At 65.9% G+C, this 227,662-nt stretch carries 217 protein-coding genes, 1 tRNA gene and 1 pseudogene (1 of these 219 cut by a window edge); 113 read left to right on the forward strand and 106 right to left on the reverse strand.

What is annotated here, in order from left to right:
• Positions 1 to 39 precede the first annotated feature (39 nt).
• Both N825_RS02585 and N825_RS02590 read right to left on the reverse strand, forming a co-directional pair.
• Positions 40 to 531, reverse strand: coding sequence for a (2Fe-2S)-binding protein (locus N825_RS02585; RefSeq protein WP_037446682.1), 492 nt, complete (start codon positions 529 to 531; stop codon positions 40 to 42).
• Between the two features lie 209 nt (positions 532 to 740).
• On the reverse strand, positions 741 to 1,460 hold the full coding sequence (locus N825_RS02590) for an SRPBCC family protein (RefSeq protein ID WP_037446684.1): 720 nt from the start codon (positions 1,458 to 1,460) through the stop codon (positions 741 to 743).
• A gap of 188 nt (positions 1,461 to 1,648) precedes the next feature.
• On the opposite strand from N825_RS02590, the gene N825_RS02595 reads away from it, so the two are divergent.
• From N825_RS02595 to N825_RS02610, 4 genes are all read left to right on the forward strand, one after another.
• Positions 1,649 to 2,614, forward strand: a complete 966-nt coding sequence (locus tag N825_RS02595; protein ID WP_037446686.1) for a TAXI family TRAP transporter solute-binding subunit — start codon at positions 1,649 to 1,651, stop codon at positions 2,612 to 2,614.
• 56 nt (positions 2,615 to 2,670) lie between these two features.
• Positions 2,671 to 4,770 carry a TRAP transporter permease gene (locus tag N825_RS02600; protein WP_084164239.1) on the forward strand — a complete coding sequence of 700 codons (2,100 nt, stop codon included), beginning with the start codon at positions 2,671 to 2,673 and terminating at the stop codon, positions 4,768 to 4,770.
• Complete coding sequence (locus N825_RS02605; RefSeq protein WP_245612986.1) at positions 4,771 to 5,187, forward strand: DUF1850 domain-containing protein; 417 nt, start codon at positions 4,771 to 4,773, stop codon at positions 5,185 to 5,187.
• A 92-nt stretch (positions 5,188 to 5,279) separates the two neighbouring features.
• Entirely contained in the window at positions 5,280 to 6,788 is a 1,509-nt protein-coding gene (locus N825_RS02610; RefSeq protein WP_051511458.1) for a sodium:proton antiporter, read from the forward strand.
• An 18-nt stretch (positions 6,789 to 6,806) separates the two neighbouring features.
• On the opposite strand, the gene plsY is transcribed toward N825_RS02610, so the two are convergent.
• The 7 genes from plsY to N825_RS02645 form a co-directional block, all read right to left on the reverse strand.
• Positions 6,807 to 7,436: a glycerol-3-phosphate 1-O-acyltransferase PlsY gene (gene plsY / locus N825_RS02615; RefSeq protein ID WP_037446689.1), complete on the reverse strand. Its 630-nt coding sequence runs from the start codon at positions 7,434 to 7,436 to the stop codon at positions 6,807 to 6,809.
• Between the two features lie 28 nt (positions 7,437 to 7,464).
• Positions 7,465 to 8,700, reverse strand: coding sequence for a dihydroorotase (locus tag N825_RS02620; protein WP_037446692.1), 1,236 nt, complete (start codon positions 8,698 to 8,700; stop codon positions 7,465 to 7,467).
• The gene (locus tag N825_RS36135; RefSeq protein ID WP_157618946.1) at positions 8,697 to 9,461 is read right to left on the reverse strand and encodes an aspartate carbamoyltransferase; all 765 of its coding nucleotides are present in this window, start codon (positions 9,459 to 9,461) and stop codon (positions 8,697 to 8,699) included. The genes N825_RS02620 and N825_RS36135 overlap by 4 nt, the downstream gene beginning before the upstream one ends.
• A gap of 44 nt (positions 9,462 to 9,505) precedes the next feature.
• Entirely contained in the window at positions 9,506 to 9,988 is a 483-nt protein-coding gene (locus tag N825_RS02630) for a hypothetical protein (RefSeq protein ID WP_037447600.1), read from the reverse strand.
• Positions 9,989 to 10,002: 14 nt separating this feature from the next.
• On the reverse strand, positions 10,003 to 10,371 hold the full coding sequence (locus N825_RS02635; protein WP_245612987.1) for a DUF6152 family protein: 369 nt from the start codon (positions 10,369 to 10,371) through the stop codon (positions 10,003 to 10,005).
• 66 nt (positions 10,372 to 10,437) lie between these two features.
• Complete coding sequence (locus N825_RS02640) at positions 10,438 to 11,676, reverse strand: CaiB/BaiF CoA transferase family protein (protein ID WP_037446694.1); 1,239 nt, start codon at positions 11,674 to 11,676, stop codon at positions 10,438 to 10,440.
• 35 nt (positions 11,677 to 11,711) lie between these two features.
• Entirely contained in the window at positions 11,712 to 12,677 is a 966-nt protein-coding gene (locus tag N825_RS02645) for a transcriptional regulator GcvA (protein ID WP_425423707.1), read from the reverse strand.
• Between the two features lie 154 nt (positions 12,678 to 12,831).
• Between N825_RS02645 and N825_RS39615 the strand changes: the two genes are divergently transcribed.
• A complete protein-coding gene (locus N825_RS39615) occupies positions 12,832 to 13,098 on the forward strand; it encodes a DUF1127 domain-containing protein (protein WP_037446696.1) in 267 nt (88 codons plus the stop codon).
• A 27-nt stretch (positions 13,099 to 13,125) separates the two neighbouring features.
• On the opposite strand, the gene N825_RS40210 is transcribed toward N825_RS39615, so the two are convergent.
• The 3 genes from N825_RS40210 to ruvX all read right to left on the reverse strand — a co-directional run bounded on the left by N825_RS40210 (position 13,126) and on the right by ruvX (position 15,010).
• On the reverse strand, positions 13,126 to 13,458 hold the full coding sequence (locus tag N825_RS40210) for a LysR family transcriptional regulator (protein WP_281174346.1): 333 nt from the start codon (positions 13,456 to 13,458) through the stop codon (positions 13,126 to 13,128).
• A gap of 70 nt (positions 13,459 to 13,528) precedes the next feature.
• A complete protein-coding gene (locus N825_RS02660; protein ID WP_037446702.1) occupies positions 13,529 to 14,452 on the reverse strand; it encodes an AEC family transporter in 924 nt (307 codons plus the stop codon).
• Complete coding sequence (gene ruvX / locus N825_RS02665; protein ID WP_063833605.1) at positions 14,453 to 15,010, reverse strand: Holliday junction resolvase RuvX; 558 nt, start codon at positions 15,008 to 15,010, stop codon at positions 14,453 to 14,455.
• Between the two features lie 102 nt (positions 15,011 to 15,112).
• Here ruvX and gatC point away from each other — a divergent pair, with 102 nt between their 5' ends.
• The 10 genes from gatC to N825_RS02715 all read left to right on the forward strand — a co-directional run bounded on the left by gatC (position 15,113) and on the right by N825_RS02715 (position 25,415).
• A complete protein-coding gene (gene gatC / locus N825_RS02670) occupies positions 15,113 to 15,400 on the forward strand; it encodes an Asp-tRNA(Asn)/Glu-tRNA(Gln) amidotransferase subunit GatC (protein ID WP_037446705.1) in 288 nt (95 codons plus the stop codon).
• Positions 15,400 to 16,974 (forward strand): amidase family protein, encoded by a 1,575-nt coding sequence (locus tag N825_RS02675; RefSeq protein ID WP_037446708.1) that lies wholly within the window; start codon positions 15,400 to 15,402, stop codon positions 16,972 to 16,974. The genes gatC and N825_RS02675 overlap by 1 nt, the downstream gene beginning before the upstream one ends.
• 30 nt (positions 16,975 to 17,004) lie before the next feature.
• Positions 17,005 to 18,459, forward strand: a complete 1,455-nt coding sequence (gene gatB / locus N825_RS02680; RefSeq protein WP_037446711.1) for an Asp-tRNA(Asn)/Glu-tRNA(Gln) amidotransferase subunit GatB — start codon at positions 17,005 to 17,007, stop codon at positions 18,457 to 18,459.
• Between the two features lie 70 nt (positions 18,460 to 18,529).
• Entirely contained in the window at positions 18,530 to 19,696 is a 1,167-nt protein-coding gene (locus tag N825_RS02685) for a trans-sulfuration enzyme family protein (RefSeq protein ID WP_037446714.1), read from the forward strand.
• 94 nt (positions 19,697 to 19,790) lie between these two features.
• Positions 19,791 to 19,880, forward strand: a tRNA-Ser gene (locus N825_RS02690).
• A 175-nt stretch (positions 19,881 to 20,055) separates the two neighbouring features.
• A complete protein-coding gene (locus N825_RS02695; protein ID WP_037446717.1) occupies positions 20,056 to 21,024 on the forward strand; it encodes an AAA family ATPase in 969 nt (322 codons plus the stop codon).
• A 79-nt stretch (positions 21,025 to 21,103) separates the two neighbouring features.
• A complete protein-coding gene (locus N825_RS02700) occupies positions 21,104 to 21,415 on the forward strand; it encodes a hypothetical protein (protein WP_037446720.1) in 312 nt (103 codons plus the stop codon).
• 294 nt (positions 21,416 to 21,709) lie between these two features.
• Entirely contained in the window at positions 21,710 to 23,413 is a 1,704-nt protein-coding gene (locus tag N825_RS02705; RefSeq protein WP_245612988.1) for a sensor histidine kinase, read from the forward strand.
• A 57-nt stretch (positions 23,414 to 23,470) separates the two neighbouring features.
• The gene (locus tag N825_RS02710) at positions 23,471 to 25,141 is read left to right on the forward strand and encodes a Na/Pi cotransporter family protein (protein ID WP_245612989.1); all 1,671 of its coding nucleotides are present in this window, start codon (positions 23,471 to 23,473) and stop codon (positions 25,139 to 25,141) included.
• A gap of 40 nt (positions 25,142 to 25,181) precedes the next feature.
• On the forward strand, positions 25,182 to 25,415 hold the full coding sequence (locus N825_RS02715; protein ID WP_037446726.1) for a hypothetical protein: 234 nt from the start codon (positions 25,182 to 25,184) through the stop codon (positions 25,413 to 25,415).
• A gap of 13 nt (positions 25,416 to 25,428) precedes the next feature.
• Here N825_RS02715 and N825_RS02720 read toward each other — a convergent pair whose 3' ends face one another.
• The 6 genes from N825_RS02720 to N825_RS02745 all read right to left on the reverse strand — a co-directional run bounded on the left by N825_RS02720 (position 25,429) and on the right by N825_RS02745 (position 31,655).
• Entirely contained in the window at positions 25,429 to 26,991 is a 1,563-nt protein-coding gene (locus N825_RS02720) for a gamma-glutamyltransferase family protein (RefSeq protein WP_037446729.1), read from the reverse strand.
• A 6-nt stretch (positions 26,992 to 26,997) separates the two neighbouring features.
• Positions 26,998 to 27,807, reverse strand: a complete 810-nt coding sequence (locus N825_RS02725; RefSeq protein WP_157618947.1) for an ABC transporter ATP-binding protein — start codon at positions 27,805 to 27,807, stop codon at positions 26,998 to 27,000.
• Positions 27,808 to 27,812: 5 nt separating this feature from the next.
• Complete coding sequence (locus N825_RS02730) at positions 27,813 to 28,790, reverse strand: ABC transporter substrate-binding protein (protein ID WP_037446735.1); 978 nt, start codon at positions 28,788 to 28,790, stop codon at positions 27,813 to 27,815.
• 94 nt (positions 28,791 to 28,884) lie between these two features.
• Entirely contained in the window at positions 28,885 to 29,655 is a 771-nt protein-coding gene (locus tag N825_RS02735) for an ABC transporter permease (RefSeq protein ID WP_037446738.1), read from the reverse strand.
• Between the two features lie 7 nt (positions 29,656 to 29,662).
• Positions 29,663 to 30,442, reverse strand: a complete 780-nt coding sequence (locus tag N825_RS02740; protein ID WP_037446741.1) for an aspartate/glutamate racemase family protein — start codon at positions 30,440 to 30,442, stop codon at positions 29,663 to 29,665.
• A gap of 1 nt (position 30,443) precedes the next feature.
• Positions 30,444 to 31,655, reverse strand: coding sequence for a M24 family metallopeptidase (locus tag N825_RS02745; protein WP_051511461.1), 1,212 nt, complete (start codon positions 31,653 to 31,655; stop codon positions 30,444 to 30,446).
• Positions 31,656 to 31,756: 101 nt separating this feature from the next.
• On the opposite strand from N825_RS02745, the gene N825_RS02750 reads away from it, so the two are divergent.
• Positions 31,757 to 32,692, forward strand: coding sequence for a LysR family transcriptional regulator (locus tag N825_RS02750; protein WP_037446744.1), 936 nt, complete (start codon positions 31,757 to 31,759; stop codon positions 32,690 to 32,692).
• 240 nt (positions 32,693 to 32,932) lie between these two features.
• On the opposite strand, the gene N825_RS02755 is transcribed toward N825_RS02750, so the two are convergent.
• From N825_RS02755 to N825_RS02770, 4 genes are read right to left on the reverse strand one after another with little or no spacing between them, the layout of a single operon-like run.
• The gene (locus tag N825_RS02755) at positions 32,933 to 33,925 is read right to left on the reverse strand and encodes an ABC transporter permease (RefSeq protein WP_084164247.1); all 993 of its coding nucleotides are present in this window, start codon (positions 33,923 to 33,925) and stop codon (positions 32,933 to 32,935) included.
• Positions 33,922 to 34,893 (reverse strand): ABC transporter permease, encoded by a 972-nt coding sequence (locus N825_RS02760; protein ID WP_051511462.1) that lies wholly within the window; start codon positions 34,891 to 34,893, stop codon positions 33,922 to 33,924. The genes N825_RS02755 and N825_RS02760 overlap by 4 nt, the downstream gene beginning before the upstream one ends.
• Positions 34,890 to 36,374, reverse strand: a complete 1,485-nt coding sequence (locus tag N825_RS02765) for a sugar ABC transporter ATP-binding protein (protein ID WP_037446747.1) — start codon at positions 36,372 to 36,374, stop codon at positions 34,890 to 34,892. The genes N825_RS02760 and N825_RS02765 overlap by 4 nt, the downstream gene beginning before the upstream one ends.
• Positions 36,375 to 36,404: 30 nt before the next feature.
• Complete coding sequence (locus tag N825_RS02770) at positions 36,405 to 37,415, reverse strand: ABC transporter substrate-binding protein (RefSeq protein WP_037446750.1); 1,011 nt, start codon at positions 37,413 to 37,415, stop codon at positions 36,405 to 36,407.
• A gap of 256 nt (positions 37,416 to 37,671) precedes the next feature.
• Here N825_RS02770 and chvE point away from each other — a divergent pair, with 256 nt between their 5' ends.
• From chvE to N825_RS02790, 4 genes are all read left to right on the forward strand, one after another.
• Entirely contained in the window at positions 37,672 to 38,736 is a 1,065-nt protein-coding gene (gene chvE / locus N825_RS02775; RefSeq protein WP_084164249.1) for a multiple monosaccharide ABC transporter substrate-binding protein, read from the forward strand.
• 81 nt (positions 38,737 to 38,817) lie between these two features.
• A complete protein-coding gene (mmsA, locus tag N825_RS02780; RefSeq protein ID WP_037446755.1) occupies positions 38,818 to 40,380 on the forward strand; it encodes a multiple monosaccharide ABC transporter ATP-binding protein in 1,563 nt (520 codons plus the stop codon).
• A complete protein-coding gene (mmsB, locus tag N825_RS02785; protein ID WP_037446759.1) occupies positions 40,377 to 41,576 on the forward strand; it encodes a multiple monosaccharide ABC transporter permease in 1,200 nt (399 codons plus the stop codon). Before mmsA ends, mmsB begins: the two co-directional genes overlap by 4 nt.
• 50 nt (positions 41,577 to 41,626) lie before the next feature.
• A complete protein-coding gene (locus N825_RS02790) occupies positions 41,627 to 42,052 on the forward strand; it encodes an organic hydroperoxide resistance protein (protein WP_037447621.1) in 426 nt (141 codons plus the stop codon).
• Between the two features lie 52 nt (positions 42,053 to 42,104).
• Here N825_RS02790 and N825_RS02795 read toward each other — a convergent pair whose 3' ends face one another.
• Both N825_RS02795 and N825_RS40215 read right to left on the reverse strand, forming a co-directional pair.
• Positions 42,105 to 42,527, reverse strand: a complete 423-nt coding sequence (locus tag N825_RS02795) for a Fur family transcriptional regulator (protein ID WP_037446763.1) — start codon at positions 42,525 to 42,527, stop codon at positions 42,105 to 42,107.
• Positions 42,524 to 43,663, reverse strand: a complete 1,140-nt coding sequence (locus tag N825_RS40215; RefSeq protein WP_245612990.1) for a DUF2325 domain-containing protein — start codon at positions 43,661 to 43,663, stop codon at positions 42,524 to 42,526. The genes N825_RS02795 and N825_RS40215 overlap by 4 nt, the downstream gene beginning before the upstream one ends.
• 304 nt (positions 43,664 to 43,967) lie before the next feature.
• On the opposite strand from N825_RS40215, the gene ltnD reads away from it, so the two are divergent.
• The 9 genes from ltnD (at position 43,968) to N825_RS02845 (ending at position 53,471) form a co-directional block, all read left to right on the forward strand.
• On the forward strand, positions 43,968 to 44,879 hold the full coding sequence (gene ltnD, locus N825_RS02805; RefSeq protein ID WP_037446772.1) for an L-threonate dehydrogenase: 912 nt from the start codon (positions 43,968 to 43,970) through the stop codon (positions 44,877 to 44,879).
• A complete protein-coding gene (gene otnK, locus N825_RS02810; protein ID WP_037446775.1) occupies positions 44,879 to 46,135 on the forward strand; it encodes a 3-oxo-tetronate kinase in 1,257 nt (418 codons plus the stop codon). Before ltnD ends, otnK begins: the two co-directional genes overlap by 1 nt.
• Before the next feature lie 15 nt (positions 46,136 to 46,150).
• On the forward strand, positions 46,151 to 46,927 hold the full coding sequence (locus tag N825_RS02815; RefSeq protein ID WP_245612991.1) for a DeoR/GlpR family DNA-binding transcription regulator: 777 nt from the start codon (positions 46,151 to 46,153) through the stop codon (positions 46,925 to 46,927).
• Between the two features lie 61 nt (positions 46,928 to 46,988).
• Positions 46,989 to 47,945: a D-erythronate dehydrogenase gene (gene denD / locus N825_RS02820; protein WP_037446781.1), complete on the forward strand. Its 957-nt coding sequence runs from the start codon at positions 46,989 to 46,991 to the stop codon at positions 47,943 to 47,945.
• A gap of 51 nt (positions 47,946 to 47,996) precedes the next feature.
• Positions 47,997 to 49,400 (forward strand): GntP family permease, encoded by a 1,404-nt coding sequence (locus tag N825_RS02825; RefSeq protein ID WP_037446783.1) that lies wholly within the window; start codon positions 47,997 to 47,999, stop codon positions 49,398 to 49,400.
• A gap of 35 nt (positions 49,401 to 49,435) precedes the next feature.
• The gene (otnC, locus tag N825_RS02830; protein WP_157618982.1) at positions 49,436 to 50,068 is read left to right on the forward strand and encodes a 3-oxo-tetronate 4-phosphate decarboxylase; all 633 of its coding nucleotides are present in this window, start codon (positions 49,436 to 49,438) and stop codon (positions 50,066 to 50,068) included.
• Positions 50,069 to 50,117: 49 nt separating this feature from the next.
• A complete protein-coding gene (locus N825_RS02835; protein ID WP_037446787.1) occupies positions 50,118 to 51,545 on the forward strand; it encodes an MFS transporter in 1,428 nt (475 codons plus the stop codon).
• Positions 51,546 to 51,584: 39 nt separating this feature from the next.
• On the forward strand, positions 51,585 to 51,998 hold the full coding sequence (locus N825_RS02840; protein WP_198038157.1) for a DUF2946 family protein: 414 nt from the start codon (positions 51,585 to 51,587) through the stop codon (positions 51,996 to 51,998).
• A gap of 90 nt (positions 51,999 to 52,088) precedes the next feature.
• On the forward strand, positions 52,089 to 53,471 hold the full coding sequence (locus tag N825_RS02845; RefSeq protein WP_037447624.1) for a PepSY-associated TM helix domain-containing protein: 1,383 nt from the start codon (positions 52,089 to 52,091) through the stop codon (positions 53,469 to 53,471).
• Here N825_RS02845 and N825_RS02850 read toward each other — a convergent pair.
• Together N825_RS02850 and N825_RS02855 are read right to left on the reverse strand one after the other, a co-directional pair.
• Positions 53,450 to 54,217 (reverse strand): class I SAM-dependent methyltransferase, encoded by a 768-nt coding sequence (locus N825_RS02850; RefSeq protein WP_245612992.1) that lies wholly within the window; start codon positions 54,215 to 54,217, stop codon positions 53,450 to 53,452. The genes N825_RS02845 and N825_RS02850 overlap by 22 nt on opposite strands.
• Positions 54,218 to 54,251: 34 nt before the next feature.
• Complete coding sequence (locus N825_RS02855) at positions 54,252 to 55,070, reverse strand: MipA/OmpV family protein (RefSeq protein ID WP_198038158.1); 819 nt, start codon at positions 55,068 to 55,070, stop codon at positions 54,252 to 54,254.
• A gap of 317 nt (positions 55,071 to 55,387) precedes the next feature.
• Here N825_RS02855 and N825_RS02860 point away from each other — a divergent pair, with 317 nt between their 5' ends.
• From N825_RS02860 to N825_RS02870, 3 genes are read left to right on the forward strand one after another with little or no spacing between them, the layout of a single operon-like run.
• Positions 55,388 to 56,692 (forward strand): NAD(P)/FAD-dependent oxidoreductase, encoded by a 1,305-nt coding sequence (locus tag N825_RS02860; RefSeq protein ID WP_211098368.1) that lies wholly within the window; start codon positions 55,388 to 55,390, stop codon positions 56,690 to 56,692.
• A gap of 2 nt (positions 56,693 to 56,694) precedes the next feature.
• Positions 56,695 to 57,423, forward strand: coding sequence for a lysophospholipid acyltransferase family protein (locus N825_RS02865; RefSeq protein ID WP_037446797.1), 729 nt, complete (start codon positions 56,695 to 56,697; stop codon positions 57,421 to 57,423).
• Positions 57,420 to 58,214 (forward strand): glycosyltransferase family 2 protein, encoded by a 795-nt coding sequence (locus N825_RS02870; protein WP_245612993.1) that lies wholly within the window; start codon positions 57,420 to 57,422, stop codon positions 58,212 to 58,214. Before N825_RS02865 ends, N825_RS02870 begins: the two co-directional genes overlap by 4 nt.
• On the opposite strand, the gene fabG is transcribed toward N825_RS02870, so the two are convergent.
• From fabG to N825_RS02935, 13 genes are all read right to left on the reverse strand, one after another.
• Entirely contained in the window at positions 58,176 to 58,895 is a 720-nt protein-coding gene (gene fabG / locus N825_RS02875) for a 3-oxoacyl-ACP reductase FabG (RefSeq protein ID WP_037446799.1), read from the reverse strand. The genes N825_RS02870 and fabG overlap by 39 nt on opposite strands.
• Positions 58,892 to 59,329 (reverse strand): hotdog family protein, encoded by a 438-nt coding sequence (locus tag N825_RS02880; RefSeq protein WP_037446801.1) that lies wholly within the window; start codon positions 59,327 to 59,329, stop codon positions 58,892 to 58,894. The genes fabG and N825_RS02880 overlap by 4 nt, the downstream gene beginning before the upstream one ends.
• Positions 59,323 to 60,120: a beta-ketoacyl synthase chain length factor gene (locus N825_RS02885; RefSeq protein ID WP_037447637.1), complete on the reverse strand. Its 798-nt coding sequence runs from the start codon at positions 60,118 to 60,120 to the stop codon at positions 59,323 to 59,325. Before N825_RS02885 ends, N825_RS02880 begins: the two co-directional genes overlap by 7 nt.
• Entirely contained in the window at positions 60,120 to 61,313 is a 1,194-nt protein-coding gene (locus N825_RS02890; RefSeq protein WP_037447640.1) for a beta-ketoacyl-[acyl-carrier-protein] synthase family protein, read from the reverse strand. The genes N825_RS02885 and N825_RS02890 overlap by 1 nt, the downstream gene beginning before the upstream one ends.
• Before the next feature lie 81 nt (positions 61,314 to 61,394).
• Complete coding sequence (locus N825_RS02895; protein ID WP_037446804.1) at positions 61,395 to 62,135, reverse strand: class I SAM-dependent methyltransferase; 741 nt, start codon at positions 62,133 to 62,135, stop codon at positions 61,395 to 61,397.
• Positions 62,128 to 62,937, reverse strand: a complete 810-nt coding sequence (locus N825_RS02900) for a polysaccharide deacetylase family protein (RefSeq protein ID WP_051511466.1) — start codon at positions 62,935 to 62,937, stop codon at positions 62,128 to 62,130. Before N825_RS02900 ends, N825_RS02895 begins: the two co-directional genes overlap by 8 nt.
• On the reverse strand, positions 62,930 to 65,272 hold the full coding sequence (locus N825_RS02905) for an MMPL family transporter (protein WP_037446808.1): 2,343 nt from the start codon (positions 65,270 to 65,272) through the stop codon (positions 62,930 to 62,932). The genes N825_RS02900 and N825_RS02905 overlap by 8 nt, the downstream gene beginning before the upstream one ends.
• Positions 65,269 to 65,868, reverse strand: a complete 600-nt coding sequence (locus N825_RS02910; protein ID WP_084164251.1) for a LolA family protein — start codon at positions 65,866 to 65,868, stop codon at positions 65,269 to 65,271. The genes N825_RS02905 and N825_RS02910 overlap by 4 nt, the downstream gene beginning before the upstream one ends.
• A complete protein-coding gene (locus tag N825_RS02915; protein WP_084164253.1) occupies positions 65,852 to 66,850 on the reverse strand; it encodes a lysophospholipid acyltransferase family protein in 999 nt (332 codons plus the stop codon). The genes N825_RS02910 and N825_RS02915 overlap by 17 nt, the downstream gene beginning before the upstream one ends.
• Positions 66,847 to 67,155, reverse strand: coding sequence for an ApeI family dehydratase (locus tag N825_RS39625; protein ID WP_483852541.1), 309 nt, complete (start codon positions 67,153 to 67,155; stop codon positions 66,847 to 66,849). The genes N825_RS02915 and N825_RS39625 overlap by 4 nt, the downstream gene beginning before the upstream one ends.
• Positions 67,152 to 68,468 carry an AMP-binding protein gene (locus N825_RS02925; RefSeq protein ID WP_037446811.1) on the reverse strand — a complete coding sequence of 439 codons (1,317 nt, stop codon included), beginning with the start codon at positions 68,466 to 68,468 and terminating at the stop codon, positions 67,152 to 67,154. The genes N825_RS39625 and N825_RS02925 overlap by 4 nt, the downstream gene beginning before the upstream one ends.
• Positions 68,465 to 69,100, reverse strand: a complete 636-nt coding sequence (locus N825_RS02930; RefSeq protein WP_211098370.1) for a COG4648 family protein — start codon at positions 69,098 to 69,100, stop codon at positions 68,465 to 68,467. The genes N825_RS02925 and N825_RS02930 overlap by 4 nt, the downstream gene beginning before the upstream one ends.
• The gene (locus tag N825_RS02935; protein WP_342666005.1) at positions 69,097 to 69,387 is read right to left on the reverse strand and encodes a phosphopantetheine-binding protein; all 291 of its coding nucleotides are present in this window, start codon (positions 69,385 to 69,387) and stop codon (positions 69,097 to 69,099) included. Before N825_RS02935 ends, N825_RS02930 begins: the two co-directional genes overlap by 4 nt.
• Before the next feature lie 232 nt (positions 69,388 to 69,619).
• Between N825_RS02935 and N825_RS02940 the strand changes: the two genes are divergently transcribed.
• On the forward strand, positions 69,620 to 70,846 hold the full coding sequence (locus N825_RS02940; RefSeq protein WP_051511470.1) for an ABC transporter substrate-binding protein: 1,227 nt from the start codon (positions 69,620 to 69,622) through the stop codon (positions 70,844 to 70,846).
• A 24-nt stretch (positions 70,847 to 70,870) separates the two neighbouring features.
• Here the strand turns inward: N825_RS02940 and N825_RS02945 are convergent, their stop codons facing one another.
• From N825_RS02945 to N825_RS02955, 3 genes are all read right to left on the reverse strand, one after another.
• Entirely contained in the window at positions 70,871 to 71,740 is an 870-nt protein-coding gene (locus N825_RS02945; protein ID WP_037446817.1) for a hypothetical protein, read from the reverse strand.
• A gap of 83 nt (positions 71,741 to 71,823) precedes the next feature.
• Positions 71,824 to 72,258 carry a hypothetical protein gene (locus tag N825_RS02950; RefSeq protein WP_157618948.1) on the reverse strand — a complete coding sequence of 145 codons (435 nt, stop codon included), beginning with the start codon at positions 72,256 to 72,258 and terminating at the stop codon, positions 71,824 to 71,826.
• Between the two features lie 115 nt (positions 72,259 to 72,373).
• Positions 72,374 to 72,721 (reverse strand): hypothetical protein, encoded by a 348-nt coding sequence (locus tag N825_RS02955; RefSeq protein WP_037446823.1) that lies wholly within the window; start codon positions 72,719 to 72,721, stop codon positions 72,374 to 72,376.
• 84 nt (positions 72,722 to 72,805) lie between these two features.
• On the opposite strand from N825_RS02955, the gene N825_RS02960 reads away from it, so the two are divergent.
• Positions 72,806 to 73,018, forward strand: coding sequence for a hypothetical protein (locus N825_RS02960; RefSeq protein WP_037446826.1), 213 nt, complete (start codon positions 72,806 to 72,808; stop codon positions 73,016 to 73,018).
• Between the two features lie 3 nt (positions 73,019 to 73,021).
• On the opposite strand, the gene N825_RS02965 is transcribed toward N825_RS02960, so the two are convergent.
• From N825_RS02965 to N825_RS02980, 4 genes are read right to left on the reverse strand one after another with little or no spacing between them, the layout of a single operon-like run.
• A complete protein-coding gene (locus N825_RS02965) occupies positions 73,022 to 73,747 on the reverse strand; it encodes an ABC transporter ATP-binding protein (protein ID WP_037446828.1) in 726 nt (241 codons plus the stop codon).
• Positions 73,744 to 74,517: an ABC transporter ATP-binding protein gene (locus tag N825_RS02970; RefSeq protein WP_425423708.1), complete on the reverse strand. Its 774-nt coding sequence runs from the start codon at positions 74,515 to 74,517 to the stop codon at positions 73,744 to 73,746. The genes N825_RS02965 and N825_RS02970 overlap by 4 nt, the downstream gene beginning before the upstream one ends.
• A gap of 2 nt (positions 74,518 to 74,519) precedes the next feature.
• The gene (locus N825_RS02975; protein ID WP_037446833.1) at positions 74,520 to 76,364 is read right to left on the reverse strand and encodes an ABC transporter permease; all 1,845 of its coding nucleotides are present in this window, start codon (positions 76,362 to 76,364) and stop codon (positions 74,520 to 74,522) included.
• A 20-nt stretch (positions 76,365 to 76,384) separates the two neighbouring features.
• Positions 76,385 to 77,557 (reverse strand): ABC transporter substrate-binding protein, encoded by a 1,173-nt coding sequence (locus N825_RS02980; protein ID WP_037447652.1) that lies wholly within the window; start codon positions 77,555 to 77,557, stop codon positions 76,385 to 76,387.
• Positions 77,558 to 78,115: 558 nt separating this feature from the next.
• Between N825_RS02980 and N825_RS02985 the strand changes: the two genes are divergently transcribed.
• A complete protein-coding gene (locus tag N825_RS02985; protein WP_198038159.1) occupies positions 78,116 to 78,985 on the forward strand; it encodes a phytanoyl-CoA dioxygenase family protein in 870 nt (289 codons plus the stop codon).
• A gap of 15 nt (positions 78,986 to 79,000) precedes the next feature.
• On the opposite strand, the gene N825_RS02990 is transcribed toward N825_RS02985, so the two are convergent.
• From N825_RS02990 to N825_RS03010, 5 genes are read right to left on the reverse strand one after another with little or no spacing between them, the layout of a single operon-like run.
• On the reverse strand, positions 79,001 to 80,356 hold the full coding sequence (locus N825_RS02990; protein WP_037446836.1) for an 8-oxoguanine deaminase: 1,356 nt from the start codon (positions 80,354 to 80,356) through the stop codon (positions 79,001 to 79,003).
• A gap of 26 nt (positions 80,357 to 80,382) precedes the next feature.
• Positions 80,383 to 81,273: an efflux RND transporter periplasmic adaptor subunit gene (locus N825_RS02995; RefSeq protein WP_037446839.1), complete on the reverse strand. Its 891-nt coding sequence runs from the start codon at positions 81,271 to 81,273 to the stop codon at positions 80,383 to 80,385.
• A gap of 15 nt (positions 81,274 to 81,288) precedes the next feature.
• Positions 81,289 to 81,483: a DUF1656 domain-containing protein gene (locus N825_RS03000; RefSeq protein ID WP_037446843.1), complete on the reverse strand. Its 195-nt coding sequence runs from the start codon at positions 81,481 to 81,483 to the stop codon at positions 81,289 to 81,291.
• A 36-nt stretch (positions 81,484 to 81,519) separates the two neighbouring features.
• Positions 81,520 to 83,532, reverse strand: coding sequence for an FUSC family protein (locus N825_RS03005; RefSeq protein ID WP_051511471.1), 2,013 nt, complete (start codon positions 83,530 to 83,532; stop codon positions 81,520 to 81,522).
• Between the two features lie 10 nt (positions 83,533 to 83,542).
• Entirely contained in the window at positions 83,543 to 84,028 is a 486-nt protein-coding gene (locus N825_RS03010) for a MarR family winged helix-turn-helix transcriptional regulator (RefSeq protein ID WP_063833622.1), read from the reverse strand.
• Positions 84,029 to 84,352: 324 nt separating this feature from the next.
• Between N825_RS03010 and N825_RS03020 the strand changes: the two genes are divergently transcribed.
• The 3 genes from N825_RS03020 to N825_RS03030 are packed head-to-tail and all read left to right on the forward strand — an operon-like array spanning position 84,353 to position 86,734.
• On the forward strand, positions 84,353 to 85,081 hold the full coding sequence (locus tag N825_RS03020; RefSeq protein ID WP_037446849.1) for a dihydrofolate reductase family protein: 729 nt from the start codon (positions 84,353 to 84,355) through the stop codon (positions 85,079 to 85,081).
• A gap of 49 nt (positions 85,082 to 85,130) precedes the next feature.
• A complete protein-coding gene (locus tag N825_RS39630) occupies positions 85,131 to 85,583 on the forward strand; it encodes a hypothetical protein (RefSeq protein ID WP_037446852.1) in 453 nt (150 codons plus the stop codon).
• Positions 85,580 to 86,734 (forward strand): PQQ-dependent sugar dehydrogenase, encoded by a 1,155-nt coding sequence (locus tag N825_RS03030; protein ID WP_037446854.1) that lies wholly within the window; start codon positions 85,580 to 85,582, stop codon positions 86,732 to 86,734. The genes N825_RS39630 and N825_RS03030 overlap by 4 nt, the downstream gene beginning before the upstream one ends.
• Before the next feature lie 24 nt (positions 86,735 to 86,758).
• On the opposite strand, the gene N825_RS03035 is transcribed toward N825_RS03030, so the two are convergent.
• Positions 86,759 to 88,528: an allantoate amidohydrolase gene (locus tag N825_RS03035; protein ID WP_037446856.1), complete on the reverse strand. Its 1,770-nt coding sequence runs from the start codon at positions 88,526 to 88,528 to the stop codon at positions 86,759 to 86,761.
• 215 nt (positions 88,529 to 88,743) lie between these two features.
• Here N825_RS03035 and uraH point away from each other — a divergent pair, with 215 nt between their 5' ends.
• The 8 genes from uraH to guaB all read left to right on the forward strand — a co-directional run bounded on the left by uraH (position 88,744) and on the right by guaB (position 99,033).
• Positions 88,744 to 89,127, forward strand: coding sequence for a hydroxyisourate hydrolase (gene uraH, locus N825_RS03040; RefSeq protein WP_245612994.1), 384 nt, complete (start codon positions 88,744 to 88,746; stop codon positions 89,125 to 89,127).
• An 18-nt stretch (positions 89,128 to 89,145) separates the two neighbouring features.
• Positions 89,146 to 90,609, forward strand: coding sequence for a xanthine dehydrogenase small subunit (xdhA, locus tag N825_RS03045; protein ID WP_037446863.1), 1,464 nt, complete (start codon positions 89,146 to 89,148; stop codon positions 90,607 to 90,609).
• A complete protein-coding gene (gene xdhB, locus N825_RS03050) occupies positions 90,602 to 92,953 on the forward strand; it encodes a xanthine dehydrogenase molybdopterin binding subunit (protein ID WP_037447662.1) in 2,352 nt (783 codons plus the stop codon). The genes xdhA and xdhB overlap by 8 nt, the downstream gene beginning before the upstream one ends.
• Entirely contained in the window at positions 92,950 to 93,813 is an 864-nt protein-coding gene (gene xdhC, locus N825_RS03055; RefSeq protein ID WP_037446866.1) for a xanthine dehydrogenase accessory protein XdhC, read from the forward strand. Before xdhB ends, xdhC begins: the two co-directional genes overlap by 4 nt.
• Positions 93,814 to 93,832: 19 nt before the next feature.
• A complete protein-coding gene (locus N825_RS03060) occupies positions 93,833 to 95,419 on the forward strand; it encodes an ABC transporter ATP-binding protein (RefSeq protein WP_037446868.1) in 1,587 nt (528 codons plus the stop codon).
• Positions 95,409 to 96,512, forward strand: a complete 1,104-nt coding sequence (locus N825_RS03065; protein ID WP_037446871.1) for an ABC transporter permease — start codon at positions 95,409 to 95,411, stop codon at positions 96,510 to 96,512. Before N825_RS03060 ends, N825_RS03065 begins: the two co-directional genes overlap by 11 nt.
• Positions 96,512 to 97,441, forward strand: a complete 930-nt coding sequence (locus N825_RS03070) for an ABC transporter permease (protein ID WP_051511474.1) — start codon at positions 96,512 to 96,514, stop codon at positions 97,439 to 97,441. The genes N825_RS03065 and N825_RS03070 overlap by 1 nt, the downstream gene beginning before the upstream one ends.
• 116 nt (positions 97,442 to 97,557) lie before the next feature.
• Positions 97,558 to 99,033: an IMP dehydrogenase gene (gene guaB, locus N825_RS03075; RefSeq protein ID WP_037446877.1), complete on the forward strand. Its 1,476-nt coding sequence runs from the start codon at positions 97,558 to 97,560 to the stop codon at positions 99,031 to 99,033.
• 6 nt (positions 99,034 to 99,039) lie between these two features.
• Here the strand turns inward: guaB and N825_RS03080 are convergent, their stop codons facing one another.
• Both N825_RS03080 and N825_RS03085 read right to left on the reverse strand, forming a co-directional pair.
• Positions 99,040 to 99,573: a hypothetical protein gene (locus tag N825_RS03080; protein ID WP_037446879.1), complete on the reverse strand. Its 534-nt coding sequence runs from the start codon at positions 99,571 to 99,573 to the stop codon at positions 99,040 to 99,042.
• Positions 99,570 to 100,148: a hypothetical protein gene (locus N825_RS03085; RefSeq protein ID WP_037446882.1), complete on the reverse strand. Its 579-nt coding sequence runs from the start codon at positions 100,146 to 100,148 to the stop codon at positions 99,570 to 99,572. Before N825_RS03085 ends, N825_RS03080 begins: the two co-directional genes overlap by 4 nt.
• Positions 100,149 to 100,427: 279 nt before the next feature.
• Here N825_RS03085 and N825_RS03090 point away from each other — a divergent pair, with 279 nt between their 5' ends.
• From N825_RS03090 to N825_RS03115, 6 genes are all read left to right on the forward strand, one after another.
• Complete coding sequence (locus N825_RS03090) at positions 100,428 to 101,744, forward strand: RsmB/NOP family class I SAM-dependent RNA methyltransferase (protein WP_037446885.1); 1,317 nt, start codon at positions 100,428 to 100,430, stop codon at positions 101,742 to 101,744.
• Complete coding sequence (locus N825_RS03095) at positions 101,741 to 102,301, forward strand: GNAT family N-acetyltransferase (protein WP_037446888.1); 561 nt, start codon at positions 101,741 to 101,743, stop codon at positions 102,299 to 102,301. Before N825_RS03090 ends, N825_RS03095 begins: the two co-directional genes overlap by 4 nt.
• Complete coding sequence (locus tag N825_RS03100) at positions 102,292 to 102,840, forward strand: GNAT family N-acetyltransferase (RefSeq protein WP_051511475.1); 549 nt, start codon at positions 102,292 to 102,294, stop codon at positions 102,838 to 102,840. The genes N825_RS03095 and N825_RS03100 overlap by 10 nt, the downstream gene beginning before the upstream one ends.
• Positions 102,841 to 102,880: 40 nt before the next feature.
• Entirely contained in the window at positions 102,881 to 104,452 is a 1,572-nt protein-coding gene (gene guaA / locus N825_RS03105; protein ID WP_037446891.1) for a glutamine-hydrolyzing GMP synthase, read from the forward strand.
• Between the two features lie 309 nt (positions 104,453 to 104,761).
• Complete coding sequence (locus tag N825_RS39635) at positions 104,762 to 104,950, forward strand: hypothetical protein (RefSeq protein WP_084164261.1); 189 nt, start codon at positions 104,762 to 104,764, stop codon at positions 104,948 to 104,950.
• A 1,058-nt stretch (positions 104,951 to 106,008) separates the two neighbouring features.
• On the forward strand, positions 106,009 to 106,512 hold the full coding sequence (locus N825_RS03115; RefSeq protein WP_198038160.1) for a nuclear transport factor 2 family protein: 504 nt from the start codon (positions 106,009 to 106,011) through the stop codon (positions 106,510 to 106,512).
• Positions 106,513 to 106,625: 113 nt separating this feature from the next.
• Here N825_RS03115 and N825_RS40220 read toward each other — a convergent pair.
• Both N825_RS40220 and N825_RS03125 read right to left on the reverse strand, forming a co-directional pair.
• Positions 106,626 to 106,775 (reverse strand): annotated as a pseudogene (locus N825_RS40220) (transposase); the annotation flags it as partial.
• A gap of 178 nt (positions 106,776 to 106,953) precedes the next feature.
• Positions 106,954 to 107,328, reverse strand: coding sequence for a winged helix-turn-helix transcriptional regulator (locus tag N825_RS03125; protein ID WP_037446897.1), 375 nt, complete (start codon positions 107,326 to 107,328; stop codon positions 106,954 to 106,956).
• A gap of 84 nt (positions 107,329 to 107,412) precedes the next feature.
• Here N825_RS03125 and N825_RS03130 point away from each other — a divergent pair, with 84 nt between their 5' ends.
• Both N825_RS03130 and N825_RS03135 read left to right on the forward strand, forming a co-directional pair.
• On the forward strand, positions 107,413 to 108,147 hold the full coding sequence (locus N825_RS03130; protein WP_037446900.1) for an SDR family NAD(P)-dependent oxidoreductase: 735 nt from the start codon (positions 107,413 to 107,415) through the stop codon (positions 108,145 to 108,147).
• A 133-nt stretch (positions 108,148 to 108,280) separates the two neighbouring features.
• Positions 108,281 to 110,350, forward strand: a complete 2,070-nt coding sequence (locus tag N825_RS03135; RefSeq protein ID WP_037446903.1) for a prolyl oligopeptidase family serine peptidase — start codon at positions 108,281 to 108,283, stop codon at positions 110,348 to 110,350.
• 58 nt (positions 110,351 to 110,408) lie between these two features.
• On the opposite strand, the gene N825_RS03140 is transcribed toward N825_RS03135, so the two are convergent.
• From N825_RS03140 to N825_RS03150, 3 genes are all read right to left on the reverse strand, one after another.
• Positions 110,409 to 110,648, reverse strand: coding sequence for an Atu4866 domain-containing protein (locus N825_RS03140; protein WP_245612995.1), 240 nt, complete (start codon positions 110,646 to 110,648; stop codon positions 110,409 to 110,411).
• Between the two features lie 110 nt (positions 110,649 to 110,758).
• Entirely contained in the window at positions 110,759 to 111,295 is a 537-nt protein-coding gene (locus N825_RS03145; protein ID WP_037446908.1) for a nuclear transport factor 2 family protein, read from the reverse strand.
• A 38-nt stretch (positions 111,296 to 111,333) separates the two neighbouring features.
• The gene (locus N825_RS03150; RefSeq protein ID WP_037446910.1) at positions 111,334 to 112,056 is read right to left on the reverse strand and encodes an SDR family oxidoreductase; all 723 of its coding nucleotides are present in this window, start codon (positions 112,054 to 112,056) and stop codon (positions 111,334 to 111,336) included.
• 98 nt (positions 112,057 to 112,154) lie between these two features.
• On the opposite strand from N825_RS03150, the gene N825_RS03155 reads away from it, so the two are divergent.
• The gene (locus N825_RS03155; RefSeq protein WP_037446913.1) at positions 112,155 to 113,039 is read left to right on the forward strand and encodes a LysR family transcriptional regulator; all 885 of its coding nucleotides are present in this window, start codon (positions 112,155 to 112,157) and stop codon (positions 113,037 to 113,039) included.
• Here the strand turns inward: N825_RS03155 and N825_RS03160 are convergent.
• Entirely contained in the window at positions 113,032 to 113,910 is an 879-nt protein-coding gene (locus tag N825_RS03160; protein ID WP_245612996.1) for a LysR family transcriptional regulator, read from the reverse strand. The genes N825_RS03155 and N825_RS03160 overlap by 8 nt on opposite strands.
• A gap of 200 nt (positions 113,911 to 114,110) precedes the next feature.
• On the opposite strand from N825_RS03160, the gene N825_RS03165 reads away from it, so the two are divergent.
• From N825_RS03165 to N825_RS03180, 4 genes are all read left to right on the forward strand, one after another.
• On the forward strand, positions 114,111 to 114,722 hold the full coding sequence (locus N825_RS03165; RefSeq protein WP_037446918.1) for a glutathione S-transferase family protein: 612 nt from the start codon (positions 114,111 to 114,113) through the stop codon (positions 114,720 to 114,722).
• 51 nt (positions 114,723 to 114,773) lie between these two features.
• Positions 114,774 to 116,840, forward strand: coding sequence for a 2Fe-2S iron-sulfur cluster-binding protein (locus N825_RS03170; protein WP_037446920.1), 2,067 nt, complete (start codon positions 114,774 to 114,776; stop codon positions 116,838 to 116,840).
• Between the two features lie 89 nt (positions 116,841 to 116,929).
• Entirely contained in the window at positions 116,930 to 117,394 is a 465-nt protein-coding gene (locus N825_RS03175) for a nuclear transport factor 2 family protein (protein ID WP_037447674.1), read from the forward strand.
• A 34-nt stretch (positions 117,395 to 117,428) separates the two neighbouring features.
• Positions 117,429 to 117,887: a hypothetical protein gene (locus tag N825_RS03180; RefSeq protein WP_037446923.1), complete on the forward strand. Its 459-nt coding sequence runs from the start codon at positions 117,429 to 117,431 to the stop codon at positions 117,885 to 117,887.
• Between the two features lie 45 nt (positions 117,888 to 117,932).
• Here N825_RS03180 and N825_RS03185 read toward each other — a convergent pair whose 3' ends face one another.
• Together N825_RS03185 and N825_RS03190 are read right to left on the reverse strand one after the other, a co-directional pair.
• A complete protein-coding gene (locus tag N825_RS03185; protein ID WP_037446927.1) occupies positions 117,933 to 118,139 on the reverse strand; it encodes a hypothetical protein in 207 nt (68 codons plus the stop codon).
• Positions 118,140 to 118,158: 19 nt separating this feature from the next.
• Entirely contained in the window at positions 118,159 to 118,353 is a 195-nt protein-coding gene (locus N825_RS03190) for a hypothetical protein (protein WP_037446929.1), read from the reverse strand.
• A 365-nt stretch (positions 118,354 to 118,718) separates the two neighbouring features.
• Between N825_RS03190 and N825_RS36140 the strand changes: the two genes are divergently transcribed.
• From N825_RS36140 to N825_RS38655, 4 genes are all read left to right on the forward strand, one after another.
• On the forward strand, positions 118,719 to 122,135 hold the full coding sequence (locus N825_RS36140) for a GAF domain-containing protein (RefSeq protein WP_211098373.1): 3,417 nt from the start codon (positions 118,719 to 118,721) through the stop codon (positions 122,133 to 122,135).
• Between the two features lie 388 nt (positions 122,136 to 122,523).
• Positions 122,524 to 123,576, forward strand: coding sequence for a YeiH family protein (locus N825_RS03200; RefSeq protein WP_037447679.1), 1,053 nt, complete (start codon positions 122,524 to 122,526; stop codon positions 123,574 to 123,576).
• A 25-nt stretch (positions 123,577 to 123,601) separates the two neighbouring features.
• A complete protein-coding gene (locus N825_RS03205; protein ID WP_037446932.1) occupies positions 123,602 to 124,498 on the forward strand; it encodes a LysR family transcriptional regulator in 897 nt (298 codons plus the stop codon).
• A 55-nt stretch (positions 124,499 to 124,553) separates the two neighbouring features.
• A complete protein-coding gene (locus tag N825_RS38655; RefSeq protein ID WP_157618950.1) occupies positions 124,554 to 125,039 on the forward strand; it encodes a hypothetical protein in 486 nt (161 codons plus the stop codon).
• Positions 125,040 to 125,230: 191 nt separating this feature from the next.
• Here the strand turns inward: N825_RS38655 and N825_RS36145 are convergent, their stop codons facing one another.
• The gene (locus tag N825_RS36145) at positions 125,231 to 126,154 is read right to left on the reverse strand and encodes a hypothetical protein (RefSeq protein WP_051511477.1); all 924 of its coding nucleotides are present in this window, start codon (positions 126,152 to 126,154) and stop codon (positions 125,231 to 125,233) included.
• Positions 126,155 to 127,008: 854 nt separating this feature from the next.
• On the opposite strand from N825_RS36145, the gene N825_RS03220 reads away from it, so the two are divergent.
• Positions 127,009 to 128,577 carry a DegQ family serine endoprotease gene (locus tag N825_RS03220; protein WP_037446937.1) on the forward strand — a complete coding sequence of 523 codons (1,569 nt, stop codon included), beginning with the start codon at positions 127,009 to 127,011 and terminating at the stop codon, positions 128,575 to 128,577.
• 36 nt (positions 128,578 to 128,613) lie between these two features.
• On the opposite strand, the gene N825_RS03225 is transcribed toward N825_RS03220, so the two are convergent.
• A complete protein-coding gene (locus N825_RS03225) occupies positions 128,614 to 129,087 on the reverse strand; it encodes a CsbD family protein (protein ID WP_037446940.1) in 474 nt (157 codons plus the stop codon).
• Positions 129,088 to 129,192: 105 nt separating this feature from the next.
• Between N825_RS03225 and N825_RS03230 the strand changes: the two genes are divergently transcribed.
• On the forward strand, positions 129,193 to 130,212 hold the full coding sequence (locus N825_RS03230) for a zinc dependent phospholipase C family protein (protein WP_037446942.1): 1,020 nt from the start codon (positions 129,193 to 129,195) through the stop codon (positions 130,210 to 130,212).
• 28 nt (positions 130,213 to 130,240) lie between these two features.
• On the opposite strand, the gene N825_RS03235 is transcribed toward N825_RS03230, so the two are convergent.
• On the reverse strand, positions 130,241 to 130,588 hold the full coding sequence (locus N825_RS03235) for a RidA family protein (protein WP_037446945.1): 348 nt from the start codon (positions 130,586 to 130,588) through the stop codon (positions 130,241 to 130,243).
• Between the two features lie 99 nt (positions 130,589 to 130,687).
• The gene (locus N825_RS03240; protein ID WP_037446948.1) at positions 130,688 to 131,605 is read right to left on the reverse strand and encodes an ROK family protein; all 918 of its coding nucleotides are present in this window, start codon (positions 131,603 to 131,605) and stop codon (positions 130,688 to 130,690) included.
• Between the two features lie 195 nt (positions 131,606 to 131,800).
• On the opposite strand from N825_RS03240, the gene N825_RS03245 reads away from it, so the two are divergent.
• The 9 genes from N825_RS03245 (at position 131,801) to N825_RS03285 (ending at position 139,834) form a co-directional block, all read left to right on the forward strand.
• A complete protein-coding gene (locus N825_RS03245; RefSeq protein WP_037446951.1) occupies positions 131,801 to 132,511 on the forward strand; it encodes a hypothetical protein in 711 nt (236 codons plus the stop codon).
• Between the two features lie 78 nt (positions 132,512 to 132,589).
• A complete protein-coding gene (locus tag N825_RS03250; RefSeq protein ID WP_037446953.1) occupies positions 132,590 to 133,327 on the forward strand; it encodes an AzlC family ABC transporter permease in 738 nt (245 codons plus the stop codon).
• Positions 133,320 to 133,673, forward strand: coding sequence for an AzlD domain-containing protein (locus tag N825_RS03255; RefSeq protein ID WP_037446956.1), 354 nt, complete (start codon positions 133,320 to 133,322; stop codon positions 133,671 to 133,673). Before N825_RS03250 ends, N825_RS03255 begins: the two co-directional genes overlap by 8 nt.
• 472 nt (positions 133,674 to 134,145) lie before the next feature.
• The gene (locus tag N825_RS03260; RefSeq protein ID WP_037446959.1) at positions 134,146 to 135,063 is read left to right on the forward strand and encodes an ABC transporter permease subunit; all 918 of its coding nucleotides are present in this window, start codon (positions 134,146 to 134,148) and stop codon (positions 135,061 to 135,063) included.
• A gap of 4 nt (positions 135,064 to 135,067) precedes the next feature.
• Positions 135,068 to 136,555: a high-affinity branched-chain amino acid ABC transporter permease LivM gene (gene livM / locus N825_RS03265; protein ID WP_037446963.1), complete on the forward strand. Its 1,488-nt coding sequence runs from the start codon at positions 135,068 to 135,070 to the stop codon at positions 136,553 to 136,555.
• Positions 136,552 to 137,424 carry an ABC transporter ATP-binding protein gene (locus tag N825_RS03270; RefSeq protein ID WP_037446965.1) on the forward strand — a complete coding sequence of 291 codons (873 nt, stop codon included), beginning with the start codon at positions 136,552 to 136,554 and terminating at the stop codon, positions 137,422 to 137,424. Before livM ends, N825_RS03270 begins: the two co-directional genes overlap by 4 nt.
• A gap of 50 nt (positions 137,425 to 137,474) precedes the next feature.
• Positions 137,475 to 138,185 (forward strand): ABC transporter ATP-binding protein, encoded by a 711-nt coding sequence (locus N825_RS03275; protein ID WP_037447685.1) that lies wholly within the window; start codon positions 137,475 to 137,477, stop codon positions 138,183 to 138,185.
• 9 nt (positions 138,186 to 138,194) lie between these two features.
• Positions 138,195 to 138,548 carry a DUF6867 family protein gene (locus tag N825_RS03280; protein ID WP_037447688.1) on the forward strand — a complete coding sequence of 118 codons (354 nt, stop codon included), beginning with the start codon at positions 138,195 to 138,197 and terminating at the stop codon, positions 138,546 to 138,548.
• 164 nt (positions 138,549 to 138,712) lie between these two features.
• On the forward strand, positions 138,713 to 139,834 hold the full coding sequence (locus N825_RS03285; protein ID WP_037446968.1) for a branched-chain amino acid ABC transporter substrate-binding protein: 1,122 nt from the start codon (positions 138,713 to 138,715) through the stop codon (positions 139,832 to 139,834).
• 68 nt (positions 139,835 to 139,902) lie between these two features.
• Here N825_RS03285 and N825_RS03290 read toward each other — a convergent pair whose 3' ends face one another.
• Positions 139,903 to 140,202, reverse strand: a complete 300-nt coding sequence (locus N825_RS03290; RefSeq protein WP_157618951.1) for a hypothetical protein — start codon at positions 140,200 to 140,202, stop codon at positions 139,903 to 139,905.
• A 214-nt stretch (positions 140,203 to 140,416) separates the two neighbouring features.
• On the opposite strand from N825_RS03290, the gene N825_RS03295 reads away from it, so the two are divergent.
• Complete coding sequence (locus N825_RS03295; protein WP_037446971.1) at positions 140,417 to 140,632, forward strand: hypothetical protein; 216 nt, start codon at positions 140,417 to 140,419, stop codon at positions 140,630 to 140,632.
• Positions 140,633 to 140,664: 32 nt separating this feature from the next.
• Here N825_RS03295 and N825_RS03300 read toward each other — a convergent pair whose 3' ends face one another.
• Together N825_RS03300 and N825_RS03305 are read right to left on the reverse strand one after the other, a co-directional pair.
• Entirely contained in the window at positions 140,665 to 142,263 is a 1,599-nt protein-coding gene (locus N825_RS03300; RefSeq protein ID WP_037446974.1) for a SulP family inorganic anion transporter, read from the reverse strand.
• 58 nt (positions 142,264 to 142,321) lie between these two features.
• Entirely contained in the window at positions 142,322 to 143,038 is a 717-nt protein-coding gene (locus N825_RS03305; protein ID WP_084164267.1) for a carbonic anhydrase, read from the reverse strand.
• Between the two features lie 526 nt (positions 143,039 to 143,564).
• On the opposite strand from N825_RS03305, the gene gor reads away from it, so the two are divergent.
• The 17 genes from gor to rpsD all read left to right on the forward strand — a co-directional run bounded on the left by gor (position 143,565) and on the right by rpsD (position 164,550).
• Entirely contained in the window at positions 143,565 to 144,944 is a 1,380-nt protein-coding gene (gene gor, locus N825_RS03310; protein WP_037447697.1) for a glutathione-disulfide reductase, read from the forward strand.
• A 160-nt stretch (positions 144,945 to 145,104) separates the two neighbouring features.
• Positions 145,105 to 146,493, forward strand: a complete 1,389-nt coding sequence (locus N825_RS03315) for a class II 3-deoxy-7-phosphoheptulonate synthase (protein ID WP_037446977.1) — start codon at positions 145,105 to 145,107, stop codon at positions 146,491 to 146,493.
• Between the two features lie 122 nt (positions 146,494 to 146,615).
• Complete coding sequence (locus N825_RS03320) at positions 146,616 to 147,770, forward strand: nicotinate phosphoribosyltransferase (RefSeq protein ID WP_037446980.1); 1,155 nt, start codon at positions 146,616 to 146,618, stop codon at positions 147,768 to 147,770.
• A gap of 123 nt (positions 147,771 to 147,893) precedes the next feature.
• On the forward strand, positions 147,894 to 149,489 hold the full coding sequence (locus N825_RS03325; protein WP_198038163.1) for a methyl-accepting chemotaxis protein: 1,596 nt from the start codon (positions 147,894 to 147,896) through the stop codon (positions 149,487 to 149,489).
• A gap of 101 nt (positions 149,490 to 149,590) precedes the next feature.
• Complete coding sequence (locus N825_RS03330; protein ID WP_245612997.1) at positions 149,591 to 151,270, forward strand: NAD+ synthase; 1,680 nt, start codon at positions 149,591 to 149,593, stop codon at positions 151,268 to 151,270.
• Between the two features lie 107 nt (positions 151,271 to 151,377).
• Positions 151,378 to 152,709, forward strand: coding sequence for a cytochrome c peroxidase (locus tag N825_RS03335; RefSeq protein ID WP_198038164.1), 1,332 nt, complete (start codon positions 151,378 to 151,380; stop codon positions 152,707 to 152,709).
• 98 nt (positions 152,710 to 152,807) lie between these two features.
• Positions 152,808 to 154,151 (forward strand): glutamate--tRNA ligase, encoded by a 1,344-nt coding sequence (gltX, locus tag N825_RS03340; RefSeq protein WP_037446983.1) that lies wholly within the window; start codon positions 152,808 to 152,810, stop codon positions 154,149 to 154,151.
• Between the two features lie 10 nt (positions 154,152 to 154,161).
• On the forward strand, positions 154,162 to 155,541 hold the full coding sequence (gene cysS / locus N825_RS03345) for a cysteine--tRNA ligase (protein WP_037446985.1): 1,380 nt from the start codon (positions 154,162 to 154,164) through the stop codon (positions 155,539 to 155,541).
• A 2-nt stretch (positions 155,542 to 155,543) separates the two neighbouring features.
• Positions 155,544 to 157,148: a citramalate synthase gene (gene cimA, locus N825_RS03350; RefSeq protein WP_037446989.1), complete on the forward strand. Its 1,605-nt coding sequence runs from the start codon at positions 155,544 to 155,546 to the stop codon at positions 157,146 to 157,148.
• A 1-nt stretch (position 157,149) separates the two neighbouring features.
• On the forward strand, positions 157,150 to 157,923 hold the full coding sequence (locus N825_RS03355; protein ID WP_037446992.1) for an RNA methyltransferase: 774 nt from the start codon (positions 157,150 to 157,152) through the stop codon (positions 157,921 to 157,923).
• Between the two features lie 79 nt (positions 157,924 to 158,002).
• Positions 158,003 to 158,263: a hypothetical protein gene (locus N825_RS03360; RefSeq protein ID WP_037446993.1), complete on the forward strand. Its 261-nt coding sequence runs from the start codon at positions 158,003 to 158,005 to the stop codon at positions 158,261 to 158,263.
• Between the two features lie 192 nt (positions 158,264 to 158,455).
• The gene (locus N825_RS03365; RefSeq protein WP_037447707.1) at positions 158,456 to 159,127 is read left to right on the forward strand and encodes a winged helix-turn-helix domain-containing protein; all 672 of its coding nucleotides are present in this window, start codon (positions 158,456 to 158,458) and stop codon (positions 159,125 to 159,127) included.
• Between the two features lie 245 nt (positions 159,128 to 159,372).
• Entirely contained in the window at positions 159,373 to 159,642 is a 270-nt protein-coding gene (locus N825_RS03370; protein WP_157618952.1) for a hypothetical protein, read from the forward strand.
• Positions 159,643 to 159,651: 9 nt separating this feature from the next.
• The gene (locus tag N825_RS38660; RefSeq protein ID WP_281174348.1) at positions 159,652 to 159,897 is read left to right on the forward strand and encodes a YfiR/HmsC family protein; all 246 of its coding nucleotides are present in this window, start codon (positions 159,652 to 159,654) and stop codon (positions 159,895 to 159,897) included.
• Between the two features lie 38 nt (positions 159,898 to 159,935).
• Positions 159,936 to 161,984, forward strand: coding sequence for a TonB-dependent receptor plug domain-containing protein (locus N825_RS03380; RefSeq protein WP_051511482.1), 2,049 nt, complete (start codon positions 159,936 to 159,938; stop codon positions 161,982 to 161,984).
• 55 nt (positions 161,985 to 162,039) lie between these two features.
• The gene (locus N825_RS36150) at positions 162,040 to 163,764 is read left to right on the forward strand and encodes a methyl-accepting chemotaxis protein (RefSeq protein WP_051511483.1); all 1,725 of its coding nucleotides are present in this window, start codon (positions 162,040 to 162,042) and stop codon (positions 163,762 to 163,764) included.
• A 171-nt stretch (positions 163,765 to 163,935) separates the two neighbouring features.
• Positions 163,936 to 164,550 (forward strand): 30S ribosomal protein S4, encoded by a 615-nt coding sequence (gene rpsD, locus N825_RS03390; protein WP_037447002.1) that lies wholly within the window; start codon positions 163,936 to 163,938, stop codon positions 164,548 to 164,550.
• Between the two features lie 343 nt (positions 164,551 to 164,893).
• Here rpsD and rarD read toward each other — a convergent pair whose 3' ends face one another.
• The 11 genes from rarD to N825_RS03445 form a co-directional block, all read right to left on the reverse strand.
• A complete protein-coding gene (gene rarD, locus N825_RS03395; protein ID WP_245612998.1) occupies positions 164,894 to 165,838 on the reverse strand; it encodes an EamA family transporter RarD in 945 nt (314 codons plus the stop codon).
• A 91-nt stretch (positions 165,839 to 165,929) separates the two neighbouring features.
• A complete protein-coding gene (locus N825_RS03400; RefSeq protein WP_198038166.1) occupies positions 165,930 to 167,180 on the reverse strand; it encodes a methyl-accepting chemotaxis protein in 1,251 nt (416 codons plus the stop codon).
• Positions 167,181 to 167,470: 290 nt separating this feature from the next.
• Positions 167,471 to 167,809 carry a Grx4 family monothiol glutaredoxin gene (grxD, locus tag N825_RS03405; protein WP_037447006.1) on the reverse strand — a complete coding sequence of 113 codons (339 nt, stop codon included), beginning with the start codon at positions 167,807 to 167,809 and terminating at the stop codon, positions 167,471 to 167,473.
• Between the two features lie 73 nt (positions 167,810 to 167,882).
• Entirely contained in the window at positions 167,883 to 168,122 is a 240-nt protein-coding gene (locus tag N825_RS03410) for a BolA/IbaG family iron-sulfur metabolism protein (RefSeq protein WP_037447009.1), read from the reverse strand.
• Between the two features lie 16 nt (positions 168,123 to 168,138).
• Positions 168,139 to 170,367 (reverse strand): phosphoribosylformylglycinamidine synthase subunit PurL, encoded by a 2,229-nt coding sequence (gene purL / locus N825_RS03415; protein ID WP_037447012.1) that lies wholly within the window; start codon positions 170,365 to 170,367, stop codon positions 168,139 to 168,141.
• Positions 170,364 to 171,053, reverse strand: a complete 690-nt coding sequence (purQ, locus tag N825_RS03420; RefSeq protein WP_037447014.1) for a phosphoribosylformylglycinamidine synthase subunit PurQ — start codon at positions 171,051 to 171,053, stop codon at positions 170,364 to 170,366. The genes purL and purQ overlap by 4 nt, the downstream gene beginning before the upstream one ends.
• Before the next feature lie 107 nt (positions 171,054 to 171,160).
• Positions 171,161 to 171,796, reverse strand: coding sequence for a YceI family protein (locus N825_RS03425; RefSeq protein ID WP_037447015.1), 636 nt, complete (start codon positions 171,794 to 171,796; stop codon positions 171,161 to 171,163).
• A gap of 35 nt (positions 171,797 to 171,831) precedes the next feature.
• Entirely contained in the window at positions 171,832 to 172,515 is a 684-nt protein-coding gene (locus N825_RS03430; protein WP_051511485.1) for a DNA-3-methyladenine glycosylase family protein, read from the reverse strand.
• A gap of 13 nt (positions 172,516 to 172,528) precedes the next feature.
• Positions 172,529 to 172,771 (reverse strand): phosphoribosylformylglycinamidine synthase subunit PurS, encoded by a 243-nt coding sequence (gene purS, locus N825_RS03435; protein ID WP_037447018.1) that lies wholly within the window; start codon positions 172,769 to 172,771, stop codon positions 172,529 to 172,531.
• Positions 172,772 to 172,803: 32 nt separating this feature from the next.
• Entirely contained in the window at positions 172,804 to 173,568 is a 765-nt protein-coding gene (purC, locus tag N825_RS03440; protein ID WP_037447021.1) for a phosphoribosylaminoimidazolesuccinocarboxamide synthase, read from the reverse strand.
• A 118-nt stretch (positions 173,569 to 173,686) separates the two neighbouring features.
• The gene (locus N825_RS03445; RefSeq protein ID WP_037447024.1) at positions 173,687 to 174,442 is read right to left on the reverse strand and encodes an NRDE family protein; all 756 of its coding nucleotides are present in this window, start codon (positions 174,440 to 174,442) and stop codon (positions 173,687 to 173,689) included.
• 108 nt (positions 174,443 to 174,550) lie between these two features.
• On the opposite strand from N825_RS03445, the gene N825_RS03450 reads away from it, so the two are divergent.
• A complete protein-coding gene (locus N825_RS03450) occupies positions 174,551 to 174,871 on the forward strand; it encodes a DUF1476 domain-containing protein (protein WP_037447028.1) in 321 nt (106 codons plus the stop codon).
• Positions 174,872 to 174,929: 58 nt separating this feature from the next.
• On the opposite strand, the gene purB is transcribed toward N825_RS03450, so the two are convergent.
• Positions 174,930 to 176,225 carry an adenylosuccinate lyase gene (gene purB, locus N825_RS03455; RefSeq protein WP_037447031.1) on the reverse strand — a complete coding sequence of 432 codons (1,296 nt, stop codon included), beginning with the start codon at positions 176,223 to 176,225 and terminating at the stop codon, positions 174,930 to 174,932.
• Between the two features lie 197 nt (positions 176,226 to 176,422).
• Between purB and N825_RS37505 the strand changes: the two genes are divergently transcribed.
• On the forward strand, positions 176,423 to 176,587 hold the full coding sequence (locus tag N825_RS37505; protein ID WP_063833606.1) for a CsbD family protein: 165 nt from the start codon (positions 176,423 to 176,425) through the stop codon (positions 176,585 to 176,587).
• 86 nt (positions 176,588 to 176,673) lie between these two features.
• Here N825_RS37505 and N825_RS03460 read toward each other — a convergent pair whose 3' ends face one another.
• On the reverse strand, positions 176,674 to 177,864 hold the full coding sequence (locus tag N825_RS03460; protein ID WP_037447034.1) for a hybrid sensor histidine kinase/response regulator: 1,191 nt from the start codon (positions 177,862 to 177,864) through the stop codon (positions 176,674 to 176,676).
• A gap of 94 nt (positions 177,865 to 177,958) precedes the next feature.
• On the opposite strand from N825_RS03460, the gene N825_RS03465 reads away from it, so the two are divergent.
• Entirely contained in the window at positions 177,959 to 178,774 is an 816-nt protein-coding gene (locus N825_RS03465) for an aldolase (protein WP_281174349.1), read from the forward strand.
• 22 nt (positions 178,775 to 178,796) lie between these two features.
• Here the strand turns inward: N825_RS03465 and radC are convergent, their stop codons facing one another.
• The 3 genes from radC to sfsA form a co-directional block, all read right to left on the reverse strand.
• The gene (gene radC / locus N825_RS03470; RefSeq protein WP_037447040.1) at positions 178,797 to 179,492 is read right to left on the reverse strand and encodes a RadC family protein; all 696 of its coding nucleotides are present in this window, start codon (positions 179,490 to 179,492) and stop codon (positions 178,797 to 178,799) included.
• 109 nt (positions 179,493 to 179,601) lie between these two features.
• Positions 179,602 to 180,432 (reverse strand): type I methionyl aminopeptidase, encoded by an 831-nt coding sequence (gene map, locus N825_RS03475; protein ID WP_037447043.1) that lies wholly within the window; start codon positions 180,430 to 180,432, stop codon positions 179,602 to 179,604.
• Positions 180,433 to 180,449: 17 nt separating this feature from the next.
• Positions 180,450 to 181,172, reverse strand: a complete 723-nt coding sequence (sfsA, locus tag N825_RS03480) for a DNA/RNA nuclease SfsA (protein WP_037447714.1) — start codon at positions 181,170 to 181,172, stop codon at positions 180,450 to 180,452.
• 222 nt (positions 181,173 to 181,394) lie between these two features.
• Here sfsA and N825_RS03485 point away from each other — a divergent pair, with 222 nt between their 5' ends.
• Together N825_RS03485 and N825_RS03490 are read left to right on the forward strand one after the other, a co-directional pair.
• Positions 181,395 to 181,604: a hypothetical protein gene (locus N825_RS03485; RefSeq protein ID WP_037447046.1), complete on the forward strand. Its 210-nt coding sequence runs from the start codon at positions 181,395 to 181,397 to the stop codon at positions 181,602 to 181,604.
• Positions 181,605 to 181,667: 63 nt separating this feature from the next.
• Positions 181,668 to 182,087 carry a rhodanese-like domain-containing protein gene (locus N825_RS03490; protein ID WP_037447048.1) on the forward strand — a complete coding sequence of 140 codons (420 nt, stop codon included), beginning with the start codon at positions 181,668 to 181,670 and terminating at the stop codon, positions 182,085 to 182,087.
• 24 nt (positions 182,088 to 182,111) lie between these two features.
• Here N825_RS03490 and N825_RS03495 read toward each other — a convergent pair whose 3' ends face one another.
• The 5 genes from N825_RS03495 to N825_RS03515 form a co-directional block, all read right to left on the reverse strand.
• Complete coding sequence (locus N825_RS03495) at positions 182,112 to 182,606, reverse strand: GFA family protein (protein ID WP_037447050.1); 495 nt, start codon at positions 182,604 to 182,606, stop codon at positions 182,112 to 182,114.
• Positions 182,607 to 182,793: 187 nt separating this feature from the next.
• Entirely contained in the window at positions 182,794 to 183,849 is a 1,056-nt protein-coding gene (locus N825_RS03500; RefSeq protein WP_198038167.1) for an MBL fold metallo-hydrolase, read from the reverse strand.
• Positions 183,850 to 183,917: 68 nt separating this feature from the next.
• Complete coding sequence (gene nagA, locus N825_RS03505; RefSeq protein ID WP_037447052.1) at positions 183,918 to 185,081, reverse strand: N-acetylglucosamine-6-phosphate deacetylase; 1,164 nt, start codon at positions 185,079 to 185,081, stop codon at positions 183,918 to 183,920.
• A gap of 137 nt (positions 185,082 to 185,218) precedes the next feature.
• Positions 185,219 to 185,791, reverse strand: coding sequence for a GNAT family N-acetyltransferase (locus N825_RS03510; RefSeq protein ID WP_051511486.1), 573 nt, complete (start codon positions 185,789 to 185,791; stop codon positions 185,219 to 185,221).
• 23 nt (positions 185,792 to 185,814) lie between these two features.
• Positions 185,815 to 187,335, reverse strand: coding sequence for an MFS transporter (locus tag N825_RS03515; protein WP_037447723.1), 1,521 nt, complete (start codon positions 187,333 to 187,335; stop codon positions 185,815 to 185,817).
• Between the two features lie 84 nt (positions 187,336 to 187,419).
• Between N825_RS03515 and N825_RS03520 the strand changes: the two genes are divergently transcribed.
• Entirely contained in the window at positions 187,420 to 187,962 is a 543-nt protein-coding gene (locus N825_RS03520) for a TetR/AcrR family transcriptional regulator (RefSeq protein WP_037447054.1), read from the forward strand.
• A 751-nt stretch (positions 187,963 to 188,713) separates the two neighbouring features.
• Positions 188,714 to 190,987: a right-handed parallel beta-helix repeat-containing protein gene (locus tag N825_RS40730; RefSeq protein WP_037447056.1), complete on the forward strand. Its 2,274-nt coding sequence runs from the start codon at positions 188,714 to 188,716 to the stop codon at positions 190,985 to 190,987.
• 43 nt (positions 190,988 to 191,030) lie between these two features.
• Here N825_RS40730 and N825_RS03530 read toward each other — a convergent pair whose 3' ends face one another.
• The gene (locus N825_RS03530) at positions 191,031 to 192,485 is read right to left on the reverse strand and encodes a catalase (RefSeq protein WP_037447058.1); all 1,455 of its coding nucleotides are present in this window, start codon (positions 192,483 to 192,485) and stop codon (positions 191,031 to 191,033) included.
• 48 nt (positions 192,486 to 192,533) lie between these two features.
• Complete coding sequence (locus N825_RS38665) at positions 192,534 to 192,701, reverse strand: hypothetical protein (protein WP_157618953.1); 168 nt, start codon at positions 192,699 to 192,701, stop codon at positions 192,534 to 192,536.
• 124 nt (positions 192,702 to 192,825) lie between these two features.
• On the opposite strand from N825_RS38665, the gene N825_RS03535 reads away from it, so the two are divergent.
• The gene (locus N825_RS03535) at positions 192,826 to 193,770 is read left to right on the forward strand and encodes a LysR substrate-binding domain-containing protein (RefSeq protein ID WP_051511487.1); all 945 of its coding nucleotides are present in this window, start codon (positions 192,826 to 192,828) and stop codon (positions 193,768 to 193,770) included.
• Here the strand turns inward: N825_RS03535 and N825_RS03540 are convergent.
• Positions 193,754 to 194,215 carry a DUF488 domain-containing protein gene (locus N825_RS03540; protein WP_037447731.1) on the reverse strand — a complete coding sequence of 154 codons (462 nt, stop codon included), beginning with the start codon at positions 194,213 to 194,215 and terminating at the stop codon, positions 193,754 to 193,756. The two genes, N825_RS03535 and N825_RS03540, sit on opposite strands and share 17 nt — an antisense overlap.
• A gap of 102 nt (positions 194,216 to 194,317) precedes the next feature.
• Here N825_RS03540 and N825_RS03545 point away from each other — a divergent pair, with 102 nt between their 5' ends.
• On the forward strand, positions 194,318 to 195,184 hold the full coding sequence (locus N825_RS03545; protein ID WP_245612999.1) for a pirin family protein: 867 nt from the start codon (positions 194,318 to 194,320) through the stop codon (positions 195,182 to 195,184).
• A gap of 3 nt (positions 195,185 to 195,187) precedes the next feature.
• On the opposite strand, the gene N825_RS03550 is transcribed toward N825_RS03545, so the two are convergent.
• Positions 195,188 to 196,015, reverse strand: coding sequence for a flagellin (locus N825_RS03550; RefSeq protein WP_037447060.1), 828 nt, complete (start codon positions 196,013 to 196,015; stop codon positions 195,188 to 195,190).
• 86 nt (positions 196,016 to 196,101) lie between these two features.
• Between N825_RS03550 and N825_RS03555 the strand changes: the two genes are divergently transcribed.
• The 4 genes from N825_RS03555 to N825_RS03570 all read left to right on the forward strand — a co-directional run bounded on the left by N825_RS03555 (position 196,102) and on the right by N825_RS03570 (position 201,573).
• A complete protein-coding gene (locus N825_RS03555) occupies positions 196,102 to 197,937 on the forward strand; it encodes an ABC transporter ATP-binding protein (protein WP_037447062.1) in 1,836 nt (611 codons plus the stop codon).
• A 166-nt stretch (positions 197,938 to 198,103) separates the two neighbouring features.
• Positions 198,104 to 199,066: an ABC transporter substrate-binding protein gene (locus N825_RS03560; RefSeq protein ID WP_051511488.1), complete on the forward strand. Its 963-nt coding sequence runs from the start codon at positions 198,104 to 198,106 to the stop codon at positions 199,064 to 199,066.
• On the forward strand, positions 199,063 to 200,583 hold the full coding sequence (locus N825_RS03565; protein ID WP_037447064.1) for a sugar ABC transporter ATP-binding protein: 1,521 nt from the start codon (positions 199,063 to 199,065) through the stop codon (positions 200,581 to 200,583). Before N825_RS03560 ends, N825_RS03565 begins: the two co-directional genes overlap by 4 nt.
• An 18-nt stretch (positions 200,584 to 200,601) precedes the next feature.
• A complete protein-coding gene (locus N825_RS03570) occupies positions 200,602 to 201,573 on the forward strand; it encodes an ABC transporter permease (protein ID WP_037447739.1) in 972 nt (323 codons plus the stop codon).
• Between the two features lie 133 nt (positions 201,574 to 201,706).
• On the opposite strand, the gene N825_RS03575 is transcribed toward N825_RS03570, so the two are convergent.
• From N825_RS03575 to alr, 3 genes are all read right to left on the reverse strand, one after another.
• Positions 201,707 to 202,453, reverse strand: a complete 747-nt coding sequence (locus N825_RS03575; protein WP_037447066.1) for a class I SAM-dependent methyltransferase — start codon at positions 202,451 to 202,453, stop codon at positions 201,707 to 201,709.
• Between the two features lie 123 nt (positions 202,454 to 202,576).
• Positions 202,577 to 203,875 (reverse strand): D-amino acid dehydrogenase, encoded by a 1,299-nt coding sequence (locus N825_RS03580; RefSeq protein ID WP_051511489.1) that lies wholly within the window; start codon positions 203,873 to 203,875, stop codon positions 202,577 to 202,579.
• Positions 203,876 to 203,911: 36 nt separating this feature from the next.
• Positions 203,912 to 205,024, reverse strand: a complete 1,113-nt coding sequence (gene alr / locus N825_RS03585; protein ID WP_037447068.1) for an alanine racemase — start codon at positions 205,022 to 205,024, stop codon at positions 203,912 to 203,914.
• Between the two features lie 234 nt (positions 205,025 to 205,258).
• Here alr and N825_RS03590 point away from each other — a divergent pair, with 234 nt between their 5' ends.
• Entirely contained in the window at positions 205,259 to 206,827 is a 1,569-nt protein-coding gene (locus tag N825_RS03590; RefSeq protein WP_037447070.1) for a sigma 54-interacting transcriptional regulator, read from the forward strand.
• Positions 206,828 to 206,871: 44 nt separating this feature from the next.
• Here the strand turns inward: N825_RS03590 and N825_RS38670 are convergent, their stop codons facing one another.
• Both N825_RS38670 and N825_RS37700 read right to left on the reverse strand, forming a co-directional pair.
• Positions 206,872 to 207,186 carry a hypothetical protein gene (locus tag N825_RS38670; RefSeq protein WP_157618954.1) on the reverse strand — a complete coding sequence of 105 codons (315 nt, stop codon included), beginning with the start codon at positions 207,184 to 207,186 and terminating at the stop codon, positions 206,872 to 206,874.
• A gap of 90 nt (positions 207,187 to 207,276) precedes the next feature.
• Positions 207,277 to 209,013 carry an AIPR family protein gene (locus N825_RS37700; RefSeq protein WP_157618955.1) on the reverse strand — a complete coding sequence of 579 codons (1,737 nt, stop codon included), beginning with the start codon at positions 209,011 to 209,013 and terminating at the stop codon, positions 207,277 to 207,279.
• 990 nt (positions 209,014 to 210,003) lie between these two features.
• Between N825_RS37700 and N825_RS03600 the strand changes: the two genes are divergently transcribed.
• Complete coding sequence (locus N825_RS03600; RefSeq protein WP_037447072.1) at positions 210,004 to 210,711, forward strand: terminase small subunit; 708 nt, start codon at positions 210,004 to 210,006, stop codon at positions 210,709 to 210,711.
• Between the two features lie 60 nt (positions 210,712 to 210,771).
• Here N825_RS03600 and N825_RS03605 read toward each other — a convergent pair whose 3' ends face one another.
• The 3 genes from N825_RS03605 to N825_RS03615 form a co-directional block, all read right to left on the reverse strand.
• Positions 210,772 to 212,265, reverse strand: coding sequence for a cryptochrome/photolyase family protein (locus tag N825_RS03605; protein WP_037447075.1), 1,494 nt, complete (start codon positions 212,263 to 212,265; stop codon positions 210,772 to 210,774).
• 108 nt (positions 212,266 to 212,373) lie between these two features.
• Positions 212,374 to 213,111 carry a ligase-associated DNA damage response endonuclease PdeM gene (pdeM, locus tag N825_RS03610; RefSeq protein WP_245613000.1) on the reverse strand — a complete coding sequence of 246 codons (738 nt, stop codon included), beginning with the start codon at positions 213,109 to 213,111 and terminating at the stop codon, positions 212,374 to 212,376.
• 105 nt (positions 213,112 to 213,216) lie between these two features.
• Positions 213,217 to 215,718 carry a ligase-associated DNA damage response DEXH box helicase gene (locus N825_RS03615; protein ID WP_084164275.1) on the reverse strand — a complete coding sequence of 834 codons (2,502 nt, stop codon included), beginning with the start codon at positions 215,716 to 215,718 and terminating at the stop codon, positions 213,217 to 213,219.
• Between the two features lie 86 nt (positions 215,719 to 215,804).
• Here N825_RS03615 and N825_RS03620 point away from each other — a divergent pair, with 86 nt between their 5' ends.
• A complete protein-coding gene (locus N825_RS03620) occupies positions 215,805 to 216,572 on the forward strand; it encodes a 5'-methylthioadenosine/adenosylhomocysteine nucleosidase (protein ID WP_037447077.1) in 768 nt (255 codons plus the stop codon).
• Here the strand turns inward: N825_RS03620 and N825_RS03625 are convergent.
• The 4 genes from N825_RS03625 to N825_RS03640 all read right to left on the reverse strand — a co-directional run bounded on the left by N825_RS03625 (position 216,569) and on the right by N825_RS03640 (position 222,371).
• Positions 216,569 to 218,596 (reverse strand): CHASE2 domain-containing protein, encoded by a 2,028-nt coding sequence (locus N825_RS03625; RefSeq protein WP_037447079.1) that lies wholly within the window; start codon positions 218,594 to 218,596, stop codon positions 216,569 to 216,571. The two genes, N825_RS03620 and N825_RS03625, sit on opposite strands and share 4 nt — an antisense overlap.
• Before the next feature lie 3 nt (positions 218,597 to 218,599).
• Complete coding sequence (locus N825_RS03630; RefSeq protein WP_198038168.1) at positions 218,600 to 219,235, reverse strand: FecR family protein; 636 nt, start codon at positions 219,233 to 219,235, stop codon at positions 218,600 to 218,602.
• Between the two features lie 96 nt (positions 219,236 to 219,331).
• Positions 219,332 to 221,818, reverse strand: a complete 2,487-nt coding sequence (locus N825_RS36155) for a PAS domain S-box protein (RefSeq protein WP_051511492.1) — start codon at positions 221,816 to 221,818, stop codon at positions 219,332 to 219,334.
• Positions 221,819 to 221,954: 136 nt separating this feature from the next.
• The gene (locus N825_RS03640; RefSeq protein ID WP_157618957.1) at positions 221,955 to 222,371 is read right to left on the reverse strand and encodes a patatin-like phospholipase domain-containing protein; all 417 of its coding nucleotides are present in this window, start codon (positions 222,369 to 222,371) and stop codon (positions 221,955 to 221,957) included.
• 177 nt (positions 222,372 to 222,548) lie between these two features.
• On the opposite strand from N825_RS03640, the gene N825_RS03645 reads away from it, so the two are divergent.
• The 5 genes from N825_RS03645 to N825_RS03665 form a co-directional block, all read left to right on the forward strand.
• Positions 222,549 to 223,517, forward strand: coding sequence for a GlxA family transcriptional regulator (locus N825_RS03645; protein ID WP_051511493.1), 969 nt, complete (start codon positions 222,549 to 222,551; stop codon positions 223,515 to 223,517).
• A 32-nt stretch (positions 223,518 to 223,549) separates the two neighbouring features.
• The gene (locus N825_RS03650) at positions 223,550 to 224,746 is read left to right on the forward strand and encodes an MFS transporter (RefSeq protein WP_037447088.1); all 1,197 of its coding nucleotides are present in this window, start codon (positions 223,550 to 223,552) and stop codon (positions 224,744 to 224,746) included.
• 284 nt (positions 224,747 to 225,030) lie between these two features.
• A complete protein-coding gene (locus tag N825_RS03655) occupies positions 225,031 to 226,044 on the forward strand; it encodes a BMP family ABC transporter substrate-binding protein (protein ID WP_037447755.1) in 1,014 nt (337 codons plus the stop codon).
• A gap of 36 nt (positions 226,045 to 226,080) precedes the next feature.
• Positions 226,081 to 227,634, forward strand: coding sequence for an ABC transporter ATP-binding protein (locus N825_RS03660; protein WP_037447090.1), 1,554 nt, complete (start codon positions 226,081 to 226,083; stop codon positions 227,632 to 227,634).
• A gap of 21 nt (positions 227,635 to 227,655) precedes the next feature.
• Positions 227,656 to 227,662, forward strand: the 5' portion of a protein-coding gene (locus N825_RS03665) for an ABC transporter permease (protein ID WP_037447093.1). It continues 1,058 nt past the right edge of the window; 7 of the gene's 1,065 nt are visible here — the first part of the coding sequence; its start codon is at positions 227,656 to 227,658; the stop codon falls past the right edge of the window.

Raw genomic sequence — 227,662 nt, forward strand, 5'->3', positions numbered from 1 at the left:
TTCGAAGGCGTACATCGTTGTTTTCCTCCCCTGTCCCGTTTATTCGGCCGCTTTGGGCACGTCGGCGCGCATCGCGTCGGCACCGGCGAGCACGGCCTTGACGATGTTGTGGTAGCCTGTGCACCGGCAGATGTTGCCCTCCAGTCCCTCGCGGACCGAGTGCTCGTCCAGGTGCTCGTGGGTCTGGACCAAGTCGATGGCCGCCATCACCATGCCAGGGGTACAGTAGCCACACTGAAGGCCGTGATGCTCGCGGAAGGCCGCCTGCATCGGGTGGAGCGTGCCATCGGCCGCCGCCAAGCCCTCGATCGTGGTGACCTCGGTGCCGCCGGCCTGGACCGCCAGCAGGGTGCAGCTCTTGACGGATTGGCCGTCGATGTGGACGACGCAGGCACCGCACTGGCTGGTGTCGCAGCCGACGTGGGTTCCCGTCAGGCCAAGGTGCTCGCGCAGCAACTGCACCAGCAGCGTGCGCCCCTCGACCTCGCGCGTGACGGATTTGCCGTTAACCTGCAAGGATACGGTTGGCATTGTTGTCTCTCCCCTCTTTTATCGGCCCCTGTTCGTCGGCCTATTTCCGCCAGCCCCGCTGATTATCCGGTTCCCGGGTGGCGGCTTGATTTTCCGCCTTATGTCGAACCGGCATCATCTGCAACGAACAGGCTATGAGAGGTGCCGGAGTTGGTCAAGCGATCCCCGGCACCCGTCACGCATGCCCCATATTCGCTGGGGATGGGTGGTCAGATGAACGCCCAGAGCAGGATGCCGACCACCACGACGACCAGCGGTATCCAAACGATGGGTTGCAATCCCCCGCTGGTCTCGGACGCCGCCGGTGTCGGCGGTGGGGGAGCCCGCGTGGCTGACGGCGGCGGCACGGCGGCGGTCTCCGTGGTCATCGCCGCGACCGGCTGTGTCAGGGTATCCTCGACGGGTGGTGACGTGGAGGACGCTGGTGACTCGATGATCGGCGTCGTCTCTGCCGAGACGGCCTCCGCCGTCGTCACGGCGGCCTCGGGCGGGCGGCCGACGACCTCGGTGAACTTGGCGAAGAAGTCGTCCGCCATCTTGCGCGCGGTGCCGTCGATCAGACGCGACCCGATTTGGGCAAGTTTGCCGCCGACCTGGGCGTGGGCGGTGTAGTTGAGGATCGTGTCCGGGCCATCGTCCAGCAGGGCCACCTTGGCGCCACCCTTGCCGAAGCCCGCCGCACCGCCGCTGCCCTCGCCGCTGATGGTGTAGCCGTTGGGCGGATCGATGTCGCTCAGCGTCACCTTGCCCGCGAACTTGGCTTTGACCGGCCCGACCTTGGCGGTCACCTTGGCGGTCATTTCGGTGTCGGACTGTTTCTGGATCTCCTCGCAGCCGGGAATGCACTGTCTCAGGATCTCGGGATCGTTGAGCGCTTCCCAAACCCGCGAACGGGGTGCGGAGATTTTGTACTCTCCGGTCATGTCCATGATGTCGTTCCTCGTTTCGCGCGGAATATCGCGCCGGGGCTCGCGCCTGGGCGGGTTGACGACCGTAGTCCCCGACCGGGCGGCGGACAAGCACCCTTGCATGCGATTGTTCCATCTGGCAAATCGCCTCCGCGGCGATTACCCTCACGATCGCGCGTGAGAAAAACCAAAAAGACGGGGAGTTGACGATGAAGAGGATGATTCTGGCCGCCGCGACCGCGGCCGTCCTGGCGATCGGCGTGGCGGCACCGGGTACCGGCGGCGCCAGGGCCGAGCAGTTCGTCAATGTCCTGACCGGCGGCACCAGCGGCGTCTATTATCCGCTTGGCGTGGCGCTGACCAAGATCTACGCCGACAAGATCGCCGAGGCCCGGACCGCCGTACAGTCGACCAAGGCGTCGGTCGAGAACCTCAACCTGCTTCAGCAGGGCCGGGGCGAGGTGGGGTTCTCGCTGGGTGATAGCGTGGCGGCCGCCTGGGAAGGCGACGAGGAGGCGGGCTTCAAGAGCAAGCTGACCAAGATCCGCGGCATGGCCGCGATCTACCCCAACTACATCCAGATCGTCGCCCGCGGCGACAGCGGCATCAAGACCCTGGCGGACCTCAAGGGTAAGCGCATCTCGGTCGGCGCTCCCCGTTCCGGAACCGAACTGAACGCCCGCGCCATCTTCAAGGCGGCCGGCCTGACCTATGCCGATTTCGGCAAGGTGGAATACCTGCCCTTCGCCGAGTCGGTTGAACTGGTCAAGAATCGGCAGATCGACGCCACGCTCCAGTCCGCCGGGTTGGGCGTAGCCTCGATCCGCGATCTGGCGGCCACCAATCCGATCACGATCGTGCCGATCCCCGCCGATGTCGTGACCGGCGTCGGCAACCCGGTCTACGTGGCCGAAGTCATCCCAGCCGGGACCTATGACGGTCAGACCCAGGATGTCCCGACCGCCGCCGTGGTCAACTTCCTCGTGACCCATTCCGGCGTCAGCGACGATCTGGTCTACCAGATGACCAAGTCGATGTACGACAATCTCGGCGTGCTGGCGTCGGCGCATGCCACCGCCAAGGACATCAAGCTGGAAACCGCGACCAAGGGCATGCCGATCCCGCTGCACCCCGGCGCCGAAAAGTACTTCCGCGAGGCCGGCGTACTGCGCTGAGGCGCCGTATCCCAGGCGCCTCACCGATGTCTCGCAGCCTCCGGAGGTAAAGCCGCATGGCGGCCAACACCGAAGCCGAAATCCTCCAGCCGGGCCATGGTCCGGCGGAGTCCGGCATCATGCACGCCGGGCCGACCGACAGATCGACGGTCTCGGGCAAGCTGATCTTCGCCATTGCCGTGGCCTTCTCGCTGTTCCAGATCTACACGGCGTCCTACACGCCGCTGTCGAGTCTGGTGGTGCGGTCGCTCCATGTGGGCTTCCTGCTGCTGCTGACCTTCGCCCTGTGCGCCTCGCTGCGGTCCAACCGGGGTGGGGCGTTCTGGCTGGACTGGGCGGTCGGAGTCCTCGGCTTCGCGATTGGTCTGTACCATTGGTACTTCGAGTACGACCTGCTGATGCGGGCGGGCGACCCCAGCATGACCGACATCGTGGTCGGGCTGGTGGCGGTTGCCCTGGTGTTCGAGGCGGCGCGGCGGATCATGGGCATCGCCCTGCCGATCGTCTGCGCCGTCTTCCTGGCCTACGCGCTGTTCGGCGAATATCTGCCGTCGCCGCTGAACCACCGGGGTTATGGCTTCGATCAGGTGGTCGACCAGATGTTCCTGGGCACCGAGGGCATCTACGGCACCCCGATCTTCGTGTCGTCGACCTACATCTTCCTGTTCATCCTGTTCGGCAGTTTCCTGGAACGGGCGGGCATGATCGGGCTGTTCACCGACGTCGCCATGGGCACCGTCGGCCACCAACGCGGTGGCCCCGCCAAGGTCGCGGTGGTGTCGTCGGCGCTGATGGGCACGATCAACGGCTCCGGCGTCGCCAACGTGGTGACGACAGGGCAGTTCACCATTCCGCTGATGAAACGGTTTGGCTACCGCTCGGAATTCGCGGGCGCGGTCGAGGCCACCGCCAGCATGGGCGGCCAGATCATGCCGCCGGTGATGGGCGCCGTCGCCTTCATCATGGCCGAGACGATCAACGTCCCGTATGTCGAGATCGTCAAGGCGGCGATCATCCCGGCGATCCTGTACTTCGCGACGGTGCTGTGGATGGTTCACCTGGAGGCCGGCCGCCTCAACCTGGTGGGCCTGCCCAAGAAGGACTGCCCCAACCCCCTGACGGCGATCCGGGAGAAGTGGTTTCTGGTGCTGCCGCTGGCGGTGCTGGTCTACCTGCTGTTCTCGGGTTACACGCCGCTTTTCGCCGGCACCGTCGGGTTGGGCCTGACCGCCCTGATCATCCTGGGAACGTCGGTCGCGACGCTGCTGGGTCCCATGGCGCTGCGCGTCGTGTTCTGGATAGCGCTTGGCTTCGCCGCCTCGGCTTTCTTCGAGTACGGCATCTCGGCGGTCTACCTGCTGATCGGCGCGCTGATCCTGTTCAACCTGTTCACCCGAGGTGGCCGCGAGACGCTGAACCTGACGGTCGAGAGCTTGGCGGAAGGTGCCCGCAACGCGCTGAGCGTCGGTGTCGCCTGCGCCCTGGTCGGCGTCATCATCGGCACCATGACCTTGACCGGCCTGGGATCGAACTTCGTCCGCGTCATCGTCTCGGTCGGCGAGGGCAGCCTGTTCCTCAGTCTCGTGCTGACCATGCTGACCTGCCTTGTCCTGGGCATGGGCATCCCGACCATTCCCAACTACATCATCACCAGTTCGCTGGTCGGGCCGGCGCTGCTCGACCTCGGCGTGCCGCTGCTGGTCAGCCACATGTTCGTCTTCTACTTCGGCATCATGGCGGACCTGACGCCGCCGGTGGCCTTGGCGGCCTTCGCGGCGGCGCCGATCGCGCGGACCAGCGGGCTGAAGATAGGACTGCAATGCATGAGGATCGCCGTGGCCGGCTTCGTCGTGCCGTTCATGGCGGTCTATTCGCCGAGCCTGATGCTGCAGACCGACGACACGGTGGCGACGATCTATGTCGTCGTGAAGGCCGTGATCTCGATCGGGCTGTGGGGCGCCGCGTCGATCGGCTATCTGCGGACCCGGCTGACCGTGCTGGAGCGGATCTGGGCGACGGCCGCCGCCTTCCTGCTGGTGGTGGCGTTGCCGGTTACGGACGAGCTTGGCCTGGCCCTGGCGTTGGCGTTCGCGGTTTATCATTGGTGGCGCACGCGCGGCGTCACCGGGCAACGGCACGCCGATCGGACCGCCTGAGTGACACCGGTGACAGCGGCGCTTTGCATCGCGCTCGCCGGTTCCGCCGCGGGGGAGCCGCCGGTGGCGCGTCTTCCCCTCGGCGGATCCGGCGAGGGGTTCTCCCTGGCCTGGACCCACTCGGTCGAGAAGATCGAGTGGCGGGAGGATTGGCTCGTGGCGGATCACCGGCTGGTGCTGATGGAGGCCCATGTGCGGGGCGATGGAGCCGGCATGGAGGTTCCCGACGGCGCGGAGTTGATCGACGGATCGTGGGTCTACCGGCCCAAGGTGGCGCCGCTGGAGCGGCTGACCCTCGCCAATTCCAGCTTCACCGCGGACTATCGCCTTTGTGCCGCCGGGCAATGCCGGGCCTTGGCCGACATCACCCGCGTGGCCGACAAGCCGCTGACGCTTTCCGCCTGTCCCGAGCCTTGAGACCGGCTTTGAGCTTGGCTTGCATTTTATCCGGCGGCATACTCCGCCGCCGTGACCGACCCATCCTACCCTCCAAGAAATTGCCGAGATCAATGAAAAGCGACGCGTCAGCCACCCTCCGCCGCGCAACCTTCCCTTGGCGCAGGGGAGCGCCCGGCGCCTTCGCGGCACTGGTCCTCGCCTGCCTCGTCCTGGCCTTTCCCCCGCTGGCCGCGGCGGCGGAAGTGGCGTCCGGGGTGGCGGCGGAGCACGGCGGCGCACCCCATCTGGACGGCTCGTCGATGGGGCTGATCTGGGTCCTCCCCTTCGCTGGCATCCTGCTGTCGATAGCGCTCTTCCCGTTGCTGGCGCCCAACCTGTGGCACCATCACTTCGGCAAGATCTCGGCGTTCTGGGCGCTGGCGTTCCTGGTCCCCTTCGCGCTGATCCACGGCTTCGACCTGGCACTATACGAGATGCTGCACACGGCGTTGCTGGAATATATCCCGTTCATCGTGCTGCTGCTGGCGCTGTTCACCGTCGCCGGCGGCGTCCGGGTCACCGGCAGCCTGACCGGGACACCCATGGTCAATACCGGCCTGCTGTTCCTGGGGACCATGATCGCGAGTTGGATGGGCACGACGGGGGCGGCCATGCTGCTGATCCGGCCGCTGCTGAAGGCCAATGACGGGCGGCGGCACAAGATGCACGTCGTCGTCTTCTTCATCTTCCTGGTCGCCAATATCGGCGGGTCGCTGACCCCGCTGGGCGATCCGCCGCTGTTCCTGGGTTTCCTGAAGGGCGTCGACTTCTTCTGGACGACCAAGCACATGCTGCTGCCGATGGCGATGGCGTCGGCGATCCTGCTGGCGGTGTTCTTCGCGCTCGACAGCTACCTGTACGCCAAGGAGCCGCCGGCGCCCGTGGTCCACAAGGGCGGCGAGAAGCTGGGTATCGAGGGCGGGATCAATATCCTTCTGCTGGGCGGCGTTATCGCGGCTGTCCTGCTCAGCGGCGTCTGGAAGCCGGGGATCGGGTTCGACGTCTACCACGTCCATGTCGAGATCCAGAACATCGTTCGCGACCTGCTGCTGCTGGGCGTGGTGGCGCTGTCGCTCAAGCTGACGACGAAGGAGAACCGCCACCTCAACGCCTTCAGCTGGTTCCCAATCCTGGAGGTCGCCAAGCTGTTCGCCGCGATCTTCCTGACCATCATCCCGGCCATCGCGATCCTCCGCGCCGGAACGGATGGGGCGCTCGGGGGTGTTGTCTCGGCGGTCACCACGCCGGACGGACAGCCGATCAACTACATGTATTTCTGGGCGACCGGGCTGCTGTCGAGCTTCCTGGACAACGCGCCGACTTACTTGGTGTTCTTCAACACGGCGGGCGGCGATCCCCTGCACCTGATGCATGACGTGCCCAACACGCTGCTGGCGATCTCGGCCGGCGCCGTGTTCATGGGCGCCAACACCTATATCGGCAACGCGCCGAACTTCATGGTCAAGTCGATCGCCGAGGAACGCGGCGTCAACATGCCGAGCTTCTTCGGCTACATGATATGGTCCGGGCTGATCCTGATCCCGCTGTTCGTCCTGACCACCGTGGTGTTCTTCCTGTAGAACGGGAAGGCGGCCCGTTCAGGCCGCCTCCGCCTTCTTCTTCGATCCGATCTTCGGCTCCTCGCCCTTCAGCAGGCGGCGGATGTTGGCGTGGTGGCGGACATAGACCAGCAGCGCGATGAAGGCGCAGAGCTGCGCCACCTGCGGCCCGGCGAACCACCACGCGGTGAACGGGCTGACGCCCAGGGCCACGAGCGCCGACAGGGACGAGTAGCGGAGCGCGAAGGCCACCAGCAGCCAGGTGGCGCAGGCGATCACGCCCACCGGCCACGAGATCGCCAGCAGCACGCCCAGCGCCGTCGCGACACCCTTGCCGCCGTTGAAGCCGAGCCAGACCGGGAAGGTGTGGCCCAGCATCGACCCGGCCCCCGCCAGCACCGCCGCGTCCGGTCCGAACTGGTTGGCGAGCAGCACGGCGAAGGCGCCCTTGCCGCTGTCCAGGATCAGGGTGAGGGCGGCCAGCGGCTTGTTGCCGGTGCGCAGCACGTTGGTGGCGCCGATGTTGCCGGAGCCGATCTTGCGGATATCGCCATACCCGGCGAGCTTCGACAGGACGAGCCCGAACGGGATCGAGCCCAGCAGATATCCGGCGACGGCGGCGGCAAGCAGGTAGGGCCAGGTGAAACCCCAGCTTATCGGATCGGGCATTCGACTGTTTTCCGGTGGATCGAGGGGATCATGCGTCCAGGGTGAAGACGGTTTCGCCGGCCACGACGGTGCGGATCGCCCGCCCGGTGACGGGACGGCGATCGAAAGGCGAGTTGCGCGACCCGCTGGCGAAGCGGCCGACATCGACGCGCCATAGCCAGTCCGGATCGAAGATGGTGAGATCGGCGGTAGCGCCCTTGGCGAGACGCCCCAATTCCAGGCCCAGCAGACGCGCCGGCCCCGCGGTCAGCAGCCCGAGCGCATCGAGCATCGGCAGCTTGCCGTTTTGAACCATTTCCAGCGTCAGCGGCAGCAGTGTTTCGAGCCCGACGATGCCGGACGCGGCCTCGGGGAAGGGGACATCCTTCGCCGCCGCCGGGTGGGGCTGATGGTCGCTGGCGATGGCGTCGATCGTGCCATCAGCCAGCCCTTCGACGATGGCGCGACGTTCCATCTCGTCCCGGAGCGGCGGCGACAGCTTGGCGACGGTGCGATACCCCATCACGTCGGTCTCTGTCAGCGCGAAATAGGCTGGGGCGGTGTCGCAGGTGACCGGCAGGCCCCGCCGCTTGGCGTCGCGGATGACATCGACGGCGGCGCCGGTCGAGACATGGGCGATGTGGAGCCGTGCGCCCGTCAATTCGACCAGCCGAAGGTCGCGCTCGATCGGGATGACCTCGGCCTGGGCCGGAATGCCGGGTAGCCCCATGCGGGTCGCGACCTCTCCCGCGTTCATCTGGCCGCCGGCGGCGAGGCTGGGTTCCTCCGGATGCTGGATGACGAAGCGGCCCAGCGCGGCGGCATAGCGCATCACCCGGACCATCACGGCCGCGTCGGCGATGGCGTTGGCGCCATCGGTGAAGGCCAAGGCCCCCACTTGGGCCGCCAATCCCATCTCCGCCAAGGCGCCGGTGCCGGTTGTCGCCCCGGCATAGTGGAACACACGGACGGGCGAATGGCGCAAGCTGGTGTGGGGCGGCAGCAGCACGATGGATGTGACACCACCCGCCGCGGCGGACCTCGCCGTGTCCTCGTCGACATATCCATGCCCGTCACCGGCGGCGACCCGCATGTCGATCAGACCGGGGGCGAGGCAAAGGCCCCGCAGGTCGATCGTTTCGATGCCGTCTGGAACTCCATCGGCGAACAGGCCGGCACCGAGATCGGCGATCACGCCACCCTCGGTCAACACCGTCCCCACCGTGTCGAGCCCGCTGGCGGGATCGAGCAGGCGGGCGTGGCGATAGGCGATCCTCCGGGTCATCGCGCCGCCTCGCCGGTGACATGGATCAGGCACGCGGCGATCACCGCGGCGAGGCTCGCCGATGTCGTCTGGACAAGCGGGACCGCGTCGCCGATCTCGTATAGGGCTTCGTACTCGCGCGCCGAGGGCACCAGTGTTCCGAGGGAGCGCTCCAGGTCCAGCGGATAGCGAAGCACCGCGTCGGCTCCGCGCAAGCCATCCACCGGCGAAATGAAGACCTCGGCACCCAGGCGGTCGATCTCGGGGGGCAGCAGGGTTGGTGGCGCCACGACGCGGACGAAGGCGCCCAGTGCGTTCAGCATGTGGATGGCGGAGAAGGCCGAGCCATGATGCGCGATGTCGCCCGCCAGTATCACCACCAACCCTCGCACCGTGCCGAATCGCCGCCGCAGTTCCTGCACGTCTGCCAGCGCCTGGATCGGGTTCTCGTGGTCGCCGTCCCCGGCGCTGACGATCGGGCAGGGAGCGTTCCGCGCCAGCCACGCGACACCGCCGACTTGGGGATGCCGCGCGACCGCCGCGACCGCTTGGGACAGGTTCTCGGCCCGCGCGGCACCCGTCATGTCCAGCGCCGCCGCGAAGGCGTCATCGAGCGGTTCCGACGGCGCCGGGAACAAGCCGGCGACCATCGCTCCAGCCAGGGGACGTTCCATCGCCGGAGTGTCCGCCCGGTCGAGCAGGGCGGTCAGTTCCGCGGCCGGCATGCCTTGGAGAGCCAGCAGATGACGGGGGCGACCCGGAGTGCCACGTTGGATGGTCATGATGGGGCGGGACTATAAGGACGTGTCACCCGCCCCGCAATCGCCTAGAAATAGGCGATCAAGCGCCCCAGCGTCGCGGTGCCGGCCCACACGCCCACCGACACCGCCGCTCCGGCCATGGCCAGCGCGGGAGCCTTGACGCCGACGCTCCAGCGATCCGCCTCGCGCCAGGGAATCCGGTGGAAGATGATGATGTTGACCAGTCCCAGCCCGATCAGCCCCAGCTTGTAGACGAAGACCGGGTTGTTCCAAACGGCGGTGGCATCGGCGGTGAACAGCAGCGATCCCGTCACCACCGCCACGGCGAAGCCCCCGACCGCGATCGGCAGCAGCAGCCGGGCCAAGGCCGCCACGGGCAGCGACCGGGCGACGCCCATCACCCGCAGGTCGAAGGCGAAGATGCTCCCCACCATGGCGACGACCGCCAGCACGTGCAGGACATTGGCGATGGGGTAGAGCCACAACGCCTGCCGCAGCGTCTCGCCCAGGGCCGACTGTTCCAGGGCCAGCGCCCAGGCCGGACCCATGCCACCATGCTCCATCAGCGCAGTTCGACCGACTTGCCGTCCACCCTGATCCGCTCGGCCCGGAGTTCGACCGGATCGCTCTTGTGGATGTAGCCGTCCAGGCTGACCGTCTGGCCCTCCTTCAAGGTGCCGTCAGGCAACCCCCGGCCCGTCATGCGGGACGGCGGAGCCAGCACGATCTCCCACGTCTTGCCTTGCGCCTCCAGTTGGAGCGCGGTGTGCGGGTTGCCGAAGGACACCGATTTGACGGTACCGTCCAACGTCGTCAGGGTCGTGCTGTCATAGCTGCCCCAGCCGTGATGGGCCAAGGCCGCGGGTACGATGGCCTGCGATCCCAGCGCCACCGCCGCCATCAGGCTCGCGCGCGTCTTCCATGCGGACATCGGAGTCTCCCCGATCGAAAGGCCGTCAGAAACGGCCGGTCCGCCGTATATGGAGCTTGGATTGGTTTAAACGATGCCGTCGTCGCGCAACTTCGAGATGTCGTCTTCGCCCAATCCCAGCCACTCCCCCAGCACCTCGTCGGTGTGCTGGCCCAGCGTGGGCGGAGCGTGTCGGTAATCGACGGGCGTATCCGACAGTTTCATCGGGCTGGCGATCAGGGGGATGGGCTCGGGCGCGAGCGCGTGCGGCATCGCGATCGCCATCCCACGCGCCTTGACCTGCGGATCGTCGAACACCTGATCCACCGTGTTGATCGGGCTGCACGGCACGCCCAGCGGCGCCAGACCCGCCAGCCAATGCTCGCGCGGCTGTCGGGAAACCAGATCGCGGAGGATCGGGATCAGCTCCAGCCGGTTGCGCACCCGCTGCTCGTTGGTGGCGAATCGCGCATCGCTCGCCAGCTCCGGATGGCCGGCGAATTGGCAGAAGCGGCCGTACTGCCCGTCATTGCCGATGCCCAGGATGACATAGCCGTCCGAGGCCGGAAAAGCCTCGTACGGCACGATCGTCGGGTGGGCGTTGCCCATGCGGGGCGGCGCCTCGCCGCTGGTCAGGTAATATTGCCCGACATAGGATAGCCAGGCGACCTGCGTGTCGAGCAACGCCATGTCGATGTGCTGGCCCTTGCCCGTCTTCTCCCGGTGGTGGAGGGCGGCGAGCATGCCGACCAGTCCATACATGCCGGTCATCAGGTCGGCGACGCCGACGCCGATCTTCTGTGGATCGCCATCCGGCTCGCCGGTGACGCTCATGATGCCGCCCATCGCCTGGACCAGGAAATCATAGCCGGCGCGCGGCGCGTAGGGACCGGTCTGGCCGAACCCGGTGATCGAGCAATAGATCAGCCCGGGGAACTCGTCCTTCAGCTGCTCGTAGCCGAGATTGTACCGGCTCAGCGTCCCGACCTTGTAGTTCTCCAGCAGGATATCGCTTTGGGCGATCATGCGGCGGGCCAGCGCCTGCCCCTCCGGCTTGGTGAAGTCCAGCGTGATCGAGCGCTTGTTGCGGTTGGCGGAGAGATAATAGGCGCTCTCGGTCGTGTTGGCGCCCTCGCCGTCGCGGACATAGGGAGGGCCCCACTTGCGTGTATCGTCACCCTGGCCGGGCCGCTCGACCTTGATGACGTCGGCTCCCAGGTCGCCCAGCACCTGCGTGGCGCTCGGCCCCGCCAGCACGCGGGTCATGTCGAACACCTTCAAGCCGGCGAGCGGTCCGGAGGCGGCGGGGCGGCTGGACGAGGTCATGGGCGATGAATCCGAGTTCCGGAAGAGGTCCGCCGTTATACGGACCACCCCGGCGGATTGACAAGGGCGGCCGGCGAACCGGCGCGGGCCTCGGCGTCCCGGTAGTCGCGCGCTTCGGCGCACACCCATTCGTAAAAGGCCGCCACCTTGGGCCGCTCGAAGTAGCGGGGCGGCGCCACGAAATAATACGCCAGGTTAGTCGGCAGGCTGAAGCCGAACGGCGCCACCAGCCGCCCGGCGTCCAGATCGTCCGCCGCCAGGACCCGTCTAGCCAGGGCGACGCCATGCCCGGCGATCGCCGCCTGGAGCATCAGAGCCGAATCCGTCATGAAGCGGGGACCACGCGCCGCGTCGACGCCACTCACGCCCGCCGAGTTCAGCCACATCGTCCAGCCGATCAGGAAATCGTCGTGCAGCAGGGTGAAGCCCGCCAGATCCTCGGGGGTACGCAAGGGCTTGGTGCCCTCCAGCAGGCGGGGGGCGCAGACCGGGAAGATATCCTCGGTCAGCAGCTTCTCCGCCCGCACACCCTCCCAGCCGCCGCGGCCGAACCGGATCGCCACGTCGACGTCCTGTTGAGTGAAGTCGACCATGTTGGACGAGGTCGACAGCAGGACGTCCAAGCTGGGGTGCCGCTCCTGGAAACGCGGCAACCGGGGGACCAGCCACTTCGCGGCGAAAGACGCCAGCGTGCTGACGGTCAGCGACCCGCCGCCATCGGCGGCCTTCAACTTGGATGTGGCGTCGGCGATCTGGTCCAGCGCCTCGCGGAGTGGTGGCAGGTAGCCTTGGCCGGCCTCCGTCAGCACCAGGGCCCGGTTCAGCCGGCGGAACAGCGGAAGGCCAAGCGTGTCCTCCAACCCCTTGATCTGGTGACTGATCGCGGCTTGGGTCACGTTCAACTCCTCCGCGGCGCGGGTGAAGCTGAGATGCCGCGCCGCGGCCTCGAAGGCCCGGATGGCGTTCAGCGGAGGCAGGCGGCGACCCATCGTTTGGCCCATCGGATTAGTTTTGCTAATCGACTTTATGAGAAAGCGTCGTTTGCGCGCAAGGGCCATGCGGCGCAAATATTGGCTCATCACAGTGACAAACCCCGGTGATGACCCCGTAAGCGACGGCCCGGTCAGCCTCGCTTTCGCATAAGGAGAGCTTGCGATGACTGTTGGTACTCGGAAGTTCGCGTCCGTGACGGCGATCCGCACCCCGGCCTCCTCCTCGACCTCTTTCGCGGCGGGACACGGCATCAGCCTCAAGGGACTGAACGACGCGCTGGTGACCGTGTTCGACACCATGCTCGACTGGCAGGACCGCGCCCGTCAGCGGAACCGGCTGGGCGAGATGGATGACCATTTGCTCCGCGATATCGGCCTGTCGCGCGCCGATCTGGAGCACGAGGCGGCAAAGCCGTTCTGGCGCGCCTGATCTGCCCGTGCGAGGGCGGCGGCTGGCTCAGGCTTGACCGGACCTGCCGCCCTCCGACCTCTCGCCCTTCAAGTCGTCGGTCACCGACGCGATCTCGTCCAAGGCGCTGGTCAGTCGCGGCAGGTAGCGCCGGCCGTCGTCGGTCAGCTCCAGGCCCCGGGCGAAACGGCGGAACAGCTCCACTCCCAGCCACAGCTCCAACATCTTGACGTGGTGGCTGATGGCCGCCGGAGTGACCTTCAACTCCTGGGCCGCTCCCGTGAAGCTGCCATGGCGCCCGGCCGCCTCGAACGCGCGGATGGCGCTGAGGGGAGGGAGTTGGCGGTTCTGCCGCTCCCCGTATTGAAATCTGCGTCCCACCTCCAACCCATTCCACTCCGGACTTTTCATCTCGCTGATGAATGTCAAACATGCGGAAGGGGTCTGAGTTTCATCCGAACAGCAGTAATGCCAGCGGAATGGACGGCAGGGCCAATACCGTCTGCGCCGTGATCATCCCGGCCATCAACCTGGAATCGCCACCCATCTGGCGCGCCAGCACATAGGCCGAGGCCGCGACCGGCAGGCTGTTGAACAGGACGGCGACTGTCAGCGTCAACCCATGGACCCCGAAGGCTGCCCCGTAGAGCGCCGTCAGCCCCGGGACGATCAGCAGTTTCAGCACGGACGACTGGAGCACGGCACCGCCCGACGCCCGCGCCGCCGCCATGTCCAGGCCGGCGCCAACCGCCAGCAAACCCATCGGCAGGGCCGCGTCGCCCAGGATCTCGAACACGGGACCAATCAGCGGCGGCCGCCCGATGCCGGTCAGGTTGAGCGCCGCGCCACTGGCGACCCCGATGATGATCGGGTTCCTCAGGATGCCGAGCGCCACCGCTCGGAACGAGGTTCCGTTGCCGGTGCCGTGGCGCGACAGGACAACGACGCACAGCACGTTGACCAGGGGAACCACCGTCGCCAGACCGATCGCGAACAGCGTGACGCCCGGCTTGCCGAACAGCGCCGCGGCGGCGGCCAGCCCGACGAAGGTGTTGGGCCTGACCGATCCCTGGAAGACGGAGGTGAACGCTGGCCCGTCCAGCTTCAGGTGGCGGCGGGAGGCGTATAGGATCGCCGCCGTGGTCAGGACCGCGAGGACCAGGGACAACCCCATCGGAACGACCATCAGGTCGCCCAGCGTCGCCCTGGACAGGTTGTCCAGCAGCAGCAGCGGAAAGAAGACGTAATAGGTCAGCTTCTCCGCCGGAACCCAGAAGGCGTCGTCGACGAACCGCCTCCGACGTAGCAGATACCCCAGCAGGATCAGGAGGAAGATGGGAGTGAGGGCCGTGAAGACGATGACGAGCTGACGCATTCAGACGGGGCCGTCTTCCGGATTCCCGTCATCCCTCCGATCGGCCCAATGAACATCCTCCGGCGGGGCGTTGGCCGCCTTGAACCGCGACAAAGCGTCCAGCGCGCCCTGGAGGATGTAGGCCGCCGCCATCTTGTCCACGACCTCGGCGCGGCGCTTCCGCGTCATGTCGGCGTCGATCATCATTCGCTGGACGGCGCTGGTCGACAGCCGCTCGTCCCAGAACGCGATGTCCAACTCGCCGCCCAACAGGTCCTTGTGCTCGATCATGCTGGCGGCGAACTGGCGCGCGCGCTCGGCCGCCGGTCCCTCGCTGCCGTCCATGTTGACCGGCAGACCGATCACCACGGCGCCGACCTCGCGGTCCTTGATGTAACGCGCGAGTTCGCGGGCATCCGCCGTGAACTTGGTCCGCTTGATGGTGCCGATCGGCGACGCCACGGAGAAGCCGGGGTCGGAAATCGCCATGCCGATGGTCTTGGAGCCGGTGTCCAGGCCCAGCAGCCGCTTGCCGCGAGGCACCAGTGTGGGAAGGTCCGTGAGCTTGCGGATCGCCATAGCGGGTGTTACTTTCGGCGCACTATCATTAAATTACCATATCTGCCGTCGGCCGGGGCAGGGCTCCGGCTAGCGGCGTTCGCGGACGGAGAGACTTACCCCATGTCGCTCGATAAGGCCACCGTGGCGAAGATCGCCCACTTGGCCCGCATCAAGGTGCCCGAGGCCGACCAGGAACATCTGGCTGGCGAACTCAGCAACATCCTGAACTTCGTCGAGCAATTGAACGAGGTCGACACCGTCGGCGTGCAACCGATGACCAGCGTGGCGCCCCACAAGCTGCGCCGCCGCCCCGACGCCGTCACCGACGGCGGCGTCCGCGACGCCGTGCTGTCCAACGCCCCGGAGACCGCCGAGGGCTTCTTCGTCGTGCCCAAGGTTGTCGAGTGATGACGGATCTCACCAAGCTTTCCATGACCGAAGCCCTGGCCGGTATGGCCAAGGGTGAGTTCACCAGCGTCGAGTTGACCGAGGCGCATGTCCGCGCGGTCGAGGCATCGCGCCCGCTGAACGCCTTCATCACCGAGACGCCGGATCAGGCGCTCGCCATGGCTTCGAGGGCCGACGCCGCGCGCGCCAAGGGCGAGGCCGGGTCGATGAACGGCCTGCCGATCGCGGTCAAGGACCTGTTCTGCACGGCCGGTTTCCAGACCACCGCCGGCAGCCACATCCTCGAAGGCTTCAAGCCGCCCTACGAGTCCACCGTCACCGCCAACCTATGGCGCGACGGCGCCGTCATGCTGGGCAAGGTCAACCTGGACGAGTTCGCGATGGGCTCGTCCAACATGACCAGCCATTTTGGCCCGGTCGTGAGCCCGTGGAGCCCCGGCACCCTCGTCCAGCGCGACGCCGGAGCGGAGGAGGGCGGCTTCCTTTCCGAGCTGACGGCGGCGGTTCGCCAGCCGCACCCTGTCCAGGAATGGCAGTGGACCCGCAAGCTGGTTCCCGGCGGCTCGTCGGGCGGTTCGGCCGCCGCCGTCGCCGCGCGTTGCGCCATGGCCGCGACCGGGACGGACACGGGCGGCTCGATCCGCCAGCCGGCCTCGTTCGTCGGCATCGTCGGCATCAAGCCGACCTATGGCCGTTGCTCGCGCTGGGGCATCGTCGCCTTCGCGTCGTCCTTGGACCAAGCCGGTCCGATGACCCGCACGGTCGATGACGCGGCGCTGATGCTGGGCTCGATGTGCGGTTTCGATCCCAAGGATTCGACCAGCGTCGACATGGCGGTGCCGGACTTCCGCGCGGCGCTGACCGGTGATATCCGAGGCCTGAAGGTCGGCATTCCCAAGGAATACCGCGTCGACGGCATGCCGGCGGAGATCGAGAAGCTGTGGCGGCAAGGGATCGACTGGCTGAAGTCGGCCGGCGCCGAGCCGGTCGAGATCAGCCTGCCGCACACCAAGTACGCGCTGGCGACATATTATATCGTGGCGCCCGCCGAGTGCTCGTCCAATCTCGCGCGCTACGACGGTGTCCGGTTCGGCCTGCGGGTCGAGGGCAAGGACCTGAAGGAGATGTACGAGAACACCCGCGCCGAGGGTTTCGGCGAGGAGGTCAAGCGCCGCATCATGATCGGCACCTACGTGCTGTCGGCCGGCTATTACGACGCCTATTACCTTAAGGCCCAGCAGGTCCGCACGCGGATCGCGCAGGACTTTGAGGAGGCCTACAAGCTGTGCGACGTGATCCTGACGCCGACGGCGCCCAGCACCGCCTTCGCCATCGGCGAGAAGATGGACGATCCGATCGCCATGTACCTGAACGACGTGTTCACGGTGCCAGCCTCGCTGGCGGGCCTTCCGGGCATCTCGGTTCCGGCCGGACTGGCATCCGACGGCCTGCCGCTTGGGTTGCAGATCCTCGGCCGTCCCTTCGACGAGGCGACGGTGCTGAAGGTGGCCGGCGTGCTGGAGCAAGCCGCCGACTTCAACACGCTGCCGCCCTTCGTCGCCGCCCGCGGCTGACGCCGACCCTGATCTTGAGGAAGTTGGACCATGACTAAATTGATCCAGGGCGAGACCGGCGACTGGGAAGTGGTGATCGGGCTGGAAGTCCACGCGCAGATCATCTCGAACGCGAAACTGTTCTCGGGCGCGTCCACCCTTTTCGGTTCCGAACCAAACACGCAGGTGAGCTTCGTCGACGCCGCGTTCCCCGGAATGCTGCCGGTCATCAACGAGGTGTGCGTCGAGCAGGCGGTCCGCACGGGCCTGGGCCTAAAGGCCCAGATCAACCTGTACTCGGTGTTCGACCGCAAGAACTACTTCTACGCCGACCTGCCCTCCGGCTACCAGATCAGCCAGTTCCAGCAGCCGGTTGTCGGCAAGGGCGAGATCGTCCTCGACATGCCCGACGGGTCGAGCCGGACCGTCGGCGTCACCCGCCTGCATCTGGAGATGGACGCCGGCAAGAGCGTCCACGACCTGCATCCCAGCCGCACCTATGTCGACCTCAACCGGTCTGGCGTGGCATTGATGGAGATCGTTTCGGAGCCGGACATGCGGACCTCGGAGGAGGCCGCCGCCTATGTCCGCAAGCTGCGGGCGATCCTCCGCTATCTCGGCACCTGCGACGGCAACATGGAGGAAGGCTCCATGCGCTGCGACGTCAACGTCTCTGTGCGCCGTCCCGGCGGCCCGCTTGGAACCCGGACCGAGACGAAGAACGTCAACTCGATCCGCTACGTCCAGATGGCGATCGACTACGAGGTGCAGCGCCAGATCGAGGTGCTGGAGGGTGGCGGCTCGATCGTCCAGGAGACGCGGCTGTGGGACACGACCAAGTTCGTGACCCGCTCGATGCGCAGCAAGGAGGAGGCGCACGACTACCGCTACTTCCCCGATCCCGACCTGCTGCCGCTGGAGCTGGAGCAGTCCTGGGTCGACGCGATCAAGGCGACCTTGCCGGAACTGCCGGACGACAAGAAGGCGCGCTTCATCGCCGACTACAAGCTGTCGGCCTATGACGCCGGCGTGCTGGTGGCCGAGCGGGCCAGCGCCGACTTCTACGAGACCGTCGCCAAGGGCCGCGACCCGAAGCTGGCCGCCAACTGGACGATGGGCGAGTTGTTCGGCGCGCTCAACAAGCAGGGCAAGGGGATCGAGCAGTCGCCGGTCTCGGCCGAGAACCTGGGCGGGTTGATCGACCTGATCTCCGACAACACGATCAGCGGCCGGATCGCCAAGGACGTCTTCGCCGAGATGGTCGAGACCGGCAAGCCGGCCGCCCTGATCGTCGAGGAGAAGGGCCTGCGCCAAGTCACCGACACGGGCGCCATCGACACCGCGATCGAAGGCGTGCTGGCGGCCAATCCTGACAAGGTGGCCGAGTTCAAGGGTGGCAAGGAGAAGCTGTTCGGCTTCTTCGTCGGTCAGGTCATGAAGCAGACCCAGGGCAAGGCCAACCCGGCCCTGGTGAACGAAATCCTGACCCGGAAGTTGAAGGACTGACGCGGCAGGTGTGCCGGGCCCCCAGAGGCCCGGCATACTCCCCAATTCAACCGATCCTGGAGTCCCCGCGATGGCCGGCAAGCCCGACAGCCTGAAGCCCGAAACCCTTGCCGCCAACGCGCTGGGCTGGATCGACAAATCGACCGGCGCCATCGTGCCGGCGATCCATCCCAGCACCACATATCTGCGCGACGCCGACAACAGCTATGGCACCCATGGCCGGGTCTATAGCCGCGCGGACAACCCCACCTACGATCAGGTCGAGGCGCTGCTCAACACGCTGGAAGGCGGGCGGGGGGCGCTGGTGTTCTCGTCGGGCATGGCGGCGGCCACGGCGCTGTTCATGGCGCTGAAGCCGGGCGACCATGTGGTGGCGCCCTCCGTCATGTACTGGTCGCTTCGCAACTGGCTGATCGACTTCGCGCGGCCCTGGGGCCTGGACGTCGAGTTCGTGCCGAGCGCCGACCTGGACGCGTTGGCCAAGGCGATGCTGCCGGGCAAGACGGCGCTGGTCTGGCTCGAATCGCCGAGCAATCCGATGTGGGACGTCACCGACATCCAGGCGGCTTCGGACATCGCCCATGCCGCAGGCGCCAGGCTGGCGGTCGACAGCACCTCGGCGAGCCCGGTGATCACCCGTCCGCTGGCGTTCGGCGCCGACTATGTCATGCACGCCGGCACCAAATACCTCAACGGTCACAGCGACGTGATCGCGGGGGCGCTGGTGACCGCCGCGGCCGATGATCACTGGAACAGGATCAAGGGTGTCCGCAAGGGGTTGGGCGCCGTGCTGGGGCCGTTCGAAAGCTGGCTCCTGCTGCGCGGCATGCGGACGCTCTACCCGCGCGTCCGCACGGCGTCGGCCAACGCCCTGGACATCGCGCGGTATTTCGAAGGGCACCCCGGCGTGCTGGAGGTCCTCTACCCCGGTCTGCAAAGCCATCCCCAGCACGAGGTCTCCTTGCGCCAGATGACGGACGGCTTCGGTGGCATGCTGTCGATCCGCATGAGCGGCGGGGCCGCCGCCGCCATCGCCGTCGCCGCCAACACCAAGCTGTTCACCCGCGCCACCTCGCTGGGTGGCGTCGAGAGCCTGATCGAACACCGCGCCAGCATCGAGGGGGCGGATACCCCCGTGCCCGACGATCTGCTGCGCCTGTCGGTCGGCATCGAGGATGCCGGCGACCTGATCGCCGACCTCGTCCAGGCGATCGCCGCCAGCCGTTCCGCGACCTGACGGCCGGGTTGCGGGTGTCTGGAAAAAAGCGTGCGGGACGCGTGCGATAGGCACTTGCCGAACAAGTTCCCGCTCGCTATACAAACCCCGCGTTGGATAGGTGGCCGAGAGGCTGAAGGCACAGCTTTGCTAAAGCTGCGTGGGGGAAACCTCACCGTGGGTTCGAATCCCACCCTATCCGCCAACTTCCCTTTTGATCGTTGAATTCTGATGTTCGAAGCGTCGCTCCCGCACGCTTGCTTCTCATTGAAAACAGCTGGAACAAACCACGAACATCATGGTATGGTCACCCCTTGGAGCATCGCTTCGCTGGCGTTTCGAACCACGGGGCGGTGACGGCGGACATCAGAGACTGTGCCATGGCTTTCAAGCGAGTTGACAAGGACATCCTTCCCCCGAGGCGCTGGGCGCTGAAAGGTCGTTATGGCGACGGCAAGTCGACCTTCATCCTCGCCATGCGCCAGCCGGCGCTGATCGTCGACGCCGACGGAAGGCGCCACGAGTTGAAGGGCGGCGAACTGTACGAGCTGAGTGAGGAGCCGGCGGATAACCGGTCGGTGGAGCGCATCCAGGATCTCCTCGATCAGAACATGCCGGGCTCCAACATCAAGACGATCGCGATCGACAGCGTGACGTCGCTGATCGGCAGCTCGATCGCGCGGGCCATGCTGGACAACGCGGCCGACCGCAACCGCAACAAGAACCAAGCTTGGGTCGACAAAGCGGAGAAGATGCGGCTGTTGCAGGACTCGGTCACGGCCCATGGGACGCACGTGTTGTGGGTCTGGCACCTTGAGGACGGGCAGCTCAACGGCCAGCATCATGTCCGCGAAACCCTGCCCGAAACCGAGCGCGAGCGTCTGTTCCGGTCGCTCAACGCGTCGCTCCGCATCGTGCGGGAGAGCGACCGGCGCGGGATCCTGGTGGAGTGGTCGCGCGAGGGTCCGTCCGGCATGGTCATCTGGGACGAGCAGGGCCACTGGCAGGGCGTGCCCGAGCGGATCGAGGCCGCCCTCTACGGTCGTTCCGGAGACGCCAAGCCGACGCCGCCCAAGTCTCCGCTGGGGAAGCCGATGGTGATGGAGCCGGCGAATTCGGAGCCGGATGATGTTTCGGCGAACCCACAGGCCCGGAACGTCCTGACGTTCCACAGTCCTAACGAGGCGATCTCCTGGGCGGTCGAGCAGGGGGCCTTCGCCGACGTGTTCGCGGCGGAGATCGCCTATGACCAGCTTCGGGGCGAGATGAAGCCGCGCAACGCGAAGGAGATGTATATCGCCTGGACCGGCTTCGTTCGGAAGCAGAAGCCGGAACGCCGACGGGCTTAGGTCCCAAATCCCGTTGGGCGGCGGGAGCATCGCGGGCGGTGACTGTTGACGCCTGGGCAAGCCAAAGGAGCTGAAAACCATGAAGATTGCCGTCGCCATCGCCGCCGCCGCCCTCGCGACCGCCTGCGCCCAACAGGCTGGAGCCCAGCGGACGGGAATGTCCCAGAACCAGGAGCCGCCCAGCGCGTTCCAATCCGTTGGCGCCTGCGAGCCGACCGCCTGGGCGGGCCTGGAACAAGATTCCCGCCGGCTTCCCCCGGAACAGCGGCAACGTGTCGCCTTCCTGCTTCAGGACGCCGCGAGCCAGCACGCCGACACCGATCAAGGCCGATGCATCATGACCCTTCAGCAAGCCGAAAGGATCGTGCGACAAGGCACAGGTCCGAGTTGAAGAAACGTCTGAACCGACCTGTCCATCTTCCTATGTAGCAGGTAATATCTCGCCCACTGCAAAGTGTGTCGAAGCAAACCGGAATTCAATTGGCATAATTGTCAATGAAAAACCAATAGTAGTCACTTGGTCGTTTTCGGGTATCCTATTTCTTACGGGTAGGTAGATGCTTGAAACGGGACCACCATGGCTCTGATCGGTCTAAGGACGTTGTTGGCTGCCAGCGTTGGTGGAATTGGACTGCTATTCACTGTCGGTACCGCGATCCTGTTGGAATCGGAGGCCGAAAAGCGGATGAGCATCCTGATCCAGGAACAGTTGCAGGAGTACGACGACGAGGTCGCTGGCGACCTGGACCATGGCATGTCGGAGCGCTACAGCGACTTGCTGGTGGCGTCGTCACTTGACACGATTCGCTCCACCAGCGCCTCGGTGGCGGAGAAGCGCGCCGTTCTCAACCGGATGAAGGAGACGTTTCCAGCATATGCGTGGATCGGTTTCATCGAGCCGAGCGGCATCGTGACCGCGGCGACCAATGGCGTCCTTGAGGGCTTCGACGCGAACGCCCGGGGTTGGTGGAAACAGGCGCTTGAACGACCCTATGTGGGTGATGTCCATGACGCCATCGTCCTGGCGACGCTGCTCTATCCGTCTGACAGCACGCCGCCCCGTTTTCTCGACTTCGCGGCTCCCGTCCATGGGACCGATGGCAAGGTGCTGGGTGTGATCGCGGCGCATCTCAGCTGGGATTGGACGGAAGAGGTCCAGCGTTCGGTCCTCGATGACGCCAAGCAGAGCCGCGGCATCGAGGGGATGATCCTGTCCAAGGATGGCACCGTCATCCTCGGACCGATACAGTTGCTTGGGAGAAAGCTGTCTCCGTCCCAAATGGAAGTCACCGGCACATCGGTGTCTCCCATCGATTTCGATGGTGAGGAATACCTAACCAGCATCGTTTCGACCCAAGGCCAGGGTGACTATCTGGGGCTGGGGTGGCGGGTGGCGGTGCGCCAGCCAATGTCGAGCGCCATGCTGCCGGTCCGGGAACTTCGCGACGCCGTGATGATCGCGGGAGCGGTCCTCAGCGTCGCGGCCGTCCTGCTTGGGCTGGCCTTGGCGGTATGGATCGCCCGTCCATTGCGGGGACTATCCAAAGCGGTCGAGCAACGCCGGCGGGGGCTTACCGGAACGATGCCGGTGACGTCGGGCTACAAGGAGATCACCACGCTCAGCGACGCGGTCGGCACCTATCTGAACGAGTTGAACTCCCATGAGCGGCGATTGGTGGACAGCCTCAACGAGAAGGAGCGCCTGCTGAAGGAGAAAACCACGCTGGTCCGGGAGATCCACCACCGGGTCAAGAACAACCTTCAGATAATCCTCAGCCTGATGTTGGTCGAGAAGTCACGTTTGAAGAAGAACCCTACCGTTTCCGGCGCCGATCGGCTGGAGGCGCTGGCGGGCAGGGTCAACGTGATGGGGCGCCTGCACGACCAATTCTACAAATCCGAAAACCTGGCCTTCGTGGACCTCGCCAGCCAGATTGAGATGCTATGCGACGCCATCGCCGATAATCACCATCCGGCCCATGAGAATGCCAGCATCGCGATCCGGGTCGATGCCGATCCGGTCATCTGCCGGGTGGAGATGGCCATGCCAATCGGTCTGCTCGTCAACGAGCTCGTTTCCAACGCCCTGCGGCACGCCTTTCCCAACGGTGCCTCCGGTAACATCGAAGTCACCTTGAAGGGTGGCGACACCATCACCCTGCGGGTCGCCGACGATGGGGTCGGCTGCGGCGAGCAGATGCCCGAAGGTGGCATCGGCGGCATCATGATCGCCGCCCTCACGATTCAGCTCAATGGCAAGATTCAGTACCGGTCCGCACCGGGGTGTGTCGTGGACATCGCCATCCCGCGCGAGACTGTGGAGGAGGAGGCGACCTCAGCCGAGATGCTGGCGCTGACCGGCCAACCCGCTGGAACACACGTCGCTTAGGACGCATTGTTCGAAGAGGCCGCGAATCCTGGTCGATAACGAAGAGGTCCCCGTGTGATGCCAGCGATGCCCGCCACCCACGCCTTGATCGAGCTGCTGGGGGAGGTGGCGCTGTTGCTATGGGGCGTCCACATGGTCAGGACGGGAGTGACCCGGGCGTTCGGAGCCGACTTGAGGCGGCTGCTGGGCAAGGCGTTGCGGAACCGCGTCGCGGCGTGCGTCGCCGGAGCCGGGGTGACCCTGGCGCTTCAGAGCAGCACCGCCACGGCTCTGATGGCGACGTCATTCCTCGCGGCTGGACTGATCGACTTGGTTCCCGCCTTGGCCGTGATGCTGGGGGCCAATGTCGGGACGGCGCTGGTCGCCTGGGCGCTCGCCTTCGACATCACCATCGTCTATCCAGCGCTGATCTTCATCGGGCTCGTCATCTTTCGGACCGGAGTGCGGACGCGGACCCGCAACATCGGCCGGTTGACGATCGGGCTGGGCTTGGTCCTGCTGTCGCTCCACCTGCTGGTCGAAACCATCGTGCCGGCCAGCGTCTCGCCCGACGCGCGCGACCTGATCGCGGCGATCACCCGGGAGCCGCTGCCGGTGATGGTCATGGCGGCGCTGGTCACCTGGGCCATGCATTCCAGCATCGCGGCGGTTCTGGTGATCGCCTCGTTCGCCGCCACCGGCTTGATCTCGCCCTTCGCCGGCCTAGCGATGGTGCTGGGAGCGAATCTCGGGAGCGCGCTCAACCCACTGCTGGCAGCCAGTTCGGGCGAGCGCAACGCCTTGAGGATGCCGGTCGGCAATATCGCCAACCGCCTGATCGGCTGCGCCGTCGCCCTCCCGCTGCTGCCGCTGATATCCGAACACCTGACGACCGTCATACCCGACGCGGGCCGGCAGGTCGTGACCTTTCATCTGGTCTTCAACGCGGTGTTGGCGGTGCTCTTCATCCCGCCGTTGGCGTTGATCGCCAAGGTCCTGGAACGGATGCTGCCTGACCGTCCCCGGCCGGAGGATGCCGGCAGCGCCCGCTACCTTGATCCGGCATCCCTGGAAACGCCACGGGTGGCCTTGGCCAACGCGTCGCGCGAGGCGCTTCGGATGGCGGATGTGATCGAGGAGATGCTTACGGGCTCCCGGGAGCTGCTGCGCCGCGACGACAATCGCCTGCTGGCCGAATTGACTCGCAAGGACGATGTGCTCGATCGGCTCAACGGGGCCCTGACGCGGTTCCTCGCCGAGCTTGGGCGGCGGGATCTCGGCGAGGAGGAGAACGCCAGGCTTTCCCAGATCCAGACGGTGGCGCTCAACCTGGAACATGCCGGCGACATCATCGACAAGGGCGTCCTCAATTTGGCCGGGAAGCGGATGCGCCGCCGCCTGCGCCTGACGGAGCGGCAGGTCACCGAGGCCGAGGCGATGCACGAGCATCTGCTGGCCCAGCTCCGCTTGGCCGTGGCCGTCTTCATGGGCGAGGATCTGCCGTCGGCCTTGCGGCTGGTCGAAGAGAAGGAGCGCTTCCGCGAGCTGGAGCGGGCGGCTGCGGAAAGCCAGTTCGCGCTGACGCCCGAGGCCGGCCAGCACGAGGAAACCAGGGGATTGCACTTGGACGTGGTACGCGACCTCAAGCGGATCGACGCGCATCTCGCGTCGATCGCCCACCCCCTGCTGGAGCGCAACAACCTGCTCCGTCCATCGCGGCTGGTGCGACATCCCAGTTTCAAGCGTTGAAGGGGACGGTATCCCTCAACGAGGATCGGGAGCGACAGGAATGGCCAATCTGATCGAGATTAGGAACGGCGCCGTGGTCGGCAACGACCAGCCCGACGACATCAACCTCCCGGTCGGCACGCCGATCAGCCAACCCGACGGCCACTACATCGCCATCGGCATGGATGTCGAGGGGCCGCTGAGCCGCGAGCAGGCGCACGAACGGCTCGACCACATGAGGGAGGCCACCCGCCGCGAACTGGAGGCCGGCGACCGGACGGCGCCGGACGCCTGACCACCGCGCGGCGTCAGTCCGCCGTCACCGCGTATGAGGCGCGGCGAGGGTCGGCTCCCGCCATCAGCAAGCCATCGGCGCGGCGTTGGATCGCGTTGACGCCGCCCATCAGGCGCGACCACGGGCCGACGCTCGACACGTCGTAGCCCGCGGCCCGGATCGCGTCGGCCCAAGCCGCCGGCGCCCTGTCCTCCAGCATCACGGTCGATCCGCCGTCGTGCCGCAGGCGAGGCGCCTCGATGGCGGCCTGGATGTGGTGTCCCTCGGCGAACATGCGGAGCAGGACCTGGAAAATGCCTTGGGGCTGGCCGTGGTCTCCAGGGGTCGCGATGGCGATCTCGCAGCCATGCTCGTTCTCCAGCAGGGCTGGGCACAGCGTGTGGAACGGGCGCTTGCCGGGCAGCAACGGCCACGGGGCGTCCGGCTCGATTCCCTGGAGCGCCAGCCTGTTGTGCGCGACCAGCCCGGTTTCGGGCGAGACGACGGCGCTGCCGAACTCCTCGAATAGACTCTGTACCCAGCTGACGGCATTGCCCCAGCGGTCGATCACGACCATGGTCGAGGTGTCGCCGGCTGGGCGATGCGGCGCCGTCGCCGTGGAACGCTCGGCGATCATGCGGTCGAGCGCGTCGGCTTCCAACAAGCTATCCGGACGGGGTCCGTCGGGGTCGCGGGTGTGGCGGGCGCGGTGTATGAAGGCGGTCTCCTTGATCGGAAGGTACTCGGCCGGGTCCATGGGCGACAAGCGGCCCGACGCCGCGCGTCCGCGGTCGTACTGCCCCGCCAGCAGCGCCAGCGCCAATCCCTGGGAGTTGGGCGGCGCCGCGTGGAGCCGGCGTCCGGCGAAGTCCACCCGCAGCGGGTCCGCGAACCCCGTCTCGTGCGCGGCCAAATCCTCCGCCGTCATCACGGCGCCGGCGGCCGACAGATCGGCGAGCAGCGCTCGGGCGATGGCTCCCCGGTAGAACGTCTCGGCGCCGCCGTCGATGATGGCCCGCAGGGTGCGGGCCAGGGCTGGGTTGCGAACGCGTTCGCCGAGCGGCCGTTGACCCGGCGCGCCGTAGAGCGCCACCAGGGCCGGGAAGTCCGCCGCCAGCGCCGCGTAGACCGGACCCGCCAGGAAGGTCTGGAACGTGAGATCGACCGGCACGCCGCTGGCCGCCAAGGCGGCGGCCGGCTCCAGCAGACTTGGCAGGGAACGCGTGCCAAATCGCGCCAGGGAGCTTTCCCAGGCGTCGACCAAGCCGAACACCGAGATCGTCAGGGGACCGCGTTTCGGCATCGCCGCGTGACCGGCGCCGCGGATCGCGTCGGGCGTGGCGGCGGCGGGAGCGCGGCCACTGCCGTCGATCGCCGTGACCCGCTTGGTCGCCGCGTCGTGGTACAGCGCGATGGCGTCGCCGGCCAAGCCGTTCATGTGCGGGATGGCGACGCATAGGGTGGCTGAGGCGGCGATGGCGGCATCCATCGCGTTGCCGCCCGCCTTGAGCACGGCGGCACCGGCCTCGGACGCCTTGTGATGCCCGCTGACGACGATGCCGGCGTCGCTCATCAGGATGGGGCGGTGGACGAACATGGGGTTCTACTCCATCAATCCGCTCGCGCTCATCAGGGAGCGGATGCGGTCGCAGGCCTCGTGGAACACCGGGTTCCTGAAGGTCTCGAAGGTGCGGGGGCGGGGCAGGTCGATCGGCACGATCTCGCGGATCTTGCCGGGCCGGGGAGTCATCACGACCACCCGGTCGGCGAGGAAGGCCGCTTCCATGATGCTATGCGTGATGAAGACCACCGTCTTGCGGGTCTCCATCCAGATCCGCTGCAGCTCCGCGTTCATCTGCTCGCGGGTCAGCGCGTCCAGCGCCCCGAACGGCTCGTCCATCAGCAGCAGGTCGGGATTGTGGATCAGCGCCCTGCACAGGGCCACCCGCTGCTGCATGCCGCCGGACAGCTCATAGGGCATGCTGTTCTCGAAACCGGCCAAGCCGGTCAGGGCGATCAGCCGGTCGACTTCCTTCCCATGCTGGGAGCGTCCCAGGCGCCGCACGTCCAGCTGAAGCTCGATGTTGCGCCGGACGGTTCGCCAGGGCAGCAGCACGGGGGTCTGGAAGACGATGCCCACACCGGGGTCGGGGCCGGAGACCCGATGGCCCTTGACCTCGACCCTTCCGGTCGAGACCGGCATCAATCCGGCGATCAGGCGGAGCAGGGTGCTCTTGCCGCATCCCGAGCTGCCGACGATGGCGACGAACTCGCCATCCCCGACGGTGAGGTCGATGTCGGTCAGGGCCACGACCTCGGAGCCGGACGGCAGGAAGGTCTTGCCGACGCCGGTGAGCGCGATGGCGGCGTCGCTCGGACGCTGAAGCGGCCGCCTCAAACAAACATCGGTCATCGCCGTCATTTCGGCAGGTATTCGTTGGTGTAGAGCGTCTCGACCGGAACGGCGCGGGGCAGGCCGGTGTATTTGACCAGCAGCGCCTGCATCGACTCCCAGTCGGACGCCTCCATGTGGCCCAGGGGCTTGCCGTGGGTGGCCTTGGTTTCGAGCGCGTCGAAGGTCAGCTCCAACTGGCGGGCCAGGATGGTACGGTTGCGCTCCTGCTGCGGCAGGCGCTTGACCAAGGCGTCCAACGCCGATTTCGGGTCCTTCCTGGCCATCTCGAACGCCGTCTGGGTGGCGGCGACGAAGCCGCGGACGACTTCCGGGTTGGCCTTGGCGTAATCGGCGTTGAAGACGATGCCATTGTTCATGATGTCGACACCAAAGTCCGAATACTTGAAGTAGCTGACCTTGGCGCCCTGCGCCTCCAGTTGGGCGATCTGGACGTTGGTGTTGGCGGGGATGGCGTCGGCGCGGCGTTGCAGGAAGACCGCGTTCTTGGCGCCGGTCGCGGGGGTCAGCACGCTGACCTTGGCGGGATCGACGCCATTGGCGGCCAGCAGCGCCGGCATGATCTGGCCGGTCGACTCCGACGGCGCGTATGCCACGACCTTGCCGTCCAGCTCCTGGGGTGTGCGGATCGCCACGTCCTCGTGCGAGATCACGCACATGACGCCGGAGATCACCCGCATCACGCCGATCAGCGGCATGCCCTGCTCGACGCCGCGGACCATCGAGCCGAAATCGATGAAGCCGGCCTGATCGCCGCCCTGGGCCACCAGCTTGGTGACGGTCGCGGACCCCTGGCCCTCCGAGATCGACACATCCAGACCGGCCTTCTCGTACAAGCCGCTCTCCAGCGCCAGATAGAACGGCGCGTGGCTGCCATAGATCGTCCAGTCGAGGCGGAAGTTGAGCTTGGTCTGGGCGAGGGCGGGTGCCGCCGTGGAGACCGCCGCGGCCACGCAGAGCGAAGCGAAGAAGTTGCGAAGCATGTTTGAAGCCTCCATGTCCTGATTTTCGATGGGTCGTCCCCGGGATGGTCTCCCGTTTTTTCTTGATTGATCGTTCGATGTTCCCTTGGAGCGGCTAGAAGCTGGGCTGCCCCGTCTTCAGCCGGATCGTCGCGTGCCAGGGGATCAGCAGCCGTTCCAGCATCTCGATCGCGTGGTACAGGACCATTCCCAGCACCATCAGCAGGACCAGCACCGCGAACAGCAGGGGCGTGTCCAGGTTGGCGTTGGCCGTCAGCAGCAGGTATCCCAGCCCCTCGTTGGCGCCGACCCATTCGGCGATGACCGCGCCGACGGCGGCGAACGCGACCGAGACCTTCAGCCCGGCGAACAGGCTGGGCAGCGCCAGCGGCAGTCGGAAGTACCAGAAGGTCTGCCAGACCGAGGCCCGCATCGACAGCCGCAGCTCGTCCATGTCGCGCTCCATCGACCGCAGGCCGACGATGGTGGAGATCAGGATCGGGAAGAAGGCGACCAGGAAGGTCACGATCAGCTTCGGCACCAGCCCGAGCCCGAACCAGACGACGATCAGCGGCGCCAGCGCGATCTTCGGGAAGGTTTGCGACAGCACGATCCACGGCATCAACGCCCGGTCGATCGTCGACGACGACACGATCAGCAAGGCGAGCGGAATGCCGATCACGATGCTGAGCGCGAAACCGCCCAGCGTCTCGTAGGTCGTGACCCAACCATGGCGCAGCAGGAAGTCGCGATCCTCGATCAGCCGCGTCACCACCTCGCCCGGCAGGGGCAACAGATAGCGCGGCACCTCGAAGAACAGCACGGCCAGATACCAGGCGCCGACCAGGATGACGGCGGTGAGGGCTGGGTAGATCGCGTTCCTCATCGGATCCTCACAGAAAGCCGTTGAAGGGTTGCCGCACGACGGCGCCCTGGACCATGTTGACCAGATGCGTGAAGTCGAAGACCGGCAGGCGGACGGCGGCTTGGACCGCCGCCGCGAAGGGCGGCAGCAGGCTGCATTCCAGCAGGACCGCGCCGATCCGCGGATCGTCGTCGACCATCCGGGTCGCGACCGAAACCACCTCCGCCTCCAGGAGGTCGATGTTGAGGTCGTGGTGGTCGGCGTAGGTGGTCTCCTCGAAATGCGGGCATCCCTCCAGGCCGACCACCGCGATGCTGGCGGGATCGACGCCGGCTCCGATCAGATGGCGCGGTCCCAGGCTGCCGCCGTCGGCGGAGATGACGCCGACCAGACGGCCGGGTTTCAGCATCCGCGAGATCAGCGGCGCCAGCAGCAGGCTGGAGGCGAACACCGGGATGTTGACGGCGGCGGCCAGTTCCCGCTGGAAGATGGCCGAGAACCCGCAGGAGGTCGTGATCGCCTTGACGCCGTCCTCCTCCAGCGCCTGGGCGCCGGCGATCCACGGAGCCACCGCCGCCCGATACTCATCAGAATCAGGGGGCAGGGCCGACAGCTCGCGCACCGTGACGGCGCTGGTGGCGCCTTTGACGATCCGATGCAGCACGGGAAACGGAAAGGTGGTCGCGTTGCCGATGGCTCCGGGCAGCCGGGGAAAATACCCCTCGATCATCAGGATGCCGACACCATAGCCGTAGAGATTGGATCGGCCATGGACGATCCTGCCGGTTCCGCGCGGGGGGAGCGGCATCTCAGGCATCTTTGGCGAACAGGACGCGCGGGAAGTTGGCGAAGGTCTCGGCGCCGGTCTCCGTCACCACGAAGGACTCGCTGACCACCAGCCCGTACTTGTCCAACCACAGCGCGGGAATGCAGTGGAAGGTCATGCCCGGCTCCAGGATCGTCTTGTCGCCCTGACGCAGCGAGCAGGTCAACTCGCCCCAGGTCGGGGGATAGCCGATGCCAACTGGATAGCCGATGCGGCTGTCCTTGACGATGCCGTGCCGAGCGATGACGCCCCGCCAGGCGGCCTCCAGCTCCTCCAGCGCGATGCCGGGCTTGACCGTGGCGAGGACGGCCTCCAGCCCCTCCACGATCACGGCGGTCGTGTCGGTCATGGCCTGGGTCGGCTTGCCCAGGTAGACGCAGCGGGACAGCGGGGAGTGGTAGCGGTGCCGGACGCCGCCCTGCTCGATGTAGAACATGTCGCCGGGTTTCAGCCGCTCATCGGTCCAGCTGAGGTGCGGCGCGGAGCACAGTTCGCCGACCATGGCGTTGGGCGGCTTGCAGGGGAAGGTGCCGCCGATCTCGGGCGTGCCGCCGACCGTCACCTTGTACAGTTCGGCCATCACGTCGCATTGGCGGACGCCGACTTCGCAGGCCTCGATCGCGGCGCGCATGGCGGCGGCCCCGATCGTCCCGGCTTCCCTCAGATAGTGGATCTCGCGCTCCGACTTGGTCAGGCGGCACCAGTTGATCAGCAGGAAGGCATCGACAAAGGTGGCGTTCGGCAGGTCGCGGGTCAGGATCTCGTGCCAGCGGGCGGTGTAGTAGTAATCGTCCTTCTCGACCCCGATCCGCTTGCCGCCCCAGCCCCGATCCTTGATCAAACCCGCCAGGTACTCCATCGGGTGCCCGTCGGGCGACGCCACATAGGCGTCGGGATAGGGGATGATCTTGTCCTCGCCCATGTAGACGGTGAAGCGGGCGCCGACCGAGTCCATCTTGCGGCCGTACCAGATCGGTTCCTCCTCATCCAGGGCTAGGATCACCATCTGTGGAGTATAGAAGGACCATCCATCATAGCCCGTCAGCCAAAACTGATTGGCTGGGCTGGCGATCAACAAGATGTCGATGCCCGCTTCCACCATCCGTTTCTTGGCGCGGGCGGCCCGGTCAAGAAATTCATCGCGTTCGAACAGAACGATCTTCGAAGAAGTGCTTTCCGGCACGTCAATGCTCATCTCAAGCGGCCCCGTTATTACTCAAATGTTGGAGACAGCTTGACAGTGGTTGCGATAGGATGACAAATGAATAAAATTCCCGCTTGCATAACCTGGAGGTTATGGTGCTGCCGAGCCTGCGACAGCTCGCGATCTTCCGTACCTTGATGGAAACCCAGAGCGTCACGGAGACCGCCAACCGTCACAACATCACCCAGCCGGCGGTGAGCAAGATGCTGGCCCAGCTGGAGGAACACTTCGGCTTGCAGCTTTTCCACCGCTCGCGTGGGCGCTTGCATCCGGGACCCGACGCCGACCGGCTCTATGTCGAAACGCAAAGGCTCCTGACCCAATTGGACGCCTTCAACGACAGCGTCACCGCCATGCGGTCGGCACGCCAGGGGCGGCTATCGATCGCCGCCATCCCGACCTTGGCCGCCACGGCGCTGGCCTTGACGGTGGCGCGCTTCCTGGAGACCCGGCCCAATGTCCGCGTCGATCTGCTGGCGATGAATTCCGACACCGTCGTGGAGCAGGTGCTGAAGCATCAGGTGGAGTTGGGCTTCGTCCATCAGTCCGTCAGCGAACCCAGCCTCAACGCCCAAATCGTCGGCCATTCCGAGATCGTCTGCGTCACGAGGCGCGATCACCGGTTGGCGGCGCTGGAGGTGGTGACGCCGAAGGACCTGCGGCGCGAGCGCCAGGTCTTCCTCGACGCCCAGGCTCCCCCCAGCCATTTCGTCCGGGAAGCGTTCCAGCAATTCGGCATCGCGCCCGAGATCATCATCGAGACGAACATGTCGCACGCCGCCAAGGTGATCGCCCAGTTTGGCGGCGGCGTGGCGTTGATCGATCCGTGGGTGACCGCGCTGGAGGATGGCGGCGATCTCGCGACGGTGGCGTTCCGGCCGCGCGTGCCGCTGCGCATATCCTGCCTCAGCTCGATCTACCGGCCCCGTTCCCGGCTGGCCGACCACTTCATCGCCGACCTGAAGTCATCCATCGCCACGCTCGAAGTCACGAACGCATTCATCGGCAGTGGCGATATTTCGCAGTGAGGGAAAGGTTATGACCTTTAACTTAAGCGCATATGCTTAAGGCTATGTGTCATTTCCCGGAAAACTGTGCAAAAAGAAGGCCGTCCTCGCGGACGGCCTGAAGTCTAGGGAGGAAACGCCCAAGAAGGCGTATGCGGTATCACTACCGCACTGCACAAACGGGCCCCATCGGGTTTGGTTCAACGGAAAAAGCGCGAAACTGTCTTTTCGCGCTTTTTCCTTGCCCAAGCCTGATCTTTGTCACACTCGCTTCGATCCGCCGCCGATCGCGATCACCGTGACGATGATCAGACCGGTCGCGATCAGCCGCACGCCGGCACTGAGGCCGAACGTGTTAAGCATCGTGACGATCAGGAAAAGCAGCAGGGCCGCTCCCCAGATACCCAAGGGCTCGGCGCGTCCTCCGGCGACGCTGGTGCCGCCGATCACCGTCACCGCTATGGAAGCCAGCAGGTATTCCTCGCCCATGTTCAGGGATGAGCCGCCGGAGAAGCCCGCCAGCAATACGCCGCACAGCCCCGCCAGCGTGGCCGACGCGATCGAGGTCGTCAGGCGGGTCCGCGTCACCGGCGTCCCGGCCAAGCGGGCCGCCCGCGCGTTCTGGCCCAGCGCCAGCAGGGTTCGGCCATAGAGGGTACGCGACAGAGCCAGCAGGACCAGCGCCGTCAGGGCGGCGGCGACCAGCGCCAGGTTCGACACGCCCAGGATGCGTCCCGTGCAGAAATCGGCGAAGGCGGGCGGCGGCTTGATCTTCAGCCCACGGCCATAGGCGATGGCGATCGACTGCACGATCAGGGAACTGGACAGGGTCGCGATGATCGGCGGGATGCGCAGCAGCCGGATCAGCAGGTAGTTGGCGACTCCCAACGACATGGCCGCGGCCAGCGCCGCCAGCAGGCCCACGGCGATCATGCCGTTGGCTCCGTCCATCACCTTCATGGCAATGGCCCCGGATAGGGAGATCGCCGCCGGAATCGAGAGATCGACATTGCCGGGACCTGACGTGATCACCAGCATCTGGCCCAAGCCGACGATGACGAACAGCGCCGAGAACGTCACGGCGGCCGCCAGGATGTCGCCGGCCCCTTGGCCGCCGGAGTGGATCAGCGTCATCACCAGGATGACGGCGGCCGCTCCCAGAGGCCAAGCCCAGACGGGTACCGTCCTCCGTCGGCGTCGCGGGGTGTCGCGCATCGAGGCCGACGCGGGCGACGGCATGTCGTCGGCGGTCATGACCGCTCCTCGGCGCGGTTGAGCACGGCGCGGAGCGCCAACACGATGATCAGGATGGCGCCTTGGGCTCCGATCTGCCAGTCCGGCGGAATGTGCATGAAGGTCAGGAACGAACCGGCCAGGGTCAGGGTCATGGCACCCAGCACCGCGCCGATCGGGTTGACGCGTCCGCCGGTGAACTCGCCGCCCCCCAGGATCACGCCGGCTATCGACATCAGCGTGTAGCGCAGCGCCATATTGGCGTCGCCCGAGGTTGTCAGCCCCACCAGCGCCAGACCAGACAAAGCGCCAAGGCCTCCCGCCATCAGGTAGAGGGTCACGCGCGCCCGCAGCAGCGACCAGCCGGCGTTGCCCATGGCCTTGGGATTGCCGCCGGCGCCCCGCAGCATGGTGCCGAACGACGACCGCATCACCCAATGGAGGATCAGCGCCAGAGCCACCGCGTAGAGGATCGGCAGCGGCACGAAGTCCGGCTTCCACTTCATGATCGCGGTCAAGTATTCCGGCGCGCGCCCCCCTGGCGTCGGCAGGATCAGCACGGCGATGCCAGTCCAGATGAACGACAGTCCCAGCGTCACGACGATGGACGGCAGGTCGCGCCACTGGATCAGCGCGCCGACCAAGGCATAGGCCGCGATGGCGGCTGCGAGGGCCACGACCCCCAGTAGCGGGGTGTCCTTCAGCAGGGTCGCGGCGATGCAGGCGCACAGCCCCACGAAGCTGCCGACCGACAGGTCGAGGTCGTTGACGGTGATGACGCAGAGCTGGGCCAGCGTCGCCAGGATCACCGGGATCGACAGGTTGAGCAGCAGGGTCAGGCCGACATAGCTCATGGCGCGCGGCTGCTGCGAGAAGATCACCCCCAGCATCAGGGCCAGCGCCAAGGCGGGCAGCAAGGCCCGCAGCAGGCGGACGGGATCGATCCGGCCGGACCGCCGGGCGGCGGCGGGAAGGATGACGGCGCTCAAGCGACCTCCTCCGCTTCGGCGTAGGACGCGCGCAGGATGGCGGCCTCGGTCATTTCGGCGCGTGGCAGGTGGGCGACGATGCGGTTCTCGTGGAAGACATAGACACGGTCACAGTGGAACAGTTCCTCCATCTCGGTCGAGTACCATAGGAACGTGCGGCCCCGCTCGGATTCGGCCCGGATGAAGCGGTAGACCTCCGACTTGGTCGAGATGTCGACGCCGCGCATGGGATCGTCCATCAGGATGATGCCGGCATCGGAGGCCAGCGCGCGGGCGAACAGCGCCTTCTGCTGGTTGCCGCCCGACAGCGACAGGATGCCGTTGTCCATGTCGGGGGTCCGGATTCCGATCCGCTCGCGCCACGTGGCCGCCAGTGTCCGCTCGCGAGCCGGGTCGATCAAGCCGCCGCGCCGCAAGGTCGCCAGCGACCGGATCGAGATGTTGCGGGAGATCGACCACAGCGGAAACACGCCGTCGGACTGACGATCGCCCGGCACCAACGCCACCGGGCTTTCCACCACGGTCGAAGGGTCCTTTCGTCCCCAGGCGTCGAAAACGCGCAGCAGCATGGTGGATTGACCATGGCCGGCCAGCCCGGCCAGCCCAACGATGTCGCCCTTTTTGGCGACCAAGTCCGTGCCGCCGCCCGACCGCGCCAGGACGGCCGGCGGCTGAGTGGCGCGGTCGGCCCTACCGCTCCTCACCTTACCGGCCCCGGCGCCGTGGGCACCGGGATGCTCGTCCTCTGCCCCCATGCTCTGGACGATGGCGCGGCGCGTAAGCTCGCGCGCCGGGCGGTCGAGCACGACCAACCCCTCGCGCATCACGACGACGCGCTCGGCCGCCGCCAGCACCTCCGGCAGGATGTGGGAGATGAAGACCGTGGCGACGCCGTGCTGGTTGGCGTGGCGCAGGAAGTTCAGGAGCTGTTCCGCGGCGGTGGCGTCCAGCGACGAGGTCGGCTCGTCCAGGATCACCAGCCGGAGCGGCGTGTCGGTGACGGTGAAGGCCCGGGCTATCTCCACCATCTGGCGGCGGCCCAGGGCCAGATCCGCCACCGTCTCGCCCGGATCGATGCCGTGACCGGCAAAGATGGTGTCGAGCCGGTCCAGGATCAGCCGCGCCGCCCGCCGCCGCCAGCCCCAGCCGCGCAAGCTCGGGTGCGGTACCCTGACGTTCTCCGCGACCGTCAGGTTGGGGCAGAGCGAGAGTTCCTGGAAGACGCAGCGCACGCCAAGCCGCCCGGCGACCGCGGTGCCGTAATCGGCCACGGCACCGCCTTCGGTGGCGATCGTCCCGGTATCGGGCCTCAGGACCCCGGCCAGGACGTGCATCAGGGTGGACTTGCCTGCCCCATTGTGCCCGACCAGTCCCAGCCGCTCCCCGCGCGCGATGGCGAGGCTGACCCCCGCCAGGGCGCGGACGGCACCGAAGCTCTTGCGGACATCGTCGAGTCGCAAGGCTGTGGCATCACCACTCATGGATATTTCCAAACCTACTAGGTGCCCGGCTTATTTGGTGCCCGCGATGACCGCCTGGGCGTCGTTCAGCGAGTACTCCACATTGGTGACGCCACCCTTCTCGGTCTGCTTCAGCCTTTCCTCGAGGTTGTTCTGTTCGACCGACAGGAACGGCACGATCAGGTCCTTGGGAACCTGCTTGCCGTCCAGGATCTGCTGGGCGACCCAGAAGGCGAGGGTGCCGACGCCGGGAGCGATCGAGACCGACATCGTCTCGTAGCCGGAAGCCTCCTTCTGGTCCTTCCACCACAGCAACTCGTCCTGCCGGTTGCCCATGATGATAATCGGGACCTCGCGGCCAGCGCCCTTGAACGCCTGCGCCGCGCCATAGCCGTCACCGCCCTGGGTCACCACGGCCTTGATCGGCGGCAGGGTCGGCAGCACGCCGGCGACGGCCTTCTGCGCCACCTCCTGCGCCCAGTCGCCGTGGACGGAGGACACGATCTTGAACTTCGGGTGCTTCTTGACGCCTTCCTCGATTCCCTTGTGGATCTCATCGTCGACGAACACGCCGGCCAAGCCCCGGATCTCCAGTAGGTTGCCACCATCGGGGAAGCGTTCCGCCAGATAGTCGACCTGGATGGCGCCCATCTTCTGGAAATCCACCGCGACCCGCCAAGCGCAGGGCTCGGTCACGATGCCGTCGAACGAGACCACCGTCACGCCAGCGTCGCAGGCCTCCTTGACGGCCCCGTTGAGCGCGGTCGGCGAGGCGGCGTTGATGACGATGGCGTCGTAGCCTTGCAGGATGAGGTTCTGGATTTGCGCCGCCTGTTCGGTCGCCTGGTTCTCGGCGGTGGTGAAGGCGGAGGCGTCGGCCACGACCTTGTCGGCGACGGCCTTCGACGTGACCGTGCCCCAGCTTTTCAGCATGGCCTGACGCCAGGAATTGCCGGCGTAGTTGTTCGACAGCGCTATCTTCTTGGACGAGGTGTCGGCCAGCGCCACACCGGTCAGGCAGGTGGTGGCGATCACCGCCGCCAGGACGATCCTGATCTTCATCGACGTTCCCTCCGAAGGCGTTATTCTTGTTTTCAGCTTGTGAACAGCTTGACGGCACGCCGTCAGTCCGGCCAGCACTCTTTCTTGACTTAATTAATTCGCGTGTCAAACTAACGCTACGGCGATTTCAGGCCGACGTCAAGCTGGCGCGGGGTCCGCCCAATCGGCTTAAGCCGTGCGGTTCCCGAAGAGGAGCCTGAAGAAGCCAAGAACAAATGATTTGCTGTAATACAACTTTTCCTTGGGAGGGAACGAAGTGAAGGCAATCGCGTCCGCGTTCGCGGCATTGGCGCTTGGTCTGTTCGCGGCCATGCCGGCCGCACAGGCTCAGGACAAGGGTCCGGTCGGAATTTCCATGCCAACCAAGTCTTCGGCGCGCTGGATCGCCGATGGCGACAACATGGTTAAGTATTTCAAGGAGAAAGGTTACCAAACCGATCTTCAATACGCCGAGGACGAAATCCCGAACCAGCTGGCCCAGATCGAGAACATGATCACAAAGGGCGCCAAGGTCCTGGTGATCGCCGCGATCGATGGCACCACCCTATCCGACGCGCTCGACCAAGCGGCCAGCCAAGGGATCAAGGTCATCGCCTATGACCGGCTGATCCGGGGTTCCAGCCATGTCGACTATTACGCCACCTTCGACAACTTCCAGGTCGGCGTGCTGCAAGGCGGCTACATCGTCGACAAGCTCGGATTGAAGGACGGCAAGGGCCCCTTCAACATCGAGCTGTTCGGCGGCTCGCCCGACGACAACAACGCCTTCTTCTTCTACAACGGCGCGATGTCGGTGCTGCAGCCCTACATCGACACCGGCAAGCTGGTGGTCGGCAGCGGCCAGACGGGCATGGACAAGGTCTCGACCTTGCGTTGGGACGGTGCCGTCGCCCAGTCGCGCATGGACAACCTGCTCAGCGCCTACTACTCCGACCGCAAGGTCGATGCGGTCCTGTCGCCTTATGACGGCTTGAGCATCGGCATCATCTCGTCCCTCAAGGGTGTCGGGTACGGCGGCGCCGGCCAGCCGATGCCGATCGTCACCGGCCAGGACGCCGAGGTGCCGTCGATCAAGTCAATCCTCGCCAAGGAACAGACCTCGACCGTGTTCAAGGACACGCGCGAACTGGCCAAGGTCACCGTCGGCATGGTCGATGCCCTGCTGAGCGGCGGCAAGGCGGAGGTCAACGACACCAAGACCTATGACAACGGCGTCAAGGTGGTCCCGTCCTACCTGCTGAAGCCGGTCAGCGTCGACGCCTCCAACTGGAAGCAGGTTCTGGTCGGCAGCGGCTACTACACCGAGGCGCAGTTCAAGTAACCGGCACGGGAGTTTGGCGGGGACGGCGCGCTGGAGCGCTCCGCCCCCCGCTTGATCAGCAACACAGTTGTCAGGTGACGGATGACACCCATCCTTGAGATGCGGGGGATCACCAAGTCGTTTCCGGGCGTCAACGCGCTCGAGAACGTCAATCTCTCGGTGCGCCGGGGCGAGATCCACGCGCTGGTCGGCGAGAATGGCGCCGGCAAATCGACGCTGATGAAGGTGCTGAGCGGCGTCTATCCCCACGGCTCCTACACCGGCGGGATCCATTTCGAAGGGGAGGAGCGGCGGTTCCGCGGCATCTCGGACAGCGAGAAGCTCGGCATCATCATCATCCACCAGGAACTGGCGCTGGTGCCGCAGCTGTCGATCGCCGAGAACATCTTCCTCGGCAACGAGCAGTCCAGGTTTGGCATCATCGACTGGTCGCTGGTGGAGACCAGGACCAGGGATCTGCTCCGCAAGGTCGGGCTGTCGGACCCGCCTTCGACGCTGGTGACCGACATCGGCGTCGGCAAGCAGCAACTGGTGGAGATCGCCAAGGCGCTATCGAAGCAGGTCAAGCTGCTGATCCTGGACGAGCCGACCGCCAGCCTCAACGAGAGCGACAGCGCCGCCTTGCTCGACTTGCTGCTGGAGTTCAAGGAGCACGGCATCTCGTCGATCCTGATCTCCCACAAGCTGAACGAGATTTCCCGGGTCGCCGACTCGATCACCATTCTGCGCGATGGCTGCACGGTCGAGACGCTGGACTGCCACGGCGGCGCTGTCACCGAGGACCGGATCATCCGGGGCATGGTCGGGCGGGCCTTGGCCGACCGGTATCCCAAGCGGCAGCCGCGGATCGGCGACGTGCTGTTCGAGGTGCGGAACTGGAGCGCCTATCACCAGCTCCACGCCGACCGTCAGATGATCCGCAACGTCAACCTGAACGTCCGGCGCGGCGAAGTGGTCGGCATCGCTGGCCTGATGGGCGCCGGCCGGACCGAGTTCGCCATGAGCGTGTTCGGACGCTCCTATGGCAAGCGGATCACCGGCCAAGCCTTCATGGAGGGACGGGAGATCGACGTCGGCACCATTCGGCGCGCGATCGACAACGGCTTGGCCTATGTCACCGAGGACCGCAAGCATTACGGCCTCGTGCTGGGTGACGACATCACCCACAACATCTCGCTGGCGAACCTGGGCGGCGTCTCGCGCGCCATGGTGATCGACGACATGGCTGAACTGGCCATCGCCGGGGACTACCGCCGGCGGCTCAACATCCGCTGTTCCAGCGTGTCGCAGCAGACGGTCAATCTGTCGGGCGGCAACCAGCAGAAGGTGGTGCTGAGCAAGTGGCTGTTCTCGAAGCCCAAGGTGCTGATCCTGGACGAGCCGACCCGCGGCATCGACGTCGGCGCCAAATACGAGATCTACGGCATCATCAACCAGCTCGCCGACGAGGGTAAGGGCGTGATCATGATCTCGTCCGAGATGCCGGAACTGCTCGGCGTCTGCGACCGGATCTACGTGATGAACGAGGGCCGCTTCGTCGCCGAGATGCCGGCGGCCGAGGCGAGCCAGGAGAGGATCATGCGCGCGATCATGAGAAACGGCGCCCTGGCGACAAGTGACATGGACGGGGAGAAGTCGGCATGAGTACCCAGACGGTTTTGGCTCCGTCCGGCGGTGACGCCGGATCGTTGAAGCTGTTCATCAAGAAGCACCTTCGCGAATACGGCATGTTGCTGTCGCTGATCGCCATCATGATCTTCTTCCAGATCATGACGAACGGGACGCTGCTGAAGCCGCTCAACCTGACCAACCTCGTCCTGCAGAACAGCTACATCATCATCATGGCGCTGGGCATGCTGCTGGTGATCGTCGCCGGGCACATCGACCTCTCCGTCGGATCGGTGGTCGGGTTCATCGGCGCTTTGGCCGCCGTGATGATGGTCCAGTTCAAGATCCACTACATCCCAACCACGCTGATCTGCCTGCTGGTCGGCGGCGCCATCGGGGCGGCGCAGGGCTACTGGGTCGCGTTCTTCAAGATACCATCCTTCATCGTGACGCTGGCGGGCATGCTGGTGTTCAAGGGCTTGAGCCTGGCCTTGCTGGCCGGACAGTCGGTCGGGCCGTTCCCGGTCGAGTTCCAGAAGCTCAGCTCGGGTTTCATCCCCGACGTCTTCGGCGGCGCGTCGATCCATGTCACCTCGCTTCTGCTGTGCGTCGTGGTGCCCGCCATCCTGATCGCCCTCAACGTCCGCAACCGGCTGAACCGGCAAAAACACGGAGTGGAGCAGGAACCGCTCGTCTTCTTCGCGTTGAAGAACCTCGTCCTGGCCTCGGTCGTGGGATATCTCGGCTTCCTGATGTCGTCGTACAAAGGGCTGCCGAACGTCCTGATCATCATGTTCACGCTGATAGCGCTCTACGCCTTCGTCACCATGCGGACGACGATCGGGCGGCGGATCTACGCGATCGGCGGCAACGAGAAGGCGGCCAAGCTATCGGGCATCGCGACCGAGCGGGTGACGTTCTACACCTTCATCAACATGGGCGTGCTGGCGGCGCTGGCTGGCCTCATCTTCGCCGCCCGGCTCAACACCGCGACGCCAAAAGCGGGCGTGTCATTTGAACTCGATGTCATCGCCGCTTGTTTCATCGGGGGCGCTTCGGCGTCCGGCGGCGTCGGGCGGGTGACTGGTGCCGTGATCGGCGCCTTCATCATGGGTGTGATGAACAATGGCATGTCGATCATGGGCGTCGGCATCGACTGGCAGCAGGTGATCAAAGGCTTGGTGTTGCTCGCCGCCGTCTTCCTGGACGTTTACTACAAGAACAAGGCTTGACCTGTGGTATCTTGTATCCGTTATACGCACAAGAAACGGGAGGATTGAACATGACCGTCGATGTCAAATACACCGCCGAAGCCACCGCCACCGGGGGCCGCGATGGCCGCGCCTCGACCACGGATGGCACTTTCGAAGTCAAGCTGGCGACGCCCAAGGAGCTGGGCGGCCAGGGTGGCGAGGGCAACAACCCCGAGCAGCTGTTCGCCGCTGGCTACGCCGCGTGCTTCATCGGCGCCATGAAGGTGGTGGCGGCCCAGGAGAAGGTGAAGGTACCGGCGGAAACCTCCGTCACCGCCAACGTGGGCATCGGCCCGCGCTCGGAAGGCGGCTTCGGCCTCGATGTGGCGCTTCGGATCTCGCTGCCGGGCCTCGACCGCGCCCAGGCGGAATCGATCGTCGAGAAGGCGCATCAGGTGTGCCCCTACTCGAACGCGACCCGCGGCAACGTGGATGTCCGCCTGACGGTGGTGTGATCCACCGGGAGAGGCGCCGCGCGACCCGCGGCGCCTCTCACTTGGTCGGATCTCACTCGTCCTTGTCGGTACGACGCTTGATGCCGTAGAGCTCGAGGCGGTGGCCGATCAGGCGATAGTTGAGATCGTGCGCGATCTTGCGCTTCAATTCCTCGATCTCGTCATTGATGAACTCGATCACCTCGCCAGTCTGGATGTCGATCAGGTGATGGTGGTGGCGTTCGCACGCCTCCTCGTAGCGCGACCTCCCGTCGCCGAAATCCAGCCGCTCGATGATGCTGGCCTCCTCCAGGAGGCGCAGCGACCGATACACCGTCGCGATACTGATGTTGGGATCGATCCGCATGGCCCGGATATGGACCTGCTCCACGTCGGGGTGATCGTTGGCCTCGGACAGCACACGCGCCACCACCCGGCGCTGGTCCGTCATCTTCAACCCTTTCTCGATGCAAAGCTGCTCGATATGGGACGTCATCGTATCGCCTCTCCCTCGACGTGATTTGGCCGGAGCGCCCGGACCAGTGAGCTGGCGCCACTGCTGCGCAGGAGCATGAACGGCTTGTCGAGACGCTGGCACAGGCGCTTGACCCGCAGGCACGCCGCGTGGCTGACGCAGTCGAGTGGGCAGAACACCATGTCCGCCTGCGTCACCAAATTCTCCAGGATCTTCGGCGCCTGTTCCAACCCGCCGTCATGGTGCAGCAGGCGGCCCTGGCGCCGTTCGACGGCGGACCGGATATGGGGGACCAGCGCCTGCCGGCCGCCGACATAGAGCACGCACTGCCCGGCCACGTTGATCGCGCGCAGGGTGCCGGGAGGCGGCTCAGCGGTGGCGGTCGCGGGCGGGGCGGGGGCTGTCGCCGCCGCCGCGTCGTCATCCAGCAGTTCGAGCCGCGCCACCCGCGCCTCCGCCGCGCGGCGGCGCTCCCGCTCCGCCGTCAGCCGGTGCTCGGCTCGTGCCAAGCGCGATTTCAGCGTGATCGTCTCCCGGGGATCGAACCCGGTCGCGGGAGCGGTGGCGCCGCATCGGGCACGGCGAAGCTCCGCCTCGTGGTCGCGCGCCTGCTTCTCCTTGGCGCGTTCAAGCTCCAGCTTGGCGGCTTGCAGCGTGTCCCGCTGGCGGGTCAACTCGGTGATCTGCTTCTCCGCCGTCGCCAGCCGTTGGATGGCGTTGCGGTTGTAGCTGCCCAGCACGTGGGACAGCATATGGACCTGACCATAGACGATGGTGATCAATTCCTGCGGCACGGTCCGCAGCGTCATGATAGCCCAGTAGGCGCCGGCCACCCTGCCGCTGTCGAACGCCTTCCGCCACAGAGCCTCGATCTCGTCGCCGTCCTTGGCGGTGGAGAAGCGTCGGACATCGGCCGCGTGCTTGTCGTCCAGCATCTTGTGGAGGAAGCGGGCGAGCTTGCCGTTGGTCCCGGCTTCGCGGACGAAGTAGCTATGGATGCAATAATCGGTCGCGTCGTCGGAAATGCGCAAGCCGCCCTTGCGGGTCAGCTTGCGCAGGTCGTCCATCGATAGGCAAGTGCCGATGATCGAACAGTGCAGGTGTTGGGCGATGTCCCAAAGCTTGCGCCGGCCCTTGGCCTCGTTCGGCAACTCCACGGAATCAGCTTCGCACCGCTCGCACATGGTTCCTCGCGTCAATCGACATCAGAAGCGAGGACATGATACAGATTCGCAGTGAGGATGCAAATCATTCTCAAGTGTCAGGCATGTCGGCGGGATGCCGATCGGGCCAGTTCCTTCCAGCGCCAACCAACCGCGATACGCGACCTCATCCTTCCGGTGAGTCGATCTGTGACGTGATGTGAAAATCTGTGAAAAGTGGCTTTACAGGTTAACGATTTGTGATAATTTGGTGGGCATGCCAGCAATCAGGCACAAAACATAACATCGGAGGATCGTCGTGGCGGCAGCCAACACTTTCCATGTCTGCATCGTCGGGTTGGGCTCCATGGGGATGGGGGCGGCAAAGTCCTGCATCCGCGCCGGCCTCCAGACCTACGGCATCGACATCAACCCCGCCGCCCGCGCCGACCTGAAGGACGCGGGCGCGGTCGATGTCGGCACCGACGGCGCGGCGTTCGCCGATAAGCTGGACGCCGTCCTGCTGCTGGTCGTCAACGCGGCGCAATGCAAGTCGGTGCTTTTTGGCGACGACGGCTTGGCCACCAAGCTCCGCCCCGGCACCGCGGTGATGGTCTCCGCCACGATTTCAGCCGACGAGGCCAAGTCGATCGAGGCGGGCTTGACGGAGCATGGCTTGGCCATGCTCGACGCTCCCGTCTCGGGCGGCGCCGTCAAGGCGGCGGCCGGCGAGATGACCGTCATGGCGTCCGGCGCCGCCGAGACCTTCGCGAAGCTGCGCCCCGTGCTCGACGCGGTCGCCGGCAAGGTCTACGAGATCGGCGCCGAGGTTGGCCTGGGCGCCACCGTCAAGATCATCCACCAGTTGCTGGCCGGCGTCCACATCGCCGCCGGAGCCGAGGCGATGGCGCTGGCCGCCCGCGCTGGCATCCCGCTCGACCTGATGTACGATGTCGTCACGAACGCGGCTGGCAATTCCTGGATGTTCGAGAACCGCATGAAGCATGTGGTCGATGGCGACTACTCGCCCAAATCGGCGGTCGACATCTTCGTCAAGGATCTGGGTTTGGTGACCGAGACCGGCCGCACCCTCAAGTTCCCGCTGCCGCTGGCCTCCACCGCCTACACGATGTTCGCCAACGCCAGCAACGCCGGCTACGGCAAGGAGGACGACAGCGCGGTCATCAAGACCTTCGCCGGGATCACGCTGCCGGGTGGGAGTGCCAAGTGATGCGTCTCGGGATCATCGCCGACGACTTCACCGGAGCGACCGACATCGCGGGCTTCCTGGTCGCCAATGGGCTCAGCACGATCCAGCTCAACGGCGTGCCGGAGGCTGGCTTGCAAGTCGAGGCCGACGCGGTCGTGATCAGCCTCAAGTCGCGCTCCTGCCCGGCGGACGAGGCGGTCACCATGAGCCTCGCCGCCCTGGAGTGGCTGCGCGCGCGGGATTGCGAGCAGTTCTTCTTCAAATACTGCTCCACTTTCGACAGCACGCCGCGCGGCAATATCGGCCCGGTGACCGACGCGCTGCTCGACGCGCTGGGGGAGGATTTCACCGTCATCTGCCCGGCGCTGCCGGTCAATGGGCGGACGATCTACAACGGTTATCTGTTCGTCAACGGCGTGCCCCTGGCCGAATCCGGCATGCGCCACCATCCCGTGACGCCGATGACCGATAGCAACCTGATGCGCCTGATGGAGGCGCAGTCCACCGGCAAGTGCGGCGACGTCCACGCCGACGATGTCGCGCGCGGCGTCGAGGCCGTCAAGGCGTCGCTCGATGCCTTGCGCGGCAAGGGCATGCGCTACGCCGTGCTCGACGTGCTGAACGCCGCCGATGTCGCGACCGTCGGCAAGGCGGTCGCCGGCATGCGGCTGGTGACGGGGGGCTCCGGTCTGGCCGACGGCATGGCGAAAGCCTGGACCGACCGCCTCAGCGATCCGGCGCAGGCCGCCGCCGCCGGCCGGCCCTCGGGCGAACGCCCGGTCGTGCTGTCCGGTTCGTGCTCGCAGATGACAAATGCCCAGGTCGCGGCATACAAGGACGAGGCTCCGGCCTGCCCGATCGATGTCGTCCGCTGCCTGTCGGACGAGGGTTACGCCGACGAACTGTTCGCCTGGGTCAGGGATCAACAGGGCGGCGACCTGGCGCCCCTGGTCTACGCCACGACCGATCCGGACGAACTCGCCCGCATCCAGAAACAACACGGCGCCGAGCAGGCCAGCGGGGCCGTGGAGAGGACTTTCGGGCAGTTGGCGAAGCTGCTCGCCGAGGATGGCACCGACACCTTCATCGTCGCCGGCGGCGAGACCTCCGGCATCGTCGTCCAGTCGCTCGGCGTCACGGGCTTCCACATCGGTCCGCAGATAGCGCCCGGCGTGCCGTGGGTGCGCGCGGTCGACCGGCCGATCTCGCTGGCGTTGAAGTCGGGCAATTTCGGCGGTCCCCGCTTCTTCTTCGACGCCCAGGAAAAGCGGGGCTGAGGCCCGGCGGTCGCCATGGCGAAAGCCCCGATGATCCCGGCCGAGCGGCGGCATTTCATCGCGTCCAATCTGGCGGGGCGCGGTGTCATCAGCATCGCGGAGCTGACCGACCTGCTCGGCGTGTCGCACATGACGATCCGCCGTGACATCCAGCAGCTGGAGCGGGACGGGCAGGTGATGTCCGTCACCGGCGGCGTCCAGTTGCCGGAGCGGATTTCGGTCGAGCCGTCGCATGTCGTCAAGGCGCGGCTCCAGCACGGCCAAAAGGCCGCCATCGGCAAGGCCGCGGCGGAATTGGTGCCGGAAGGTGCCGTGATCTACCTGGACGCCGGAACGACCACGTTGGAGATCGCGCGGCGGCTGCCCGACCGTTCCGACATCACGGTGGTGACCAACGACTTCGTGGTGGCGGCGTTCCTGGCCCAGAACTCGGCCTGCCGTCTCTACCACTCCGGCGGCGAGGTCGAGCGGGAGAACCAGTCCTGCGTTGGGGAGTCGGCGGCCCAGTCCATCCGCCGCTTCAACTTCGACGTGGCGTTCCTGTCGACCTCGTCCTGGGGCATGCGCGGCGTCTCGACACCGGCGGAGAACAAGGTGCCGGTCAAACAGGCGATCGTCAAATGCGCGGTCAAACCGGTGCTGGTCACCGATTCCAGCAAATACGGCAAGGTTGGCACCTTCAACGCCGTTCCGCTCGAAGCACTCGGCGCCATCGTCACCGATGACGGGCTGGCGCCAAGCGTCCGCGACGCGCTGACCGGCATGGGCATCGCCGTCCACATCGCGGGCTGAGCCACGGCGGCAGCAGCGCCTGAACAAGCAAGCAACTCCAAGTCCAAGGGAAGTGAACACCATGAAACTCGTCGTCACCGGCGGCGCCGGCTTCCTCGGCGCCCGTCTGATCGGCACCCTCCTGTCCCAGGAGCGGCCCGCTGGATTCCCGGAATTCACGTCGATCGTCTCGGTCGATCTGGCGGCCTGTCCCGTCGATGACGCCCGCGTCCAGTCGGTCACCGGCGACATCGCCGGCAAGGCCTTCATCGAGAGCGTCATCACGCCGGATGTCGGCGCGGTCTATCACCTCGCCGCCGTCGTCAGCGGTCAGGCGGAAGCCGATTTCGACCTGGGCATGGCGGTCAACATGGCGGGAACGCTGACGCTGCTGGAGGCCTGCCGCAAGCTACCCCAGCCGCCGCGATTCGTCTTCGCCAGCTCGCTCGCCGTATTCGGCGGCAAGCTGCCGGATCTGGTGCCCGACGACATCGCCGTTATGCCGCAATCGTCCTATGGCGCCCAGAAGGCGATCGGCGAGCTGCTGGTCAACGACTTCTCCCGCAAGGGCTTCGTCGATGGCCGGGTCTGCCGCCTGCCGACCATCGTGGTCCGGCCCGGCAAGCCCAACGCCGCGGCATCGTCCTTCGCCAGCGGCATCATCCGCGAGCCGCTGGCGGGCGTCGACAGCGTCTGCCCCGTTCCGACCGGTACGCGCCTGTGGATCTCGTCGCCCGACACCGTGATCGCCAACCTGATCCAGGCCGCCGTGGTGGAGGCATCGCGGTTCGGTGACACCCGCACCGTCAACCTGCCCGGCATCAGCGTCACCGTGGCCGAGATGCTCGACGGGCTGGAGCGGGTCGGCGGCAAGGATGCCCGCGCCCGCGTCACCCTGGCGGAGGACGAGCGGATCAAGCGGATCGTGCTGAGCTGGCCCGGCGATTTCGACGTGACCCGCAGTCTGTCCCTGGGCTTCACCCGCGACGGCGACTTCGACGGCGTCGTCCGCGCCCACATGCGCGACCATGGCCAGTGACTTTGATCGGCCACCGTCCAAACAAGCAATAATCTCAAGGAAGCATACCCTATGAACGGCGCGGTCTCCGCGGTCGGGCCCACGGCCATCTATGGCTTGGGCTTCGCCATCTTCATCCTGATCGTGCTCGTACTGCGCACGAAGATCCATCCCGTGCTGGCTCTCGTCATCGCGGCGTCGATCTCGGGCATTTCGGCCGGCATGGCCCCCGAGGCCATCGTCAAATCGATCACCACCGGCTTCGGCGCCACGCTCTCCACCATCGGTCTCGTCATCGGCTTCGGCGTCATGATGGGCCGCATCCTGGAAATCTCCGGGGCGGCCGAGCGCATGGCGCTCAGCTTCGTCCGCACGCTTGGCGAGAAGCGCGAGGAATGGGCGATGACGGCGACCGGTTACATCGTCTCCATCCCGATCTTCTGCGACAGCGCCTTCGTCATCCTCAGCCCGCTGGTGCGGGCCCTGTCGCAGAATACCGGCAAGTCGCTCCTGACGCTGGGCATCTCGCTGGCCGGTGGCCTGATGCTGACCCACCACGCGGTGCCGCCGACGCCCGGCCCCCTGGGCGTCGCCGGCATCTTCGGAATCGACATCGGCCTGATGATCTTCTGGGGTGTCGTGCTGACCCTCCCCAGCACCATCGTGCTGGTTTGGTACGCCCGCTTCATGGGACCGCGCCTGGAGGCGATGATCGAGCGCGACACCGGCGAAAACCTCAGCGCCGCCTACCGGCAGTTCAAGGACGCCGAGCAGGCCCGCTCGACGGAGCTGCCGCCGCTTTGGCTGTCGGTTCTCCCGATCGTCGTGCCGATCGTGCTGATCTTCGTCAACACCCTGGTCGCCGGCATCGTCAAGGCCAGCGGCGACGCGTCCATGGCGGCCTCGCTGCCGGTCCAGGTCGCGGCCTTCATCGGCAATCCGGTCATCGCGGTCGGTCTGGGTGTCGTCGTGGCCGTCTATGGCCTGGCGTCGCGCCGTCCCCGCCAGGAAGTGATCATGGAGATGGAGAAGGGCGTCGAGAGCGCCGGCATCATCCTGCTGGTCACGGGAGCCGGCGGCGCCCTGGGAGCGGTCCTGCGCGACAGCGGCACCGGCCAGTACATGGGCGAGCTGGTGGCGACGCTGCCGCTTCCCGCCGTGCTGATCCCGTTCGTGATCTCGTCGCTGGTCCGGCTGATCCAAGGCAGCGGCACGGTCGCGATGATCACCGGCGCGTCGATCTCGGCTCCGATCCTGATGCAGATCCCCGACGTCAACATGGTGTTCGCGGCCCAGGCGGCGGCGATCGGCTCGATGGTGTTCGGCTATTTCAACGACAGCTACTTCTGGGTTATCAACCGCATGCTGGGCGTCCGGAACGCCAAGCACCAGATGCTCCTCTGGTCGGTCCCGACGACGCTGTGCTGGGCCACCGCCATGGTCACGCTGTTGATCTTCAACGCCCTGCTGGGTTGATCCATACTGGCTGGTGAAGGGAAGGGAACCGGATGATGAGGGAAAACGAAGCCCGCGAGGTGTTGTGCCGGATGGGCGACCTGTTGTACCGGCGCGGACTGGTCCATGGGTCCTCGGGCAATCTCAGCGTCCGGCTGGACGATGGCTGGCTGGTGACGCCGACCAACAGTTCGCTCGGCGCGCTGGACCCGGCGCAGCTGGCGCGGCTCGACGCGTCGGGCCGCCACATCGGCGGCGACCCGCCGTCGAAGGAGGCGTTCCTGCACACCTGCGTCTATGACGTGCGTCCGGACGCGGGAGCCATCGTCCACACCCACTCGACCCACTCGGTCGCCGTGTCGTGCCTGGACCACCAGCCGGGGGCGCCGGTCCTGCCGCCGCTGACGGCCTACTACGTCATGCGGGTCGGCGACTTGGCCCTGGTGCCCTACTACCGGCCCGGCGACGAACGGCTGGCAATGGCGGTCAAGGACGTCGCGGTCAAGCACGCGGCGGTGCTGCTGGCGAACCATGGTCCCGTAATCGCCGGCAAGACCCTCAACGACGCGCTCTACGCCCTGGAGGAGCTGGAGGAGACCGCGAAGCTCCACTTCCTCCTGCACGGCCACCCGATACGGCCACTAACGCCGGAGCAGGTCGCCGAACTGGGCGTCGTGTTCAAGAGCTAGGATCCGGACGATCCCGGTCCCCGATCAACCGACGAGAGGAGCGACCGGCATGTCCGGCGCGTCGAACGCCGGCTCACCTGGGCTGAGCGGCTTGAGATCGGTCGGAGCCCTCATGGTGCTGTGCGGGGCGATCTTCCTCGAGGGCATCGATGTCGCGATGCTCAACGTGGCGGCCCCCGCGATCCGTGCCGAGCTGGGTCTCGAAACGACCACCTTGAGCGCCGTGGTCAGCCTCTATGTCCTCGGGTACGCCGGTTTCATGCTGCTCGGCGGCCGCGCCGCCGATCTGCTGGGCAAGCGCCGCGTCTTCATGGCGGCGCTCGCCGTCTTCATCCTGTTCTCGGGCCTCGGTGGCTTCGCGACCGAGGGCTGGATGCTGCTGGTGGCGCGTTTCGTCACGGGCGTCGCTTCCGCCTTCATGACGCCGGCGGGGCTCGCCCTGATCACGGCGAACTTCGCCCAGGGTCCCGCGCGCAACCAAGCCATCCTGATCTATTCCGCCACCGGAGCCGCCGGCTTCTCGCTCGGTCTCGTCGCCGGCGGGCTGCTCGCGGCGGTCGATTGGCGGCTTGTCTTCTTCACGCCGGTCATCCTGGCCGTGATCATCTTCGCGCTGACGCCCATCCTGATCGCGGACGATGGGCGCCGGGACCGCAACCGCAACCGTTCGTTCGATCTGCCGGGCGCCGTGCTCCTGACATCGGCGATGCTGCTCGCGGCCTTCACCGTCACCCGGCTGGAGAACCCGTTCCACGCGCCGGTCCTCACGGTCGGCGCCCTCGTTACCAGCCTGCTCCTCGCCGCCGCGTTCATCGTGGTGGAAACGCGGCGGCCCGACCCGCTGGTCCGGCTCGGCATCCTGAGATCCGACCGTCTCGTCCGGGCCAATCTGGGGGCGCTGCTGTTCGCGGCCGCGTTCTTCGCGTTCCAGTTCCTGGTCTCGATCTACCTCCAGGAATTGTTGGGTTGGACCCCGCTCGAGACCAGCCTGGCGCTGCTCGCGGTAGCGGTCGACGCGGTCGTCGCGCCGACCGTGACACCCTGGCTGGTGACGCGCTTCGGCACGCCGAGGGTGGTCGTCGCGGGGCTCGCGCTGTCGGGCCTGTCCTACGCGCTGTTCCTGCGGCTCGACCTTGGCTGGACCTACGCCGCGATGTTCCCGTCCATGATCCTGATCGGGCTCTCCTTCGCCTTCGTCTATGGACCCCTGACCATCCTGGCCACCGATGGCATCGCCGAGGCGGAGCAAGGTCTGGCCAGCGCGCTCGTCAACACCTCGTTCCAGTTCGGCGCCGGCATCGGCCTCTCGGCGGCCAGCGCCATCAGCGTGCTGGCGCTTGGAGCCGACCCATCGCCCGACGCGCGCCTGGAGGCGATCCGGCTGGCCCTGTTGGTTCCGGTTGCCGCCATCAGCCTCGGCATCCTGGTGGCGGTCGGCGGCCTTCATCGGCAAACGTCCCGCGGGTGCATCCACTGACCGCTTGACCCGCTGATGGTCTTGGGTGAGTTTGCCGGCATGGCGAACAGGCGATCGGAACGGACGGGTTGGCAAAGGGCGGTTTTGACCGTCCTGTGCCTCCACGCGCTGGTCGTCCAGGGGATCTGGTCGGGCGCCATGCCCATGAGCCTGGCGCCGGCCTTCGACCCGATGGCGAGCATCTGCTTCGCCGACGGGTCCCACGGCTCCGCCTCCGGCCAGGACACCAACCAGCCGGGCGACCAGCCGGCCGATCACCAATCCAGTCCCTGCTGCGTCCTGTTCTGCCGCGCAGGCGCGTTGGGCGGGCCGCCGGCCGTCCTGCCCGAGCCAGTCGCCGCGTTCCAGCCGGCATTGGGTGCCGCGGCCCCGGTAATTCCGCGGGTGATCGCGAACCTGCCGGCACCGCTGAGGATATCGGGTGGCGCACGGGCGCCGCCCATCATGGCCTGAACGCTTCGTCGCATCCGCAATCCTTTCACACGCCGATCCCGCGCCGGACGCCATTCCGTGGCGCGCTGGATCGCGCGCGGAGTTCAGACCATGACATCCACCCTGTCCAGGGTGGCGCCCGCCAGAGAAGCGGCCGCCGCCTCCGATCTCTATCGCGCCGTATGGCGCTGGCATTTCTACGCCGGTCTGCTGGTGCTGCCGTTCCTGATCCTGTTGGCGGTCACCGGAGCGCTCTACCTGTTCCGCGACGAGATCGACGGCTTCGTCCACCGCGACGTCAAGGTGGTCGAGGCCCAGGCCACAGCCCAACGGCAACCTTCGGCCATCGTCGAGGCCGCCCTGGCGGCCCATCCCGGCACCGTCTTCAAGTACCTGCCTCCCGCCACCCCGACCGCCTCGGCGGAAGTGGGCGTCAAGACCGCCGATCTGGGGAAGATCTCCGTCTATGTCGATCCCCATGACGCGCGCGTGCTGGGCTGGATCGCGGACAAGGGCAGCTTCATCTGGGTGGTTCGCCAACTGCATAGCCTCGCCTATTTTGGTCCCATAGCGAGCGGCGTCATCGAGATCGCCGCCGGTTGGACGATCCTGCTGGTCGGAACCGGCATTTACCTTTGGTGGCCGCGACAGAGACGCGGGAGTGCCGCGCCGGGTGGGGTCGTCACCGTCCGCGGCCAACCCCGTCAGCGCGTGTTCTGGCGCGACACCCACGCGGTGACCGGCTTGTTCGTCGGCTTCTTCATCGTGTTCCTGGCGGTCACCGGCATGCCGTGGTCGGGCTTCTGGGGTGGCTACGTCAACCAGTGGGCCAACGGAAACAACTTCGGCTATCCGGCGGGAGTCCGCGTCAGCGTTCCCATGTCGGACGAACACTTGGCCCATGCCGGTCCGACCACCTGGTCGCTGGAGCAGGCCCGAATGCCCGAGTCCGCCGCCCAGCCGGGCGGCCCGATCGGCCTCGACGCGGCCGTCGCGATCTTCGACCGATTGGGCTTGGCCAAGGGTTACGCCGTCAACCCACCCGCCGGTCCCAGCGGCGTCTACACGGGCTCGGTCTATCCCGACGACCTGTCGCGCCAGCGGGTCGTCCATCTCGATCAGTACACCGGTAAGCCGTTGATCGACATGAGCTACGCCGATTACGGCCCGCTTGGCAAATCGCTGGAATGGGGGATCAACGTCCACATGGGCCAGGAATTCGGCTTGGCCAACCAGCTCGTGATGCTTGCGGTCTGCGCCGCCATCGTCCTGCTGTCGGTCTCCGCCGCCGTGATGTGGTGGAAGCGCCGGCCTCGGGGGAGCCTGGGCGTGCCGCCGATGCCGACGAATGCTGGGGCGATGTGGGGTGTCGTCGTCATCATGGCGATCGGCGGCGTGATCTTCCCGCTGGTCGGAGCGTCCCTGATCGTGATGCTGCTGCTGGATCGTCTGCTGACCCGCAAGCGGAGGGTTCAGGCCTTGCGTCCGCTGTAGTTCCGGAAGAGGTCGAACTCGACATCGCACCGGACCTGATCGAACCCGGCGGAGGTCATCGCGGCCGTGATGACCTCCGGCGCCACGCATTGGTCGATCGTCCGCCAATAATACCGCATCAGCGTCTGGCCGCCGGCACCGCCGCCGGTCAGCCGCGACACCAGCGGAACGACCCGGCCGAGATAGGCGCTGACGGCCCGCCAGACCATCGGCCGGGTCGGCCGCCCGATCTCCAGAAGCAGCACGGTGCCGCCCGGACGAAGCACGCGGTGGAACTCGCGGAAGGTGGCGTTCAGGTCGGCCACATGGCGCAACGCGTAGCCCATCGTGATGAAGTCGACGCTGGCGTCGGCCAGCGGCAGATCCTCCGCCAGCCCTTGGATCAGCGGAATGTCGAGCCCGCGCCGCGCCTCCGCCAGCATGGATTCACTCAGATCCAGTCCGATCACGTCGGCCCGGTCGCCACAGATCGCCACCGCCTGCCGCGCCACCAGCCCCGTTCCGATCGCCACGTCCAGCAGCTTCTTGCCCGGCACCAGCCCCGCCCGCGCCAGGCAGTGACGCCGGTACCAGGCACCCGATCCCATGGAGAACAGAAGATTGATCCGGTCGTAGTGATGCGCCGTGTCGTTGAACAACCCGCGCACGAAACCGGCCCGGCGATCCTTCTCCGGGTAATAGGCCGGCATGACGGGATGCGGCTCGATCGGCTTCGCCGACGGTGGGGCTTCGCGGTTTTCCAGCACCGTCAGATTCCGTCCGAGTCGATGGGTTTCACTTTCAATCCAGCAACTCCTCCACCCCGGTGGCGCGGCTGGACGAACCGTAGAGGGAGAAGGTCAGCCCGCCACCTACCGAGAGGTTGACATCCCGCCGGTAGAGCGGACTGTCGTCGTTGGTGGCTCCTGAGAACAACTCTCCCCGGACGGCGCCGAAGACGGCGATCCGCTCGGTCAAGGGCACCATCAACGTCGTCTGGACCCTGGATCCCAGATAGCCACCGTCCGCGTCAAAGGCTTGCCGTCCGGCGCGGACATATCGGGGATCCACTTGATAATAATAGTCCATCAGATGGCTGGTCGCGAAGATCGGCCCGGCGCTGATCCGGAACCGGGCGTCCCGGTCGAGCAATCCACCCCTGGCGTAGGCGATATCCGGGGCGAAGACCAAGCCGCGATACTGGATGTCCGAGAAGTCGGTCGAGAAGACTCCCCGCACCGGCACCGTCACGTCGATTCGCTCATTGGCGATGGCATCCTTGCGCAGGTTGATCTTCAGGGCCGGGCCGATCTCTCCCAGCAGGTCGATATCCGGCATGCCTTGGCGCGCGTCATTGTCGTCCGCCGACGATCCCAAGGCACCCTCCAGGCTGACCTCGAACGTCACCCGGTCGGAGCGATAAATGCGTCCCTGGACGCCGTCACGGTCGGCCCTCAGGAAATCGCCGCGATAGACCACATAGGGCAATGCCGCGCCCCGGAGGTGATTCTCGTCGGCCGCCGGGTAATCGGGCACATAGCCGACACCGCCGCCAATGCCGATCTCGAACAGCGGCTTGCCCGCTTCTTGGGCTTGAACGTCCGCCGGAGCGGTTGACATCATCGCGGCCAGGAAAAAGCCACCAACCGGAAAAGACCGCCTAGACCGCACCGCTCACCGCCATACCATTCACCCCACCATTTTCGCGCCGGCATTCTCCGTGCGCTCAATCAATCGGGCAAGCGGATTCCGGTTTGTCTTCACCGTCATCTCCACCAGCGTTACCGCGCACTCCTATGACTTTCGGTCAGGCGACCAGCCAAACGGGATTGACCGGTTTTTGCTGCTGGTTGCCGCCGCGGCCACTTTGGTAAAAGCGGGATCGGATCGGCGGTTGAACGGGGCGACCGAGCGGGGCATTGGAGCGGATGGTGACGATGGACGCGGAACTGAACTGCGATGTGCTGGTTGTGGGCGGCGGCCCGGCTGGTTCGACGGCGGCGGCCCTTCTCGCTGAGAAAGGCCATCGCGTGGTCCTGCTGGAGAAGGAGCGGCATCCCCGCTTCCACATCGGCGAATCGCTGCTGCCACTCAACCTCCCTCTGCTTGAAAAGCTCGGCGTCATGGAGGAGGTCGATCGCATCGGCATGTTGAAATACGGCGCCGAGTTCGTCTCGCCCTACCATGGCAAGGCCATCACCTTCGAGTTCGCCAACGCCTGGGACAAGGCGCTGCCCTACGCCTTCCAGGTTCGCCGGTCGGAGTTCGACCAGATCCTGTTCCGCAACGCCGCCGCCAAGGGTGCCACCACCGTCGAGGGCAGCAAGGTCACCGATGTGGAGTTCCCGGCGGAGGGCGGCGCCATCGCCACCGTCAAGACGGACGAGGGCGTGACCAGCACGGTGCGCGCCCGCTTCCTGGTCGACGCGTCCGGCCGCGACACGCTGCTGGCGAACCGCTTCGGTATCAAGCACCGCAACCGAAAGCACAACAGCGCCGCGATGTTCGGGCATTTCACCGGCGCCCACCGATCTCCCGGCAAGGCCGAGGGCAACATCACCGTGTTCTGGTTCGACCACGGCTGGTTCTGGTTCATCCCGCTGGCGGACGGCACGACCAGCGTCGGCGCTGTGTGCTGGCCCTATTACATCAAGTCGCGGAAAACCGACCAGACGACCTTCTTCAAGGACACCATAGCCCTTTGCCCGGCCTTGGCCGAGCGGCTGCGGGATGCCGAGTTGACGGGCGCCGTGACCGGCACCGGCAACTTCTCGTACCAAGCGGAGAGGATGACGGGGCGGGACCACATCATGTTGGGCGACGCCTTCGCCTTCATCGATCCCGTCTTCTCGACCGGCGTCTACCTCGCCATGAACAGCGCCTTCCGGGGCGCCGAGGCGGTCGACCTGTGCCTGCGCGACCCCGCGAGCCAAGCCAGCGCGCTGAGGAAGTTCGACCAGGAGATCCGGCAGGGGATCGGCACCTTCTCCTGGTACATCTACCGCGTCACCACGCCGGCGCTCCGCAATCTGTTCATGGGGCCGCGCAATGTCTTCCGTGTCGAGGAGGCCTTGCTGTCGCTGCTGGCCGGAGACGTGTTCCGGCCGTCGCCGATCAAGTCCAGGCTCCGTCTGTTCAAGGCGATCTACTACATCAACGCGGCGCTCGACCTGAAGACCAACTTCCTGGCCTGGAGGAAGCGCCGGCGCAACGTCCGCGTCCCGGCGGGCGAAACGGCCTGATCATGGTGGAACGGGCACGGTGCGCCTGGGAATACGTCCTGTTCTATGGCTTGCTGTCCCTGTTTGGTCTGATCTGCCTCGGGTGGAGCCTGCCGGCCGCGATACTGGACCTGATCTTGCCGCGCCGGATTGGCGGCCCGCTCAGCCGTTTCATGATCAAGACGGGTTTCCGGACCTTCATTGCCGCCATGCGGGCCTGCGGCATCCTCCGCTGCGACCTGTCGGCGTTGGATGGCTTGCGGGACGACGCCGGCCTCGTCATCTGCCCGAACCATCCGTCGCTGCTCGACGCCGTGCTGGTGCTGTCGCGCCTGCCCAGCGTCGTCTGCATCGCCAAGGCCAATGTCTACGACAATCTGTTCCTGGGCAGCGGCGCCCGGATGGCCGGTTATATCCGGAACGATTCGCCAGCGTCACTGGTCAAGGCGGCCGCCAGCGAGGTCCGGGCCGGACACCAATTGCTGATTTTCCCGGAAGGGACGCGGACCGAGCGTCCCCCGGTCAACACGCTCAAGGGCGGCTTCGCCCTGATCTCCAAGATCGCCCACGCTCCCGTCCAAACCGTCCTGATCGAGAGCAATTCCCGTTTTCTGGGCAAGGGCTGGGACTTCTTTCGGAAACCCGACTTCCCCTTGGTGTACAAGGTCAGGCTGGGCCAGCGGTTCGAGCCCGCCGCCGATGTCCGGGGTTTCGTCAGGAACCTGGAAAGCCATTACAGGTCCGAACTTTGATCCTCTCGCCCTCGACCACCCACCTCGTCCTGATCCCCAGTTACAACACCGGCCCGAAGCTGTTCGAGACGGTGCGCGCCGCCCGGCGCCATTGGACGCCGGTCTGGGTCGTGATCGACGGCAGCACCGACGGCACCGGCGAGGAATTGGCTCGGCTAGCCGAACGAGACCCCGGCCTGCGTGTCCTGACGCTGCCGGTCAACAGCGGCAAAGGCGCCGCCGTGCTGCACGGACTGAAGGAGGCCGAGAGGCACGGCTTCACCCACGCGCTGACCATGGATTCGGACGGCCAGCACCCGGCCGACATGATCGCCCGCTTCCAAGCCATCTCGGAGGCCAATCCCGACGCGCTCATCCTGGGCACGCCGGTGTTCGACGCCGAGGCGCCGCGATTGCGGGTCGGCGGTCGCAAGATCTCCAACTGGTGGGCGAACCTGGAAACCCTGTGGACGGGCATCGGCGACAGCCTGTTCGGCTTCCGCGTCTATCCCATAGCGCATCTGCGCGCCGTGATGGAGGGCAACCGCTGGATGCGCCGCTTCGACTTCGACCCCGAGGCCGCTGTCCGCCTATGCTGGCGGGGCCTGCGCCCGATCAACGTCCCGGCCCCCGTCCGCTACTTCCGTCCCGAGGAGGGCGGCGTCTCGCACTTCAACTATTACCGCGACAACGCCCTGCTGACCTGGATGCACACCCGCCTGATGCTGGGCTTCGTCGTCCGATTGCCGATGCTGGCGTGGCGGCGGGCGACGTCAGATCATCGCGCCGTTGATCGAGATCACCTGGCCTGAGATGTACGCCGCCCGGTCCGACGCCAGGAAGGCCACGAGGTCGGCTACCTCCTCCGGGCTGCCGGCGCGCTTCATGGGAACCATCCGCTTCACGGTCTCGGTGTCGAACGCGCCTTCCGCCATGGGGGAGGCGATGATCCCTGGCGCCACGGCGTTGACGGTGACGCCGCGCGACGCCAACTCCAGCGCCAGCGACTTGGTGGCGCCGTGCAGGCCGGCCTTGGCCGCCGCGTAGTTGGTCTGGCCGCGGTTGCCTGTCAGGGCGGCAACCGAGGAGACGCTGACGATCCGTCCCCAGCGGGTGCCGATCATGGGCATCAGCAGCGGTTGCGTCGCGTTGAAGAAGCCATTCAGCGAGACATCGATAACGCGGCTCCACTGCTCCCGCCGCATGCCCGGCATCACCGCGTCGTCGTGGATCCCGGCGTTGTTGACCAGGATCTGGATCGGGCCGGCTTCCAGCAAGCGCTCCAGCGCCGCCGTGGTGGCATCGGCGTCGATCAGGTCGAAGGCGACCGCCTCCGCCGAACCACCCGCGGCGGTGATGTCCTGAGCCAGCGCTTCGGCCCGCGCCATTCCGCCGTTGGCGTGGATGATGACGTGGCGACCTTCGGCGGCGAGCGCGCGGCTGACGGCGGCACCGATGGCGCCAGCGCCCCCCGTGATCAGAGCGCGCTTCATGATGATCCGCCCGCGTCGATCACGACGGCGGCGCGACCGGTCAGCAGGTCGACGGCTCCGGCGCGGATCGCGAAGCCATAGATCACGCGGTCGCCTTCCCCCATCAGTTTCTCAGCGTCGATGGTCAGATCCTCCGCGACGTCGTCCAGCCGCGCGACATGGCAGACGAGATCGCGGAGGCTGGCGAGATATCCGGCGGCGGGGCGCGAACCACCCGCCGTCAGGCCACCATGCGTCGCCATGGCCTGGGCCGCGTACTCGACCCCACAGACGGCGCCAAGCCGATCGCGGGACCGCAAGGGATTGTCCAGAGCGCGATGGCTGGACGCGACGCAGCGGATCGCCGACGCGTCCCACGACACCACGCCATCGAGCAGGCACATGGCTCCGGAATGCGGGATGAGCGCCGCGATATCCTCCCGGTTCATCAGCATGGCGGGGAGACCTTGACGGTGATTTGCTGGCTCGGTCCGAAGTCCAGGATAACGCTCGTCTCGCGTCCGCAGGCCAGCGCCGCCAGCAACGGCAAGCTCCGCGCGGCGGGATTTCCGGTTCTCAACGCTTCCAATCCGGCATCGGCCATCCGGGTGGCCTCGCCTGTCCGGGCGGACAGGGCGATGTCCAGTCGGGCCAGCGATCGGGAGGTTCGCTCCGGGTTCAGCAGCAGCGCCACGCCGAATGGCGCCACGATCCGTCGGACGGCGTCCAGCGGCGCGGGGTAGGGGAGATCGTAGGCGATCAGGGCCACCACCCAGCCATCGACGCTGGCCTCGGCCGCCGCCTCGATCAGACCGGCGGGGAAGCTGTCGTCCTCGCGCGATAGGCTGGTCGATGGCTCGCGCGACCGGGTCGCGATGCTCCAGTAGCCGGCGGGCGCGTTGTGGACGGAGTTGTGGAAGCGGGTCGGCGACAATTCCCGCTGGTCGGATGCCAGCGTCTCCAGGATCTGGTGCAGCGTGTCCGGATCGCCGCTGGACGACGTGAAGACCGTCGCGACCTCGGACGGATCGCGGTCCGCATGGGCCACCGCCTCGGCGCCGACCGCCATGGCGAGCCGCACCGTGGGCACGCAGCGGCGGCGCTCGGCGGCTGGCAGGAGCGGGCTGGGCGCCAGGGTCACGCCAACGTCGACATGGGGCCGCGCGCCCGCCAAGGCTTCCCGCGCCGCCGGCCAACCACACAGGCCAGGTCCGAGAACGCCGATGCCCTCCACATAGGTCCGCATCAACCGGCCCATCCGAAGATCAGGCTGCAATTGGTCCCGCCGAAGCCGAACGAGTTGGTCATCACCCTGTCCATGCGGGCGTCCTCGTTCGCGAGCAGGTAACGGCTCTGCAGGCGGGGATCCTGGGTGCGTGTCTGCGGGCTGCCGGGCATGAAGCCGGCCTTGAGACACAGCACGGAGATGATCGCCTCCACCACGCCCGCCGCTCCCAGCGTGTGTCCGGTGTAACCCTTGGTCGAACTCACCGCCGTGTCAGTGCCGAAGATCTCGATGATCGCCCGGTCTTCCGCCGCGTCGCCATAGGGCGTCGCGGTGCCGTGCAGGTTGATGTAATCGATCTCGCTGGCCGACAGATTGGCGCGGCTCAGCGCCCGCTCCATCGCCAGCCGGGCGCCGACACCTTCCGGATGCGGGCTGGACATGTGATAGGCGTCGTTGCTCTCGCCCACGCCCAGCAAGGTGACCGCGCCGGCGTCCGGTGCGCGATCCGCACGCTCCAGCAGGACGAAGCCGGCCGCTTCCCCCAGCGATACGCCGTCGCGGTCGATGTCGAAGGGCGCGCAGGGGCGCGACGACACCAGTTCCAGCGAATGGAAGCCGTACAGCGTCGTCAGGCACAGGCTGTCGGCTCCCCCCACCACGGCGGCGTCGCACAATCCCGCCTCGATCATCCGGACCGCGTTGGCGAAAACCTTGGCCGTCGTGGCGCAGGCGGAGGAGACGACGAAGGCGGGTCCCGACAGTCCCAGGCGGCGGCTGACGAACTCAGCCAGCGCCCCCGTGCTGTGGGTCGCCGCGAAGTCGTAGCCGGGAGGCAGCGCCCCGGTCACGGGATCGCGGTGGCGGTAGGCGACCTCGGAGGTGAGGATGCCCGACGTGCTGGTCCCCAGGAAGACGCCGATGCGCTCCGCCCCATGGCGGGCCACGGCATCGGTGACGGCGACCTCGAAGCCATCAAGCTCCAGCGCCATGTTCGCCAGACGGTTGTTGCGGCATTCGAAGGCGGCGAGGTGCTCCGGAAGCATCGCCCGATCGACGCCAGCGACTTCACCGACATGGGTTTCCAACGTCACCGTCTCGAAGGTGCAAGGCTTCAATCCGCCGCGCCCGGTGCGCAGGGCTTCCAACGTCGCGTCCACCCCCGGACCCAGGCTGCTGACGATGCACACTTGACTGACTTTGAGGGACTGCAATTCCGTCTGCTTCACGACTGTGGGAGGTAGGGCCGCCGGCACCGCCGGAATGATTGATAGCGAAATGGCACCATTATCAGTTCAGTCAACGGAAGGGTAGTTTGCATGCGCATCGTTCCGTCGGCGGGCGACGAAAAGGACGTTGCCGAAGGGTGTCCCCTCGCTCATCGGGGTTGCCTCGGCGTCCAGCCCCAAGCGTCCCAATAGGGCAACCCATTCCGATGCCGGGCGGTAACACAACGGCTGGCGCCACTGCCTGCGCGACCAGCAGGCCAGCCGTTCCGCCCAGCGGGTGACCTGGAACGCCGCGCCGCCACCGGCGTTGGCCTCGCGCAGCACCAGGACGCCATCCGGCTCCAGCGCCGCGACGCAGCGGGCGAGGACCTTGGCCTGTTCGTCGTGATCCAGATAGAGCAGCACGTCGAGGATGACGATCGCCGCGGCTTGGGGCAGGGGCGCGTCGCGGATGTCACCCCGCGTGATGGCGGCGCCGGCGCCCAGGGCCGAGCGCGCGACATCTGAGCGGCGGCGCCCCAACTCGACACCGTGAAGCTCCAGGTCGGGAGGAGCGGGCCAGTCCGGGGGCCACTCTCCCGCGGCGCTCCGCTCCACCGCGGCCTGAAGCAGCGCCATCAGCACCCCTTGACCACATCCCAGGTCGAGCAGGCGGCCGCGCGCCGGCAGCGTCGCCGAACGGAGCAGGAAGCGGAACACCGGATCGCCCCGAAGTTTTCCTTTGGCGAAATGCCACGCGTAACGCCCGCTCCGCCGATACGGCATCGCCGCCGCGTCGACCAGCTCCCGGAAGAACGCCTCAGGCATTCGGAACCCCGTCGAGCGACACGGCGGTCAACCCCCGCGTCGAAAGCTGGTCGAGCAGCACCGGCAGCACCTCCAGCGCGACCGCGCGACCCGATGCGGCACGCGCGGCGGAACCGTCGTGGAGCATGAGGAGATCGCCGGCGGCCAGTCCGCGTGTCAGGCGGCGTGTCACCCTGGCGGGATCGCGCCAGACCGTGTCGTAGCCGCGTCTGGTCCAGGTCGTCAGGCGCAGGCCCATCTCCGCCAGCACCGGCTCCAGTAGGGGATTGCGCAGTCCGGCCGGCGCCTTGAAGAAGCGGGGCGGTCGGCCCGTCAGATCGTGGAGAAGACGTTGCGCCTCCCCGACCTCGCGCCGGATCGCCGAGGGGCCGAAGGTGGCGAAGCTCTTGGGATGGCGCCGGGTGTGATTCTCCACGCCATGGCCGCGCCGGACGATGTCGCGGACGATGCCGGGATGTAGGGCGGCGCGATCCCCGATGCAGAAGAAGCTGGCCTTGGCGCCGGTGGCGTCCAGCAGATCGAGGACCGCCGGGGTCACGGCCGGGTCCGGCCCGTCGTCGAAGCAAAGCCCGACCTGACCCAGGCCCGCGTTGGCCGCAGGTAGCCGGGTCAGGTTCGGTCCCAGTAGGCCACTGCGCGGCCACAGCCCCACGGCTCCCAGCAGCGCGTGATTTCCCACCACCGCCGCCAGCGCCCAGGGCCACCCCGCCGGTGCCGCGACGGCTCCCAGCGCCGCCGCCGCGTGCAGCGCCATCGACCCCCGGATCAAGGGTGACGGTTTCCAGCGGCGCCGGTCAGGCATGCTCGGCCGCTCCTCGATGGCCGCCGAGCACCGCCGCGAAGACCAGACTCAGGAAGGCGCCGATCGCGACCGTCAGGCCGATCCCATGGAGCACCGGGATGCTGGAGAACGACAGGGCGCCGAAGCCGATCACGGTGCAGAGATTGGCTATGGTCACCGAGGCGACCGTCCGTTCGCGGAGAGCGGGGGACGGCTCCGGTCGCTCGAACAACAGGGAATAATTGGAGCCGACCCCCACCACCAGCAGCAAGCCGACGAGGTGGAAGATGGAGAGTTGCTGGCCAAGCGCCGTCAGGATCGCCGTCGTGATCACAACGGCCGCCGCCAGGGGAAGCACGGCCGCCGCGAGCGAACGAACCGATCGCAACGCCACGCCGAGCAGCACCGTGATCGCGGCGCCACCCAGCAGCGCCAGTGTCAGCGCCTCCTGCCGGTAGGTGCGGTACAGCCAGTCGGATTGTTCCTTCAGGTCGAGCAGTACCGCCGACTGTCCACCAACACCGTCGGCGATCGCCTTGGCATCCGCGACGCCCCGCAGCGGCAGCATCGCCGTCCATCCCTCGCCGTTCCGGACCAGCAGGCTATCCAGCTTCAGTTTCAGGTTGGTGCCGTCGAGACTGGATGGATCCAACGTGGGCGCGTTCCTGGCCGTGGCGACATCGTTCAGGAAAGGTTCGAACACGTCGGCGCGGAAGGGCATCCCCTCGAGCGCTTGGTTCAGGTTGGCGCGGAGCGTTTCCGGATCGGGCAGGGATTGCCGCCGCGCCCGCTGCATGGCCTCGCTCGGCAGGAGGGACGCGGGGGTGTCGAATCCTTCAAGGGCACGCTGTCGGATCAACTCCTCCAGCGGTCCCGTCAGCCGCTCGGCGGCAGCCAAGGCGCCATCGCGATCGGCGGCGCTCGCGATCAGCAGGTAACCGACATCCGGCGCTCCGAGGTCGCGGCGAAGTTGTTCGTCCAGCCCCTGGTCCGCGTCGGAAACCGGGCTTAGGCTGGAGAGCTGACCTGACCAGATGCCGCCTCCCTGGAAGCCCAGCCACCCCAGCGACACCAGCACCGCGGCGAACAGTGGCAGCCTCAGCCTTGGCGCCGCCGTCGCCAGCGCCATCAGCGGCGGTGCGATCCGGGCCGGCCTGTCGGTCGAGAACTCCGCTGGCAACAGGGCCGGCAGCACCCAGCGGGTCACGCAGAGCGCCACGACCAGCCCGGTGATCGAGAACAGGCCCAACTGCGCCAGACCGCTGAAGCTCGAGAACAGCATGGCGCCAAAACCGACCACCGACGTCATCACCCCCAGCAGCAGGGTCCGCCAGATCCTGGGCAGCGTCCGGTCGGCGGATGTTCCCGGAAGCGTCTGTGTGAACAGGTAGATGGCGTAATCGACCGTCTCGCCCAGCAGGGTGACGCCGAAGCCCAGCGTGATGCCGTGGACCACGCCGAAGCCGAGGCTGACCGCCGCGATGCCCGCCAGGGTGCCGCTCAGCGCAGGCAGCAGCGAGAGCGCCAGCACGCGTGGCGACCGGTAGACCAGGAACAGCAGTCCCGCCACGAGCGTGGTCGCGGCGATCGACGACACCTTGACATCCGCTTCGATGGTGTCGCGCGTGGCGACCGAAAAGACGCCCGGACCCGTCATCAGCAGGCGCGCCTCGTCCGCCGCCGCGACACCGCGCGCCTCGTCGAAGGCGGAGCGGATGCGGTCGAGCGTGAGTTGCTGGGCGTCCAGTTCGAAGCCGGGCGCCGTCGTCTGGACCAGCGCCAAGGCCCGCGTCCCGTCTGCCGAGAACCACACGCCGTCGCGGCTGGCAGGGCCGCCGCCGCCCAGCAACCTGTCCGACAGGTACAGGATCTCGGCGGTGGGGTCGCTGGGCAGCGCCCGCTTGAGGAACATCCCGGCGGGCGAGCGCAGCAGGCGAAGGTCGTTCTCCAAACTCTCCCGCAACCCAGCCGGCGTGAACCGCTCCGGCGTGACGGCTCCACTCAGCAGGTAGCGGTTGTTCCACAGATAGGCCCGATCGGCTTCGACCCCGAAGTCCTCGCCATTGGTGACGCTGGCGATCAGGGGATCTCCCCGCAGGCGGGCGGCCGTCTCCCGGCTGACGCGGGCCAGGGTGTCGGCTGGCGCCTCTTCCATCGCCACCAGCACCAGCCGGGAGACCACGCCGTCGCGCAGTTGATCGACCAGGATCCTTTGCTCGGCGGACGGTGACTCGGGCAGGAAGGCGGAGAGATCGGCGGTGACCGTGGCGTTGGCCACCACCACGGCGCAGACGATCATCCCGGCCAGCCAGATCGCGACGGCCCGCCACCGCCGCCAGCCCCCACTTCGGATCATGCCGGGCCCGGCAGGATCGTCATCGAGGACTGGTCGCCATCGGTCTGGTAGATGTCGACCTCTCCGATCGCGCCGTCGCGTCCCGAGATCACGATCAGCCGGACCATCTCCCGCACGCTCTGACCCAGGGGGGCGAGCTGAAGCCGCCACCCGGCGGCCTCGCCCTCCAAGGCCACATTGTAAAAGCGCTTCAGCGTCGAGAGGTCGCCGCGCAGGGTCGCGCGGATGCTCTCCACATAGGCCTCGATCTCCGGCATCGCCGACAGCCCGACCGAGCGGGTGACACCATCCGCCTGGGTCAGTGTCAGGCGGTCGCCATCGACCCGCAGGCTCTCCTCCCTCGGCTGGAGCGTCCGCTTCTCCACCATGTCGGGCCGGGTGTAGGACAGGGTTCCGGATGTCTCGACCGGCTCGGTCAACAGGCTGACGGTGTCGCGCTGGATGAAGCGCGCCTCGGAGGACTTGACCTCGGCCAGGACCGCCATCAGCCGCTCCAACCCCCAGCCGTCGGCGGCGAGCGCGGGTGCCGCCACCAGCATCACCAACACGGTGGCGAGCGCGGCGAGACGCCGCCCCAGGCTATTTCCAGAAATCATAGAAGTTGAACCAGTTGTAGGGAGACAGCCGGGCGTAGTGTTGCAGCCGGTCGGCGAAGCGCCCGGCCGCCCACCGGACCAAGGCCGATCGCTCCGGACCCTGTTTGTGGAGACCGATGTTTTCCGGTGCCGAAACGTCCGAGAAGTCGGCGAGTTGCTCGAAATGGACATCGTAGCGCCGGCCGCCTCCATACAGGCCGACCATCAACACGACGGGCCGCTTCAGCATGGCCGCCAATTGGAACGGTCCCAGCGCGAAGGCGGCCGGTTCCCCCAGGAAGGGCAGGCGGATCTCCCCCTCGCCGTCGAGCGTGCGATCCGCCAGCATGCCGACGAAGTCGCCGCGGTCCAGGCTCCCGCGCACCCGCAGCATGGAGTCCGGTTGTCCCAGGCTGATCACCTCCAGGGCCAGCGCCGGGTTGATCGCCGCCAGCACGGAATTGACCTTGCGGGCGTTCTCCTCGTACATCACCAGGGTGACGCGGAGACCGGGTTGCTTGCGCCCCAGTGTCCTGATCGCCTCGAAACTTCCCATGTGGGCACCCAGCAGCAGGCACCCCTTGCCGCGCTCCATCATCTCGACCGCGATCTCCTCGCCATGGACGTGGATATCGAATTCGTCCGTCTGGTCGTTCAGGAAGAACACCCGGTCGAGCAGGCATGCGGCGAAGACATGATAGTGCCGGAAGGCGTCGGCGAAGGTCGGCGGCTTGGGCAGCACCTTGGCCAGGAACTTCGACGACGCCCTGCGGGGCTTGCGGGAGAACACTACGAAGTAGAGGCAGATGGGATAGAGCAGCAGCCGCGCCGCCCTGCGGCCGAGCCGCAACGCGACCCAGACGATGAACTTGATGGCGCCGGTGGTGCTGCGCTCAGGCCGCGCGATCCACTCCTTGGGCTTCGAGCGTCTGATCCTCCGGACCGCCACGACCGGCTGGGCGCCGGTGCCGGCCTCCGTCTTCTCCGCGGTGTTCCTGGTCATCGGGCGAGGCTGCCGGTCAGCACGCGGGTATCGCCGACCCTGCAGGTGAATCGCGACTCACCGTTGGGCGATGGTGACCACTCGATCACCATGCCATCGCCCGGCCGCACCGGGTGCAGGAACTTGGCCGAGCGAATCGCGCAGGATCCCGCTGGCTGACCATTCGACGCCGAGATCACGCCGATTACCGTGTCCAGCAGGGTGGCGCCAGGAATCACCGGATTACCAGGGAAGTGACCGGATGCTGTCGGGTGGTCCACGGGAAAGTGGTGTTCGGCATGATGGGCCACGGTATGCGAACTCACTTGCCGGGACGGGGGTCGTTGAACAGCCGGGTCAGCGCGTCCCGCGTCAGTTTGCCCGTGGCGTTGCGGGGCAGCGCCTCGACCAAACGGAGCGGACGGGGCAGGAACGCCGGATCGATCCGTTGGCGAAGCCGGTGCATCAGCGTTTCGACCGTCAAGCCCGGCGCCACCGCGAAGGCCGCCAGACGCCGTGCGCCCTGGCCGGTGTCCTCGTCGGGCATGACGAACACGCCATCGACGACGCCCTCGATCGAGTTCAGATGGTGGTTGAGATAAGCCAGCGAGCTGCGCTTGCCCGCGATGTTGACTTGGTCGGCCGCCCTGCCATGCAGGATGAACCGTTCCGGCCCGTTCAGTTCGATCACATCGGCCAGCAGCGTCTCACCCTTCAGGAAGTCGCCGGACGCCCAGGTGCCTTGATCGTCGCTCCTCAAGCGGACGCCGTCGATGCAAGACCATTCCGCGGTCGCCCGGGTCCGCCGCACCGCCAACTGGCCCGTCTCCGAGCAGCCATAGATCTCGTGGAGCGGCGCCTCCAGCCTGATCTCCGCGTCGATCGCCAACTGGGGCGCCAGGGGCGCCGTGGCGCACAGGATGAAGTCCAGCTTCGGCAATCGGACGCCATCCGCCAGCAGGGTCCGAAGGTGGACCGGCGTCGTCACCAGGATGCGGGGGCTTCCCAGCTCCCCAAGCGCGGAGGATATATCCTCCGGATAGAACGGGCGCCGCGCGTGCAGCGCCAAACCATGCTGGAGCGCCAGCAGGATGACGGATTCCAGCCCGTACATGTGCTGGTGGGGCACCGTTCCCACCAAGCCCGCCGCCCCCAGGACCGGAATGCCCATCGCGGTTCCCGCTCCCCGGACGCTGCGGGCCAGGGTGCCCCAAGTCTTGGCCTGTGGCATCGGCTCACCGGTGGAACCCGAGGTGAAGGCGATCGCGGCAACCTGATCGGCGGGAAAGGTGGGGATCTCGAACGCCGTCACGTTGGCGGGGCGGTGCGAGACCATATCCAGGCCGTCCGAGTCGGTGAGATGAACCAAGCTTAAATAGGCGTCGCCGAGCCGCCGCAGCATCTCCGGAGTGTCGTTCGGGGGCAGCAGGCTGATGGCGCCACGCGTCAGCGCCGCGCCGAACCCTACCGCGAAGCCGAGGCGGTCGGTGCGGAGGTTCAGGACATGCCCGCCTGTCGGGAGCCGTTCGGCCAGCGCCGTGACCGCCGCCAGGAAGGCTCCAGCGGTCACGGGCCTGCCGCCACGCCATGCCACCACGGCGTCGGCGGTCGCGTGGCCGATCAGGGGAAAGCGGGTCATCGCTCCGGTTGCTCCGCGAAGACCCGCACGACATCGGCGATCGAGCCGTGGGCGTGGTTGGCGAAGCGCCACAGACGGTAGGAGTATTCCGCCATGAACATCGCGACGACCAGCGGCAGGTCCAGCACGTTGACGAAAAACGACCAGACCGGGGTGGGCGCGAACAGGAACAAGGCGGTGGACATCAGGATCTGCCCGGCGAAGAACAGGCACCATGCCCAGGTGACGCGCCGTGTATAGGCTTCCATGTCGTCGGTCAGGTCACCGCGCACCTTGCGCGCGATCGTGGTGATCAGCGGTTCTCGCCCCTCCGCCAGTGTGCCGGCGAACAGCGCGAGCAAACCACCGTGGATGGCGGCGTGACCGATGCCCGACGCGGCGATCAGCCCGTCACGCGCGGAATACCATGACAGCAACGCCAACGCGGGCGCCACGATGAAACCGATCCAGCGCTGCCGGGGCGCCAGGCGGGAGATCGTCAGGCCGGCAACCACCGCCTGGACCAGGGCCAGCGCGCCCGCCGTCGCGGTGCCGCCGCCGGACACCACCGCGCCATGGATCGCCACGGAATAGCAGACGAGCGCCAGCAGCCCGGCGCCGGTCCCGGCCCAAGCCGCACCGCGCCGCATCACGCCGCTTTGTGCCGTTGGATGTGATCGTTCAACCGGCGCAGCGACGCGAAGATGGTGACGTTGTCCGCATCGTCCGACCGCAGCTTGACACCGTAGGTTTTGGAGATCGCCAAGGCCACTTCGAGGATGTCGATGGAATCCAGGCCAAGCCCCTCGCCATAGAGCGGAGCTTCCGGGTCGATGTCTTCCGGCGCGACCTCGAGATTGAGCGTGTCGACAATGAGGGTTGCCAACTCAAGTTCAGGTCTGACCATCGAATTCACTTCACTCATCGTGCCCTGCGCCAATGACGTATCCACGCCTATCCGGTTTCGGGTAATCCAATCGCGTTAAATCATCAGGATCATTGATCCATCAAACGCGGTGGACTGCCCTACTGACCGGCGGGAAGATAGCGTTATTTTGCGTGCTTTGTCACGACCCGCGTGGGGTCTTGCAACTGTCTATTCCGAATTTGCTATGTTGCGCGCGGGGAAGCCAATTTGGCTGCCGAAGACCATATGAGGGAGTGAACAGGCAATGCCCTTTCGTAACGTCGCGCTGATCGGGGCGGTTTTCGCGGCTCTATGTCTGGCGGGTGTGGCCGTGGCGGACGATGGGACCGTCGTGCGGATCGGCGTGCTGAACGATGGTTCCGGCCCGTATTCCGACCTCTCGGGACTTCGGTCGATGGCGGCGGCGCAATTGGCCGTGGAGGATTTCAACGCGTCGTCGCCGGGCGGCGAGCCGCCGTTCCAGGTCGAGATCCGCTACGCCGATCATCAGAACAAGGCCGATATCGGCGCCGAGATCGTCCGCCGCTGGGTCGACACCGAAGGGGTGTCGGCGGTGGTCGATGTCCCCAACACGTCGGTCGCCCTCGCGGTCAACGAGATCATGCGCGACCGCGACCGCGTCTTCCTCGGCTCCAGCGTCGCGTCGTCGGATCTGACCGGCCCCAAATGCGCCGCCACCACCGTGCAGTGGACATTCGACACCTGGGCACTGGCCAATGCCACTGGATCGGCGGTGGTCGCCGATGGGGGCGACAGCTGGTTCTTCCTGACGGCGGACTACGCCTTCGGCCAAGCGCTGGAGCGGGACGCGTCGGATGTCGTGCGGCGAAGCGGCGGCAAGGTTCTGGGGAGTGTGCGCCATCCGTTGGGGGCGCCGGATTTCTCCTCCTTCCTGCTGCGCGCCCAGTCCTCGGGCGCCAAGGTGATCGGGCTGGCCAACGCCGGGGGCGACGCGGTGACGGCGATCAAGCAGGCGCGGGAGTTCGGCGTCCTGAACGAGGGACGCTCGCTGGCCGGCCTGCTGGTCTTCCTGTCCGATGTCCACAGCCTGGGATTGGAGACGGCGCAGGGCCTGCGCTTGACCGAGGCGTTCTACTGGGACCTCAACGAGAGGACCCGCGACTGGAGCCGCCGATTCGCCGAGCGGGTCGGCGGATCCATGCCGACCATGAACCACGCGGGCGTCTATTCCTCGGTCCTGGCCTATCTGAACGCGGTGGCCGCGGTCGGGCCCACGGCCGGCGGAACCCGTGTGGTCGACCGGATGAAGGAGACGGCGATCGACGATCCCCTGTTCGGCCCGGTCACGATCAGGCCGGACGGCAGGGTGATCCACGCCATGTACCTGTTCCAGGTCAAACCGCCCGAGCGGTCCTCGCAGCCCTGGGACTATTACGATCTGGTCTCAACCATCCCGGCGGAAAAGGCGTTCCGTCCGATCGAGGACGGGGGTTGTCCACTGGTCAAATGATCCGCCGGATCGGTGGCGGAACCGTCACGGAACGGTCGGTCCCGCCGCCGGGATATGGGGGCCGAGGCTGCGGCGGTGGTGCTCCACCGAGAAGACGTGGCTGTACAGGTTGGCGATCCAGTTCTTGCCCGAACTGGTCAGCTCCAGATAGCGGAGGCCAGCGCCGACGAAAGGTTCGATCCGGGTCCAGAAAAACTCCGGGTAGTGGTCGACCAGATCGGCGGGCGAGCGATAGCCCAGCCGTTCGGCGACTCCGGTCTCCAGGAACTCGTAGTAGAGGCCGGAGATCTTGCGCAGGTACATCGGATCGGCCAGTTGCCCGATCAGGTCGGCGGCGCGGACCAGACCGGGCTCCGTCTCCACCGCGTCGTGGTCGCCGTCGTTCGGCACCGGGAAACGGGTCAACTCGATGCCGCGTGTCACCCGCTCCACGTCGATCTCGGCGTCGCCGCCGAACCGGGCGCGGACGAACATCTTCGACCGCTCCACATGGTAGGGCGCCAGGAAGGCGTCGGTCGAGCCCCGCGGCAGGCGGATCGAGTTGCCTTGCGGATCGATGACGCAGGTATCGGCGGTGTCTCCCGGAACCACGCCCCGGACATAGCCGATATCATGGGTCATCAGCGCCAGCAGGAAGTGGACCCAGTCGACCGGCGTCACCCGCTGCGAGATGATCCGGCCGCGCAGGATGTCCTGACCGACCAGGGTCACCATGATGGTGTGGTGGACGTCGTGGTAGAGCGCGTCGCTGTTGGCGATCCGCTCCACCGCGAGGCGCGCGGCCGAAGCCAGGAAATCCGCCCGGTGAGGCTCGCGGCCACCGAACGTGTTGCGGTAGACGTCGCAAATCTCCTGCCCGAACGCCTCCGCCGTCAGCGTGGTCAAGTCGAACATCGGCAAGCTCCCACAGGGCGAGGCGCGTCACGTCGCGGTGACACGCCATGATATACCCCGAGGGCGCCCGGGGGAAAGGAAGCTCAGGCGGCCCAGGCGCGATGGACGCGGGCGGTCTCATCCTCCAGGAACGCGTCCTCGTCGTCATAGGACGCCAGCATGCCGAGGTCGTCGACCAGGGCGAAGAAGGCGGGCGGCGGGCGCTTGCCAGCCTTGCGGCGGACCAGGGCCGCCAGCAGGGGACACGCCTCCTCGAAGTCGTAGGTCGTCAGGGCGGCCAGGATGGTGGCGATCTGCTTGGCGTTGGCGGCCTGTGCCGTGCCGGTCAGCGGCAGCTTGACGGCGGCGGACAAGTCCGCGACGGTCACGATCCGGCGCTCCCGCGCGGCGGCGACCAAGACATCGTGCGCGTCCAACGTCCTGCGGATCGTCTTGTCCTCGCGCAACTCGGCGAGCAACGGGGCGTCCTCGGGAAGCCGGCGGGCCAAGCGCAGGGCCAATGTCAGCTTTGAAACCATCTTCAGCTCCTCTCCGCGGGGATTCTGTCGGGAATCCGCCAGATTTCACGTGTCGGCGAAGGAGGAGCAATTGGCGTGCCGCTTTAGCCGTGTTAGGGGACACCCGCCGTGGGGATCACCGGCCGTAGGGATAGCACCGGGTATCGAACGCGACGCGCAGGTGGCGCGCCAGGATCGAGTAATCCTCCATGAAGTTGGGGAAGGGCGAGCGGTTGGCGTAGGCGACGCCGACATCGATCCGCTTGGGCTGGATCATCGCGGTCGAAACCGGTTCGGCGTTGCGGTCGCGCAGCGAGAAGAAGCGGACATCGGCGAAGTCGCCGCGCGGGATCGCCCGCCGATCGGTGATGTGCTTGGCGAAGTACTTGGCCACGGCATGGTTCATGCGGAAACTTTCCCAATCCGCTGTCGCCTGGTCGATCAACTCGACCCAATAGCGACCCTCCACGGTCGAAAGGAACATTTCAAACCTTCCTGGGTGACATACTCTGGTACCAAACGTTATTGGCCGGACGATATGGTATCGCGGCGACTACAGGAATAGGAAATGCAGAAAGCCAGATTGAAGCGGGCCGCCAAGGCCCTTGGGGAGATGCCGCTGACCGCGTCGCACGAGAACGGCGAGGTCCAGCCGTTCAGTCTCCGAACCTATCTCGAGGAGATGCTGGTGGACGAGGCCAGCTCCAGCGTGGATATCGACCAAGTCCTGGAGCGGATGGTCGAACTCGCCATCACCTCCTATAACGAGGATGTCGATTAGCCGTCACAGGGTCAGGTAGGCGCGCCGCACCGCCTCGTCGGCGGCGAGTTCCCGCATGGTGCCGCCGAAGCGGATGCGGCCCTTCTCGATGACGTGGGCGCGGTCGCTGACCAAGCCGGCGAAGTGCAGGTTCTGCTCCGACAGGATGATGGTCTGCCCTTCGGCCTTGAGGCCGATGATGGCGTGGGCCATCATCTCGACGATCCGGGGTGCCAGCCCCTCCGACGGCTCGTCCAGCAGGATCGCCAGCGGATTGCCCATCAGCGTGCGGGCGATGGTCAACATCTGCTGCTCGCCGCCGCTCATGCCGCCGCCGAGCCGCCCGCGCATCTCCGCCAGGTTGGGGAACAGCGTGAACAGCCGCTCCGGCGTCCACTCCGGCGCGCCCTCGCGAGGGCGCTGGCGCCCGACCTCCAGGTTCTCCATGACCGTCAGATCGGTGAAGATCCTCCTGTCCTCCGGCACGTAGCCGAGACCCAGCCTCGCGATCTCGTGGGGGGCGCTGCGCGAGATGTCATTGCCGGCGAAGGTGATCCGCCCGCGCCGGTCGTCGACGAGGCCCATGATCGACTTGAAGGTCGTGGACTTGCCGGCGCCATTGCGCCCGATCAGCGCCACCACCTCGCCGCGCCCGGCCTGGAGCGCCACGTCGGACAGGATGTGGGCGCGGCCGTAATAGGCGTTCAGCGCCTCGACGGTCAGGATGGCGTCGCTCGTCGAACCCGTCATGGCGTCTTTCCCCCGGCGTGGCCGTACATAGATCCACTGCCGAGATAGACCTCCTGGACATGGGGATTTGCGCGGACGGCCGCCGGTGGACCTTCCGCGATCAGCTCACCCCGGTTCAGCACGATGATCCGATCGGCGTGGGTGAAGACGACATCCATGTCGTGCTCGGTGAACAGCACCGCGATGCCACGCTCCCGGACCAGATCCGCCGTCAGCGCCATCAGGTCGATCCGCTCGGCCGGGGCCATTCCGGCGGTCGGCTCGTCCATCAGCAGAAGTCGGGGTTCGCCCGCCAGCGCCATCGCCAGTTCCACCCGCTTGAGATCGCCATAGGCCAGCACGCCGCAGGGCCGGCTGGCCTGGGACGCCATGCCGACCCGGTCGAGCAGCGCCAGGGCGGCGTCGGCGTGGCGGCGGGTCGCGCGCGTCCACAGGTCGTGGATGTTCCGGTGGTGCGACAGCAGGACCATCTGGATGTTCTCCAGCACGGTCATCGAGCCGAAGGTGGCGGTGATCTGGAAGGTGCGGCCAACCCCCATCCGCCAGATCCGGCGCGGCGACTTGCCCGCGATGCTGACGCCCGCCAGCCTGACATCACCGGCATCGGGGCGGATCTGACCGTTCAGCATGTTGAAGCAGGTGGTCTTGCCGGCGCCGTTCGGGCCGACCAGCGCCAGCAACTCGCCCGCCTCCACCGAGAATCCGACTCCCTTGACCGCCTGGACGCCGCCGAACGACTTCGTCAGGCCGGAGACTTCGAGGACCGCCACGCTCAAGCCTCCTTCCGCCGGAAGAAGGGCAGCCGCGCCAGCGTCCCAACAATGCCTTGCGGGAAGATCACCACGAGCAGGACGATGGCGACGCCGAGCGTCAGCCTCCAGTGGTCGGTGTACCGGACCATCTCGGTGTTGAGCGCATGGAACACGGCGGCACCGACCAGCGGCCCGGTCAGCGTCTGGACACCCCCAAGCAGCACCATCACCAGCCCATCGACCGAGCGCGGGATCGCCATCAGGGTGGGGAAGACGCTGCCCTTGGAATAGGCGTAGAGCCCGCCGGCCAACCCGGCGAAGGCTCCGGCGACGGTGAAGGCCAGCCATTGCAGGTGCCGAACGTCGATGCCGACCGCGTCCGCCCTCAGCGGCGAATCCCGGCCGGCGCGCAGCGCGTAGCCGAATGGCGAGAAGATCACCCGCCGCAGCATCAGGACGCCGCCGGCGCACAGCACCAACGATAGATAGTAGAACGCCCAGCGTGGTGACGCCCAGCCGTCAGGCCAAACGCCCAGGATGCCGTTGTCGCCTCCCGTCACCGCGTACCATTGGAACGCGATCGACCAGACGATCTGCGCGAAGGCCAGCGTCAGCATCGCCAGGTAGACACCCGACAGCCGGACGCAGAACCAGCCGAACAGCAGCGCTCCCAGCCCCGCGAACAGGGGAGCCGAGACCAGCCCGGCGACCATACCGCCCGACAAGTGCTTGACCAGCAGCCCCGCGCCATAGGCTCCCAGACCGAAATAGGCCGCGTGGCCGAACGACACCATGCCGCCTGGTCCCATGATGAAATGCAGGCTGGCGGCGAACAGCGCCAGGATCATCATCTCGGTCAATACCGCCAGGGCGTAGTCGCCAAACAGCGCGGGCAAGGCCGCCAAAACCACCAACAGGCCAACCGCCGCCACGCGTCCCATCATTCCGGAGGCGTGGATGGGGGCCTCCGGCACGTGTCCAGCACCGCGCGCCGTCGCCTGCTGGCGCCCCATCAGGCCATGGGGCCGCACCACCAGCACGACCGCCATGAACAGGAAGACGACCACCAGGGTGATCTGGGGAAAGACCAGGATGCCGAAGGCCTGGATCAGGCCGATCAGCACCGCCGCCAGGAAGGCGCCACCGACGCTGCCCATGCCGCCGACCACGACCACGACGAACGCCTCGACGACGATGTTGATGTCCATGTGCAGGTTGACCGCCTCGCGTGGGATCTGCAAGGCGCCGCCCAGTCCGGCCAGCAGGGAACCAACGAACAGGACGGAGGTGAACAGCCAGGTCTGGTTGATGCCAAGCGCCGCCGTCATCTCCCGGTCCTGGGTCGCCGCCCGCACCAGCGTGCCCCAGCGGGTGCGGTGGAACAGCAGCCAGAGCAGGCCCAGCACGATTGGACCCAGTGCTATCAGCAGCAGCTCGTATTTCGGGAATGGCCGCCCCAGGATGCGGACGACGCCCTCCAGGCCCGGCGCCCGCGGTCCCAGCAGGTCCTCGGGTCCCCAAATCAGCAGCGCCACATCCTGCACGATCAGGACGACGCCGAAGGTGGCGAGCAGCTGGAAAAGCTCCGGTCCTCGGTACAGCCGCCGCAGCACCAGCAACTCCATCACGACGCCGACCACCCCGGTGGCGACCGCCGCCAGGGCGATGGCGCTCCAGAACCCGACCGCGCCGCCCATTCGCTCGGCCAGCGTGTAGGCGAGATAGGCGCCCAGCATGTAGAACGAGCCATGGGCGAAATTGACGATCCGGGTGACGCCGAAGATGATCGACAATCCCGCCGCGACGAGGAACAGCGACGACGCCTGGGCGAGGCCACCCAGGAACTGGACGAGATAGAAACCCATCTGTGCTGATTTGGCGTGGGTTACTGCGGACGGCGCTTGAGGACGACGTCGTCGGCCGGCAGGTAATCGGCGCCGTCGGCGTAGGTCCACTCGATCATGGTACCCTTGCCGTCCTTGACCGCGATGGTGCCGACATAGGCACCCATGGTGGCCTGATGGTCGATGGCGCGATAGGTGATCTGGGCGAAGGGGCTGTCGACCTTCAGTCCCTTCATGGCGTCGACCATCGCCTCGGTTTCGGTCGAGCCGGCCTTCTCGATGGCGGCGGCGATCGACTTGATCGTGGTGTAGCCGACGATCGAGCCGAGCCGCGGGTAGTCGCCGTACTTGGCCTGGTAGGCGTCGAGGAAGGCCTTGTGCGCGGGGGTGTCGATCTGGTCCCACGGATAGCCGGTGACGATCCAGCCGGTTGGGGCCTCGCCCTTCATCGGGTCGAGGTATTCCGGCTCGCCGGTCAGCAGGCTGACGACCGACACGCCGTCGAACGCGCCGCGCGTGGTGCCTTCGCGAACCAGCCGGGCGAGATCGGGGCCGAAGGTCACGTTGAAGATCGCTTGCGGCTCCGCCGCCGCCAGCGCCTGCACGGTCGATCCGGCGTCGATCTTGCCCTGCGCCGGCCATTGCTCGGCGACGAACTCGACGTCCGGACGTTTCTCCTTGAGCAGCTGCTTGAAGATGGTGACCGCCGACTGGCCATATTCGTAGTTCGGCGCCACGGTGGCCCAGCGCTTCGCCGGCAGCGCCGCCGCCTGCTCGACCAGCATGGCGGCCTGCATGTAGGTCGAGGGGCGCAGGCGGAAGGTGTAGCGGTTGCCCTTCTCCCAGGTCATCGCGTCGGTCAGCGGCTCGGCCGCCATGAACAGCTTCTTGGTGCGCAGCGCGTAGTCGCTGACCGCCAATCCGATATGGCTGAAGAAGGTGCCGGCGAGCACGTCGACCTTCTCGTTCGACACCAACTCGTTGGCGACGCGCACGGCGTCATCCGGCTTGCCGCCGTCGTCGCGGGAAATCACCTCGAGCATCCGACCGCCCAAAACCCCACCATTGGCGTTGATTTCCGCCACCGCCAACTCCCAGCCGTTGCGGTAGGGCAGGGTGAAAGCGGGCAGGCCGGTGTAGCTGTTGATCTCGCCGATCCTGACCGGCTCGGCGGCCGCGGCGCCGCCGGAGGCTTCCGTCACGATGCCCGTCATGATGGTTGCCAAGGCTATACCAGCGACACCTCGGAGCAGGTGGGTGAGGACCGTCCGGCGGGAGCGGGTTTTGGGTGAGTCCAGCATCATCGACTTCCTGTTCCTAATGGCCGTCGCCGGAACTTGGCAATTCCCGTGCCCGGCGGGTGGTGTGTCCCTGTGTATCGCCGCTGGCCGGTGTGATCCACTATTCTATTCCATTCGGGGGCTGACGTGGCGGCTAGGCCCCGCGATCGGATGTAATACCTCGTAAAAACCCTTCGTGGCTCTGTGTTAACCATGACATTGTGGCGCCTTGACCAGTGAAGATAAAAAAATATGGCAAGTACATGTTTTGTGGAGATGACTTAATTCAAGTTTTGAAAGTTTTCGACCGTGACGAGCTTGGATTGTTACATGGTGAAGCTCCAATCGAGGCAGGGAATGCGCGCCTAACCCTGCCATTAGCCTGCCAAGATGGATATTACTTTCTATATAAACACTGTGGAAAAGGGGCCAAGCGGTGATCTGAACGGTTTATCCGCTTTCAGTTTGAACATTAGCCAAGGATCAGGTCCGGTGCTGAACAAGGAACAGATCGCAGCTTTCCAATCCGAGGGGTATTTGGTGCTGCCACGTTTCGTTCCAAAATCCGACTGCTCGGCGCTGCTGGACTATTCGCGGGCATTGGCCGCCCAATTGGCTTGGGAAGTCAGGCGGATGGCGTTCAACCCCAGGGTCGACGACATCGAACACGAGGGCTACTTCCTGACCTCCGGCGACAAGATCAGGGTCTTCCTCGATCCCGAGCGGCATGGCGCGGCCGCGATCCCCTATGGCGCCAGGGAGCCTGGATGGCAGGGAGTGGACAAGATAGGCCACGCGCTCCACGACCTCGATCCGCTGTTCGACGGCTTCTCACGGGATAGGCGGCTCGCCCGGATCTGCGATCAGCTCGGCATGTCCGAGCCCTTGTTGCTGCAATCCATGGTGATCTTCAAGCAGGCGCATACCGGCGGCGAGGTCAAGTGCCACCAGGACGCGACGTGGCTCTACACCGAGCCATCCAGCGTGCTGGGCTTCTGGTTCGCGCTGGAGGATGCCAATGTCGATAATGGCTGCATGTGGGTGGAGCCTGGCGGCCACCGGCGCGGTCTGCTGTCGCGCTACCGCCGGGTTCCCGATGGCGGCGCCAAGCTGGAGCGGATCGGCCCCGAGGATGATTTCGCCTCCGCCGATTTCGTGCCGCTGGAGGCCCCCGCCGGCACACTGATCGTGATGCATGGCCTGACGCCCCATCGCAGCGGGCCCAACCACTCGCCGCAGCCCCGCGGCGCCTATACCCTCCATGTCATCGACGGCGCCTGCGACTATCCCGACGACAACTGGCTGCGCCGACCCGAGGACATGCCGCTGCGAGGATTCGGCACGGTCGCGGCCACGGTTTGACGTCACGGCTCGCCGTCAGAGGGATGCCGTCATCCGCCGGCTGATGGCTTGGTGGATGCGGACCAGATCGCCGATCTCCAATCCGGCGATCCGGCCATTCTCGACCGTCCAGCGGCCCGCGATCATGACGTGGTCGGCGCGGTGGGCTCCACACAGGACCAAGGCCGCCAGTGGGTCGCCGTGGCCCGCGAAGCGCGGCTCATCCAGCTTGAACAGCGCCAGATCGGCTTGGTAGCCGAGGGCGATGGTCCCGAGATCGCCGCCGCGGCCGATGCAGGCGGCGGAACCCTGGGTGGCCCAGCGGAGCGCGTCGCGGTGGCTGACCGCCGACACGCCATACCTCAGCCGTTGCAGCAGGAAGGCGGCTCGGACCTCCTGGATCAGGTTGGAACTGTCGGCCGACGACGAGCCGTCCACTCCGAGCCCTACCGTGACCCCGGCGCTCTCCATGCCGTGGACCGGGCAGGTGCCCGACGCTAAGACCTGATTGCTGCACGGGCAGTGGGTGACCGCCGTGCCGGCCGCCGCCAGACGGTCGATCTCGGCGGGGGTGAAATGGATGCCGTGGGCCAGCCAGACCCGATCGTTGAGCCAGCCGCATTCCTCCAGATAATCCAACGGGCGGTGACCCATGGTCTCCAGGCAGAAGGCGTTCTCGTCCTCCGTCTCGGCCAGATGGGTGTGCAGGCGCACGCCCTGCCGGACGGCCAGTTCCGCCGTCTTGACCATCAGCGAGCGGGTGACCGAGAATGGCGAGCACGGTGCCAGCGCGATCTGGACCATTGCCCCGTTGCCGTCGGCGTCGCCCCGCTCGTGGTGGCTCTCGATCAGGCGCTGGCTGTCGGCCAGGATGGTGTCCTCGTCCTGCACCACGCTGTCCGGTGGCAAACCGCCGTCACGCTCCGACAGGTTCATGGAACCGCGCGTCAGCACGGCGCGCATGCCGAGCCGGCGCGCGACCGCGACCTCGACATCGATCGCGTTCTCCAGCCCCGCCGGGAAGACGTAGTGGTGATCGGTGGTCGTGGTGCAGCCCGACAGCATCAATTCCGCCATCGCGACCGTGACGGCCGATTCCAGCGCCGCTTCGTCCAGCCGCGCCCAAACGGGATAGAGCGCCTTCAGCCAAGGGAACAGCTCCTTGTCCAGGGCGGCGGGCAGGGCGCGGGTGAGTGTCTGGTAGAAATGGTGATGCGTGTTGATCAGCCCTGGAACGATGACGTGCTCGCCGGCGTCGAAAACCCGATCCGCCGGCGTCACGGGTTCGCGGCCGGCGGCGACGAGTTCGACGATGCGGCCCTGGTCGATGACGACACCGCGCTCGGCGCCGTCGGCCAGGATGGCGAGGGGGTCCTTGATCCAGAGCCGCATCGGCTGAGCCTCTCTCGAAGTTGCTGTCAGGGTGCCTGTTCCGCAGTCATTGGATCGGTCAGGACGGTGACGGTCGCCGTAAGGCCTGCCCGGGGCTGCCATCCCTCCGGCAGGTTGTCCAGCGTGATCCGGACGGGTATCCGCTGGGCCAGCCTGACCCAGGTGAACGTCGGGTTGATGTTCGCCAGCAAGTCCGGGCTGGCGCTGCGCTCCCGGTCCACGATACCGCTCGCGATGCTGTCGACATGGCCTTCGAAGGTTTGCCCCAGCCCCATCAGCGCCACGGCGACGCGGGCGCCGGGAGCGATGCGCGGCAGCTTGGTCTCCTCGAAATAGCCTACGACATGGAACGAGTTGCTGTCGACCACCGCCAGCGCGGCGCCGCCGGCTTGGACGTAATCGCCGACATGGAGCTCCAGGTTGGTGACGTAGCCATCCACCACGGCGCGGACCTCCGTCCGTCGCAGGTTGAGCTTGGCGAGTTCCAGGTCGGCTTGCGCTTGGCGGTGGCTGGCCTGGGTGATCGCGTAGGCGGACTCGGCATTTTCCCGGTCGGAAACCGAGACGACGTTGGAGCCGAGCCGCTGCTGGCGTTCCATGTCGCGCTCGTGCTGCGCCATGTCGGCGCGGCGGCTTTCCACCATCGCCTCGGCCTGCGCCACAGCGATGCGGTAGCGGTCCTGGTCGATGGTGAACAGCACGTCGCCGCGCCGGACATGCTGGTTGTCGCGTACGGCGATGCTGGCGACCATGCCGGAGACATCGGGCGCCACCTGGACCACATCGGCGCGGACGCGGCCGTCGCGGGTCCAGGGCCGCTCCATGTAATAGTCCCACATGTACCAGCCGACGATGGCGGCGAGGGCGACGACCACCAGGGTGATCGCGACGCGGGCGAGGGAGATTTTGGATTTCATGTCGATGTTTTTCCGTTAGCCAATCGCCGACACCACGCCACCCAGGACGATGATGAACAGCGCCGCGTCGAACAGTCCGCGGTGCCAGATCCAGCGTGACGCACCCAGCCGATCGATCCCCCGCCGCAGCAGCGACCAGATCACCAGCGCCAGGATCGCCCAGCCGAGCATCGGCGTGATGTACACGCCGGCGATGTCGAGTTCTTTCATGTCACATGTTCTTCGCTGGGGCGGCGGGGCCCGATCTCAGGCCGGCCGCTGGAAGTGGACGAGCGCCTGCCGGATGCCGAACAGCGACAGCAGCACCTCGGTGCCGGCGTCACCGGTCTCCATCGCGGACAGCCGCGCGACGGCGGCGTCCAGGACGCCGCGAAGTTCCTCCACCGAACGCTCTCCGCCGGAACTGGCGAAGTGGCCGCCGACCGCCGCCAGCACGCGCGACAGTTCCTCGGCGGCGCCTTTCGGCAAGGCCGAGCGGTCGCGGCGGAGCGCCAGTAGATTGAGGCCGACCCGCAGCCCCGCCAGCGCATCGCGCATCAGGTCGCGCCCTTCCGGCTCGGCGGAGACCAGGGCCAGCCGCGGCACCAGTCCGCTGAGCCGGTCGTACATCCGCCCCTCGAAGCGGTGGCGGTCCAGCCTTGCGTCGCCTGCCGCCAGCCGGGCCAGATCGTGGCGGATGGCGGCCATCAGGCGGTGGACCGTCCAGTCCGCGCCCAGCGACCGAACCAGCTTGAGCGCCACCACCGCCGAACCGAGACCGACCACCTGGGCGATGCCGCCATTGACGAAGTCGGCGTAGTCGATGGTGAAGCTGTTCTGGAGCGCCAGCGTGGCCGCCGTGGTGATCAGCACCGGCAGGGCGACCGGAAAATGCAGCGGCGACGCCATGGCCGCCGCCAAGGGGATGAAGACGGGCACCAGCACCAGGACCAGGATGGGAAAGCTGGTGACGGCGGGCAGTACGAAGAGCAGGTAGCCACTGGCGATCACCATGGCGACGACCGCGAGGTTGAGGAACTTGGCGGTCGCCTGGGCGGGATTGTCGAGCGTCGCGAACAGGCTTGCTCCCACGGCGCTCATCATCGCGGCCAGATAGCCGTGCGACCAGCCGGTGGCGATCCAGAAGCCGACGCAGAGCGCCACCGATACCACCGCCGCGACACCTGACAGGGCGGCGGCCAAGTGGTCGCGGTGAAGCGATGGCACGCCTTCCCGCGAGGTGACGCGGGCGCCGGTCTGGATGGCGGCGCGGAGCTTGCCGCTTTCGTCCCAATACGTGATCAGGTCGCGGACCCGGGCCAGCAGCGACCGGACCAGCAAGGCGTCGGCGTCGCGCCGGATATCGGTGTCGCTCGGCGCCGCCGCGTCGATCCGGGCGAGCAGGCCGTCGCGGACAGCGTCACCGCCCGTCGCGTTCGAGGCCTCCCCCGGACCCTGGATCCAGGCGGAGACGTCGCCCAGCAGCGGTCGCAATCCGTCGGCCAAGTCTGGCCGGTCGCGGCGGAGCGCCACCAGCCGGTCCTGTGTCGACACCACGTTGGACAGCAGCATCTGAAGGCGTCTTTGCAATCGGCGCACGCCGGCCTCCGCCGTCCGCATCTCGGGCGTGTCATAACTGGCGTGGACCCGCAGCGCGTCCAAGGCGGCGGCGTTGACGATCAGCCGGTGCCGGTCGGCCTCGGCGGCGGCTCCCGTGCTGGCCTCGGTCAACACGTCGGCGCTCCAGCGCCCCGCGTCGTCCAGCCATGCCGTCAGGCGGCCCATCAACTGGGTTCCGACGCGCTGGGGAAACACGACTTGGCTGACCACGACCATGCACAGGATGCCCAGGATGATCTCCTGGCAACGGGCGATGGCGGTGTCGAAGATCAGGTACGGCGTGTCGACCACGGGGAAGGCGATGATGCCCGCCGTGTAGCCGGCCAGCATGAAGGCGTAGCTGCGCGGCGTGCGGTCGAGCACGGTGACATAGACGCAGAACCCGACCCACAGCGCCATGAACAGGCTGAGCAGTTCCGGCGATCCGCTGAAGGTGGTCGTCGCGATGACGGCGACGACCGAGCCGATGACCGTGCCAAGCACCCGATACGCCGCCTTCGACATGACCATGCCGGTGTAGGGCTGGGCGACGATGAAGACGGTCAGCATCGACCACGACGGGCGCGGCAGGTCCATCGCGAAGGCGATGTACAGGGCCAGCATTGAGGCGCCGAACGCCTTGGCCGCGAACAGCAGGTTGCGGGTGTCGAACAGGAACATGGGTCGGCGGTCAGCCTTCGACCCGCTTGATGGCGTGGACCGCCACGTCCAGCGCCTCCGGGTCGAAGCTCTGTTCGATCCGGTCGAAGGTGCGCAGCGCCGAGGCGATCTCGTCGTCCAGCACACCCATCATCAGCCGCCGGCGGATGGCCGCCGCGACGCCGTTGACGCCGTCCAGGACATCCAGCCCACGCTCGGTCAGCCGCACCACCTTGGCGCGCCGGTCGGTCTCGTGATCGAACCGTTCGACGAGGCCGGAGGTTTCCAGCGCGTCGAGCAGGCGGACCAGCGAGGCGCCCTCGATATCCAAGGAGGCTGCGAGATCCTTCTGCTTCGCCTCGTTTCCCATGTGGGACAGGTGGAGCAGCGGCATCCAGGTCGCCTCGGTCAACCCATAGGGCCTCAGGCCATCGTCGATTTCCCGGCGCCATCGCCGCGCGATCCGCGCCAGCCGAAATCCGAAAGCCGCCCTGAGATTGGCGGTGTTGGTGTTCATGAACTCAACCAAGCTAGCTTATTATTAGGATGCTAACATATTGGTCGATCTACGCGGCGTTCAAGCATATGGGAGTGTCTGAACGGCGCCAGTACCGGATTGCAGCCATGCTTCCGGTGAATGGGGTCAGCCGGAGGATCCGGCTGTTGTCAGCCGGCTCTTCCTCTGGGCACCACCGCCGGGCATTCATGAGCCTCGGTCACAAGATCACGCGTGATTTCACGTCTGATCATCACGGGACATTCACCTATATACCTGCCATGCCCGAGGTGGTCGCCACACAGGCTTTCCACGCCTCCCCATGAATTATCGAGACATTTCGCCATGCGCCCTCACATTATCTGCCATATGGAAACCTCCCTTGATGGCCGGCTTCATCCCAGCCGTTTCACGGCCGCCGCCGCTGGCATCCCGGCCAAAGTGTTGAAGGGACATTACGAGGAGGTGGCGGGCCGATTCGACGCCGATGGCTGGATCGTCGGCCGGAAGACGATGGCCGAGATGGCTAAGGGTCCGGAGAGGACGATCGCCGACGCGCCCAGCGTGGCGCGTGAACCTCATGTCGCCGATCGGCATGGCCGGAAGCTCGCCATAGCGATCGACCCATCTGGACGGGTGCGTTACGGCAAGGACCATGTCGGTGGCGATCACATCGTCGCCATCCTGGGTGAGGAGGTTTCGGACGCTTACCTCGCCGAACTCCGGGAAGACGGGGTCTCATACATCTTCGCCGGGCCGAAAGGCGATGACCTCGCAGGGGCCATGACCCAACTCGCCACCGTCTTCGGCGTCAAGAAGCTGCTCTTGGAAGGCGGCGGCGGCATCAATGGCTCGTTTCTCAAGAACCGGCTGATCGACGAGTTCAGCACCCTGATCTTTCCAGCGGTCGATGGCTTGGCGGGAGTACAGGCGATCGTCGATTATCACGGCGAGGATGGCGAGCGCCCCGGTGCCGGGCGAGCGCTTCGGCTGATCGGCTGCGAGGTCCTGGAGGGTGGAATGGTCTGGCTCCGTCACGCGGTGGAAGCGGCACCGGACACCGCCAATCCATGACCATGGGGAAAGGCGAGAGGATCGTCCCAACGCGGCGTCGGGGATCCTGATGAGGCGTGGTCTCCGGCTCGTCGCCGCTTTCCTCGCCGCCGTCCTGGTGACGGCGGCCGCTGGAAGCATCGTCCAGACCCAGATCAACTTGGCGGCGCTCGCCCGGTTCGACGTGCCCTTGACCGCGTCGTTGCGGGCCGCCACCACACTCCAGGACCTCGTGACCTTCGGCCCGGTCATGGCCGCCATCGCCGCCGCCGCACTCCTGCCGGCCCTTCTCGTGGCCCATGCGGTGGCCAAGGCGCTGCCGCCCCGTTGGCGCACGCCTATCCTGGGCGCCGCCGGTGTCGCGGGTTTATGGACGGCCTTTTCGGTGATGGGCTACTTCACGCCGATGCCGACGCTGGTGGCGGCTGTCCGGGGTCCGAGCGGGCTCGCCCTCGTGTGCGTGACCGGTGCGTTCGGCGGGTTCGTCCACGCGCGCCTTTCACGGTCGGGAGTTCGACCATGAGGAAAGCCGCTCGCCGTGCCATCGCGTTGCTGACGTTGGCCGCGGTTCCAATCCTGCCGCTGACGAATACCTCCCAGGCGGAGGAGGCCGTCCCTCACGCGGATGCTTCAACCCATGTCGTCGAAACCGTCGCGGCTGGGCTCGATCACCCCTGGTCGGTGGCGATCCTGCCCGACGGGCGGCGGCTCGTCACGCTGCGCCAAGGACAATTGCTATCCATCGCGGCGTCTGGAACGCGCTCGTGGATCAACCTCGACGGTCTCCCGCCGATCCATCGCGAGGGCACCAGCGGTCTCATGGAGATCGTGCTCGATCCCGATTTCCCCGGAAATGGTCTGGTATATCTGACCATGTCCCATGGAGAGACAGGCGCCAACGGAACCCGCCTCGTTCGGGCCAAGCTGGCGGAGGATCGCCTCGAGGACATCCGCATCCTGTTCGACTCGACCCCCAAGGCGAGCGACGGGAACAATGGTGGTCGCGTCGCCTTCCTGCGGGACCATACGCTGATCCTCACCCTGGGCGACGGCAACGTATGGCGTGAAGAAGCGCAGAACCTGTCAAATCATCTCGGCAAGCTGGTGCGGCTCGACCGGGAGGGAAATCCGCCAAGCGACAACCCCTTCGTGGGAAATCCCGACGCGGCACCGGAAATCCTCAGTCTCGGTCATCGCAACGTCCAGGGCGTCACCGTCGATCCCGCCGACGGCTCCCTCCTGATATCGGAGCATGGCCCACGTGGCGGCGACGAGATCAACTTGATCCGTCCGGGGGGCAACTACGGCTGGCCGATCGTCACGGGCGGGCTCGACTACTCGTTCGCGAAGGTCAGTCCGTTCCAGCGGCTGGACGGCTATGAATCACCCGTTCTGGAGTGGACCCCGTCGATCGCTCCGGCTGGTCTGGCCATCTACGATGGCGCGCTATTTCCCGAGTGGCGAGGCGACCTGCTCGTGCCGGCGCTCAAGGAGCGTGGCGTGCGTCGGATCAAGCGCGAGAATGGCCGCATCATCGGACAGGAAATCCTGCTCGCCGACCGGGACGAGCGCATGCGCGACGTCAAGGTCGCGCCGGATGGCTCCATCCACATCTTGACGGATGGCCCAAACGCCAACCTGCTGCGACTGACGCGACCAGTACCGACCCAATGACGGTCGGTGTGGGAGTTGCCCGGTCTACCGGAGGGAGGAGGCGTCGAACCGGCGGATGAAGTCGAGCAGGACGCGGACGGTCAGGTCGGCGTCCTCGACGGTGATGGATTCGGCGGGGTTGTGGCTGACGCCGCCGCGGCAGCGGGTGAACAGCATCCCAACCGGGCAAAGTGAGGCCACGGCCATCGCGTCGTGACCGGCGCCGCTGGGGAGGAGACGGGGCGTCACGCCAAAGCGTTCGACCGAGGCGGAGATTTGGGCGATCAGGGCCGGGTGGCAGGCGGTGGCCGGCGCCTCATGGCCCTTCTCGATGGCAACGGTCAGGCCGCGGCGTTCCGCGATGGTCTGGAACCCTGTAGCCATGGCGTCCAGCGCCGTCATCCGCATGGCGTCGTCCGGCGAGCGGATGTCGATGGTAAACCGGGTGCCGCCGGGGATCACGTTGATGGCGCCGGGCATCGCCTCGATCTTGCCGACAGTCGCGACCAGATCGGCGATTTCCAGGGCGTGGCGCTCGACCGCCAGGATCATCTCCGCCGTTCCGGCCAGGGCGTCGTGGCGGAGGTTCATCGGCACCGTTCCGGCGTGGCCAGCCATGCCGGTGACCGTCACCGTGAAGCGTGACGCGCCGTTGATGCCGGTGACGACGCCGACGCCCAGGTTCTCCGCCTCCAGCACGGGCCCCTGCTCGATATGGGCCTCGACATAGGCCAGCACCGTCGCGGGGTCACGCGCCGCGCCGGGGATCGCGTCGGGGTCGCCGCCGAACGCCCTCAAGGCTTCGGCGTAGCCGATGCCGGCGGCATCGGTCGCCGTCAGGGCCTTGGGATCGAAATGGCCGGCGAGCGCGCGGCTGCCGGTCAGGGTGACGGGGAAACGGACACCCTCCTCGTCGCCGAAGCCGATCACCTCGATGGCGAAGGGAAGGCGCTCGCCGCCGCGGTGTAGTTCGGCCACGGCGGCGACACCGGCAAGGACGCCGAAATTGCCGTCATAGATCCCGGCGTTGCGGACGGTGTCGATGTGGGAGCCGATCAGCAGGGCTGGGAGGCCCGAAGTGGCGCCCTCGTAGCGCCCAATCACGTTGGCGGCAGCGTCGAGCCGCGTGGTCATTCCGGCCTCGGTCATCCAGGCCATCAACTGGTCGGCGGCGGCGCGGTGCTCCGGCGTCAGGAACAGACGGGTCATGACGCCGGGTTCGGAGGTTATCGTGGCGAACCGGGCGAGCCTGTCCATCAGGGCTTCGCCAAACGTCGTGGCGGGCGCCAGTTGACGTAGGCGGAGCAGGGCGATGCGCTCGACCTGGGCCAGCGCCGTTTCGAACTCCTGGTCCGGCGTGTTGTGGATGCGCCGCTCGAAGGCGTCGAGGATGTCGGCACGGCCAAGACCCCGGACCGCGATGATGAAGGGGAAACCGAACTTTTCCTGATACGCCTCGTTGAGGGTCTGGAGACGATCGAACTCCTCGGGCGTGCAGCGGTCCAGGCCGGCGCCGGCCTGCTCGGAGGCGCTGTCGGCGGTCAGGCCGCCGGCGACCGCGAGCTTGCCCGCCAAATCCGGGTGGGCCCGGAGAAGGGCCAGTTGGCGGTCATGACCGGCGGCTCGCACCGCCGCGCACATGCGGGCGTGGATCGTCTCGATGTCGGCGTGGGGCAGGGTGGGGTCGGCGGCGAGGGCGGTCTCGGCGACCCAGGGCGAGTGTTCGAAGATACCGCCATGGCGCGCGACGAAAGTGACCGCGTCTTGATCAGTGGCTTGATCCGTGGGCGGATTTTTCGAATTATCCGAAGACATCGGTACCCTTCCCCCAATAACATCAATCGGCGAGCATCGCTTCCAAGGCATCGCGATGTGACCGTAACGCCATCGGGGGCGATCGATCTTCCGGAAAGTTTTGAAACTGTTCACGGCCAAGGAAGGTCGACGGCGGGAGCGGCTTGGTGAAACATTCATCCAAGAAACTCCGCGAACCGATAACAAGTTGAAATCAGGCGAGCAAGGAGAGACAAATGGTAGCGGACATGGAAGCCTCCCAGAGTGGCGGACGGCTGACGACCCACGTCCTGGACACCATGCACGGCAGGCCGGCGTCGGGAATGGCGGTGACGCTGTTCCGAATCGACGGGGACCAGCGAGAACAGGTCGCGGCGACCAAGACCAACACGGATGGACGGTGCGACACGCCGCTGTTGGCGGGCGACGATTTGCGGCCCGGCATCTACGAGCTGGTGTTCCAAGTCGACACCTATTTCCGAAAACTGGCGGTCGACCTGCCCGTGCCGCCCTTCCTGGACTGCGTCCCGCTGCGCTTCGGCGTCGCGGACTCCAGTTTGCATTACCATGTCCCGCTGCTGGTCAGTCCGTTCGCCTACTCGACATATCGCGGCAGTTGAAGCCATGGGAGGTGCTTGATGCGGGATAGGGTGAGGTTCCTCCTGGGGAACGAGACGCGCGAGCTCGCCGAGGTCGATCCGACCTTGACGGTGCTGGACTGGCTCCGGCTCGACGAGCGCAAGACCGGCACCAAGGAAGGCTGCGCCGAGGGCGACTGCGGCGCCTGCACGGTGGTGGTCGGGCGGCTGGACGGTGATGTGGTGCGCTACGAGGCGGTCAACGCCTGCATCCGGTTCGTGGCGACCCTGGACGGCTGCCAAGTCCTGACGGTCGAGCACCTGCGGGAGCCGGACGGCGCGCTGCACCCGGTCCAGCAGGCCATGGTGGACTGCCATGGCTCGCAATGCGGCTTCTGTACCCCCGGCTTCGTGATGTCGATGTTCGCGCTTTATCAGGGAAGCGACGAGGCTCCGTCGGGGTCCCAGGTGGACGACGCCCTGGCCGGCAACCTGTGCCGCTGCACCGGCTATACGCCGATCGTCGCGGCGGCGGGGCGGATGTACGAGCTTCAAGGGCCGGCGGCCGATCGGTTCGCCGGCGTGGCCGAGCGGTTGGCCGCCCTTCGGGATGGCGAGACGCTTCGGGTCGGCGCCGCTGGCCGGTGGTTCCTCGCCCCAGCGACGGTCGAGGCCTTCGCGGAGCTGCTGGCCGAATACCCTAACGCGCGGATCGTGTCGGGGGCGACCGATGTCGGATTATGGGTCACCAAGTTCCAGCGGGTGCTGGACGTGGTGGTGTATACCGGCCGCATCCAGGGTTTCCGCGACGTGCGCGACACCGGCGACGCCCTGAAGATTTCGGCGGGCGCCACCTACACGGATATCATCGGGCCTGTGGGCGCGCTGTATCCGGACTTCGGCGAATTGATCCGGCGGATCGGCGCCGTCCAGGTCAGGAATGTCGGTACCATCGGTGGCAACATCGCCAATGGCTCGCCAATCGGCGACACGCCGCCGGCGCTGATCGCCGCCGGCGCCACGCTGGTGCTGCGCTCCTCGGAGGGGCGGCGGTCGATGCCGATCGAGGACTTCTTCATCGATTACGGCAAGCAGGACCGGCGCGCCGGCGAGTTCGTCGAGAGCGTCATCCTGCCCAAACCCGCGCCGGGCACCCGGTTCCGTGCCTACAAGATCACCAAACGTTTCGACCAGGACATCTCGGCCGTGTGCGCCTGCTTCTCGGTGCGGATCGACGGCGGCGTGGTCGCGGAGGCCCGGATCGCGTTCGGCGGCATGGCGGCGACGCCGAAACGGGCCACCCACGCGGAGAAGGCGCTGATCGGTGAGTCTTGGGACGAGGCGACGGTGCGGCGCGCCATGGTCGCCTTGAGCCAGGACTTCACCCCGCTGACCGACTGGCGGGCGTCCGCCGCCTACCGCATCACCGTGGCGGCGAACCTGCTGATGAAGCTTTATGTCGAAACCACCGATCCCGACGCCGACACGCGTCTGGTCGGCGACCGGAGGCTGGTCCATGCCTGATGTGCCCGAGAGTGGTTCCGAGGGGATCATCGCCGAACGCATATCCGGTGCCGTGCATTCCGACCGCCGGCACGACAGCGCCCACAAGCACGTCACCGGCGAGGCGGTCTATATCGACGACATCCGAGAGCCGGCCGGGTTGCTGCATGTCTACCTGGGGCTCAGCGACCGGCCGCACGCCAAGCTGGTGTCTCTCGACCTGTCGAAGGTCGAGACGGCCCCCGGTGTGGTTCGCGTGATCACGGCGGCCGACGTGCCGGGCGTCAACGACGTCAGCTGCATGGGCCGCCACGACGAGCCGCTGTTCGCCGACGACCTGATCGAATACGCCGGCCAGCCGCTGTTCGCGGTGGCCGCCGAGACGCGGGAGCAGGCGCGCCGGGCGGCCCGGCAGGCGGTCGCGGTCTATGAGGACCGTGAACCCGTCCTGACCCTGGACAAGGCGCGCGACGCGGCCATCGTGGTGTTCCCGCCGATGACCCTGCGGCGGGGTGACGCCGAGGCGGCCATCGCGGAGGCTCCGCGCAGGTTGGAGGGCCGCATCGCGATCGGCGGCCAGGACCACTTCTACCTCGAGGGCCAGATCGCCATGGCGATCCCCGGCGAGGACGACGAGGTTCTGGTCCATTCCTCGACCCAGCATCCCAGCGAGGTCCAGCACATCGTCGCCCATGTGCTCCACGTCCCGGCCAACGCCGTTTCGGTCGAGGTCAGGCGGATGGGCGGCGCCTTCGGCGGCAAGGAGACCCAGGCCAACCTGTTCGCGGCGACGGCGGCGCTTGTCGCCAAGAAGACCGGACGCGCCGCCAAGCTGCGGCCCGACCGCGACGACGACATGGTGATCACCGGCAAGCGCCACGACTTCGAGGTCGACTACCGCGTCGGCTTCGACGATGACGGGGTGATCAAGGGCGTCGAGTTCCTGTTCGCGGCGCGCTGCGGCTTCGCAGCCGATTTATCCGGGCCAGTGACCGACCGCGCGCTGTTCCACTGCGACAACACCTATTTCTACGAGGCGGTGACGGCGTCGTCGCTGCCGCTGAAGACCAACACGGTGTCGAACACGGCCTTCCGCGGGTTCGGCGGCCCCCAGGGCATGGTCGCGGCGGAGCGGGTGATCGAGGAGGTCGCCTACGCCGTCGGCAAGGACCCGCTGGAGATCCGCAAGCTGAACTTCTACGGCGGCGAGGGGCGCGACCTGACGCCCTATCACCAGACCGTCGAGGACAACATAGCGCCGGAACTGGTCGCCGACCTGGAGGCGCGCTGCGACTATCAGGTGCGCCGGGCCGCGATCCGCGAGCATAACGCGAAAGGTGGCTGGCTGCGGAAGGGAATCGCGCTGACACCGGTCAAGTTCGGCATCTCGTTCACCGCGACCCAGTACAACCAGGCGGGAGCGCTGGTCCACGTCTACACCGACGGCACGGTCCACCTGAACCACGGCGGGACCGAGATGGGGCAGGGCCTCTACGTCAAGGTCGCCCAAGTCGTGGCCGAGGAGTTCCAGATCGACATCGAGAAAGTCCGGGTCACCGCGACCACCACCGGCAAGGTGCCCAACACCTCCGCCACCGCCGCGTCGTCCGGCGCCGATCTGAACGGCAAGGCGGCGCAGAACGCGGCGGCGACGATCAAGGAGCGGCTTATCGCCTTCGCGGTGGAGAACTGGGGCGTGCCGCGCGAGCAGATCGTCTTCCTGCCCAACCGGGTGCGGATCGGCAATCAGGAGATCCCGTTTGGCGATCTGGTCCGGACGGCCTATATGGCGCGGGTCCAGCTGTCGTCCACCGGCTTCTACAAGACGCCGGAGATCCATTGGGATCGGGCCGCCGGGCGCGGCAAGCCATTCTACTACTTCTCCTATGGTGCCGCCGCGGCGGAAGTCACGGTCGACACGCTGACGGGCGAATACCGCGTCGACCGGGTCGATATCCTGCACGATGTCGGGCACTCGCTGAACCCAGCGCTGGACCGGGGTCAGGTCGAGGGCGGCTTCATCCAAGGTATGGGCTGGCTGACCATGGAGGAGCTGTGGTGGGACCTCCGGGGGCATCTGCGGACCCACGCGCCCAGCACCTACAAGATCCCGGCTTGCGGCGACCGACCCCGGATCTTCAACGTCGACCTGCTGGAGAACGGCCGGAACCGCAAGGACACGATCTACCGCTCCAAGGCGGTGGGCGAGCCGCCGCTGATGCTCGGCATGTCGGTGTTGCACGCGATCTCCGACGCGGTCGCCAGTGTCGCCGGCCACACGGTCTGCCCGCGGATCGACCCGCCGGCGACGCCGGAGAAGGTGCTGGCCGCCATCGAGGCGCTGCGGGCGCTGAAGCCGGCATGACCAGCGATCTGGCGCCAGCCCTTCGCGCGATGCTCCGGCGCGGCGAACCGGCGGCGCTGGTGACGGTCGCCGACGCGCGGGGCTCCACCCCGCGCGAGCAGGGGGCCCGCATGCTCGTTGGGGTGGACAGGACGGTCGGGACCATCGGCGGCGGGCGGCTGGAGTGGGACGCGATCGAGCGCGCCCGCGCCCTGGCGATGATGGCGGCCGCGGCGGGCGAGACGGAGGTCATGGTCGACGTGCCGCTGGGGCCGGCGCTGGGCCAGTGCTGCGGCGGCCACGTCCGTCTGCGGCTGGAACGGGCCGACGACTCCGTGCTGGAGCGGATCGAAGCGGAGGAGCGCGCGGTGTTGGAGGCTTTGCCGCGCGTGCAGGTGTTCGGCGCGGGGCATGTCGGCAAGGCGATCGCCTCGGCGCTGGCGCCGCTGCCGTTCGATGTTTGGTGGATCGACGGGCGGGCGGAGGAGTTTCCGGCTGTCATGCCCGGACCGAACGTGCGGCGGATCGTGACCGACGCTCCGCTGGACGTCGTGGCGGAGGCTCCCGCTGGCGCTTGCCATCTGGTGCTGACCCACCTCCACGCGCTGGATTTCGAGATCACCGAGGCGATCCTGCGGCGGGGCGACTTCGCCTATGCCGGGCTGATCGGATCCGCCACCAAGCGGCGGCGTTTCGAGCGGACCTTCACCGCCCATGGCGGCGACGCCCGTGTCCTGCCGCGGCTGACCTGCCCGATCGGATCGGCCGCCTTGCGCGACAAGCGGCCGCCGGTGATCGCGGCGCTGGTGGCCGCCGAACTCTTGATAACATTGACCAAAGCGTCCAAAGAGGCACGAGAACCCGCCGACGCCGAGGTTTAAGGGAACTGGGAGACGTATCATGAGGAACGACGCCGGCGGGGCTCCGCCCCGGCTTGAGCTTCGCGGAATAACCAAGCGCTTCCCCGGCGTCGTCGCCAACGACGCTGTCGGCTTCTCGGTGGGGCCGGGCGAGATCCACGCGCTGCTGGGGGAGAACGGCGCCGGCAAGAGCACGCTGGTCAAGATCATCTACGGCGTGCTGCACGCCGACGAGGGCGAGGTGCTTTGGAACGGGCAGGCGGTCAGCCTGGCCAACCCGCACGAGGCCCGCCGGTTGGGCATCGGCATGGTGTTCCAGCACTTCTCGCTCTTCGACGGCATGACCGTGCTGGAGAACATCGCGCTGGGCCTGGAGGGCAAGCCCGACATGCGGAGCCTGAGCGGTCGGATCGTCGAGGTCTCCAAGGCCTATGGGCTGCCACTCGACCCCCGGCGCGAGATCCACACCTTGTCGGTCGGCGAGCGCCAGCGGGTCGAGATCGTCCGCTGCCTGCTCCAGGACCCCAAGCTGTTGATCATGGACGAGCCGACCTCCGTGCTGACCCCGCAGGAGGTCGAGCGTCTGTTCGGCACCTTGAGGATGCTGTCGGCCGAGGGCTGCTCGATCCTCTACATCAGCCACAAGCTCCAGGAGATCAAGGACCTGTGCGACCACGCCACGATCCTGCGCGGCGGCAAGGTGGTGGGGGAGTGCGACCCCAAGGTCGAGTCCACCCGCGGCATGGCGCAGCTGATGATCGGGGCGGAGTTGAAGACCCTGTCGCGGCGCGGCGCGCGGCCCAAGGCCGCGACCCGCTTCTCGGTCGAGGCGCTGGACCTCGCGAGCGACGAGCCGTTCGGCACCAGCCTGAAGCGCGTCGGGTTCGAGGTCGGCGCCGGTGAGATCTTCGGCATCGCGGGTGTGGCCGGCAATGGCCAGAACGAGTTGATGCGCGCCCTGTCGGGTGAGCTGACGGTGGCCACGGCCTCCAGTATCCGGCTGGATGGTAAGCCGGTCGGCAATTTGGGTGTCGAACCGCGCCGGGCGCTGGGGCTGTGCTGCGTCCCCGAGGAGCGCAACGGCCACGCGGCGGTGCCCGATATGAGCCTGGCATCCAACGCGCTGATCAGCGCCCGCAACCGGATGAAACTAGCGGCCAAGGGCTGGATCAGCCGGGACGCCACACGCGCTTTCGCCGAGCGGATCATCCAGGAGTTCGGCGTCAAGGCGCGCGGCCCTGAATCGGCGGCGCGCAGCCTGTCGGGTGGCAACCTGCAAAAATACATCGTCGGGCGCGAGATCCTGCAAACGCCCGAGGTGCTGGTGATCGCCCAGCCAACCTGGGGCGTCGACGCCGGAGCCGCCGCCGCGATCCATCAGGCGCTGTTCAACCTGGCGCAGAACGGCGCCGCGATCGTCGTCGTCTCGCAGGATTTGGACGAGTTGCTGACGCTGTGCGACCGGCTGGCGGTGCTGAACGTCGGCACGCTGTCGAAGGCGATCGCCACCGCCGACGCCTCGCTGGAGGAGATCGGCCTGCTGATGGGCGGTCTGCATGGCATGACGCCGGAGGTTCCGGCGGTCCATGGCGAATTGGGGCAGGGGAGCGGGCAGCATGTCGCTTAAGTTCGAACCACGCCGGGAGATCCCGGCTTGGCTGGTCTATGGCACACCGCTGCTGGCGGTGGCGCTGACGATCCTGTCCGGCTATTTCCTGTTCATGATCCTGGGGCTCAACCCCGGAGCCACCCTGTACATCTTCCTGGTGTCGCCCCTCGAGACCCAGTTCGGCTTGGCCGAACTGGCGGTCAAGGCGGGCCCGCTGATCCTGATCGCCACCGGATTGGCCATCGGCTTCCGAGCCAATGTCTGGAACATCGGCGCGGAGGGCCAGCTCACGATGGGCGCCATCTTCGGCGCCGGCATCGCCTTGGCCTTCTGGGGCGAGGAGGGCTTCTGGATCCTGCCGCTGATGTTCGTCGCGGGCGCCCTTGGCGGCATGATGTGGGCGGCTATCCCGGCTTTCCTGAAGACCCGGTTCGAGGTCAGCGAGATCCTGACCAGCCTGATGCTGACCTATGTCGCGACGCTGGTCCTGAGCATCCTGGTGCACGGCCCCTGGCGCGATCCGGAGGGCTTCAACTTCCCGCAAAGCCGGCTGTTCACCGAGGCGGCGATCCTGCCAGTCATATTGGAGGGTACGCGGCTGCATGCCGGGGCCTTCGTCTCGCTGTTCGCCGCCGTCGCCGCCTGGGTGCTCCTGACGCACACCGTCACCGGCTTTCAGGTCAAGGTGGTCGGCCAGGCGCCGATGGCGGCGCGGTTCGCCGGGTTCAGCCAGAAGGGCACCGTCTGGTTTAGCCTGCTGCTGGCGGGCGCTCTCGCCGGCCTCGCCGGCATGATCGAGGTGGCGGGGCCGATCGGGCAGCTGACGCCGCAATTGACGCCAGGCTACGGCTTCACCGCGATCATCGTGGCCTTCCTCGGTCGGCTCAACCCGCTGGGCATCATCCTGGCCGGGCTGGTGATGGCGATCTCCTATATCGGAGGCGAGAACGCGCAGGTCTACGCCCAGCTGCCGCAGGCCGCGACGGGCGTCTTCCAAGGGATGCTGCTGTTCTACCTGCTGGCGTCGGACTTCCTTGTCCGCTACCGCGTCCGCTTCCAATCCACCAAGGCGCGTGACGCCAAACCCCGCCCGGAGGTCGCCGCGGCATGATGGATTTCCTGGTCCTGATCACGGTGTCCGTGGTCATCGCGGCGACGCCGATGCTGTTCGCCGCCGTCGGTGAACTGGTGGTCGAGCGCTCCGGCGTGCTGAACCTGGGTGTCGAGGGCATGATGCTGATCGGCGCCGTGGTCGGCTTCGGCGTCACCATGACGACCGGCAGCGCGGTGCTCGGCATCGCGTCGGCGGCACTGGCGGGAGCCGCCCTGGCGCTGATCTTCGCGGTGCTGGTGCTGACCCTGATGGCGAACCAGGTGGCTACGGGGCTGGCCCTGACCATCTTCGGCATCGGCCTCAGCGCCCTGATCGGCGCCGGTTTCGTCGGCATGCCGATCGCGGCCCTGCCCAAGCTGTTCATCCCAGGCGTCAGCGACCTGCCGGTGATCGGGCCGCTCCTGTTCCAATATGACGCCATGGTCTACCTGTCGATCGCTCTGACCGTGGCGGTCGGCTGGTTCCTCAAGTCGACCCATGCCGGCATGGTGCTGCGGGCGGTCGGCGAGTCCGCGGAGTCGGCCCATTCCATCGGCCATCCCGTGATCAGGGTGCGCTATCTGGCGACCCTGTTCGGTGGCGCGCTGGCGGGGTTGGGCGGTGCCTTCCTGTCGCTGTCGGTGACGCCGATGTGGGCGGAGAACATGACGTCCGGCCGCGGCTGGATCGCCTTGGCGCTGGTGGTGTTCGGGTCGTGGCGGCCGGGCCGCGTGCTGCTGGGAGCCTACATCTTCGGCGGCGTCACGATCCTGCAGCTCCACGCCCAAGGCAGCGGCGGGCTCGGCATGGGGCTGCCGTCGCAGGTGTTCACCATGCTGCCCTATCTCGCGACCATCGCCGTCCTGACGATCATCTCGGCCGGTCCCTGGCGCGGCCGCTTCCAGGCCCCAGCCTGCCTCGGCCAACCTTTCCGGCCGTCGGTCTGAGGCCGCCATCTCTTGATCCGCACTGGCGAGCCCTGCGTATACCGCAGGGCAACGTAGACTTCACAGGCGGCGTTTCCTGTGTATAGTGCCGCACATTTTACGCCAGGAGACGGTTTATGGCCCAGATCGTGCAGTTTCGCGAAGCCCTCACCTTCGACGACGTCCTGCTGGTGCCGGCCGAATCTTCGGTCCTGCCGGCTCAGACCGACACCCGCACCCGCCTGACCAAGACGATCGAGCTCGGCATCCCGCTGATGTCGGCCGCGATGGACACGGTGACGGAGAGCGCGCTCGCCATCGCCATGGCGCAGGCCGGCGGCATCGGCGTGCTTCACCGCAACATGGACATCGAGCGTCAGGCCGACGAGGTCCGCCGGGTCAAGCGGTTCGAGTCGGGCATGGTGGTCAACCCCATCACGATCGAGCCAACCGCCTCGCTGGCCGACGCGCTCAGCCTGATGGCGAATTACCGCATCTCCGGCATCCCGGTGGTCGAGCAGCCATCCGGCAAGCTGGTCGGCATCCTGACCAACCGCGACGTCCGCTTCGCTTCCAACCCGCAGCAGCGCGTGTCGGAGCTGATGACCCACGAGAGGCTGGTGACGGTCCGCGAGGGCGTCGATAGCGCCGAGGCCAAGCGCCTGCTCCACCAATACCGGATCGAGAAGCTGCTGGTTGTCGACGACGCCTACCGCTGCATCGGTCTGGTGACCGTCAAGGACATCGAGAAGGCCCAGCTCCACCCCAACGCCTGCAAGGACGAGAAGGGGCGCCTACGCGCCGCCGCCGCGACCGGCACCGGCGACGATGGTCTGGCGCGGGCCGAGGCGCTGTTCGACGCCGAGGTCGACGTGCTGGTGGTGGACACCGCGCACGGCCATTCCCGCCGCGTGATGGAGCAGATCGAGAAGGTCCGCCGCCTGTCCAACTACACCCAGGTGGTCGCCGGCAACGTCGCCACGGCGGACGCCGCCAAGGCGCTGATCGATGTCGGTGTGGACGCGGTCAAGGTCGGCATCGGGCCGGGCTCGATCTGCACCACCCGCATGGTCGCCGGCGTCGGCGTGCCGCAGCTGACCGCCGTGATGGACGTGGTCGAGGAATGCCACCGCCAGGGCATCCCAGTCGTCAGCGACGGCGGCATCAAGTATTCCGGCGACCTCGCCAAGGCGATAGCGGCCGGCGCCGATTGCGCGATGCTGGGCAGCATGTTCGCCGGGACCGACGAGAGCCCGGGCGAAGTCATCCTTTACCAGGGCCGCAGCTACAAGAGCTATCGCGGCATGGGCTCGGTCGGCGCCATGGCGCGTGGCTCGGCCGACCGCTACTTCCAGCAGGAGGTGCGCGACACCATGAAGCTGGTGCCGGAAGGCGTCGAGGGCCGGGTCCCCTACAAGGGTCCGGTCAGCGGTGTCGTCCACCAGCTGGTTGGCGGCCTGAGGGCGGCCATGGGCTATACCGGCAACGCCACCATCTCCGAGATGCAGACCCGCTGCAACTTCGTCAAGATCACCAACGCGGGCCTGCGCGAGAGCCATGTCCACGACATCATGATCACCAACGAGGCGCCGAACTACCGCCGCGATCTGTAAGACGCCTTAGTCCGACTTCGACGGGTCGCCGCCGTCCGGCGCGCCCGTCACCTCGATCTTGAAGCCGCGGCTTGGTGGGAACCGGGTCGCGGCTTTCTTGACGGCGCGATCCATCGTGGTGGCCCAGACCAGGAAGCGCAGGTTGCCGGTCCAGTTCTCGTGGCCCTCGTCGCCGGTCGCCTCGGGCAGGGTGCCGCCCTTGCCGGAGATGGTCAGGACCCAGCGTTGATCCTCGGGCAGGCGGCGTTCGTCCAGCACGACCAGTCGGTTGTCGACCTTGCGGATGCCCTTGAGCTTGACCTGGAGCTGTTCGGCTTCCGCCGCCAGTCGGTTCGCCGCCGTCATCGTGTTGTTGAGCTTGCGCTTGGCGCCACGGCATTCCTTGGCGAGTTCGCGGATCGCGGCGGTCTGCCGGGCCCGGTCGCGGCCGAGATTCCTGACTTCGTGGCGGGCGGAGTTGACCTTCTGCAGCGCATGCCGTAGCCCGATCAGAACGCCGAGATAGCCACCGAAGAAGCAATAGATGATGGTGCTGTTCACGCGGCCGCCCCATCGCCATCGGATAGGGAGGCGTTGTCCTGGGGTTCGATGATCTCGACCACGACGAAGCCCAGGCTGAGCGGGAAGCGGCTGTCAAGGAACGATTTGGCCTCCGGTATTCCCGGTGCCCAAACGTCGACGTGCTGCGCCCGCGCCCAGCTGGCGTCCAGCTGCGGGTGGACCCGGGCCTCGCGATGGGCGGTCTGGACATGGCGGTTGATCATGACCGCGCGGAACAGCCGCCAGCCGGGACGACGATGGCCGATGATCCGGATCAGCTCCTCGTCGCGGCGGTTCAGTTCGGCGATCTTCGACTGGCGCTGCTCGACGTCGCGCTCCATCTTGCGGCGGTGCGCTTCCGCTTGCGCCATTGCGACCCGCAGTCGCGTGCGGCGGTGATCCAAGCCCGAGAGCATCGGCGCGCACCGCCTCAGCTTGGTTCGGAGCGAGGTCGCGGCGGTGCCGGTCACGATGATCCTGGCGACGACCTCGCCGCCGACCCGGGCCGCCAGAAAGCCGATGAAGCCCGCGAGGGCGGCGAACAGGACGTCCGCGACGATCTCGACCGCCGACATGGCCGAAGCACCATTGCTTTGAAAGAATGAATTCGGTTTCAATGAGAACCATGCCGCACCGCGTCATGGTTCACGGGGCGGACTATGGAGGGGGCGCGCCAAATCGGCAATACCGGATAGAAGCTTCCCATTGCCGCGGGGACCGCTTGACGCCTTTGAAACCATTTCGTCACGCCGAGGGGGGACTGGACCGATGAAAGCTGTTGCGTGGCGGCGTCTCATCGCCCATGTCACACCTTCGCGACCGCGTGACCCCCATATCCGACCAATAGAGACCAAATGACCCCCGGCGCCCGCCTGCAAGCCGCCATCGAACTCCTCGACGAGGTCGAGGTGACCCCGCGTCCGGCGGACGCCGTGATCAGCGCGTTCTTCCGTGCCCGCCGGTTCATCGGCGCCAAGGACCGCGCCGCCGTGGCCGAAACGGTCTACGGCGTGCTGCGCCGGCATGCCCGGCTGCGTTGGTGGTTCCAGCACGCCGGTGGCTTCCCGATCACGGCGCGGACCTTGCTGATCGCCGACCAGATCCTAGCCCAGGGACGGCCCGCCGACCATCTGGACAAGCTGTTCAGCGGCGGCAGGTTCGCGCCCGAGCAGTTCAGCCAGAACGAGATCCGCTTGGCGAACAAGCTGGAGGGCCACACGCTCGACCACCCCGACATGCCCGACGATGTCGCTGTCGAGTGTCCCGAATGGGCGTCCGGTCTGCTGCGCGAGTTCTACGGCGACCGCTTCGTGACCGAACTGGCCGCGTTGCTGGACCCGGCTCCGCTCGACCTTAGGACCAACACCGTCAAGGGCGACCGCGACGCCGCCATCGCCGCCTTGGCCGCTGGCGGGATCGAGGGTGAGGTGACGCGCTGGTCGCCGTTCGGTATCCGGGTCCATGGCCGGCCGCCGCTGGCCTCGACCGACGCGTTCAAGAACGGCCTGATCGAGATCCAGGACGAGGGCTCCCAGCTGATCGGGCTGCTGACCGACGCCCAGCCGGGCCATCAGGTGGTCGATTTCTGCTCCGGCGCCGGCGGCAAGGCGCTGGCCATCGCGGCGGGCATGAACAACAAGGGCCGGCTGGTCGCGTGCGACGTGCTGGAGAAGCGGCTGAAGCGGGCGGCGGAACGGCTGCGTCGCGCGGGTCTGCACAATGTCGAGACGCGGCCCCTGAGCAGCGAGCGCGATCCCTGGGTCAAGCGCCACAAGGGCAAGTTCGACCGGGTGCTGGTGGACGCGCCCTGCACGGGTACGGGAACGTGGCGGCGTAACCCCGACAGCCGCTGGCGGCTGCTAGGGCCGGGGCTGGAGGAGTTGCTGAAGCTTCAGCACAGCATCCTCGATTCGGCATCGCGGTTGGTCAAGCCGGGTGGACGGTTGATCTTCGCCACCTGCTCGCTGCTGCCGCAGGAGAACGAGCACCAGATCGACGCCTTCCTGGCGGCGCATCCCGACTTCACGGTCAAGCCGGTGGACGAGCTGTGGCCGACGGCGGTCGGGACCGCCAGTCCGGGCACCGGGAACTACATGCGGCTTTCGCCCGCCCGTCATGGCACCGACGGCTTCTTCGCCGCCGTGCTGGAGCGCGGGAGTGCCATGGAATGACGGGGCGCATCCGGCGCGCGCGGCTGGATGACGCGGCGGCCATCGCCTATGTCCATGTAATGGGCTGGCGCGAGACCTATCCCGGGATCGTCCCGGCGCGCACGCTGGCGACCATGGATGTCTTCAGCCGCACGCGATACTGGGCGCAGGTGCTGGACAACAAGCGCAACCGGATCGACGTGTTCGTGGCGGAGATGCCGGTGGATGGCGAGGACCGGGTCGTCGGATTCGGCGTCACCGGCCCCGAGCAGGTCGGCCTGACCGAATATTCCGGTGAGTTCCACGCGCTCTATGTGTTGAAGGTCGGGCAGGGGCGGGGGCTGGGCGCCAGGATGATGGCGGCCATGGCGTCGGCCTTGATCCAGCGCGGCATGAACGCCTCCACCGTCTGGGCCTTGCGGGACAATTGGCCCGCAAGGCGTTTCTATGAGAAGATGGGTGGATTGCTGGTCAGCGAGCGTCCGCTCATGTTCGATGGCACGCGGGTGATGGAAGTGGCCTATGGCTGGGACGATGTGGCGCCGATCGCGCGCCGGAGCGAGGAGGCATGGCGCTGATCCGCCGCGCCCGCGTCGAGGACGCCGCGGGCATCGCCGCGACCCATGTCGACAGCTGGCGCACGACGTATCCGGACATGGTGCCTGACAGCTATCTGCTGGGCATGTCGGAATCCGCCTACACGCGGCGCTGGAGCGCCATCCTGGCCGACCGCGCGCGCATCCACGGCAGCTTCGTGGCGGTCGAGCCGCCCATCGGAGTCGTGGGGTTCGCGTCCTGCGGCGCGCAGCGGACCGGTTTGGAAGGCTATGGTGGTGAGTTCTACGCGCTCTACCTGTACGATCACGCGCAGAACCGGGGAATCGGCCGGCACCTGATGGCCGCCATGGCGACCGAATTGATGAACTATGGCATGAACTCGGCCGTCGTCTGGGTCTTGGCCGTCAATCCCTCGCGCTGGTTCTATGAAAGACTGGGCGGCCGCAGGCTGGCGGAGAAGATCGCCGACTTCGCGGGAGCCGAACTGACCGAAGTCGCCTATGGCTGGCGCGACCTCGCCCCACTGGCGCGCTTGTCGGCGGACCCTCCGGTGCGCTAACACACGACCTGACATCCAGCTAAGCTTGAAGCGAGTAGAAATGACCGCGCCCCTCTCGACCGACCTGACCGCCGATCGCGTTCTCATCCTGGATTTCGGCTCCCAGGTGACTCAGCTGATCGCGCGCCGGCTGCGCGAGAGCGGCGTCTATTGCGAGATCCACCCCTTCGCCATGACGGGCGGAAAGGTCAAGGATTTCGGCGCCAAGGCCATCATCCTGTCCGGCAGCCCGGCCTTCATCTCGCAGGAGAACTCGCCGCGAGCACCCCAGGAGGTGTTCGAGCAGGGCGTGCCGGTCCTCGGCATCTGCTACGGCCAGCATGTCATGTGCGCCCAGTTGGGCGGCGAGGTGACCGGGTCCGACCACCGCGAATACGGCCGCGCCTTCGTCGACATCAAGGAGCCCTGCGCCCTGTTCGAGGGCTTGTGGGAGCTGGGCGCCCGCGAGCAGGTCTGGATGAGCCATGGCGACCGCGTGACCAAGCTGCCCGAGGGCTTCCGCGTCGTCGGCCAGAGCGAGGGTGCCCCCTTCGCCGTGATCGCCGACGACACCCGGCATTTCTACGGCGTGCAGTTCCACCCCGAGGTGGTCCACACGCCGCACGGCGCGCAGCTTCTCAAGAACTTCACCCACCATGTCGCCGGATGCCGCGGCGAGTGGACCATGGCCGCCTTCCGTGACGAGGAGATCGCCCGCATCCGCGCCAAGGTCGGCCAGGGCAAGGTGATCTGCGGCTTGTCGGGCGGCGTGGACAGTTCGGTGGCGGCGGTGCTGCTGCACGAGGCGATCGGCGACCAGCTGACCTGCATCTTCGTGGACACCGGACTGATGCGGTCCGGCGAGGCCGACCAGGTCGTCACCCTGTTCCGCGACCACTACAACATCCCGCTGATCCACCGCGACGCGTCGGACCTGTTCCTGGGCAAGCTGGCGGGTGTGACCGACCCCGAGCAAAAGCGGAAGATCATCGGCGGGCTGTTCATCGACGTGTTCGACGAGGAGGCCCACAAGATCGGCGGCGCCGAGTTCCTGGCGCAGGGCACGCTGTACCCCGACGTGATCGAGAGCGTGTCGGTGTCGGGCGCCGGCATGACCATCAAGTCGCACCACAACGTCGGCGGCCTGCCCGCCCGAATGAAGCTGAAGCTGGTCGAGCCGCTGCGTGAGCTGTTCAAGGACGAGGTCCGCCGCCTGGGCCGTGAGTTGGGCCTGCCGGAGAGCTTCATCGGCCGCCATCCGTTCCCCGGTCCCGGCCTCGCGATCCGCATCCCCGGCGACATCACCCCGGAGAAGCTGGCGATCCTCCGCAAGGCCGACACGATCTACCTGGAGGAAATCCGCAACGCCGGCCTCTACGACGCAATCTGGCAGGCCTTCGCCGTTCTGCTGCCCGTCCGCACCGTCGGCGTGATGGGCGACGAGCGCACCTACGACTACGCCTGCGCGCTCCGCGCCGTGACCTCGGTGGACGGCATGACGGCCGATTACTACCCCTTCGACCACGAGTTCCTGGGCCGTGTCGCGACCCGGATCATCAACGAGGTGCGCGGCATCAACCGGGTGACCTACGACATCACGTCAAAGCCGCCCGGCACGATCGAGTGGGAGTGATTTTTAGCCATCGCGGCGGTGTTCCTCCGCTCACGAAAAACCGCCACTGATCACGGGTAAGTGTCGTCTGATTGCCGCAACGATCGCTGGCTGATCCCTGCGGTCGGGGTGGGGATGCGGCGGTGATGTTCCAGGGCGGTCGGTCGGCGGTTCGGACGATCGTTCTTCCAGTCCAACAGTGCCGGAAGGCCAGCCAGATGAAGGCACGGTCAACAGGATGGCCAACTATGCATTCCGGCTGTAGCACCACTCCGTGTCCCATGATGTTTCCGGCCATTGGCCGTACATTCAAACACAAAGGAGACCAAGATGGCCGAACCTGTGACCCATGGCTCTCGCGGTCGGGTTCGTGGCGAGCGTCTCGAGACGCGGGTCACTGCCGAACAGAAAAACCCGATTGAGCGCGCCGCGATCGTGTCCCTGGACGTGGTGGGGCAGCCGGATCAGTTCGGCGGCACTCTTCGTCGTCTGACCGGTCGGATAATTGGCCGGTCATGAGGTGTATGAGGGTGTCATCGTCGCCCAGTGTCGCGATCGGCGAAAGCTTTGTCCAACGGGTGATTGCGCGCCCAGCATCGTCGCCAACAGCAGCGACAGCTTTGAACGGTATGTCTTGATTCCTCCAAGCGAGTGTTGCTCAAATATGGCTTGGATAGAATTCACTAGACGGAGCATACCGGTCACCAGACTTTTCCTAGCCCATCGAAGGGAGATGGCGGATCACTCACCTACTTGGCATGTCAAATGTCATCATCTGGTGCTAATATTTGCATAAAAAGATAAATATTAGTTTTCCTGTATTGTCTAAATATTCACCTAAGAAATAATTTTAAATGAATGAGAAACGTCTTAGCTGGAGTATAAAAATTCTCCTAATAATGAATGCTATCCTCGCAGGAAATGTACCGTCCGACTCCATGGCCACGAGTCCCGACAGAACCTCATCCACGAAGGCATCGACGTCGGCGAAGGCGTCCCTGGATGATGTCGAAGTCTTGGCGGTTCTGACGGCGGTACCCATATCCTGCTGGCTCGGCGACTGTGGCCGACGGCTCCTGGCATAGCCCGTCAACCTCACGCATGTCAGCTCTCTTTCAGCTCAAAGTAGCATCCCGGTCAGCATAGGGCGACACGTCCCGCCTGCGAACAGGTTCTCAACCTTGTAGCGGGCTTTCGGGATCTTGTAACGACGCGGTTCATTCGCCTTGCACGGCATCAGGGTCCTCGGGGGACAGCGGCGGGCATTCTCCATATCTATCCGCCTGCCGCTGCGTCAGCCCCCACAGCGGTTTTCGCACCAAGATCGACCTCCGGGACATCCGCGCGAAGGCGAACATAGATCGACTGTCTTCCAAACAGCCGAATTTTGGACCGGTTGCGGAGGTGCGCGTTTTTTCGCCACCAAAAGAGATCGGGTCCTCGTGTGCGTGGTGGAGGATACTCGATTACTCTGATCTGTGGTGCTTACCAAAGGGTAAGTACTGGACTCACTAATCACGGGACTATAAATGTTGGAGCGTGCTGCGCTTCAGCGCGGAGGAACCAAGGGGAATTACATGGCTGTTTTCCATCGGCGCTCGATCTTGACCGGCCTCGGCACGCTCGCGGCAATGCCTCTAGTGCAGCGGGCACACGCGCAGGCGCCTGTGCTGCCGACGAACGAAGCGGTTATCAGAGAACTATACCTGGTCGCTGAGGCGACGAGCCTCAATGCAGACAGGTTTGTTTCTCTTTTCGCGGACGATGGATACTTTCTTGACATGTCGTCAGGACAGAAATGGATCGGTCAAGAGGTTCGTGAACCAGTCACGGGGCTAATCTCAGCCTACCCCGACATGCATCGTGAGTTGCTGAGCTTCTACTCCACCTCTGACGATGTGGTCGTGGTCGAGCTCAAGCTGCAAGGCACCCATGGGGGTGATCTTCCCCTTCCCGGCGGTATCCTCCGCGCCACGGGTAGAAAGTTCGATGTGCCGTGCTGCGATGTGTGGCACCTCAGGGACGGCAAGGTAAAGTCGTTCCATTGCTATAATAACCTTGTCGGCTCGCTGAAAAGCTAAGCACTCCCAGGGTCCACACTCAATCATAGACAGTATGCCACAATGGTTGCGATGGCGAGGTTTGCCTCGTGGTTTCTGGCGAGTTTGTCGTAGCGGTTGGCGACGCGGCGAAAATCCTTCCATCGGCATCCGCTCTTCGGTACGTGAATGATGCCGCTGATGATGCGGCGGTCATCAACCCGGCGGGCACCGGGCTGGTTCTTCGGAAGGTGCGGTTCGATCACCGGCCATGCGGCATTGTCCAGCCAGAACAAGCTCCTCAATGTCACCTCCAAGGCTCCTATAACGCCTTGGAATCACAGTCACACTTTCACATGAAGTGGTTGATCGGATTTTCGCCCCAGTGTCGGGAGTATTGATCAGAGCCCCGGTGTTGAGCGGTAATCGCTTAAGTGCATCGGTCATGCGCCACTGGACAAGTGCTCACCCAAAGCTCCGCGCTCAATCCCGCGCACGCCGCCAGCCATCCCGCTGGGCGTAGACGCGCGCGACCTCGTCCATATTGTCCGTACCCCAAACGCAGAGCGGGGCGAGGGCTTCGGCGAGGCTGCGGCCAAGGGGGGTGAGCGTGTAGTCGACCCGCGGCGGCACTTCCTTGTAGTCGGTCCGCTTCACGATCTCGTCGGCCTCCAGCTCTTTCAGCTGCTGGATCAGCATCTTGTCGCTGACGCCGCGGACCGACCGCTTCAACTCGCCGTACCGGTTCGGCCCTTGCAGCAGGAAGTACACGATGAGCGGCTTCCACTTGCCTGAGATCACTCGGAGCGTGGCGTCCAAGCCGCAGGTGAAACCGGGAATGGGATCGGGCGTTTTCATAATTCTATACTTACCAAAAGGTGCATACTTGTCAACAGGTGTGTGCTCTGCCAGCTCTAGGCCATGTCATCAAGGAGACGAGACATGAACAGACTGGAAAACAAGACGGCGGTGGTCACCGGTGGAGCCAGCGGGATCGGCTTCGCCACCGCCAAGCGCTTCATCGAGGAAGGCGCGTTCGTCTTCATCTTCGGCCGGCGGCAGGATGCGCTCGACAGGGCCGTGGCCAAGCTCGGCCCGAAGGCGCGGGCGGTGCGGGGCTCGGTCACCGAGATGGGCGATCTCGATCGGCTGTTCGACGCCGTCAAGAGCGAGCGCGGCACCCTCGACATCCTGTTCGCCAATGCCGGGACCGGTGACCTGGCGGCCTTGGGCGAGATCACGGCCGAGGAGTACGATCGCACCTTCGATAGCAATGTGAAAGGGACGCTCTTCACGGTGCAGAAGGGGCTGCCGCTGATGCGCGCCGGCGGGTCCATCATCCTCACCGGGTCGACGACGGGAGTGATGGGGACGCCCAAGTTCAGCGTCTACAGCGCCTCGAAGGCCGCGATCCGCAACTTCGCCCGAAGCTGGGCGCTCGATCTCGGCGGCACGGGCATCCGCGTCAACGTGCTTTCGCCGGGCCCGACACGGACGGAACTGGCGTTGGAGGTGGTGGGCGAGGAAGGCATGAACGCCATCGGCGCCTCCACGCCGCTCGGGCGCATGGCCGATCCCGCCGAAACGGCCGCGGTCGCCGCCTTCCTGGCGTCCGATGACAGCAGCTTCATGACTGGTGGCGAGGTTTTCGTCGACGGCGGCTTGGCTCAGGTCTGACATCGACATGCGGGATCGGAGAGCCGGCTGGATGGACGGAGCTTCGTCTTCCGTCCTGACGGCGGCTCCCGAGGCCTCTCCGTTTACCATACCCACCATTTCGACCCTCGCGTAAACAACACCGCAGGCGAGCATGTCCAAGACAGCCTATCCCCAAACCCACCGTATCGACGTCGTGGAGGAGCATTTCGGCCATAGGATCGTCGACCCCTATCGCTGGCTGGAAAAAGATGCCCGCGACGACCACCAAGTGGCCGACTGGGTCGCGGCGCAGAACGAGGTGACACAGGCCTATTTGACGGGTCTGCCCGGCCGGGACATTCTCCGGAAAAGGCTAGCCGCCATGCTCGACCACGAGCGGTTCGGCATCCCGATCAAGCGCGGCGGACGGTACTTCTTCACCCGGCAATCCGGGAGGGACAACCAGCCGAAGCTCGTGATGCGGGGTGGCGACGACGGCGGCGGGGAGGATCGCGTCTTGATCGACCCCAACGGCTGGTCCGACGACAATGCCGACGCGCTGGCGGAGTGGGTACCGTCGGATGACGGCACGCTGGTTGCCTTTGCCGTTCAGACCGGCGGCACGGATTGGCGGACGATCAGGGTGCTCGATGTCGATACGGGCGGGATCCGGGACGATGAGGTGCGATGGGCGCGTTTCATGCAAATCGCCTGGGCGCGCGACGGGTCAGGCTTCTTTTATTCGCGCTATCCGGAGCCGGCGGGCGGGGAGACCAACACGTCGAGCGTCGCCAATCACGCCGTCTATTTTCACGCCCTGGGCACGTCCCAATCCGAAGACCAGCTCGTCTATTCGGATCCGGAGCACCCCCATGTCCTACACTTGGTCGCGCGCACCGACGACGGCCGCTTTCTCGCCATCCACTCGATGCCGGGTGTCGGTGTCAACGCCCTGGCCGTCATCGATTTGGCGAGTGCCGACTGGGCACCGCGCCAGCTGATCGCGAACTTCCAGGCGGAGTGGTCGCTGATTGGCAACGAAGGGGATGTGCTCGTCCTGTTGACCAGCCAGGACGCGGAACGGCGCAGGATCGTCACGCTCGACCTCACCGAACCGGAGGCGACGCCCGTCGAGATCGTGCCCGAGGACGACGCCGTGCTCACCAGCGCCGCCCTATGCGGCGATCGCTTGCTCGCCACATATCTGGTGGACGCCAAGACCGCCGTCCGCCGCTTCAAGCCCGACGGCACGCCCGACGGCGTCGTGGAACTCCCCGGCATCGGAACCGCCGGCGGCTTCACGGGCGACGGCGAGGACAGCGAGGTCTTCTTCGTTTTCACCAGTTACGACACGCCGGTCACCATCCACCGGTACGACGTGGCGTCCAACAGCCACGCGGTTTGGGCGAAGCCCCAGGTCGCCGTCGATCCCGACCAGCTCTCGGTGGAGCAACGCTTCCACCCGTCGCGGGATGGCACCCGCATCCCGATCTTCATCGTCCGGCGGCGTGACGTCGCGGGCCCGGCGCCAACCCTTCTGTACGGCTATGGCGGCTTCGGGATCAGCATGGTTCCGGTCTACAATCCCCTGAACATGGCCTGGATCGAACAGGGCGGCGTGGTCGCCGTCGCGAACATCAGGGGCGGCGGCGAGTATGGCCGGGCTTGGCACACCGCCGGCCAGTTCGAAGGCCGGCGGAACGCGTTCGACGACTTCATCGCCGCCGGCGAGTTCCTCAAGCGGGAAGGGATCGCCTCGGCGGACGGTCTGGCGATCCAGGGCGAGTCCAATGGCGGCCTGCTGGTCGGCGCGGTCACCAACCAGCGTCCCGACCTGTTCGCCGCCGCGTTGCCGGGCGTGGGGGTGATGGACATGCTTCGCTATCACCGCTTCAGCGGCGGAACCCTGTGGATATCGGATTTCGGCAGCCCGGACGAGGAGCGCCATTTCACCTCCCTGCTGGGCTACTCGCCTTACCACAACATCCGCCAGGGAGCCGATTACCCGGCGATCCTCGCCACCACGGCCGATACCGACGACCGCGTCGTCCCAAGTCATACGTTCAAGTATGTCGCCGCGCTACAGGCCGCGGATCTCGGACCCAAACCGCGACTCGTCCGTGTCGAGACGCGGGCGGGCCACGGTGCCGGCCTCTCGCGCGACAAGCTCATCAACCTGTACGCCGACCTATGGGCCTTCGCCGCCCATGCGACCGGTCTGGTGGTCGCGGATCGATCATGATAGCGGTCCCGCCCACGAAGCTCCCGCCGTGAAATGGGCGGTGGATGGATTCGGACCGTTACCGCCGATAAAGGATCATGCCGGCGTGGTGCAGGACACCGTCGATGAAGTCGCCATCGGCGGTGAAGCCCGTATCGTCCCAGTATTCGATATGATTGCCGGTCACCTCGTAGCGTCCCTCATAGGCGCGCTCGCGTGTCCCACGCGCCTCGACATAGCGGCCGTTCGACAGCAACTCGTGGCGGATCCGCCCGTCCTCCGTGACCCACAGGCCGACATAGGGGTGAGTGGTTTCCATTGGCGTTTCCTCGGCATGTCCGGATGGAATCAGAAGCGTTAGGGCGATGACGGTCGCGAAGGCGCGTCGCATGGTCGAACTCCTCCTTGTCCAGGATGTGTCACGGCCGCCTAGGGCTGGCGCGGCGGATTGTTGTCGACGACGCGCTGATATTCGACGAGATCGAGAAAGGCCTCGACCCCGACGGCCGAACCGCCGTCCATCTGGAGGATCCAGACGAACTGGTTTTGGTAGGTTCCTCCAGAGGTCGTGGTGGCGTAGGCGTCGAATCTGATGATGACCCTGTCTCCCGCGGCCCAGATGTGATGCACGTCCGGTATGATTGGCGTCGCGAGACGGCTGACCAGCGGGCCCGCGGCGCGGTTGACGACATCCTTGATGCCGCGGTAGGTGCCGGCGATCGGACCGGAGCCGTGGATCGTCCAGACCACATCGGGTGCCAGCAGGTCCTCGAAGACGTTGCCGCCCCCTACCCACCGTCCGAAGGCCTCCCGCACGGTGGCTTCGTTCCGCGCCTCGACGTCGACGACGTGCGCGGGGGTGTTGGCCCAGACGGCCCCGGTGGCAGGGAGGAAGGTGAGGGACAGGACGACCAGCAGCGCGCGGCCGCGAGCCGCGAGGCGGTTGACCGGAAGCGCGATTGTCATGGGATCTCTCCTCTCGTTCATGGGTCGGTTACTCTTGGTCAATTGCTTGAGGCGGTCGGCCGGATGGTGATCTCGCTGGTGTCCACGTTCGGCGGCGCTTCGATCAGATGCCGGACGGCGCGCGCGATGTCGGCGGGCTGGAGGGCTATGGCCCGATAGGCGTCCATCACCGCCATGGTGTCCTCATGGGTGATGGTCGAGGCGAGTTCGCTTTCCACGACACCGGGATTGACGCAGGTGACACGGATGTTCGTGCTTTCCTGGCGCAGGCCATCGGAGATCGCCCGGACCGCGAATTTGGTCGCGCAATAGACGGCGGCGGTCGGAACGACCGACAACGCGCCGATCGAGCCAATATTGATGATCTGGCCGCCGCCCTGCGCCTCCATGATCGGCAGTACGGCGCCGATGCCCCAAAGCACGCCCTTGATGTTGACGTCCACCATGCGCTCCCATTCGTCCAGCTTGCCGGCGGAGAGCGGCGAGAGCGGCATGACGCCCGCGTTGTTCACCAGGACGTCGATGCGGCCCCAGGTCTCCAGCGCGGCTTGGGCGAACGCCGCCATGGACTGGCGATCGGTCACGTCCAGCACTCGGGCCACGGCCGTTCCGCCCGCGGCGACGATCTCATCGGCGATGGCCTCGACGCGATCAAGGCGGCGCGCGCCCAGCAGCACCTTCGCGCCGGCACCGCCAAGCTCCCGCGCCATGCCTTCGCCGATTCCGCTGGAGGCGCCGGTGATCAGGATGACCTTGTCCATGTTCCGTTTCCCATCTGGTTGATGACGGGGAGATGGACGCCCATCCCGGTCGCTGGTATCCGTTCGATCCTTGACTGACTGGTTAGGGATGCTAACCAATGAGGATCGACCTCAACTTACTGCCCCTCTTCCTGGCCGTGGCGGAGGAGCAGGGTTTCCGCCCGGCGGCCGACCGGTTGGGCGTGACCCGCTCAGCCGTGAGCCAGGGAATGCGGCGGCTGGAGGATGCCTTCGGGACGGCGCTGGTGGTGCGGACGACGCGGTCGGTGCGCCTGACCGAGGCGGGCGAACGCCTGCGCGAAGCCCTGTCCCAACCCCTCTCGGATATCGGCCAAGCGCTTGACAACGTGGCCGGGGAGAGGGCGCCGCGCGGGCTCCTGCGCGTCGCGGTCACCTCGATCGCCGAGCGGTTCCTCTCGGGCCCCCTCATCGCCTCCTTCGCGGCGGCGCATCCCGGCGTGACGATCGATGTCACGGTCACCGATGAGGAGTTCGACATCGTCGCGGCCGGATACGACGCGGGTGTCAGGCTGGGTGAGGTGATCGAGCAGGACATGATCGCGGTTGCCGTGACCGGCGACCAACGCGAGGTGGCCGTCGCGACCCCGGCCTATCTCGCGGCCCATGGTGCTCCGGCCCATCCGAGGGATCTTGTCCATCATCGCTGCATCGGCTGGCGTCCGGCACCGCGCGCGGCGCCGCACCGCTGGGAATTCGTGGAGAACGGCGTTCCCTTCGACGTGGCGGTCGAGCCCCAGATCACCACCAACGACCTGCGCCTGATGCTGCGCACCGCGCTGGCCGGGGGCGGAATCACCTTCGCGCTTGAGGAGAACTTCCGGCCCCACCTGGAGAGCGGTGAACTGGTGCCACTCCTGGAAGACTTCCTGCCACCCTTCCCGGGCTTCTTCCTCTACTTTCCCCAGAACCGCAACATGGCGCCCAAACTGCGCGCGTTGATCAACCACGTCCGTCTCAGGTGATCACCCGGTTCGCGCGCAGCCGCGCCGCCGCGAAGTCAACGAACGCCTGCACCTTGGCCGACGCGTTGCGCCCCTCGGGATGAACAACGTGGATCGGCAGCGGCTCCTCCTCGAACTCGCCCAGCACGGTGCGGAGGCTGCCGTCGAGCAGATCCGGTGCTATCATGTAGGACAGGACGCGGGCGAGGCCCCATCCGGCGCGCGCCGCGCCGATCCCCGCCGCGTTCGAATTGCAGAACAAAGCCGGCTTGACGTGGGCGACGATCTTTCCCCCCGGGCCAAAGCGCCAATCGAGCGATGGCCAAGCGCTGGTCACCGCGATGAGACGGTGTCTGGCAAGCTCGGTCGGGTGTTCCGGGACCCCGTGGCGTTCCAAATAGGCGGGCGCGCCGCAGATCACCCGGCGCACCGATCCGACCCTGGTCGCCCGGTGGGTCGAATCCGGCAGGTGCCCGATCCTGATCGCGACATCGATGCCCTCATCCACCAAATTGGTGACCCGATCCAGCAACAGCACCGTGCCCGTCACCTCGGGATAGGTTTCCAGGAAATCCATCATGATTGGCATGATGTGCATCTGGCCGAACTGGACCGACGCGGTGACCGTCAGTCCGCCCGTCGGCTTGGCGAACGATCCGGCGGCGGAGGCCTCCGCCTGCTCGATCGCCGCCAAGATGCGGCGGCAGTCCTCGACATAGCGATGCCCCGCCTCGGTCAGTTTGACGGAGCGCGTGGTGCGGATCAGCAGCCGCGCGCCGATCAGGTCCTCCAGTGCCGCCACGGCGCGCGTGACGGCCGGCGGACTCATGTGCAGCTGTCGCGCCGCCTCGGCGAACCCACCCGTGTCGGCGATACGCACCAGCACTTTCATGGCGTGGTGGCGATCCATTCTCCTCCGTCCCCAAAAGTCATGAACCTCGTCAGCATAGACGTGCTGGTGGCCCACCGCAGGTCTTTATTCCATTTTGTGGAATGCTGAATTGAGGACTACGCCGCTTCTTCCGACGCGTGATCCACGGCAAGGTTTGCGTGCCGGAAAGACCCGGCGTTGGACACCCTGGGAGCCGTCACATGAAACTCTATTCCCACCACCTTTCCGGTCACGCGCACCGCGCCAGGCTCTTCCTGTCGCTGATTGGCGTCGACGCCGAGATCGTCGAGGTCGACTTGGCGAAGGGAGCGCACAAGTCGCCCGAATATCTGGCGCTCGATCGCTTCGGTCAGGTTCCGCTGCTGGATGACGACGGCGTCATCGTCGCCGATTCCAACGCGATCATGGTCTACGCCGCCAAGAAGCACGGCCGCGGCGACTGGCTTCCGGAGGACGCGCTGGGCGCCGCCAAGGTCCAGCGCTGGCTTTCGGTCGCCGCCGGCCAGATCGCCTTCGGCCCGGCCGCCGCCCGCCTGGTCACCATCTTCAACGCCGGCTTCAACCCGGAAGAGGTGATCGCCCGGGCGCATGGCGTCCTCAAGCTGATCGACGCCGAGTTGGAGGGTCGCGATTGGATCGCCGCCGAGCGGCCGACCATCGCGGACGTGGCGCTCTACAGCTATGTGGCGCGGGCGCCCGAGGGCAATGTCGACTTGAACCCCTACGCCAATGTCAACGCCTGGCTCCGGCGGATCGAGGCGCTTCCCGGCTTCGTCGAATTCGCCCGGACCCCGGTTGGCCTGAACGCCTAATCGCCGCCGGGCCGCCAAAAAGCCCGGCCAACCCTCAAGGGGGACTCCAATATGTCGATCGATCCAGCCGCGGAGCCATCACCCTTCCACCCCGGCGAGATGCGCCTACAGCGCCTGCTCGGCGTCGCCGAACGGGTCGCGCCGCAGGGCAGGGCGATCCGGGATCACATGCCAGATCAGCACCGCGCCTTCTTTCGGCAATTGCCATTCGTGGTCCTGGGTTCGGTCGATCCCTCCGGCGATGGCTGGGTTACCCTGCTGGCCGGCAGACCCGGGTTCATGAGCAGCCCGGATCCCTGGACGCTGTCCGTCAAGGCTCCGCGCGACAGGCACGATCCCGCCCTGGCAGATCTGGAGGACGGCGACGCGATCGGGCTGCTTGGCATCGAACTTCCCACCCGGCGCCGCAACCGCTTGAACGGCCGGATCTTCGGCAGCCGCCCCGACGGGTTCGATGTCCGGGTCGAGCAGTCCTTCGGCAACTGTCCGCAATACATCCAGAAGCGCGACAGCACCTTCGTCCGCGACCCCGGCGACACCGACGCTCCGCCCGACGCCATCGTCACCGAAGGGCTGGATGATCGTGCCCGCCGGCTGATCGTGGCGGCGGATAGTTTCTTCGTCTCCTCCCACATGGACGACGCCGCCGGTCGCCATGTCGACGCCTCCCACCGTGGCGGCAAGGCCGGCTTCGTCCGCGTCAATGAGGATGGGTCGCTGACGATCCCCGATTTCGCGGGAAACCTGCAGTTCAACACGCTCGGCAATTTCGTGCTCAACCCCAGGGCTGGACTGGTCTTTCCCGACTTCGAGACCGGCGACCTGCTGCATCTGACGGGCGACGCCGAGGTGATCCTCGAGTCGGATGAGATCGCGGCGTTCCAGGGTGCCGAACGGCTCTGGACCTTCAGGCCCCGCAAGGCCGTCCTCCGGCCCGGAGCTCTGGCCCTGAGGGGGAAGATGCGGTCGGACGGCTGGTCGCCCAACAGCCTGATGACCGGCGATTGGGATGAGGCGCGGTCAAGGTTGGCCGCCGCGGCGCTGGGCTCGCGCTGGCGCCCCTTCCGGATCGCGAAGCTCGTTGACGAAAGCGGCGTGATCCGCTCCTTCCATCTCGAGCCGGCGGATGGCAACGGCATCATTCCCCATTTGGCGGGCCAGCATCTCCCGATCCGCGTGCTGCCGGACGGGCACGCCGAGCCAGTCATTCGCACCTACACCCTGTCGACCGCGCCCTCCGACGGGTATTACCGGATCAGCGTCAAGCGCGAGGGGCTGGTCTCCCGGCATCTCCACGACCGCCTCTCGGTCGGCGACATCATCGAAGCGCGGGCTCCGGCGGGTGGCTTCACGATCGACGCCGCCGAACGGCGTCCCGCCGTCCTGCTGGCGGCGGGCATCGGCATCACGCCCGTGCTGGCCATGGCGCGCCATCTGGTCCACGAGGGCCTGCGCACCCGGCGAATCCGTCCGACCTGGCTGTTCGTCTCGGCACGCACCCTCGCCGAACGGGCGTTCGACCGCGAGATCGCCGAACTGGTCGAACGGTCGGACGGTGCCATTCGCCTGATCCGCGTGCTCGGCGACCCCACCGGTGCCGTGGAGCGGCGCGACTACGACGTGGCGGGGCGGATTACCCTGGACCTGCTGCGGGCGGTCCTGCCCTTGGATGGCTACGATTTCCTCATGTGCGGCCCGCCGGCGTTCATGCGGGACCTGTATGACGGTCTGCGCGCCATCGGCACACCGGACGACCGCATCCACGCGGAGGCCTTCGGGCCGGCGTCCTTGGCGAGAACAGGTGACGGGCCGGCGGTGGAACCGATGGCCCCATCGAAGAAGGCCGTGCCGGTGGTCTTCGCCCGGTCGGGCAAGGAAGCGCTTTGGGAGCCGGGAACCGGCGCGCTTCTCGATCTCGCCGAGTCGGCCGGCCTGACGCCGGACTTCAGTTGCCGTTCCGGAAGCTGCGGCACCTGCGCCACCAAGATCCTGTCAGGGAAAGTCACCTACGAACACCCGATCCAAGCCAAGGTCACGGAGGACGTAGCCCTGATCTGCAGCGGCGTCCCAGCCGACCAATCCGCCGGCGGCGGCGACAAGCTGACCCTGGATCTATGATCCCAAGAATGCTGGCGTTGAGAAAACCGCGATGATCCATTACCTCCAATCGCCGATCCATGATCGGGAAGCCAAGACAGGAGTTCGCCATGTCCCGTCCTCCCCTGCCTCCCTTCACCGAGGGCAGCGCCCGTGAAAAGGTCCGCCTCGCCGAGGATGGCTGGAACAGCCGCGATCCCGCCAAGGTCGCGCTCGCCTACACCGAGGACACCGTGTGGCGCAACCGCGTCGAGTTCCCGCGAAGCAGGGCCGAGGCCCAGGCGTTCCTGGAGCGGAAATGGGCCAAGGAGCTGGACTATAGGCTGATCAAGGAGCTTTGGGCCTTCACCGGCGACCGGATCGCGGTCCGTTTTGCCTATGAATACCATGACGACAGCGGTACCTGGTTCCGGGCCCACGGCAACGAGAACTGGGAATTCGCGCCGGACGGACTGATGCGCCACCGCCACGCCAGCATCAACGAGCATCCGATCAAGGAGGAGGACCGCAAGTTCCGCTGGCCGCTGGGCCGTCGTCCCGACGACCACCCCGGCCTGTCCGACCTCGGGCTATAAGTAGATCATCCATAAAGCCGAGGGAGTCGGGATCATGGTCCAGCGCACGGGATGGCGGGCACTTCACGCGGCGGCCGGACTGATTGGCTTCCTGACCATCGCCGCTTTCATGGTGTCGACCATCGTCGTGGAACTGTCCGGCGACGTGGCGGCGGTCGCGGAGGTCAAGGCGGCGATCGTCAAGGGTCTGTTCCTTTTGATCCCCGCCTTGGCCCTGACCGGGGCTTCCGGTTTCCATCTGGCGGGCCGGGCACCGAAGGGGCTGGCGGGGCGGAAGTTCCGGCGGATGCGGATCGTCGCCGGCAATGGCTTGCTGCTGCTGGTGCCGGCGGCGCTCTATCTGCACTGGAAGGCGGCGGCGGGCGATTTCGACGAGATGTTCCTGCTGGTGCAGGCGGTCGAGGTCATGGCTGGGACCTTGAACCTGGGACTGATCGGCCTGAACATCCGCGATGGTCTCCGCCTGACCGGCCGTCTCAAATCGATCGCATAGTTCCAACGCCTCTCGTGGGACCGTACCACGGGCAACCAACCGAGATCACCGGTCGCGCGCTGCGTCCTCCTGTTCGCGGGAGAACCGCTCGAAGTCGTAGGACGAGCGACGCGACTGCCGATCCCTCACATCCTGCGTCAGACCGGATTTTCGTGACTCGGCCAAATACTCCTCGTCGGACTGCACGCATCCTGTCAACGGTGCCAGGGTGAGCATCGCGAGACTGGCCAGGATCACTGTCATGGTTCGCATGTCGCCGATGCCTAAGACCTCATGAGACTTCGGCCGAACAAGCCAATACGCGCCACTCAGGCAGGTTCTCCGTCAGGTTTCCCAGGTTGTCATGATCGGACGGGACGGTACCCGTCATCTTGTTGTCGTTGGCTTCCCAGTGGTAGGCGATATCCATGAGCAGGTCATCCGGGATTCCTTGGTTCAGGATGTCCTCGAGATTGTACTGTGCCATCTCCCCACCCTACTTGCTCGACTATGGTTCACGATTTCCAACAAAGCGAACGGTGCTTATCGTCCATGCCGCTCCGGTTAGCTGTGAAATGGATCTCAGCCGAATGATTATCCGGTATCTCCGTCGGCTTCAGGATCGGCATTTCAATCTCCGAACTGGCCTCCAAACCAAACCTTGAAACAAGTCCCAAATGCGTAGTGGTAATCTTGGGCTGACTCACGGTATTGGTTGCCTGAAGCTCCGGATTCCAACCGACGTGAGAGTCGTCGTTCCGATCCATATGATCCAGGGCACCGTTTCTGAAACCCATGATGGTATCGGAAAGTTCCGCTGAAGCGACAAGTAATTTCCCCGAGCGAATGCCTGTGACACAGTCCACCCTGCGTGAGAACGAGTTAGCCTATCGGCTGAGGCAGCAGCGCCTGCTTGCCGAATTCGGACTTCACGCGCTGCGCTGCCGTGATTTCGACGAGTTGCTTCAGCGCGCGACCGAACTCTGCGCCGAGGGCATGGCGACCAAGCTGTGCAAGGTGCTGGAGTGGCAACCGATGGCCGATCAGTTGCTGGTCAGGGCGGGCGTTGGCTGGGCGGCCGGACTGGTCGGCCGGGCCATGGTCGGCGCGGATCTCGAGTCACCCGCCGGCTTCGCCCTGAAGACGGGTCTTCCCGTCATTTCCAACCATCTGGCGGGAGAAACGCGCTTCCGCACGCCGCGCCTGCTGGCCGACCACGGCGTTCGCCGCGCGATCAACGTCGTCATCCGGGACGGCGACGCCAATTCGCCTTTCGGCGTCCTGGAGGTCGACAGCACGGACCCTGGCAAGTTCGAGGAGGACGATATCGCCTTCATGCAGGGCTTCGCCAACCTGCTGGGGGTGGCCATCGAGCGGAGCAAGGCCGAGGAGGGGATGCGCGCCTCCCATCGGCGGAACCTGGAGATCCTGGAGAGCATCAGCGACGCCTTCTACGCCGTCGACGACGCTTGGCGCTTCACCTATGTCAACCGCAAGGCCGAGGAGTGGTGGGGTCGGGCGCGCGGGGACTTGAACGGGAAGGTCTATTGGGACGAGTTCCCCCAAGCCGTCGGCGGCGAGGCTTACGAAGCGCATCAGGCGGCGATGCGCGACGGTGTCCAGATCAGGTGCGAGACCATGTCGCCGATCCTTGGACATTGGGTCGAAGTCGATATACATCCCACCGCCAATGGCGGCCTGTCCGTGTATTTCCGGGATGTCACCGAGCGTCGACGGACCCAGGAGGCGTTGCGGGAGAGCGAGGCGCGGGTGCGGATGGAGCGTGAGTTCCTGGACACGCTGATCCAGCGCGCGCCGATCGGCATCTCCATCACCATGGCCGATACCGGCCGCGCCGCGACCTTGAACGACAAGGCCAAGGAACTGATCGGCCATGGCGAGCTTGGCGGCGACTTCGAGCGCTACGAAAGCTACGGCGCTGTCCATCCCGATGGGACGAGCTACAAAATTCCCGAATATGCCGCCGTTCGGGCGGCCTTGCGGGGTGAGTTCGTCGAGCGCGAGCCAACGATGTACCGCCGGGGCGGCAGGGACGGAAAGGAAAAGCGGCGCTTCGAGGTGAGCAGTTCGCCGGTGCGCGACGCCACCGGCCGGATCGTCGCCGCGGTCACCGTACTGGTGGATGTCGAGCAGCAGCACCGCCGCGCCGAACAGCTTCAGGCTCTCGCCAGCGCGTCCCTCGCGGTGACCGCGGCGGCGACGGTCGATGCGACCCTCGACGAGATCGCGTCGGCCGCGCGCGAGGTCATCGGCGCCCATCAGGCTGCCGTCAGCCTGACGCGCGGTCCGAACTGGCGACAGGCGATACACCGCTTTTCGTTTTCGGACCGCTATGAACGGTGGCGGGGTTTCTCGGAGCCGACCGATGGTTCGGGAATCTACGCCCTGGTGTGCGAGACCAATCGGCCGTTGCGCTTGACGCAGTCCGAACTGGAAGCCCATCCCCGGTGGCGGAACTTTGGGGACAGTGTCAAGGGACATCCGCCGCTGCGCGGCTGGCTGGCGGTTCCGCTGGTATCGAGCAAGGGCAGCAATCTCGGCGTCGTCCAGATCTCCGACAAGGCCGATGGCGGTGATTTCGACGCCGAGGACGAGGCGATGCTCGTCCAACTGGCGCAACTCGCCTCGGCCGCGATCGAGCAGGCCCAGGCCGAGGAGGATCTATGGAACCTCAACGAGACGCTGGAGGACCGCGTCGTCGAGCGCACGCGGGAGCGCGACCGCCTGTGGGAACTCAGCGAGGATCTGCTGGTGGTCGCCAACTTCAAGGGCGAACTGTTGAGGGTCAGCCCCTCGTGGGCCCGGCTGCTGGGCCATGGCGAGGCCGCGCTGCTCACGCGGCCCTATGGCGATCTCATCCACCCGGATGATCTGCCGACGGCCCTGGCTAGTCTGGACGCGCTCCGCGTCGGGGGTCGCCCGGTCCGTTTCGAGAACCGGGTGTTGGCGGCGGATGGATCGTGGCGGTGGATCGCCTGGCTGCTTTCCGCCGATCCCAACGGCTTGGAATTCCATGGCGTCGGCCGCGATGTCACCGCCGAGAAGGCCGCGACGCAGGCTTTGCGCGTCGCGGAGGAGCAACTTCGGCAGGCGCAGAAGATGGAGGCGCTCGGGCAGCTGACCGGCGGCGTGGCCCATGACTTCAACAACCTGCTCCAAGGGATCGGCGGCAGCCTGGAGGCGGTCGAACGGCGCCTGGAGGCGGGCCGGACGGATATCGCCCAGTTCAGCCGCGCCGCGCGCGTCTCGGTCGAGAGGGCGGCGACGCTCACCCAGCGCCTGCTGGCGTTCTCCCGCCGCCAGCCGCTCAATCCCGATGTTCTCGACCTGAACGTCCTGGTCGCCGGCATGGCGGATCTTGTCCGACGTTCGGTCGGAGAGTCGATCCGGATCGAGTTGATCCCAGCCGAGGGTCTTTGGCACACCTGGGCCGATGCCAATCAGGTCGAGAGCGTGCTTCTAAACTTGGCGATCAACGCCCGCGACGCGATGCCCGATGGCGGGCGGTTGACGATCGAGACCTCGAACACCGATCTGGGTGAGGCCGAGGCCGCCGGACTTGGGATGGAACGCGGTGAATACGTGACGCTGGCCGTGACCGACAGGGGATTGGGCATGCCGCCCGACGTGCTGGAACGGGCGTTCGAGCCGTTCTTCACGACTAAGCCGCTGGGGCAGGGAACCGGGTTGGGGTTGAGCCAGCTCTATGGATTCGCCAAACAGTCGGGTGGTCACGCCAGGATCGACAGCGAAGTCGGGAAGGGCACCAGCGTGACGCTTCTCCTGCCACGCCACCTCGATACGCGGGTCGCGGTGCCGGCCGATGGCGCGGGACCGGCCACGATGCGGGAGGCCGGCCCTCGGGACATGCCCGATCGCGGATCGGCCATCCTGGTGGTCGAGGACGAGATGATCGTCGCCATGGTGTTGGTGGAAACGTTGGAGGAACAGGGCTTCACCGTGGTCGAGGCGGCGGAGGCCCAAGGCGCCTTGCGCATCCTGGAGAGTTCGGCGCCGATCGACCTGCTGATCACCGATGTCGGCCTTCCCGGCATCGACGGGCGAAGGTTGGCCGACATGGCGCGGGTGCTCCGGCCGGGATTGAAGGTGCTGTTCCTGACCGGCTACTCCCATGGCGCCGGGATGGGAGAGACCGGTCCGGGAAATGGCGACACCGCTCTGATCAGCAAGCCGGTCGCCATGGACTCGCTGCTCGCCAAGGTGCGGTCGATGACGGCGCGAGAGTGATGGCGGGTCGAGCGAGATCCCTTCGGCCGCCTGTGGCCGACAAGCGCCCCGATCCACGCGAAAGTCATTGGCAGTGATCAAATCGCTGAATGTTTAAAAATTCACAGGCATCGTAGGTCGGGTAAAGCGAAGCGGCACCCGACAAGCAGACGATTCGCTGTCGGGTGCCGCTTCGCTTTACCCGACCTACACGTAGAAGATGCTTGAGGTGGGGCGCGGTCCGACAATTCATTGTAAGTTGATCAAGACAACTTCAAAGACATCGCCAAAGAATAATCGCGTTTTGAAACCGATCAATCGATTTTAACGATCGTTATCACCTGTACAATGCGTTAGATCGATTGATCCTCCAGTGTGATGATGGGCTCGAATTGGAGGGAGCTTGATCATGACCGCCCGAACCGTCGTCAGCCATTTCCCCATCCCACAACCAGTGTCGCATCCGGTGCCGCATCGGCTAGGCGTCTGGCCGGGAATGATCCTGGCGGCGGCGATCGCTGGATTCGGAATGGCGCTCCGGGAGTTGCCCGGCTTGGGCCACTTCAGCCCGATGATCCTGGCGATCCTGATCGGCATCGGTTTTCACAACCTGGTGGGCACGCCGGCGGCGGCGAGAGCCGGTGTCGTGTTCTCGATGAGGACGCTGCTTCGTTTCGCCATAGTTCTACTCGGGCTGCAATTGACGGCGGCTCAGGTGGCGGAGGTCGGCGCCACGGGAGTGGCGGTGATCGTGGCGACGCTCGGTGCCACGTTCCTGTTCACGACTTGGCTGGGGCGGCGGCTGGGAGTCGATCGCGGCCTGACGGAGTTGATCGCGGCCGGCACCTCCATCTGCGGTGCCTCGGCGGTGGTCGCCACCAACACAGTGACCCGTGCGCCCGACGAGGATGTGGCCTACGCGGTCGCCTGCGTTACCGTGTTCGGCTCCATCGCCATGTTCGGCTATCCGCTGCTGGCGGGGCCGCTGGGACTCGGTTCCCAGGGCTATGGCTTGTGGGCGGGCGCGTCGATCCATGAGATCGCGCAAGTCGTCGCCGCGGCTTTTCAGAACGGCGCGGCGTCGGGCGAGTTCGGGACGGTCGCAAAGCTCACCCGTGTGATGCTGTTGGCGCCCGTCGTGATGACACTGGGCTTCCTGGCGACCAGACGGGCGCGCCGGCGCGGAGCGGATGGTGTCCAGCCGAAGATGCCGATGCCGTGGTTCGTGCTGGGTTTCGTGGCGCTGGTCGCGGTCAACAGTGTCATCACCATTCCGGAGGGGATCCGCCAGGGAATCGTCCCGGCGACCACATTCCTGCTGTCGATGGCCCTGGCCGCCATGGGGCTGGAGACGGACATCGCCAAACTGCGGGCCAAGGGCGTCCGTCCTCTGATCCTCGGGTTCTGCGCTTTTCTCTTCATCGCCGGCTTCAGCCTGCTATTGGTCATGACGACTATGTGACCGGAACACACTTGACCGGAATGCCATGACACTCGAACAGCTGCGCATCTTCGTGGCGGTCGCGGAGCGGGAGCACGTCACGCGGGCGGCGCGCGACCTGAATTTGACCCAATCGGCCACGAGCGCCGCCATCGCGGCACTGGAGGAAAGGCACGCCACCAAGTTGTTCGACCGAATGGGGCGCGGCATCGTGCTGACCGAAGCTGGCCGCTTATTCCTGGGAGAGGCGAGGGCGGTGCTCGCGAGGGCGGCGGCGGCTGAACTGGTGCTCGACGATCTCGCCGGCCTGAAACGAGGTTCGCTTTCGCTGGCGGCCAGTCAAACCGTCGCGAATTACTGGCTGCCTCCGGTGATCCACCGTTTCCAGACGCGCCATCCCGGCATCACGGTAAGGCTGTCGATCGGCAATACCGAGACGGTGACGGCGTCGATCCATCGGGGGGACGCCGATATCGGATTCGTGGAGGGAACCGTCGATGACGCCGCCCTCGTGGTCGAACCCGTGGCGGAGGACGAACTGGCGCTGGTGGTGCCTCCTGGACACCCCTGGGCGATGCCGTCATTTGATTTGAAACCTGCCCACGACTTGAAAACCGCGCGGTGGATCTCGCGAGAGGCGGGTTCCGGGACCAGATCGATTTTCGAAGCCGCTCTCCCAAACCTGGGTGTCCAGCCGCGAGATCTAAACATCGCGTTGGAGCTTCCGTCGAATGAGGCGGTGCGTGCGGCGGTCGAGGCGGGCGCCGGCGTGACCGTTATTTCCCGATTGGTGGTGGCGGGGTCATTGAAGGCCGGGACGTTGGTCGCCGTCGGCATCGACTTGCCAAAACGTCAATTCTTCGCGCTGAGGCATGGCGAGCGCTATGTCACGCGGGCCGGGCGCGCGTTGCGAGATCTGATTTTCGAGAACGCGGGCTGCTGACCTGGGTGGGGGGAAACTGGGTGGATGGGCAAATCGGCGGGATAGGAACGCGCCGATGCGGCGCGCGGACGTGTGGGCCACGCGCCGCATCGGCAAGTCCCCAAGAATTCCCGTCAGTCTTGGCGTCCAGCGCTCAGCGCAGACCAACGAGCGAGAGAACCGCGATCACGACGACAATCACGCCGATGATGTAAAAGATGTTCCGCCCCACTTGATTCTCCAACGTTGGTTTGTCGATGTAGGTCAGAACGTCCGGGGGTCGATGAAAGTTCCCACCCGCTCGCCCGCCACTGAGCCCTGCTTTCCCGGACGCGATCGAGATGCAACCGTAAAAACGGAACATAGGCAGAACATTTTGCTTGATGTTCCACCTCTGTTCTTTCAGTATTCCGATATCGCCAAGCCGGCGATCGCTGGATCACCTGAAAGGGAGGATACGATGTCGGTTCCCAAGTTTCTCACGGAGTTCGTGGGCTTCGCTGGTCTCATCACCACATTGTATGGCTGGACCGTGGTTGGGCACGTGCTGGGTCTGCGCTGAGCTGAATCAGCCAAGTGATCGCGGCGGTCGATACGAAAAAAGCCGATGCCAAGGTGTCTACCTTGTCATCGGCTTGATCAAACCGCGCTATATTCTTCACTAACATCGATGGCATCTGGTAATTCAAGCGGGAGAGGAAGTATTGCCCCTCCTTTTCAAATTATCGAATACTCCGTGCAGCGAAACCGTCGTCAGCGAGGACGGCGCGCGGCCCGGTGCGCCGGGATCGGAATCGGGCGATTCACCTGTTCGTCACGACGGCTGGCCGACATGTCGATTTCGATGCGGGCGAGTGCCTTGCGCAATTCGTGAACCGCATCATGCAACGTCTGAATGCTGCCTTCGCCCGGTGCCTGTTTCCAACCACGATAGGCGACCAAGCAGGACCGGGCCGTATCGCGCAGCCTGCCCTCGACGGCATCGACCGGGGGGGCCGGTTCCGCCCTGCCCGACGGCGTGGCTGGACGCGGAGCTTCCGCAGCGGGAGCGGCTTGGACCGGTGTCGGTGCCGCGGCCGGGGTAGGGGCCGGACGGCTTTCGACCGGAGAGGGTTGCGGCGTGGACGGCGCGCTCCGGCCAATATCCGACGCACGCAGCTGGGTTCTTCCCTCCGAATTGGCGTGCCGTCGGACCAGCGGCCGCGACTCGATCGGATCGATGGGCGGAGTGGCGGGTTGCTCCGCGGCGATCGGACGCTGAACGGCGGGACGATCCACCACCGGGCTGGGCTCGGGCGTCGATGCCTCGGGGGCGACTTCGTCCGGTTGTTGGGACTCCGAAGCGGACGCTTCCGAAAGGCTTGGCTCCGCGGTCGCTTCCGCTGGACTGGACGTGGAGGCTGTCTCCGGCTCGGCCACGGTCTCCGTCCCGCCACCGCCCGCCTCGACCTGACCGCCGTCGGCCAAGCTTGGCTGGGAGGACGCCGGTTCCATACCCGAAGCCTCGGCCTTGCGAACTATGTAGGAGATGGCGCTGGGGGTGCAGTCGAACTCCCGTGCGATCGCGGACAATGTCGCGCCCGCCCGGTGCCGCTCCAGGATGTGCGGCCAAGCCGACTGTGGAATTCGGCCGCGCCGCTTGGGCGCCTCCGGCTCATTGCCGGCTTCAGCGCTCATGATATCGCTCGGTTGCCAGAGGGAAGATTGCGTCATTGGTTCGGTGACTTTGCTCGGAGAAATGTGCGCAAACAGCGCGGCGTCCTCCCAGAGGGCAGCTACGTTTACGCATGACAGCGGTTGAGATGTGGTCTCTTGATAACAATATTGGGTATTCGCCCTCAAATTACCAGCACCGTTTTCAAACGTACAGGAGAATTATCGGCGCTATGGCGAATTTTTGCGGCGTGATATCGCGGAAACCGAGAAGTTCGGCTGATTGAATGAAGCGATATTCGGAGTTTGTTGATTTCACGTACCGCGAATCGGACGTTTTCAAGACGACGCGAGCAGCGAAACGCGTGTTTCGCGGCTTGGGAACGTCTCCGCGCGACTCGTGACAATCCGGGAGTAGCCACCGGGAGATCCGGCGTCCCCAGTCGAGTTGCACGAAGATTCCCGCCATCACGATCCGGATAATGGCTTATTCATTTATTGAAAAGGTTCTTTCATTACAGCCTAAAGTAATACTTCGCGGCTCGTCGTTCATGAAAGTCTTGCTGATGGCGTTTTTCCGCCAACTTTCCAACCAAATTTGAGCCGCCGGGGAGGGGCTGGCGCCCTTGGGTCGCGTCGCGCGCGGGGGATCGCGCATGGTTTTGTCTCGGCGTTGGCGCCCTGATGTCGCCGTGTTTATGCTTCCTTTAAGTCGATGACGCAACGAGCATCATGCGTGCCGTGTTGATTTGGGGTGTTCCGTCGCCATGGGGCACCCAATTTTCCAATCTGACCAAACCGCCTGTTTCGCGAGCGAGGCGGAGGTCACGATTTCTACCGCCGCCTTGTTTCGCCCAGCTGCTTTCGGAGGACCGTTCATGATCCCGTCTCACCATCGCCAGCACCGTGCCGGAGTCGGTCGACGGCTGCTGGCATTGCCGCTTGCCGTGTTCATCGGCGCAGCCGGTCTCGGCTCGCCGGTGCCGGCATCGGCGCAGAGCGGGCCGCCCGGCTTCGCCGATCTCGCGGAGGAACAGATAAAGACAGTCGTGAACATCTCCACGACACAAACGCGGGGGCAGGGTGGCCCCACCTTGCCGGGCGCTCCTCCGGGCCGCGGTCCCGGCCAAGGCCCGGGTCCCGGCGGTCCGCGCGGCCCCGGTGGGCCGGGTGGTCCAGACGTTCCGGAGTTTCCGCCGGGATCGCCATTCGAGGAGTTCTTCCGCCAGTTCCGCGAGCAGCAACCGTCGCCGCGGCCGGTCACCGCGCTGGGCTCCGGCTTCATCATCGACTCCAGCGGTCTGGTCGTGACGAACAACCACGTCGTCGCCGACGCCGATCAGATCCAGGTGACGCTCCACGACGACACGGTGCTGGACGCGGAACTGGTGGGCAACGATCCGCTGACCGACTTGGCGCTGCTCAGGATCAAGACCGACAAGCCGCTGCCGGCGGCGCGTTGGGGCGACTCGAACAAGATGCGGATCGGCGACTGGGTGATGGCGATCGGCAACCCGTTCGGCTTGGGCGGCACCGTCACCACCGGCATCCTGTCGGCCCGCGCCCGTGACATCAACCAGGGTCCCTACGACGAATTCCTGCAGACCGACGCCTCGATCAACCGCGGCAATTCGGGCGGACCGCTGTTCAACATGGCGGGAGAGGTGATCGGCATCAACACCGCGATCTTCTCGCCGACCGGCGGCAGCATCGGCATCGGCTTCGCCGTGCCGTCATCCCTGGCGAGCCCCGTTCTCGACCAGATCCGGGACCATGGCAAGCCTCGCCGCGGCTGGCTCGGCGTCCAGATCCAGGGCGTCACGCCCGAGATCGCCGAGAGCCTGCAACTGCCGGAACCGCGGGGCGCCTTGGTCACGACCGTCACCGGCGGCGGGCCCGCCGAGAAGGCCGGCATCAAGCAGGGCGACGTCATCCTGAAGTTCAACGGGCAGGATGTCGACGCCATGCGCCAGTTGCCGCGTCTGGTCGCCGACACGCCGATCGGCCAGCAGGCCGATGTCGTCATCCAGCGCGCCGGCGAGAACCAGACCATCAAGGTCACGGTCGGTGACATGGACGCGGCGCAGCAGGCCGCCGCCACGACCAACGAGCCGACGACCGGCGGCGATGGCGGAAACGCTCCCGAAACGACCGAGACCCTGGGCATGACCCTGGCTCCCCTGGACGCGACAGTGCGTCAGGCCTTCAGCATCCCTGACACCGTCGAAGGGGTGGTCGTGACCGACTCCGCACAGGACAGTCCCGCAGCGGGGCAGGGGATCGCGCCGGGCGACGTCATCGTCGAGGTCGGGCAGGAGCCCGTGAAGAGCCCGGACGACGTCACCTCGCGGATCGACAAGGCCCGCGAGGCCGGCCGCAAGAACGTGCTGATGCTGTTGAGCCGCGGCGGAGAGTTGCGCTTCGTGCCGCTGCCGCTGGAAGGCTGACGAGGCGGTCGCTGGGTGGCGGCGGTGATCCGCCGCTCAGCGGCGCTTCGACAACATCCGCCCAATCAGAATACCAGTGCCGACGGCGAGCAGCATCAACAGGCCGGAATGGTTGCGATCCCGCCGCTCGACACGCCGGACGCGACCGCCCTGCGACGGGTCCGGACGGCCCGGTGGGCTCGCGGGCGCTTCCGCCTTGGCGGCTGCCGGGCTGACCGGTGCCAAGTTTCGGAGAGACGCCGCCGCCTCGGCTCGGGCGCGGGCGGCGCGCTCTCCCGCCGCTCCGAGTTTCGCCGAGGCGTCCCTGACCCAGTCGGCGACATCACGGTGCGCCTGTTCGCGGCTCATGGCGTAGGTGTCCGCCACCGCCTCGGCCAAGTCGGCGATCAGGGTTTCGGCTGTTCCTTGAAGGTCGTCAAGCCTCGCTCGTGGAATTCGGTGCCATTTCTCGACCGCGAGCTCTTTGTACTTGCTCCAGTTCAGTTCGATGCCGCTCACGTCGAAGTTCATGGCCCGTCCCCGATCCGTCCGGTGTTCAACAGGAAGAAGAACTCGACAGGTGAACAAACCGCCGACCGCTCCGGTTCCGGCTAGCCATACCGGAGGAGGCATCCGGTGCCGAAGGAACTGACCCATATCCTGTTCGCCGACTCGGTCTCGCAAAGGCTCCGGAGCGCGGGTCAGTCCGGATTGGCCGACAGTCTCGCCGGCGACAGGGCGTCATTCCATTTCGGCTCGATGGCACCCGACACCTTGTTCTATCAGGTGACTGTGCCTTTGCTCGATCGCGATCACCGACCTTGGGGCGATGTCATCCATGGCGGCGCGGGGGAGGATACCGGCGCTCCGATCCGCGACATGCTGGAACAGCTGGCCGGAACCGGCGACGATGCCAAGTTCGCCTTCGTCTGTGGTTTCCTGACCCACATGGCCCTGGATATCGTCTTCCACCCCTGGGTCTACGCCGTGTCCGGCCAGTACTACGACGATGATCCGGTCAGGCGCACCGAGTCACAGGCGCGGCATCGGCTGGTCGAATCGTGGCTGGACCTGCTCATGCTGCGCCGGCGCGGCATGGACCTCGGCGACTTCGGGGCGATGGACGCGGTGCGGGCCAATGGCCCCACCAACCGCGCCTGCCTCGATCTCCTCGCGCGGAGCCTGCGCGCGGTTTGGCGTATCGACGGGGATGTCGGCCGCTATTGCCGGCGGTTCCACGACGTTCATATGACGCTGACCCGCCTGTTCGCGTCGGAAAACGCGACGGCGGCGGTGGCTGCCCTCAATCGCCTGAGCGGGGGGCGGCTGCGCGCGTTCCTGTGCCTGTTCTATCCGACCCGGAGAGAGAGGCATCCCGAGGCGTTGTTCGCCTTCGACGGCTTTCGCCATCCCGTCACCGGGAAGTGGGTGGCGGGCGATTTGGACGCTTTGTGGAACGAGGCCGCGGCGCTGGCGTCCGACCTGCTGACCGCCGCCGCCGAGATCAGGGCGGGCGCGCCATCGGCGCGGCTGGACGTCGTCCTCCGGGGCCGCAGCCTGGACGTGGGCCTGGCCAACTGTCCCGCCAGCCGGGCCGTCCACTTCGACATCTTTCCGGCCGAGCGTATGTGGGGCTATCCCGGCCCACCCCCTTGAGGAACGGGGCCGGGACGCCACCGAAGCGTTACTTCGCGGCGATGACCGCGATCTCCACCTGATACTTCGGAGCGGCCAGCTTGGCCTCGACCGTGGCGCGGACCGGCGGGTTGGCGGGATCGACCCACGCTTCCCAAGCGGCGTTCAGCGCGCCGAAATGCGCCATGTCGCTGAGATAGACGGTCGCCGACAGCAGCTTGCCCTTGTCGGTCCCGACGAGGGCCAGCAACTCGTCGATCTCCTTCAGGATCTGCTCGGTCTGGCCCTGCGCGTCGGCGGTGGTGTCCTCGGCGACCTGACCCGCCAGATACACCGTGTCATTGTGAACGACCACCTGACACATGCGCGGGCCGATCTTGAAACGCTGGATGGACATCGATGCTGTTCCCCTGGATTTTCACGATTGGACTTGTACGAGGCGGGCTTGGCCTTCCGGCGAGGCGGTTCTCGCACCGCGCCGGACCCGGCGCAAGCCTCAAAGCGACGGTTCCCCGTCGGCGCCCCAGAGCCACGCGGCACCGCGCACACCACTCGAATCACCGTGGCGGGCCGGGACGATGGTCGTCTCGACGGTGTCGGCGACGCACCAGCGGTCGATCAACGGCGGCAGCATCCCATACAGGGCCGCGATGTTGGACATGCCACCGCCCAGCACGATCACGTCGGGGTCGAGCACGTCGATGACCATCGTCAGGCCCCGCGCCAAACGGTCGGCGTAGCGCTCCAGGCTGGCGACCGCGTTTGGATCGCCGGTGCGGGCCTTGGCCGCGATTTCCAAGGCGGACAGCCGCTCACCGGTCACCCGCTCGTGGTCGGCCGCGAAGCCGGGGCCGGAAACCCACGTCTCGATGCAGCCGGGACGGCCGCAGTAGCAGGTCGGGCCCGGATGTTCATCACCGCCAAGCCATGGCAGCGAGGTGTGGCCCCATTCGCCGGCGATGGCGTTGCGGCCGCTCAGCGGCTTGCCGTCTATCACGATGCCGGCGCCGGTTCCCGTCCCGATGATGGCGCCGAACACGGTGCCGAAGCCGGCGCCCGCGCCATCGGCCGCCTCCGACACGGCGAAGCAATTGGCGTCGTTCTGGACCCGAACCGGGCGATCCACCATCCGGGCGAGATCGTCTCCCAAATGATGCCCGATCAGCCACGTGGAATTGGCCTTCCTGACCAGTCCGGTCGTCGGGACGACGACGCCGGGGATGCCGACGCCGACGCTGCCGCGCGCGCCGCACTCATCCTCCAGCCACGCCACGAGACCGGCCAGCGCGTCCAAGGTTGCTGCATAATTGTCACGGGGAGTGCCAATTCGCAGACGGGCCAGTTCCCGGCCGTTGCGGTCGATGGCGATTCCCTCGACTTTGGTGCCCCCGAGATCGATGCCAATACGGATCATTGAGAAGAAGACCAGCGGATCAAGTGGTTGATGGACATGTCGGCGGAGCTTACCCGATCGGGCCAGCTTCCCCACCGCGAAAAAAAAGCGGCGGGTGTTCGTTGTATGTCAACGCATGATCAGGCAGAGTGCGCCGAAATCGGTAACGCTTTCGCGACAGCAACCCCATCCGGAATTTCGACAGGGCCGTTTCCCATGAGCAGTGCCACCTCTCCCGAGACTTCGTCGCGCCAAACCCTGCGCCGGGCCATCACGGCCGCCACCGCCGCTTGCGTGCTGGCGGCGTCGTCCTCGGCTTGGGCCAAATCGGTCTGCTACTCCCCGGCGGAATACGACGCCGAGCAGGCCATGCGCCTCCACACCGAGTTGATGGTGATCGGCCTGACCTGCAATTCGGTGCAGCAGGAACGGAAGCTGTTCGCGAAGTACCAGGAATTCACGACCAAGCACCGCGTCAAGCTGATGGGTTGGGAAAAGACCCTGATCGGTCACTTCCGCCAGACCGACAAGGCCAACCCGACCCGCAAGTTCGATGATTTCCGGACGGTGCTGGCCAACGAGATCGCCCAGCGCGCGGCGCTGCTGACGCCGCCGGTGTTCTGCCAGTCGCACAGCGACCGGGTCGATCAGGCGATCGGCATGAGCGACGGGGAACTCACCAAGTACCTGTCGAATGACGTGGCGGGGCAGATCGGCGAGGCTCCTCCCTGCGGTGTCGCCGTCGCCGAACTGCTCGAGGATGACGGCGCCGTCAAGGTGGCGCAGGTTTCCAAGAAGGCTCCCGTCCAAGGCAAGAAGGCCGACAAGGCGTCCTCCCAGTCGAAGCCGGCCAAGACCGCCGCCCCGGCCAAGACCGCCTCGGCCAAACCGGCCAAGACGATCGTCACCGCCGCCAAAGTTGACTGATCGCGGTGGTGGAGTAATTCTGAAACCTGACGGCGGCCGAACACCATCCCGGCAATCCGGCCGCCATTCAGGATACCGATGACAGCCACCCAATCGCCGGCGACGCGCGACGCCCGGCGCTCCATGTTCCTCACTGCGGCGCGCGAGGCGGTCGGCATGCCGGCGATCGTGCTAGGCGCCAGCTATCTCGGGTTCGGCTCACTGGTCCGCGAAAGCGGGATTGGCATCTGGCTGGGACTGTTCTCAACCCTGTCCGCCTGGGCCTTGCCGGGGCAGGTCGCCCTGGTGGAACTCTACGGGGTCGGCGCCTCGCTCGTGGTGATCAGCCTCGCGGTGGCGTTGACCAACGCGCGGCTGATGCCCATGACCATCACGCTGATGCCGCTGATCCACGACCCGGCCGTGCCGCGCTGGCGTTACTACCTCTATTCCCACTTCGTCGCCGTCACCGCCTGGGCCTTCTCCATGCGCCGCTGCCCGGAGATGCCGCGCGACGTGCGACTGCCGTATTTCATCGGGTTCGCCAGCGTGCTGTGGGCGGCCAGCCTGATCGGGACGGCCGCCGGCTTCCTGCTCGCCGACGCCGTCCCGCAGGAGATCACGCTCGGCCTCGTCTTCCTCAACCCGATCTATTTCATGCTGATCCTGGCGACCGATCTACGCCACCGCGCGCGGGTGCTGGCGCTGGGACTGGGCGTCGTGCTGGGACCGGCGCTCCACACGGTGTCCCATGACTGGGGCCTGATGATGACCGGCCTGATCGCCGGAACGGTGGCGTTCGGCGCCGACAAGCTGCTGGCGGCCCGGAATGTCTGAGGGCGCGGGTTCGCAGGCTTGGATCATCGTCGTGCTGCTGGCCGGCGCCGTGGCGACCTATGTCTGGCGGGCGCTCGGCGTCGCGCTGTCCGGCCGCATCAATCCAGGCGGTCCCGTCTTCGAATGGGTCGGCTGCGTCGCTTACGCGTTGCTGGCCGGTCTGATCGCGCGCATGATCGTCATGCCGGTCGGTCCCTTGCAGACGACGGACCTGGGCATCCGGATCCTTTCGGCGGTGCTGGCGCTGGCCGTGTTCTTCGCCTTCAGGAAGAACATCTTCCTTGGAGTGACGGCGGGCACGCTGGCGCTGATCGCCTTGACGTTGAGTGGCATCCGGTTGTTTTGACCGTCCGAGTTTTGGATCGCCTCCGCCAATCCTTGCGCCGCACAAGATAATCGCGGCGACCGACGGCGCGCGGTCCCACTAAAGGCGGCTTCGTGAAAGAGTCCATATCCTGTTTCATTTCGGGCAGGCTGCGAGTTTCTTGTGCCGCCATTGCCCATGGCTGACGCAAGGCCGCCAGCGTCTCGGTAACTCCGCTTTTACACGCTTGCCCGGCCCGGATGCGTAAGATAACGTCCGTTCAAGAAAAAGGCCGATGGAGGCGCGCGGGGGTGTCACAGCCGCGGTCGAAACCGTCGAGCCGAAGTACCGAATCGGGAGATTTCCGACTGTTTGCAATTCCGTCGGCGCCACGCGGGTCCGTCACGCCAGCCATTCGGGCTGATCGCGATAGACCGATCCATTGGCCGACCCCCTCCAAGGGTTGGATCGCGTGCCGGCTGTTTGGCGCAATCGACGTCTGGGTAGCGAGGACATGGAATACTTCGTTCAACAATTGATCAACGGGCTGACGCTCGGCGCCATCTACGGCCTGATCGCGATCGGCTACACGATGGTCTATGGCATCATCGGCATGATCAATTTCGCCCATGGCGAGATTTACATGATCGGTGCCTTCATCGCCGTCATCAGCTTCATCGTCCTGGGCGCCGCCGGCATCACCTGGGTGCCGGTCATGCTGATGCTGGTGCTGATCATCTCCATGGTGTTCACCAGCATCTACGGCTGGACGATCGAGCGCCTGGCCTACCGGCCGCTGCGCGGCTCGTTCCGGCTGGCGCCGCTGATCTCGGCCATCGGCATGTCGATCTTCCTGCAGAACTACGTCCAGCTGGTCCAGGGAGCGCGGGTCAAGCCGATGCCGCCGGTGATCCAGGGCGGCTTCGTCATCATGGAGCGGGCCGACGGTTTCGTGGTCAGCCTCAGCTACCTGCAGATCCTGATCATCGTCCTGACCACCGTCCTGATGGTGGGATTCACCGGCCTGATCACGCGAACCGAGCTTGGCCGGGCGCAGCGCGCCTGCGAGCAGGACAAGACGATGGCCGGCTTGCTGGGCGTCAACGTCGACCGCACGATCTCGCTGACCTTCGTGCTGGGTGCCGCGCTGGCGGCGGTCGCCGGCGTGATGGTGACGATGTATTACGGCGTCATCGACTTCTTCATCGGCTTCCTGGCGGGGGTCAAGGCCTTCACCGCGGCGGTGCTGGGTGGCATCGGCTCGCTGCCCGGAGCCATGTTGGGAGGTTTGCTGATCGGCCTGATCGAGGCGTTCTGGTCGGCCTATTTCTCGATCGAGTACAAGGACGTGGCGACCTTCGCCATCCTGGTCCTGGTGCTGATCTTCCGTCCCACGGGCCTGCTCGGCAAACCCGAAATCGAGAAGGTGTGATCCGATGACGGCAATCGCCTCACACGCAAACGCCCGTCCCGGGCTCAATGTCGGCGCCATGCTGAAGGAGGCCGGGCTGACCGCGCTGGTGGCGTTGGCGTTGACCTTTCCGCTGGTCGGCCTGCGCACCGTCGATGTCGGGTCCCGCCTGACCATCACGACGCGGTTCGACGAGGTGCTGATCAGCGTCCTGCTGGTCTTCGTCGGCCGGATCGGGCTGATCCTGACCCGCGAGGGCCATGCCCTGCCGGTCCTGGTCGTCAGCTTGGTCGTGGCGGTGGCCGCGTGGTTCGCGCCGCTCCCCAGCGAGATCCTGCGCGTGATCACCATCGCCGGCGCCGCCGTGCTGGCGATCCGCGCGGTGATCGCCGTGCGGCGCGACCGCAGCACGCTGTCCCAGCAGGAGCGCGACCGCGCCATGGACCGGCTGGGCGCCCGGGTCCAGGACGCGGCGATGTGGATCGGCCCGATCGCGGTGGTGTTCGCGATCGCGCTGCCGTTCATGCCCTTCGCCAGCCGGTCGGTCGTGGATATCGGCATCCTGATCCTGACCTACATCATGTTGGGCTGGGGCTTGAACATCGTGGTCGGCTTGGCCGGCCTGCTCGACCTCGGCTATGTCGCGTTCTACGCGGTCGGAGCCTATTCCTACGCGCTACTGGCCCATTACTTCGGTTTCAGCTTCTGGCTCTGCCTGCCGCTGGCGGGCCTGCTGGCGGCGTTCTCGGGGCTGGTCCTGGGCTTTCCGGTCCTGCGCCTGCGCGGCGACTACTTCGCGATCGTGACGCTGGGATTCGGCGAGATCATCCGTGTCGTGCTGCTCAACTGGGCCGTCTTCACCGGCGGGCCGAATGGCATCTCCGGCATCCCGCGTCCCAGCTTCTTCGGGATCGCCGATTTCGACCGCCGCCCGCCGGAGGGCGAGATCGCCTTCCACCAGCTGTTCGGCATCGCGTTCGATCCGATGCACCGGATCATCTTCCTGTACTACCTGATCCTGGTGCTGGCGTTGCTGGTCAACTTCTTCACCATGAGGATCCGCAAGCTGCCGCTCGGCCGCGCCTGGGAGGCGTTGCGCGAGGACGACATCGCCTGCACCTCGCTGGGCATCAACCGGACCAACATCAAGCTGGCGGCCTTCACCATCGCGGCGATGTTCGGCGGCTTCGCCGGATCGTTCTTCGCGACCCGGCAGGGCTTCATCAGTCCGGAGAGCTTCACCTTCATCGAGTCGGCGATCATCCTGGCGATCGTCGTGCTGGGCGGCATGGGCAGCCAGATCGGCGTCGTCGTGGCGGCCCTGATCGTGATCGGCCTGCCCGAGGCGTTCCGCGAACTGGCCGAGTACCGCATGCTCACCTTCGGCATGGGCATGGTCCTGATCATGGTCTGGCGGCCCCGCGGCCTGTTGGCCCACCGCGACCCCACCATCCTGCTGCACCCCAGGCGCAGCGCCAGACAGCAGCAAGCCGATTCGGAGGCGGGGGCATGACGGCGGTACCCGGAATCCCATTGCTCGAGGTCGAGCACCTGACCATGCGGTTCGGCGGCCTGGTCGCCGTCAACGACGTGTCGTTCACCGCGATGGAACGCCAGATCACCGCGATCATCGGCCCGAATGGCGCCGGCAAGACGACCATGTTCAACTGCCTGACCGGCTTCTACTCGCCGACCGTCGGGCGGCTGACGCTGCACCGGACCGGCGGGCCGTTCCTGCTGGAGCGGCTGGAGGCGTTCCGCATCTCGCAGCAGGCCGGCGTCGCCCGAACCTTCCAGAACATCCGGCTGTTCGCCCACATGAGCGTGCTGGAGAACCTGGTGGTGGCCCAGCACAACAAGCTGATGAAGGCGTCGGCCTTCACCGTCGCCGGGTTGCTGGGCCTGCCGAGCTACCGCAAGGCGGAGAAGCAGGCGGTCGAGCTGGCGCGCTATTGGCTGGACAAGGTCAAGCTGACCAAGTTCGCCGACTGGGAAGCCGGCAACTTGCCGTATGGCGCGCAGCGTCGGCTGGAGATCGCCCGGGCCATGTGCACCGAGCCGGTGCTGCTGTGCCTGGACGAGCCGGCGGCGGGTCTCAACCCGCGCGAGTCGGGTGACCTGAGCGAGTTGCTGATCCACATCCGCGAGGAGGAAAAGATCGGCGTGCTCCTGATCGAACACGACATGAGCGTGGTCATGAGCATCTCGGACCATGTCGTCGTGCTGGACTACGGCCGCAAGATCTCGGACGGCACGCCCGCCTTCGTCAAGACCGACCCAACCGTCATCCGAGCCTATCTCGGCGAGGAGGAGGACGAGGAGCTGCCGCCCGAAGTCAAACAGGACCTGCCCGAGGTCGCCGAGCGGGAGGAGGCACCATGACCGCCGTCAAGACCGGAACGACCGCGAACACCGGATCCACCGGGGAACCGATGTTGCGGATCGAGGGCGTCCACACCTTCTACGGCTCGATCGAGGCACTCAAGGGCGTCGATATGCAAGTCCAGGCCGGCGAGATCGTGACCTTGATCGGCGCCAACGGCGCCGGCAAGTCGACCCTGCTGATGACCATCTGCGGCAACCCGCGGGCGAAGTTCGGCAGGGTGGTGTTCGAGGGCGAGGACATCACCCAGGTCCCGACCTTCGAGATCGTCCGACGCGGCATCGCCCAGTCGCCGGAGGGACGGCGCATCTTCGGCCGCATGACCGTGCTGGAGAACCTCCAGATGGGCTCGATCACCGCCCAGCCCGGCAGCTTCGACCGCGAGCTGGAACGGGTCTACACCCTTTTCCCGCGCCTCAAGGAGCGGCAGGCCCAGCGCGGCGGCACCCTGTCGGGCGGCGAGCAGCAGATGCTGGCGATCGGCCGCGCGCTGATGAGCCAGCCGCGCCTGCTGCTGCTGGACGAGCCATCGCTTGGGTTGGCGCCGCTGATCGTCAAGCAGATCTTCAAGGTGATCGAGGACATCAACCGGGAGCAGGGCATGACCGTCTTCCTGGTCGAGCAGAACGCCTTCCACGCGCTCAAGCTGGCGCATCGCGGCTATGTCATGGTCAATGGCAACATCACCCTCCAGGGAACCGGCCGCGAATTGCTGGCCAACGAGGAGGTGCGGACCGCCTATCTGGAAGGCGGGCATTAGGAGGCCATGATGGAACAGCTTCTCGGGGTTTCCCTTCCCGTCTTCATCGGCCTGACGGTCGTGCTGATGGGCGGTGCCGCCTTCATGACGGGTCAGGGCATGGCGTCCAAGTGGCGGCCGATGCGGACCGCGTTCCTGTACACGGCGCTGCTTGGGCTGGGCGACCGGTTCCTGATCTACGCCCTGTTCGGCGGCCAATTGATCAGCGTCACCGGCTACGTGATCCACACCGCCGTCCTGACGCTGATCTGCCTGGCGGCTTACCGCATGACCCAGGCCCGCAAGATGGTCAAGCAATACCCCTGGCTCTACGAGCGCGCCGGTCTGTTCGGCTGGCGTGAGCGAAGCCCGGCCGCCGGATAAATGCGGACGATGCCGGTTTCTGTCGCACTCCGCGACGGGTCGGATATAATGAAAATACAACGGGGGATACCGCCCGCTGGTGCCTTGGCGCCGACGGGCGGAAACCGGTTAAGCCTTCGCGCAAGGCAGTGACGACCAGCTCATGAACAGGGAGCAGTATGGTTATGAAGTTTAGAAAAGCGCTTCTCGCGGCGACGGCCGCGTTCACCCTCGCCTCGACCGCCGCGTTCAGCGCCGCCCAGGCCGATGTCACGATCGCCGTGGCCGGGCCGATGACCGGCCAATACGCCGCGTTCGGTGAGCAGATGAACAAGGGAGCGCAGATGGCGGTCGCTGATCTGAACGCCTCCGGCGGCATCCTGGGCGAGAAGATCAAGCTGGAGGTGGGCGACGACGCCTGCGATCCGAAGCAGGCCGTGGCGGTCGCCAACCAGCTCGCCGGCGCCGGCGCCGTGTTCGTGGCAGGCCATTTCTGCTCCAGCTCCTCCATCCCGGCCAGTCAGGTCTACACGGAAGAGGGGATGCTCCAGATCTCCCCGGCTTCGACCAATCCGAAGCTGACGGACGAGGCCAAGGGCAACAACGTCTTCCGCGTCTGCGGACGCGATGACCAGCAAGGCAAGGTCGCGGGCGAGTACATCGCCAATGTCTACAAGGGCAAGAACGTCGCGATCGTCCATGACAAGAGCGCCTACGGCAAGGGTCTGGCCGACGAGACGCAGAAGTCGCTGAACGCGGCGGGCCTCAAGGAGAAGCTGTACGAGGCTTACACCGCCGGCGAGCGTGACTACTCGGCGCTGGTCAGCAAGCTGAAGCAGTCGGCGATCGACGTGCTGTATGTCGGCGGCTATCACACCGAGGCCGGCCTGATCGCCCGCCAGCTCAAGGATCAGGGCATGACCGTCCAGATCATCTCGGGCGACGCGCTGGTCACCGAGGAGTACTGGACCATCACCGGTCCCGCCGGCCAAGGCACCTTGATGACCTTCGGCCCCGATCCGCGCAACAAGCCGATGGCCAAGGCCGTGGTGGAGAAGTTCCGGGCGCAGGGCTACGAGCCGGAAGGCTACACCCTCTACACCTACGCGGCGATGCAGATCTTCAAACAGGCCGCCGAGAAAGCCGGCTCGACCGATCTGGACAAGGTCGCGGCGGTTCTCCGCAGCACCGAGTTCGACACGGTGATCGGCAAGATCGCGTTCGACCAGAAGGGCGACGTGACGACCCCGGCCTATGTGTTCTACAAGTGGAACGAAGGCAAATACGCGGAAGTCACGACCAACTAATATTGGTCAGCCGCACGACGAAAAGCCCGGCACACCGTGCCGGGCTTTTTTGTTGGGTTGGTCGAGGATCAGTGGGACGCTTGCCTTGACTGTTCCACCGCTCCCAGGCGCGGTTGCAACACCTCCCGCGACGCGATGCCGGATTGCTGCTCGCACACCCGCATGACTTCCCGCCAGAACGCCGCGGCGCGCAGATTGTTCGCGGCGATCAGTTCGACCAGCTTGACCTTGGCGAGACGCGCCGCGTCATCACCCAGTTCTTCGACCAAGCGAGTCGCCACCAGTAAAATGTCGAGATCGGTTTTCATGACCATGTAACAGACGTGATCAGGCATCTGTTCCTCTTGGAACGAAAGCTCTTCAGACATACGACATTCGGTATCAGCCGATCGTGTGAGCAAGTGCGGTATACGGCTTTGGGTAAGGCAAGGATCATGGGAGCTCGCGCTGTTGCGTTTCCGTCACAAAACTCAAACGCGCGCTGTGACGCGCGCGGAAACTCTCGCATGGGTACCGGCTGTGGTTTAATCATCACCCACCCGCCGGCTTGGTTGAACTGATCGAAGGTCCTGGAGAATGCCAATGCGGCGAAGGAAACGCGAAATCGCTGAAGGGCAGCGTTACCGCAAGCTCGGCCCCGGCAACAATGTTTGGGAAATCGTGGCGATCCGAAAGGATGTCATGGGGGCCATCCACGCGCAGATGAAACGGGCGGACGACCCCAAAACCCTCAAGACGCTGTCGGTCGCGGCATTGCTGGATCCGGAGCAGTTCGAGCGCATCGGCGAGGACCCCTGAGGGGCCAAGCCCTGACCGGAAAACCCTGGCGCCTAGGGCGTCTTGGCGCCGGCCAGAGCCGTCGCGTCATCCGACTGGATCGCCGCGAAGACCTCGCGGAGTGGGACCAACTCGTTGCCCAGCACGTGGATGCGCTCGTCCGGCACCCCGGCATGGCGCAGGGCGGCGGTCTCCTCCGCGGTCGCGACCCAGACGTCGAGGCCGTCATTCCGGGTGACGATCTCGCCGACCATCGACAGGCCGGTGGCGTCCACCGCCGAGACCCGCGACATGTCGAGCGCCTGGACCGATTTCGTATCGTTGAGCAGCGCCTCCTCGATCTGTGGGCGAAGCCGCGGGCTGGTCAGGAATGTGACATGGCTCCCCGGATCGGCGACGTTGACACCCCGGCGCTCGCGGATCGCGACGCTACCCTGGGTCAGCATGCGGCGGAGCACCAGGACGAGGGTGAGCACCAATCCCAGCGGAACCGAGACGGTCAGGTCCACGGCCACCGTCAACGCCGCGGTCAGCAAGGCCAGCCGTCCTTCGGCGGCGCCGATCCTGTGGATGCGCTTGATCTCGTGGATCTCGATCAGGCGCATCGCCGTCAGGAACAGGACCGCCGCGAGGGCGGCCATCGGCAGCCGGGCGACCAAGGGAGCGAGCACCGCCACGAACAGTCCCAGGAAGATGGCGTGCGTGAAGGCCGAGGTCTGGTTGGTGGCACCGCTCATGACGTTGGTGCTACCGCGGACGATCACACCGGAGACCGGCAGGCCGCCCAGGAAGGGCACGGCGACATTCGCGAGACCCAGGCCGAACAGCTCGCGATTAGGGTCGTGCGTCGAGTTGGTCAGCGAGTCCAGCGCCTTGGCCGCGAGCAGGGATTCGACCGCGATCAGCAGCCCAAGGGTGAGTGCGGCGAGCAGGACGGCGTTGGGGTTGGCTAGGATCGTGCCGAAGAAGTCGGTGGAGAAGCCCAATCCGTCGAGCGACATGGAATAGGATCCGCCGACCGTCGAGACCGACAGCCCCTGCGCCGCGATCAGTTCGGCGGCGCCAAGGCCGACCACCAGCGCCATCAGCGGGGCGGGTACCCATTTGGCGAAACGCGTGCGCGCCCACAGCAAAGCCGCGGCGAGGCTCAGGCCGACGATGGCGATCTCCTGGAACCTGACCAGGTGGATATCCGCCAGGGCATTGCCCAACTTGGCGAGCGCGTCGTCACCCTCGGCCGCGACGCCCAGCGCCACGGGGATCTGGCCGATCAGGATCAGCAAGCCGATGCCGGTGGTGAAGCCCACGATGATCGGGTGCGGCATGAACTCCATCAGCCGGCCCAGCTTTAGCGCGCCGATCGCGATCACGATCAGGCCGGCGCAGAATGTGGCGGCGAGGAGCACGGGAAAGCCGTGGCTCGCGATGATGCCGGCGATCACCGTGATGAAGGCGGCGGCGGGACCGGATACCTGAAAGCGCGAGCTGCCGAACAGGGCGGCGATGGCGCCGCCCACGACGCCCGCCACGAGGCCCGCCATGGGGCTTGCGCCGGACGCGATGGCGAACGCGATGCAGAGTGGCAAGGCCACGACCGCGACGATCAATCCGGCGAGGATGTTGTTGAGTCCAATCCGCGGCAGGTGGCTCATACTGGTGGGTCTCCCAGGTCTGGATTGGTGTGCGATGATTGGGGGATGGCGCGCGTGGCTACCAGCTCAGGGACGTGAACGACTGGAGCGTGCGGCCCAGCAGCTTTGGCGGGTCATCAGCTTTGACCGGCTTGAACACCAGGTTCTCGCTGTCGAATTCCTCGACCACGCCGTTCTCGATGCCATAATGCCAGCCGTGGATTTCCAGGCTTCCATCCTCGACGCGCCGAGCGACTTCCGGGTAGGTCATCAGGTTCTTGAGTTGGTGAACCACCATCGCGCGCTCGAACGCGCCTTCGAGTTGATGCTTGTGGGCATCGTCGAGCAGGGCGGTTTCCAGATCGAATTCCTCACCCTCCAGCGACGACAGGAGGAGTTCGCGCACACCCCGGCCCTGTTCGATCCAACTCACCGTCTGGGTCAATTCGTCGGGAGCCTTGCCGGTCAACAGGGCGTTGCAGGCGCCACATTTCGAGTGGCCGCAGACGATGATCCTTTTGACGCCAAGCACATGCAGCGAGTACTCGATCGCCGACCCCGTGGAATCGCAGTTGCTGCCATACGCCGGAACCATGTTTCCGACATTCCGGAGTTCGAACAAGTCACCAGGCTTGGCCGAGGTTATAGCGCTGGGGATGACGCGGCTGTCTGCGCAGGCGATGAACAGCGTTTCAGGCTTTTGCCCCTCACTCGCCAGGGTTCGGTAGGCATGCCGATGGCGGCGATAGAAGCCTTTTTGAAAACGTGAGATTCCAGTGCCGAGAGGGGATGTCATGGGCTCTCCTGTGGTGTGGGTTTCTGTTGCCCGAGATGGCAGGTGATTTAAAATCACGCTTATTTAAAAATAAATCTGGTAACGGATATTTGCCGTGATGCGTCCATTGAAGATAAATTTAGTGAAAGATCCTAATCGTCACATTTTCACCATGAGCGAGGATTAAAGCGTCATAGGGTTCGTATCCTCTCGTGGAACCGGCGAGATGGTTGGTTTGATGAACGGATGCGTTTGATTTATTGGAATTAGGTTTCGAGCTTCAGCAATCTTGATATTGCGGCGCAGCATGTCAACCCTTCGGTTGTGAAAAAATTGTGATCCGCTGTCCTGGTATATGCTAGATCCGAAATAGGTCACATCTCGCGATGAATTGTGCCAAACCACAATCGTATTCCGGTCGCCTGCGACTTTGGCGCATGGGAGACGCGTGCGGTAATCCAAATCGGTGGGGGTTCCACCACGAGCCTTTCGGCGCCATCTGCGATAAGTTGATAATCGCTTGGGTTCGCATTGAGGGATGAAGACGATGGCGTCATATGATTTCGACCTGTTCACCATCGGTGCCGGTTCGGGTGGTGTCGCCGCCAGCCGCCGCGCGGCGGCGTATGGTGCGCGCGTCGCCATCTGTGAGGGCAGCAAGGTCGGCGGCACTTGCGTCATCCGGGGCTGCGTGCCCAAGAAGCTGCTGTCCTATGGTGGCCAGTTCCGCGACGCGTTCGAGGACGCGGTCGGCTATGGGTGGGCCAGCGAAGTCCCTGATTTCGACTGGTCCAAGCTGCTGGCCGCCAAGGACCGCGAGATCGACCGGCTGAACCAGATCTATATCGGCATGCTGGACAAGGCCGGCGTGACCCTGATCGAGGGATTCGGCCGCCTGATCGATCGCAACACCGTCGAGGTCGCCGGGCGGCGGTACACGGCCAAGACCATCCTGATCGCCACCGGCGGGCATCCGATCGGTCCCAGCCTGCCGGGGTTCGAGCACGCCATCAGCTCGAACGAGGCGCTCGACCTGACCGCGTTGCCATCGCGCATGGTGATCATCGGCGGCGGCTATATCGCGGTCGAGTTCGCGAGCATCTTCAACGCGCTCGGTGTCGAGATCATGATGATGATCCGAAGCGGCGACCTGTTGAACGGCTTCGACGACGATATCCGGCAGGCGCTCGCCACCGAGATGCGGAAGCGCGGAATCACCATCCGCTCCGGGGTCAAGCTCGACCGCCTGGAGAAGCATGATGATGGCTACCGCGTCGTCACCGCCGCGGGCGAGGCGATCGACACCGAACTGGTGTTCGCCGCCACCGGCCGGGTGCCCAACACGCGTGGCCTTGGACTGGAGAACGCCGGGGTCGAATTGGACTCCAAGGGCGGCATCGCCGTCGATAGTTGGTCGCGCACCAATGTCGATAACATCTACGCGGTCGGTGACGTGACCAACAAGGTGGCGTTGACGCCGGTCGCCATCGCCGAAGGCCGCGCCTTCGTCGAGACCTTCTTCAACGACAACCCGATGGAGGTCGATTACTCCAACATCCCAACCGCCGTGTTCAGCAATCCGCCGATTGGCACGGTCGGGCTGACGGAAGGGCAGGCGCGGGAGATCTGCGGCGAGATCGACGTCTACAAGAGCGGCTTCCGGCCCATGAAGAACACGTTGAGCGGCCGTGACGAGCGGACCGTGATGAAGCTGGTGGTCGACCGCAAGAGCGACAGGGTGATGGGTGCCCACATGATCGGCCCCGACGCGCCCGAGATCGTCCAGGGCCTCGCCATCGCCATGAATTGCGGTGCCACCAAGGCGCAGTTCGACCGGACCATCGGCCTGCATCCGTCGGCGGCGGAGGAGTTCGTGACCATGCGGGAGAAGGTTCCCGATCCCGCGACGCGGCAGGCGGCCGAATGATCCAGCCGTGACCGGGGGGAATGGCTGCCCTCCGGCGGGGTGACACGGAATGTTTAAGTCTGGAAAATAAGCGGCGAAGGAAGTATAGCCAGTTTCCTTGGATTGTTGATAAGCGACCGGGCCATGGTGAGCGGACCCGGTCCATGTGGAGGATGGTGCCATGGCCGAACGCTGGACCCCGAACACCTGGCGCTCGAAGCCCGTCAAGCAGATGCCCATCTACGCCGATCAGGCGAAGTTGCGGGCGGCCGAGCAGCGTCTCGCCAGTTATCCGCCGCTGGTGTTCGCCGGCGAGGCGCGGCGCTTGAAGTCGTCCTTGGCCGATGTCGCGGCCGGCAACGGTTTTCTGCTCCAAGGCGGCGATTGCGCCGAAAGCTTCGCCGAGTTCCATCCGAACAACATCCGCGACACCTTCCGTGTCCTCCTCCAGATGGCGGTGGTGTTGACCTTCGGCGGCTCCACGCCGGTGGTCAAGGTCGGCCGCATGGCTGGCCAGTTCGCCAAGCCGCGCTCGACGGACACCGAGACGATCGACGGCGTCGAGCTGCCGAGCTACCGCGGCGACATCATCAACGGTTTCGACTTCGATCCGGCTTCGCGTGAGCCGGATCCCGACCGCATGGTCCAGTCGTACAACCAGTCTGCCGCCACGCTCAACCTGCTGCGCGCCTTCTCGCAAGGCGGTTACGCCGACCTGCATCAGGTCCACCGCTGGAACCTGGGCTTCGTCGAGCGCAGCCCGGCGGGCGAGCGGTACCGCGACCTCGCGGACCGGCTGGACGAGACGCTGAACTTCATGGCGGCTTGCGGCATCACCGCGGCGACCACGCCCCAGCTGCGCGAGACCGATTTCTTCACCAGCCACGAGGCGCTGCTGCTCCCCTACGAGGAGGCGCTGACCCGCGTCGACAGCACGACGGGCGACTGGTACGACGTGTCGGCCCACATGCTGTGGATCGGCGACCGCACCCGTCAGCCCGACCACGCCCATGTCGAGTTCCTGCGTGGCGTCAAGAACCCGATCGGCCTCAAATGCGGCCCGACCAGCGACCCGGACGAGTTGATCCGCCTGATCGACATGTTGAACCCGGCCAACGAGCCAGGCCGACTGACCCTGATCGCGCGGATGGGCTACGAGAAGGTCCAGGACAAGCTTCCAGCCTTGATCCGCAAGGTTCAGCGCGAGGGCAGGGTGGTGGTTTGGGCCTGCGACCCGATGCACGGCAACACGATCAAGTCGTCGACCGGCTACAAGACCCGGCCGTTCGACCGGATCCTGTCGGAGGTCAAGGACTTCTTCTCGGTCCATCAGGCGGAAGGCACCCATCCCGGCGGCGTCCACTTCGAGCTGACCGGCCAGGACGTCACGGAATGCACCGGTGGCGCCCAGGCGATCACCGACCATGCGCTGGCGAAGCGGTATCATACCCATTGCGATCCGCGGCTCAACGCCAGCCAAGCCCTTGAACTGGCGTTCTTGATCGCCGAAGGTTTGAAGCGCAGCCGTCAGCAGTCGGACCGGGATCGCCGGATCGCCGCGGCCGAGTGAGCTGAGAGCACCTAGCCCGGAGCGGGTTCGTCCCGCTCCGGATTGACCAAGAGCGCCAAGCCTTGGGCCAAATAAACCCTGGGGCGGGAAATCCCTCGGGCCAGAAATCGGTGGGCCATATATTGGATAGTCGAGACAACGACGCCACACCCGCGGACCTCAACCCGTCCGTCTCAGACATCGCACGGTGGACCGACACCTACTTCCTGCGGACCAAGGCCACTGTTGGCCGGTTCGGCGACAAGCGGGTGACCTACGCCATCTTCATGCGCCGGCCGGTCGTCTCGGCGCCGCGGCAGGCGGTGGATTGGCTGAACGGTGTCGCCCGCGAACGGGGCTTCGAGGTCGAGATCGACCTGCTCCACACCGAGGGGCGCTGGGTCGGCGCTGGCGAGCCGATCCTCTACATCACCGGCCCGCTCTACCATCTGGTCGATCTTGAAACCCTGCTGCTGATGAAGCTGGGGCCCGCCTGCGTCGGCGCGTACAACGCCTTCACCATGTGCGCCGATCTCCCCAAGGTCGCCTTCCTGGCGATGGACGCGCGCCATTGCGCCGGCACCGAGATGGCCGAGATCATGGCCTACGCCGCCAGCGTCGGGTCGGCGCGGGCCAAGCGCAAGGTCGGCGCGATCGGCTTCATCGGCAACGCGACCGACGCCACGGCCCACTACTTCGGCCGGACGGCGGGCTTGGGCACCATGCCGCACGCCCTGATCGGCTATGCCGGCTCGACGGTACGGGCGGCCGAGATGTTCCACGAGACGTTTCCCGACCAGGACCTCACCGTGCTGGTCGACTATTTCGGCCGGGAGGTCACCGACGCTCTGGAGGTTTGCCGCCGCCTGCCGCATCTGGCCGCCGCCGGACGCTTGAGCATGCGGATCGACACGCCCGGCGGCCGCTTCATCGAAGGGCTGGATCCGCCCGGATCCTACGCCGTGCTCGAACGCCACGTGCCTTCCGCGATTCGGGGCTATCGGGACGAAACCCAGCTCCGCTACCTGATCGGCACCGGTGTCTCGGCGGCCGCGATCTTCCACCTGCGCGACGCTTTGGACGCCGCCGGTTTCGACAAGGTCAAGATCGTCGCCAGCAGCGGGTTCAGTCCGGCCAAGTGCCGAATCATGGCGGAAGCGCAAGCTCCCATCGACGTGATTGGCACCGGTAGCTATCTGCCCGAACGGTGGACCGAGACTTACGCCACCGCCGATATCATCGAGTATGACGGCGAGAAGCGGGTCAAGGTCGGCCGCGAATTCCTGTTCCGCAAGTAGCGTCCTCCCGTATGGGGTCACGACGAAGGTTGTAAGACTTTAGTAATAATACCGGGCCTTTAATTCCCCAAATTCTGTGGGGGTGAGGTACGGATGTCGAACGATTTGGATCGCGAAGTACGTTTGGACTTTCTTGGAATCGATGACGGTACCCGGTCGGCCTTGAAGGATTTCGCGCCCGTTCTCGAAGCGACGATACCCAAGGTCCTGGATCGGTTCTACAGCCATCTCGCCGGCAATGCCGAAACCAGCAAGATGCTGGCTGGAGTGCCGATCGACCGGCTGAAGGAGGCGCAACGCCGCCACTGGACCAGCTTGTTCGACGGCACCTTCACCGAAGCGCATCTGGAGCGCACCGTCGCGATCGGCAATACCCACCAGCGCATCGGCCTCGAGCCGCGGTGGTACATCGGCGGCTACGCCATCGCCATGACCGACCTGATGGAGGCCGCGGTCACGCGGTACCGGTGGCATCCGAAGCGGTTGAGCAAGATCCTGCGGGCGATCGTCCAAGCGGTCTCCCTCGACATGGACCTGGCCATCTCGTGTTACATCTCCAGCGGTGATCAAAGCCGGCAGAACGAGCTGTGGCAACTCGCCGACACGCTGGAGAGGGAGGTACACACCGTCGTGGCGCAAGTGGCGGAGCGGGGTGGCCACGTCTCTGACATGGCGGTCCAGACCTCCGCCGCGATCGACAGGGTCGCCGGCAACGCGACGGCGGTCGCCTCCGCCGCCGAGCAGGCCACCGCCAGCTTCGAGACCGTCGCCGCGGCGGGTGAGGAGCTTTCCGCCTCCGTGTCGGAGATCAGCCGGCAGGTCAACGAATCCCGCCTCGTCACCCGCAAGGCCGTGGACGAGGCGGGCGCCGCCAACCTTTCGGTCCAGGGACTGGCCGCCGCAGCGGGTGAGATCGGCCAGATCGTCCGGGTCATCAACGAGATCGCCGGTCAGACCAACCTGCTGGCGCTGAACGCCACGATCGAGGCGGCCCGAGCTGGCGAGGCCGGCAAGGGTTTCGCGGTCGTCGCCAACGAGGTCAAGGCGCTGGCGTCCCAAACGGCGCGGGCGACGGAGCAGATCTCCGCCCAGATCGCCCGTATCCAGGCGGAGACCGAAAAGGCCGTCGCCGGTATCCAGAGCATCGTCGGCGTGATCCACGATGTCGAGTCGATCTCCGCCGGCATCGCGTCGGCGATCGAGGAGCAGACGGCATCGACCGGCGAGATCAGCCGCAGCGTGCTCGAGGCCGCCGCCGGCACCCGGCAGGTCGCCGCCAGCATCACCGTGGTGGCCCACGACACGGGCGAAGCCTCGGAACTGATGCATGAGGTCCGGTCGGAAACCAGTACGATGACGGTCGACGTCGGCAACCTCCAGGACGAGATCGACCGGCTGATGAGTTCGATGCGGACCCACGAGGTGTTCGACCGTCGCCAGCACCAGCGCCACGCAGTCAAGATGGCCGTCACCGTGTCGGTCGGCGGAGTCCAGCGCCGGGTCGACGTGATCAACGTTTCCGCCGGCGGTATCGGGATTTCGGGACCGATCCCGGATACGGCCCGCGGGCTCGTCGAGGTTTCGCTGCCCGGTGTCGACACTCCGTTGCGCGGCCAAGTCCTGCCGACCGAGGATGGCGTCACCCACGTCAAGTTCGAGCGGCAGCTGACGGCGGGTGAACTATCGGGCATGGTGCGCCTGGCGGGTGCCGCCGCGTAAAGCCGCTCCTCCACGGCTGGCCGTGACGCCTTGCCCCTTTGCCGGGCCGGGGCGTCTTGCTAACGTGCCGCATCGTTTCCCCTGGATGGCTTGCACACCCCATGACCGATCGCCCCCTGACCGATCATTTGGCCATCGCGCTGGCCCAACTGAACCCCACGGTCGGGGCCATCGAGCGGAACCTGGACCTGATCCGCGGCGCCCGGGCCGAGGCCTACGCCCGCGGCGCCGACCTCGTCGTATGCCCGGCCATGAGCGTGACCGGTCAACCGGTCGGCCAACTGGCGTCCAAGCCGTTCTTCCTCGACGCGGTCGCATCCCTGGTGAGGGACTTCGCCGAGGAGACGGCGGATGGCGGACCGGGCGTGCTGGTGGGGGCGCCGTGGCGGATCGAGGGGCGGGTTCACAATGCCGTCCTGCTGCTGGATGGCGGGCGGATCGTCACGGCGCGCGCCAAGCACGTGCTGCTGGATGGGTTTCCCTTCGACGAGCGGCACCTGTTCGCCGCCGGTCCCGTGCCGGGTCCGGTCAATTTCCGGGGCGTGCGGCTTGGTGTCCTGATCGCCGAGGACATGTCGACGCCCGATGTCGCCGAGGCGCTGGGTGAGTGCGGCGCCGAGATCCTGGTGGTGGCCGGGGGCGACGCGGTGGATGTCGACTCCGAGGATCGCCGGATCAACCTCGCGGTGGCGCGGGTGGGTGAGACCGGTTTGCCGCTCCTTTCGGTCAACCAGATCGGCGGCCATGATCAACTGGTCTATGACGGGGCGAGCTTCGTGCTGGGCGCCGACAACAGGCTCCGTCTCCAGGCGCCGGCCTTCCGCGACAGCCTGTTGGTGTCGCGCTGGCAAGCCGGGGCCGACGAGGTGTGGGTCTGCGCCGAGGGGGAACTCGCGGCACCACCGGTCGGCCTCGCGGCGATGTATCACGCCCTGATGCTGGGCCTGGGCGATCACGTCCGGAAGAGCGGGGCGGCCGGCGTGCTGGTCGGCCTGACCGATGGTGTCGACAGCGCCTTGACGGCGGCGCTCGCGGTCGACGCGCTGGGGTCCGACCGTGTTCATTGTGTCCTGCTACCGTCGCCCGGCACCAGTCGCCAAGCCCTGGAGGACGCGCGCGAGATCGCCGAGCTGCTCGGGTGCAAGATCGACGAGATCCCGATCGAGCCGGCGTTGCGGGCGACCAACGCGATGCTGGCGCCCGCCTTCGCGGGCCGTGACCCTGACCGGGCCGAGGACGACCTGAGATCCACCCTGCGCGGCGCCATCCTGCTGGCGCTATCCGCCAAGTTCGGGGCGCTGACGCTGTCCGCCGCCAACCGGACCGACATGGCGGTCGGGCGCGCGACCCTGCATGGCGACCTGTGGGGCGGCTTCGCGGTGCTGAAGGATGTCTACCGCACGACGGTGGTGGCGCTCGCCAACTGGCGCAACCGGCACCTTCCGGAAGGCGCCCATGGGCCGGCGGGCCGCGTCGTGCCAGAACGCGTCGTCACCGACATGAGCGACGTCGAGCCGCGGCCTGGAACCACGGGGGCTCGGATCCTGCCGCCGGCGGACGTGCTGGACGACATCCTGCGGTGCCTGATCGACAAGGATGTCGGCCTGGAGGAGATCGTCGCCCGGGATCACGATCCCGCCGTGGTGGAGCAGGTGTGGCGGACGGTCGCGGAGGCGGAGGGCCAGCGCCGGCAGTTGCCGCCCGGCGTCAGGATCACCAGCCGGAGCTTTGGCGCCTCGGTCCGCCTGCCCGTCGTCAACGGCTTCGCGACGCTTCCCTGACGACGAACGCGGCCCACCCGACGTCCAATTGGTCGCATCGATAATGCGAGTGACTTGCAGTAGTTTCCCGGCGACGGTATCCTGACCGTTCCGAGACCGAGAAGCTAATGCGTATCGACGCTATCCTCCCAGCCGTGGTCATCCCGGCCGTCACCTTGGCGTTCACCCTGCTGGCGCCGATGTCCGCTCCAGCCGAACGGCCGGGTCAGCGGGATTTGGACCCGGCGGTCGCCAGCGCGCTGGTCGAGTATGTCCGGCCGACCGCCGTGCCGTACCCCCGGGACAACCCGTTCAGCCAGGCCAAGGCCGAGCTGGGACGTAAGCTGTTCTTTGACACCAGCCTGTCCGGTGCCGGCGACCGATCATGCGCCACCTGCCACGCCCCGGTCTCAGGCTGGCAGGACGGTGTTCCGACCCATGCCGGGCTCGACGGCACGCCGCTCGGACGCCGAACGCCCTCGGTCCAGGACGCCGCCTGGGGCGAGCTGTTCTTCTGGGACGGCAGGGCCGGCAGCCTGGAGGAACAGGCGCTGGGACCCGTCCAGAACCCGCGCGAGATGAACCAGACGCTCGACGCCATGGTCCGGACACTCTCGGCCAACCGCGACTATGACGGCCTGTTCGCGGCCGCTTTTCCGGAGGACCCGAAGATCACGCCCGTCACGGTCGCCAAGGCGTTGGCCACCTTCGAACGGACGCTGGTCACGGGATTGACGCCGTTCGACCGCTGGGTCGCGGGTGACGCCGACGCGATCAGCGCCGAGGCCCGGCGCGGCTTCGAGGTCTTCACCGGCGCCGCCGGCTGCTCCTCTTGCCATTCCGGCTGGCAGTTCACCGACCACGCGTTCCACGATGTCGGCCTGCCCAGCGCCGATCTTGGCCGGGGTGACATCCTGAAGCTGCCCGAGCTGAACCACGCCTTCAAGACACCGGCGCTGCGGAACGTCGCCGACCGCGCGCCCTACATGCATGACGGCTCGCTGCCGACCTTGGAAGCGGTGGTCGAGCATTACCGGAGCGGCGTGGTCCAGCGCCCGACGTTGTCGCCCGACCTGCCCCGGATCGACGGGCTGTCGGACCGGGACGTCTCCGATCTGGTGGCGTTCCTCCACAGCCTCAGCCCCGACCCGGCGACGGCGGCGGACAGTCTCGCCGCCACCTCGCCCGATATCGGCGAGGCGTCCAACTCGCTGACCATCACGCAGAAGGACAAGCGGTTCAGCCAGCGGCACGTCCACATCAAGACGGGCCAAGCCCTGACGATCCAGAACGAGGATACCCGAGCCCACAACATCCGGGTGTTCGAGGAGAACATGGACTTCAACAGCGGCTACCAGGAGCCGGGCGAGCATGTCAGCCTGCCCTTCACCGAGGCGGGTACCTACCACGTCTTCTGCGGCATCCATCCCAAGATGAAGCTGCTGGTCGACGTCGAGTAGCGTCCCGCGTTAGATGCGGAACTGGGTTTCCGGCATTTCCCACAGGGTCGCGGTGTGCTATCCGTGCCGCCCCTGTGTACCGGAGATCCGTGAAGCTCATGAGCGTCGCCGTCCGTTTCGCGCCGAGCCCGACCGGCCTGCTCCATGTCGGCAACATCCGTCTGGCGCTGGTCAATTGGCTGTTCGCCCGCAGCCAGGGTGGCGATTTCCTGCTCCGGCTCGACGATACCGACCTGGAACGGTCGACCACCGACTACGCCGTGGGGATCGAACGCGACCTCCGCTGGCTTGGGTTGGAGTGGGACCGCTTCGCCCGTCAATCGGACCGGCTGGACCGCTACGCGCTGGCGGTCGAAAAACTCAAGTCCGCCGGCCGGCTCTACGCCTGCTACGAGACCGCCGAGGAGCTGTCCCTCAAGCGCAAGAGCCTGCTCGGCCGCGGGCTTCCGCCGATCTACGACCGGGCCGCCCTGCGGCTTAACGATGAGGACCGCGCGCGGCTGGAGGCGGAGGGCAGGATACCGCATTGGCGCTTCCTGCTGGAACACGAGTCGGTCGAGTGGGACGACCTGGTCCGCGGGCCGCAGCATTTTCACGGCCGCGATCTCAGCGACCCCGTGCTGATCCGCGAGGACGGCCGCACGCTCTACACCCTGTCCTCGGTGGTGGATGACATCGAGCTTGGGATCAGCCACGTCATCCGGGGCGAGGACCACGTCGCCAACACCGCCGTTCAGGTTCAGTTGTGGCGGGCGCTGGAAGGACAGGTGCCCGGCTTCGCCCACTTGCCCTTGCTGACCGACGCCACCGGCGCCGGCTTGTCGAAGCGGTTGGGCAGCATCGGCATCTCCCACCTGCGCGACGAGCAGGGGCTGGAGCCGATGGCGGTCAACAGCCTGCTGGCCAAGCTCGGCACCTCCGACGCGATCGAGGCGCGGACCTCGCTGGCCGATCTCGCCGCCGAATTCGAGATGTCCAAGATCGCGCGCGGCTCGCCCAAGTTCGACCCGGAGGAACTGGCGCGCCTCAACGCCCGGGTGCTCCACGCCACGGAGTTCGAATCCGTCCGCGAGCGTCTGGAAACCATGGGCTTCCTGGGTGTCGACGCCACCTTCTGGGAGGCGGTGCGGCCCAACCTGACGGTTCTGGCCGATGTCGCCGAATGGTGGCACGTCGCTCGCGAACCGATCGAGCCGGTGGTCGAGGACACGGAGTTCGCAGCCGCCGCCGCGGCGCTGCTACCCGCCGAGCCCTGGGACGAGACCACCTGGGGCGCCTGGACCGGGGCCGTCAAGACGGCGACCGGGCGCAAGGGCAAGACCCTGTTCATGCCGCTGCGCCTGGCGCTGACCGGCCGCGACCATGGACCGGAGCTCAAGAATTTGTTACCTCTGATCGGTCGCGATCGGGCCGAGGCCCGGCTCGCGGGCAGAGTAGCTTAAGGATAAACCGGTGCCGCTTTCCCTGTTCAACACGCTGACCCGCCAAAAGGAACGGTTCGAACCGCTGGTGCCGGGGAAGGTGGGACTCTATGTCTGCGGTCCGACAGTCTATGATTACGCCCATATCGGCAACGCCCGGCCGGTCGTCGTCTTCGACGTTCTCTACCGGCTGCTGACGCGTCTCTACCCCGATGTCCGCTACGTCCGGAACATCACCGATGTCGATGACAAGATCATCGACCGGGCGCGGGAGAACGGCGAACCGATGGAAAGCGTCACGGCGCGCACCGCCGAGGCGTTCCACCAGGACATGGCGGCGCTCAACGCGCTGCCGCCCGACATCGAGCCGCGCGCCACCGCCCACATCGCCCAGATGGTCCGGATGATCGAGCGGCTGGTCGCGGCCGGCAACGCCTATGAGGCGGACGGCCACGTGCTGTTCGCCGTCCCCTCGATGCCGGACTACGGCCGGCTGTCGCGCCGCTCCCGGGACGAGTTGATCGCCGGCGCCCGCGTCGAGGTGGCGCCCTACAAGCGCGATCCCGCCGACTTCGTGTTGTGGAAGCCCTCCCCGCCGGAGGTGCCCGGCTGGGCCAGCCCCTGGGGCCGCGGCCGGCCCGGCTGGCATATCGAGTGCTCGGCCATGGCCGAGACGCACCTGGGCGAGACCTTCGACATCCATGGCGGCGGACTGGACCTGATCTTTCCGCACCACGAGAACGAGATCGCGCAGTCCGTCTGCGCCCATGGCGGCGCGCCGCTGGCCCGCTACTGGGTCCACAACGGCTTCCTGACCGTGGAGGGCGAGAAGATGTCCAAGAGCCTGGGCAACTTCTTCACCGTGCGCGACCTGCTGGGCGAGGTCCCCGGCGAGGCGATCCGGCTGACGCTGCTCGGCGCCCACTACCGCCAGCCCCTGGACTTCACCCGCGACGCGCTGAGGCAGTCCAAGGCGACCTTGGACCGTTGGTACGGCGCGCTGCGCGCGGTCGAGGACGTTCCTGCCGCCAAGGACACCGCCCCTCCGGACGAGTTGGTCACGGCGCTGGAGGACGACCTCAACACTCCGCTTGCGATCAGCCACGTCCATGCCCTGGTCTCGTCGCTCAACAAGTCGACCGAAACGGCCGAACGCGCGGCGCTCAAGGGAACCCTGCTCGCGGCGGGAGACCTGCTCGGACTGCTGCGGCGGGACCCGACGGAGTGGTCGCGCGGCGACGCCGCGGCCGGCGGCATCGACGCGGCGGCGATCGAGGATCTGATCCAGCGCCGGAAGGACGCCCGCAAGGGCAAGGACTTCGCGGAGGCCGACCGCATCCGCAAGGAATTGGCCGACCAGGGCGTCATCCTCGAGGACGGCCCCGGCGGCACCACCTGGAAGCGGGCCTGATCATGGCTGAGCGGATCCACCTCTACGACACGACGCTCCGCGACGGCGCGCAGACCCAGGGCGTCGACTTCTCCGTCTCCGACAAGATTGCCATCGCGCGCGATCTCGACGCGCTGGGAATCGACTATGTCGAGGGCGGGTGGCCGGGAGCCAATCCGACCGACGACGCGTTCTTCGCCGACCCGCCGGACCTCGCCAACGCGAGGTTCACCGCCTTCGGCATGACCCGCAGGCCCGGCCGCAGCGCCGCCAACGATCCCGGCCTCGCCGGCTTGATCGGCGCGAAATGCGACGCGGTCTGCATGGTCGGCAAGACCTGGGACTTCCATGTCGACGTCGCGCTGAACATCCCGCGCGAGGAGAACCTGGAGCTGATCGCCGAGAGCATCGCGCTGATCCGCGAGAGGAAGGGCGAGGCGCTGTTCGACGCGGAGCATTTTTTCGACGGCTACAAGGCCAATCCGGACTACGCGCTGAGCTGCCTGACCGCGGCCTACGCGGCGGGTGCCCGCTGGATCGTGCTGTGCGACACCAATGGCGGCTCCCTGCCGGACGAGGTCGAACGCATCGTCCGCGCCGTGGCGGAGAGCATTCCCGGCGGCAACCTGGGCATCCACACCCATAACGATACCGAGAACGCGGTCGCCAACTCGCTCGCGGCGGTCCGGGCGGGCGCCCGGATGATCCAGGGCACGCTGAACGGCTTGGGCGAGCGGTGCGGTAACGCCAACCTCGTCTCGCTGATCCCCACCCTCATGCTGAAGATGGGCTTCGAGACGGGCATCACGGCGGACGGCCTGCGGCGGTTGACCCAAGTGTCGCGCGGGCTGGACGAGCGGCTGAACCGGGCGCCCAACCGCCACGCGCCCTATGTCGGGGAGAGCGCCTTCGCCCACAAGGGCGGGTTGCACGTCTCCGCGGTCGAGAAGGACCCGACCAGCTACGAACACGTCGATCCCGCCCGGCTCGGCAACCGGCGGACCATCGTCGTGTCCGACCAGGCCGGCCGCTCCAACCTGCTGGCCCGCTTCCGGGAGATCGGCATCGAGATCGACGCCCGCGACGAGCGGATCGGCGATCTGGTCGATCTGGTCAAGCGGCGGGAATACGACGGCTACGCCTACGATGGCGCCGAGGCTAGTTTCGAGCTTCTGGCCCGCCGCGCGTTGGGCGAGGTCCCGGAGTTCTTCCGGCTGCAATCCTTCCGCGTGATCGACGAGCGCCGCTGGAACGCCAAGGACGAGCTGGTCACCTTGTCCGAAGCCACCATCAAGCTGGACGTCGGAAGCCAGTCCCTGATGACGGTGGCGGAGGGCAACGGCCCGGTCAACGCGCTCGACATCGCCTTGCGGAAGGCGCTGCTGCCGGCCTATCCCCTGTTGGAGGGGCTGCGGCTGGTCGACTACAAGGTTCGCATCCTGACCCCGAACGACGGCACCAAGGCGGTGACCCGGGTGATGATCGAGAGCACCGACGGCCACGGGGAACGGTGGAGCACGGTCGGTGTTTCCGCCAACGTGATCGACGCCTCGTACAACGCGCTGCACGACAGCATCTCCTATCGCCTGTTCCGCGCCGGTGGCGCGACGGCACACGACAGACGGTGACATGTCAGGAACCAATCCAAGGCGGGAAGCCGTGCTCGGCGGCCCCGCGATCATTCTGATCGAACCCCAGCTCGGCGAGAACATCGGCACCTGCGCCCGCGCCATGCTCAACTGCGGCCTAACCGACCTCCGGCTGGTGCGCCCGCGTGACGGCTGGCCGAATGGCAGCGCCACCGCGTCGGCGTCCGGTGCCGATCTGGTGCTCGACAACGCCAAGCTGTTCGACACGACCGAGGAGGCGATCGCCGACCTCGCCCATGTCTTCGCGACCACCGCGCGCAACAGGGGGATGATCAAGCGGATCATGACACCCAAGGAAGCGGCGGTGGAGATGCGGGCCCAGTCGGTGGCGGGTCTGACCACCGGCATCCTGTTCGGCCCGGAACGGACGGGATTGTTCAACGACGACCTTGCTTTGGCCGACACCAGCCTGACGGTTCCGCTGAACCCCGCCTTCAGCTCGCTCAACCTCGCCCAAGCCGTGCTTTTGATCGGCTACGAGTGGTACCAGACCGCCGACGCGACTCCGGGCCGCTATCTCCATACCGGAGCGACCCGGCCGGCCACCAAGGACGAACTGGTCAACCTGTTCGGCCATCTGGAAGCGGAACTCGAGCAATGCGGTTTCTTCTCCTCGCCGGAAAAGAAACCGTCAATGATTAGAGCTATAAGGAATTGCTTTCAGAGAATGGATCTGACCGAGCAGGAAGTCAGGACGTTTCATGGAATAGTTTCGGGACTTGTCGGCCGCAGGAAGCCCACACCTAAGGAATAGTATAGCTGGCTTTTGTATAAGGTTTCGTTTTCTGGCACGGCCGTTGCTGAGATCGCCTCATCTTTCGCATGGGGGTATCATGGATATCGAGAAGTTCGGCAACGCTCTGCATCGCGCATTCCGGCATTTGCAATTTGCGGGTCAGGGTGGAAAGGCCAAAGCCAATCTGATGGAGGCGGGCATCCTGCTGAGCGAGGCGATCGAGGAGATCGATCTCGCCCAGATGGTTTTGGAGGACGCGGGGGCCAGCGAGCTGGACCGCGCCGATCTGCGGGAAGCCACCGCGCAGATCCTGGAGGCCTCTCAGCTGATCGGCGGAGTCCATGCCAGGATGGCTTGATGTCCATTTCCGATGCTCGCCAAGCCGTGGGGATCGCGTGCGCGAAGTGCGCCAATCACCATAAAGCTTGTAAGGCCTATCCGCCGGCATTACTACTAAAGTAATGCCGGATGCAGGCGCCGGCGCTGATCGGAAGCGGGCGACATGGATCGGGAGGCGGGAATAGCGGCGCCAAGCCGGCAAACGATCCTGATGGTGGAAGACGACGAACCAACCCGCGCCGCCACGGCCGGGTGCCTGCGTGGGGAAGGCTACCAAGTCGTCGAGGCCACCAGCCTCAGTGAGATGGATGCCGCCCTAGCGGCCCGCCGCGTCGATCTGCTCTTGGTCGACCTGCTCCTACCCGATGGCATTCCCTTCAATCGCCTGGGCCAACTCCGCCAGACCGATTCCCTGGGAATCATCGTCACATCCAGGCGCGCCGAGGAGATCGACCGCATCATCAGCCTGGAACTGGGCGCCGACGATTTCCTGGTCAAGCCGCTCAACTTGCGGGAACTGGCGCTCAAGGTCAGAAACCTGCTGCGGCGGCTGCGACCCGGTTCCTCCGGAGCGGGAGCGGTCCATCATTTCGACGGCTGGATGCTGGATATCGCGCGGCGGTCGCTGCGGGATCCGGAGGGACGGGGTGTCCGCCTGACCCGCAGCGAATTCGATCTGCTGACAATGATGTCCTGCAACCGCGGATGCATTCTCGACAGGGATCGCCTGACCACCGCCGTCAGCGGACGGCCCGGTTCCCCCGATGATCGGACAATCGATGTCCTGATTGGCCGGTTGCGCCGCAAGATTGAAGTCGATCCACAAGACCCCCGTCTTATTCTCACAATACACGGCCAAGGCTATTGTTTCGCGGCTGTTTGATTTGTGCGCACTGCCAAGATTTACCATACGTTCGCATGGGGCTGTTCAGACGCCCGCAGTCGAAATTGGGGTCCGTAACTTCCTGCGCGTCATATTTCAATTTAAAGACTACAAGCTCGACACCATAAATTTACATTTTTTCACAAAAAAATTTAATCTTTTGCTAGAGACATCCGGGCGCAAACGATAGTTTTCGAACAGCAGGACATACTGAAAACTACCCGCCAACCAGCGAGGACACGCTTATGAAGTGGAAGGCGATTGTCCTGACGGCTCTCCTTTGCCTGCCCGCGGCCGCCGCTCACGCAGAAGTGGCGGTCGACGATGTGCAGGTGATCGCCAAGTCGTTGGGCTTCATGGCCGCCAAGCCGGCCACTCCGGCGAAGATGGCCATCATCTTCGCGCCGGACATAGCGGCATCCCAGGCCGAGGCCGAGAGGCTGGCGGGACTGCTGGGAGCCGGCTTCAAGGAGGGCGCCTTGACGCTGGAACCGTTACTGGTACCGGTGACGTAGCTCGCCAAGATCGCGGGCGCCGGTGTCGTCTTCGTGACGGTCGGCATGCAAGCGCATCACGCCGCCATCTTCGAAGCGGCCAAATCCCAGCATCTGCTGACCGTGTCGACCGATCCGAGCTGCGCCCGCGCTGGTCGATGCGTCATGTCCGTGGCCACCCAGCCCGCGGTCGAGATCCTGGTCAACAAGCAAGCCGCCGATCAATCGCAGGTCGCCTTCAGGGCCGCCTTCCGCATGCTGATCGTCGAAATCTGATGCCGCTCCCGCCTAGCGTGACGCCCCGAGGATACGCCATGAAGACCTTGTTTCCACTCGCATCCATCGGCCTCGCGCTCGTCCTGGCCGCGCCGGCTCATGCCCAGACGATCAATTACGGTGATCTGGAAGCCTTGTTCAAGGAGCCGGTGACGACCAGCGCGACCGGCAAGCCGCAACGGCAGACCGAGGTTCCGGTGACCATGGACATCATCAGCGCGGAAGACATCCGGCGCTCGGGTGCCACGGGGATTCCCGACATCCTGCGGAATGTCGCCGGCGTCGATATCTGGCGCTGGACCAATGGCGCGTCGGACGTCGGCGTGCGCGGCTACAACCAGGGTTATTCGCCTCGGCTGCTGGTGCTGGTGAACGGCAGGCAGGTCTATCTCGACCATTATGGCCTGACCAACTGGAGCGCCATCCCGGTCGAACTCTCCGAGATCCGCCAGATCGAGGTCGTCAAGGGGCCGAACTCCGCGCTGTTCGGCTTCAACGCGGTCGCTGGGGTGATCAACATCATCACCTTCTCGCCGCTCTATGACGACGTCAACACCGCGACGGTGCGCGGCGGCACCCAGAAGTACCGCGAGGCGTCGCTGGTCAACACGATCAAGTTCGGCGAGAAGGGCGGCTTGCGGATTTCCGCCGGCGCCTCCAACTCCGATGAGTTCGACACCGCGGCGAACCCCATGGTGAGCCTGCTGCGGCGCGATCCCGAGCGCCGCTCGATCAGCATGGATGGGTTGTTCCAGGTCGGCCCCGACACCCAATGGGGCGTAGACCTGACGCGCAGCCATGTCGAGCAGACCGAGATGCTGTCGATCTTCTCACCCGTCGCGGCCACGACCGACACCTATTCGGCGCGGACATCGCTGACCGGCGAGGGGGAATATGGCCTGTGGGAGGCCTCGATCTACCGCAATTGGTTGGAGGCCAGTCTCGACAGCGGCAACGTGCTGCCGACACTGCCGATCAGCAACAGCGTCACGGTCGCCAAGCTTCAGGATCTCTTCAAGGTCGGGACCAGCCACAGCTTCCGTATCAGCGCCGAGTACCGCCACAACGCGATGGAGACGGTGCCCCACAAGGACGCCACCGTCTCCTACGACGTCTATTCCTCGGGTGGGATGTGGGATTGGGCGGTCACCGACACCGTGTCGCTGACCAACGCGGTCCGGGTCGACCATCTTCGGCTGGATCGCGGCGGACCGATCGGTCTGGTGAATGTGCCGGGCGCCAATGGCCCGTTCACCAACGACGACTACGACAAGAAGCTGACGGAGTTCAGCTACAACAGCAGCCTCGCTTGGCGCCCGACCCGGCTCGACACCTTCCGGCTGATGGCGTCGCGCGGCGTCCAGCTGCCCTCGATGATCGGTTTGGGCTATTCGGACGGGTTTCCGGTGCCGTTCGGCCCGATCGGCGCGTCCCGCCTCTCGGGAAATCCCGACATCGATCCGATGGCGGTGATGAACTACGAGTTCGGCTATGACCGCCGCCTGCCGTCGATCGACGCGCTGGGCCGTTTCAGCCTGTACCGCCAAACCTCCAAGAACCTGATCGGTGACATCGACGGCACCCGGATCACCGCCATCTCACCCGCCGGCTACGACTTCCTGTTCAGCAACATCGGCGGTTCCAACGCGACGGGCGCGGAGATCGGTCTCGATGGGCGGATCGGAACGTCCTGGCGCTGGGGGGTGAACTACGCCTTCGAGATCATCGACGACGATCTGGTCGCGGCCTACGACGACGGCAGGGCCGGTGGCGCCGCCTTCGAGGACAGCACGCCGCGCCACAAGGTCAACGCCAAGCTGGGCTATACCCTGGGCGCCTTCGAAGCCGACCTGTCAGCCCACTACGTCTCCGGCGCCAAGGTGCCATTCTATCAGGTCAACACGGGCGGCACCCAACTGGTCAACGTCGATGATCAGATCACCTTCAGCGGGCGGCTTGGCTATCATGTCAACGACGTGTTCACCGTCGCGCTCGAGGGCCTGTCGTTCAACCAGACCTCCCATCGGGAGACGTCGATGCCCGAAGTCGAGCGGAGGGTCTATCTCTCGCTGCGCGCCGATTATTGATCCTCTGATCGGATAGCCTCGCTCGGGACCGGTAACACTGACTGGAGAAGACATCATGGCGAAGCGTCCGACCCTGTCCAACCTGCCGTTCTTCTTCAAGTTCGCCCTGGCGCCCGGATTGTCGGTCTGCCTCATGATCGTCGTGGCCACGGTTGGATACACGGGATTGGGCAGGCTGGTCGGAGATCTCCGCATGATGGTCGAGGCGAACCTGCGGGGCGGCATCGACCTCGCGACCGTCAGCGGCCGGATCGACAGGGTCAATGGCCAACTCTACCAGACGGTCGTCGCCAAGGCGGCGCAGGGAACCGAGGCCCGCTTGGAGGAGAGGCTGACCCTCATCAGGACGGAACTGGACGCGATCATCGCCGATCTCGGCACGTGGCGCGACCGCTACGCCCAGCCCCACGAGCAAGGGAGGCTGACCGAGGCGATCGAGGGCCTCGCCACCTATCGCGAGATGATCGATGTCGTCGAGTCGATGCTGGAGTTCGATTTCCGGGGTGTCGTCAAGCTGATCGGGCCCTTGGAGGAGAACTACAAGAAACTGAACGCGCTGATCGCCACCGTCATCGCGTCGGGTGTCGACAACGCCCGCGTCCAGGCCGATCAGTCGGCGACGACCGCCGATCTGATGCGGCTGGTCTTCCTGGGATCGACGCTGTTCGCGGTGGTGGCTGTGGCTGGGTTTTCCTGGGGGATCGGACGCGCCACCACGGGTTCGATAGAGCGCATCGCCGCGGCGACCCGCAAGCTCGCCGACGGACGGCGGGACGTGGATATCGGCTCGCTGGCGCGTGATGACGAGTTGGGAGCCATCGTCGAGTCGCTGGCGGTGTTCCGCGACAATGGCGTCAAGCTGGACCAGTCGTGGGAGGCCCAGCGGTTGGGTCACGAACAGCGCGAACGGCGCGCCCAAGCCATGGAGGAATTGGTGCTGTCGCTCGACGGCGAGATTTCCCGCACGCTCAATCAGGTCACGTCGGCGACGGAGACGCTGGAGGCGGCCGCCGGCTCGCTGTCGACCGTCGCCCAGCAGACCGAGCATCAGGCCGATTCGGTGACCGGCGCCGCCTCGCTGGCCTCGTCCAATGTCGACGCCGTGGCGTCGACGGCGGAGCGGTTGTCCTTGGCGATCACCGAAATCGAGCGGCAGGTCGGCGAGTCGACGCGCGTGGCCGGGCAGGCCGTCACCTCGGCGGAGCGGGCCAACGATCTGGTGACCGGCATGGACGAAACCACGCGCAAGATCGGCGAGGTCGTCAAGCTGATCACCAGCATCGCGGCCAAGACCAACCTGCTGGCGCTGAACGCCACGATCGAGGCGGCGCGGGCCGGGGAGGCCGGCAAGGGCTTCGCCGTCGTCGCCAACGAGGTCAAGGCGCTGGCCAACCAGACGGCGCACGCCACGGGCGAGATCACCGCCCAGATCAACGCGGTCCAGGACGCGACGAGGCTCGGCACGGAGGCGATCCGCGACATCACCCGAATCATCGGACGCATGAACGAGATCGGCGGCATCATCGCCGGCGCGGTCCGGGACCAGAGCGGTGCCACCCACGACATCGTCGAAAGCGCGCGGCAGGCGGCGGATGGGACGCGGACGGTCTCGCGCAGCATCGAAGGTGTTCGCGACGGTGCCGGTGAAACGGGCAAGGCCGCCGATGACGTCAATGGCGCCGTGACAACGCTGTCGCGCCAAGCCAGTGATCTGCGGGGGATGATCGACCGGTTCCTGACCGATATCCGCTCGGTCAACACTTCGGGGAATGCCGCTTGAGGGGCATCCGAGGTGCTTTTCAGGTCACTTGCATTTGACTTTGCCCGTCTGGTGGGTATAGTCCGGCGCTTCCTCCCAAGAAGGTGGGCGTGCGTGTGGTAACGCCCCGTCCGCGGTCGATTTTCCGGCAGGACCTATTGGGACAACAAACAGCGTCGAAAGCGATAGCGTATGAGCAAGCGTCAAGAGTCCAAGTACAAGATCGATCGCCGTCTGGGCGTCAACCTCTGGGGCCGCCCGAAGAGCCCGATCAACCGCCGTGAGTACGGCCCCGGCCAGCATGGTCAGCGCCGCAAGAAGCCGTCCGACTTCGGCCTGCAGCTGATGGCCAAGCAGAAGCTGAAGGGCTACTACGGCAACATCGGCGAGAAGCAGTTCCGCCGCCTCTACGCCGAAGCCGTCCGCCGCCGCGGCGACACCGGCGAGAACCTGATCCAATTGCTGGAGCGCCGGCTGGACGCGGTGGTCTACCGCATGAAGTTCGTGCCGACCCCGTTCGCCTCGCGCCAGTTCGTCAACCACGGCCACGTCCGGGTCAACGGCAAGCGCGTCAACATTCCGTCCTACCAGGTCAAGGACGGCGATGTGATCGAGGTCAAGCAGAAGTCGAAGCAGATGGCGCTGGTGCTCGAGGCGATCTCCTCGGGTGAGCGCGACATCCCCGATTATCTGGACGTCGACACCTCGGCCCTCAAGGGCACCTTCGTGCGTGCGCCGGCCTTCGCCGACGTGCCGTACCCGGTCCAGATGGAACCGAACCTGGTGGTCGAGTATTACAGCCGCTAATCAAAGCGGTTGACGAACTTGGAAGGGCGTCCGCCTCGGCGGGCGCCCTTTTTATTTGCCGGATTGATCAAGCGACGGTCGATCTTGGGACGGCTGCAGTTGCCACCGGTGCGGCGCGCCAATCCACCGTGAATGCAACTATTACTCTGGTTGGTTCGTCGATCTAATTTCAACCGTAGGTCGGGTAGAGCGAAGCGGACCCCGACAAGCAGGCGAGTTGGTGTCGGGTGCCGCTTCGCTCTACCCGACCTACGGCTCCGGCTATTATCCAGCTGGTTTGTTTCCTCATAGCGAAGCGTCAGCCGGCATCACTCCCGACGCGTCTGCTGATTCACAAGCCAGTTCACGGTCGGGCGCGGTGCGCCAGGAAGGCGTCGGCGCTGTAGACCGCCAGGGCGAGCCAGATCAATCCAAAGGCGATACCATGCGCCAGGGTGAAGGCCTCTCCGAACAGGAGCACGCCAACCGCCAATTGCAGGGTTGGCGATATGTACTGCATCAGGCCGATGGTCGAGAGCTTCAGGCGCTGGGCACCGAAGTTGAAGAAGATCAGGGGCAGGGCGGTGACGAAGCCGGACACCGCCAGCAAGCCCGCCAAACCGGGATTATCCAAGCTGAAGTGCGCGGTTCCGAGACTGGCGATCCAGATCAGGTAGAACGCGGCGAACGGTGTCAGCATCGCGGTCTCGATCAACAACCCGATCAGCGGGTCGATCGCCATCTTCTTCCGAATCAAGGCGTAGAAGCCGAAAGTCACCGCCAGGGTCAGCGATACCCACGGCAGTTCCCCCAGGTTGATCACCAAGCTGGCGACACCGACGGCGGCCAGCGCGACCGAGAACACTTGGTAGCGGTTCAGGCGCTCGCTGAGGAACAGCACACCCAGGATCACGTTGACGAGCGGGTTGATGTAATAGCCAAGGCTGGTCTGGATGATGTGGTTGCTGTTGACCGCCCAGATGAACAGCAGCCAGTTGGTCGTCACCAGACACGTGGTCACGATGAAGATGCCGACGCGCCCTGTGCTGGATAACGCCCGGACGACATCGCGCGGGTCCCGCATCGCGAGGACCAAGGCCACCATCAGAAGCAGCGACCACAGGACCCGGTGCGACAGGATCTCCAGGGGCGTCGCGGGTTGCAGCGCCTTGAAGAAGAGCGGGGCCGCCCCCCAGAGCAGGAAGGCGGCAAGCGCGTAGAGGACGCCGGAAACGGCGGGGTCCATTGGAACCCGCGCGCCGCGGTTCTCGCGCGGACTGCCGGGGGATGTGATCGGCGGATTGGGCATGCTGGTTGCTTAACACGTGGGCAACCAAACCGGCGCATCCATCGCTCCGCATCCCCGGCATGACTGGATTGCGGAGCTCTCCGGATTTGCATTAGGCGCTTCGAAGCTTTTGCAGGAAGCCATCGACGGTGGCGCGCAAGTCGTGGGCCTTGTCGTTGACGGACCGCGCCGATCGCATCACCTCGTCGGCGGTCTTGCCCGTGCTCTCCGTCGCCGACGCGACGCGTTCGATATCGCTATAGACCCGCTTGGTTCCGTCGGATGCCGTATCGACATTGTGGGCGATGGTCTTGGCGGCACCGCTCTGCCGTTCGACGGCCGCCGCGATGGACGTGACGATGCCGCCGATCCGCTCGATCGTCTGGGCGACGCTGGTCATGGTGGCGACCGCCCGGTTGGTGACCTCCTGGATCTGCTGGATCTTCTGGGTCACTTCCTCGGTGGCGCGGCCGGCTTGTCCTGCCAGGTTCTTGACCTCGCTGGCGACCACCGCGAAGCCCTTGCCGGCCATGCCGGCACGGGCCGACTCGATCGTGGCGTTGAGCGCCAACAGGTTGGTCTGCTCGGCGATCTGTCCAATCATGCCAACCACTTGGCCGATCTCGTTCACCGTATCGCTGAGCCCGGCCACCACTTCGTTGGTTTCCGCGACCTGACGCATTCCGGTCTGGGCGACGCCGGTCGCCTCGCCGGTCTGGCGCTCGATGTCCGAAATGCTGTCGGACAGTGCGTTGGCGGCGGCGGCTAGGCTCTCGACGCTGGTGGAGGAGACTTTGGAGGTGGACGCGATGGCGGAGGAGCGCTCGCGGGCGTCGTCGCACGAACTCAGCATCAACTGGGCGTTGGACTGCAGCGCGGTCGCGGCGCCCGACAGGGTCTCGACCACGTGCCCCACGCTCTCGTCGAGCCGGCCGGCCAAATCACCCAGAACGCGGCGGCGGTCATCCTCGGAGCGGCGCTTCAACTCCGCCTGCTCGGCTTCCAGCCGCAGCTTCTCGACCGTGTTCTCCTTGAGCACCAGGACGGCCCGCGCCATGACGCCGATCTCGTCCTGGTGAGTGGCGTAGGGGATCGTCACGGTGGCATTTCCGCCGGCCAGTTGGTCGATGGCCTTGGTCAGGCGCAGCAGCGGATTGACCACGCGCGCCCGCGTGAACCACAGGAAGAACAGGCCGACCGAGATCAAGGTGGCAATGGTCGCGACGCTACCCCAAGTCACCAGAAAGGACATCAGGGACACCGTCGATGTCAGGTTCTCCGCTCCTTCGATCTTCGAATTCGCCATGACCGCCGCCCAATCGGCGGAGAACCGCTGGAGGCCCATGAGCACGAGAATCGACATCGAAGCGCCGACGACACCGATGGCAAGCAAGGCGTACGCAACTGCGGAGCCAAGAAAACGAAGTGTCAGGCGTCGAACGAATCCGCTCGCCACCATCGCACCCGAACCGCCCGTCATAACGACACCTTCCAGCTTTACTTTGGTCTGATCGACTTTCGCGTGCGAAGGATTACCGGGCGATTAACGGGGTTATATGCATATCGGCAGCCGTGAGGATGTACACCCAATGAAAAAAGGGCCCCGCGGACGGGACCCTTTTTTTGATCGGCTTGATGCTGGACGACGGGGGATCAGGCCTTGACCTGAACGTCCACGCCCTTGGTGCTCAGCATCTCGGCCAGTTCACCGGTCTCGTACATCTCGCGGACGATGTCGCAACCGCCGATGAACTCACCCTTGACGTAGAGCTGGGGAATGGTCGGCCAGTTGCTGTACGTCTTGATGCCGTCGCGCAGGCTCGGGTCGACCAGCACGTCGATGCCCTTGAACTTGACGCCCAGATGGGTCAGCACCTGCACCACGGCCGAGGAGAAGCCGCACTGCGGGAACACCGGGGTGCCCTTCATGAAGAGGACGACGTCATTGGACTCGACGTCATTCTTGATCCGTTCCGATACGGCGTTATCCATGTCTCGATATCCTTGTCAAAGCGGCGTGCGGGAAGCACTGGCCCGAAATGGGCCGCCCGCGGTGTCCTGGCTGCTAGGCATCTTTCGGTACGCTGGTCTGCAAGGCAAGGGCGTGAAGTTCCCCGCCCATGCGGCCCTGCAATGCGTCGTAGACCATCTTGTGCTGCTGGACGCGTGTCTTACCCTTGAAAGCGGCGGCCTCCACATGGGCGGCGTAATGGTCGCCATCGCCCCGCAAGTCCTCGATGCGAACCTCGGCACCAGGGATGCCTTCCCTGATCAGGCTCTCGATATTAGCCGCGTCCATCGCCATTGTTCAGCCTTCCCGCTCAGCTTGTGGGTTGATCCGCGCCACCCGCCATGACGGCTGGCAGCCACGCTTCATGTGCCGTTCTCAGGCCATCAACCGATATGGCGTCGGTCCCGCCGACTGTCAACGAGGTGCCACCGGTGGTTCCCAACCGTAGCACGGGCACGCTGGCCACGCGCGCGCGCTCGATGACGGCGTCGGCATCGGTCGCGGTGACCAGATAACGCGCTTGATCCTCGCCGAACAGGAAGCCGGCGGCGTCCAGCCCGGCAGGAAGGTCGATATCGGCACCGATCCGGCCCGCCATCGCCATTTCAGCCACGGCGACGAGCAGGCCGCCATCGGACAGGTCATGGCAAGCGGTGACCGCCCGGTCGCGGATCAGCCCGCGGACGAGGTCACCATTGCGACGTTCCGCCGCAAGATCGACCGGCGGGGGAGAACCCGCCTCGCGGCCATGGATCTCGCGCAGGTAGAGCGATTGGCCGACATGGCCCACCGTGTCGCCGATCAGCAGGATCGCCTCGCCAGCGGCCTTGAAGGCGACGGAAGCGGCCAGCGACGCGTCGGGCAGGATTCCGACTCCGCCGATCGCCGGTGTCGGCAGGATGCCCTCGCCATTGGTCTCGTTGTACAGGCTGACATTGCCCGAGACGACGGGGAACTCCAGGGTGGTGCAGGCTTCGGCCATGCCCTGGATGCAGCCGGCGAACTGACCCATGATCCGCGGCTTCTGAGGATTGCCGAAGTTCATGTTGTCGGTGATCGCCAGCGGCGTGGCACCGACCGCCGTCAGGTTGCGCCACGCCTCCGCGACCGCCTGCGCGCCGCCCCGGACCGGGTCGGCGAAGCAGTAGCGCGGCGTGCAGTCGGTGGTGATCGCCAGCGCCTTGTTGGTGCCATGGACGCGGACCACGGCGGCGTCTCCACCCGAGGCCGCCACCGTGTCGGCGCCGACCTGGCTGTCATACTGCTCCCAGATCCAGCGGCGCGATGCCAGATCCGGACCCCCGATCAGGCGGTGCAGGACCTCGGTCGCGGGGCCGGGCAGGGGAGCCTCGCTGGCCGGAATGTCCGCTTGCGGCGGCGTCGGTTCCCAGGGCCGCTCATAGACCGGCGCGCGGTCGACCAGCGGGCCGACCTCCAGGTCGCAATAGGTCTCGCCGTGCATCTTGAGGACCAAGCGGCCGGTGTCGGTCACCCGGCCGATCACGGCGAAGTCCAGTTCCCATTTGTCGAAGATCGCCTTGGCCAGATCCTCGCGTCCCGGCTTCAGGACGATCAGCATCCGCTCCTGGCTCTCGGACAGCATGATCTCATACGGCGACATGCCGGTTTCGCGCTGGGGAACCGCGTCGAGGTCCAGCTCGATGCCGAGCCCGCCCTTGTCGGCCATCTCGACCGAGGATGAGGTCAGGCCGGCGGCGCCCATGTCCTGGATCGCGACGATCGCGTCGGTCGCCATCAATTCCAGGCAGGCCTCGATCAGCAGCTTCTCGGTGAAGGGGTCGCCAACCTGGACCGTCGGACGCTTCTCCTCGCTGTCCTCGGTGAACTCGGTCGAGGCCATGGTGGCGCCGTGGATGCCGTCGCGCCCGGTCTTGGAGCCGACATAGACGACGGGATTGCCGACGCCCGCGGCGGCCGAATAGAAGATCTTGTCCGTGTCGGCCAGACCCACGGTCATCGCGTTGACCAGGATGTTGCCGTTGTAGGACGGGTGGAAATTGGTCTCGCCGCCGACTGTCGGCACGCCGACGCAGTTGCCATAGCCGCCGATGCCGGCGACGACACCCGAGATCAGGTGGCGCGTCTTCGGATGGTCGGGACTGCCGAACCGCAGCGCGTTCATGTTCGCGATCGGGCGGGCGCCCATGGTGAAGACGTCGCGCAGGATGCCGCCGACACCGGTCGCCGCACCCTGATAGGGTTCGATGAACGACGGGTGGTTGTGGCTTTCCATCTTGAAGATGGCCGCTTGGCCGTCGCCGATGTCGATCACGCCGGCGTTCTCGCCCGGCCCGCAGATCACGTGCGGCGCCTTGGTCGGGAGCTTCTTCAGCCAGACCCGCGACGACTTGTATGAACAATGCTCCGACCACATCACGGAGAAGATGCCAAGCTCGGTGAACGAGGGCGTCCGCTGGGTGATGTCGAGCATTCGCTGGTATTCCTCCAGCGACAACCCGTACTCGGCGGCCAATTCCGGTGTGACGGCCGGCTCCTTGCTCTGGTGGGTGGTGGTCAAGACAGGGCCTCCACAAGACCGTCTAGGAGCGGCTTGCCGTCGGTGTTGCCGTGCAGCGGCTCGGCCGCCCGCTCCGGATGTGGCATCAGGCCCAGGACCGTGCGGCCCTCGTTGAACAGGCCGGCGACGGCGTTGGCCGAACCGTTCGGGTTGCCCGAGGCGTCGATCGCGCCGTCCGGCGTCACATAGCGGAACGCGACCATGCCGTTGTCCTCGATCCGGGCGAGGGTGTCGGCGTCGGCGAAGTAGTTGCCGTCATGATGGGCCACCGGCAGGCGGATCAGCTGGTCCTTGGCGTAGCCGGCGGTGAAGGCGCTGTCGGCGTTCTCGACGCGCAGGTCGACCGTGCGGCACAGGAACTTGAGCCCGGCGTTCCGCATCAGCGCGCCCGGCAGCAGCTTGGCCTCCGTCAGGATCTGGAAGCCGTTGCAGATCCCGAGCACCCGCGTGCCGGACTTGGCGCGGGCCACGACCTCGCGCATCACCGGCGATTGGGCGGCCATCGCGCCGCTGCGCAGATAGTCGCCGTATGAGAATCCGCCTGGAACGACGATCAGGTCGACCTGGGGAAGGTCGCTGTCGCGGTGCCAGACCATGGCGGGCTTGTGGCCCGTGGCGTGCTCCAAGGCGACGCTGACGTCGCGGTCGCAATTGGAGCCGGGGAATACAATGACGGCTGCCTTCATGAGGCGCTTCGACGACTTCCTTGGAGATGATGCCCCAGCGGCAATTGCGGCAGACACTAAAGAGCCGGCCGGGTCAATGCAAGCGCGCGATCCGAAGCGCTGCCCGCTCAGTTTTGCCGGATCCCTTCGAACTCGACGATCAGCTGGATGTCGTCGCCGACCCAGCCGTTGTCGGTCCCGTACATCATTCCCCACTCGCTGCGGCGGATGGTGCCTCGGACCGAGGCGCCGGCCACGTAATTCGGCTTGCTGAACAAGCCGCCGCCGAACGGGTACTCGCCTGTCTTGTTCAGGGTGACGTCGAACGTCACCGGCTTGGTGACGCCGCGGATCGATAGGTCACCGGTCATCTTGCCGGTACGGTCGCCGGTCTTCTGGGCCGATGTCATGGTGAAGGTCATCTCCGGATGGCGTTCCGTCCAGAAGAATTCCTCCTTCCGCAGATGCTCGTCGCGCTTCTCATGGTTGGTGAAGACGCTGGCGGTCTTGACCGTCACGGTGACGTCCGACAGCGTCTGGGTCTCCTCGTCGAACCGGAAGCTTCCAGCCACCTCCCGAAACATGCCCATCACGTTGGCGTAGCCGATGTGGGACACGAGGAAGCCGAACGACGCGTGCTCCGGGTCGATCCGGTATTCGCGCGGCGCGGCGCTGGCGGGGACGGAGAACGCCATACAGGCGGCGAGGGCGGCGGCGCCCAGGATGGTGGTCGTGCTTCTCGCCCTTCTGATCGGCTGCGTCATAGCGTCCCCCCATTTTGGCCATATCCGGCCCCCTATCATTTAGGGGTGGCGACGCTCTCCGCCAGAGGCAATGCCGGAGCCGCCACGGCGCGCTTGGCGCGGCGGCGCGCGGGGGCGACCGCCATGTAGTAATGCCAGATCAGTCGAGCCGCCGTGCCGCGATGGGGACGCCAGGGCTCGCCCATCGCCAGCAGCTCGTCACGGGGCGGCCGCTGGTCGCGGTCGAGCAGCCATTGCAGCCCGACGGCCACCGCCAAGTCGTCGACCGGCCACAGATCGGGACGGCCAAGCACCAGCAGCAGATAGATCTCGGCGCTCCAGCGGCCGATCCCCTTGAAGCGCACCAGGGTCTCGATCGCCTCCTCGTCCGGCATCCGGTCGATGGCGGCCATGTCGAGCCTGCCCTCCGCCGCGTCCGCCGCCAAACCCCGCGCGTAGACCGTCTTCTGTCGGCTGAAGCCGCAGGCCTTCAGCGTGTCGTCGTCGAGCGACAGTACCCGCTCCGGCGTGACCGCTCCGGCGGCTTCGCACAGCTTCCGCCACATCGCCTCGGCGGCGAGGGTGGATACCTGCTGTTCCAGGATGATCCGCAGCAATCCAGGAAAGCCGGACGGTTCGCGCGGCACCGGCGCCGGCAAAGGACCGCCAGCCTCCAGGCAGCGCGCGAAGATCGGGTCGATGTCCAGCAGCGCCTGAACGGCGGTATCGAAGGAGGTCACGAATACCGAAGCGTCAGCCGACGAAGTCGATTCGGTAGTCCTCGATCACCGTGTTCGCCAGCAGCTTCTGGCACATCGCCTCGACCGCCGCGCGGGCGGCGTCCTGGTCGGTCTCGGCCAGTTCCAACTCGATGAACTTGCCCTGCCGGACATCGTCGACACCGTCGAAGCCGAGGGATTGCAGCGCGTGACCGATGGCCTTGCCCTGGGGGTCGAGAACGCCACGCTTCAGGGTGACGTGAACATTTGCCTTCATGATGTCTCTATCCGACTTGGGGAGCGCTGCCGCTACTGCATCAGCTTCGGTGTGTTGAAATCGCCGGGACCGCCCTCGGGCAGGATCCCCAGCCGGCGCGCCACTTCCTGGTACGCCTCCTCGACCCGGCCAAGATCCTCCCGGAACCGGTCCTTGTCGAGCTTCTGGTTGGTCTTGACGTCCCACAGACGGCAATTGTCGGGGCTGATCTCGTCGGCCAGCACGATCCGCATCTCGTCGTTTTCCCACAACCGGCCGAACTCGATCTTGAAATCGACCAGCTTCAGGCCGATGCCGAGGAACAGGCCGGAGAGGTAATCGTTGATCCGCAGCGACAGGGCCATCATGTCGTCCAGGTCCTGGGGTGTCGCCCAGCCGAACGCGGTGATGTGCTCCTCGGAAACCATCGGATCGTTCAACTCATCCGACTTGTAGTAATACTCCATGATCGAACGCGGCAGCTGCGTTCCCTCGGGAATGCCGAACCGCTTCGACAGCGATCCCGCGGCGACATTGCGCACGACCAGGCTGATCGGAATGATCTCCACTTCGCGGACGAGTTGCTCGCGCATGTTGAGCCGGCGGACGAAATGCGTCGGTACGCCGATCTCACCCAGCTTGGTCATCAGGTATTCGGAGATCCTGTTGTTCAGGACGCCCTTGCCCGTGATGATGCCTCGCTTCTGGTTGTTGAAGGCGGTCGCGTCGTCCTTGAAATACTGAACCAGAGTGCCCGGCTCCGGTCCCTCGAACAGAACCTTCGCCTTGCCCTCGTAGATCCGCCTGCGTCGCGTCATGATGGGCTTCCGGAAGTGACTGGACCGGGATTATACGGACCGGTCCGGGTAATATGGTTGCTGATATAGCAAGGCGCCATCTTTAGCACAATGGAACCGGAATTCGGAGCATTCACCGCTACGACGGATCGACCTCTTGCCAGGGTGTCACGTCCGGCCGTCCCGGACAGAACCGGAAGACCGGTTTCAGGTCCGGATGGTCGACGCCGGGAAGGGCCAGCAGCGCGCTGCTGGTGGTCCCGAAGCCGGTATCGGTCACCACGCACATGGCGCCGCGCGGGCCGATGTCGCCATCCCAGATCCTGCTGCCCAGCAGCTCCTCCCACGCCTTCCAGTCACCCTTGATCGGGTCGGGAACCGCGGCGTGGGCGAACAGCGGCCGAAAGAAGCCGATCCGGGGGCTCGAGTCGTCGTTGAGGTCGTGCGCGGTCACCATCGACAAGCCTTCCGGCACCCGCGCGATCTCGATCCGGCCGCCATCCTCGCGCCGGCTGAGGCAGAACGCGTCGCGGTTGTCGGCGACCACCAGGTTGAACGGGCGGTACGCCGCCGGGTCCAGGTGCGCCAGCGCCCGCGCCGCGTCGGCCGCGTCGGCGTGGTCCAGCGCGTCCAGCACCAACTCGCCCCGGCTGCGCTTGCCGGCTTCCGGCCCCAGCGTGCCCATCCGGTTCAGCACCACGGCGACCACGCCGGTGTCGTTCAGCGCCAGCCAGCTGCCGCCCGCCAGTTCGTCGATCCCGCCCAGCACATCCGATCGCTCGGGCCAGTGGCGGGCGGGAGGCTTCCAGGGGCGACCGGCCATTTCGTCGCGGTTGCCCCCGATCATCAGAGGGAATGTCGCGCCCGGTTGGCGTAGAATGACGATAGAGCACATGGTCGTCCGTCCGATTTGCCATTATGTAGGGTGGAGAACCGCCACCGAACGGTTCCAGGTGACCGTTCAAAACCTACCCGTACCAAAGCCTAGTTGGGAGAAGGTCGAATGACCACGTTTGACGAGCGCGAGAGAGCCTTCGAGAACAAGTTCAAGCACGACGAGGAACTGCTGTTCAAGATCCAGGTTAGGCGCGCCAAGCTGCTGGGCCTTTGGGCGGCGGAGCAGATGAGGTTCGAGAAGCCGGAGGCGGAAGCCTACGCCAAGACCATGGTCGACGCGGATTTCGAGGAGGCCGGGCATGCCGACCTGATCCGAAAGGTCTGCGCCGACTTCGAGGCGCGGGGTATCGACGTCAGCCGGCATCGGGTGGAGAAGGAGGCCGAACTCCTTCTCCAGGTCGCCCGGGAGCAGATCAACAACCAATGACGCGGGATCCGGCGGAGGGTGGCGGCGCCTGGCGTCACCCTCCGGCCAGCTTCCGACCTCACTCGCCGAAGACGCGCTTGAAGATCGTGTCGACGTGCTTGGTGTGGTACGCCATGTTGAACAGCGCCGCGATGGCGTCGGCGTCGATGTGCTTCGCCACCTCCGCGTCGTTCTGCAGGTTCTGGAGGAAGCTGCCGCCCTTCTCCCAGACCGACATGGCGTTCCGCTGGACCGCGACATAGGCGCCCTCGCGGCTCATCCCAGCCTGGGTCAGCGCCAGCAGCACCCGCTGCGAGAACACCAGCCCGCCCAGATCGTCCAGGTTCTTCCGCATCCGCTCGGGATAGATCACCAGCTTCTCCATCATGCTGGTGGCGCGGGCCAGCGCGAAGTCCAGCGTGACGGTGGCGTCGGGAGCCATGACCCGTTCGACCGACGAGTGCGAGATGTCCCGCTCGTGCCACAGCGCCACGTTCTCCAGCGCCGGCGTGACCGCCGCCCGCACCAGCCGGGCAAGGCCGGTCAGGTTCTCCGACAGCACGGGATTGCGCTTGTGCGGCATCGCCGACGAGCCCTTCTGGCCCGGCGAGAAGAACTCCTCGGCCTCGCGGACCTCGGTGCGCTGCAGGTGGCGGATCTCGGTCGCCAGGTTCTCGACCGACGACGCGATCACGCCCAAGGTCGCGAAGAACATGGCGTGCCGGTCGCGCGGGATGACCTGGGTCGAGACCGGCTCGACCGCCAGCCCCATCTTCTCCGCGACGTGGCGCTCCACGAACGGGTCGATGTTGGCGAAGGTGCCGACGGCACCCGAGATGGCGCAGGTCGCGATCTCGGCCCGGGCCGCGACCAGACGCTCGCGGTTTCGGGCGAAGGCGGCGTAGTGGCCGGCCAGCTTGAGGCCGAACGTGGTCGGCTCGGCGTGGATGCCGTGGCTGCGGCCGATCGTCGGCGTGTCCTTGTGCTCGATCGCGCGGCGCTTCAAGGCGGCCAGCAAACCGTCGAGATTGGCCAACAGCAGATCGGACGCCTGCGCCAACTGGACCGCCAGCGTCGTGTCCAGCACGTCGGACGAGGTCATGCCCTGGTGGACGAAGCGGGCGTCCGGGCCGATGTATTCCGCGAGGTTGGTCAGGAAGGCGATGACGTCGTGCTTGGTCTCCCGCTCGATCTCGTCGATCCGGTCGATCTCGAACTTGCCCTTTTGCCAAACCGTCTCGGCGGCGGAGCGCGGGATGACGCCAAGTTCGGCCTGGGCGTCGCAGGCGTGCGCCTCGATCTCGAACCAGATGCGGAACTTGTTCTCGGGTTCCCAGATGCGGGCCATCTCCGGGCGGCTATAGCGGGGAATCATCGGTCATCTCTCACGTGCGGCGGGTGGCGGGGGCGATCAACTCGGGTCGCGGCTGGCGCCGACCATAGCGGGCGCAAGCCCGAATCTCCATAGGGGCCAAATACGCGAAGCGGTGACACGCGTTCGGTTTCGACCCCATGCAACAAATCCGTTTGCCCCGCGTTTTATCATCAGAAGTCAACTTGAAGGGACCGACCATGAATCGCGATCAGATCGAGGGCGCCGCCAAGGACATCAAGGGCGACATCAAGAAGGGCATCGGCAATTTGACCGGCGACGAGAAGCTCAAGGCCGAGGGGAACTTGGATAAGGCCGAAGGCAAGATCCAGAAGGGCGCCGGCAACGTGCAGGAGAAGCTCTGATATTTGCCGCGCCGCGGTAAGTTGGAGTTTTCAGACAGGCGCGGGCGTTCCCCGCGCCTGTTGTCGTTGCGAGGCGACCCTCTTCCTCATTCCGTTCCCAACCGAATGCGGTACGCCGCCCCCTCGTCGGTCCCGGTGATCTCCAGTTCGGATCCCATCATCCGCGTCAGGGCGTTGGCGATGGCGAGCCCAAGTCCCGTCCGGGCATCGCGCGCCGAAGGCTGGACCCGCCGGACGTCGAACGGCATGGCGAGTTCGCGCGGCTGAGCCAGCGTCACCGGCGGCCCGCCGTCGGTCACCGACAGCCATCCCGGTCCATCGGCGCCGTCCCACGCGACCTTGACCTCTCCCGGTGACGGCGTGCAGTCGATCGCCTCGGTCAGCACCCGCTGGAGCGCCACGCCGAACCAGCTCCTGTCGATCATGACGTACTCCGGCGCCGCGTCGAGGGCGACGGTCAGCGTCACGCTCCGCGCCTGCGCGGTGCCGGCCACAGCCGTCACGGCGGTGGCGACGGCGGGTCTCAACTCCACGCGCTGGCGTGAGACGGTCAGGTCGCGCCGCTCGGCGTCGGCGATCAGTTCGATCTCCTCGGCGGTCAGCTTGATCCGCTCCGCCACACCGCTGATCGCCAGCCATTCCGGCGTCTCGACAGCGTTCGCCAGACTGGTCTCCAAAATGGAATCGGCCATGGACGCGAAGCCTCGGGCGCCGCGCGCCGCCAGATCGCGCATCAGATTCGTCGTTTCGGCGGCGGCATTGGCCTTCGCCGACAAGGCGGACTCGGCGTTCCGCAGGATGTCGATCATCTGCTCCAGCTTGACCGTGCGCGAGCGGACAGCCTCGTCCAGCCGGCGATTCTCGTCGGCGATCCGCCGCGACATCATGCCCAGGATCGACATGTTGCGCGCGCGCCCGATCACCTCCATCCCGTCGAACGGTTTTGTCAGGAAATCGCTGGCCCCCGCGTCTATCGCCTTCAGGCGGACCGCCTGCTCGGTGTGGGCGGTCAGCACGATCACCGGGATCATCACGTCCGGACTGATCGCGCGGATGCGCGCCAGCACGCCATAGCCATCCAAACCCGGCATCTCGATATCGAGCAGGACCAGATGGGGCGCTATTCGCTGGAACATCTCGATCCCGACGAACGGGTCGTTCGCCGAAAATCGTTGGCGGAACCCATGTTTCTTCAGCATGCCGGAGAGCATCGCGATATTCATTTCCTGATCGTCGATGATCAGGACGCGCGCGTCCCGGAAATCCAATTCGCTCATGCTTGACGCCTTATGGGTAACCCAATCGAAAAATCCCCTGGCCTTATAGCAGAGAAGGGCGGGGCACGGTTTCTATTTACCGCCGTCCATGTGAATAGATCGTCACGGTGACGCGCGAAGGCGAGGCGAATGGACGCGCCCCCGGCGGGCGTCCAACAATCATGAGGGAGGAAGACGGAAGATGGAGACCGATGACATCCAGCGCCAGCGGGTCGAACTTGCGGCGGCTTTCCGCTGGGCGGCGCGGCTGGGCTTTCACGAAGGCGTCTGCAACCACTTCAGCGTGGCGGTCAGCGACAGCGGCGACCGTTTCCTGGTCAATCCCCACGGCATGCATTTCTCCCGGATCCGCGCCTCCGACCTGTTGTTGGTCGAGCCGGACGGCACGGTCACCGGCGGCGGCGAGGCGCCCGAGCCGACCGCCTTCTTCATCCATTCGCGGCTGCATCGCGGCGTTCCCCAGGCCCGCTGCATCCTGCATTGCCACATGCCTTACGCGACCGCTCTGACGACTCTGGAGGGCGGAAGGCTGGAGCCCGTCAACCAGAACGGCCTGCGCTTCTTCGAGCGCATCGCCTATGACGACGATTACAACGGCTTGGCGCTGGACGACGGCGAGGGCGACCGGATCTGCGCCGCCCTGGGCAACCACCAAGTCATGTTCATGGCGAACCACGGCGTCACGGTGACCGGCCACAGCGTCGCCTTCGCCTTCGACACGATGTACTACCTGGAACGGGCTTGCCAGAATCAGGTGCTCGCCATGTCGACCGGACGTCCGCTCAAGCGCGTGCCCGACGACATGGCGCGCAAGGTCGCCCAGCAGATCGCCCAGGAGGACAATTCCGGCCGCCACTTCGCCGAGCTGATGCGGATCCTCGACCGGGAGGAACCCGACTACGCGTCCTGACGCCTTGCCCCTCGGGAATGGCTCAGAGGATGCCCATCGCCTTGAAGCTGGCGTGCTTGCCCTTGCCGATCACGAGATGATCATGGAGCGTGATGCCCATCGCGGCGGCGGCCTTGCCGATCTCCTTGGTCATCTCGATGTCGGCCCGGCTGGGCGTCGGGTCGCCGCTCGGGTGGTTGTGGACCAGGATGATCGACGAGGCGCCCACTTCCAGCGCCCGCTTGATCACCTCTCTGGGATAGACTGGCGTATGGTCGACCGTGCCGCGCTGCTGCACCTCGTCGGCGATCAGCGCGTTCTTGCGATCCAGGAACAGCAGGCGGAATTGCTCGGTCGGCAGGTTCGACATGGCGCCGTGGCAATAGTCCAGCAGCCGCTGCCACGTGCTCAGCACCGGCTTGTCGATGATCTCCTGCCGCGTCATGCGCAGGGCGGCGGCGCCGACGATGGTCAGGGCGACCACGGTCCCGTCGGATAGCTTGGGCTCCTTCTGGCGCAGCGCGTCAGGGGTCGCGGTCAAGACACCCCACAAACCGCCAAAGGCGCGCAACAGCCTCTTGGCGAGCGGCTTGACGTCGCGGCGGGGGATCGCCGCGAACAGCAGCAGCTCCAGCAGTTCATAGTCGTGCATCGCCTCCGCGCCGGCCGTGAGAAAGCGGGCGCGGACGCGGTCGCGGTGGCCGAGATGATCCGCCTCGTCCTGATCCAGTTCAGTCACGCGATCCTCGCGTCAGTTCCACATGCGTGGGCATGTGGAACTATAGCCGTGTCGCGTGACGGTTGTCAGCCGATGATTTTCAACACGCGCGGTTCCGACGGCGGCGCGGTCAGGTGGTGGCGTAGGGCGGCTTGGTGTGGCCGGCCGGGGACAGCGTGAAGATCTCGCAGCCGTCCTTGGTGACGCCGATCGAATGCTCGAACTGCGCCGACAGGCTCTTGTCCTTGGTCACCGCCGTCCAGCCATCGGACAGGATCTTCACGTCGTGGCGGCCGGCGTTGATCATCGGTTCGATCGTGAAGAACATGCCCTCGCGCAGCACGACACCCTGGCCGGGCCTGCCGAAATGCAGCACCGACGGCGCGTCGTGGAAGACGCGGCCCAGGCCGTGGCCGCAGAAGTCGCGGACAACGGAGAAGCGGTGCGATTCGGCGAACTTCTGGATGGCGAACCCGACATCGCCCAGCGTGGCGCCTGGCTTGACCGCCGCGATCCCCAGCATCAGGCTGTCATAGGTCACGTCGATCAGTTTCCGAGCCTTGACGCTGACGGCGTCGCCGGCGATGTACATCCGGCTGGTGTCGCCGAACCAGCCATCCAGGATGACGGTGATATCGATGTTCAGGACATCGCCGTCACGCAGGCGCTTGTCACTGGGTATGCCGTGGCAGACGACGTGATTGATCGATATGCAGGTCGCCTTGGGATATCCCCGATAGCCCAGCGGCGCCGGCACCGCGCCGTGGTCGCGGATGAACTGTTCGCACAGGACGTCGAGCTCCCCGGTGGTCACTCCCGGGACGACATGGGGCGTGATGAAGTCGAGCGTCGCCGCGGCCAGATGCCCCGCCTTGCGCATGCCCGCGAAATCCTCGGGTCCATGCAGGCGGATGCGGTTGCTGTCGAGATCGTCGGTCTGGTCCGCTTCGGCTCTAGTCATTCTGGTTCCGTGATTCTTCAAGCGATTTCAAGATGCACTGGCAGGGACCGATCGAGCAGGATCGCCTCTGGAGTGATGGCACAGGAGTAGCACAAGGTCTCGACCCCGGCCGCCGCGGCAGTCACCAAGCCCCGATGGTAGGACAGGTCGATATCATGCGCGACTCGGAAGTGGTCGCAATCCGTGCGTTGCACAAGATACAGCATGACCGCCCTGCAGCCCAAGGCGACCATGTCGGCCAGTTCGACCAAGTGCTTGGCGCCCCTGGTCGTGACGCAGTCGGGGAACTCGGCCGCCATCCCGCCATGGCGATCTGGCCGGCGCAGGTGGACGTTCTTGACCTCGACATAGGCGGGCGCCCGGCCAGAGTCCTCCAGCAGCAGGTCGATCCGGGAATTGCGGCCGTACTTGACCTCCCGCCGGATCGAGGAATAGCCCACCAGCTCCGGGATCGCTCCGGCGGCGATGGCGGCCGCCGCGATGGCGTTGGGGTGGCTGGTGTTGACGCCGATCGGTTGGCCGTCGGCCTCCACCATCTCCAGCGTGTGGGCGTATTTGCGGGTCGGGCTGCCTGAGTGCGATAGCCAGACGCGGGAACCCGGCGCGTTCAGCCCGAGCATCGCCCCGGAATTCGGCACATGGGCCGTCACCACCGTGCCGTCCGCCAGCGTCACGTCGGCCAGGAACCGCTTGTAACGCAGGATCAGGCGGCCCTCGATCAGCGGCGACGCGAAGCGGATGCCAGGGAGCGTGGCGGCGAGCGCCGGAGCGAGGGCGGGGGCGTGGATCATGGCGTCCGTTGTAGCCGCGCGCGAGGCGGCGCGGCAAGGCTTGGCCGGAACCGGCCAAAATGATTTCAAGGGAGATCATTATCGAAAGAGTCGGAACGGAACGGAAACCTGGGTTCGTTGTTGGAACCTCGCCGCGCGGGTTGGTAGAGGCGCGGGTTCTTGGAGTAGAGCATGTCCGCAGCACCAGCCTTCATCATCGAAACCGCCGACGCGGCGGTCGGAGTCGTTGTTCTTCAGGATGATGGGTACCGTTTCTTCGCCTCCACTGCCTCGGCGCGGTCGCTCGATGGCCGCGTTTTCAAAAGCCCGGCCCAAGCCGAACGCGAGGTTCGCCGCCTCGAATCGGTCCTCCGGTCCCGCATCGGCGCCCCGCGCCCTTGACCCGGCTCCCGATGATGCCGAGAGTGCCGGCATCATCGGGCGACAAGCAGGGGAGACCTTACAATGAGCGCTGAAATTCCAAACGTGATGCCGGAGGATGTCTGGGAGGCGTTGAGGAATGACCCATCCGCCAAGCTCGTGGATGTCCGCACGGCTCCGGAATGGTCCTATGTCGGACAGCCCGATCTGTCGTCGATCGGCAAGACGGCGGTCAGGCTGCAATGGCAGGTCTATCCCGGCATGGAGATCGATCGGGACTTCCTGCACAAGATGCGGGTCGAAGGGGTCGAGCCGGAGGACAAGGTCTATTTCCTCTGCCGCTCCGGCGTCCGCAGCACAGCCGCCGCCAAGCTGGCGGCCGAGAATGGGTTCACCCAGGTCTTCAACATCGCCGATGGCTTCGAGGGACCCAAGGATGCCCAGGGGCACCGTGGCACCGTCGCCGGCTGGAAGCGCGCCGGCCTGCCCTGGGGCCAGGGCTGAGGCCGGCGCGCCTTTGCCCCGGGTTCACTCGTCCAGGAGGCCGTGACGACGATGCCAGTCCTCCAGGGACTCGTCGGGATAGCGGGCGAAGTGGACCTCGCCCGGTCCCGACGGTACCTTGACCCACGGCGCCTTGAAGTCGAGCATGATGTGGACACGCTCCGGCGGGGTGGGCAGTGGCGTGTCGATCGCCGACGCGAAGGGATGGACCAGCTCGGGCCAGTCCGGGTCCTCCGCCCACAGCGCCGTGCCGCAATGCTTGCAGAAATGCCGATGTGACGAACCCAGCCGCGGTTCACCGGACTCGTCCGGCTCCCCCAGCGGCGCCCGCCATGTCGCGACCGCCTCGCGACCCTCGACCGTCAGCGTATCGGCGTCGCCGCCGAGGTTGATGGCATAACCTCCGCCGCCATCGCTCTTTCGGCAGATCGTGCAGTAGCACAGCATGAAGGGAACCGGCGTCGGCGAGTTCAGCGAAAACTTGACCGCGCCGCAGCGGCATGAGCCTTCCAGTTTCATGACGTCACCCTGTTTCCTTGATCCGGCATTGCGGGGACTGTAGGTCGGTTAGAGCGTACCGGCACCCGACACCAACTCGCCGGCTTGTCGGGTGCCGGTACGCTCTACCCGGCCTACGGCCCTACAACGACCTGTTCAATTAAGACGCGTCAATAGGGGAGGGGGGCGAGCCTCGGCCCAATCGACCTCACAGCGTCTGGACATAGGCCAGCGGGGCGAAGGCGTAACCGTCGCCCTCGCGCCGAACATGGCCCGCGTTGGGCAGACCCCAGTGATAGCCGAACGCCAGGGCCCTATCGGTCGCCAAGCGGTCGAGCAGCTTGCGCCGCGTCGCCCGCGCCATGGCGGCGTCCATGTCGAACACGGCGGACCAGTCCGGGTTGCGCGCGAACAGGAATGGCACGTTGGTCGTGTCCGCCAGCGCCATCACGGTGTCCGATCCGGACGAGATCTGGAGCGCGGTGTGGCCGGGCGTGTGTCCATACGCCGCCACCGCCTGGAAGCCCGGCACCACCTCCTCGCCGTCCTTGTAGCGCCTGACCCTGTCGCCAAGATCGCCAAAGGTTGACCGAACCAGCGCGAAGGCCTGCTGCATGCCGGCTGGCGCCCGGCTCATCTGGCCGTCGTCCATCCAGAACGCCCATTCGGCTTCCGGCACCAGGATCTCGGCGTTCGGAAAAGCCAGCTTGCCGTCGGTCGTCTTGATGCCCGAGATATGGTCGCCGTGGAAGTGGGAGATCACGATGACGGTGATCGACGCCGGATCGATCCCAGCCGCCGCGAGGTTGCGGCTCATCATGCCGGTGGTCGGACCCAGCTTGCCGCCGCTGCCGGTATCGAGCAGCACCACTTGGCTGCCGGTGTGGACGACCGTCGGCGTGTAGGTGATCCGCAAGGCGTCGGTTGGGCGAAACGCGTCCCGCAAGGCCGCTTGGACCTGATCCACCGGGGCGTTGACGACGAATTTCTCGTCGATCGGCCGCGTGCCATAACCGTCGAACAGGGAGGTCAACTCGAACGATCCAACTTTATAGCGGAAGCTGCCGGGAAGTTGGGCGTTCGCTTGCGCCGGCACGGTCTGGGCGCGGGCGGCGCCGGACATCATCACGGGGGCGGCGGCTGTCGCGGCGGCGGCGACGGTCGCGGTGCCGAGCAAGGTGCGTCTGTTCATCCAATCGGGAGCCATGGCGTCGTTCCTCTCGTGGTTGGCCGGGTCTCTTGGCGAGGCGGCCACATTCCTCATGTAGGGCTCCATGTAGGGCGGCCGTGGCCGAAATCCCCCACCCAGGTCGTCAAACGACCGAAACGGCATCAACCATAATCCGAACGGACACCGCCAACCCAGGTGGACAGCACGTGGTTCTCCCGGTCCAGCAGGACCAGATCCGCTTGGTGTCCCGCCGCCAGCCGGCCATATCGTCCGGCCATCCCCAGGAATGTGGCCGGATACAGCGATGCCATGCGCAGGGCTTCCTCCAGCGGCAGGCCCAGCAGCGATACACAGTTCCGCACGGACGACGCCATGTCGATGTCGGCGCCGCCCAAGGTGCCGCCGGCGGTCACCAGCCTGCCGCCGCGCCGAAAGATGGTCTGGCCGTAAAGCTGGAATTCGGTGATGTCGCTGCCGACCGGCGGCATCGCGTCGGTCACCAGGAACAGCCCACCGGGACCTCTGGCGGCCAGCGCCATCCTCAGGGTCGCCGGATCGACGTGTATATCGTCCACGATGATGCCAGCCCAGGTTCCATTGTCCCGCTCCAGGGCCGCCACCGCGACGCCCGGCTGCCGGCTCGATATCGGCGGCATGGCGTTGAACAGGTGCGTGAAGCCGGTCAGCCCATGTGCGATGGCCGCCTTGGTCCGCAGGTAGCTGGCGACGGTATGCCCGGCGGAGACCAGTACGCCCGCGTTGGCTAGCCGCGCGATTACGGCGTCCTCGACCTCCTCGGGCGCCAGGGTCACCAGCACGCGGCCCCGGGGCAGCCGGGCGGGCAGCCCGCACAGGAACTCCAGGTCCTCCTCATCGATCCGCCGGATATGGCGGGGGTCGTGGACACCGGGCTTCTCGGGGCTGATGAACGGACCTTCGAAGTGGATGCCAAGGATGCCGTTCTCCTGCCGCCCTGCGGCGCCGATCACGGCTTCCGCCGCTGGCCGCATCTTGGCGCGCTCGTCGGTGATCAGGGTAGGCAGCACCCCCGTCCCGCCGAACCGGCGGAGCGCCGCCGCCAGGGTGACGACGGTCGCCTCCGTCGGATCGCCGTTGAGCAACACGCCGCCGGCCCCGTTCGCCTGGACATCGATGAAACCTGGAGCCAGCAGGGCGTCCGGCGGAAGCCGAACCACCTCGGCGCCTGTCGGCGATCGATCCAACGGCGTCACGCCTGTGATGACGGAATCATCCAGTACCAGGGCATGCCCTTCGATGATGTCCTCGCCGGTGAACAACCGGCACCCAACCAGAAGCCGCTTCAAGGAACAGACCTTCTTCAAGGAAACCCGCGCGGCAGACTACATCACCGGCGGGCGCTTGGCATGCCCCGAGCGCTCCCCTCCGACGCCAACCCCAGCTATCTTCGGTCGTCGGAACGGCGCTCCCCGCGTCGTTCGCGTCATGACCGGACTTGATCCCGTGGACACCCACCCAAGGTCTCCCACTCACGCCGCAGGATGGCGTATTGCATGGTGTTCTCGTAGATCGGATTGCCCGCGGCGTCTTTGGTGAACGATACGAACTCGACGAATACGCCTTCCAGGCGCATGCCCAGCTTTTCGCAGAGGCGCCGCGAGGGTTTGTTGTGGTCTTCGACATAGGCGTAAAGTCGGCGAAAACCCTTTGCCCGGAAAAGATGGTCGAGCAGGGCCCTAGCGGCTTCGAACGCATATCCCTGACCACCGAACCGCGGATTGAGGTTCCAGCCGACCGAGGCCGTTTCGTCCTCCTCATCCTCTCCGGCGCCGCCGAACAGATCGCCGATCACCTGACCAGTCCCTTTCAGGCAAATCGCCACGCGGCCCTCGTCGAGGGCGCGCTTCCCGACCTCGATCTCCGCCTCAGCCAAATCCGCGAGCTTGAGCGAGAGGAAGCAGGGGGCGGTGGGTGCGCGTAGATAAGCGAAGAGGTCCGCCGCATCGCCCTCCCGGAAGGGTCTGAGGATCAGGCGCTCGGTTTCGATGATCAGCATGTCCGATACTCCGCGAAAGGGCGTCAATGATGCGCGCGGGAAAGGCCGCGATATCCAGCGAGGGTGAGGAACACCACGACCGCCAGCGCCGCGATCACCAAGGCGGCCGTCGTCAGGAGGACCGCGTGCGTTTGGGTGAAGGCGGCCTTGCCCGCCTCGATCAATGCCGCGCCCTGCTCACCCGGAAGCTCACTGGCGACGATGAAGGCATCTCCGATCGTGCGGGAAGCCTGTTCGGCAAAAGCCTGTGATTGGCTGGCGGGCAGTTCGATGGCGCGACTGAACACGCTCGACATGAAGACGCCGAACAGGGTGATCCCGAGACCGGTGCCCAACTCATGACCCGTCGCCTCCAGCGAGCCCGCCGCGCCGCCCTCGCGACCATCGACGGAGCCCATGATGGCGATCGACGAGGCCGTCAGTCCGATGCTGAGCGTGAGCCCGAGAATGGCAAGCGCGAATGGAACGAGGAAGCCCGGATCGTGGAAGTCGCTTCGCGCGAGAGACACCAGCGCACCCGCCGAGATCAAAAGCGAAACTGTGGTGACCAGCCGCAAACCGAACCGGTTGGACAGGTGGCTCGCGACTGGACCGCCCACGGCCGCCGCCGCCATGATGGGGATCATGAAGATGCCGGCCTGCAGCGGTGTCTTACCCAGCACATATTGCAGTTCCTGCGCCAGCGTCAACTCGACGCCGGCCAGCGTCCCCGATGCGACGATGGCCATGATCAGGCCAGCGACGATCGCGGGATGGGACAGGAGCGACAGGTCCAGCATCGGCTCGGACGACCGGAGTTGCTGGCGCACGAACAGCGTCAAGGCCGCGATGCCGAAGACAACCACCAGAACTATGATTGGCGGAGGCTGCCCGCCGCCGAACCCGGCCTTGACGCCATATACGATTGATATCATGCCGGCGATCAGCGGCAACGCCTGACCGATGGCCCACTTTCCAGACGTGGTCCGTTCGACGCGCGGTAGTAGGACATGGCAGGCCGGCGCCACCAACAGCATTACCGGCACATTGATCAGGAATACCGAGCCCCACCAGAAGTGCTCCAGAAGAGCGCCGCCGACGAGCGGCCCGACCGCGGCGCCGGCGGCTCCGACCATGCCCCAAAGGCCTAGAGCCATGGCGCGCTCGCCCTCATCTTCGAATGTCTTGCGGATAAGTCCCAGCACGCACGGCATGATCATCGAGCCGCCCAGAGCCAGGAGCACGCGCGCGGCGATCAGCATGGCGGAGCTTTGCGCGAAGGCGGCCCATGCCGAGGCCACTCCGAAGATGACGAGGCCGATGAGCAGGATCACGCGGTTGCCAACCCGGTCCGCGAGTGTGCCCATCGGGACCAATAGCCCCGCCATCAGTAGCGGATAGATATCCATGATCCACAGCACTTCGGTGCCGGAGGCATTCAGCGATTGCGTCAGCGTCGGGACGGCGACATGCAGGATTGTCATGTCGAGGACCGCCGGGAGGAAGGCCATCATGACGGCGACGAGGACAAGCCAGCGGTTGGCCGGGAGGGAAGCGGACGACATCATTCACCTGAACAAGGATTGCGCCGCAGATATAAATACATACGTATGGATTTCAATCGCCATCGGTGGTGAAGGAGCGACGAGATGGGCAGAAAACCGACGATCACGCGTGAGGGGTTGCTCGAAATCGCCGAAGGGATCGTTCGCGGTGAAGGCGCGGCCGGCCTGACCATCAATGCCTTGGCCAAGGCGGCCCGCATCTCGAAGGGTGGTGTACAGTATTCATTCTCGTCGAAAGACGATCTGGTCCGCGCGCTGATCGAGAGATGGACGCGCCAATTCGACGAGTTGCTTGGTGGAATGGACGACGTTCCGCCGGCCGACCTCGTCCGGAAGTACATCAGGGTCATGCGCGGTTCGCAGGCGGCCATGAACGCCAAAATGGCCGGGCTGATGATCGCCTACATCCAGAACCCGCAAAACATCGCGGAAACCCGCCAGTGGTACCGTGCCATGTTCGAGCGCCTGGGCGGCGGAGCGCCCGATGCGCAGGCGGCCCGTGTCGCCCTGCTGGCGGTCGAAGGCCTCTTCCTGCTGCGCATCACAGGGATGGATGAAGACGGCGAATGGAGTGCTTTTCTCGACGACGTGGAGAGCGTCTTCGAGCACTTACTGGAGAAACAATAAGCCGCCATCAGGCACAGGTTTGGAGCGAAAACGCTAAGGCAACCACCGCGAAATGATAGACGGTTCGGACGCATCGCCCAGCCCCGTGAGCGCGCTCCGCAACGCGGAAGGAGATCGCCTGTGAATGTTGTGATGAAGGATGACTATCATCAGGAGATTGGCGGACGAACTTCTGATTTCAGATTGAAGTCAGCACACCGGACGAAGCGGGGAGGTGGTGGGATCAAGCCCGATTAGCGCTGACTTAAAGTCCCACTCCTGTTTCGGTCATACCTAGACTTGATCCTGTGGGCTCGCTCCAGGGCATCGATCCTCCCATATCGTCATACCCGGACTTGATCGGGGTATCTTTCCTCGGGAGATTTGCAAATAAAACCGGGGCTCTACATTAAAATTGACATGCCGTCCCGCGTCCCAAGATGCGCGGATCAAGTTCGTTCATGACGAAAAAAGAACTGATGAAGCCTGCGAAGCGTGTAGGTCACTCTTGAGCTGGAGCGGATGCCATCAAGCCCCGGTAGGGCACCGGGATGGCGAAAGCGACCATTAGCGCTCATCCGAGCGCTCCGCAGCCCTTCAAAGTTAATGATTATTTTTAAGAACGAAAATCAAAGCAAACAGTACAAGCAATAGAATTTATTATACGGCCATAACGATGGTTAACCGTCGTAAACATTCAAGCAGATGGCGTTAAATACTTATCAATAACTAGAGTCAATTATGGTGATAGAAAATCGCCAAGGACAGAACCATGACTTACAATCCCGTCGCCATCTCGGCGCTGGCTAAGGACGTCGTTTCCTTTTACGACGCCACACCCACCAAGATGATTTGGGTTTCGCCAAACGGCAGCGACAAGAACTCCGGCACGGAATCGTCACCCTTCAAGACGATCCAGGCCGCGGTCAACGCCGCGAAGCCGGGAACGGCCGTCATGGTCAAGTCGGGCACCTACAAGGAGAACGTAGAGCTCAACAAGCACGGCGGCACCTCCGACAACCCGGTTTGGATCGTCTCGGCCGATGGCAAGGGTTCCGCCAAGATCGTGGCGGCCAGCGACACAAAGCCGGTCATCGTCGGCTATGGCGAGAACAATCTCGTCATCAAGGGCTTCGAGCTGGTCGGCGGAACCGAGGGCATCAAGCTGACCCAGAGCGGGCGGGACCTGACCAAAATGACGACCAATATCGTCATCCAGGACAACATCATTCACGGTCAGTCGATTGACGGCATCAAGACCGCGCAAAGCGTCAACTTCGCGATCGTCGGCAACAAGGTCCACGACATCAAGACCCAGGAAGGCATCGACAACGTCTATATCCGGAACAGCGTCATCGCCAACAACGAGGTCCATGACGTGCGCGGCCTTTCCGGCATCGTCGTCAAGGCCGGTTCCGAGAACGTCAAGATCCTCGACAATTACGTCCACGACGTTCCGGATGGGATATTGGTCGGCGGCTTCAGCAGCGGGCAGGGATCGACCTTCCCCAGCGGCCTCAAATACGAGGCGAAGAACGTCCTGGTCGAAGGCAACCTGGTGGTCGACGCCTCCAAGCACGCGGTCAACGTCTATGGCGCGATCAACAGCCAGATCACCGGCAACAGTCTGTCGAATGCCGGCAAGCAGTCGGTCGTCAACGTCAGCACGGACAATCTGGGCTATGTTTCCCAGGGCATCCAAATCACCGACAACATCGTTTCGAAAACGTCTTGGCTGACCTCGAAGCCGAATTCGGTCAGTGGAAATTCCGGCAATACCACCACGGGATCGTTCGATCCGAACTCCGTTGGTCCCTCGGCCCTGGTCGAGACCGTGACCAAGCCGGTCACGCCCCCCGCCTCGACCACTCCCGTGGTCACGCCACCCACCTCAGGCATCCCGATCAAGGGTCTGCTGGGTGACTGGACCGAGAGCGGCTCGACCACCAAGGTGTTCAAGGGTGGTTCGGGCGCCGATACCCTCAAGGGAACCGCCGGCAACGACCACATCGACGGTGGCGCCGGCGCCGACACCATGCAGGGTGGCAAGGGCGACGACACCTATGTGGTCGGATCGAGGTTCGATGTCGTAATCGAGAAACCGGGCGAGGGGATCGACACGATCCTGCTGTGGGACAAGAGCTACACGATCCCAGCCAATGTCGAGAACCTGATCATCAAGACATCGGCGGGCGCCACCGTTATCGACAATGGCATGGACAACATGCTGACCGCCGGTGCCGGCAAGGACACCTTCGTCTTCACGGCCGGGCATGGCGATGACCTGATCAGGAACTTCCAAGTCGGTCAGGACACCATCCAACTCGACGGTTCCGTGGCGGCCTCGGCGATCAAGGTGGCGCAGACCGCGGCCGGCGACCTGATCATCCTGGACGGTGCCGATTCGATCACGCTTACCGGCGTCGCGGCGACCACCAGCCTCGCGAGTGTCATCTCAAACCTGCCGGTGTCGGCGAAGCCCGCGATTTCCGTGGTCGGCGCCCAGGGTGACTGGAAGGACGGCGGTGCCACCACCAAGGCGTTCAAGGGCGGCAATGGCGCCGACACCCTCAAGGGATCGGCCGGCAACGACCACATCGACGGGGGTGCCGGACACGACACCATGATCGGCGGCAAGGGCGACGACACCTATGTCGTCGGATCGAAGTTCGACAACGTGGTCGAGAAAGCGGGTGAGGGGATCGACACCATCCTGCTGTGGGACAAATCCTTCACCCTCTCCGACAACGTCGAGAACCTGGTGATCAAGACATCGGCGGGTGCCGCGGTCACCGACAACGCGCTCGACAACATCCTGACGGCCAGCGTCGGAAAGGACACCTTCATCTTCACGAAGAACCACGGTGACGACCTGATCCGGGACTTCCAGGTCGGTCAGGACATCGTCAAATTTGATGCCTCGGTCTCGTTGGCCGACATCAAGGTGGCACAGACCAGCGCCGGCGACATGGTGCTCCAGCATGGCGAACAATCGGTCACGCTGGTCGGTGTCGACGCCCACACCGACCTCGCCAGCCTGTTCTGATCGGAAGCGGGGGATGGGCGTGGCGCCCATCCCCCTGCCATCCTCACTCGGCGGCGACGGCGACCGGCTCGACCGTCAGCCGCTTCGCCACTCCCGCCGCGTAGGCGGGATCGGCCTTCTCGAAGTGGCCCAGCTGACGCCGCTGGATCGCCACCGGAGCTTGGCCTAGCGAGCCCGCGATGTTGTCCATCAGCCGCTCTCGGGCGTCGTCGTCCATCAGGCGGAACAGGTCGCCGGCTTGGGTGTGGTCGTCGTTGCCGATCCTGTGGTTGTAACGGGCGGCGTCGCCGTGGATCGCCAGGGCGGGTTCGGCGAAGCGGCCGTCATCCACCGGACCCCCGAAGCTGTTGGGCTGGTAGTTCGGCGTCCCGCCGCCATTGCCATCGAACCGCATCGCTCCATCCCGCTGATAGCTGTGGACGGGAGCGGCGTGCGGCCGATTGACCGGCAGCAGGCCGTAGTTGCCGCCCAGGCGGTAGCGATGGGCGTCGGCATAGGCGAACAACCGGCCCTGGAGCATCTTGTCCGGGCTGAAGCCGATGCCGGGAACCACATTGGCCGGGCTGAACGCCGCCTGCTCGACCTCGGCGAAGAAGTTCTCCGGGTTGCGGTTCAGTTCCAGATGACCGATCTCGATCAGCGGATAGTCCTTGTGGCGCCACACCTTGGTCAGGTCGAACGGATCGAAGCCATAGGCGTCGGCCTCGGCTTCCGGCATGATCTGGACATAGACGCGCCAGCTTGGGAATTCGCCGTCCATGATCGAGCCGAACAGGTCGCGGGTCGCGTGGTCGGGATCGACGCCCGCCATCTGGACCGCTTGATCACCGGTGAAGTTTTGGATGCCCTGGTTGGTCTTGAAGTGATACTTGATCCAGAACCGCTCGCCCTGCTCGTTGATCCACGAGAAGGTGTGGCTGCCGAAACCGTCCATGTGGCGATATCCCCGCGGCGTGCCGCGGTCGCTGAACAGGATAGTCAACTGATGCAGCGTCTCCGGCGACAGCGAGAAGAAGTCCCACACCATGGTCGGGCTCTTCAGGTTGGTCAGCGGATCGCGCTTCTGCGTGTGGATGAAGTCCGGGAACTTCATCGGGTCGCGGACGAAGAAGACCGGCGTGTTGTTGCCGACCAGATCGTAATTGCCTTCCTCGGTGTAGAACTTCAGAGCGAAGCCGCGCGGATCGCGCTCGGCGTCGGCGGAACCCTTCTCGCCGCCGACGGTGGAGAAGCGCAGGAAGACCTCCGTCTCCTTGCCGATCCGGTTGAGGAACGCCGCCTTGGTCCAAGCCGACACGTCGCGCGTCACCCGGAAGACGCCATAGGCGCCGGCGCCCTTGGCGTGGACGACCCGCTCGGGAATCCGCTCGCGGTTGAAATGGGCCAGCTTCTCGATCAGGTGAAAATCCTGCATCAGCACCGGGCCGCGTGGGCCGGCGGTGAGGGAGTTCTGGTTGTCGCCGACGGGAATGCCGAATGTGGTGGTGAGCGTGCTCATGAACTCGAATCCTCCGGTAAATCACTAATCAAGGGGACCGAAGCCGGGTCAGCGGATGGCGCTGGCGATGCGGCGACGGTGGCGGTGGACTTTCAGGAGCAGGTCGGCTGGCAAATCGCCTTGGACGCGCAAGCCGCCACCCTGTAATTCGAGCCGCCCGCCGTGACGGGTGACCTGATCGATCAACTGGCGAAGGCTCTTGCGTAGTCTGGTCATTGGCTGGGGCCGGTCATTGGTCGTGGTCTCCTCTGGGCTTCACGATGCCCGCAACGGCGTGATATGACCAATCGATGGTTTGGATTGTATCGATAAGCATCGCCTATCGAATTGGGAGCCTGTCTTGAGCCTCGCCGGTCTATCCCTGCGTGACTTGGAATACCTCGTCGCCGTCGCCGAACTCCGCCATTTCGGTCATGCTGCGAACCAGTGCGGCGTCAGCCAACCAGCGCTCAGCGGCCAGATCCGCAAGCTGGAGGAATTGCTGGGAACGCCCGTGTTCGAACGCGCCGGCAAGAAGGTGCTGATGACCCCGCGCGGCGACGCGCTGGTGAGCCAAGCGCGCCGCGTCCTGACTGAGGCGCGTCAGCTGGTGGAATTGGCGCGCGATCTCAACGAACCGCTGACCGGCCGGCTCTGCCTCAGCGCCATCCAAACGCTTGGACCCTACCTTTTCCCCCATGTGCTGAGGCCGCTCCGCGACCAGTTCCCCAAGCTCGACCTGATCCTGGGCGAGGGCAAGACCGAGGAGCTTCTGGCCAGCCTCCGCGATGGCCGCATCGACGTGGTGCTGGCGGCCCTGCCGATCACCGACCGCACCCTGACCGCCGAGCCGCTGTTCTTCGAGCCCTTCCTGCTGGCCCATCCCGCCGGCCACCGCTTGGCATCATCCCCGGCGGTCACGATCGCCGACCTGCCGGTCGAGGGCCTGATGCTGCTGGAGGAGGGGCACTGCCTGCGGGATCAGGCCCTGGCGCTCTGCGGCGCGGGGGGATCGGTGGCGCCGCGCGCGCGTCACGCCACCAGCCTGGAGACGCTCCGCCACATGGTCGCCGCCGGAGCCGGCCACACGCTGATGCCGGCGCTGGCGGCGGGCGAGGGGGATACACTGGGCGGGCTGATCGTCTACCGCCCGTTCAGGCCCGATCCGCCTGGGCGGACGATCGCGTTGATCTGGCGGACCAGCGATCAGCGTTCCAGCCAGTTCCACCTGCTGGCCGACTGTCTGGCCAATGCCGCGCTTGGCGCGCGGTCATCCCTACCCCCGCGCCTCACACCACCGCGGTAGGGTGGATGTGCTCGATCCGAAAGCCGAACCGGTCCGCCAGGGCGTCGGCGACGCGCTGGCGGTGGCAGACCGCCGGGTCCGCCTCGAAGCAGAGCAGGGCGCTGGGACGCTCCCGCGCGACCTCGGCGGCGCGCAGCAGGTCGAACTCGGCCTCCGGAGTCGCCATGCGCTCATCGACGATTTGCCAGAATAGATCGTAGTCGCGCCGCTTGGCGGCGATCCTGCCCTCCTTCGGCGTGCCCAGCCCCTTCAGGTGCAGGTACTCGATGCCGGTCGCCTCCAGCGAGGCTCGCAGGGTGCTCTTGGAAAAGCCGGCGCGCCGCGAGAGCGGCAGGTCGCGGACATCCATCAGCACCTTGACGCCGGCCTGCTTGAGCGACGACAGCAGGGCGTCGGATGACGCCCGTTCGTATCCGATGGTCCAGATCGTCGGTGCGGCGGCCATGGCGGTTTCCTTATTTTGGCGCATTCCGACAAACCCTTTGGCGTCGGCTGGTGTATCGTTCAGGAGAACATACCCGAAGAAATCAGTTCGAGGAGGATCGCGGTGGAACTGGATACCCTTGTCGTGGCCCGCACCGGCGATATCGGTGGCTTCGAGGTTCGCCGCGCCTTGCCCTCGGTCAAGCGTCGCATGGTTGGGCCGTTCGTCTTCCTGGACCAGATGGGGCCGGGAGAGTTCCTGACCGGCAAGGGACTGGATGTCAGGCCCCATCCGCATATCGGGCTCTCGACCGTGACCTACCTGTTCCAGGGCGAGATCCTGCACCGGGACAGCTTGGGCACCATCAAGACGATCCAGCCCGGCGCCATCAACTGGATGACGGCTGGTCGCGGCATCTCCCATTCGGAGCGGACCGGTCCCGAGCTTCGGGCGACCGGCTCGAACCTCTACGGCATCCAGTCCTGGGTGGCGCTGCCGCATCACTTGGAGGAAACCGATCCCGCCTTCGTCCACTATCCCGTTCACGAACTGCCGGTGATCGAGGGCGAGGGCAAGTGGGTCCGCGTCATCGCGGGGTCGATGTACGGCGCCGTATCGCCCGTCGCGACCGCGACCGAAACCTTCTACGCCGACGTGGCCTTGCAGGCCGGCGTTGGTATTCCCCTGCCGTCCGACCAGGAGGAGCGTGCCGTCTATGTGGCCGAGGGACGGATCGAGATCGCCGGCGACATCTTCGAGCCCGGCCAGCTTCTGGTGTTCCGTCCGGGTGACGAGATCACCATCAACGCCCTGGAACCGGCTCGGCTGATGCTGCTCGGCGGCGCCGCGATGGATGGCCCGCGCCACATCTGGTGGAACTTCGTGTCCAGTTCCAAGGACAGGATCGAGCAAGCCAAGGCCGACTGGAAAGCCGGCCTCTTCGGCCAAGTCCCCGACGACCAGGAGTTCATCCCGCTACCGGACCGGTAGTTCCTACTGGAACAGGCCCAATAGCGACTTCGACGACTGGTTGGAGATCGATAGGGCCTGTCCCGCCAATTGCTGCTTGACCTGGGCCGCCTGGAGCGCCGCCGCCTCCTTGGTCAGGTCGGCGTCGGTGATCTCGCCGATTCCCGTGGTGGTGGCGTCAACGATCGAGTTGTTGGACTTGATCGAGTTATCGACGCTCTTCGCGCTGGCGGCCAGCGAGTTCAGGGCGGTTCCCAGACTGTCCTGCGCCGTCGCGACGGTGCCGCCCGGCTGGATCAGGGCGGCGGCCGAACTGGCCGACGACACATCAGCGTTGGTCAGGGCGTCGACCAGCGAGGTTTGCAGATCCTGCGCCTTGACTGTGACCGATCCGCCGCTGCCATTGGATACGATCTTCTGATCGGAGGCGCCCTGTTCCAACAGGTTGACGCCATTGTACTTGGCATCCTTGACGAAGGCGCCGATGTCGCCGACTTGGCTCTTGTACTGGTCCTGATAGTTGGCGCGGTCTTGGGCGCTGAGCGACGGATCCGAGAGCTTGATCAACGTCGCTTTGACATCCTGGAGGGATGATGAGATGAACTGTCCGGCCTTCACCGCGACATCGATCATGCCCTTGCCGACGGCTAGCCGCTCGTTCGCGGCACCCAGCACGGCGGCGTCGCCCCGCAAGCCTTCCGCCACGCTGAAGGCGGCCCCGTCGTCATAGGCGTCGGCGACCTTCCGGCCGCTGGCGATCCGCTTCTGCGACGTGTGAACGGCGCTGTCGGCGGAGTTGAGCCCCCGAAGCGCCGAATACGAACTGGTGCTGGTGTTGACGGAACTGATCATGGCGTCACCTCAGTATTAGACATACCTCTTTATCGTGGAAAATTCAATCTTGTTCAGCGCCAGTCCAAAGGCCAGCCGAGTCATCAATGCACGCCTTCTTTGAAAACCTGCTCGACGCCCTCGCTCCCGCCGAGGTGGTTCAGCCTCCCCGACGACCCGGCGCATTCATCGGCTATTTCCTCAAGCCGATCCGGGGGTTGCTGATCGTCACGCTGGTTGTGTCCGGCTTGGCGTCGTTCTCGGAGCTGGCGCTCTACGCCTTCACCGGCTGGCTGGTCGACTGGATGGCGGCGACACCGCGCGAGGAATTCCTCGCGACGCACGGCTGGGCCCTTGCCGGCATGGTGGCGGTGGCGATCGTGCTTCGGCCGCTGCTGGTGCTGGGATCGCGCGGGCTGATCAACCTGACCCTGATCCCGGCGCTGACCAGTCAGGTCCGCTGGCGGAACTACCGCTGGGTGCTGCGGCAGAGCCTGACCTTCTTCCAGAACGACTTCGCCGGCCGGGTGGCGCAGAAGGTGATGCAGACTGGCCCGGCGCTACGCGAGGCCGTCGTCAACGTGATCGACGGCGTGTGGTTCCTGATCACCTTCCTGATCGGCGCCGTGGCCCTGTTCGCGGCATTGGACTGGCGCCTGCTGCTGCCGGTGCTGGGTTGGATCGCCGCCTACGCCGCCGTCATCTGGATCATGGTCCCGCCGGTCCGCCGCAAGTCGGAGACGTTGTCCGAGGCGACCTCGGCGCTGACGGGCAGGGTGGTCGACAGCTACACCAACATCCTGTCGGTCAAGCTGTTCGCCCACGCCGAGCGCGAGGACGAATTCGTCCGAAGTGGGCTGGTCCGCCAGCTCGCGGCCTACCGCGTGGTGATGCGCGCCATCTTCGACATGACGGTGGCCTTGACCGTGATCAACAGCCTGCTGCTGTTCGCCATGACCGCGTTGGCGATCCACCTGTGGCTGGCGGGATCGATCTCGACCGGCTCGATCGCGGTGGCGACCGGCCTGATCATCCGGCTGACCCAGATGTCGGGCTGGATCCTCCGCACCGTCACGACCCTGTTCGAGAACATCGGCACGATCGAGAACGGGATCGAGACCATCGCGCGGCCCCATTCCGTGACCGACCGGCCGAACGCGCCCGATCTCGTGGTCAGCCGCGGCGCCATCCGGTTCGACGCCATCCGCTTCCACTACGGCAAGGCGGGCGGCGTGATCGACGACCTGTCGCTGGATATCAGGCCGGGCGAGAAGGTCGGGCTGGTCGGCCGCTCGGGTGCCGGCAAATCGACGCTGGTCAATCTGCTGCTGCGCTTCCACGACTTGGAGGGCGGCCGCATCCTGATCGACGGCATGGACATCTCCCAGGTGACCCAGTCGAGCCTGCGGGCCCAGATCGGCGTCGTCAGCCAGGATACCGGCCTGCTCCACCGCTCGATCGCCGACAACATCCGCTATGGCAGGCCGGATGCCACCGGCGACGACATGGTCCGCGCGGCGCGTCTGGCGGAGGCCGACCATTTCATCGACGGCCTTTCCGATCAGCGGGGCCGCGGCGGCTACGATGTCCTGGTCGGCGAGCGCGGCGTCAAGCTGTCGGGCGGCCAGCGCCAGCGGATCGCCATCGCCCGCGTCATCCTGAAGGACGCCCCGATCCTGGTGCTGGACGAGGCGACCTCGGCCCTCGATTCCGAGGTCGAGGCCGCCATCCAGGACCAGCTGACGCATCTGATGGCCGGCAAGACCGTGATCGCCATCGCCCACCGCCTGTCCACCATAGCGGCGCTGGATCGTCTGGTCGTGATGGATGGCGGCCGCGTCATCGAACAGGGCAGCCACGCCGAACTGGTCCGGCGCGGCGGCCTCTACGCCCGTCTGTGGGAGCGCCAGTCCGGGGGCTTCCTGGGGCTCCCGGTCGAGTGAGAAGTGCGTCAACCCGCCGCATGGGGATCTTGACGGAAGGCCGGTGACGGGTGTTTGATTGGCGTTCGAACAAACTAGAACGCACGTCACGAAACGGCGCCCAAGGCCTCAAAGAGTCGCAAGCACAATCAAGCACTCGGGGCCGGCATCCACAGGGAGGAAGCACATGAAGAAACTACTGGCCGCCACGGGTCTGGCCTTGGCGCTCGCCTTCACCCACAGCCCCGCGCAGGCCCAAAAGCCGACGATTCCCATCATCGTCAAGGACACCACGTCGTTCTATTGGCAGATCGTCCTGGCCGGAGCCCGGCAGGCCGGCAAGGACCTCGGCGTCACCGTCCAGGAGCTGGGAGCGCAGTCGGAGGCCGACATCAACGGCCAGATCGGCATCCTGGAGAACGCCGTCTCCAGCAATCCGGCCGCCGTCGTGATCTCCCCGACCCAGTTCGCGGCCCTCGGGCCGGCGATCACCGAGTCGGCGCGTCAGGTCAAGATCATCGGCATCGACAGCGCCGCCGACAGCAAGTCGTTCACCTCGTTCCTGACCACCGACAACGTCCAGGGTGGCCGCGCCGCCGCCGACGCCATCGCCGCCGCGATCGCCCAGAAGTATGGCGCCGCGGAGGGTGACATCGCTCTGATCACCTCGCTTCCGGGCGTCGGCTCGCTCGACCAGCGGGCGCAGGGCTTCAAGGAGCAGCTGGCGGCCAAGTATCCCAAGCTGAAGCTGGTCGCCGACCGCGTCGCCGACGGTCAGCCGACCACCGGCCTCAACATCATGACCGACCTGATCACCGCCAGCCCCAACCTGCGCGGCGTCTTCGCCAGCAATCTGATCATGGCCCAGGGCGCCGGCCAGGCCATCGCCGAGAACAACCTGGGCGACAAGATCAAGCTGATCGGCTTCGACAACGACGAGCGTCTGGTCAGCTTCCTCAGCGAGGGCGTCATCGCCGCCCTGGTCGTCCAGGACCCGTACCGCATGGGTTATGACGGCATCAAGACCGCCCTGGCCGCCTCCAAGGGCGAGGCCGTGCCAGCCGATGTCGACACCGGCGTCAACGTCATCACCAAGGCCAACATGAACGAGAAGCGGTCGCAGGAGCTGTTGAACCCGAAGGTCAAATGATGACCGCGGCGCTCAGGGAGGCGCCGGCGTTCCCCGCCGGCGTCGCCACGCTCGAACTCCGCAAGCTCGACAAGCGCTTCGCCGGCACCCACGCGCTGAAGGCGGTCAGCCTCAGCTTCATGCCCGGCGAGGTCCACGCCATCGTCGGCGAGAACGGCGCCGGCAAATCGACGCTGATCAAGCTGCTGACGGGGGTCCACCTCAAGACCTCCGGCTCGATCCTGTGGCAGGGGCGGGAGGTCGAGTTCTCCGGTCCGCAGGATGCCCTGGCGCTCGGCATCAACGCGGTCCACCAGGAGGTCGTGCTGTGCCCGCACCTGACGGTCGCGGCCAACATCTTCCTGGGCGACGAGGACACCCGGTTCGGCCTGCTCCGCAAGCGGGAGATGAACCGGCGGGCGCAGGAGATCCTGGACGGGCTGGGCTTCCACCTGCCCGCCGCGGCCATGCTCAGTGACCTGACGATTGGCCAGCAGCAGCTGGTCGCCACCGCCCGAGCCGCCAGCCGGGGCACCCGCTTCCTGGTGTTCGACGAGCCGACCGGCTACCTGACCCGGGCGGAGACGGATCAGCTGTTCGCGCTGATCCGGCGGCTGCACGGCGAGGGCGTCACGATCATCTACATCAGCCACCGGATGGAGGAGATCTTCCAGATCGCCGACCGCGTCTCGGTGCTGCGCGACGGCCAGCTGATCGGGACCCATGTGGTGGCCGAGACCAACGAGCGCGACCTGATCCGCGAGATGGTCAACCGCCCGCTGGACGAGATCCACCACAAGGAGGTCATCCCGCTGGGCGAGACGCTGCTCGAGGTCACCGGCCTCAGCGGCCCCGGCTTCCAGGACGTCTCGCTCAAGGTCAGGCGCGGCGAGATCGTCGGGCTCTATGGCCTGATCGGCGCCGGGCGGAGCGAGTTCGTCCAGTGCCTGTTCGGCCGCACCCACAAGACGGCCGGCGATGTCAAACTGCGCGGCAAGCCGGTCGAGTTCCGCCGAGAGGCCGACGCCATCGAGAGCGGCATCGTCCTGCTACCGGAAAGCCGCCGCGACCAGGGCCTCTGCCTCAACCTGCCGGTAGGATTCAACCTCAACCTGCCGGTCTTCCACAAGATCAGCGTCGCCGGCCTGATCCAGCCGGGCGAGGAGCGCGGCCGCTCCGACAAGCAGATGCGCGACCTGCGGATCGTCGCCGCGTCGCGCGGGGTCGACGCGCTGACCCTATCCGGCGGCAACCAGCAGAAGATCGTGATCGGCAAGTGGCTGAACCACGGCGCCGACCTCTTCATCTTCGACGAGCCGACGGTCGGCGTCGATGTCGGCACCAAGGCCGAGATCTACAAGCTGATGGCGGTGCTGCTCCGCGCCGGCGCCGGGATCATCCTGATCTCCTCCTACCTGCCGGAGGTCTACGACCTGGGCGACACGCTGCACGTCTTCCGCAAGGGCCGGCTGACCGCCAGTTTCCCGCACAAGCGGGTCGATCACGAAACCATCCTGGCCGAGGCCATCGGGACCTGACAAGAATGGGTGAAGACCATGGCTGACCTCGCCATCGCCGCCAAGCCCCGCCGCGGACTCCGCTTCGGCTTCCTGCTGAACCTGACACTGCTGGGGCTGCTTCTGCTGATGTGGGCGGTGCTGAGCGCCACCACCGAAAGCTTCATGACGGCCAACAACATCGTCAACCTGCTGCGCCAAGCGTCGCTATGGGCGATCATCGCGATCGGCCAGACCTTCGTCATCATCACCGGCGGCATCGATTTGTCGGTCGGCGCCGTGGTCGGCTTGTCGAGCACGGTGGTGGCGCTGCTGCTCAAGGCCGACGTGCCGATCTGGGCGGCGGTGTTCCTGACGCTGTGCCTGGGCCCCGTGATCGGCGGCTTCCACGCCTTCGGCATCCTCAAGCTGGGCCTGCCGCCCTTCATCATGACGCTGGCGACGCTGACCGCCTTCCGCGGCATCGGCCTGCTGATGACCAACGGCGCCACCATCAGCGGCTTCCCGCCCGACTTCACCGGCTTCTCCCGGCTGTCGCTGCTGGGCATCCCGTCGCTGTTCTGGATCGTCATCCTGGTGGCGATCCCCAGCTACGTGCTGCTGCACCACAGCCGCTGGGGCCGCTACATCTACGCGGTCGGCAGCAACGCCGAGGCGGCCCGCCTCAGCGGTGTCCACATCGCCCGCACCATCTACCTAGCCTACATCCTGTCCGCCACGCTGGCCTGTCTGGCCGGCGTGCTGACCGCCAGCCGCATCGCGATCGGCGTCGCCACCACGGGCGAGGGCTGGGAGCTACAGTCGATCGCCTCGTCGGTGATCGGCGGCACCAGCCTGTTCGGCGCGGTCGGCAGCATCACCGGGCCGCTGCTTGGCTCGATGCTGCTGACGACCATCAACAACGGCGCCAACCTGCTGAACGTCAACCCGTTCTGGCAGCGGATCATCACCGGCTTCCTGATCATCGCGATCGTCTTCTTCGACCAGCTCCGACGCCGGAAGAAACGCTGAGCCCAAGGAAAACCGTTTACAATCGTAGGTCGGGTAGAGCGTAGCGGCACCCGACAAGCAGGCGAGTTGGTGTCGGGTGCCGCTACGCTCTACCCGACCTACGGCTCCTACTCCGCCAGCATCATTCGCATATCTAATCCGAGTAGCCGATCCGCATCAGCACCGGCCAGCGGATCGGCCGGACCTCCTCCGCGTCATGCCAGTCGGCGGCGACCGCGTCGGCGAAGGCGGGCAGGGGGTTCAACCCCTGTTTCTCCGCCAGCTTGACGGCCGACCAGCTGGCGACATAGCCGAGATAGCGGTGGCGGTTCCAGTCGGCGGTCAGGTCGTGACGGGGAGCCTCGACCTCGCGGAACGGGAAGTCGACGCCCTTGTAGGCGTTGTCGACGATCAGCCGTTCCGGCGGCCAGAAGCGGCCGATGCCCTCGTGGTAGAATGCGTCCATGAGGACGTCCAGCGCCGGGTTCACCCGCGGTGGCGCGTAGCCGACCAGCGCCGTCAGCCCGCCGGGCTTCAGCACGCGGGCGACCTCGACCCAATAGGCCGGCAGGTCGAACCAATGCGCCGCCTGCGCCGCCACGACCAGATCGCAACTCCCGTCGGGCAGCCCGCTTTTTTCTGCCGGCGCCACCCGATACGTCACATGCGGGTGGGGCTTGGCTTGCCCGACCTGTTCGGCGCTGGCGTCGGTCGCCTCGACCCGGTCGAACACGTCGCCCAGCACCGTACTCAATTGCCCCGATCCACAACCGCATTCCAGCGCCAACGCCGTCGAGGGCGCCAGTTCGGCCAGCGCGCGCGCGAGGGCCGGTGGGTAGCTAGGGCGGCTATCGGCGTAAAGCGCCGCGTGTCCCGAGAAATGATCCTTGAAGCCGGCCATGGTCTTCCCTTCCGCATATCGGTTCATGCATACACGTCCGCGTGGTATAGCGGGTTCGCGGCACGTACGCATGCGGGATAATGTCTATCCCGGGCAACCTATACCGAAGGCGTGATCACCGCGTCAGGCGTGCGCCCCCTTCGCCGTCACGGCACCGCCGCCCGCCGCCGAGCCATAACGCTCGATCGTCATGCCCTCCAGGTCGATATCGGCCACGCGCCCCGACACCATGTCGGCCAGCACCCGGCCGGAGCCCGCCGCCATGGTCCAGCCCAGCGTGCCGTGGCCGGTGTTCAGGTACAGGTTCGGCAGGGAGGTGGCGCCGATGATCGGCGGCCCGTCCGGAGTCATCGGCCGCAGCCCCGTCCAGTACTCGGCGCGGGAAACGTCGCCGCCGCGCGGGAACAAATCGGTCACCACATGGTCCAGCGGTCCCCGCCGCGCCGGCCGCAGCGACAAGTCGTAGCCCGCCAGTTCCGCCGTCCCGCCAACGCGGATGCGGTCGCCCAGCCGGGTCACGGCCACCTTGTAGGTCTCATCCATCACCGTCGATTCCGGGGCGCCCGACGCGTCGGTGATCGGCACGGTCAGCGAATAGCCCTTGATCGGATAGACGGGGATGCGGATGCCCAGCGGCTTCAGCAGCAGCGGCGAGTAGCTGCCCAGAGCCACCACATAGCGGTCGGCCGTCAGCTCCCCGGCATCGGTGACGACACCGGTGATCCGCCGCCCGTCGCTGGCGATCCGTTCGATCTTGACGCCCTGGCGGAACACGACGCCGAGATCCTTGGCCAGCACCGCCAGCGCCTGGGTGAACTTGAAGCAGTCGCCGGTCTCGTCGCCGGTCAGCCGCAGCCCGCCGACGAACTTCTCTCGGACATGCCCCAAGGCGGGTTCCGCCGCCACGCAGCCGTCACGGTCCAGCACCTCGAACGGCACGCCGAACCGCTTCAGGATCGCGATGTCGGCGCCAGTGCCGTCCATCTGCTCCTGCTTGCGGAACAGTTGGAGCGTGCCCTGGCTGCGCTCGTCATACTGGATGCCAGCCTCGGTCCGCAGGTCGCGCAGCGTGTCGCGGCTGTACTCCGCGATGCGGACCATCCGCGCCTTGTTGATCTCGTACCGCTCCGCCGTGCAGTTCCGCAGCAGCGCCAGCCCCCACATCCACTGCGCGGGATCCATCTGCGGCCAGATCACCAGTGGCCTGTTCTTCATGAACAGCCACTTGATCGCCTTGAACGGCAGCCCAGGTCCCGCCCACGGCGACGAATATCCCGGCGAGACCTCGCCGGCGTTGCCATAGCTGGTCTCCAGCCCAGCAGCGGGCTGACGGTCGATGACCGTGACCTCATGGCCGGCCTTCGCGAGGAAATAGGCCGAGGTGACTCCGATGACGCCGCTGCCGAGAACCAGTACCTTCACGGGATCATCTCCTAACTAGGGTTTTCGCAAGCGGCGTCAGCCGCCGATGTAATGCCGGTGATAGCGCCCGCCGAGGCTGGTCAGGATCTCGTAGCCGATCGTCCCGGCCGCCTCGGCCACGACATCGACCGGGTTGTGCTCGCCGATCAGGTCGACCAGCGCGCCGGGCTCCAGCGGCCGGTCGCCCAGATCCGTCACGTCCAGCGTGATCGTGTCCATCGACACCACGCCCGCGATCGGCAGCTTGGTGCCGCCCCGCCACGCCGCCCCGCGATTGCCCAGGCTGCGAATGAGTCCGTCGGCGTATCCGGCGGAGACGGTGGCGATCCGGCAGCGGCCCGGCGCCACCCAGCTGGCGCCATAACCGACCCGCGTCCCGCCCTCGACCTCGCGCACCTGGATCACCCGCGCCTGGAGCCGCACGACCGGCCTCATCGGGTTCGCGGCACCCACGACCGGCACCACGCCATAAAGCGCCGCCCCCGGCCGAACCAGATCGAAGTGATATTCCCGCCCCAGAAAGATCCCGGACGAATTGGCGAAGCAGCCCGGCACGCCGGGAAACAGCTCCCGAGCGATCTCGAACCGCTCCAACTGCTCGGCGTTCATCGGATGATCTTGCCGCTCCGCGCAGGCCAGATGGCTCATCACGAAGCGGATATCGACGCCGTACAGGCGGCTCCGGTCGCCCGCCAGCATCGCCATCTCGCGCGGCGACAGGCCCAGCCGCGACATGCCGGTATCGACCTGAACCACGGCGGCCAGCGTCCGGTTGAGCGAGCGGGCGAGGCTGGTCCAGGCGTCGATCTGCTCCAGACTGTTGAGCACCGGCGTGATCCCATGCGCCACGCAGTCGGAATCGACACCGGGATTGACGCCATGGAGCACGAACAGCTCGGCGTCCGCGGGAATATGGGGCCGAAGCGTGATCGCCTCGTCCAGATGGGCGACGAAGAAGTGCCGGCAGCCCTCCGCCACCAGAGCCGGCGCCACCCTGGAGGCACCCAGCCCATAGGCGTCGGCCTTGACCACCCCTGCGCATGCGGCGCCACCACCCAGCCGCTCGCGCAGCAGGCGGTAGTTCGCGCGAACCGCGTCGAGGTCGATCGTCAGCAGCGCGCCAGCGCTGACTTCACGGATGTCCAGCATGCCGTCCTTCTCCGTATTCCATGGTGTTGTTGATCAGCAATCCGCATGCCAAGCGTCGAAACGCGCGCGCTTGCTGCCGCGCGCCCAAGCCTGTGGCAAAATCTCCGTACACGATCGTTTACACGTGTGCCACCTTCCACCCTCGCCACCGTGAAATCACCAGCCACAACAAGCCCCTGGCGCATTCGTACACGAATCGTTACGCTGTAAGCGAAACAATACGGAACCTGCGGCTTGCGCATCGACATCACCTTCACCGACCGCGTCGGCATCGCCCATGAAGTGCTCGCCGTGCTCGCCACCCGCCGGCTGAACGTCGTCGCGGTGGAGGTCGATCCGCCGCACATCTTCATCGACGCGCCCCAGCTTGCCAGCGCGGCCCTGGCCGGCCTGCGCGCCGCCCTGCTGGAGGTCGGCGGGGTAGGGGACGTCACGGCGGTGGACATGCTGCCCGGCACGCGCCGCCGGCTCCACCTCGCCGCCGTGCTGGCCGCCATGCCCGACCCGGTCTTGGCGGTCGATGCCGGCGGCCTCGTGATCCTCAGCAACGCCGCCGCCGACGACATCGTGGGCGGGACCGCGTTGGTCGGCAAGCGGCTGGCCGAGCTGATCGACGACGAGGGGTTCCCGCGCGAGATGATCGCCGCCGGCTTCCAGGTCCCGGCCCGCGAGGTCATGCTGCGCGGCCAGCCGTTCCAATTGGACGTGCGGCCGATCGCCGACTCCCCCACGGCAGAGCCCTCCCAAGTGGCGGGCGGCGTCCTGACGCTCCACGCCCCCAGCCGCTTGGGCGAGCGCCTGCAAGCGCTGCGGAACTTCGACGAGGGCGGCTTCGACGCCATCATCGGCGACTCGCCCGCCATGCGCGCCCTCAAGGCGCGAGCCGCCCGCCTAGCCCCCGTTGACGCCGCCTTGCTGATCATGGGCGAGACGGGCACCGGCAAGGAGCTGATCGCCCACGCCTGCCACCGCGCCAGCGGCAGAATGGGCAAGACCTTCCTCGCCCTCAACTGCGCGGCGCTGCCCGAGAACCTGGCCGAGAGCGAACTGTTCGGCTACGCCCCCGGCTCGTTCACGGGAGCCCAGCGTGGCGGCAAGCCCGGCCTGCTGGAACTGGCGGATCAGGGCACCGTGTTCCTGGACGAGGTCGGCGAGATGTCGCCCTATCTCCAAGCGAAGCTGCTGCGCTTCCTCAACGACGGCAGTTTCCGCCGTGTCGGCGGCGAGCAGGAGATGCGGGTCAACGTCCGCATCATCAGCGCCACCCACCGCAAGCTCGACCGGATGGTCGCCGAGGGCGCCTTCCGCGAGGACCTATTCTACCGCCTCAACGTGCTGGCCTTGCAAGTCCCGGCGCTGCGGGAGCGCGACGACGACATCCTGCTGCTGGCCCGCCACTTCATCCTCCGCGCCTGCGCCCAGGCGCAACGCCGGCCCTGCCGCCTGACCGCGGCCGCCGCCGGCGCCCTGCTGACCAACCCGTGGCGCGGCAACGTCCGGCAGTTGGAAAGCGTGATCTTCCGCGCCGTGACGATGATCGACGGCCCCTGGCTGGACGCCCCCGACCTGGAGATCGCCACCTCCAGCGTCGCCGTGGAACCCAACCCGGACGCCACCGGCGATGGCCTGGGCGACGGCATCGCCGACTCCTGGGACGCCGCCGTCGCCGACTTCGAACGCGGCCTGCTCAACCGCCTCTTCCCCCGCTTCCCCTCCAGCCGCAAACTAGCCGGCCGCCTCAAGACCTCCCACACCATGGTCGCCAACAAGCTCCGGAAATATGGCATCAAATCAACCACTTGAGTGACATAACCGTAGCCTTAGGTCGGGTGCCGCTTCGCTCTACCCTACCTACTGACTTTGAATTGTGGGATGAGGCAAGATACCTTTCCGCCAAATAGCTCGATATATTCACCAGCGGTGGCAAGCCTTGTGATCTGCGAACGAGTCAAAATCTTGTCTTGATGTTGATGATCACCATCCCCGATAACGTTCGCTGGAATACTGACGTTAAGGTAAACGATCTCATCATGGTAGGTCTTCCGGCTCAGTTGGTTGAGCGGACCGCGAAGGTGGCCGTGACCGATGCCCGCGACGCCGAGCGCATTGGGATGCTTGCCATGGCTGAACGAGCCTGCGTTGGCGAATGCTTCAGCTGTCATCACACGAAAACACTTGGTGAATATCGGGACGCTTGATCCGCCATCTGGTCGCACCGTAACAAGCTCCACCAAAGTGGATCGGCTGATGCATTATATTTGATGCAATCTCGACTCCGTATCAATCGACATGATTAATGTAGAGTAAAGACTCTTAAAGCCACGTTTTAACAAATTCGATAAATATTGCTTTATTTTGGCGTCGTCACCGCCCGTATTTGATCTAGCTTCGTTTGCAAATTGATTGAGAGCGCGAGCATAAGTGCGAATAAACCCAGTCTCATTCTGATCTAACAAGTCTTGAGCACCTTGAACAAAGCATCGCATCCTTTCAAATTCTTTCGACGGATCATCGGATCTAGCACTGATATCAATCCGAAGGTGTGCGCAAAGAGAAAGAATGGCTAAGAAAATCCTATATTTGGGCTTTCTATCATGAAAAACACGCAGGAAGGGATTCATGTATTCTTCCTGTCCAAAAAGGTCCTCGCATCGCTCGACAGCTCTTCTTGTAGCAGTAACAGTCTTGAACAAGGTCTGCATCAGCAATTTCTGATCGGCTAAATTATCGGCAAACCCACATATCAAGTCAGACCGAAGTTTGGTATAAAGCTGATCTCCAACGTTATTGGGACTGTTGCTCATGATTCCAATGTATAGATAACGGATTTCTTCATACCGGATTTTACCATCATAAAAACCGCCGAGTAGAGCTATAGCTGTTGTAGCTTGTGCATCTTCAAGATCTACTCCAGCGCCACTGGCATACATACGGACAAGCTGCGGTCTAAGAAATTTCGCTAAGTCCAGCTCAATTTTGTCGACAGTGTTTTGGTAGTTTGCTGATTTGGCAACATCCCATGCGTCACTGCTTTCAATAATTTTAACTTGAACAACGCACTCACCTATCGAATCCTTTGCCTCAACTAAAGACATTGTTGTCTGGCAACCATTAACAATGGACGCCTCCTTCAATATCAACTCCCTATCATTCTGTGGTTTTACTTCACCTGCTTTAAAAGTAATACCATTATTCCGTTCTAGAAATTTTGTAGGTTGGTTCTTGATGGTTTCCGAAATATCTTCATTTACCGTCGGTTGATCAGGTGCAACTTTTCCGCTTGTTCTTCCAAGATAATCTCGGATATTCTCGAAGAAGAGTGCATCCCCGTGTTTCTTGTATATGTCTATCAACTCCTGTGCCGGCAGATATCCGAGCCAAACAGAGCCACACTGGATCCACTGATTTGTGGAGGATAAGCAGATTTGGCTCGGCAGGCTGAACGTCTTGCCGTAAGCCGTTTGTAATATCTGATGAATTCGAGGCCCATCGATGATAAAAATTCTCCCAGATTTAACAAGTTTATCATAAAATTTCCGAGAAGACATCGAGCATTGCAGATAACGACGCATAATACCGTCAATTCTTGCGGAGACTATTATTACGAATGTTGAGTGTGGCTTCTTTTGATCTCCTGCAAACAGTTGACCCTGAGATGGTGGCTTTGATAAATTAATTTCATAGGCTTCGAATTTACTAATTATTGTATCTATTTCTTCTTTTGTGGTGATGCTGAGTTTGGATTGAGCGCATAAGCGGCGTCCATCATCCAAAAGGTCACTTTCCACATCAATACCGCCATCATGGGATTTTTTTGGAGACACCCTCACCTCCCCAAACTCTCGAAGTTCGTCAACGAAAGGGATCAAATTGGCAGCGAACTTCGCGAAACGAGAACCTTTTTCCACATTACTCAGTTTTGAAAAATACTCACATATATGAGCGTCGAAATCGTCGAACGATGATAAAAATGAAGGATATGCTTTCACGATGCACCTATCATGTCAAAAAATCTCAAACTACCCTAGCATCTAAGTTGACACCAGAAATAGGGGTGCGCTCTTTAGCCGCGAGTTGGGCTCGAAGTAAGCTAATAATGTATTTTGATGCATCCGACGGTAAAGGAGAGCGCTTTGATGTTGTCGAAAGCAGGGCTCATCCGTCGAAGAGAAACTAATATAACCTGCTTAAAAAGGAATAAATCGAAGATTTAGATGATGCCCGATATGATTGTAGCAGGTACGCTATGAGTATTGATCAATACATATTTCAATGTTTCAGAGGCAAATATTTGGTGTTGGTGATCGGATTCCTGATAGGTGCTCTTAGCCCATTTTTTACAGGACCTTCATGTCGATTTCTGAGGCCTGAAAGAGCGATAGTGTCGATGATTTCGTTTTGGAACTCCGCACATTCGGGGCGCCATTGACCAAGTGCGGCCAGGCCGCTGTGCTTGTGGCCTTTACGGAAAATACAGGGTCAAAGTTCAAGCAGGTAAGTGACGGTATCTCGGCGATCCTTCGTGCATATCTGATCAGCAGAGGCAGTTTAGACAAGTGCAGAGCATGAAGCACCTTGCACCCGGCCTCATTTATCATTGTACCTCCGAAGCCAACCGACACACTGCAGACGCATCAGCTCACACTCAACAAGCTCTTGGTGATTTAAGGCGCTTTGACACCGCTGATTACCTTTCTGGTAAAAGCGGTAACAACCTTTAATATTATTTCTCTTCTTCTGATCTCGCTGCACTGGATTGAATCTCGCGTATCTCCTGCACCTTCGGCTACCATGGCATCTTCGTTGGAGCCTAGTCCTTGATGGATTCCAATATGTTGTTCATGATCATACATTTTTACGACCAAAAGTTGAGAGGATGCTAGATGATTCCAGATTGTCCGTCCTTCTTGCAGCTTGTCAGAATCATCAAATTAGGATAATAATCCACGAATATTCCTATCCCACGGAAGGCTCCCGTCATGATGACCCCGCCCGCCCTCAAAGCCACCACCCCCAAAGCCACCGCCCCCGCCAGACCCAAGCTGACCTCCCGGCAGGAGGAGTTCTGCGAGGCGATGTCCCATGGTGTGGGTGGAGCGGAGGTGGCCAGGAGGGCGGGGTACTCGGCCGGCGGGGGCAAGCAGCGCGGCGCGTTCCTGATGCGCCAGCCGGAAATCCGCGTCCGGATCGATGAGATCCGCGCGGAGCGGCGCGCCAAGCATCAAGCCCATCTGGACGAGGCCGACGAACAGATCGGATGGGTGATCGCGGACGCCTTCGAGAGCAAGCGCCCGGCGCTGGCACTCCGCGCGATCGAGTTCCGCCTGAAGCTGCGCGGCGTCATCCAGGACAAGCGGATCGCCTATCACCATCACGGCGCCCTGGACAGCAAACCCCACCCGGATGCCGACCTGGAAGACCTCGCCGGCGATCCGGAAGAGGAACTGGATCCCATCCGCTTCCGTCCCGGATTCACCGACGAGGCCGCCGTGGAGGATGACCTCACACCGCCCATGACGGCCTCCCGGACAGTGACCAATGATGACCTTTTCGACGAAAACGAGGAGGTCGAGACGAACGAGCCGATGCCATCCGGGTATCCCTCCCTCGCGGAACTGGACCGGCAACTCGCCATCCAACCCCGCGCCGTCGCTCGCCACTCCATCAGACGACTGGAAGCCGTCTGATCCCACCCCGCGCGAACTCTCCCCCAACACCCTACAAGCCCACCAAGCCCGCCAAGCCCATCAGGCTGCCGGTGCCGTGTCCCGCGCCGCCGCCCGCATCTCCCGGAAAGCCGCCAGCGCGCGGTCGCGGGCGGTGCCATGATCGACGATCGGGTTCGGATAGGTCGTGCCCAACTCCACGCCAGCCTTCGCCAGCACGTCCGTCGGCGCGTTCCAGGGCTCGTGGATGTACCGGTTCGGCAACTCCGCCAATTCCGGCACGAACTGGCGCACATAGTCACCCTCCGGGTCGAACTTGCGGCCCTGGAGCACGGGATTGAACACGCGGAAGAACGGGGCGGGGTCGGCGCCGCAGCCGGCGATCCATTGCCAGTTCGCGGTGTTGTTGGCCGGGCAGGCATCGACCAGCGTGTCCCAGAACCACTCCTCGCCGATCTGCCACCGCGCCAGCAAGTCCTTGACCAGGAACGAGCCGGTGATCATCCGCACCCTGTTGTGCATCCAGCCCGTTTGCCACAACTGCCGCATTCCCGCGTCCACGATCGGATACCCGGTTTTGCCGCGCCGCCACGCCTCCACCCCGGCATCGTCGTCGCGCCAGCGCAGCTTGTTGAACCGCTTGTCCATCGGCTCGGTCCCCAGGTCGGGATTTGTCACCAGAAGTCCATGGGTGAACTCGCGCCAGCCGATCTCGCGGAGGAAGGCCTCGATCGCCGGCTCCAACCCGTCATCCGCCCGCATCCGCGCCGCGTGCCAGACTTGGCGCGGCGAAATCTCACCCCAGCGCAGCCGGGGCGACAGGCGCGACGTGCCGTCCCGGCCGGGGCGGTCGCGGCCGGTCCGATAATCGCGCACGATCTCGTCCAAAAAATCCGTCAGCCTCTCGCCCGCCGCCGCCTCGCCGGGAACCCAGTCCTCGCGCAGCCCGCCCGCCCAATCCGGGGTTACCGGCAGCAATCCCCAATCCTCCAGCCTGTCGGAGGCGACGCCACCCGCCGGTGCCCGCAATCCAGCCGGAGCCGGCAGCGGCCGGGCCGGATCATGACCGGTGGACAGAGTCTTCCAGAACGGCGTGAAGACCTTGAACGGCGTCCCGGCCTTGGAGCGGATGGCCTCCGGCTCGACCAGCAGCGCGCCGTTGAAGCTCTCGACCGCGATCCCCTTGGCGGTCAAAGCCTCGCGGACCTTGTCGTCGCGCGCGGCGGCTCCCGGATCGTGATCGTGGTTCCACATCACCGCCTCGGCGCCCAACGCCTCGGCCATTTCCGCCAGAATGGCGACGGCATCGCCGCGCCGCAGCACCAGCGGCGAGCCCAAGCCGCGCAGCGTCTCGGCCAGCCGTTCAAGGCTATGGTGAAGCCACCAGCGCCCGGCACCGCCCGGCGGACGCGGGCCATCCTCCGGATCGGCGTCCAGGATGAAGACCGGAACAACCGGTCCGCCGCGTTCGACGGCGTGGTGAAGGGCAGGGTTGTCGGCCACCCGCAGGTCGCGGCGAAACCAGACGATGGCCGGGGAGTCGACCGGGCGGATGGTGGTGGACGGAGAGGTCATGGGGAACTTCGAAAGCCGGTGGGAATGGGGCGGGGCGTCAAACGGCCCGCCCGCCCCACCGATCTATGCCAGCCACGTCCCGGATCAATCCAGGAGTCAATCCACCGATCAACCGACCACACCGGAAGCCGCCGGCATCCGGAAGGCCCGTTCCAGATCCGGCTCCAGCCGCGCGCTGGGGAACTCGAACAGCTTCTCGCGGCCCATGATGTGGACCTGGAACCGGCGGCCGAGCAGGGGAGCCAGCACCCGGTCCAGCACGTTCAGCCCTCCTGTATAGGCGCCGAAAGACGGCATGATCAGCCGCTTGCCATCGCTGGCGAAGCACCGCGCCCGCACCCGCCGGCCACGGGCGCGCACCGCCGCGACCGGGTGGTAATGGCCGGACACCTCGCCACCACCGCCACCACCGGCTCCGGCCGTCGCCTCGTGGCGGAAGCACAGCGCGCCCAGCGTCACGGCATCGGCGATCCGGCCACCCAGATGGGCCGGCGGCTCCGGGTCGTGGTTGCCGGTCACCCAGATCCAGTCCCGCGCCGCCGTCAGCCGGGCGATCCGCTCGGCGTCGGGGCGGGACAACCGGTCGGCGGCGCGGCGGTCGTGGAAGCTGTCGCCCAGGCAGATCACCGTCTCGGGCTGGTGGCGCTCGATCACGCCCTCCAGCCGCGCCAGAGTCGCTCCGGTATCGTAGGGCGGCAGCAACTGGCCGCGCTGCGCGAAGGCCGATCCCTTCTCCAGATGCAGGTCGGCGACCACCAGCAGCCGGCGGTCCGGCCACAGCAGCGCGCCCGACAGGTCGGCCAGCAGATCGACGCCGTTGAGGGTCAGGTTTGGGGACGAATGCACGTACGATCCGATTCGTTCATGTTAGGTTCCGACATACATCTCCCGTATCCCGCAGGCGCCGTCAAGGACAACGCGTCGGTGCGGCGATCCCGAATGACACCGCCGTCACAGCGGCAGCGCACCCTGACCACCGCCTCGCCCGCCGCCCCGCTGGCCATCCGCCTCCTTCAATTCCGGCATCGCCTCGTCGATCAGCTCCTGCGCCGCCTCGTCCAGCAGATCGTCCAGGGCGGAGCCGAAGACCTGTTCGCGCCCGACCTCCAGCAGCACCGGCACCGCCAGCGGCGAGACCCGCGGCAACGGTTTGTGCGTGATGCGGCCCTTGACGCGGGCCAGCATGTCGGACAGCCGCCGCACGTCGGTCAGCCCTCCGGCGGCGTCCGCCCGCGTCGCCCGCAGCAGCACATGGTTCGGCTCGTACTTCCGAAGCACGTCATAGATCAGGTCCGAGCTGAAGGTCACCTGACGCCCGGTCTTCTCCTGGCCGGGATGGCGCCGCTCGATCAGGCACGAGATCACCGCGACGTTGCGGAAGGTCCGGCGCAGCATGCTCGACTCGTCCATCCAGGCCTCCAGATCGTCGCCCAGCATGTCCTGGTCGAACAGCGAGTCGACATCCTTGACCGGCTTCAGGCTCCACACCGACAGGACGTAGTCGGTCGCGACGAAGCCCAGTGGCTTCAACCCCGCGCGCTCCATCCGGCGCGTCAGCAGCATCCCCAGCGTCTGGTGCGCGTTCCGCCCCTCGAAGCAATAGGCCACCATGAAGTGCTGCTTGCCGCGCGGGAAGGTCTCGACCAGCAAGCCGTCGCGCGTCGGCAGCAGCGAGCGCAGCCGTTGCAGGCGCAGCCATTCCTGGACGGCGGGCGGCAGGTCGGTCCAGACGGTTGGGTCGGACAGCATGGCGCGGACCTGATCGGCCAAGTGGCTGGACAGCGGCATCTTGCTGCCGGCATAGGCCGGTATCTTGGGATCGCCCTGGCCGCCCTTGGCGCAGTTGACCGTGGTCTCCTGGATGCCCAGGAACTTCAGCAGCTGCCCGGCGAACAGGAAGGTGTCGCCCGGCAACAGCGACTGGACGAAGGATTCCTCGATCTCGCCCAGCACCGCCCCGCGTCCCAGCCTGACCTTCAGCGTCACCGCCGCGACGATGGTGCCGACGTTCATGCGGTATTGGCGCGACACCACCGGGCTCGCCGGGCGGTACAGCCCATCCTCGTCGCTCAGCGTCAGCCGCTTGAACCGGTCATAGCTTCCCAGCGCGTAGCCGCCGGTCGCGACGAAATCCAGCACGTCGTCGAAATCCTGGCGGCTCAACCCGGCATAGGGCGCCGCCGAGGTGACCTCGCCATACAGCTCGTCGGCGGCGAACGCCCCGGCGCAGCCCATCCCCAGGATATGCTGGGCCAGCACGTCCAGTCCGCCGGGCCGCGTCGGGTCGCCGTCCAACGTGCGGGACTCGATCGACTGGACGGCGGCCCTGCATTCCAGCACCTCAAACCGGTTGGCCGGCACCAGCACGGCACGGCTCGCCTCGTCCAGCCGGTGGTTGGCCCGGCCGATCCGCTGGAGCAGGCGGCTGACCCCCTTGGGCGCTCCCACCTGCACCACCAGATCGACGGCGGCCCAGTCGATCCCCAGGTCCAGCGACGAGGTGGCGACGACGGCGCGCAACGACCCCTTGGACATCGCGGCCTCGACCTTGCGCCGCTGCTCCGCCGACAGGCTGCCGTGGTGCAGCGCTATCGCCAGCCCATCCTCGTTGAGCCGCCAGAGTTCCTGAAAGACGATCTCGGCCTGCGCCCGCGTGTTGACGAAGACCAGCGTGGTCCCCGCCGCCCGGATCCGGTCGTAGACCTCACCCAGGGAGTGGACCGCCATCCGTCCCGACCAGGGCAGCCGCTCGCGCGTCGTCAGGATGTCCACCTGGGCGCGGGCTCCCGTCCGGCCCAGCACGGTGCGGACATCGCCGCCATCGGCCCGTCCGGTCTTGGACAGGTACGCCCTCAGGTCGGCGGGATGGGCCACGGTCGCCGACAGCCCGACGCGCCGGCAGAGGGGCGCCAGCCGCGCCAGCCGGGCGAGGCCCAGCGCCAACAGGTCACCGCGCTTGGTCCCGGCCAGCGCGTGCAACTCGTCGATCACGACGCAGCGCAGCCCTTTGAAGATCTTCTCGGCGTCGGTGTAGGACAGCATCAGCGCCAGGCTCTCCGGCGTCGTCATCAGCACCTGCGGCGGCTTGGAGCGCTGGCGCTGACGCTTGGCGGCCGAGGTGTCGCCTGTCCTGGTCTCGGTCCGGATCGGCAGGCGCAGTTCGGCCACCGGGCTTTCCAGGTTGCGCTGGATGTCGACCGCCAAAGCCTTGAGGGGCGAGATGTACAGGGTGTGCATGCCCTCGCGCGGCCGTTCCGACAGGTCGATCAGGCTGGGCAGGAAGCCGGACAGCGTCTTGCCGCCGCCGGTCGGCGCTATCAGCAGGGCGTTGTCGCCGTCGCGCGCCGCCTTGAGCATCTCGATCTGGTGCGCGTGCGGCGCCCAGCCGCGGCTGGAGAACCAGCCGAGGAAGTTGGGCGGCAGCAGGGTATCGGGCGGGGAGAGGTCATCCATGGTAGTGACATATAAAAGGCGGTATGAGTGATGACCAGCCGCCTTCGCCCAGAAGCCCGTCCAGGAACCCCTCCCAGGAACCTTTCATGACCGTCAAACCCCTTGGCCTGATCTGCGCCATCCCCGACGAGATCGCCCATTTCGGCTCCAGTTTCACCGAAACCGCCACTCGGACTCTGGCCGGCCTGACCTTCCGCGAGGGCACCCTGGAGGGCCGTCCAACCGTGATGGTCGAAAGCGGCATCGGCAAGGTCAACGCGGCCGTGGTCTCGACCCTGCTGGCCGAGATCTTCGACTGCCACGCGCTGCTGTTCTCCGGTGTCGCCGGCGGGCTCGACCCCGCCCTTGGCATCGGCGACGTGGTGATCGCGACGCGGCTGGTCCAGCACGATTACGGCGCGCTGGTCGAGGGCCGCATCCGCACCTACCAGCCGGGCATCCCGCCACTGCCCGGATTCGATGACACCCACGGCTACGCTCTCGCTCCCGAGCTGGAGGCCAAGGTGCGCGCCACCCTGAACGGCATCGCCCTACCGGCCTTCGACGCCAAGGCGACCGGAGCGGCGCCACGCGTCCCGGCGCTGCATTTCGGCACGATCCTGACCGGCGACACCTTCCTCAACTGCGAGGAGACGCGCGAACGCCTCCACCGCGACTTCGGCCAGGCGCTGGCGATCGAGATGGAGGGGGCGGCCGTGGCTCAGGTCGCCGAGCGCTACGGCATCCCCTGTCTGGTCGTCCGCTCGCTCAGTGACTTGGCCGGCGCCGACAGCCACATGGACTTCGCCAGCTTCTGCGGCGCCGCGGCGGAGGGTGCGGCCGTGCTGATCCGCCGGCTGGTCGCGGTGGTCTAGAAGGTGGTCGTCGCGCCGGGAGCCGGCCAGCCCCATACCCCGATCGGCCGCTCGCGCCCCCGCAGCCGCTGGAGCGGCAATTCGACGAAACCGTCTACCAAGTCCTGCCCGCCGGCCGACCGCGCCGCCTCGACGACCGCGTCGGACGCGGCGATCATGACGCCCAAATCGCGGGTGATCGCCTGCAACCGGCTCGCCACGTTGACCGCGTCGCCGGTCACGGTGAAGGTGAATTGCCGGGCGCCGCCCGTGTCTCCGATCAGCACGGGGCCAAGGTGAAGCCCCATCGCCACCCTCAGCACCGGCAGTCCGGCCGCAGCCAGCTCGACGCCCCAAGCCGCCATGGCGTCCGCCAGATGCCGCGCGGCGGCCAACGCGTCGGCGGGATCGCGCGGCGACGGCTCGCCCATGCCGAACAGGGCCATGGCGCCGTCGCCCAGGAACTTGTCGACCACGCCGCCCTGGTCGAACACGGCGGTCTCGACCAGTCGATAGAACCCGCGCAGCAGGTCCATCGCCTCGTGCGGCGCCAGCCGCTCGCTGATGCCGGTGAAACCGACCAGATCCATGAACAGGATCGTCACCGGCTGGGCACGGTCCTCCATGCCAGGCAGGTTGGTGTTCATCAGCCGCTGGGCGATCATGGGCGAGAAGTAGCGCGACAGGTTCCGCCGCTGCCGCTCCGCCAACTCCCGCGCCCTGTCCCCCGCCAACGTCCGACGCGCCGCGAACAGGCCGAAGCCCAGCAATGCCGCCAGCACCGGCGAGGTCACCGTCAGCCACAGGTTGGCCGTGGCGAACAGCGTGGCGGCGGCGGCCAGCCACGCCGCGATCAGCGCCAGCGTCGCCAGCCCGGCCAGCACCGGCGTCAGCAGCGAGCCAAGCGCCGCGGCGCCGAGGCCTCCAGCCAGTATGGCCGCGACATCGGCCGTCAGCAGCTCGGGACGATCGACCGGGACGCGTCCGGTCAGCAGGTTGTCGATGACGGTGCCCAAGTGCTCGGCGCCGGGCAGGACTCGGCTGAACGGCGTGTTGAAGCTGTCGCCGACACCGCGAGCCGACGACCCGATCATCACGATCCGGTCGCGGAACGCGCCCGCCGGAACGCGCCCGCCCAGCAGGTCGCCCAGCGAGTGACGCTCGATCGTGCCGGGCGGACCATAGTGGTTCACCGCGATCCGCATCCGCCGGTCGGTCGCGATCCGGTCGAGCCCGAGCGCCACGCCGGATCCGACATCCAGCGTCACCGCGTCGGCGTCGAGCCCTCGATACAGCCGGACCGCCTCGACCGTCAGGCTGGGATACCAGCCGTCGCCGAAGTGGATCGCGGTCTGCTCCCGCCTCAGGGCGCCGCCAGCCTCGATCCGCACCGTGACGTGTCCCAGGGCAGCCGCCTCGGCCAGCACCGGCACCGGCGCCACGGCGGTGGTTGGCCGGTCGCCGCCGCTGCCGGCCGAGACGGCGGGTTCCCGCACGATCCGATACGCCGACCGTGCCAGCTCCGCCGGGGCTTGGCTCATATCGCCGCCATCGAAGCCGAACGCGAAGCCCAGCACAGCGGCGTTCGCCGAACGCAACGCCGCCGCCAGTTCGGCATCGGGATCGGACGTCGCCAGCAAACGGTCGATCCGACGATCCAAACCATCCGACGAAACCGCGCGCGCCTCCGTCAGCACACCCACGACATCGGCGGGCAGATCGGCCTCCCTCTCGGGGAACAGCAGGTCGACCGCCACCACCCGTGCTCCATCCGCCGCGACCCGCCGCACCGCGTCGGCGATCAGCCGGCGCGACAGCGGCCAGCGGCCGTGCTCCGCCAGCGTCTTGTCGTCGATCATCAGCAAGGTCACGGCGCCCGACGGTTTCAGCGGGCCCCGAAGCTGATAGCGGAGCGTCAGGCTCTGGCTCTCAAGCTCGCCCAACACCGCCGGTTCCGCATCGGCCAGCCGAAGCCCGGCGAGGATCAGCGGCGCCGCCAGCGCCGCCAGGATCAAGCGCCACCCTCCGCCGTTCCGCTTCGCCATGGCCTAGCGGAAAGCCGGGCCGATGAGCCGAAGCGTCCTCTCCACCCGGGCGCTTCCCCAGGTCACCGGCGGCGTCGGATCGCGCCCGGGCGCCACGTCGCTCCCCTGAAGCCGCGTCAAGTCCACGCTGGCTCCGGTGGCGCGGCTCCGGACCTCGACAACTCCCTCCAGCCCCAGAACCGCCGTCCCGGCCGGCGTCACCTCCGCCGTCCACTCGGTCGACCGGGCGGAGGCGACTGTCGTGTCGGTCTGGACCGCGAACTCCCCCAGTCCCGCTTTCTGGACCACGGCGCGGACGATGCCGGCCAGCAGCGAGAAGATCGCGGAGGAGCGGGCGCCCGTCGCGTCCACCTTGTACGCCGCCACGACGACCCTGCTCTCCGGCCCGGCGCTCAAGGTGCTGCCATCGCCGAACTGGACCGTCAGCCGCGCGGCGGTGCCCGATTCGATCACGTCGTCGGTGAAGACCGCGCTTCCGACCAGGAGCGACGACCGGATCCGGTCGCGCACGATCGATCCGTCACCCTCCAGGCGGATCACGCGGCCGACCGGCGTCCGATCGACCGTCGTCCCGGCGGCCAAGGCCGGTCCCGCCAAGGCGCAGGCCAGCATCAGAACGATCGGAAGTCTCACCATCATGCCCATCACAGCCCTCTCCGCGGCGGGTTGTCCCTCTTCCGCCGGGATCCCGGGATTGAGGCATGGATGATCCTACCGCAATCTCTCCTTGGTCGGTTAGTCGTCGGAGAGGGAGCCGAACGTGATGATCCGGTTGGCCGGCAGCCGGACGGTCACGCTGGTGCCGCGCCCCTCGGCGCTGGTGATCAGCAAGGCGCCGCCATGACGCTCCACCAGCGCCTTGGAGATGAACAGACCCATGCCGCTGCCCTGGTAGCGCCGGGACATCACGTTCTCGACCCGGCTGAACGGCTTGCCCAAGTCGCCGAGCCGATGCTCCGGGACGCCGATTCCGGTATCCGAGATCGTGATCTCCAGATGTTCTTTCGTCGGATCGAGCGCGACGGTCACGCCGATGCGGCCACCGTCGGGGGTGAACTTGGCGGCGTTGCCCAGCAGGTTGATCAGCACCTGCTTCAACGCCCGTCGGTCGGCTTGGATGATGGGAACGGGGTCGGGCAGGGCGATTGTCACCACCTGCGTCGCCTCCCCCGGCGTCAGCCGTGTCAGCCGCAATCCTTCCTCGACGATGTCGCCGAGCGCCACCGGCTCCTCGTGGAACTCGATCTGACGCGCCTCGATCCGCGCCATGTTCAGCAGGTCGCTGATCAGGTCCAGCAGATGCCGGCCGCTGCGGTGGATGTCGCTGGCGTAGTCGCGGTAGCGCTCGCTCAAGGGCCCCAGGATGCCCTCCTTCAGGACCTCGCTGAACCCCATGATGGCGTTGAGCGGGGTGCGAAGCTCGTGGCTCATGCTGGCGAGGAATTCCGACTTGGCGCGGCTGGCCGCTTCCGCCGCGTCCTTGGCGGCGCGCAGGGTCTCGGCCGCCTTCTTCTCCTCGGTCACGTCGCGGCTGACGCCGAAGACGTGGGAAACCTCGCCGGCGGCGTTGAGGCTGCACTGCCACTGGGCCCACAGGTGACGTTCCTCGCCATCGCGCCGCTCGATGCGGAACTCCATGGTGGACCGCGATTTTTCCGCGATCGTCCGCGACATCCGGTCCATCACGTCCGACCGGTCATCGGGATGGACGAAGTCGAATACGCTGCCGATTTCCGGCACATAGCTGTCGCGGTCGACGCCGAAGATGCGGTAGATCTCGTCCGACCACTCGACGCGCCGTTGTTCCAGATGCCACAGCCAGTCGCCCGTCCGGGCGAAGCTCTGCGCTTTCGAGAGTTGCCGCTCGCGGGTCCGCAGCGCGTCGGCGGCGTCGACCTTGTCGGTCACGTCCAGGATGCTGCCGGCGATCCTGACCGGGGCGCCCGCGTCGTCGCGGACGGCTTGGGCACGCGATTGCATCCATCGGAGCGCGCCGTCCGGCCGGATGACGCGGAACGTCACGTCGTAAGGCGTCGCGTGGGCCAAGTGCGACAGGTAGGCACGCTCGACCTGGGGCAGATCATCCGGATGGATCAGGCTCTCCAGCGTCTGGCCAAGAATGCCCTTGCCGGTTTCCGACACATGGGCGGCGTCGGGGTCGAGCCCGAGCATCTCCTTGTGGAGGGGGGACCAGTAGACGCTGCCAGTCTTGAGGTCGACGTCCCAAATGCCCACCTGGGCGCCGCGCACGGCGACGGCGTAGCGTTCCTCGCTGATCCTCAGGGCGTCGTCGGTGCGGCGGCGCATGATCGCGATGGCGGCCAGCTTCGCCAAGCGGTCAGCCATCCGCAACTCGGCGTCGTCGGGTTCGAGCACGCGATCATAGTAGATCGCGAAGGTACCGAGGACGACACCATCGCCCACTATCGGAAACGACCAGCAGGCGCGCAATCCATGGTTGAGGGCGCCGGTATGGTAGCGGCCATTGCGAACCCAGAGCGGATCGTTCGCGATATCGGCCACCACCACCGGTTCACCCCGGAAGGCGGCGGTCCCGCAGGATCCGGCGCAGGGGCCGATGGCGGTACCGTCCACCAAAGCGTTATAGTCGTCGGGCAAGCTCGGCGCCGCGACGACATGGAGACGTTTGGTCGCCGGGTCCAGCGACAGGATCGAACACCGGCTTCGCGCCGCCACGTCTTCCGACAACAGGCAGATCCCACTCAAGACCGATTCGAGGGGATCACCGCCTATGATGGCTTCCAGGATCGCCTGCTCGCGGCGGGCGGAAAGATCGGCCAGCTTGCGGGCCGTGATGTCGCTCATGGAGCCGTAGCTGCCGATCACCCGCCCGTCCGCGTCGCGGTCGAGCGACACGTTGACGTCCAGCCACAGCACGGCGCCATCGGCGGTCCGGTAGGGCACCTCGCGCCTGTAGCCGCACACTTGTCCCGACATGAATTCGCCGAACCGGGCTACCGCGACCGCCCGTTCCTCCCCAAACACGAATTCGGCGAACGAGTGACCGATGCAGTCCCGCGCGGGATGGCCGGTCAGGCGTGTCCATGCCGGATTAAGATAGGTCCAGCAACCATCCGCATCGGTCGCGAACACCACTTCGGGCACGCTCTCGATGATCCTGGTATGTAGCGATCCGACCGCGCCGTCAGCGGTTGGCGGCCGCGACACGATGGGGAGGCGGGGTTTCGCGGACGGCTCCATCAAACCAATCGAGGAAGTAATCAGGCTGGCAGGCGATCATGCGACACCAATAGTTAAAGGACTCCTTTCTCGACCCGTGCCACGGCAATTCGGTTCGTGTACCTTCGAGATCGGGCGATAACCCCGCCGTTCCCCGTCAGGCCCCGCGAACGCCACCTTCCCGGACCACCGCGTCCGGCACCATCTTGACGACCTCACCGGTCGGGCGCGAGGCGGTCAGATCCGACGACGGCGCCGACGCCGGAGCGGTGATCGGGTTGTTCAGCAGCATCGGCACGGCGGGGTAGGTGTCCGGCGCGTCGATCGCCTCCTGGATCATCGCGGTCATGCGGCCCAGCGCCTCCTCGGTCAAGGACAGGCCGTAGAGCACGGTGCCGGCGACCAGCGCGAAGCCGGAGATCAGGACGATCAGCATGCGATGGTCGAGCAGGCCGGCGATCAGCCCGAAATTGACCAGCCGGCTGAGCCCGCCGCCGGTGCTGAATTCCAAAGCCGCGCCAGTCGCGAGGCCGATACCGCCAGCGATGGATAACACGAGCCCAGTGGTCTTCATTTCCATTCCATTCCAAGAAGATGCATTTAAAATATTATATTAAAATGTCTTTTATCTAGCTGGCGCGCGGTGGAGGTGGCGGCTCGATACTCCGCTCTACACCCTTGGATGTGGGCTGGCAGGAAACGTGGGTTCTTTGTCATTGCCGCCAAACCCGTCGGATCGGATAGTGCCGGAATGAGCAAGATCGATCGCCCCCTGATGGCCGTGCTGGCCTACCCCGATGTACAGATCCTCGACGTGACGGGACCGCTGCAGGTTTTCTGCCACGCTGGATATCCGGTCGAGATCATCGGCTTGGAGCGGGGGCCGATCCGGACATCCTCCGGCATGAGGATCATCGCGGAACGCGGGATCGGCGAGGTTTCCGACGGCATCGACACGCTGCTGGTCGCCGGCGGGGTCGGGGTCGACCGTCCAGCGGCGGATCCGCATGTCCACCAATGGCTGCACGCGATGCGGCCCCGGGCGCGTCGGCTGGGTTCGGTATGCTCGGGCGCCTTCGTCCTGGCCGCGGCGGGACTGCTGGATGGCCGTAGGGCTGTCACCCACTGGGCCCGGTGTGACGAGTTCCGAGCCGCCTTTCCCAAGGTCCTGCTCGAACCCGACGCGCTGCACATCCGCGACGGCGGCATCCACACCTCGGCGGGAGTCACCGCCGGCATGGACTTGGCGCTGGCGATGGTCGAGGAGGACCAGGGACACCGGGCGGCGCTCGACATCGCGCGTCAGCTCGTGCTGTTCCTCAAGCGTCCGGGTGGGCAGTCGCAGTTCAGCAGCCATGTCATGGCGGAGGCCGACGCGTCATCCCCCATACGCTCAGCGCGGGACTGGATCGTCGGCAATCCCGGCGCCGATCTGCGCGTCGAGGAACTGGCGGCCCGCGCCGCCATGAGCCCGCGCAACTTCGCCCGTGTCTTCCAGCGTGAGACCGGCGACACGCCCCAGAAGTTCGTCGAGAAGGTCCGTCTCGACGCCGCCCGCGCCCGGCTGGAACGGACCCGCGAACCGGTCGAGCGGATCGCGCTCGCGACAGGATTCGGGACCGCCGAGACGATGCGCCGGACTTTCCTCCGCCGGCTGGGTGTCACCCCACAGGACTACCGCAACCATTTCCGCGCCGAAATGCCGGTGCCGGCGCTCTGAGGCTCCCCCTTTCATTCCTTGGGAAGACGACAATGTGGCTACTACGCGAAGGCCGCGACGCCCTGACTCTCTCTGTTTGCCAAGCGATGTTTTGGGCCGGGCTGATGATCAGCATCACGCTGACCGGGCTGATCGGTCAGACCATCGCCCCGAGCCCGGCCCTCGCCACCCTGCCGGTGGCGCTCCTGACGGTCGCCAACATCTTCCTGGCCCGGCCAATCTCGCTGGTGATGCAGCGGCGCGGCCGACGGGCCGGATTCTCGGCCGGGGCGCTGGCGGGAGCGGCGGGTGGCGCCATCTGCGCCATCGGCATCCTCCAGGCCGATTTCGTTATCTTCTGCCTGGGCAACATCGTCCTGGGCGCCCATCAGGCGGCGGCGCAATACTATCGCCTCGCGGCGGTCGATCGGGTGGCGCCGGAACGGCGCGGGCGCGCCGTGTCGCTGGTGCTGGCCGGTGGCATCGTGGCGGCGCTGGTGGCGCCTCCCCTGGCGCTCTGGACCAAGGACCTATTGGCACCGATCGCCTTCGCCGGTTCGTTCCTGGCCCTGGCCGTCCTCAGCGTCGGCTTACTGGTCCCGCTGGCGCTGCTGCCGGCGCGCCAGCCGGACATCGCGGGCTCCGCCGGACCTGGCAGGCCCCTGGGGGTGATCATCCGGCAACCCGTCTTCATCGCCGCCCTGGCGAGCGCCGCCATTGGGCACGCCGTGATGGTGCTGGTGATGCATGCCACACCGCTGGCGATGGTCGGCTGCGGCCTGAGTGTCGGCGACGCGGCGGGGACGATCCGTGTCCACGTGCTGGGGATGTTCGTGCCGTCGTTCTTCACCGGCCGCCTGATCGACCGCTTCGGCGCACCGGGCATCGCGGCGCTCGGAGCCGTGATTCTTGCGTTCAGCGCCACCGTGTCGGCTTGGGATCAGGTGTTGCTCAACTTCCAGATCGGGCTGGTGCTGCTCGGCTTGGGTTGGAACTTCATGTACATCGCGGGGACCACCCTGCTGACCCAGTCGCACCGCCCGGAGGAGCGGGGCCGGGTCCAGGGCTTCGCCGAGATGTCGATCGCGGCCTGCGCCGCCATCGCGTCCTTCGGGTCCGCCGGACTGCTGAACGGTTTGGGCTGGAAGGCGGTGAACATCGGCGCCTTGCCATTCCTGGCGGCGGCGCTGGGCGTGACGCTGTGGTACGCGCTCCAGTCGCGCCGAGGTTTGGCGCCTTCGCGGGCATGATCGCGTGATGCTGGGTCAACCACCTTGGACTGGCCGCATTAGGGCCGAATTGCCGGCATCATACGCCGTTTGACCTAGAAGCCATGGCCGTCCATCCGGTCTAGGGTGCGCCCCGCCGTTGCCTATGATTCAGGCATTGCCTGAGCGCGCGCCATTTCATTCCGGCAAAGCCGCGCCCTGTTCGACCATGGGGTGGCGGGCGGAGTGATGGCATGGCGGTTGCTTGCGGGTGCGGCGCGATAACGACGATGCCAGGGATGAGGGGCTGACGGATGGGTGTTTCGATGGGGCGGACGCTAGGACGGCGGGTTTTTCTCGCGGCGGCCGGCATGATGATGGGGGCGATCGCGCTGGCGGGGACCGGCTCGGACGCCTTGGCCCAACCCGCCAAGATCAAGGTCGCGGGCGTCTACACCGTCCCGATCGAGCAGCAATGGGTCAGCCGCATCCACAAGGCGTTGAAGGAGGCCGAGGGCCGCGGCGAGATCGAGTATGTCTTCGCCGAATCGGTCGCCACGACGGATTACGAGCGGGTGCTTCGCCAGTACGCCGAGGGCGGACAGCAACTGATCGTCGCCGAGGCCTTCGCGATCGAGCGGCCGGCCCGCGCCGTCGCCAAGGACTATCCCAAGACCGCCTTCCTGATGGCTTCGAGCTTCCCGGCGGCTGGCAACAACTTCTCGGTCTTCGACAACTACATCCAGGAGCCGGCCTACCTGACCGGCATGATCGCCGGTGCCATGTCCAAGACGGGCGTCATCGGCATGGTCGGCGGCTATCCCATTCCCGAGGTCAACCGGCTGATGAACGCCTTCATGGAGGGTGCCAAGGAGGCCAAGCCGGACATCAAGTTCATGGTCAGCTTCATCGGCTCGTGGTTCGATCCGCCCAAGGCCAAGGAAGCCGCCTTCGCCATGATCGACCGGGGTGCTGACATCCTCTACGCCGAGAGGTTCGGCGTGTCCGACGCCGCCAAGGAGCGCGGCAAGCTGGCGATCGGCAACGTCATCGACACCCAGCCGCAGTATCCGGACACGGTGGTCGCCAGCGCCCTGTGGCACATGGAGCCGACCATCTCCCACGCCATCACGGCCGTCCGCGACGGCAAATTCGTCGGCGAGGACTATGGCCAGTTCAGCCTGATGAAGTTCAAGGGATCGAGCCTGTCGCCGCTCGGCACCTTCGAGGACAAGGTCCCGGGCGACGCGAAGGCGAAGGTCAAGGAGCGCGAGGAGCAGATCCGGAGCGGCGCCTTCACCGTCAAGGTCAACAACGACGAGCCCAAGTCGTCGATGTGATCCGGTAGGGCCTCCCGCGGTTAATGGCGTAGACTGATGGTATCCACTCCCGCCGTCGAGCCGGAGGTCGTCCTTCGGCTGACCGGCATCACCAAGCGTTTTGGCGCCCTGACCGCCAACGACGCGATCTCGCTCGACCTGCGGCGCGGTCGGGTGATGGCCTTGCTGGGTGAGAACGGCGCCGGCAAGACGACGTTGATGAACATCCTGTTCGGCCATTACGTGGCCGACGCGGGACACATAGAGGCGTTCGGCCAGCCGCTGCCACCCGGCTCGCCCAAGGCGGCGCTGGCGGCCGGCATCTGCATGGTCCACCAACACTTCACGCTGGCCGACAACCTGTCGGTGCTGGACAACGTGATCCTGGGAACCGAGCCGCTGTGGCGGTTCTGGACCGATCGGGGAAGGGCGCGCCGCAAGCTCGTCAGCCTCGCGGAGCGGTTCGGGTTGGTGGTCGATCCCGACGCCAGCGTCGGCGCCCTGTCGGTCGGCGAGCGCCAGCGCGTCGAGATCCTGAAAGCGCTGTACCGCGACGCCCGCATCCTGATCCTGGACGAGCCCACCGCCGTGCTGACGCCGCAGGAGAGCGAACGCCTGTTCGCCACCCTCAAGTTGCTGACGGCGGAAGGCTTGGCGATCGTCTTCATCAGCCACAAGATGAACGAGGTGATGGCCGCCAGTGATAACGTCGGCGTGCTGCGCGGCGGCCGGCTGGTGGCGGTCCGCCGCACGGCGGAGACCAACCGGGGCGAACTGGCCGAACTGATGATCGGTCGCACGCTGAAGGCGCCGACCGTCGAGCCGATGGCCGCCGGGGAGCCCGTCCTGACGCTGGCCGGCGTGACGGTCAAGGCGGGCGGTGGAAACGGGCAGGGGATGCTCGACGCGGTCGATCTGAAGATCCGCCGCCACCAGATCATAGGAATCGCCGGGGTTTCCGGCAACGGACAGTCCGCGTTGGCGGATCTCGTCAGCGGGTTGATCGTGCCGGACGCCGGGCTGCTGGAGGTTCTGGGAAACGGGATCGCTCGGACCGGTCCGGGGGCGATGGTCCGGTGCGGCGTCGCCCGCATCCCCGAGGACCGGCACGCCACCGGCTTGGTCGGCGACATGACCGTTTGGGAAAATCTCATCGCCGAACGCTATCGCCTGCCTGAGTTCTCACGTTTTGGCTTCCTCAAGCGCGGCGCCGCGCGCCAGCGGGCCGAGGGAGTCATCAAGGACTACGACGTGCGCTGTCCGGGACCGGACGCGGTCTCCCGCCTGCTGTCGGGCGGCAACATGCAGAAACTGATCCTGGGCCGCACGCTCAGCTATGGGCCGGGGCTGATCCTGGCCAACCAGCCGACCCGGGGGCTCGATGTCGGGGCGGTCGCCTATGTCCACGAACGCCTGCTGGCGGCGCGCGCCGGCGGTGCCGGCATCCTGCTGATTTCCGAGGACCTGGACGAGATCCTGGCATTGTCCGACCAGATCGCCGTCATCCACCGGGGCAGGCTGTCGCCGCCCCAGCCGCGCTCGGCGGTGACCATCCGCCAGCTTGGTTTGGCGATGGCTGGTCATTGGACCGAACTATCCGAAGTGGCCTGAACGATATGTCGCCTGTATCCCATGTGGT

It is taken from the genome of Skermanella stibiiresistens SB22 (assembly GCF_000576635.1).
In the GTDB taxonomy this organism is placed as follows: Bacteria; Pseudomonadota; Alphaproteobacteria; order Azospirillales; family Azospirillaceae; genus Skermanella; species Skermanella stibiiresistens.

Excerpts from the sequence above, each read along its gene's own strand:
- N825_RS02585 (WP_037446682.1), bottom strand. The coding sequence starts at position 531 with ATGCCAACCGTATCCTTGCAGGTTAACGGCAAATCCGTCACGCGCGAG.
- N825_RS02590 (WP_037446684.1), bottom strand. The coding sequence starts at position 1,460 with ATGGACATGACCGGAGAGTACAAAATCTCCGCACCCCGTTCGCGGGTT.
- N825_RS02595 (WP_037446686.1), top strand. The coding sequence starts at position 1,649 with ATGAAGAGGATGATTCTGGCCGCCGCGACCGCGGCCGTCCTGGCGATC.
- N825_RS02600 (WP_084164239.1), top strand. The coding sequence starts at position 2,671 with ATGGCGGCCAACACCGAAGCCGAAATCCTCCAGCCGGGCCATGGTCCG.
- N825_RS02610 (WP_051511458.1), top strand. The coding sequence starts at position 5,280 with ATGAAAAGCGACGCGTCAGCCACCCTCCGCCGCGCAACCTTCCCTTGG.
- plsY (WP_037446689.1), bottom strand. The coding sequence starts at position 7,436 with ATGCCCGATCCGATAAGCTGGGGTTTCACCTGGCCCTACCTGCTTGCC.
- N825_RS02620 (WP_037446692.1), bottom strand. The coding sequence starts at position 8,700 with ATGACCCGGAGGATCGCCTATCGCCACGCCCGCCTGCTCGATCCCGCC.
- N825_RS36135 (WP_157618946.1), bottom strand. The coding sequence starts at position 9,461 with ATGACCATCCAACGTGGCACTCCGGGTCGCCCCCGTCATCTGCTGGCT.
- N825_RS02630 (WP_037447600.1), bottom strand. The coding sequence starts at position 9,988 with ATGGGTCCGGCCTGGGCGCTGGCCCTGGAACAGTCGGCCCTGGGCGAG.
- N825_RS02635 (WP_245612987.1), bottom strand. The coding sequence starts at position 10,371 with ATGTCCGCATGGAAGACGCGCGCGAGCCTGATGGCGGCGGTGGCGCTG.
- N825_RS02640 (WP_037446694.1), bottom strand. The coding sequence starts at position 11,676 with ATGACCTCGTCCAGCCGCCCCGCCGCCTCCGGACCGCTCGCCGGCTTG.
- N825_RS02645 (WP_425423707.1), bottom strand. The coding sequence starts at position 12,677 with ATGGGCCAAACGATGGGTCGCCGCCTGCCTCCGCTGAACGCCATCCGG.
- N825_RS39615 (WP_037446696.1), top strand. The coding sequence starts at position 12,832 with ATGACTGTTGGTACTCGGAAGTTCGCGTCCGTGACGGCGATCCGCACC.
- N825_RS02660 (WP_037446702.1), bottom strand. The coding sequence starts at position 14,452 with ATGCGTCAGCTCGTCATCGTCTTCACGGCCCTCACTCCCATCTTCCTC.
- ruvX (WP_063833605.1), bottom strand. The coding sequence starts at position 15,010 with ATGGCGATCCGCAAGCTCACGGACCTTCCCACACTGGTGCCTCGCGGC.
- gatC (WP_037446705.1), top strand. The coding sequence starts at position 15,113 with ATGTCGCTCGATAAGGCCACCGTGGCGAAGATCGCCCACTTGGCCCGC.
- N825_RS02675 (WP_037446708.1), top strand. The coding sequence starts at position 15,400 with ATGACGGATCTCACCAAGCTTTCCATGACCGAAGCCCTGGCCGGTATG.
- gatB (WP_037446711.1), top strand. The coding sequence starts at position 17,005 with ATGACTAAATTGATCCAGGGCGAGACCGGCGACTGGGAAGTGGTGATC.
- N825_RS02685 (WP_037446714.1), top strand. The coding sequence starts at position 18,530 with ATGGCCGGCAAGCCCGACAGCCTGAAGCCCGAAACCCTTGCCGCCAAC.
- N825_RS02695 (WP_037446717.1), top strand. The coding sequence starts at position 20,056 with ATGGCTTTCAAGCGAGTTGACAAGGACATCCTTCCCCCGAGGCGCTGG.
- N825_RS02700 (WP_037446720.1), top strand. The coding sequence starts at position 21,104 with ATGAAGATTGCCGTCGCCATCGCCGCCGCCGCCCTCGCGACCGCCTGC.
- N825_RS02705 (WP_245612988.1), top strand. The coding sequence starts at position 21,710 with ATGAGCATCCTGATCCAGGAACAGTTGCAGGAGTACGACGACGAGGTC.
- N825_RS02710 (WP_245612989.1), top strand. The coding sequence starts at position 23,471 with ATGCCAGCGATGCCCGCCACCCACGCCTTGATCGAGCTGCTGGGGGAG.
- N825_RS02715 (WP_037446726.1), top strand. The coding sequence starts at position 25,182 with ATGGCCAATCTGATCGAGATTAGGAACGGCGCCGTGGTCGGCAACGAC.
- N825_RS02720 (WP_037446729.1), bottom strand. The coding sequence starts at position 26,991 with ATGTTCGTCCACCGCCCCATCCTGATGAGCGACGCCGGCATCGTCGTC.
- N825_RS02725 (WP_157618947.1), bottom strand. The coding sequence starts at position 27,807 with ATGACCGATGTTTGTTTGAGGCGGCCGCTTCAGCGTCCGAGCGACGCC.
- N825_RS02730 (WP_037446735.1), bottom strand. The coding sequence starts at position 28,790 with ATGCTTCGCAACTTCTTCGCTTCGCTCTGCGTGGCCGCGGCGGTCTCC.
- N825_RS02735 (WP_037446738.1), bottom strand. The coding sequence starts at position 29,655 with ATGAGGAACGCGATCTACCCAGCCCTCACCGCCGTCATCCTGGTCGGC.
- N825_RS02740 (WP_037446741.1), bottom strand. The coding sequence starts at position 30,442 with ATGCCGCTCCCCCCGCGCGGAACCGGCAGGATCGTCCATGGCCGATCC.
- N825_RS02745 (WP_051511461.1), bottom strand. The coding sequence starts at position 31,655 with ATGAGCATTGACGTGCCGGAAAGCACTTCTTCGAAGATCGTTCTGTTC.
- N825_RS02750 (WP_037446744.1), top strand. The coding sequence starts at position 31,757 with ATGGTGCTGCCGAGCCTGCGACAGCTCGCGATCTTCCGTACCTTGATG.
- N825_RS02755 (WP_084164247.1), bottom strand. The coding sequence starts at position 33,925 with ATGACCGCCGACGACATGCCGTCGCCCGCGTCGGCCTCGATGCGCGAC.
- N825_RS02765 (WP_037446747.1), bottom strand. The coding sequence starts at position 36,374 with ATGAGTGGTGATGCCACAGCCTTGCGACTCGACGATGTCCGCAAGAGC.
- N825_RS02770 (WP_037446750.1), bottom strand. The coding sequence starts at position 37,415 with ATGAAGATCAGGATCGTCCTGGCGGCGGTGATCGCCACCACCTGCCTG.
- mmsA (WP_037446755.1), top strand. The coding sequence starts at position 38,818 with ATGACACCCATCCTTGAGATGCGGGGGATCACCAAGTCGTTTCCGGGC.
- mmsB (WP_037446759.1), top strand. The coding sequence starts at position 40,377 with ATGAGTACCCAGACGGTTTTGGCTCCGTCCGGCGGTGACGCCGGATCG.
- N825_RS02790 (WP_037447621.1), top strand. The coding sequence starts at position 41,627 with ATGACCGTCGATGTCAAATACACCGCCGAAGCCACCGCCACCGGGGGC.
- N825_RS02795 (WP_037446763.1), bottom strand. The coding sequence starts at position 42,527 with ATGACGTCCCATATCGAGCAGCTTTGCATCGAGAAAGGGTTGAAGATG.
- otnK (WP_037446775.1), top strand. The coding sequence starts at position 44,879 with ATGCGTCTCGGGATCATCGCCGACGACTTCACCGGAGCGACCGACATC.
- N825_RS02815 (WP_245612991.1), top strand. The coding sequence starts at position 46,151 with ATGGCGAAAGCCCCGATGATCCCGGCCGAGCGGCGGCATTTCATCGCG.
- denD (WP_037446781.1), top strand. The coding sequence starts at position 46,989 with ATGAAACTCGTCGTCACCGGCGGCGCCGGCTTCCTCGGCGCCCGTCTG.
- N825_RS02825 (WP_037446783.1), top strand. The coding sequence starts at position 47,997 with ATGAACGGCGCGGTCTCCGCGGTCGGGCCCACGGCCATCTATGGCTTG.
- otnC (WP_157618982.1), top strand. The coding sequence starts at position 49,436 with ATGAGGGAAAACGAAGCCCGCGAGGTGTTGTGCCGGATGGGCGACCTG.
- N825_RS02835 (WP_037446787.1), top strand. The coding sequence starts at position 50,118 with ATGTCCGGCGCGTCGAACGCCGGCTCACCTGGGCTGAGCGGCTTGAGA.
- N825_RS02840 (WP_198038157.1), top strand. The coding sequence starts at position 51,585 with ATGGCGAACAGGCGATCGGAACGGACGGGTTGGCAAAGGGCGGTTTTG.
- N825_RS02845 (WP_037447624.1), top strand. The coding sequence starts at position 52,089 with ATGACATCCACCCTGTCCAGGGTGGCGCCCGCCAGAGAAGCGGCCGCC.
- N825_RS02855 (WP_198038158.1), bottom strand. The coding sequence starts at position 55,070 with ATGTCAACCGCTCCGGCGGACGTTCAAGCCCAAGAAGCGGGCAAGCCG.
- N825_RS02860 (WP_211098368.1), top strand. The coding sequence starts at position 55,388 with ATGGACGCGGAACTGAACTGCGATGTGCTGGTTGTGGGCGGCGGCCCG.
- N825_RS02865 (WP_037446797.1), top strand. The coding sequence starts at position 56,695 with ATGGTGGAACGGGCACGGTGCGCCTGGGAATACGTCCTGTTCTATGGC.
- fabG (WP_037446799.1), bottom strand. The coding sequence starts at position 58,895 with ATGAAGCGCGCTCTGATCACGGGGGGCGCTGGCGCCATCGGTGCCGCC.
- N825_RS02880 (WP_037446801.1), bottom strand. The coding sequence starts at position 59,329 with ATGCTGATGAACCGGGAGGATATCGCGGCGCTCATCCCGCATTCCGGA.
- N825_RS02885 (WP_037447637.1), bottom strand. The coding sequence starts at position 60,120 with ATGCGGACCTATGTGGAGGGCATCGGCGTTCTCGGACCTGGCCTGTGT.
- N825_RS02895 (WP_037446804.1), bottom strand. The coding sequence starts at position 62,135 with ATGCCTGAGGCGTTCTTCCGGGAGCTGGTCGACGCGGCGGCGATGCCG.
- N825_RS02900 (WP_051511466.1), bottom strand. The coding sequence starts at position 62,937 with ATGCCTGACCGGCGCCGCTGGAAACCGTCACCCTTGATCCGGGGGTCG.
- N825_RS02905 (WP_037446808.1), bottom strand. The coding sequence starts at position 65,272 with ATGATCCGAAGTGGGGGCTGGCGGCGGTGGCGGGCCGTCGCGATCTGG.
- N825_RS02910 (WP_084164251.1), bottom strand. The coding sequence starts at position 65,868 with ATGATTTCTGGAAATAGCCTGGGGCGGCGTCTCGCCGCGCTCGCCACC.
- N825_RS02915 (WP_084164253.1), bottom strand. The coding sequence starts at position 66,850 with ATGACCAGGAACACCGCGGAGAAGACGGAGGCCGGCACCGGCGCCCAG.
- N825_RS02925 (WP_037446811.1), bottom strand. The coding sequence starts at position 68,468 with ATGACCCGCTTTCCCCTGATCGGCCACGCGACCGCCGACGCCGTGGTG.
- N825_RS02940 (WP_051511470.1), top strand. The coding sequence starts at position 69,620 with ATGCCCTTTCGTAACGTCGCGCTGATCGGGGCGGTTTTCGCGGCTCTA.
- N825_RS02945 (WP_037446817.1), bottom strand. The coding sequence starts at position 71,740 with ATGTTCGACTTGACCACGCTGACGGCGGAGGCGTTCGGGCAGGAGATT.
- N825_RS02950 (WP_157618948.1), bottom strand. The coding sequence starts at position 72,258 with ATGGTTTCAAAGCTGACATTGGCCCTGCGCTTGGCCCGCCGGCTTCCC.
- N825_RS02955 (WP_037446823.1), bottom strand. The coding sequence starts at position 72,721 with ATGTTCCTTTCGACCGTGGAGGGTCGCTATTGGGTCGAGTTGATCGAC.
- N825_RS02960 (WP_037446826.1), top strand. The coding sequence starts at position 72,806 with ATGCAGAAAGCCAGATTGAAGCGGGCCGCCAAGGCCCTTGGGGAGATG.
- N825_RS02965 (WP_037446828.1), bottom strand. The coding sequence starts at position 73,747 with ATGACGGGTTCGACGAGCGACGCCATCCTGACCGTCGAGGCGCTGAAC.
- N825_RS02975 (WP_037446833.1), bottom strand. The coding sequence starts at position 76,364 with ATGGGTTTCTATCTCGTCCAGTTCCTGGGTGGCCTCGCCCAGGCGTCG.
- N825_RS02980 (WP_037447652.1), bottom strand. The coding sequence starts at position 77,557 with ATGACGGGCATCGTGACGGAAGCCTCCGGCGGCGCCGCGGCCGCCGAG.
- N825_RS02990 (WP_037446836.1), bottom strand. The coding sequence starts at position 80,356 with ATGCGGCTCTGGATCAAGGACCCCCTCGCCATCCTGGCCGACGGCGCC.
- N825_RS02995 (WP_037446839.1), bottom strand. The coding sequence starts at position 81,273 with ATGAAATCCAAAATCTCCCTCGCCCGCGTCGCGATCACCCTGGTGGTC.
- N825_RS03000 (WP_037446843.1), bottom strand. The coding sequence starts at position 81,483 with ATGAAAGAACTCGACATCGCCGGCGTGTACATCACGCCGATGCTCGGC.
- N825_RS03005 (WP_051511471.1), bottom strand. The coding sequence starts at position 83,532 with ATGTTCCTGTTCGACACCCGCAACCTGCTGTTCGCGGCCAAGGCGTTC.
- N825_RS03010 (WP_063833622.1), bottom strand. The coding sequence starts at position 84,028 with ATGAACACCAACACCGCCAATCTCAGGGCGGCTTTCGGATTTCGGCTG.
- N825_RS03020 (WP_037446849.1), top strand. The coding sequence starts at position 84,353 with ATGCGCCCTCACATTATCTGCCATATGGAAACCTCCCTTGATGGCCGG.
- N825_RS39630 (WP_037446852.1), top strand. The coding sequence starts at position 85,131 with ATGAGGCGTGGTCTCCGGCTCGTCGCCGCTTTCCTCGCCGCCGTCCTG.
- N825_RS03030 (WP_037446854.1), top strand. The coding sequence starts at position 85,580 with ATGAGGAAAGCCGCTCGCCGTGCCATCGCGTTGCTGACGTTGGCCGCG.
- N825_RS03035 (WP_037446856.1), bottom strand. The coding sequence starts at position 88,528 with ATGTCTTCGGATAATTCGAAAAATCCGCCCACGGATCAAGCCACTGAT.
- uraH (WP_245612994.1), top strand. The coding sequence starts at position 88,744 with ATGGTAGCGGACATGGAAGCCTCCCAGAGTGGCGGACGGCTGACGACC.
- xdhA (WP_037446863.1), top strand. The coding sequence starts at position 89,146 with ATGCGGGATAGGGTGAGGTTCCTCCTGGGGAACGAGACGCGCGAGCTC.
- xdhB (WP_037447662.1), top strand. The coding sequence starts at position 90,602 with ATGCCTGATGTGCCCGAGAGTGGTTCCGAGGGGATCATCGCCGAACGC.
- xdhC (WP_037446866.1), top strand. The coding sequence starts at position 92,950 with ATGACCAGCGATCTGGCGCCAGCCCTTCGCGCGATGCTCCGGCGCGGC.
- N825_RS03060 (WP_037446868.1), top strand. The coding sequence starts at position 93,833 with ATGAGGAACGACGCCGGCGGGGCTCCGCCCCGGCTTGAGCTTCGCGGA.
- N825_RS03065 (WP_037446871.1), top strand. The coding sequence starts at position 95,409 with ATGTCGCTTAAGTTCGAACCACGCCGGGAGATCCCGGCTTGGCTGGTC.
- N825_RS03070 (WP_051511474.1), top strand. The coding sequence starts at position 96,512 with ATGGATTTCCTGGTCCTGATCACGGTGTCCGTGGTCATCGCGGCGACG.
- guaB (WP_037446877.1), top strand. The coding sequence starts at position 97,558 with ATGGCCCAGATCGTGCAGTTTCGCGAAGCCCTCACCTTCGACGACGTC.
- N825_RS03085 (WP_037446882.1), bottom strand. The coding sequence starts at position 100,148 with ATGTCGGCGGTCGAGATCGTCGCGGACGTCCTGTTCGCCGCCCTCGCG.
- N825_RS03090 (WP_037446885.1), top strand. The coding sequence starts at position 100,428 with ATGACCCCCGGCGCCCGCCTGCAAGCCGCCATCGAACTCCTCGACGAG.
- N825_RS03095 (WP_037446888.1), top strand. The coding sequence starts at position 101,741 with ATGACGGGGCGCATCCGGCGCGCGCGGCTGGATGACGCGGCGGCCATC.
- N825_RS03100 (WP_051511475.1), top strand. The coding sequence starts at position 102,292 with ATGGCGCTGATCCGCCGCGCCCGCGTCGAGGACGCCGCGGGCATCGCC.
- guaA (WP_037446891.1), top strand. The coding sequence starts at position 102,881 with ATGACCGCGCCCCTCTCGACCGACCTGACCGCCGATCGCGTTCTCATC.
- N825_RS39635 (WP_084164261.1), top strand. The coding sequence starts at position 104,762 with ATGGCCGAACCTGTGACCCATGGCTCTCGCGGTCGGGTTCGTGGCGAG.
- N825_RS03115 (WP_198038160.1), top strand. The coding sequence starts at position 106,009 with ATGGCTGTTTTCCATCGGCGCTCGATCTTGACCGGCCTCGGCACGCTC.
- N825_RS03125 (WP_037446897.1), bottom strand. The coding sequence starts at position 107,328 with ATGAAAACGCCCGATCCCATTCCCGGTTTCACCTGCGGCTTGGACGCC.
- N825_RS03130 (WP_037446900.1), top strand. The coding sequence starts at position 107,413 with ATGAACAGACTGGAAAACAAGACGGCGGTGGTCACCGGTGGAGCCAGC.
- N825_RS03135 (WP_037446903.1), top strand. The coding sequence starts at position 108,281 with ATGTCCAAGACAGCCTATCCCCAAACCCACCGTATCGACGTCGTGGAG.
- N825_RS03140 (WP_245612995.1), bottom strand. The coding sequence starts at position 110,648 with ATGGAAACCACTCACCCCTATGTCGGCCTGTGGGTCACGGAGGACGGG.
- N825_RS03145 (WP_037446908.1), bottom strand. The coding sequence starts at position 111,295 with ATGACAATCGCGCTTCCGGTCAACCGCCTCGCGGCTCGCGGCCGCGCG.
- N825_RS03150 (WP_037446910.1), bottom strand. The coding sequence starts at position 112,056 with ATGGACAAGGTCATCCTGATCACCGGCGCCTCCAGCGGAATCGGCGAA.
- N825_RS03155 (WP_037446913.1), top strand. The coding sequence starts at position 112,155 with ATGAGGATCGACCTCAACTTACTGCCCCTCTTCCTGGCCGTGGCGGAG.
- N825_RS03160 (WP_245612996.1), bottom strand. The coding sequence starts at position 113,910 with ATGAAAGTGCTGGTGCGTATCGCCGACACGGGTGGGTTCGCCGAGGCG.
- N825_RS03165 (WP_037446918.1), top strand. The coding sequence starts at position 114,111 with ATGAAACTCTATTCCCACCACCTTTCCGGTCACGCGCACCGCGCCAGG.
- N825_RS03170 (WP_037446920.1), top strand. The coding sequence starts at position 114,774 with ATGTCGATCGATCCAGCCGCGGAGCCATCACCCTTCCACCCCGGCGAG.
- N825_RS03175 (WP_037447674.1), top strand. The coding sequence starts at position 116,930 with ATGTCCCGTCCTCCCCTGCCTCCCTTCACCGAGGGCAGCGCCCGTGAA.
- N825_RS03180 (WP_037446923.1), top strand. The coding sequence starts at position 117,429 with ATGGTCCAGCGCACGGGATGGCGGGCACTTCACGCGGCGGCCGGACTG.
- N825_RS03185 (WP_037446927.1), bottom strand. The coding sequence starts at position 118,139 with ATGCGAACCATGACAGTGATCCTGGCCAGTCTCGCGATGCTCACCCTG.
- N825_RS03190 (WP_037446929.1), bottom strand. The coding sequence starts at position 118,353 with ATGGCACAGTACAATCTCGAGGACATCCTGAACCAAGGAATCCCGGAT.
- N825_RS03200 (WP_037447679.1), top strand. The coding sequence starts at position 122,524 with ATGACCGCCCGAACCGTCGTCAGCCATTTCCCCATCCCACAACCAGTG.
- N825_RS03205 (WP_037446932.1), top strand. The coding sequence starts at position 123,602 with ATGACACTCGAACAGCTGCGCATCTTCGTGGCGGTCGCGGAGCGGGAG.
- N825_RS38655 (WP_157618950.1), top strand. The coding sequence starts at position 124,554 with ATGCGGCGCGCGGACGTGTGGGCCACGCGCCGCATCGGCAAGTCCCCA.
- N825_RS36145 (WP_051511477.1), bottom strand. The coding sequence starts at position 126,154 with ATGAGCGCTGAAGCCGGCAATGAGCCGGAGGCGCCCAAGCGGCGCGGC.
- N825_RS03220 (WP_037446937.1), top strand. The coding sequence starts at position 127,009 with ATGATCCCGTCTCACCATCGCCAGCACCGTGCCGGAGTCGGTCGACGG.
- N825_RS03225 (WP_037446940.1), bottom strand. The coding sequence starts at position 129,087 with ATGAACTTCGACGTGAGCGGCATCGAACTGAACTGGAGCAAGTACAAA.
- N825_RS03235 (WP_037446945.1), bottom strand. The coding sequence starts at position 130,588 with ATGTCCATCCAGCGTTTCAAGATCGGCCCGCGCATGTGTCAGGTGGTC.
- N825_RS03240 (WP_037446948.1), bottom strand. The coding sequence starts at position 131,605 with ATGATCCGTATTGGCATCGATCTCGGGGGCACCAAAGTCGAGGGAATC.
- N825_RS03245 (WP_037446951.1), top strand. The coding sequence starts at position 131,801 with ATGAGCAGTGCCACCTCTCCCGAGACTTCGTCGCGCCAAACCCTGCGC.
- N825_RS03250 (WP_037446953.1), top strand. The coding sequence starts at position 132,590 with ATGACAGCCACCCAATCGCCGGCGACGCGCGACGCCCGGCGCTCCATG.
- N825_RS03255 (WP_037446956.1), top strand. The coding sequence starts at position 133,320 with ATGTCTGAGGGCGCGGGTTCGCAGGCTTGGATCATCGTCGTGCTGCTG.
- N825_RS03260 (WP_037446959.1), top strand. The coding sequence starts at position 134,146 with ATGGAATACTTCGTTCAACAATTGATCAACGGGCTGACGCTCGGCGCC.
- livM (WP_037446963.1), top strand. The coding sequence starts at position 135,068 with ATGACGGCAATCGCCTCACACGCAAACGCCCGTCCCGGGCTCAATGTC.
- N825_RS03270 (WP_037446965.1), top strand. The coding sequence starts at position 136,552 with ATGACGGCGGTACCCGGAATCCCATTGCTCGAGGTCGAGCACCTGACC.
- N825_RS03275 (WP_037447685.1), top strand. The coding sequence starts at position 137,475 with ATGTTGCGGATCGAGGGCGTCCACACCTTCTACGGCTCGATCGAGGCA.
- N825_RS03280 (WP_037447688.1), top strand. The coding sequence starts at position 138,195 with ATGGAACAGCTTCTCGGGGTTTCCCTTCCCGTCTTCATCGGCCTGACG.
- N825_RS03285 (WP_037446968.1), top strand. The coding sequence starts at position 138,713 with ATGAAGTTTAGAAAAGCGCTTCTCGCGGCGACGGCCGCGTTCACCCTC.
- N825_RS03290 (WP_157618951.1), bottom strand. The coding sequence starts at position 140,202 with ATGTCTGAAGAGCTTTCGTTCCAAGAGGAACAGATGCCTGATCACGTC.
- N825_RS03295 (WP_037446971.1), top strand. The coding sequence starts at position 140,417 with ATGCGGCGAAGGAAACGCGAAATCGCTGAAGGGCAGCGTTACCGCAAG.
- N825_RS03300 (WP_037446974.1), bottom strand. The coding sequence starts at position 142,263 with ATGAGCCACCTGCCGCGGATTGGACTCAACAACATCCTCGCCGGATTG.
- N825_RS03305 (WP_084164267.1), bottom strand. The coding sequence starts at position 143,038 with ATGACATCCCCTCTCGGCACTGGAATCTCACGTTTTCAAAAAGGCTTC.
- gor (WP_037447697.1), top strand. The coding sequence starts at position 143,565 with ATGGCGTCATATGATTTCGACCTGTTCACCATCGGTGCCGGTTCGGGT.
- N825_RS03315 (WP_037446977.1), top strand. The coding sequence starts at position 145,105 with ATGGCCGAACGCTGGACCCCGAACACCTGGCGCTCGAAGCCCGTCAAG.
- N825_RS03330 (WP_245612997.1), top strand. The coding sequence starts at position 149,591 with ATGACCGATCGCCCCCTGACCGATCATTTGGCCATCGCGCTGGCCCAA.
- N825_RS03335 (WP_198038164.1), top strand. The coding sequence starts at position 151,378 with ATGCGTATCGACGCTATCCTCCCAGCCGTGGTCATCCCGGCCGTCACC.
- gltX (WP_037446983.1), top strand. The coding sequence starts at position 152,808 with ATGAGCGTCGCCGTCCGTTTCGCGCCGAGCCCGACCGGCCTGCTCCAT.
- cimA (WP_037446989.1), top strand. The coding sequence starts at position 155,544 with ATGGCTGAGCGGATCCACCTCTACGACACGACGCTCCGCGACGGCGCG.
- N825_RS03355 (WP_037446992.1), top strand. The coding sequence starts at position 157,150 with ATGTCAGGAACCAATCCAAGGCGGGAAGCCGTGCTCGGCGGCCCCGCG.
- N825_RS03360 (WP_037446993.1), top strand. The coding sequence starts at position 158,003 with ATGGATATCGAGAAGTTCGGCAACGCTCTGCATCGCGCATTCCGGCAT.
- N825_RS03365 (WP_037447707.1), top strand. The coding sequence starts at position 158,456 with ATGGTGGAAGACGACGAACCAACCCGCGCCGCCACGGCCGGGTGCCTG.
- N825_RS03370 (WP_157618952.1), top strand. The coding sequence starts at position 159,373 with ATGAAGTGGAAGGCGATTGTCCTGACGGCTCTCCTTTGCCTGCCCGCG.
- N825_RS03380 (WP_051511482.1), top strand. The coding sequence starts at position 159,936 with ATGAAGACCTTGTTTCCACTCGCATCCATCGGCCTCGCGCTCGTCCTG.
- N825_RS36150 (WP_051511483.1), top strand. The coding sequence starts at position 162,040 with ATGGCGAAGCGTCCGACCCTGTCCAACCTGCCGTTCTTCTTCAAGTTC.
- rpsD (WP_037447002.1), top strand. The coding sequence starts at position 163,936 with ATGAGCAAGCGTCAAGAGTCCAAGTACAAGATCGATCGCCGTCTGGGC.
- rarD (WP_245612998.1), bottom strand. The coding sequence starts at position 165,838 with ATGCCCAATCCGCCGATCACATCCCCCGGCAGTCCGCGCGAGAACCGC.
- N825_RS03400 (WP_198038166.1), bottom strand. The coding sequence starts at position 167,180 with ATGTCGATTCTCGTGCTCATGGGCCTCCAGCGGTTCTCCGCCGATTGG.
- grxD (WP_037447006.1), bottom strand. The coding sequence starts at position 167,809 with ATGGATAACGCCGTATCGGAACGGATCAAGAATGACGTCGAGTCCAAT.
- N825_RS03410 (WP_037447009.1), bottom strand. The coding sequence starts at position 168,122 with ATGGCGATGGACGCGGCTAATATCGAGAGCCTGATCAGGGAAGGCATC.
- purQ (WP_037447014.1), bottom strand. The coding sequence starts at position 171,053 with ATGAAGGCAGCCGTCATTGTATTCCCCGGCTCCAATTGCGACCGCGAC.
- N825_RS03425 (WP_037447015.1), bottom strand. The coding sequence starts at position 171,796 with ATGACGCAGCCGATCAGAAGGGCGAGAAGCACGACCACCATCCTGGGC.
- purS (WP_037447018.1), bottom strand. The coding sequence starts at position 172,771 with ATGAAGGCAAATGTTCACGTCACCCTGAAGCGTGGCGTTCTCGACCCC.
- purC (WP_037447021.1), bottom strand. The coding sequence starts at position 173,568 with ATGACGCGACGCAGGCGGATCTACGAGGGCAAGGCGAAGGTTCTGTTC.
- N825_RS03445 (WP_037447024.1), bottom strand. The coding sequence starts at position 174,442 with ATGTGCTCTATCGTCATTCTACGCCAACCGGGCGCGACATTCCCTCTG.
- N825_RS03450 (WP_037447028.1), top strand. The coding sequence starts at position 174,551 with ATGACCACGTTTGACGAGCGCGAGAGAGCCTTCGAGAACAAGTTCAAG.
- purB (WP_037447031.1), bottom strand. The coding sequence starts at position 176,225 with ATGATTCCCCGCTATAGCCGCCCGGAGATGGCCCGCATCTGGGAACCC.
- N825_RS37505 (WP_063833606.1), top strand. The coding sequence starts at position 176,423 with ATGAATCGCGATCAGATCGAGGGCGCCGCCAAGGACATCAAGGGCGAC.
- N825_RS03460 (WP_037447034.1), bottom strand. The coding sequence starts at position 177,864 with ATGAGCGAATTGGATTTCCGGGACGCGCGCGTCCTGATCATCGACGAT.
- map (WP_037447043.1), bottom strand. The coding sequence starts at position 180,432 with ATGACTAGAGCCGAAGCGGACCAGACCGACGATCTCGACAGCAACCGC.
- N825_RS03485 (WP_037447046.1), top strand. The coding sequence starts at position 181,395 with ATGTCCGCAGCACCAGCCTTCATCATCGAAACCGCCGACGCGGCGGTC.
- N825_RS03490 (WP_037447048.1), top strand. The coding sequence starts at position 181,668 with ATGAGCGCTGAAATTCCAAACGTGATGCCGGAGGATGTCTGGGAGGCG.
- N825_RS03495 (WP_037447050.1), bottom strand. The coding sequence starts at position 182,606 with ATGAAACTGGAAGGCTCATGCCGCTGCGGCGCGGTCAAGTTTTCGCTG.
- N825_RS03500 (WP_198038167.1), bottom strand. The coding sequence starts at position 183,849 with ATGAGGAATGTGGCCGCCTCGCCAAGAGACCCGGCCAACCACGAGAGG.
- N825_RS03510 (WP_051511486.1), bottom strand. The coding sequence starts at position 185,791 with ATGCTGATCATCGAAACCGAGCGCCTGATCCTCAGACCCTTCCGGGAG.
- N825_RS03515 (WP_037447723.1), bottom strand. The coding sequence starts at position 187,335 with ATGTCGTCCGCTTCCCTCCCGGCCAACCGCTGGCTTGTCCTCGTCGCC.
- N825_RS03520 (WP_037447054.1), top strand. The coding sequence starts at position 187,420 with ATGGGCAGAAAACCGACGATCACGCGTGAGGGGTTGCTCGAAATCGCC.
- N825_RS40730 (WP_037447056.1), top strand. The coding sequence starts at position 188,714 with ATGACTTACAATCCCGTCGCCATCTCGGCGCTGGCTAAGGACGTCGTT.
- N825_RS03530 (WP_037447058.1), bottom strand. The coding sequence starts at position 192,485 with ATGAGCACGCTCACCACCACATTCGGCATTCCCGTCGGCGACAACCAG.
- N825_RS38665 (WP_157618953.1), bottom strand. The coding sequence starts at position 192,701 with ATGACCAGACTACGCAAGAGCCTTCGCCAGTTGATCGATCAGGTCACC.
- N825_RS03540 (WP_037447731.1), bottom strand. The coding sequence starts at position 194,215 with ATGGCCGCCGCACCGACGATCTGGACCATCGGATACGAACGGGCGTCA.
- N825_RS03550 (WP_037447060.1), bottom strand. The coding sequence starts at position 196,015 with ATGATCAGTTCCGTCAACACCAGCACCAGTTCGTATTCGGCGCTTCGG.
- N825_RS03555 (WP_037447062.1), top strand. The coding sequence starts at position 196,102 with ATGCACGCCTTCTTTGAAAACCTGCTCGACGCCCTCGCTCCCGCCGAG.
- N825_RS03560 (WP_051511488.1), top strand. The coding sequence starts at position 198,104 with ATGAAGAAACTACTGGCCGCCACGGGTCTGGCCTTGGCGCTCGCCTTC.
- N825_RS03565 (WP_037447064.1), top strand. The coding sequence starts at position 199,063 with ATGATGACCGCGGCGCTCAGGGAGGCGCCGGCGTTCCCCGCCGGCGTC.
- N825_RS03570 (WP_037447739.1), top strand. The coding sequence starts at position 200,602 with ATGGCTGACCTCGCCATCGCCGCCAAGCCCCGCCGCGGACTCCGCTTC.
- N825_RS03575 (WP_037447066.1), bottom strand. The coding sequence starts at position 202,453 with ATGGCCGGCTTCAAGGATCATTTCTCGGGACACGCGGCGCTTTACGCC.
- alr (WP_037447068.1), bottom strand. The coding sequence starts at position 205,024 with ATGCTGGACATCCGTGAAGTCAGCGCTGGCGCGCTGCTGACGATCGAC.
- N825_RS38670 (WP_157618954.1), bottom strand. The coding sequence starts at position 207,186 with ATGACAGCTGAAGCATTCGCCAACGCAGGCTCGTTCAGCCATGGCAAG.
- N825_RS03600 (WP_037447072.1), top strand. The coding sequence starts at position 210,004 with ATGATGACCCCGCCCGCCCTCAAAGCCACCACCCCCAAAGCCACCGCC.
- N825_RS03605 (WP_037447075.1), bottom strand. The coding sequence starts at position 212,265 with ATGACCTCTCCGTCCACCACCATCCGCCCGGTCGACTCCCCGGCCATC.
- N825_RS03615 (WP_084164275.1), bottom strand. The coding sequence starts at position 215,718 with ATGGATGACCTCTCCCCGCCCGATACCCTGCTGCCGCCCAACTTCCTC.
- N825_RS03620 (WP_037447077.1), top strand. The coding sequence starts at position 215,805 with ATGACCGTCAAACCCCTTGGCCTGATCTGCGCCATCCCCGACGAGATC.
- N825_RS03625 (WP_037447079.1), bottom strand. The coding sequence starts at position 218,596 with ATGGCGAAGCGGAACGGCGGAGGGTGGCGCTTGATCCTGGCGGCGCTG.
- N825_RS03630 (WP_198038168.1), bottom strand. The coding sequence starts at position 219,235 with ATGATGGTGAGACTTCCGATCGTTCTGATGCTGGCCTGCGCCTTGGCG.
- N825_RS36155 (WP_051511492.1), bottom strand. The coding sequence starts at position 221,818 with ATGGAGCCGTCCGCGAAACCCCGCCTCCCCATCGTGTCGCGGCCGCCA.
- N825_RS03640 (WP_157618957.1), bottom strand. The coding sequence starts at position 222,371 with ATGAAGACCACTGGGCTCGTGTTATCCATCGCTGGCGGTATCGGCCTC.
- N825_RS03645 (WP_051511493.1), top strand. The coding sequence starts at position 222,549 with ATGAGCAAGATCGATCGCCCCCTGATGGCCGTGCTGGCCTACCCCGAT.
- N825_RS03650 (WP_037447088.1), top strand. The coding sequence starts at position 223,550 with ATGTGGCTACTACGCGAAGGCCGCGACGCCCTGACTCTCTCTGTTTGC.
- N825_RS03655 (WP_037447755.1), top strand. The coding sequence starts at position 225,031 with ATGGGGCGGACGCTAGGACGGCGGGTTTTTCTCGCGGCGGCCGGCATG.
- N825_RS03660 (WP_037447090.1), top strand. The coding sequence starts at position 226,081 with ATGGTATCCACTCCCGCCGTCGAGCCGGAGGTCGTCCTTCGGCTGACC.